The organism is Pseudomonas sp. 29, assembly GCF_002754355.1.
In the GTDB taxonomy this organism is placed as follows: Bacteria; Pseudomonadota; Gammaproteobacteria; order Pseudomonadales; family Pseudomonadaceae; genus Aquipseudomonas; species Aquipseudomonas neuropathica.
Genome location: NZ_PEEY01000001.1, coordinates 4753674 through 4984359, shown reverse-complemented (window position 1 = coordinate 4984359; position 230686 = coordinate 4753674). Strand labels below are relative to the sequence as shown.

Here is a 230686-nt window from a genome sequence, read left to right as displayed (position 1 = left end):
GCCTGATCGCGCTGGATCGCGAGCGGATCGCCGTGTTGCCGGCGGGTCGTCTGCTGGTGCGCTCGGTGTGCATGGTGTTCGATGCCTACCTGGAACAGCAGAACCGCCAGCGTTTTTCGCGGGTGATTTAGTTTTTCGTCAACAACGAACCGACGCTCAGGTTCTGATCCGCGGTCAACCCGGACTGCCCGACCACTTTGGACAAAGCCAGATTGGCCGTGATCAGACCGGTATTCAACGCGGCGATTGCGCCTCGCAGCGCGGCAGCCTTGATGATCTTTTCTTCGTTGGAAAGGCGCTTGTCGGCCATGACCGCTTCGATGAGTGCCTTTTTCTCGGCAATCTGTTTTTGCAGTTTGCGGATCATCTTCAGCAATTGCTGGATGTTCTCTGGCAAGCCACTGTTCTCGATGTCGCTGTTTTCGCCACCGATACTGGCGGCCTTTTCGATCGATGCGCCGGACAGCGACACTTTGACGCCCTCGACCAAGGTCGGGGTTGCCTCTTCGGGCGAGCCTGGATCGCGTGCATTGCCGGACGCAGCTTTAAACGCTTCCGGCGTTGCCGCAACGTCGCTGCTAGCGGGGCCCAGCGTACCAATGGCGGCCATCGAATCGTTCCTTGTATGCACTTTGATACCTGTTTATCGGCTGCTGGCCCTGTGGCTTTATGGCTGTAGGGCAAAGTCGCCCCAGACTGGCCTGAATGTCCTCCCGTGAGTTACCCTTACGGCTTATGTGTGTTTTCCCACAAGGATCCAAGAAATGTCCGAGCCAGTTAAACTGCGCGCTCACAACCAGGCCCATTGCAAGGATTGCAGCCTGGCCCCTCTCTGCCTGCCACTTTCTCTGAATCTGGAAGACATGGATGCGCTGGACGAAATCGTTAAACGCGGCCGCCCGTTGAAAAAAGGCGAGTTCCTGTTCCGCCAGGGCGACACGTTCGATTCCGTTTATGCAGTACGCTCCGGCGCCCTGAAGACCTTCAGCCTCAGCGACAGCGGCGAAGAGCAGTTGACGGGTTTCCACCTGCCGAGCGAACTGGTCGGCCTGTCCGGCATGGACACCGAGAAACACCCGGTCTCCGCCCAAGCACTGGAAACCACTTCGGTCTGCGAAATCCCTTTTGAACGTCTCGACGAACTGGCCCTGCAACTGCCGCAGCTACGCCGCCAGTTGATGCGCGTCATGAGCCGGGAAATCCGCGACGACCAGCAAATGATGTTGCTGCTGTCGAAAAAAACCGCCGACGAGCGCATCGCTACCTTCCTGGTCAACCTCTCGGCCCGCTTCCGCGCTCGCGGCTTTTCGGCCAACCAGTTCCGTCTGAGCATGTCGCGCAATGAAATCGGTAACTACCTCGGTCTGGCGGTGGAAACCGTGTCCCGGGTTTTCACCCGTTTTCAGCAGAACGAACTGATCGCCGCCGAGGGCAAAGAGATTCACATCCTCGACCCGATCCAGCTCTGCGCGCTGGCCGGTGGCTCGATCGAAGGCTGATCTCGATCCGCGGTTGAGCGAAGCGTTTCAGCCGCGGGTATACTGCGCCGTTTGCAGCCCTGCCAGGACACCTCGACGATGGTCTTCGACTCCTTCGACATCAAATCGCTTATCCGCCCTGTGATCGACTTCCCGAAACCGGGCGTGATCTTTCGCGACATCACCCCGCTGTTTCAGTCGCCGACGGCTCTGCGCCTGGTGATGGACAGTTTCGCCCACCGCTACGTCGAAGCTGATTTCACCCACATTGGCGCGATGGATGCCCGTGGCTTCCTGATCGGCTCGGTGTTGGCCTATCAGTTGAACAAGCCGCTGGTGCTGTTCCGCAAGCAAGGCAAACTGCCGGCGGACGTGCTGGCCGAAGGTTACGCAACCGAGTACGGCGAAGCGTTCCTGGAAGTGCACGCCGACAGCCTGTGTGAAGGCGATTCGGTGGTGATGTTCGATGATTTGATTGCCACGGGCGGGACGTTGATCGCAGCAGCCAACCTGATTCGCCGCATGGGCGCGCGGGTGCATGAGGCGGCGGCGATTATTGATTTGCCGGAGCTGGGTGGTTCGCAGCGTCTTGAGGACATGGGCATTCCTAGCTTCTGCCTGACGCAGTTTGCCCTGACTGATAAATAAGTAGCGCCCTCCCGGACGCTTTCGCGAGCAAGCTCGCTCCCACAAGGGAACGCATTCCAACTGTGGGAGCGAGCTTGCTCGCGAAGGATCCGGCAGCCTCACGGCGAAACCTAAAGGCCCATCTGCTTGCTAATGATCTCGTTCATCACTTCCCGCGTCCCGCCGCCAATCGACAGAATGCGGTTATCCCGATACAGCCGCTCCACCAGACTTTCGCGCATATAACCCAGCCCGCCAAGAATCTGCACCGCCTCGGTGGTGATCCGGTCCGAGGTGTCCGTGGCAAAGTTCTTCGCCATGGAAATTTCCTTGATCACACTCTGCCCCGCCGCCATCTTCGCCGCTTGCCGGTAAGTAAACTCGCGTGAGACTTCCAGCGCAGTCGCCATCTCGGCGAGGCGATGCTTGATCACCTGAAACTTGCCGATCGGCTTGCCAAACGCTTCGCGCTCGCGCGCCCACTTCAGGCTTTGCTCCAGTGCAAGCTGTGAGGTCATGTTGGCCATCAGCGCCAACGCCAGCCGTTCGCTCTGGAAATTGCCCATGATGCAGGCGAAGCCCATGTTCTCGGCGCCGATCAGGTTTCCTGCAGGCACGCGGCAATCGTCGAAGAACAACTCAGCCGTGTCCGACGCCCACCAGCCCATTTTTTTCAACTGACGGCCAACGGTGAAGCCCGGCGTACCCTTCTCGATCAGCAGCAGACTGATGCCGCCAAACCCCGGCGCACCGGTGCGCACCGCGACAGTGTAGAAATCGGCGCGCACGCCACTGGTGATAAAGGTTTTGCTGCCGCTGACGCGATAGACATCGCCGTCACGCACGGCGCGGGTTTGCAGGTTGGCGACGTCGGAGCCACCGCCCGGTTCGGTAACCGCCAGCGCGCTGATCTTTTCACCGCTGAGCACCTGTGGCACGACCCGGTCACGTACCTCCGGGCGCGCCCATTTGACGATCGGTGGCAGGCCGATATCCAGCGACCCCAGCCCCGCTACCAGGCCGCCAGAGCCGCAGCGCATCAACTCTTCACTCGCGGCGACCTTGGCGAACAGATCGCCTGCATGGCTGCCTCCCAGCGCTTCCGGATAACCGATGCCGAGGATGCCTGCCGCGCCAGCCTTCAGGTACAGCTCGCGGGGGAAGCTTTCGGCTTCTTCCCACTGATCGATGTCCGGCAGGATCTCGCGTTCGACGAAACGTCTGACGCTGTCGCGGACCAATTGGTGGCTGGGGTCGAAGTATTCCTGAAAGGCAGGCATGGGCGAGCTCCACGGAAGGGTTCGCCGAACTTAACCGAGCGCTTGCTTGGTTTTCAACTCAATTGTGTGAATCAGCCAAACCGAGTCGCCCCATTCGCGAGCAAGCTCGCTCCCACAGGGGATTTGTGAATGACACAAAACCAATGTGGGAGCGAGCTTGCTCGCGAAGGCGTCAGCTCAGACACTGCAAATTCAGAGAGAAATCGGTTTACGCCCGGCAAACGAATGCGCCAGCGTGCCGCCATCGACCAGTTCCAGTTCACCACCCAACGGCACGCCGTGGGCAATCCGCGAGGCGATCAGGCCTTTGTTGCTCAACAGCTGAGCAATGTAATGCGCCGTCGCCTCACCTTCCACGGTCGGGTTGGTCGCGAGGATGACTTCGGTAAACGTGCCCGCCTCTTCGATCCGCGTCATCAACTGCGGAATGCCGATCGCCTCAGGCCCCAGGCCATCGAGCGGCGACAAATGCCCCTTGAGCACAAAGTAGCGGCCACGGAAACCGGTCTGCTCGACCGCATACACATCCATCGGCCCTTCCACCACGCACAGCAACGTATCGTCACGGCGGGTATCGGCGCATTGCGGGCACAGATCGTCTTCGGTCAGCGTGCGGCACTGACGGCAGTGACCGACCCCTTCCATGGCCTGGCTGAGGGCCTGGGCCAGGCGCAAGCCGCCGCTGCGGTCACGCTCAAGCATCTGCAACGCCATGCGCTGAGCGGTTTTCTGCCCCACGCCCGGCAAAGTGCGCAAGGCGTCGATCAGTTGGCGAATCAAAGGGCTGAAGCTCATGGGTAAAAAGTCCGACAAAACAACGAGACGCGGTTTATACCCGCGCCTCTGGCCAGCGTCAAATACTCAGTCCTGGGCGACCTTCACCACCAGTTTGCCGAAGTTGCGCCCTTCCAGCAGACCGATAAACGCCTCGGGCGCCTGCTCCAGGCCTTCGACCACGTCCTCGCGGAATTTCACCTTGCCATCGCGTACCCACGGCACCATGTGGCTGATGAACTCCGGCTGACGATCACCGTAATCGTCGAACACGATGAAGCCCTGAATGCGCACGCGTTTGGTCAGCAGCGTGCGTTGCAGCATCGGCAGGCGATCCGGGCCTTTTGGCGCTTCGGAGGCGTTGTAACCAGCGATCAGACCGCACAACGGAATGCGCGCCTTGGGATTGAGCAGCGGCACCACGGCATCGAACACATGACCACCGACGTTCTCGTAATAGATGTCGATGCCGTTGGGGCAGGCCTTGGCCAATTGCTCGGCAAAATCGGGCGCCTTGTGATCGATGCAGGCATCGAAACCCAGCTCTTCGACCACGTACTTGCACTTCTCGGCACCGCCGGCCACGCCGACTGAGCGCAGCCCTTTGATCTTTGCCACCTGGCCGACCACCGAGCCCACCGCGCCGGACGCAGCCGCCACCACCAGCGTTTCGCCTTCTTTCGGCTGACCGATGTCCATCAGCCCCATGTACGCGGTCATGCCGGGCATGCCCAACACACCCAGCGCCATCGACGGGCTCGGCAACCCGGCAGGGATCGGCATGATGTCACGGCCATCGCTGATGCTGTGGCTCTGCCAACCGGTCGCGCCGACCACCAGATCGCCTTTATGGAATTTCGGATGACGTGAATCCTCGACACGGCTGACCGCGCCGCCGGTCATCACTTCACCGATTTGTACCGGCGCGGCGTAGGACGGTGCGTCGCTCATGCGCCCGCGCATGTAGGGATCGAGGGACAGGTACAGGGTTTTCAACAATACCTGACAGTCCTGCAGATCCGGCAAGGCTTCGCGTTCGAGGCGGAAGTTTTCCGGGGTCGGCGCGCCAACCGGACGCGAGGCGAGGACGAAGCGTTGGTTGAGGGTAAGAGAGTCGGACATGTCAGCGTCTCCTGTGAAAGTTTAATTCAGCGGGTATAGGGAGCAGACCGTTGAGGCTTTTGCGCGTTCGATGTTTATTCAGTTGTACCGAGGTGAGTTGATCGTTCCCATGCTCCGCGTGGGAATGCCGCAACGGACGCTCCGCGTTCGGCTCTGGACTTGGAACGCGGAGCGTCCCGGGCTGCATTCCCACGCAGAGCGTGGGAACGATCGGTCAGAAACAAAAATGCCAGGCGCAATGCCTGGCATTTTGTGTAGCTCATCTGCCGCCGGTTGGCGAATCAGAATGGCAGTTTCATACCGGCCGGCAGGTTCATGCCAGCGGTCATGTTGCCCATTTTGTCCTGGCTGTTCTTTTCGATCTTGCGCACTGCGTCGTTGACGGCGGAGGCGATGACCGCTTCCAGCATTTCTTTGTCATCTTCGCTCATGCCTTCAACCAGGCTTGGGTCGATGCTCACGCTTTTGACGTCGTGACGACCGGTCATCACCACGGTGACCATATCGCCGCCGGCCTTACCGGTGACTTCGGCGTTGGCCAGTTCTTCCTGCATCTTGGCCATTTTTTCCTGCATCTGCTGTGCCTGCTTCATCAGGCCGGCCATGCCACCTTTCATCATGGGAATCACCTCAAAAGTACTTGGATCAAAACAGCGCCCGGCCAGCGCGGCCGGGCACCTTCAGTTATTAGCCTTGGGTGACCAAGGCGTCGACAGGTTCAATAGTATCGTGTCGCACCACCGCGCCGAACTGCTGAACCATCTGCTGGATGAACGGATCGCCGTGGATCGACTCCTCCGCCTCGCGCTGACGGTTGGCGCGCCGACGGGAGGCGGCCTGGGCCGGGGTTTCCTGCTCGGGCTTGATCAGCTCGATGGTCAGGCTCAGCGTGCGACCGTGGAACTGGTTCAAGGCATCGTTGAGACGACGCTGCTGCGTGGCGTTGAACAGTGCGCTGTGCGCCGGGTCGAGGTGCATCAGCCAATGGTCGCCATCGACGGCGATCAATGTGCAGTTGGCGGCGATGCTGCCGGTCATGCCGGAGATCGGCAGTTTCGGGAACAGTTCCAGCCACTGCAACGCCAGACCTGTGGCCGGCGCCGCAGCCGGCTCTGGCTCGGGTTCCGGGGCAGGCTCGGCAGCGTGTTCGCTGGCCAGTTCGTCGAGGTAGCTGTAGGCCGAATCGATGTCCGGCTCGATGTAATCCTCATCCAGCGGCGGCTCGTCGTCCAGGTCCATGCCTGGGGTGGCGGCATCGACGTCGGCGACCGACGGCTCGGGAATCGGCGCGGCGGCCCACTCAGGCGCTTCCGGAACGACGCTGTCCGGTGTCGGCAGCGGCATCGGCGGCAACTCGGGTTGCTCGGCGGTGGTTTCTAGCACTGGTTCGACGGCGGGTTGCTGTGCAGGTTCGGGGTCGGCCTCGGGTTCCACCGGGTCATTCCACGGCAGGTCGACGACTTCTTCAGCGACGAGAGGCGCTGGCTCAGGTTCTGGCGCGGCAACAGGAGCAACCGGCGCCGGCTCGGGAGCCGGTGCAGGTGCAGGTGCAGGTGCAGCCACTGGCGCAGGCGCTACAGCAGGCGTCGGCGCAACAGCCGCAGCGACTACCGGCGCAGGTTTAGGCGCGGCAGCCACGGAGTTTGCGGAATCAACTGTGGCCTGGCTGATCCCCACTGGCTTTAGCGGTTGCCTCGGCGCGTCCGCGGTATCTGCCGGCCGGAAGGCGAGCATCCGCAGCAACACCATTTCGAAGCCACCACGCGGATCCGGCGCCAGCGGTAAATCGCGGCGGCCGATAAGGCCCATCTGGTAATAGAACTGCACGTCTTCGGCCGGCAAGGCCTGCGCCAATGCCAACACGCGATCGCGGTCGCCATGGCCATTGTCGACGCCTTCCGGCAACGCCTGAGCGATGGCCACGCGGTGCAGCACGTTGAGAATTTCCGAGAGCACGCCGTTCCAGTCCGGACCTTGTTCGGCCAAGTGACGCACGGCTTCGAGCAACGCCTTGGCGTCGCCTTCGATCAACGAATGCAGGACGTCATAGACCTGACCGTGATCCAGGGTGCCGAGCATCGCCCGCACGTCGGTAGCGAGAACCTTGCCCTCACCGAAGGCAATCGCCTGGTCGGTGAGGCTCATGGCGTCACGCATCGAACCGTCAGCGGCGCGACCGAGCAGCCACAGTGCATCGTCTTCGAACGGTACGTTCTCGGCAGTGAGAACGTGGGTCAAATGCTCGACCACACGCTCCGGCGTCATGTTCTTCAGCGAGAACTGCAGGCAGCGCGACAAAATCGTTGCCGGAAGTTTCTGCGGGTCAGTGGTCGCCAGGATGAACTTGACGTACGGCGGCGGCTCTTCGAGGGTTTTCAGCAGCGCATTGAAGGAATGGCTGGAGAGCATGTGCACTTCGTCGATCAGGTAGACCTTGAAGCGCCCACGGCTTGGCGCGTACTGCACGTTGTCGAGCAGTTCGCGGGTGTCTTCGACCTTGGTGCGGCTCGCGGCATCGATCTCGATCAGGTCGACGAAGCGCCCCTCATCGATTTCCCGGCACACCGAACACTCGCCGCACGGGCTGGAAGTGATACCTGTCTCACAGTTCAGGCATTTGGCAATGATCCGCGCAATCGTGGTTTTACCCACCCCACGCGTACCGGTAAACAGGTACGCGTGGTGCAGCCGCTGGCTGTCCAAGGCATTGATCAGAGCCTTGAGCACATGGGTCTGGCCGACCATTTCGCGGAACGAGCGCGGACGCCATTTACGTGCAAGAACCTGATAACTCATCGAAAACCGTCGCAACGAAGGAAGCTGAAGCGGCTAATGCTAGCGGAGCAAGGGCAAAATTGCATCCGGTGTCCTCGTCTAATATGGCTAAGCTGCATGAGCAGAGGCTTTTATCGGCTCGGGATCGGGAATTACCGGAGCGTTTATGCGGTGGGCCGTGGGGGCGTTGCTGGGAATCAGCCTGAATGTGACGGCAGCGGAAACCCCGTTGCGCTTCGCCATGCCCGACAGCTGGGCGATGCCGATGGTGCAATACGAACGCGGGCGACCCACGCAAGGCATTCTTTACGATCTGATGCTCAGCCTGGCCACGCAAGTCGGCGTACCGGCCGAGTTTCACGTCCTGCCCCGCGCCCGCGTGCAGAGCGCGATGGAACACGGCGAGATCGACGTGCGCTGCTATGCCGCACAGTCGTGGCTGCCGAATCAGTCGGGGGACTACATCTGGAGTCTGCCGTTGTTCTTCCAGCGCGATCTGTTGATCAGCCGCAAGGATCAACCTGCCAGTGTCGTCCCCGCGCATTTGCCCCGCCAATCCATCGGCACCGTTCTGGGCTACACCTACCCTACCCTGCAACCGCTGTTTGATGCGGATCGGCTGCAACGTGAAGATGCGCGCAATCAGGAGCAGGTGCTGGAGAAACTGCTGGCCGGGCGTTATCGCTATGCAGTGAGTAACCAGTGGACGCTGGACTGGTTTAATCAGCGGTTGATGCCTGAGCAGCAACTGCAAGGTGTCGCCGTGTTGCAGGAGCAGAAGGTGGGTTGCTATGTGCGCAATGACCCGAAGGTGCCGGTGCAACTGGTCTTGCGCACGTTGTTGCGGATGAAGATATCGGGGGAGATTGATGAGATTATCCGGCTCTACACCGGCCACTCCGACAACACCCCATAACCTTGTGGGAGCTGGCTTGCCAGCGATTGCGGATTTTCAGTCAAATAGATGAACCTGACACACCGCTATCGCTGGCAAGCCAGCTCCCACAGGGTCATCTTCAACAGGGGGAATATGTGTCGATTTGGCAAATCGCAGGCACAAAAAAACCGCAGTGGGCGAAACCCATGCAGTTCTGTTTGAAGCGTTCGATTGTTCGTTAAGGTGGTAACCCCACCAGCCACACCCCGGCACACAATGTTCCCGCTGTGGCTGCTGCCTTCCGGCTCTGACCAGGTTCACGGGTAATCGTTGCGGGGGGACCGATGGGGTCACCATAACGACGCTTGCCTGTCGGCGAGCCGCGCCATTGTACCTATCTGAGACGAAGTTACAACCGTTGGTTGCAGATTAAAAATATGAACGGGTTCAAGGACATAAAGATCGCAGCCTGCGGCAGCGCCTACAGGGCCAGAACTTCATCCGCCCTGCCGCCCGCCTGCTGGATCACCAGATGAATGAAGTGCAGTTTGGCAATCGCTGGCGCCGGCAGCACGAACGGGTAGAAATCCGGCTGGCCCATGCTCCGTGACAGCTCATTGAGCATGCCCGCCAGTTCGATCCACGCGTTGACGAATGACAGGAACGCCTCGCCACCGGGATGCTCCGGGTCGTACAGCGTGCTGGGCGGAAACGGCTGGTAGTCGAAATCCATTTCCCGCGCACTCATGCCAAAACCCAACGCCGTGTCCACCGCATCCATCATGTGCAGGTAATGCGCCCAGGTTTCCGCCCAGTCTTCCCAGGGATGCATGGTTGCGTAGGCGCTGACGTAGTGCTGCGGCCAGTCCTGAGGTGCGCCTTGTTGATAGTGACGATCAAGCGCTTCGGCGTAACTGGCGCGTTCGTCGCCGAACAGGCTGCGGAACGAGCCGAGCCAGGGGCCGTTGGCGATCAGGCGATCCCAGTAATAGTGGCCAACCTCATGGCGAAAATGCCCGAGCAGTGTGCGGTAGGGTTCATGCATCGCCGCCCTCACCTGCTCGCGGTGGGCGTCGTCGGCTTCTTTGATGTCGAGGGTGATCAGGCCATTGGCGTGGCCGGTCATCGGTGCGTTGCCTTCGAGGTCGACGCCGATGAAGTCGAAGGCCAGCCCAGTGTCTTCATCAACGGTTTTCGGGATGACTTGCAGGCCGAGGGTGATCAGTTGCGCAACGAGGCGACGCTTGGCGATTTCGACTTTGCGCCAACGCTCAGGGTTGTCCGGGGCGGACAGGTCGGGGATGGTGCGGTTGAGGCTGCAGGCGATGCACAGGCTGTCGTGATCGTTGGCCGGCAGCAGCCAGTTGCACGCGGCGGCTGTGTCGAGGTTGGCGCAGCGGCGGAACAGGCCGGCCTCGGGGTCGGCATCGAGCGTCCAGGTGCCCTCATACGGCCCCGGCTGCAGCGAGGTCAGGCGACTTTCTTCGGCTTGATAACCGAGTAACGCATTACAGGCCAGGCACTGGCTGTTGCGAAAGAACAGCGACTGGCCGCAGCGGCACGGCCAGACTTTACTGTTGCGTGAGGATTCGCCCGTGAACGGCGCGATGATGCGGGAACTGAGCTGCTCGAAAAAGCGGTGCATGGCGATCTCTCCCTGGGGCTTGCCAAGACTAGATCATTCCCGTGACAACATCGTTCCCGCGCTTTGCTGATCGTTCCAACGCTCTGCGTGGGAATGCATCCAGTGACGCTCTGCGTCACAGCGGACGCGGAGCGTCCGGAGCGGCATTCCCACGCGGGAGCGTGGGAACGATCAATCTTAAACGGCGACGCCGTGAGTTTTGAGGAAGGCGATGAAGGTTTCTTCGTCCATCACTTTCACGCCCAGCTCATTGGCCTTGGTCAGTTTGGAACCAGCGCCGGGGCCTGCGACCACACAATGAGTCTTCGCCGACACGGAACCGGCAACCTTGGCGCCAAGGCTTTCCAGATGTTCCTTGGCGACATCACGGCTCATCAGCTCAACCTTGCCGGTCAGCACCCAGGTCTCGCCGGACAGCGGCAAGCCCTCAACAACCTTCTTCTCGCTCTGCCAGTGCATGCCGAAATCACGCAGTTGCTTTTCGGATGCCTCAGCCAGTTGCCGGTTCTCAGGCAGCGCAAAAAACTCGCGAACCGAATTCGCCTGTTTCTCCGGCAAGGCCTGACGCATGTCCAGCCAGTCAGCATTCATCACCGCTTCCAGCGAACCGAACTTGTCCGCCAGCTTCTGCGCGCCACCGGGGCCGACCGAAGGAATGTGCAGCTTGTCGAGAAAGCCACCCAACGTAGTGCTGGCCGCGAACTCGGCGCCCAACTCACCCTGATCCTGAATCTGCAGACCATGGCCCAGCAACTCAGCGATGACCTGCTGGTTATGCGCATCTTCAAAGAAGCTGTGAATCTCGTGCGCCACTTCCAGCCCCACATCCGGCAGATAGGTCAGCACTTGCGGCAGCGCCTGCTGCACGCGCTCCAGCGAACCCAGCGAGCGCGCCAGGACCTTGGCAGTCTCCTCGCCGACATCAGGGATACCCAGTGCATAGATAAAACGCGCCAGCCCCGGTTTCTTGCTGTCTTCGATGGCCGCCAGCAGTTTGTTGCTCGATACCTCGGCAAAACCTTCCAGATCGACGATGTCATCGAACTTCAGCGCATACAGATCGGCCGGCGAACTGACCAGACCTTCATCGACCAGTTGCTCCACGCTTTTGTCGCCCAAGCCTTCGATGTCCATCGCCCGACGCGAGACGAAGTGAATGATCGCCTGCTTCAGTTGCGCGCCACAGGCCAGTCGGCCCACACAGCGATACACCGCGCCTTCGCTGACGGTTTCCTTGCCTTTGCTGCGCTTGATCAGTTGCGTGCGCTCGACGTGCGAACCGCACACAGGGCAGCTCCCGGGAATCTGCACCGCGCGCGCATTTTCGGGACGGCGATCCATGACCACTTGCACCACCTGCGGAATCACATCACCGGCGCGACGGATGATCACGGTGTCGCCGATCATCAGGCCCAGACGCGCGACCTCATCCATGTTGTGCAGCGTAGCGTTGGCCACGGTGACGCCGGCGACCTTGACCGGTTTCAAACGAGCGACCGGGGTGACAGCACCGGTACGACCGACTTGAAACTCGACGTCGAGCAGCTCGGTGAGTTCTTCCATAGCCGGGAATTTGTGCGCGATCGCCCAACGCGGTTCGCGGGCGCGGAAGCCCAGTTCGCGTTGATCGGCAATGCTGTTGACCTTGAACACCACGCCGTCAATTTCGTAGGCGAGCGCGTTACGGCGCGCGCCGATGTCGCGGTAGTAATCGAGACATTCGCCGATGCCCTTGGCCAGTTTCAGTTCGTGACTGATCGGCATGCCCCACTTCTGCAACTGCTTGAGGTTGCCGATGTGCGTATCGGAAATATCGTGGGAGACCTGGCCGATGCCGTAGCAGCAAAACTCCAGCGGACGGTTGGCGGTGATCTTCGAGTCGAGCTGGCGCAGGCTACCAGCGGCAGCGTTGCGTGGATTGGCGAAGGTCTTGCCGCCGATTTCCAGTTGCGAGGCGTTGAGACGCTCGAAGCCGGCCTTGGACATGAACACTTCACCGCGCACTTCCAGGGTCGCCGGCCAGCCTTCGCCATGCAGTTTCAGGGGAATGTTGCGCACGGTGCGCACGTTGACGCTGATGTCTTCGCCAGTGGTGCCGTCGCCGCGCGTGGCGCCGCGTACCAGCACGCCGTCCTGATAAAGCAGGCTGACCGCCAGGCCATCGAGTTTCGGCTCGCAGCTGTACTCCACCGCAGCACCGCCACCGAACAGATCGCCGGCCGGCAGGTCCAGACCTTCGGTCACCCGGCGATCAAATTCGCGCATATCGGTTTCTTCGAAAGCGTTGCCGAGGCTGAGCATCGGCACTTCGTGACGCACCTGGGTGAACGCGGTGAGCGCCACGCTGCCGACGCGCTGGGTCGGCGAATCGCTGGTGATCAGTTCCGGGTTGGCCGCTTCCAGCGCTTTGAGCTCGTGGAACAACCGGTCGTACTCGGCGTCCGGAATGCTCGGCTCGTCGAGTACGTGGTAACGGTAGTTGTGCTGATCGAGTTCAGCGCGTAGCTCGAGAATGCGGTTTTTGGCGGCGGTCATGGGTGGTCTCTCAAAAAGCAAAAGAGCAGCCGAGGCTGCTCTAATTCATCTATCTCTGGCAGCAGAAGCAAAAAATCGCAACCTTCGGCAGCTCTTACAGACATCGCAAACCTGTAGGAGCTGTCGAGTGAAACGAGGCTGCGATCTTTTGATCTTGGCCTTAGCGCTTCTGGGTCAAGGCGCGACGTTCGAATTCGACGATGCGCTGACGGTAGTGTTCGATGGTCTGCGCGGTCAGGACGCTGCGCTGGTCATCTTTCAGTTCGCCGTTCAATTCCTGCGACAGCTTGCGGGCTGCAGCCACCATCACGTCGAAAGCTTGCTTCGGATGACGCGGGCCTGGCAGGCCGAGGAAGAAGCTTACCGCCGGGGTACTGAAATGGTCGATGTCGTCCAGATCAAAGATGCCCGGCTTGACCGCGTTGGCCATGGAGAACAGCACTTCACCATTGCCAGCCATGCTTTCGTGACGGTGGAAAATATCCATCTCGCCGAAACGCAGACCGCTTTCGAGAATGTTCTGCAACAGCGCCGGGCCTTTGAAGCCAGCGGCATCACGGCAGATCACGCTGATGACCAATACTTCTTCAGCTTGCGGCTGATCCTTGTCGGCCATCGCCGGCGCGGGCTTGCTGTCTTCAACGAAATCGTTGTCACGGCTGCTGAAGCTCGGGCCGCCGTCCAGATCCAGATCGAGGTTCAGGTCGCCCTGCGCCGGACCGTTGCTGCCACGCTTGCCACGTTTCGAACCGGATTCGCGAGGCTCGCGTGCTTCGCGGGCCGGCATGCTCACCGACGGCAGATCGTGTTCGTCCAGTTGCGGCTCTTTGTGGGTGTCCAGCACGCGAGCCGGGCCCAACAGCTCAGCGCTGGTGTCCTCGTCCGGCAGGTTGGACAGACTTCGGTCAAGACGGAATTTCAGTTTTCCCTTGCCGCCGCGCATACGGCGCCAGCCATCGAAAAGAATACCGGCTATCACAATGATGCCGATGACGATCAGCCACTCGCGCAGACCGATTTCCATGTAATCCCGTGCCTCTATAAAAAATGCTGAAAAATAAGGGGTTTACATTGTGCAAACCGCTTTAAAACGTGGCGCCAACTCTATGTTCTGACAGGCGTTTTGCCCACGTATACGAAAAATTGACATTAAACTAGCACGACCAAAGACAACTTTACACCGTCTGTCTCATTTGGCTTGCGCGAATATGTCGATTGGCCAGCAAGTCGCAGTTGGTAAAAAAGTCCTACAGACCTGAATTACCTTTTCCGACACCACGCTGACTCAGGCGTCCACCATCGCCATCGCCTCCTCGACATCTACGGCTACCAGTCGCGAACAACCCGGTTCATGCATCGTTACGCCCATCAACTGCTCGGCCATTTCCATGGCGATCTTGTTGTGGGTGATATAGATGAACTGCACGGTCTGCGACATCTCTTTGACCAAGCGTGCGTAGCGTCCAACGTTAGCGTCATCCAGTGGCGCGTCAACCTCATCGAGCATGCAGAACGGCGCCGGGTTCAATTTGAAGATGGCAAAAACCAGTGCCAGTGCGGTCAGGGCTTTTTCCCCGCCGGAAAGCAAATGGATGGTGCTGTTCTTCTTCCCTGGCGGCTGCGCCATGATCGTTACCCCTGTATCGAGTAGATCTTCGCCCGTCAGTTCCAAATACGCGCGCCCGCCACCGAAAACTTTTGGAAAAAGTGCCTGTAAACCACCGTTGATCTGATCAAAGGTATCTTTGAAGCGGTTGCGGGTTTCCTTGTCGATCTTGCGAATTACGTTTTCCAGGGTCTCCAGCGCTTCGACCAGATCGGCATCCTGGGCATCCAGATAACGTTTACGCTCGGACTGTTGCGTGTATTCATCGATGGCCGCGAGGTTGATCGCACCCAGGCGCTGAATCCGCGCGTTGATGCGTTCGAGTTCTTCTTCGGCTTCGCGTTCACTGGCTTGCGCGGTTAATGTCGCGAGCACGCCGTTAAGATCGTAGCCGTCTTCCAGCAACTGATCCTGCAAAGCCTTGCGGCGCACGGTCAGGGCTTGCCATTCCATCCGTTGCTGTTCGAGCTGGCCGCGAATCAACTGCGATTGCTGCTCGGCCTGAGTCCGGCGCTTTTCCGCGTCGCGCAATTCGCGATCGGCATCTTCCAAAGCGATCTGCGCGGTCTTCAGTTCTTCATCGACGGTCATGCGCTTGTCGAGCAGTTCTTCGAGTTTCAAGCGCAGCTCTTCCAGCGGTGCCTCGCCCTCCTCCAGATTCAGACTCAACTGTTCGCGCTTTTCAGTCAGGCGCTCGGCCTGCATTTCCAGACGCTCCAGCGCCTGACGCGTGGAGTCATGCTGCGCGCGCAAAGAGCCAAGACGCACGGCCAATTGATGGGCGTGATCCTTGTGCTGCCGCGCCTCCTGGCGCACGCGGTCAAGGCGCTCGCGCAGGCTGTCGCGCTGGGCCAGCAGCAATTCACGCTGCTCGGTGTCCAGCGCCATGGCATCCAGCGCTTCCTGCAATTGCATGCGCGCTTCGCCGATCTGTTCATGCTCGAGTTCGCGTTGTTCGCCCAGTTCGACCAGCTCTTCATCGAGACGGGTACGACGCAGAGTCAACTGTTCGGCCTTGGCTTTGCCAGCGGACAGCTGTGCTTTCAATTCGCCTTGCTGACGCGCTTCGTCTTGCAGCAAACGGCGCAAATGTTCGCGGCCGTTTTCCTGCTGACGCTGTTGCGCACGCAGGGTTTGCAGACGGGTTTCCATGGCCTCGACCGTGGCTTCTTTTTCTTCACGTTCGAGGTGCAGCGCTTCGATTTCCTGGCCACGGGCGAGCATGCCGCTTTCCGCTTCGCTGGCCCGGCGCACGCGCAGGAAGTGCCGGCCGACCCAGTAACCGTCACGACTGATCAGGCTCTCGCCAGCGCTCAACTGTCCGCGCAAGGCCAAGGCCTGCTCAAGACTATCGACCGGTTTGACCTGACCGAGCCACGGCGACAGATCGACCTGCGCATCAACCTTGTCGAGCAAGCTGCCGGCCACGCGCACGCCATCGCTGGCCGGGCTGAGCAGGCGCAGATCGCCCTGAGTAAAACCGGACAAATCGAAGCCGCTGAAGTCGTCGACCAGCACCGCTTGCAGATCGGCGCCGAGCACGGTTTCCACCGCCAGCTCCCAACCGGCCTCGACCTTCAGGCCCTCGGCCAGACGCGGACGCTCGGCGAGGTTGTGCTCCTTCAGCCATTCAGCGGTGCCGGTGCCCGGATCGAGCGCGGCTTGCTGCAAGGCTTCAAGGGAAGCCAGGCGACCGTTGAGGCGCTGCAAATCACCCTGCGCCTGTTGCTGCGCGGTCAGCGCTTGCTGCAATTCCTGACGCAGTTGTTCGAGCTTTTCGACTTGAGCTTCTTCGCTGGTCTGCAAATCTTCGAGGGTCGCTTCGGACTCGGCGAGCTGCTCGTTGAGTTCCATGATCGCCGCGTCTTCCGGGTCAGCCGAGAGCAGCGCGCGCTCTTCACCGAGGCGCTTCTGTCGGTCAGCGAGGCGCTCCATGCTGGTTTCCAGCTGCTGGATGCGCGACTGCTGCACTTCAGCCTGACGGCGCGGTTCGGCGGCGGTCAGGTTGAAGGCGTCCCACTGCTCCTGCCAGCCGTGCATGACCGATTCGGAATCTTCCAGTGCAGCGGCGGCTTCTTCGGCGGCAGCGCTGGTGACTTCCTGCTCGGGGGTGAGCATGTCCAGCTCTTCGCCGAGGGTCAGCAGCAACGTGCGGTCGTGGCCCAGGTGTGATTCGGTTTCGAGGCGTGCGCGCTCGGCTTCTTTCAAGTCGTCCTGCAACTGCCGCAAGCGTTGCTGGCCGTGCTGGATGCTTTGCTCGACGCGGGCGATATCGCCGCCGACCGAATAGAAGCGTCCCTGCACCAGATTGAAGCGTTCGGACAGGTCATGGTGACCATCACGCAGACGCTCAATGGCCGCGTCAGCATTACGCTGCTCGGCGACCAGCGCTTCGAAACTGATTTCCTGGGTGCCGATGATCGACTCGCGCTGGCCGACCTGTTCGTTGAGATCCTGCCAGCGCAGGGCCGACAGTTGTGCCTTGAGCTGACGCTCCTCGGCTTTGAATTCCTGATACTTCTTCGCCGCTTCGGCCTGGCGGTGCAGGCGCTCGAGTTGACGCTCGAGCTCTTCGCGCAGGTCAGTCAGACGCGCGAGGTTTTCGTGGGTGCGACGGATACGGTTTTCGGTCTCGCGGCGACGCTCCTTGTACTTGGAGATGCCGGCAGCTTCTTCGATAAAGTTGCGCAGGTCTTCGGGTTTGGACTCGATCAGCTTGGAGATCATCCCCTGCTCGATGATCGAGTAACTGCGCGGGCCCAGACCGGTGCCGAGGAAGATATCGGTGATGTCGCGACGCCGGCATTTGGTGCCGTTGAGGTAATACGTGGTCTGGCTGTCGCGGGTGACTTTACGGCGGATGGAAATCTCGGCGTAGGCGGCGTACTCGCCCAGCAGCGTGCCGTCGGAGTTGTCGAAAACCAGTTCGATACTGGCCTGACTCACCGGTTTGCGGCTGGTCGAGCCGTTGAAGATGACGTCGGTCATCGACTCGCCACGGAGGTTCTTCGCCGAACTTTCGCCCATCACCCAGCGCACGGCGTCGATGATGTTCGACTTGCCGCAACCGTTCGGCCCGACGACCGCCGCCATGTTACTGGGGAAGTTCACCGTGGTCGGGTCGACGAAGGATTTGAATCCCGCCAGTTTGATGCACTTGAGCCGCACGCTTAGGCAACCGTCAGGGCGGAAACCACCAGATCGCAGCTGCGCTGGGCGTAAGCCGTCAGCACGATGCGGATCTGCGGCAAATCACGGGCGAGCACGGCGGCGAGCAGGCGTTCGAACAGTTCGAGGAACTCGCTCATTGAAGCCTTGCGCTGTTCGAGGGCGAGGAAGTACGCACGGCTCATGGCCGGCTGCAGGTTCTCGACGGTCTCTTGCAGGTACGGATTGTTGGCGAACGGATAGGCGGCGCGCATTACGGCGAAGCTGTCGTCGACGAAGCTGCGGATATCCTGACGCTCGTAGCTGGCGGTCAGGCGCTGCTGGATCTGCACGAACGGCGCCATGTCCGATTGCACTTGCCAGCCATTGGCCACCGCGTTGCCGAGCAGAATGTACAGCTCGCTCATCAACGTGCACAGGCTCTGCACCTTGTGCGGCGTCAGCTCGGTGACGTGCGCACCACGGCGCGGCAGAATCGCGATCAGGTGGCGGCGCTCAAGGATCAGCAAGGCTTCACGGACCGAACCGCGGCTGACATTCAGTGCCAGCGTGACCTTCTGTTCCTGGATGCGCTCTCCCGGCTTCATTTCGCCACGAATGATGCGTTCGGCGAGGTGGTGAGCGATTTGCTCGGCGAGGCTGTCCGGCGCCTTGAACGTCATGGTTGTCCTTCAAACTCTATCGATCTGCACAAGCGGCGCAGTGTAGCGCAAATGCAGGCTCATGGCGGAGTGCCCACTCAGCGGTTTTTGGCACGATTCCCGCAAAAAAGCAGGGGATCCAATGAGGGTCAATACTGAATAGACACGTTGTTGATCGACGAAATGCTTTTTCCTGACCTTTAAGTCAGAAAACCATTGACCGAAAAGTCAGACCTGCTAAATTCGGTTCACGTCGGTTAACAACAATAATGAGTCTGCGAGGCCTTCCGTGATCCAGTTTTTACTTAACCAGGAACTCCGTAGCGAGCACGCCCTGGACCCGAATCTGACTGTGCTCAATTACCTGCGTGAACACGTCGGCAAATCCGGCACCAAAGAAGGTTGCGCCAGCGGTGACTGCGGTGCCTGCACCGTGGTGGTCGGCGAGTTGCAAACGGATGACGCTGGCCGCGAACACATTCGCTATCGCAGCCTCAACTCGTGCCTGACGTTCGTGTCGTCGCTGCACGGCAAACAACTGATCAGCGTCGAAGACCTCAAACACAAAGGCGAACTGCACAGCGTGCAGAAAGCCATGGTCGAGTGCCACGGCTCGCAGTGCGGTTTCTGCACCCCCGGTTTCGTCATGTCGCTGTTCGCCCTGCAAAAGAACAGTGATGCACCGGATCACGCCAAGGCCCACGAAGCGCTGGCCGGCAACCTCTGCCGTTGCACCGGCTACCGGCCTATTCTGGCCGCTGCCGAGCAATCCTGCTGCGGCAAGCAACCAGATCAGTTCGATGCCCGCGAAGCGGAGACCATTGCGCGCCTCAAAGCCATCGCCCCGACCGATATCGGCGAACTCAACAGCGGCGACAAGCGCTGCCTGGTGCCGCTGACTGTCGCCGACCTTGCCGATCTCTACGACGCTTACCCACAAGCGCGCCTGCTCGCTGGCGGTACCGATCTGGCGCTGGAAGTCACCCAATTCCACCGCACCCTGCCGGTGATGATCTACGTCGGCAACGTCGCGGAAATGAAGCGCATCGACACCTTCGAAGACCGCATCGAAATCGGCGCCGCCACCGCCCTCTCCGACTGCTACGAAGCGCTGAACGCCGAGTACCCGGACTTCGGCGAACTGCTGCACCGCTTCGCCTCGCTGCAAATCCGCAACCAGGGCACCCTTGGCGGCAACATCGGCAACGCCTCGCCGATCGGTGATTCGCCACCGCTGCTGATCGCCCTCGGCGCGCAGGTCGTGCTGTGCAAAGGCGAAACTCGCCGCACCCTGAACCTGGAAGATTACTTCATCGATTACAAAGTCACGGCCCGTCAGGAAAGTGAATTCATCGAGAAGATCATCGTCCCGCGCGCCAGCGCCGAGCAGCTGTTCCGCGCCTACAAGGTCTCCAAGCGTCTGGACGACGACATCTCTGCCGTCTGCGCCGCGTTCAACCTGCGCGTGGAAAACGGCGTGATCACCGATGCACGCATGGCTTTCGGCGGCATGGCCGCGATCCCGAAACGCGCCGCCCATTGTGAAGCCGCGCTGATCGGTGCGCCGTTCACCAACACGGTGGTCGAACGCGCCTGCGCCGCACTGGCCGAAGATTTCACCCCGCTGTCGGACTTCCGCGCCAGCAAGGAATATCGCCTGCTCAGCGCACAGAACCTGCTGCGCAAATACTTCATCGAACTGCAAACACCGCACATCGAGACTCGGGTGACCGCTTATGTCTAACCATCACGGCGTAGAAAAAACCCAGGCTGAACTGGCTGAACTGTTCGCCAAGGATCTGACCTCTGGCGTCGGCCGCAGCGTCAAGCACGACAGCGCCGCCAAACACGTGTCCGGTGAAGCGCAGTACATCGATGATCGCCTGGAATTTCCCAACCAGTTGCATCTGTATGCACGCATGTCGGACCGCGCCCACGCGAAGATCATCAGCATCGACACCTCGCCGTGCTACGCCTTTGAAGGCGTGCGCATCGCCATCACCCACGAAGACGTGCCAGGCCTGAAAGACATCGGCCCGCTGATGCCAGGCGACCCGTTGCTGGCCATCGATGACGTGCAGTTCGTCGGTCAACCGGTGCTTGCGGTGGCCGCGAAGGATCTGGAAACCGCGCGCAAAGCCGCGATGGCGGCGATCATCGAATACGAAGATCTCGAACCTGTGCTCGACGTAGTCGAAGCCCTGCGCAAGCGCCACTTCGTCCTCGACAGCCACACCCACCAGCGCGGCGATTCGGTTTCTGCGCTGGCAACCGCTGAACACCGCATCCAAGGCACGCTGCACATCGGCGGTCAGGAACACTTCTACCTGGAGACGCAAATCTCCTCGGTAATGCCGACCGAAGACGGCGGCATGATCGTTTACTGCTCGACGCAGAACCCGACCGAAGTGCAGAAATTGGTTGCCGAAGTGCTCGACGTGTCGATGAACAAAATCGTCGTCGACATGCGTCGCATGGGCGGTGGTTTCGGTGGCAAGGAAACTCAAGCCGCCAGCCCGGCGTGCCTGTGCGCGGTGGTTGCGCACCTCACCGGCCAGCCGACCAAGATGCGCCTGCCGCGCGTCGAAGACATGCTGATGACCGGCAAGCGTCACCCGTTCTACGTCGAGTACGACGTCGGCTTCGACAGCACCGGGCGCCTGCACGGGATCAACATGGACCTGGCCGGCAACTGCGGCTGCTCGCCGGACCTGTCCGCGTCGATCGTTGACCGGGCGATGTTCCATTCCGACAACTCTTACTACCTCGGCGATGCGACCATCCACGGTCACCGCTGCAAGACCAACACCGCGTCGAACACCGCTTACCGTGGTTTCGGTGGCCCACAAGGCATGGTCGCGATCGAAGAAGTGATGGACGCGATTGCCCGTCATTTGCAACTCGACCCACTCGCGGTGCGCAAGGCCAACTACTACGGCAAGACCGAACGCAACGTCACCCACTACTACCAGACCGTCGAGCACAACATGCTCGAAGAGATGACCGCCGAACTGGAAGAAAGCAGCCAGTACCACGAGCGCCGTGAAGCGATTCGTCGCTACAACGCCAACAGCCCGATCCTGAAAAAAGGCCTGGCGCTGACCCCGGTGAAATTCGGCATTTCCTTCACCGCCAGTTTCTTGAACCAGGCCGGTGCGCTGATCCACATCTACACCGATGGCAGCATCCACCTGAACCATGGCGGCACCGAAATGGGTCAGGGCCTGAACACCAAAGTCGCGCAGGTCGTGGCCGAAGTGTTCCAGGTCGAAATCGACCGTGTGCAGATCACTGCGACCAACACCGACAAGGTGCCAAACACCTCGCCGACGGCAGCGTCCAGCGGCGCCGACCTGAACGGTAAAGCGGCGCAGAACGCGGCGGAAATCATCAAGAAACGCCTGATCGAATTCGCTGCGCGTCACTTCAAAGTCACTGAAGAAGACGTTGAATTCCACAACGGTCACGTGCGTGTTCGCGACCATATCCTGACCTTTGAAGCGCTGATCCAGCAGGCGTATTTCAATCAGGTTTCGCTGTCGAGCACTGGCTTCTACAAGACCCCGAAAATCTACTACGACCGCAGCCAGGCGCGTGGTCGTCCGTTCTACTACTTTGCCTTCGGCGCGGCGTGCTGCGAAGTGATCGTCGACACCCTGACCGGCGAGTACAAGATGCTGCGCACCGACATCCTTCACGACGTCGGCGCCTCGCTGAACCCGTCCATCGACATCGGTCAGGTCGAGGGTGGTTTCATCCAGGGCATGGGCTGGCTGACCATGGAAGAGCTGGTCTGGAACAACAAAGGCAAGCTGATGACCAACGGCCCGGCCAGCTACAAGATCCCGGCCGTGGCGGACATGCCGCTGGACCTGCGGGTGAAGCTGGTGGAAAACCGCAAGAACCCGGAAGACACGGTGTTCCATTCCAAGGCTGTCGGCGAGCCGCCGTTCATGCTCGGGATTGCCTCGTGGTGCGCGATCAAGGATGCGGTGGCGAGCCTCGGTGATTACAAACATCAGCCGCAGATCGATGCGCCGGCGACGCCGGAGCGGGTGTTGTGGGGTTGTGAGCAGATGCGTCAGTTGAAGGCTGTGAAAGCGGTTGCGACTGAAACCGAGTTGGCTCCGCTCTAGGACCGAGGCGCGGCCATTCGCGAGCAGGCTCGCTCCCACATTTGGAATGCATTTCCCTGTGGGAGCGAGCCTGCTCGCGAAGAGGCCCGAACAGACAACGATGTTGTAGGGGTGAACTATGTACAACTGGATCGACGCCCTCGCCGACCTGCAGAACCAGGGCGAGCCCTGTGTGCTGGTGACGATCATCGAAGAACTCGGCTCGACGCCACGCAACGCCGGCTCGAAAATGGTCATCAGCGCTAATCAGAGTTTCGACACCATCGGTGGCGGGCATCTGGAATACAAAGCCATGCAGATCGCCCGCGAGATGCTCGCCAGCGGCAAGCAGGACACTCATCTGGAGCGCTTCAGCCTCGGCGCCAGCCTGGGCCAGTGCTGCGGCGGCGCGACCGTGTTGCTGTTCGAACCGATGGGCCAGGTGCAGGCGCAAATCGCCGTGTTCGGGGCCGGTCACGTTGGCCGCGCCTTGGTGCCGCTGCTCGCCAGCCTGCCCTGCCGGGTGCGCTGGATCGATTCGCGCGAGGCCGAATTCCCCGAACACATTCCCCACGGCGTGCGTAAAATCGTTTCCGAAGAGCCTGTGGATGAAATCGATGAACTGCCCGCCGGCAGTTACTGCATCGTCATGACCCACAACCATCAACTCGACCTTGAACTCACTGCCGCGATTCTCAAGCGCAACGACTTCGCCTACTTCGGCCTGATCGGTTCGAAGACCAAACGCGCGAAGTTCGAACACCGTTTACGTGATCGCGGTTTCGACAGCGGCGTCGTGCAACGCATACGCTGCCCGATGGGCATCGGCGAAGTCAAAGGCAAACTGCCTGTGGAAATCGCCATCTCCATCGCCGGCGAAATCATCGCCACCTACAACGCCAACTTCGGCCAGCAGACTGCCAGCGCCGAACCGATTGCCAAACTGCTGCCGGTGTCGCGGCGCAGTCAAGCGACCAAACTCAAAGCCTCAAACTGATTAGAGAACCCTCATGCCTCTGACTCGCAAAGCCTACCGCGCCGCCATCCTGCACAGCATCGCCGACCCCGCCGAAGTCGGGATCGAAGCCTCCTACGAATATTTCGAGGACGGCCTGCTGGTGGTCGATGGCGGCAAGATCAGCGCCCTTGGCCATGCCAGTGATTTGCTGCCGACCCTGCCGGCGGACATCGAAATCGAGCATTACCAAGACGCGTTGATCACCCCGGGCTTCATCGATACCCACATTCACTTTCCGCAAACAGGCATGGTCGGTGCCTACGGCGAGCAACTACTCGACTGGCTGAACACCTACACCTTCCCGTGCGAAAGCCAGTTCGGCGACAAGGCCCACGCCGACGAAGTCGCTGACATTTTCGTCAAGGAGCTGCTGCGCAACGGCACCACCACCGCACTGGTGTTTGGCAGCGTGCACCCGCAATCGGTGAACTCGTTATTTGAAGCGGCCGAGAAGCTCGACCTGCGCATGATCGCCGGCAAGGTGATGATGGACCGCAACGCCCCGGACTACCTGACCGACACCGCCGAATCGAGCTACGTCGAAAGCAAGGCGCTGATCGAACGCTGGCACGGCAAGGGCCGCCTGCACTACGCGGTCACCCCGCGCTTCGCGCCGACCAGCACCCCGGAACAACTGACCCTCGCCGGGCAACTGCTGACCGAATACCCGGATCTGTACATGCAGACCCACATCAGCGAAAACCTCAAGGAAATCGAGTGGGTCAAGGAGCTGTTCCCGGAGCGCAAGGGCTACCTCGACGTTTATGACCACTACAAACTGCTCGGCGAGCGCTCGGTGTTCGCCCACGGCGTGCACCTGTGCGACGACGAATGCGCGCGACTGGCGGAAACCGGTTCGGCGATCTCGTTCTGCCCGACCTCGAACTTCTTCTTGGGTAGCGGCCTGTTCAACCTGCCGATGGCCGAGAAGCACAAGCTCAATGTCGGTCTGGGCACTGACGTTGGCGGCGGCACCAGTTTCTCGCTACTGCAGACGCTGAACGAAGCGTACAAAGTGATGCAACTGCAAGGTGCGCGACTGAGTCCGTTCAAGTCACTGTACCTGGCGACCCTGGGTGGCGCGCGGGCGCTGCGTCTGGAAGACAAGATCGGCACCCTGCAACCGGGTTCCGACGCCGACTTCCTGGTGCTCGATTACAACGCGACGCCGCTGCTGAGCTACCGTTTGAAGCAGGCCAACAACATTGCCGAGACGTTGTTTGTGTTGATGACGCTGGGCGATGACCGCACGGTGCAGCAGACGTATGCGGCGGGTGCGCTGGTGCATCAGCGCTGAGTTTTTTCCAAGGCATAAAAAATCCCCCGGTGGTGTGCACCCCGGGGGATTTTTTGTTGCCTTTCAGATTGCTATCGCTGGCAAGCCAGCTCCCACAGGTTTCTCGATGTATCGCAGATTTGGTGAACCCCACAATTCCCTGTGGGAGCTGGCTTGCCAGCGATTGGGGCGACTCGGTCTAAGTCAGAGCTTGGCCGCAGGGCGCCCCGGCTTCTTGGTCTGCAACAAATGCGAGAACACCGCATGCAGATCATCCGACGCGCCTTCCTCGTCGAGGTTGAGCTTGCTGTCGATGTGATCCATGTGATGCATCATCAGATTCACCGCCAACTCACCGTCGCGCTTCTCGATCGCGTCGATCAACTGGGTGTGTTCGTCGTACGAGCAATGCGAGCGGTTGCCGCTTTCGTACTGGGCAATGATCAGCGACGTCTGCGAAACAAGGCTGCGCTGGAAGCTGATCAACGGGGCGTTCATCGCCGCTTCCGCCAGTTTCAGGTGGAATTCGCCCGACAGACGAATACCGGCGCCGCGATCGCCACGGGAGAAGCTGTCGCGCTCGTCGTTGACCATCTGCCGCAGCTCGGCGATCTGCTCGGCGGTGGCGTGTTGCACCGCCAACTCAGTGATCGCGCGTTCGACCAGGCGACGGGCAAGAAACACCTGACGGGCTTCTTCAACGCTCGGGCTGGCAACCACCGCGCCGCGGTTCGGTCGCAACAGCACCACGCCTTCATGGGCCAGACGCGACAGCGCGCGGCGAATGATGGTGCGGCTGACCCCAAAGATTTCCCCCAGCGCTTCTTCGCTCAACTTGGTGCCGGGCGCCAGACGCTGTTCGAGGATGGCCTCGAAGATATGCGCGTAGACAATATCGTCCTGGGTTCCGCTGCGGCCGGCTTTGCCTGCTCGCGGTTGTTTCTTGAGGGGTTGCAACTGTTCGTTCATGGGCACTCGAGTCGGGAGAACTGCGGCGAATAGACCGTGACTGTAATACGGCACAGTAGGTCGCTGGCAAGTATCGCGTAAAAAACAGCGCGATTGTACACAATGGAAGGTGGCAACACGACTGTACGGCTGTTTGTGACTTCCGCTGTATTGCAACGATCCGTTACGTTTGAGTTTAGGCTTGTTCGCAGAATCCGCCGCCAGAACACCGCCTCCCCTGTAGGAGCTGCCGAAGGCTGCGATCTTTTGACTTTGATTTTAAGAAGCAAGATCAACAGATCGCAGCCTTCGGCAGCTCCTACAAGGGTTTGCGTCATGGCGGACATCTTCATTGGTATAAGGAACACCGCCGTCATGAACGACGCCACGCACACTCAACTGCGCCCACTGGCCGACACATCACCATCGGCGATCGTCGCGGGATTCATCGCGATGATGACTGGCTACACCAGCTCGCTGGTGCTGATGTTCCAGGCCGGGCAAGCGGCCGGGCTGAGCAGCGGGCAGATTTCTTCGTGGATCTGGGCGATCTCGATCGGTATGGCGGTCTGTTCGATTGGTTTGTCGCTGCGTTATCGCACGCCCATCACCATCGCCTGGTCGACCCCCGGTGCAGCGTTGCTGATCACCAGCCTCGGCGGCGTGAGCTATGGCGAGGCCATTGGCGCCTACATCACCTGCGCCGTGCTGGTGACGATCTGCGGCCTGACCGGCAGCTTCGAACGCTTGGTGAAAAAGATCCCGGCGTCGCTGGCGGCGGCATTGTTGGCAGGGATTCTGTTCAAGATCGGCAGTGAAATCTTCGTCGCCGCGCAGCACCGCACCGGGCTGGTGCTGGGGATGTTCTTCACTTATCTGCTGATCAAACGCCTGTCGCCGCGTTATGCCGTGCTCGCCGCGCTGCTGATCGGCACCGCGCTGTCAGGCTTTATGGGTCTGCTCGACTTCAGCGGTTTTCATCTGGAAGTGGCGACACCGGTGTGGACCACCCCGCACTTCTCGCTGGCGGCGACCATCAGCATCGGCATTCCGCTGTTCGTGGTGGCCATGACCTCGCAGAACATGCCCGGCATCGCCGTGCTGCGCGCCGACGGTTACAACGTGCCGGCCTCACCGCTGATCACCACCACCGGTATTGCCTCGCTGCTGCTGGCGCCATTCGGCTCCCACGGCATCAACCTTGCAGCGATCAGCGCGGCAATCTGCACCGGACCGCACGCCCATGAAGATCGCAACAAGCGCTACACCGCTGCGGTCTGGTGCGGGATTTTCTACGGGATTGCCGGGGTGTTCGGCGCCACGTTGGCGGCGCTGTTTGCCGCGCTGCCGAAGGAACTGGTGCTGTCGATTGCCGCGCTGGCGCTGTTCGGTTCGATCATCAATGGCTTGAGCATTGCCATGACCGAGGTGAAGGAACGGGAGGCGGCGCTGATTACCTTTATGGTCACGGCGTCGGGGTTGACGCTGTTTTCCATTGGGTCGGCGTTTTGGGGGATTGTGGCGGGGGTTTTGACCTTGCTGATCCTCAATTGGCGCAAAGTTTAAGGCAAAAGATCAAAAGCCCCTCATCGGAACGCCGCCCGCCTATCCCTCTCCCGGAGGGAGAGGGGACTGACCGCGTTGTATGCGGGAGTTTTAGCGACATGTGATCCCGAGTTGAACTCAGGCTTTGAAAAGCCCATAAATCGGCCCCCTCTCCAGGGGGAGAGGGCTGGGCGGGCGGCGTTCCGATGAGGGGTAGATTCACCGCCAAACCAAAACCGAACCCCAACCACCAGACGAAAAAAAACGGCGACCCTCAGGTCGCCGTTTTTTTCAGTATCACTTAGCCGCGTTGATCGGCTTTTCCGGATACCAAACGTCCAGCAACGGGCTGACTTCATACTTGGTCAGCTCGGAGCGGGTTTTCAGCCAGGCTTCAACGGCAGCGCGCTGCTCTTCGTTGACCGAGCCACGCTTCTGCAGGCAAACCAGACCGAAGTCATCGCCGCCCACATAACCCAGACCATTGGCTTCCATGGCTTCTTTGATGAAGGCTTCGAGGAAAGCGTCAATGGCTTCTTCGGACAAGTCTTCTTTGAAGTCCAGGTTCAGTTCGAAACCCAGCTCTTGAAATTCATCAACGCACAGTTTTTTGCGCAGACGCTGGGAACGGTTAGTCGCCATTGGAACAATCCTCTTAAGTATTAACGGCCGGCACTTTACCAGTTTAAGCCGCCGATTGCCCGACTCTCTGGCCCCTGAAGCCGACCGCCTGTAAAAAAATAACGTATTGGCCGGCCCCGACAAGGCACAAGCTGTAACACCTTGGGGCATAATGCCGACACTTTCATGACCGCTGAGGGCTTTTTCATCCATGTCCTCGTTATTTTCCCCTCGACTGTAGGGTTTTATTTCATATGATCAAATCGTTGCGTCCTCTGTTTCTAGCCGGCCTTCTTTTGCCCCTGGCCCTGCCTGTTTCCGCTGCCACCATCAATACTTCCCTCACCCCGAATGTCGAAAAAGCCCTCAAAGCCAGCAAATTGCAGCCCAGCGCCCTGTCGCTGGTGATGGTGCCGCTGGACGGCCCGGGCACGCCGACCGTGTTCAACGCCGACGTGTCGGTCAACCCGGCCTCGACCATGAAACTGGTGACCACTTACGCGGCGCTGGAAATGCTCGGCCCCAACCATCAGTGGAAGACCGAGTTCTACACCGATGGCGACCTGAACGGCGGTATCCTCAACGGCAACCTCTACCTCAAGGGCGGCGGCGATCCAAAGCTGAACATGGAAAAGCTCTGGCTGCTGATGCGCGACCTGCGCGCCAACGGTGTGACGCAAATCACCGGTGATCTGATCCTCGACCGTAACTTCTTCGTGCAGCCAGTGCTGCCGGAATTCAACGATGACGGTAATGACGAGAACAAGCCGTTCCTGGTCAAACCCGACTCCTTGCTGGTCAACCTCAAGGCCCTGCGCTTTGTTGCCCGTAACGATAACGGCCGGGTGCTGATCTCGGTTGAGCCGCCGATTGCCAGCGTGCGTATCGAAAACACTGTCAAAGCGCTGCCTTCCAAACAATGCACCGGCGGCGTGCGCTACAACCCGGTGCCGCAGGCCGATGGCAGCGTGACCGTGACCGTGGCCGGCCAGTTGGGCGAAGGTTGCAGTTCGCAGACTTATCTGTCGCTGCTCGACCACGCGACCTACACCGCCGGCGCCGTGCGCGCGATCTGGAAAGAACTGGGTGGCAGCATTCAGGGCAAGGATCGTCTGGCCTCGACCCCGAGCAACGCGAAACTGCTGGCTCGTGCCTACTCCCCGGACCTGGCGGAAATCATCCGCGACATCAACAAATACAGTAACAACACCATGGCCCAGCAGCTGTTCCTCAGCCTTGGCCAACGCTTCCGCAACGACGCCGACGGTGATGACGCCAAGGCAGCGCAACGCGTAGTGCGTCAGTGGATGGCGAAGAAAGGCATCACTGCACCACATCTGGTGATGGAGAACGGCTCCGGTTTGTCTCGCGCCGAACGTGTCAGCGCCCGTGAGATGGCGAGCATGCTGCAAGCGGCGTGGCACAGCCCGTATGCTGCCGAGTACATCAGCTCGCTACCGATTGCCGGTACCGACGGCACCATGCGTAAACGCCTGAAAACCACGGCGATGCGCGGTGAGGCTCACGTCAAGACCGGCACCCTGAACACCGTGCGCGCGATCGCCGGTTTCAGCCGTGATGTGAATGGCAACACCTGGGCAGTGGTGGCGATCCTCAATGACAAGGCACCGTTTGGGGCATCGTCGGTGCTCGATCAGGTGCTGCTGGATCTGTACAAGCAGCCGAAACTGCCGCAGACCGCTTCGGTTCTCTGATCACCGCGGCTCCTGTAGGAGTGAGCCTGCTCGCGATAGCGTCAGTCCAGATACATCATGTGTGACTGACATACCGCAATCGCGAGCAGGCTCACTCCTACAAGGGAACAGCGTCGCGGCTTAGCTCATCTGTTCGACGCGATCACGCCCGCGCTGCTTCGCCATATACACCCCAGAATCCGCCCGCAGCAACAGCGCATCCGCGCCCTCCCCCGGTCGCCAACTGGCGATACCAAAACTCGCGGTCACCACGCCAACCACATCCACCGGCGCACTGCGCAAACCCTGCCATAACTCGATCGCCAGCGTGTGCGCATGCTCGCCGTCGATGTCCGGGCACAGCACCATGAACTCTTCGCCGCCCAACCGACAAAACACATCGGTACGCCGCAGACGATGGCCGATGCGCTCGCACACCGCTTGCAGCACCCGGTCGCCCACAGCGTGGCCGTACTGATCGTTGATACGTTTGAAATGGTCGATGTCGAGCATGATCACCGACAACTCGCCGCCGCCGCGCTCGACCCGGGCCATTTCCGTGGTCAGGCGTTCCTGGAAGTAGCGGCGGTTATGGATGCCGGTCAACGAGTCGGTCACCGACAATGCGCGCAATTCTTCTTCCACGCGTTTCAGGTCGGAAATATCCGAGATATAGCCGTGCCAGAGTACGCCGCCGCCCGGCAGTTCTTCCGGCGTCGCCTCACCGCGCACCCAGCGCAGGCCGCGCTCGGGCAGTTGCACGCGATATTCCTCGCGCCACGGGCTGAGGCTGTCGGCCGAGGCGCGAATGGAAGAGCGCACACGAGTAACGTCCTGTGGATGAATGCGCGTGAAGATCGCTTCGGCGTTGAACAACAGCACGTCCGGCTCCAGCTCGTAGATCTCGCGGATGCCGTCGCTGGCGTAGATCACGCTGAAGCGCCCATCGAATTCCATCCTGAATTGATAAATACCGCCGGGCACGTGCGCGCTGAGTTTCTTCAGCAACACATCCCGCGCCGCCAGCACCTCGTGCACGCGCTTGCGCTCGGTGATGTCGATGCAGATCGCCAGATGCCCGACCCACAACCCTTGTTCATCGAGCACCGGCGTGGCGAGCATGTTCACCGGCAAATGACTGCCATCGCTGCGCACCAGCGTCCACTCCCGGGCTTCGTGGCCGCCGACCTCACCGCCCTCGACCAGCATCGCGTGGCAGGTCGGGATGCTTTTCCCGTAGCGCGCACTCAACTCGGCAGCGCGGGCCATCAGCTCACGGGGCAGGTGCAGGTTTTCCAGGGTCATGTGCCCGACGACTTCGGCACTGCTGTAACCGAGCATTTGTTCGGCGCCGGGGTTGAAGGTGTTGATCACGCCGCGCAAGTCGGTGGCGATGATCGCCACCTGCGTCGCTGCATTCAGCACGCCGCGCAACTGACCGTGGGTGCCGCGCAATTCCTGTTCGCTGGCGTGCAGCTCCTGCGTGCGCAGTTCGACCATGCGCAAGGCGCGCTGACGTTGACTGACCAACACGTAGAGCAAGGCGCTGAGCAGCAGACTGAGCAAGCCCCCCAGGATGATCACACTGCCGACCGACGAATGGTTGGCCTGCGCGAAGGCGTCGCTCGGCAGGATATCGACCTGATAGTCGTGATCGGCCATGCGCAGTAATCGCGTGGCCGACAGGTCGCTCGGCGCCGGCTCATTGGTCGACTCGAACAACACTTCGTGCTGATCATTGGTCGACATGTCGAGAATGCGCACCGACAGATAATCATGGAAGGCATCCGGCAGACCGTCGGCCAGCAACTGGCGCATGCTGATTACCGCCATGACATAGCCAAAGGATTGGCGCTCGCCACTGTGGCTCACTGGCGCCACCAGCAGCACACCGCGCGCATAGGACGGCTCGATGCTGACCAGGTGCATCGGTTGCGACACCGCCAGCCCGCCGCGTTTGTCGGCACGTTGCAGGGTGTCCCGGCGCAAGGGTTGCGCCAGCAGGTCATAGCCCAGCGGTGAGCCGAGTCGACTCTGCGTCTGGCTGTAGAGCACCGGCACGTATTCCTCGCGTTCGCCCGCCAGTTGCAGTTCGCCCTGCGCATTCAGCTCACGAATCGTGAAGTGGGTCAGGCCTTCGTCACGCACGCGCTGCTCAAACGCAGCGCGCTCGGCCCCATTGACCTTGAGGGCAAACGAATAGGCCTGGGTACGCATCAATAAGGGGTGGGTGTAACCGTCGAATTCGGCGCGGGACACCGATTCAGAGTTGGCGAAGAAGCGGCGCAGGCCGTCGAGGCGTTGCTCCTGATCCTGAAAGCGTTCTTCGATGCGGGTGTAACGTTCGTTGGCCAGCAGTTGAAAACGCTGACGGGTCTGTTGCTGGAATTGATTGAGGGTGGCCCAGGCGAGCAGCCCCGTGAGAACCCCGCCGGCGAGCAATACCAGCAGCGCGACCAGCCAGGCCGAGACGTCTTCGCTGATGAAACCCAGAATCTTTGGGCGCACGGGGTGCAACGACATAAAGACAACTCACACTACGCCAGCATTTACGGGAAAACCCCATTGACCGTGTGTGAGTTATAGCTATTAGCCACTAATTTAGCTAGCGCGGGCAGATCCACGGAGCCTTTAAAAATCAAGGCTCTGTGGATCCAATTGCGCCAAGCGTCAACGAGCCGTGATTTTCCAGGCGCGGTGAATCTTGGTGTTACGGGCAAAATCCGGGTCGATGGTCTGCGCGCTGATTTCCTCGACCGCGTAACGCTCGGCGAGGTTTTCTTCCAACTGGAACTTGCGGAAGTTGTTGGAGAAATACAGCACACCGCCCGGCGCCAGACGCGCCATGGCCAAGTCGATCAACTGCACCTGGTCACGTTGCACGTCGAAGATGCCTTCCATGCGCTTGGAGTTGGAGAAGGTCGGCGGATCGATGAAGATCAGGTCGTACTCGTCACGGCTGCTTTCCAGCCACGCCATCACATCGCCCTGCTCCAGACGGTTCTTGTCCGAGAAGCCGTTCAACGACAGGTTGCGGCGTGCCCAGTCGAGGTAGGTTTTCGACAGGTCGACACTGGTGGTGCTGCGCGCACCGCCCTTGGCCGCGTGCACACTGGCGGTCGCGGTGTAGCAGAACAGATTGAGGAAGCGCTTGCCGGCGGCCTCTTTCTGAATACGCATGCGCATCGGACGGTGATCGAGGAACAGGCCGGTATCGAGGTAGTCGGTGAGGTTGACCAGCAACTTCACGCCGCCCTCGCTGACTTCATTGAACTTGCCCTGTGCAGCCTGACGCTCGTACTGCTTGGTGCCGCTCTGGCGCTCGCGGCGTTTGACCACCACGCGGCTCTTGTCAACGTTCAGCGCCTGCGGAATGGCCGCCAGCGCGTCGAACATGCGCGCCGAGGCTTTTTCCGGGTCGATCGATTTTGGCGCGGCGTATTCCTGGACGTGCACCCAATCGTGGTACAGGTCGATGGCCATCGCATATTCAGGCATGTCGGCATCGTAGACGCGGTAGCAATCGATGCCTTCGCGCTTGACCCACTTGCCCATGGCCTTGAGGTTCTTTTGCAGGCGGTTGGCAAACATCTGTCCGCCTTCGCTCAAGCGCGGTTGCTCGATCACCGGCGCCGGGGCTGGCGTCGGCTTGATCGGGTTGCCGTTCTTGTTGAACTTGCGTTCTTGCGGCTCGTCCGGGGTCTGGTCGTAAGCCGCTTGCTCACGCTCGGCCTGACGCTGTTCCGGGGTACGCCGCTCGCCGGTGACGAACTGATCCGGCAGCACTTTGATCAACAGCAGTTTGCACGGCAGCGCGCCGTTCCAGAACGAATACTGTTTGTGGCTACGAATGCCCATGCGCTTGCCCAGATCCGGGGCGCCGGTGAACACCGCCGCTTCCCAGTTCAGGCAAGCCTGACGCAGGCGCTCGCCGAGGTTCTGGTAGAGATACAGCAGGCTGGCTTCGTCACCGAGACGCTCGCCGTACGGCGGGTTGCAGATGACCAGACCTTTCTGGTTCTGATCCGGACGCGGCTCGAAGGTCGCGACTTCGCCCTGGTAGATCTTGATCCACTCGCTCAGGCCAGCACGCTCAACGTTGTTGCGGCCTGGCTGAATCAGACGTGGGTCAGCTTCATAACCACGAATCCACAGCGGTGGCTTGGCCAGACCGGCAGCGGCACGCTCGACGGCTTCTTCGTGGAGCTTTTTCCACAGCGCCGGCACGTGACCCAGCCATGCGGTGAAGCCCCACTGCTCACGGCGCAGGTTCGGCGCCATATCAGCGGCGATCATGCCGGCTTCGACGAGGAACGTACCGACACCGCACATCGGGTCAGCCAGCGCGCCGCCTTCAGCGGCAATGCGCGGCCAGCCGGAACGGATCAGGATCGCCGCCGCGAGGTTTTCCTTCAGCGGTGCAGCGCCCTGCTGCAGACGGTAACCGCGCTGGTGCAGGCTGTGGCCGGACAGGTCAAGGGAGAGAATCGCTTCGCCGCGATCCAGACGCAGGTGAATGCGCAGGTCCGGGTTGAGCTTGTCGATCGACGGACGGTCGCCCTGCGGCGTACGCAGTTTGTCGACGATGGCGTCTTTGACTTTCAGGGCACCGAAGTGGGTGTTGTCGATGCCTGAGCCGTGGCCGCTGAATTCAACGGCCAGGGTGCCGTCGCTGAGCATGTGATCCTGCCAGTCAATGTCGAGCACGCCGTGGTACAGGTCTTCAGCGTCTTTCATCGGGAAACGCTTGAGTACCAGCAACACGCGGTTGGCCAGACGCGACCAGAGGCACAGGCGATAAGCGGTTTCCATGGTCGCCATGCCACGCACGGCGGAAGTGTGCTCGCGCGCTTCTTCAAGGCCAAGCCCGACGGCTTCCTCGATGAGCAGGCCTTCAAGACCTTTAGGGCAAGTGAGGAAGAGTTCGAAACGGTCGGACATGGTATTTCCAGAGCCTTTGGCTAGTGAATCGGCAACGCATTGCCGATCCGGTTTTCAATCAGGCGCTTTTCTAAAAGAACGCCCGCGTGGCACGAAGGTGTGCCGTTCCATCCCCGCTGCTCGGGTTAAAAGAGCTTAGATGCCGGGACAGATAAAAAAGTTGATGAAACAAAAAGTCTTAAAGCGACCCTTCGTCGCTTTATACCCCAGCGCAAACGTGGGTCATTCTCACTAAAGAATTAACCCCATCATGCAGCGCGGGGCCGATCATACCGGGGTTTGCTGAAAAACCGTGCATGAAACCCGTCGTTACTTATGGCTGTAGCACCAATTTCGTTACGTCCTTATGACAAAACGATCATTCCCTCGGTGTGACTCATTGGTTAGAACTGAACACAGGTTGACGTCGCAACGGCGTCAACACCTTGGCTCGCCACGCCGGCAGCGAGCCGCACCATGGCAGGTTTCTTCTGCCAGACCTCAGTTGAGGTCAACGCGACACAAAACAGTCAACAAGTGAGGGAAACACCCTATGAGAAGACTTAAGCGTGATCCGTTGGAAAGAGCATTTTTGCGCGGATATCAATATGGCGTTGGTGGCAAATCCCGTGAGCTTTGCCCATTTACTCTACCGTCGGTACGCCAAGCCTGGATTAACGGCTGGCGAGAAGGACGCGGCGACAACTGGGACGGTATGACCGGCACTGCGGGAATCCACAGACTCAACGAACTTCACGCCGTCGGCTGACACAGGGCATTAATTCCGACACGACAATCTGAATTTGTAGCGACTTACCATGCACGTCCTTCCCGGACGGCGGGCTGCGGCCCAGGGGCTCCTTCGAGGAGCCCTTTTTATTGCATGGATTTTTGTGCCGAGCGCATAACCTGTAGGAGTGAGCCTGCTCGCGATAGCGGTCTGTCAGTCGCTGATGAAGTGACCGAAAGAAAGCTATCGCGAGCAGGCTCACTCCTACAAGGGAACAGTAGTGTCTATGGATCAGCGCAGGGCGGCGATCGCGTCTACCGATTCACGAATCAGCGCCGGGCCTTTATAGATAAAGCCAGAGTAGATCTGCACCAGGCTCGCACCGGCCAGAATCTTCTCGGCAGCATGCTTGCCTTCGGTAATCCCGCCAGCCGCAATGATCGGCAAACGCCCCGCCAACTCACCCGCCAGCACCTTCACGGTATTGGTGCTCTTCTCCCGCACTGGTGCGCCGGACAAACCGCCCGCCTCGTCGCCATGCTCCATACCTTCGACGCCAACACGGCTCAGGGTGGTGTTGGTCGCGATCACCGCGTCCATGCCGGTTTCGATCAGCGCCTGAGCAACCTGTGCGGTTTCTTCATCGGTCATGTCCGGCGCGATCTTGATCGCCAGCGGCACATGCTTGCCGTGACGCAAGGCCAGTTCGGCGCGGCGGGTAGCCAGATCGGCGAGCAACTGCTTGAGCGAATCACCAAATTGCAGGCTGCGCAGGCCCGGAGTGTTCGGCGAGCTGACGTTGACTGTCACATAGCTGGCGTGGGCGTAAACCTTGTCCAGGCAGATCAGGTAATCGTCGACCGCGCGCTCAACCGGCGTATCGAAGTTCTTGCCGATGTTGATGCCCAGCACGCCTTTGTATTTCGCCGCTGCCACACGCGCCAGCAGGTTATCGACACCGAGGTTGTTGAAACCCATGCGGTTGATGATCGCCTCGGCTTCCGGCAGGCGGAAGATCCGTGGTTTCGGGTTGCCCGGCTGCGGGCGTGGGGTCACGGTGCCGATTTCAACAAAACCGAAACCCAGTTGCGCGAAGCCATCGATGGCCGCGCCGTTCTTGTCCAGACCGGCCGCCAGCCCCACCGGGTTCGGGAACTCGAGGCCCATGACCGTCACCGGCTTCTTTGCCGGCGCCTTGCACAGCAAGCCGTTGAGGCCCAAACGCCCACCCGCGCCGATCAGATCCAGCGACAGATCGTGGGAGGTTTCCGGGGAAAGTTTGAACAACAGCTGACGGGCCAGGGTGTACATGGGCGGCGATGACTCGGGCGGCGAAAAGAGGCGGCGATTATAGCCGGGCATCGACCTGCGGCGCGAGGCGCACGCGCAAATCGCTGTCTCTGGCATATGCCTTGCACCCTCCTGGCTATCAGCGCGCCGGTCAATGACGGCAGGCGGGCACGGACAATGGCGTCGTCTTCGGGGTTTGCCTGCGCAAAGTCCGGGGCGGCGCTTTTTTTTCGAGGTACGTTGGATGAATGAACCTTCGGTAGGGCCACTGGCCTGGGTCAATGGCAGCGATGCCCCGGAAAAAAGCGCGATCAACCTCGGCTTCATGGCCCTGAGCGATTGCGCGTCGGTGGTGGTCGCAGCCACACAGGGCTTCGCCCAGCCTTATGGATTGACGCTGAACCTCAAGCGCCAGAGCTCATGGGCGAATCTGCGCGACAATCTGGTCAGCGGCGAACTCGACGCCGCGCACAGTTTGTACGGACTGATCTACGCCGTGCACCTGGGTATCGGCGGGGTCGCCCCGACGGATATGGCCGTACTGATGGGCCTGAATCAGAACGGTCAGAGCCTCAACCTCTCTCACGGCCTGCGAAACCTCGGCGTGAGCAGTCCTGAAGCGCTGGACCGGCACGTGCACCAAAGCCGCGCAAAACTCACCTTCGCGCAGACCTTCCCCACCGGCACTCATGCCATGTGGCTGTATTACTGGCTGGCGAGTCAGGGCATTCATCCACTTCAGGATGTCGACAGCGTGGTGGTGCCGCCGCCGCAAATGGTCGCGCACCTGCAAGCCGGACGCATCGACGGTTTTTGTGTCGGCGAGCCTTGGGCGGCCAGCGCGGTGCAGCAGGATCTTGGTTTCACGCTCGCGACCAGCCAGACGATCTGGCCCGATCACCCGGAAAAAGTCCTTGGCTGCACTCGCGAATTTGTCGAGCAATACCCGAACACCGCACGAGCGCTGGTGATGGCGATCCTTGAAGCCAGCCGCTTTATCGAAGAGAGCCCGGAAAATCGTCGCAGCACCGCGCAATTGCTCAGCGCGCCGGAGTATCTGGACGCGCCGCTTGCGTGCATCGAACCGCGTTTTCTCGGTGACTATGCCGATGGGCTGGGCAATCGTTGGCAGGATCCTCATGCGCTGCGCTTTCACGGCAACGGTGAAGTGAATTTGCCGTACTTGTCCGATGGCATGTGGTTCATGACCCAGTTCCGCCGCTGGGGTTTGCTGCGCGAAGATCCGGACTACCTCGGCGTCGCCAGCCAGGTTCAGCGGCTGGACGTCTACCGCGACGCCGCCACCGCTGTCGGCATCGCCGCATGGGGCACCGACATGCGCAGCAGCCAATTGCTCGACGGCAAGGTCTGGGACGGCAGCGACCCGGCCGCTTACGCGCGCAGTTTCAAGTTGCACGCGTTGAACGACGACGCCCCCCTTCTCGCCCGCCGCTGACAGGAGACCGCGAACATGTTGCGCATTCTGTTGATCAACGACACAGCGAAAAAAGTCGGGCGTCTGAAAGCTGCGTTGACCGAGGCCGGTTTCGAGGTGATCGACGAGTCCGGCCTGACCATCGACCTGCCCGCGCGCGTCGAAACGGTGCGCCCGGACGTGATCCTGATCGATACCGAGTCACCGAGCCGCGATGTCATGGAGCAAGTGGTACTGGTCAGCCGCGACCAGCCACGGCCGATCGTGATGTTTACCGACGAGCATGACCCCGGTGTGATGCGTCAGGCGATCAAGTCCGGGGTCAGTGCGTACATCGTCGAAGGCATTCACGCCCAGCGCTTGCAGCCGATTCTCGATGTGGCGATGGCACGATTCGAGAGTGATCAGGCTTTGCGTGCGCAGCTGCAGGCGCGAGACCAGCAACTGGCCGAGCGCAAGCGTATTGAGCTGGCCAAGGGTTTGTTGATGAAGATGAAGGACTGCAATGAGGAAGAGGCGTACACCCTGATGCGGCGCCAGGCGATGAGTCGGCAGCAGAAGCTGATTCAGGTGGCGGAGCAGATTATTGCCATGAGTGAGTTGTTGGGCTGAAAGCGCTGAACGCTTGAAAAGCCCCTCACCCTAGCCCTCTCCCGGAGGGAGAGGGGACCGATCGAGGTGTTCTGACGTCAAACATCGACCTGAAAGACCGAGTCGATTATGGATTCACAGCAGAAATCACAGGTCGGCGTAGTTCGCGAGCATCCCCTAATCAGTCCCCTCTCCCTCTGGGAGAGGGTTAGGGTGAGGGGCTTTTGATTTTCAGGTTATTGGCACAAATCTCGCTAAGTAAAACGCACAGGTAACCAACGGCGGTTGCCCCACCTACGACAAAGACGTCGCTCACCCGTTCGCCCAACCGGCGCATCAGGGAGCGGCGTTTTTGCGTTTTGGCCCCACAGACCGGGGCCGGTGGTGCGGCCGTGGCGGCGCCCCACCTGCTGTTGCATGACTCCTTTCGAGACTCTTTTCAGCTGAGGTGCGCGATGAATTCAAGCTTCTGGAAATCCGGCCACACCCCGACCCTGTTCGCGGCCTTCCTGTATTTCGACCTGAGCTTCATGGTCTGGTACCTGCTCGGTCCGCTGGCGGTGCAGATTGCCGCCGACCTGCAGCTAACCACGCAACAACGCGGTCTCGTCGTCGCCACGCCGATCCTCGCCGGTGCAGTGCTGCGTTTTGTGATGGGCATGCTCGCCGATCGGCTGTCGCCGAAAACCGCCGGCCTGATTGGCCAGGTCATCGTCATCTGCGCGCTGTTCGGCGCCTGGAAACTCGGCATCCATAGTTATGAGCAGGCGCTGATATTGGGTCTGTTCCTCGGCATGGCCGGCGCCTCGTTCGCCGTCGCCCTGCCGTTGGCGTCGCAGTGGTACCCGCCGCAGCATCAAGGCAAAGCCATGGGCATCGCCGGTGCGGGCAACTCCGGCACCGTGTTTGCCGCTCTGCTCGCGCCGGTGCTCGCCGCCGCGTTCGGCTGGAGCAATGTTTTCGGTTTCGCCCTGATTCCATTGATCCTGACGCTGGTGCTGTTCGCCTGGCTGGCGAAAAACGCGCCACAACGGCCGAAAGCCAAAGCCATGGCCGACTACTTCAAGGCGCTGGGCGACCGTGACAGCTGGTGGTTCATGTTTTTCTACAGCGTGACCTTCGGCGGCTTTATCGGCCTGGCCAGCGCCCTGCCCGGCTACTTCAACGATCAGTACGGTTTGAGCCCGGTGACCGCTGGCTACTACACCGCAGCCTGCGTGTTCGGCGGCAGCTTGATGCGGCCGCTGGGTGGCGCACTGGCTGATCGCTTCGGTGGTATTCGCACGTTGCTGGCGATGTACACCGTCGCCGCCGTGTGCATCGCGGCCGTCGGTTTCAACCTGCCAAGTTCCTACGCTGCTCTGGCGCTTTTCGTCTGCACCATGCTCGGTTTAGGGGCAGGCAACGGCGCAGTTTTCCAACTGGTACCGCAGCGTTTTCGTCTGGAGATCGGCGTGATGACCGGGCTGATCGGCATGGCCGGCGGCATCGGCGGTTTTGCCTTGGCCGCTGGCATGGGCGCGATCAAGCAGAGCACCGGCAGCTATCAACTGGCCCTGTGGTTGTTCGCCAGCCTTGGCGTGCTGGCGTGGTTTGGCCTGCACGGCGTCAAGCGTCGCTGGAGAACCACCTGGGGGTCGGCGGCAGTGACGGCGGCGCGGGTCTGAACCTTCGATGGCCCTGCAACTGAGTTTCGCCGAAGCCAGCGCCACCGGTCCGCGCGCGGAGAATCAGGACGCTTTGCGTCTGGTCACGCCCGCGCCGGCGCTGGCGGCGAGCAAGGGTTATCTGTTCGCCATCGCCGACGGCGTCAGCCAGTGTGCCGATGGCGGACTGGCTGCGCGTTCGACCTTGCAAGCCTTGGCGCTGGACTACTACGCCACACCGGAAACCTGGAGCGTGGCCCAGGCACTGGATCGCCTGCTGCTCGCGCAAAACCGCTGGTTGCAGGCCAACGGTGGTGGGCAACCGTTGCTCACCACGGTCAGCGCCTTGGTCATGCGTGGTCGGCGTTTCACCCTCGCCCATGTCGGCGATTGCCGGGTGTATCGCTGGCACGCCGACAGCTTGCAGCGAATCAGCGAAGACCACGTCTGGGATCAGCCGGGCATGCAGCATGTGCTCAAGCGTGCGCTAGGGCTGGATCAGCATCTGGTGCTGGACTTCCTTGATGGCGAACTGCGCGACGGCGAGTGCTTTGTTTTGCTCAGTGACGGAGTCTGGTCGACACTCGGCGATACCGCCATTGCGGCGATTCTGCGTGATCAACAGGATCTGCACAGTGCCGCGCAGACGCTGGTCAACGCCGCGCATCTGGCGGGGAGCCAGGACAATGCCAGTGCTTTGCTGGTGCGGGTGGATGCTTTGGGTGAGGCCAGTATCGGCGATGCGCTGATTCATCTGCAGCAATGGCCCCTGCCGCCACCGCTGAAACCCGGTCAGTCGTTCGAAGGCTGGCAAGTGCTGGACGTTGTCGCTCAGAGCCAGCAATCGCTGCTGTATCGGGTGATTGATGGACAAGGTCAGACGTGGCTTCTGAAAACCCTACCAACGCGTTCCGCCGATGATTCCTGCGCCGGGCAAGCACTGTTGTCCGAGGAATGGTTTCTGAAACGCGTAGCCGGTCGCCACTTTCCTGAAGTCCATGCCTGCCAGCAGCGTCAGCATTTGTACTACGTGATGCGGGAATATTCCGGGGCGACGCTGGCACAGCTGTTTCAACAGTCAGGCCCGCTGCCGTTGGCACAGTGGCAGGACATCGCCGAGCGCCTGTTGCGTGCGGTCGGGCTGCTGCATCGGCGACAGATTCTGCACCGGGACATCAAACCGGAAAATCTGCACGTGGGCGACGACGGCGAATTGCGTCTGCTGGATTTTGGCCTGGCGTACTGCCCGGGATTGTCCGAAGACGCGCCATCGACGCTGCCCGGGACACCCAGTTACATCGCTCCGGAAGTATTTCGCGGTGATCCGCCAAGTGTGTCGCAGGATTTGTATGCGGTCGGTGTGACCCTGTATTTCCTGCTGACAGGGCATTTTCCCTATGGCGAAATTGAAGCGTTTCAACGACCGCGCTTTGGTCTGCCGGTGAGCGCCAGTCGCTATCGGCCGGATCTGCCGGAATGGCTGGCGCAGAGTCTGGAGCGTGGCGTGGCGGCTGATCCGCAGCAACGGTTTGAAACGGCTGAAGAGTGGTTATTGGTGTTAGAACAGGGCGAGAGGCAGAGTTTGAGTGTGCGGCCCAGACCATTATTGGAGCGTGAGCCATTGAAGGTCTGGCGGACGATCGCGTTGCTGGCGTTGCTCGGAAATGTGGCGCTGCTGGTTTTGTTGTTTCACAGTTGAACCGCGTCGCGCCATTCGCGAGCAAGCTCGCTCCCACAGGAGATTTACGAACGACACGAATCCCCTGTGGGAGCGAGCTTGCTCGCGAAGGGGCCCGCCCAATCACTACAAATCCACCTGCCTGAATGCCCCACGAACGAGCAACCTGCGTCGATTCGGTGCAAAAAATCCCCGTCAATTACCGCTCCCGCCCAATAAACACGCCATTCCCCCACTTGGCACAACCACTGCATTACCCCACCCAACACACACATAAAGCCCAACCTTCAACGACGAAGGCTGCGCTTCCCGAGAGAACGGGACCAGGACAAAGGCGTCCTCGCTAGGCAACTAGCGGGACGCCTTTTTTTGTTTGCGCAAAATTTCTCGAGCAAGGCCTGACTGCCCACAAGAGGCCAGCCGCAGCTCCCCGGAGAACCTGATGAAAAAACTCAAACTGGTGATGATCGGCAATGGCATGGCCGGGGTCCGCACCCTCGAAGAACTGCTCAAGCTGAGCAACGAGCTGTACGACATCACGGTCTTCGGCGCCGAACCGCACACCAACTACAACCGCATTCTGCTGTCACCGGTGCTGGCCGGTGAGCAGACTTTCGAAGAGATCGTCCTCAACGACCTCGACTGGTACCTGGAAAACAACATCAAGTTGCTGCTCAACCGCAAAGTGGTGGAGATCGACCGGGTCAAACGCCGGGTGATCGCCGAGGACGGCACCGAAGCCGAATACGATCGCCTGCTGATCGCCACCGGCTCGACGCCGTTCATCCTGCCGATCCCCGGCAACACCCTGCACGGGGTGATCGGCTATCGCGACATCGCCGACACCCAGGCAATGATCGACACCGCTAAAACCCACAAACACGCGGTGGTCATCGGTGGCGGTCTGCTCGGTCTCGAAGCCGCCAATGGCCTGATGTTGCGCGGCATGCACGTCACCGTGGTGCACATCGGCGAATGGCTGCTGGAACGGCAACTGGACAAAACCAGCGGCCAACTCCTGCAAACTGCCCTCGAATCCCGAGGCTTGCATTTCCGTCTGTGCGAACAGACTCAGGCGCTGCACGATGCGGGCAATGGCCGGGTCGGCTCGGTGCAGTTCAAGAACGGCGAGATCATCCCGGCTGATCTGGTGGTAATGGCTGCCGGTATTCGTCCCAACACAGAATTGGCGGAAAAGGCCGGCATCCCGTGCAATCGCGGGATTCTGGTCAATGACACGCTGCAAACCTACGACCCGCGTATTTATGCCATCGGTGAATGCGCCAGCCACCGCGGCATTGCCTACGGTCTGGTCGCGCCGTTGTTCGAACAGGCCAAGGTCTGCGCCAACCACCTCGCACAACTGGGTTTCGCCCGTTATCAGGGTTCGGTGACCTCGACCAAATTGAAAGTCACCGGCATCGATCTGTTTTCTGCCGGCGATTTCATGGGCGGCGAAGGCACGGAAACCATCACCCTCTCCGACCCGATTGGCGGCGTGTACAAAAAACTGGTGATCAAGGATGACGTGCTGGTCGGCGCCTGTCTGTACGGCGATACGGCAGATGGCGGTTGGTATTTCCGGCAGATTCGTGAGAATCACGCCATCGGCGAAATCCGCGATCACCTCATGTTTGGAGAAAATGCGTTAGGCGACGTAGGACATCAAGGCCAGGACAAAGCCATGGTCATGGCCGACACCGCCGAAGTCTGCGGCTGCAACGGCGTGTGCAAAGGCACCATCGTCAAAGCCATTCAGGAACACGGCCTGTTCAGCGTCGATGAGGTGAAGAAACACACCAAGGCTGCCAGCTCCTGCGGCTCCTGCGCCGGGCTGGTCGAGCAGATCCTGATCAACACCGTCGGCGGTGCGGCGGACGTCAAACCGAAAAGCGAAAAAGCCATCTGCGGTTGCAGCGACCTCAACCACGGGCAGATCCGCCAGGCTATTCGCGAACAGCATCTGCTGACCATCGCCGGGACCATGAGCTACCTCAACTGGCGCACGCCGAACGGCTGCGCAACATGCCGCCCTGCCCTCAACTATTACCTGATTTCCACTTGGCCCGGCGAAGCCAAGGACGATCCGCAATCGCGCCTGATCAACGAACGCGCCCACGCCAACATTCAGAAGGACGGCACCTATTCGGTGGTGCCACGGATGTGGGGCGGCGTGACCAATCCTTCGGAACTGCGGCGGATTGCCGACGTGGCCGACAAGTACAACGTGCCGATGGTCAAGGTCACCGGCGGTCAGCGCATCGATTTGCTCGGCATCAAGAAGCAGGACTTGCCCGGCGTCTGGAAAGACCTCGACATGCCGTCCGGGCATGCCTACGGCAAATCCATCCGTACCGTGAAGACCTGCGTCGGCAGCGAGTTCTGCCGCTTCGGCACGCAAAACTCGACACAACTGGGCATCGAGCTCGAGCACGATCTGTTCAACATGTGGTCGCCGCACAAAGTGAAACTCGCCGTCTCCGGTTGCCCCCGCAACTGCTCGGAAGCGGGGATCAAAGACGTAGGAATTATCGGTGTCGACTCCGGTTGGGAGATGTACATCGGCGGTAACGGCGGAATCAAAACCGAGGTCGCTGAGTTCTTCGTCAAGCTGAAAACCGCCGAGGAAGTCCGCGAATACAACGGCGCCTTCCTGCAGCTGTATCGCGAAGAAGCCTTCTACCTCGAACGCACCGTGCACTACCTGCAACGGGTCGGTATGGAGCACATCAAGAAAGCCGTGCTCGAAGACCCCGAGCGTCGCAAGGCCCTGAACGAGCGCCTGCAATTCTCTCTGTCGTTCGAGCAAGACCCTTGGAAAGAGCGTCTGGCGCAGCCGCAACTGAAGAAAGAATTCGACGTAATTCCCGTGAAAAACCTGGAGGTGCCGGCATGAACTGGCTGGATATCTGTGCCCTCGACGAGATCAATGCCCTCGGTTCGCGAATCATTGCCGGGCCGAAAGGTGACATCGCGATTTTTCGTACAAGCGACGATGAGGTTTTCGCCCTCGACGACCGCTGCCCGCACAAGGGCGGGCCATTGTCGCAAGGTTTGATCTACGGCAAACGTGTGGCCTGCCCGTTGCACAACTGGCAAATCGACCTCGAATCTGGCGAAGCTCAGGCGCCGGATATCGGTTGCGCGCACCATCACCCGGCGCGGGTCGAAAACGGTCGTGTACAACTGGCCCTGCGGGACGCCATCTGATGAGCCGCCAGACGACCGCCTCGACCTGCTGTTATTGCGGGGTCGGCTGCGGCGTGCTGATCGAGCATGACGGCGAGCGCATTCTCGGCGTCAGCGGCGATCCGGCGCACCCGGCCAACTTCGGCAAACTGTGCAGCAAAGGCTCGACCCTGCACCTGACCGGCGACCTGGCAGCCCGCGCGCTGTACCCGGAACTGCGTCTGGGCAAAGGCCTGGCGCGCAGCCGAACGGATTGGGATACGGCACTGGAACACGCTGCCAACGTGTTCGCCGAGACCATTGCCGAGCACGGCCCGGACAGCGTGGCGTTCTATATCTCCGGGCAGTTGCTGACCGAGGACTATTACGCCTTCAACAAACTGGCGCGGGCGTTGGTCGGGACCAACAACATCGACAGCAATTCGCGCCTGTGCATGTCTTCAGCAGTGGTCGGCTACAAACGCAGCCTCGGCGCCGATGCTCCTCCGTGCAGTTATGAAGACCTGGAACTCAGCGATTGCGTGATGATCGTCGGTAGTAACATGGCCTACGCCCATCCGGTACTTTTCCGTCGGCTGGAAGAGGCAAAATCCCGCCGCCCACAGATGAAAGTCATCGTCATTGACCCACGGCGTACCGACACCTGCGACCTCGCGGATCTGCACTTGGCGATTCTGCCGGGCACCGACGTCGCGTTGTTTCATGGAATTCTGCATCTGTTGCTGTGGGAAGACTGGATCGACCGTGACTTCATCAAGGCGCACACCGATGGCCTCGCCGACTTGAAAAATCTGGTGCGCGATTACACCCCGCAGATGGTTTCGCAACTGTGCGGGATCAGTGTCGAGCAATTGCAGCAATGCGCGGAATGGGTGGGCACCTCGCCGAGTTTTCTGTCGCTGTGGTGCATGGGCCTGAACCAGTCCACCGCTGGCAGCGCGAAGAACAGCGCGCTGATCAATCTGCACTTGGCCACCGGGCAAATCGGCCGTCCGGGTGCAGGACCTTTCTCCCTTACCGGTCAGCCAAATGCCATGGGCGGGCGTGAAACGGGCAGTTTGTCGAATCTGTTGCCGGGCCATCGAGACCCGGCCAACCCTGAACACCGTGCCGAAGTGGCGGCTTATTGGGGCGTTGATCGGTTGCCGGAAAATACTGGTCTCAGTGCCATCGAACTGTTCGAGCAAATGCGCAACGGCAAGATCAAGGCGTTGTGGATTGCCTGCACCAACCCTGCGCAATCGATGCCGGACCAACATGCTGTGCGAGCAGCGCTTGAGACCTGCCCGTTTGTGGTTCTGCAAGAAGCCTTTCGCACCACCGAAACCGCAGCATTCGCCGATCTCCTGCTGCCTGCCGCCAGTTGGGGCGAGAAAGAAGGCTCGGTGACCAATTCCGAGCGACGCATTTCCCACGTGCGTAAAGCCATCCTCCCACCGGGTGAGGCGCGGCCGGACTGGGCGATCACGGTAGATTTCGCACAACGTCTGGAGAAACGTCTGCGTCCCGCTGAGTCGAGCCTGTTTACGTTTAACCAACCTGCGCAGTTGTTCGATGAATTCAAAGGGCTGACCCGTGGACGGGATCTGGATATGTCCGGGATCAGCCACGCGCTGATCGACGAGATCGGACCGCAGCAATGGCCCTTCCCTGTCGGAGCGCGGCAAGGAACGCCACGACTGTACGAGGACGGCATTTTTCCGACCGCCAACGGACGCGCGCAATTCATATCCGACCCGTATCGCGCCGCTAAAGAGCAGCGCGATGCTCGCTTTCCACTGACGTTGATCACTGGCCGCTTGCGCGATCAATGGCACGGTATGAGCCGCACTGGCACGGCAGCGCAATTGTTCGGGCATGTCAGCGAAGCGGTGTTGAGCCTGCACCCGGACGAAATGCGCCGGCATCGTTTGCAGCCGGGCGATCTGGTCAACCTTAAAAGTCGTCGCGGCGCGGTAATCGTCGCGGTTGGCAGCGATGACAGCGTACGTCCGGGGCAAGCGTTTCTGCCGATGCACTGGGGCGACCGTTTTCTCAAGGGCGGTGTGAACAGCCTGACCCTGCCGGACTTTGATCCGCTGTCGAAGCAACCGGAGCTAAAACACAGCGGTGTGCGTCTCGAGCCGGTCAATCTGCCGTGGCAACTTTTCGCACTGATCGAGGGTGATGTTCAACGGCATTTCGAGACGCTACGACCGCTCTGTGAGGCATTTTCCTACGTGAGTCTCAGCCTTGTCGGACGTGAACGATCGGCATTGCTCATACGCGCGGCCAGCAGCGAAGCTCCGAATGCGCAATTGCTCGGTGAAATCGACCAATGCCTGTCACTGATCGACGGCCCGGTATTGGCTTATGACGATCCTCGCCGCGCCATTGGCAAACGCGTGCGCATTGAAAACGGCCGGATCACTGCGATCCGGTTAGCCGGTGAAACCCTCGCTCAGCATTGGCTGCAAGGGTTGTGGCTGGAAGGCCGTGCGGATGAGCAACTGCGGCGCTGGCTATTGGCGCCAATGAGTGTGCCGCCGGGCAGTGTCGGGGCGCAAATGGCTGTGGATAAAACCCTGTGCAACTGCAAGAACGTCAGCCTCAACACGGTCTGCGCCGGCATTCGCCAAGGCCTGGATCTGCAGGGCTTGAAAAACCAACTGGGCTGCGGCACGCAATGCGGCTCGTGCGTCCCGGAAATAAAACGCTTACTGGCTGCCGACGTGCAGCCAGCCGCCATCATCTGATGAGGAAAACACCATGAACGCAAAAGTCTGGCTGGTCGGCGCGGGGCCGGGTGATCCGGAACTGCTGACCCTCAAAGCGGTGCGCGCCCTGCGCGAGGCCGATGTGGTGCTGATCGATGATCTGGTCAACGACGCGGTGCTGGAACACTGCCCTGACGCCCGCATCATTGCAGTGGGTAAACGCGGCGGCTGCCGTTCGACACCGCAAGCGTTTATCCATCGGCTGATGCTGCGCTATGCCCGCCATGGCAAGTGTGTGGTGCGGCTCAAGGGCGGCGATCCGTGCATTTTCGGCCGTGGTGGCGAAGAGGCGCAGTGGTTGCGTGAACGTGGCGTCGAAGTAGAGTTGGTCAATGGCATCACCGCCGGGCTGGCCGGGGCGACGCAGTGCGATATTCCGCTGACGTTACGCGGTGTGGCACGCGGGGTGACGCTGGTGACTGCACACACCCAGGACGACAGCCAGTTGAACTGGCAGGCGCTGGCACAGGGGGGTACGACGCTGGTGGTTTATATGGGCGTGGCCAAGCTTGGGGAGATTCGCGATCAACTGCTGGCAGGCGGGATGGTGGCGGATACGCCGGTGGCGATGATCGAGAATGCATCGTTGCCAGAGCAGCGCGAATGCCGGAGTGATCTGGCGAGTATGAGTGATGATGCGCGTGCGTTTGGATTGAAAAGCCCGGCGATTCTGGTGATCGGGGCGGTGGCGGCTGTTGTTGAAGAACAAAAGATCGCAGCCTGCGGCAGCTCCTACTTTGGATCTGCATTGGTCCTGTGAGCTGCCGAAGGCTGCGATTTTTTAAAGCTGCAAAGCCAAATCGCAGGCAAAGAAAAGCCCGGCCTAAGCCGGGCTTTTCTCAGAGCGGCAGCTAATTACTTAGCTTGAGCTTCAACCTGCGCTTCTACGCGACGGTTTACAGCGCGGCCAGCTTCAGTTTTGTTGTCAGCAACTGGGCGGGATTCGCCGTAGCCAACAGACTGAACGCGGGACGATTCAACACCGTACTGGTTGGTCAGAACTTGCTTAACGGCGTTTGCACGACGCTCGGACAGTTTCTGGTTGTAAGCGTCAGGACCGACGGAGTCAGTGTGACCTTCAACAGTAGTGGTGGTGGATGGGTACTGCTTCATGAAGTCAGCCAGGTTTTTGATGTCGCCGTAGCTGTTTGGCTTCACAACCGACTTGTCGAAGTCGAACTTAACGTCCAGCTCAACACGAACAACTTCAGCAACTGCTGGGCAGCCGTCAGCGTCAACAGTTACGTTGGCTGGGGTGTCCGGGCACTTGTCAACGTTGTCGCAAACGCCATCGTTGTCGCTGTCGGAGCAGACTTCAGCTGGTGCTGGAACTGGAGCAGCAGCAGGCTTGGAGCCGCCACCGAAGTTCACACCGATACCGACGCTAGGAGCCCACTCGGTGTCGCCCTGGTCGATGTTGTACTGAGCTTCAACGCCAGCACGGGCGTAGAAGTTGTCGGTGAAGTACAGCTTGGCACCAGCGCCAACGTTGGCGAAGGTGGAGCGGTCACGACCGCCGGAACCGTTCTGACCGATGCTCTGATCGGAGAAACCAGCCGATACGTATGGACGCAGCATGTCGCCTGGGTTGTTGAAGTGGTACAGAGCGTCCAGAGCGGTGTTAGCGCCCTTGATGTTACGACCGTCGTCGGAACGCACGTTGTGCACTTCGTCGTAGCCCAGACGCAGTTCAACGTCGTCGGTCAGGAAGTAACCGATCGAGCCGCCGAACAGGTTGCCGTTGTTCTTGAAGTTACGAGCGCTGTCGAATTGTTCTTTCTTTGCGAAGCCTTCGATTTCAACTGCGCCTTGGCCTTGTGCCAGAGCGCCGAACGAAGTGGCGGCAATCAGAGAACCAATGGCCAAGCCCAAGGTGTTTTTCAGTTTCATCCGTTAAATCCCCATCTGGTGATTGTGAAGCAGTCCCGCAAACCGGGGGACAACTCGGCGGCAAGTCTATCAGAACTTGCCTACACGTAAGAGATATTTGCGCTGAACTAAGTTTCAGCAATGCCTGCAAATTTCTCACGCAATTTATCTAGAGCACGTTTGTAACGCATTTTTGTCGCACTCAAACCCATGTGCATGATGTCTGCGATCTCCTGAAATTCCAGCTCTGCGACAAATCGAAGCACCAGAATTTCACGGTCAATCGGGTTCACATACACCAGCCAGCGATCAAGCCCGCCCTTCTCCTCGGGTTTCGGCGCCTTTTCTTCGGACGCTTCCTCGAGGGGGTCAAGACTCAATGCGTCCATCAAGCGACGCTTTCGCCGTTCCTTCCGATACTGCGTAATACATTCGTTGTACGTGATGCTGTAGAGCCACGTTTTGAACTTCGATTTCCCCTCGAAGTTCTTCAGGCCATACAGCACCTTCAACATGACTTCCTGACAGACATCGTCTGCGTCGCGATCGTTCCCAAGATATCTCGCACAAACGTTAAATAATGTTCGCTGGTAACGCCGCATCAGTTCTTCATAGGCGCGCGTTACGTGAAAAAGCTCGGTATGCGAGCGCGCGACCAACTCCTCATCAGAGAGCTCGCGGGGGTCGTAGCGCGTGGATAGCGTTTGGGCTTTATTCAAAACAAGTCGTGCCGACAGTCAGGTCAATGTCCGCCGCAACCAGCATCAGCTGGCATTTTGCGGCGGCATACATTAGCAGGGTTTGCCGGATTAGCGGCTACTCACATGCTGTTCCAGCAGGATCCGATTGGAAAGAGAGACTAGCTCACCCTCATCGGTCAGCAATGTGGTTTTAACCGTGCCGATCTCCTCGATCTGGCCTTCGACCTCGCCAACACGCACTTGTTGCCCAACCTGATACAACTCACGCACATAGATTCCCGCAAGAATCTGACCGGCAATTTCCCGGCTTCCCAAACCCATGGCCAGCGCAACGGCCAGACCAACGGTAATCAAAACGATGACGATCACATGGTTCAGCAGGTCAGTCTTGACCTCAAGCTGACTGATCGCGACCGAGATGCTGATGATGATCACCAGCCCTTGTGCAATTCGCCCCAGCCCCGAAGCGTAGTCCAGGCCTACGCCCTCTGCCGCCCCGCGCACCAGCCCGTTGGCCAGTTGCGCGAGCAAAACACCTACCAGCAATACCAGCGCCGCGCCGAATACTTTCGGCAAATAGAGCGCCAACATATCCAGCGTAGCCGAAACTCGCTCAAGGCCAAGGGATTCTGCTGCAGAAACCAGGAAAATCAGCAGGACGAACCAATAAACGATCTTGCCGATCAGGGTCGAGATCGGAACTTGCAACCCGGCGCGCGACATCAATTTGGTCAGCCCGGTGCCACCCATCAGGCGATCAAGACCGAGCTTGGCGAGCAGTTTGGACAGCAGGGTATCGAGCAGCTTGGCCACCACGAAACCCAACAGCAGCACGACCAGTGCGCCGAACAGGTTCGGGATGAAGTTGGCGACTTTGGTCCACAACGCAGTCATTGCCGTGACGAGGCTCTGAGTCCAGAGATCAAGTTCCATATTCAATCAGCCTTATCAGCAGTGCGAGCGGTAGGTTTGCGAAGACGGGAAACCGGCGAGACATGCGCCGATCCATTATTCAGGGCGATCATCAGCGCGGGTAGCCAGCGGCCCAGCAGGCTGAACAGATCACCGGCGCCAACCTGGCGGTTGGCGGTTTTGAGTACGCGGCCCAGGCACGCATCGTCGTCGCGGCTGGACGGCGAAGCGTTGAGCATGTCGCGCAAAGACTGTTCAAACGGATCGTGCATACGCACCTCTCGTGATGTCTGTGAAAGACGCGGGCAGATTTGGTCGGGTCACATGCGCCATCTTCATACCCAGCGCAAACGACGGAATAACCACCACTGACCAAAGGCCAGGGCGAGCACCGTCAAACAGGCAATCAGGAAACCATAAGGGCTGCTGGAGAACGGAATTCCGCCGACGTTTATACCCAGCAGACCGGTGATAAAACTCATCGGCAAAAAGATGCAGGTGATGATCCCGAAGCGGTACATCGTGCGATTCATACGCTCGCTCAAGCGCCGGTCTTCGGCCTCCAGCACAAGCCCCACGCGCTCTCGGGTCAATTCGAGTTCTTCGAGATAGCGGGTCAGGCTGTTGTTCAGTTCGTTCCAGTAATCGGCATCGTCATCGACAAACCAAGACAGTTTTATCCGCGTGAGTTGTCCGAAAATATCCCGCTGCGGCGCGAGAAAACGCTTTAGTCCGGCCGCCCGGCGACGGATGTGCAAAATGGCGCCATGCTCGGGAGTATACCGTTCGTCGGCATCCATCTTTTCTTCTTCCTCATCGGCGATTTCCGAGAGGCAAGTGACCAGATCCTGCACCTTGTTGGTGAGGAACTGCGCCAGATAAAGGATCAGTTCGGAGGAGGTTTTCGGGCCGTTGCCGTCGGCCAATTGCGCCAGCAGCTCATCGGTGGCGCGCAACGGGCGCAAACGCAGGGAAATCACCCGTTGGGCAGAAGCGAAAATCCGCACCGAGACCATGTCTTCCGGCTCGGCGCCCGGGTTGAGATTGACCCCGCGCAGAAACAGCAACAGTTCGGCATCCGGCAGCGGCAACAGGCGCGGCCGGGTGTTCTCTTCCAGCAGCAGATCGCAGGTGAATTCATTGAGCCCGCTGGATTTGCGCAGCCAGGTCTGGGTCTGCGGATGGCTGCGATCCCAATGCAGCCACAGGCTTTCATGGGCCTGCAGCTGCAAATCGTCGAGCTCAGTCCGGGCTATCGAACGCGCACCGCCTTTTCCGTCCAGCACCAGGGCATGCACTAGCCCCCACTGCGCGTTTTCTTCCTCGAACATCCGCATCCCTTTGTCGAAAAGCTTATTCAGGCATCTTCAGCGGACTCGGCGAGATGATCACGCCGTTGTTGTCCGCATAAATGTAGTGGCCCGGGTGGAACGTCACACCGGCGAAAGTCACCGGGACGTTGAGGTCGCCAATACCACGTTTTTCAGTTTTCATCGGATGGCTGGCCAGCGCCTGCACGCCCAGATCGGTCTGGGCGATGACGTCAACGTCACGGATGCAGCCGTAGATCACCAGCCCTTCCCAACCGTTTTTCGCCGCCTTCTCGGCGATCATGTCGCCCAGCAGCGCACGGCGCAGCGAACCGCCGCCATCGACCACCAGCACCTTGCCGCTGCCCTTGAGTTCAGCCTGTTCCTTGACCAGCGAGTTGTCTTCGAAGCATTTGATGGTCACGATTTCGCCGCCGAACGAATCACGGCCGCCGAAATTGCTGAACATCGGTTCCAGCACCTGTACCAGCTCCGGATAGGCGTCGCACAGATCAGGCGTAAGGTAATGGTTCATCGAAAAACTCCTGTAAAAAGGAAAACGATCAAGGATGCTGCGTTCTGAGGAGACGAGTTTCGGTGGTCGTTGTTTACCTTAGTCCATCCCATGGTCGCTGAACGAACCTGAACAAACCCTGAAACGTAATAGCTAAACCGCCACCAAAAATGACCAGATCCGCACATTGCGTCATATCTTAGCCGCAAGCCAACCCGAACGAAATCCCTTCAAGGCCTTCGCACTCACACGGCAGCGGCCAGATCCGGCTTCTCGCCCAGCAATGGCGTGTGCTGATCGTTCAACCAACGCGCCACCAATGGCCACACCTCGGTCTGCGCCGCTTTGCTCACCAACATCTCGACATGGCCGAAATTATCGTTGAAGCCCTGCTCGCGCCCCAGATTGATGAACTGCTTGTGCTCGGAGCCGATCTGCTCGAACAATTTGCGACAGGCCCAGGCCGGATCCTGATGATCCCCTGCTGCGGTCACCGCCAGCACTGGCACTTGAACATCGGCCAGCCCCGCCCACCAATCCTTGTCCTTGTCGCCAAAACGACCGAACAAGCCGTACCAGCGCATGCTTTCCAGCGCCAGACCGATCGGCTCATCTTCCGGGCCACGCTTGAGACGCGAACCCGACAATTGCGCAAAACGCTTGAGGATAAAGCGCCCACTCCACTCCACTGGCGGGATTTTCAGCGGCCAGTAGGTGCGGCTGACCTGGGTGCCGAAAAACGCTGCCGAGGCCACTGCCGGCTCGCCCAGGTATTCGCCACCGAGCGCCGCCGCTAGGGTGATGCCGCCCAGCGAATGGCCGATCCAGTGCGGCACTTGCCCGCTCTGCTCACGCACGAACGCGGCAATCGCCGGCAGGTCGTAGCGGGCATAGTCGGCCACGCGATTGCGCCGGTATTCCTCATTGCGCTGCGACAGGCCGTGGCCGCGCATCTCCGGAATCCACACGTCGAACCCCAGGCGCGTCAGATATGCGCCCAAGCCCAGGCCTTTGGGTGAGAACCAGAAGCGCCGATTGGAAAAACTGCCGTGCAGCAGAATCACCGGCACACCGCGAGGCGTCGAGTCATCGGCCATGCCCAAACGGGTCACAGCGATTTCCACGGACCAGTCGGGACTGTTGCCGGGTTTCAAGCGATACACGTCTTCGCTCAGATCACCACGCCGTTCGGCGCTGATCAGGGCGACAGGAAATAAGTTGCTGCTGCTTTGCATAATGCTCTTGCACAAAAAAGGGCGGCATCTACAGGAGCCCGCCCTACTTGAATCTCAAGGCCCGCCCCTGAGAGGGAACGGGCCGTTCACATATTGATCAGGCCTGCGCCTGGCCTTCGGCGAGGAAGAACCAGGTTTCCAGCACGGAGTCCGGGTTCAGCGACACGCTTTCGATGCCCTGCTCCATCAGCCACTTGGCCAGATCCGGGTGGTCCGAAGGACCCTGACCGCAGATACCGATGTACTTGCCGGCCTTGTTGCATGCCGCAATCGCGTTGGCCAACAGCTTCTTGACCGCCGGATTACGCTCGTCGAACAGGTGCGCGATGATACCGGAATCGCGGTCCAGACCCAGGGTCAGCTGAGTCAGGTCGTTGGAACCGATCGAGAAACCGTCGAAGAATTCGAGGAATTCTTCAGCAAGGATCGCGTTGGATGGCAGTTCGCACATCATGATCACGCGCAGACCGTTGTCGCCGCGCTTCAAGCCGTTCTCGGCGAGCAGATCAACAACCTGGCTGGCTTCGCCCAGAGTACGGACAAACGGCACCATGATTTCGACGTTGGTCAGGCCCATCTCGTTGCGCACACGTTTCAGCGCGCGGCATTCGAGTTCGAAGCAGTCACGGAACGATTCGCTGATGTAACGCGAAGCGCCACGGAAGCCCAGCATCGGGTTTTCTTCTTCCGGCTCGTAGAGCTTGCCGCCGATCAGGTTGGCGTATTCGTTGGACTTGAAGTCCGACAGACGCACGATAACTTTCTTCGGTGCAAACGCAGCCGCGAGGGTGCTGATGCCTTCAACCAGTTTCTCGACATAGAAGCCGACCGGATCGTCGTAACCGGCGATACGCTTATCGACGCTGTCCTTGATTTCCTGCGGCAGACCGTCGTAGTTCAACAGCGCTTTCGGGTGGACGCCGATCATGCGGTTGATGATGAATTCCAGACGGGCCAGGCCGACACCGGCATTCGGCAACTGCGCGAAGTCGAAAGCGCGGTCCGGGTTGCCGACGTTCATCATGATCTTGAACGGCAGCTCTGGCATGGCGTCGACGGAGTTCTTCTTGATGTCAAAGCCCAGTTCGCCTTCGAAGATGTAACCAGTGTCGCCTTCGGCGCAGGACACGGTCACGCCTTGGCCGTCCTTGAGCAGTTGGGTAGCGTTGCCGCAACCAACCACTGCCGGGATACCCAGCTCACGGGCGATGATCGCCGCGTGGCAGGTACGGCCGCCACGGTTGGTGACGATCGCGCTGGCGCGCTTCATGACCGGTTCCCAGTCCGGGTCGGTCATATCGGAAACCAGTACGTCGCCCGGCTGGACTTTGTCCATCTCGGACACGTCTTTGATGATGCGCACTTTACCGGCGCCGATGCGCTGGCCAATCGCGCGACCTTCAACCAGCACGGTGCCGGTTTCTTTCAGCAGGTAACGTTCCATGACGTTGGCCTGGGTGCGGCTTTTCACGGTTTCCGGACGCGCCTGCACGATGTAGAGCTTGCCGTCGTCACCGTCCTTGGCCCACTCGATGTCCATCGGGCAGCCATAGTGCTTCTCGATGATCATCGCTTGTTTGGCCAGCTCGCTGACTTCAGCGTCGGACAGACAGAAACGCGCGCGATCCGCCTTGTCGACGTCAATGGTCTTGACCGAACGACCGGCCTTGGCCTCGTCGCCATAGATCATCTTGATCGCTTTGCTGCCCAGGTTGCGACGCAGGATCGCCGGACGACCGGCCTCCAGCGTGCCCTTGTGCACGTAGAACTCATCCGGGTTGACCGCGCCTTGTACGACGGTTTCGCCCAGGCCGTAGGCGCCGGTGATAAACACCACGTCACGGAAACCGGATTCGGTGTCGAGGGTGAACATCACGCCGGCAGTGCCGGTTTCCGAACGCACCATGCGCTGCACGCCAGCCGACAGGGCGACCAGTTTGTGGTCGAAGCCCTGGTGCACGCGGTAGGAGATCGCACGGTCGTTGAACAGCGACGCGAACACCTCTTTGGCGGCGCGGATAACGTTTTCCACACCACGGATGTTCAGGAAGGTTTCCTGCTGACCGGCGAACGAGGCGTCCGGCAAGTCTTCGGCGGTGGCGGAAGAACGCACGGCCACGGCCACATCAGGATTGCCGGCCGACAGCGCGGCGAACGCGGTGCGGATCTCGGCATTCAGTTTTTCGGGGAATTCGGCTTCCATGATCCATTGACGGATCTGGGCGCCGGTCTTGGCCAGAGCGTTGACGTCATCAACGTCGAGCGCGTCGAGGGCCTTGTGGATCTGGTCGTTGAGGCCACTCAGTTCGAGGAAATCACGATAGGCCTGGGCCGTCGTGGCGAAGCCGCCGGGGACCGAAACACCGGCGCCTGCCAGGTTACTGATCATCTCGCCCAGGGATGCGTTCTTGCCCCCCACATGCTCAACATCGTGTTTGCCGAGCTTATCGAGGGAAACTACGTACTCTACCAAGGTGATCTCTCCACTAACTGTGTTGGAAAAGCTCAGAAACCGGCGGCCCGGGGGAGCCTTGGCCGGTTGTATGGCCTGGACCTGGAAAATAAGTGAGAATGCGGGCCAGTCGCGGCCGACAAATCGCGCCTATCATATCCAGAAATGCTCATTAGCTTAAGGCCCAAGGTGCAAATGAAACGATCTGCTTTCTTCATCTCCGATGGCACCGGCATCACTGCCGAAACCCTGGGTCAAAGCCTTCTGGCGCAGTTCGAAAACATTACCTTCAGCAAATTCACGCGACCGTACATCGACAGCGTTGAAAAAGCGCGGGCCATGGTACAACAAATCAACAAAGCCGCTGAAACCGACGGCTTTCGCCCGATCATCTTCGACACCATCGTCAATCAGGACATCCGTGAGATTCTCGCAACGTCCAATGGTTTCATGATCGACATTTTCTCGACCTTCCTTGCCCCGCTGGAGCAGGAACTGACCGAGCACTCTTCCTACACCGTCGGCAAGTCGCATTCGATCGGCCACAACTCCAACTACATGGAACGTATCGAGGCGGTTAACTTTGCCCTCGACAACGACGACGGCGCGCGCACGCACTATTACGACAAAGCCGATTTGATACTAGTGGGCGTGTCGCGATGCGGCAAAACGCCGACGTGTCTGTACATGGCCATGCAGTTCGGCATTCGCGCGGCCAACTATCCGCTGACCGAAGACGACATGGAACGCCTGACCCTGCCGACGGCCCTGCGCGCTCATCAGCACAAGCTGTTCGGCCTGACCATCGACCCGGACCGCCTCACCGCAATCCGCAACGAGCGCAAGCCCAACAGCCGTTATTCGAGCTACGCCCAGTGCGAGTTCGAGGTGCGTGAAGTGGAGAATCTGTTCCGTCGCGAGAACATCCCCAACATCAACTCCACGCATTTTTCGGTGGAAGAAATTTCGGCGAAGATTCTGGTGGAGAAAGGTGTGGAGCGGCGGTTCAAGTAGCTCTGCATTGCCTGATCTGACGCCTTCGCGAGCAAGCTCGCTCCCACAGTTTGATCGCGTTTATCCCGTTGAAATGCGGTCGAATGTGGGAGCGAGCTTGCTCGCGAAGAACGATCACACGGTCTCTGTTAATGCCTTGGCCAGAGCTTCAAAACCTGCCAGCAACAACCGATCATTCCCCACCGCATTACACACACTCACCCGAATAAATTGCGGCACTGCTGCGTGCCCCACCGCAAACGCCTCAGCGGTGGCCACCAGATAGTTGTTCTCCTTCAACTCCGCCGCAATCTGCGACGCCCGCCACAGCTCAGGTACCTCTACCCAGAAGTGCGGGCTATAAGGGTGAGTCTTGTAATTCAAACCCTGCAGAACAGGCGCCACCAACGCTTTGCGCCGAGCGATCTCGCTGATCTGCTCGTCCAGTAAACGCTCGGCCATGCCGCTTTCAATCCACAGGCTCGCGACTTCCATCGATAACGGATTGGCCATCCAGCACGTTGCGCGGATGGCGGCACTCAAACGTCCGGTCAACGCTTGCGGCGCATGCAGATAACCGACGCGCAATCCCGCCGAAACAGCCTTGCTCAGACTGCCAATCAACACCGATCGCTCCGGCGCAAAATAGCTGAGCGGCAATGGGCGCTGGCGATCCAGAACGGCATGGGCCTCGTCTTCGATAATCAGCAGATTGTGTTGACGACAGAGGTCGGCAATCGCCTTGCGCCGTGGGATGGACATTACAGCGGCCGTAGGATTCTGGATCGTCGGGGTGCAATACAGTGCTGAAACACGATGCTGACGACAAATGTCCTCGAGCGCCGACGGTAAAAGCCCTTCGTCATCCATTGCCGCGCCAATGAGTTTTATTCCGAGCTGGCGTGCGACGCCGATCAATCCCGGGTAGGACAAATGCTCGGTCACAACGGTGTCGCCGGCCTTGAGCAAGCCCATCAACGTGCACAGCAGACCATGCTGGCCACCGTTGACGCACAACACCTGATCGGCATGCGGGACATACGCCGCATGCTGCAACCACACCGCCCCCGCCACACGATGCCGCGCCAACCCGGCTTCAGCGGTGTACCCGGTCAACTGTTGCAGCACCCGAGGATCGCTGGCCAGTTCCTGCAGACTCTGGCTCATGAACGCCGCTTCCTGTGCGGGAATCGGCTGATTGCGGCTCATGTCGAAGCAGGCTGACGGCTCATCGCTGACATTACGAAAGCCTTTGTCCTGCGGTCGCTCCATCCCGCGCTGACATACATAGGTGCCATCTCCTACGCGGGCGACGACCAATCCCACGCGTTCCAATTCGCCATAGGCACGGCTGATCGTACCGATGGTCACTCCGAGACTGTCGGCCAACAACCGGTGCGGCGGCAGTTTACTACCGGCATCGATAATGCCTTCGTCGATGGCCTGCGCGACGGCATTCGCCAGGCGTTTGTACTTCACGCCCACGCCATTGGCGAGTCCATCACGGAGGATTGACACCATGGCAATACTTACTTTGACAGTCATTCTCGCCCCGAATAGCGTGCTTAAAAAAGGTTCAATCAGAAATAGACCGTTTCCGCGATCAGGTCAATTCCACCATTCGGAGTACGCCACATGTCGACCGCCGTCAGCACACCGATGCACATCAGCAAACCCTGGCTCGCCGGATTGATCACCAGCACGCTGTTTCTCATCGTCTGCCTGAGTTGGGGCACGACGTGGCTGGGGATCAAGATTGCGGTGGAAAGCGTGCCGCCGCTGACGGCCGCCGGGCTACGTTTTCTGATCGCTTTTCCGCTGTTCCTGAGCTTCGCGCTGTTGCGCAAGGAACCGCTGTTGTTTCCCCGGCAAAGTCGCTGGTTCTTTGTGTTCGTCACGCTGTCGTATTTCAGCCTGCCTTACTACCTGCTCAACTACGGTGAGATGCACGTATCGTCCGGCCTGACAGCCCTGCTGTTCAGTTGCATGCCGGTGTTTATCCTGTTGTTTTCCGCGCTGTTTCTGCGCGAGAGAATCTACCCGTCACAAATGCTCGGCATCGCCATTGGTTTTGGCAGTCTGTTCATGATTATTCGTAGTCAGGGCCTGCATCTGGATCAAGCGGAATGGCTGGGAGTATTGGCGATTCTCTGTGCGGCGGTGATGCATGCGCTGTGTTACGTAGTGACGAAAAAACACGGCAGCGCGATCAGCGTGATCACCTACAACACGCTGCCAATCGGCATTGCCGGGGCGATGTTATTTATTGTCGGATTGAGCGTTGAGACGCCGGTATTCAGCGATGTCAGCGCGCGCTCGTGGGGCGCCCTGCTGTATCTGGGACTGGTGGCATCAGTGGGCGGATTCATCGTTTACTTTTTGCTGCTTAAACGCTTGAGCCCGATCATCCTGTCGTTCGTGTTTATCATTTTCCCGGTATTCGCCGTGATCATCGGCGCCTGGTACGAGGGGCAAACCCTGTCCCGGGAGCTGATGATCTATTCGGCGGTTTTGTTGAGCGGGTTTGCGATCACCAAATTGCCTGTGGAAAAGTGGTTCAGATAACGAACATATCCACAAAACGATTGACCGGGGTGGCTTCGAGCTGCGCCGGATCCTTGCACAACGCGAAAATTTCGCCGCTGCGCTGGCCGGTGAAACGTGTAGCCAGATTGGCCTTGAACTTGTCTTCGAGTAATGGAATACCCTCGACACGGCGGCGACGATGACCGATCGGGTATTCCACCACGACGTTTTCAGTGCTGCTGCCATCCTTGAAAAACACCTGCACGGCGTTGGCAATCGAGCGCTTGTCGGGCTCCAGATATTCACGGGTGAAACGCGGTTCTTCGACGATGACCATTTTCTCGCGCAGCACATCGATGATCCGATGCGCCCGGTGGAAATCGTCTTCGTACTGCTCGGCGACCAGATTGCCAAAGGCCAGTGGCACGGCGGTCATGTACTGGATGCAGTGGTCACGGTCGGCGGCGTTGGCCAGCGGCCCGACTTTGGAAATGATGCGAATCGCCGATTCGTGGGTGGTGATGACGATCCGGTCGATTTCATGCAGACGATTGCGCACTTGCGGGTGCAACGTCACTGCCGCTTCACAGGCCGTCTGCGCATGAAATTCGGCGGGGAAGCTGATCTTGAACAGCACGTTTTCCATCACGTAACTGCCGAACGGCCGCGAAAAACTGAAAGCACGTTTATCTTCCGGTTTCAGCGCCAGATCGCTGTTGGTATGGCTGAACAGCACGTCATAAAAGCCCCACTGTTTCGCAGTCAGCACGCCGGGAATACCCATTTCGCCGCGCATGGCGATGTCGGCCAGACGCACACCACGACTCGTCGCATCCCCCGCCGCCCAGGATTTTCGTGAACCGGCATTCGGTGCATGGCGATAAGTGCGCAGCGCCTGACCATCGGCGAATGCATGGGACAACGCCGACAGCAGTTGCTCACGATTAGCGCCCATCAGTTTGGCGGTAACGGCGGTTGAAGCGACTTTCACCAGAATGACGTGATCGAGTCCTACACGATTGAAGGAGTTTTCCAGAGCGATCACGCCTTGAATTTCGTGGGCCATGATCATCGCTTCGAGCACATCGCGAATCGTCAGCGGTGCTTCAGCGTTGGCCAGACGCTTCTGCGAAAGATGATCGGCCACCGCGAGAATCCCGCCGAGGTTGTCGGATGGATGGCCCCACTCGGCGGCGAGCCAGGTGTCGTTGTAGTCGAGCCAGCGGACGATACAGCCGATGTCCCACGCGGCTTTCACAGGGTCGAGGCGATAGCGGGTGCCGGGAACTCGCGCGCCATAAGGAACCACAGTTCCTTCGACGATCGGGCCCAGATGCTTGGTGCATTCGGGAAAGCGCAACGCCAGCAGGCCGCAGCCCAGCGTGTCCATCAGGCAGTTGCGGGCGGTGTCGAGGGCTTCGGTGGAGGTGACTTTGAAGGTGAGGACGTAATCGGCGATGTCCTGCAGGACAGGGTCGTAGTCGGGGCGGTTGTTCAGGTCGACGTTGGCGCTCATTGCGGTTCTCCTGTGCGGGAATGATGAGTGGTTGCGGTCTTCCTCAGGGCTTGGCTGGGTTGGTCTGGTTGATTGCAGGTCTGGGGTGCCTGCTGGTTTTGTGCTTTTTCAGAGAGTGTCCCCTCACCCTAGCCCTCTCCCGAGGGAGAGGGGACTGATTGGGGGATGCTGTGGAGGTTCACCGACTTGAGCGATCTGCGCTGAATCCAGAATCGATCTGATCAATGCACAACTTCAAACACCTCAATCAGCCCCCAGATCCGTAATCGCCTCAATCTTTCAGGTCGATGTACATCTCCAGACACCTCGGTCGGCCCCCTCTCCCTCCGGGAGAGGGCTGGGCGGGCGGCGTTCCGATGAGGGTAAAGCTCTTGGATCAGAACGAATCTCCGGGAATGCGCACGTAACCCTCCATCAGGACACGCGCGCTACGGCTCATGATGGCTTTTTTGACGATCCACTCGCCGTTTTCCAGGCTGGCTTCGGCGCCAACGCGCAACGTCCCGGACGGATGCCCAAAACGCACGGCACTACGTTCAACACCACCCGCTGCAAGGTTCACCAATGTCCCGGAAATGGCTGCCGCCGTACCAATCGCCACCGCCGCCGTGCCCATCATCGCGTGATGCAACTTGCCCATCGACAAGGCGCGCACCAGCAAATCCACATCACCGGCGCCAACCGCTTTGCCACTCGACGCCACGTAATCAGCAGGCTTGGCGACAAACGCGACTTTCGGCGTGTGCTGACGTTTCGCTGCTTCATCCAGATTGGCAATCAAGCCCATGCGCAACGCGCCATAAGCCCGAATCGTCTCAAACATCTGCAGCGCTTGCGGATCGCTGTTGATCGCACCTTGCAACTCGGTTCCGGTGTAACCAATGTCTTCAGCATTGACGAAGATCGTCGGGATGCCAGCATTGATCATGGTCGCCTTGAACGTGCCGACACCCGGTACTTCCAGCTCATCGATGAGGTTGCCGGTGGGAAACATCGAACCACCGCCGCCCTCTTCTTCCGCTGCCGGGTCCATGAATTCGACTTGCACTTCGGCCGCCGGAAAGGTCACGCCGTCGAGTTCGAAATCACCGGTTTCCTGCACTTCGCCGTTGGTGATCGGCACATGGGCAATAATCGTTTTACCGATGTTGGCCTGCCACACGCGCACCACCGCAACACCGTTGTGCGGAATGCGGCTGGCGTCGACCAGACCGTTGCTGATGGCGAACGAACCGACCGCTGCCGAGAGGTTGCCGCAATTGCCGCTCCAGTCCACGAACGGCTTGTCGATGGAGACCTGACCGAACAGGTAATCGACGTCGTGATCAGCCTTGATGCTTTTCGACAGGATCACGGTTTTGCTGGTGCTGGACGTGGCGCCGCCCATGCCATCAATTTGTTTGTCGTACGGGTCGGGGCTGCCGATCACGCGCAGCAGCAAAGCGTCGCGGGTCGGGCCGGGAATCTGTGCCGCTTCGGGCAAATCCTTGAGACTGAAAAACACGCCTTTGCTGGTGCCGCCGCGCATGTAGGTCGCAGGGATTTTGATTTGTGGTGCGTGAGCCATGGTGCTCCTTAACCACAGGCGTGAGACCCAAGCCTCACGCCTGCATCAGTAGATTTAAACGGCAACCGCCGACTCTTCGAGGAAGTCCTGAGCGAAGCGCTGCAACACGCCGCCAGCCTCATAGATCGACACTTCTTCAGCGGTATCCAGACGGCAGGTCACCGGCACGTCAACGCGCTCGCCGTTCTTGCGATGGATCACCAGCGTCAGGTCCGCACGCGGTTTGCGCTCGCCGACCACGTCGTAGGTTTCGCTGCCGTCGATGGCCAGGGTGTGACGGTCAGTGCCCGGCTTGAACTCCAGCGGCAACACGCCCATGCCCACCAGGTTGGTGCGGTGAATGCGCTCGAAACCTTCTGCGGCAATCGCCTCGACACCGGCCAGACGCACGCCTTTCGCCGCCCAGTCACGGGACGAACCCTGACCGTAATCGGCGCCGGCAATAATGATCAGCGGCTGCTTGCGCTCCATGTAGGTCTCGATGGCTTCCCACATGCGCATGACCTTGCCTTCCGGCTCGACACGGGCCAGCGAACCCTGCTTGACCTTGCCGTTTTCCACGACCATTTCATTGAACAGTTTCGGGTTGGCAAACGTCGCGCGCTGTGCGGTCAAGTGGTCGCCACGGTGGGTGGCGTAAGAGTTGAAGTCCTCTTCCGGCAAGCCCATTTTCGCCAGGTATTCGCCGGCGGCGCTGTCGAGCATGATCGCGTTGGATGGCGACAGGTGATCGGTGGTGATGTTGTCCGGCAGCACGGCCAGCGGGCGCATACCCTTAAGCGGACGGGCGCCGGCCAGCGCGCCTTCCCAGTACGGTGGACGGCGAATGTAGGTGCTCATTTCGCGCCAGTCGTACAGCGGCGTGACTTTCGGACCGGTGTCTTCGTGGACGGCGAACATCGGAATGTAGACCTGACGGAACTGCTCAGGCTTGACCGAAGATTTCACCACGGCGTCGATTTCTTCGTCGCTCGGCCAGATGTTCTTCAGGCGGATTTCCTTGCCGTCGACCACGCCCAACACATCTTTTTCGATGTCGAAACGGATGGTCCCGGCGATGGCGTATGCGACCACCAGTGGCGGCGAAGCGAGGAACGCTTGCTTGGCATACGGGTGAATGCGGCCGTCGAAGTTGCGGTTGCCGGAAAGCACGGCGGTGGCGTACAGATCGCGGTCGATGATCTCTTGCTGGATCACCGGATCGAGCGCGCCGGACATGCCGTTGCAAGTGGTGCAAGCGAAGGCGACAACACCGAAACCGAGCTGTTCCAGCTCAGTGGTCAGCCCCGCTTCGTCGAGGTACAGCGCCACGGTTTTCGAACCCGGCGCCAGCGAGGATTTCACCCACGGCTTGCGGGTCAGGCCAAGCTTGTTGGCGTTGCGCGCCAGCAGTCCGGCGGCAATCACGTTGCGCGGGTTACTGGTGTTGGTGCAACTGGTGATGGCGGCGATGATCACCGCGCCGTCGGGCATTTGCCCGGGCACGTCATCCCACTGCCCGGAGATGCCTTTGGCCGCCAGATCCGCCACCGCAACGCGCGCGTGCGGGTTGCTCGGGCCGGCCATGTTGCGCACTACCGAGGACAGATCGAAAGTCAGGCCGCGCTCGTATTGCGCTCCTTTCAGGCTATCGGACCACAGGCCGGTGAGCTTGGCGTACTGCTCTACGAGCTGCACTTGCTGGTCTTCACGACCGGTCAGTTTCAGGTAATCGATAGTCTGTTGGTCAATGTAGAACATCGCTGCAGTGGCGCCGTATTCCGGGGCCATGTTGGAGATGGTCGCGCGGTCGCCGAGGGTCAGCGCCGCCGCACCTTCGCCGAAGAACTCCAGCCATGCGCCGACGACTTTCTGTTTGCGCAGGTATTCGGTCAGCGCCAGCACCATGTCAGTGGCGGTGATGCCCGGTTGCAGCTTGCCGGTCAGTTCGACGCCGACGCTTTCCGGCAGGCGCATCCACGACGCGCGACCAAGCATCACGCTCTCGGCTTCGAGGCCGCCGACGCCGATGGCGATTACGCCCAACGCATCGACGTGCGGGGTGTGGCTGTCGGTGCCGACGCAAGTGTCGGGGAACGCCACGCCTTCACGCACCTGGATCACCGGGGACATTTTCTCCAGGTTGATCTGATGCATGATGCCATTGCCCGGCGGGATCACATCAACGTTCTTGAAGGCTTTTTTGGTCCAGTTGATGAAGTGGAAACGGTCTTCGTTGCGACGGTCTTCGATGGCGCGGTTTTTCTCGAACGCCTGCTTGTCGAAACCGCCCGCTTCTACCGCCAGCGAGTGGTCGACGATCAATTGCGTCGGCACCACCGGGTTGACTTGCGCTGGGTCGCCGCCCTGCAACGCAATCGCGTCGCGCAGGCCGGCGAGGTCGACCAATGCGGTCTGGCCGAGAATGTCGTGGCAGACCACACGCGCCGGGAACCACGGGAAATCGAGGTCGCGTTTACGTTCGATCAGTTGCTTGAGGGAATCGGTGAGCGTGGCCGGGTCGCAGCGACGCACGAGGTTTTCCGCCAGCACGCGGGAGGTGTACGGCAGGGTGTCGTAACTGCCGGGCTGAATCGCCTCGACCGCCGCGCGGGCGTCGAAATAATCCAGAGGACTGCCGGGCAGGGTTTTACGGAATTCTGTGTTCATCGGGTCAGGACTCGGGGCACGGTGGTTGCAAAGGGTGGGCTGACGCCAGACTCAAGATTCACACCGTCCCTTGTAGGAGTGAGCCTGCTCGCGATAGCGGTAGATCAGTCGACATCGATGGTGAATGTCAGTCCGTCATCGCGAGCAGGCTCACTCCTACAGGGTTTAGCGGTGATCTTGCGCTTCGGGTCAGCTCACCATTTCAGCGACGTTCGATTGGCACGAACTTGCGCTGTTCAACGCCGATATATTCGGCGCTTGGACGGATGATGCGGTTGTTGGCACGCTGTTCGAACACGTGCGCGGCCCAGCCGGTCAGGCGCGAGCAGACGAAGATCGGCGTGAACAGCTTGGTCGGAATGCCCATGAAGTGGTAAGCCGAGGCATGGTAAAAATCGGCGTTGGGGAACAGTTTTTTCTGCTCCCACATGGTCTTGTCGATGGCTTCGGAAACCGCGAACAACACCTTGTCGCCGACCTCGTCCGCGAGTTTTTTCGACCAGCCCTTGATCACCTCGTTGCGCGGATCGCTGTCCTTATAGATCGCGTGGCCGAAGCCCATGATCTTGTCCTTGCGCTCGAGCATGCCGAGGGTGCCCTTGATCGCCTCTTCCGGCGACGAGAAGCGCTCGATCATTTCCATCGCCGCTTCGTTGGCGCCGCCGTGCAACGGGCCACGCAGCGAACCGATGGCGGCGGTCACGCAGGAATAAAGATCAGACAGGGTCGAAGCACAAACGCGCGCGGTGAAGGTCGAGGCGTTGAATTCATGCTCGGCATAAAGAATCAGCGAAACGTTCATCACTTTGACGTGCAGTTCGCTTGGCTTCTTGTCGTGCAGCAGGTGCAGGAAGTGACCGCCGATGGTCGGCTCGTCACTGACGCAGTTGATGCGTTTGCCGTCGTGGCTGAAGCGATACCAGTAGCACATGATCGCCGGGAACGCGGCCAGCAAGCGGTCAGTCTTGTCGCGCTGCTCGGAGAAGTCTAGCTCCGGCTCGAGGTTGCCAAGGAACGAGCAACCGGTGCGCATCACGTCCATCGGGTGGGCGTCGGCGGGGATGCGTTCAAGCACTTCTTTCAGCGCTTGCGGCAGGTCGCGCAGCTTGCTCAGTTTGCCTTGGTATTCGTCGAGTTGCGCCTTCGTCGGCAGCTCGCCGTACAGCAGCAGGTACGCGACTTCTTCAAATTGCGCATCGGCAGCGAGTTCGCGCACGTCGTAGCCGCGATAGGTCAGCCCGGCACCGGCCTGGCCCACGGTGGACAGTGCGGTTTGCCCGGCAACCTGGCCACGGAGCCCGGCACCACTGAGTACTTTTGCTTCGGCCATTGTGTTCTCCAATCTTTTTGAATTTGTCTGGGGAAAACTTGTGGGAGCGAGCCTCCTCGCGAAGGTGGCTGGAACACCTCGGTGCGTCAGGGACTCCGCGTTATCGTTGGCGTCCTTCGCGAGCAGGCTCGCTCCCACAGGGGTCTTGTTCAGCCTTTCTTTTGTGCAAACAACGCATCGAGCTTCTGCTCGAAGGTGTGGTAGTCGATGCGATCGTAAAGCTCCATGCGAGTCTGCATGGTGTCGATGACATTCTGCTGCGTGCCATCGCGGCGGATCGCGGTGTAAACGTTTTCTGCTGCCTTGTTCATCGCGCGGAACGCCGACAGCGGATACAGCACCAGCGACACGTCGGCACCAGCCAGTTGCTCGGTGGTGTACAGCGGCGTCGCGCCGAACTCGGTGATATTGGCCAGAATCGGCGCTTTCACACGGTTGGCGAACAGCTTGTACATCTCCAGCTCAGTGATGGCTTCCGGGAAAATCATGTCGGCACCAGCCTCGATGCACGCGGCTGCGCGATCGAGTGCCGACTCCAGACCTTCCACCGCCAGTGCATCGGTTCGCGCCATGATCACGAAGCTGTCATCGGTACGCGCATCCACCGCAGCCTTGATGCGATCAACCATTTCCTGCTGGCTGACGATCTCTTTATTAGGACGGTGGCCACAACGCTTGGCGCCAACCTGGTCCTCGATGTGAATCGCCGCCGCGCCGAACTTGATCATCGACTTGACCGTGCGCGCCACATTGAACGCCGACGAGCCGAAACCGGTGTCCACATCGACCAGCAGCGGCAGATCGCAGACGTCGGTGATGCGCCGCACGTCAGTCAGCACGTCGTCCAGACCGGTGATGCCCAGATCCGGCACGCCGAGGGAGCCTGCGGCCACGCCGCCACCGGACAGGTAGATCGCCTTGAAACCGGCGCGCTTGGCCAGCAGCGCGTGGTTGGCGTTGATCGCGCCGACCACTTGCAATGGATGCTCGCTGGCGACCGCATCGCGGAAACGCTGGCCTGGAGTGTTCAGGTTGGAACTCATGACTCACCTCGTTCAGTGGCTGTCTTGTTGTGGGCGCCGTCCTGGTAATGACGGGCAATGTTGCGTTTCGAAGCGCCGATGTGACGGCGCATCAACAATTCCGCGAGTTCGCCGTCACGGTCGGCGATGGCATCGAGAATCCGGTGGTGTTCGGCAAAGGCCTGGCGCGGGCGGTTCGGCGTGGTCGAGAACTGGATGCGGTACATGCGCACCAGTTGATACAGCTCGCCGCAGAGCATCTGCGTCAGCGTGCGGTTGCCGCTGCCCTGGATGATCCGGTAGTGGAAGTCGAAATCGCCTTCCTGCTGGTAATAGCCAACGCCGGCCTGAAACGCCGCGTCGCGCTCGTGGGTTTCCAGCACCCGGCGCAGTTCGTCGATTTCTTCGACGCTCATGCGCTCGGCCGCGAGACGACAGGCCATGCCTTCGAGGGATTCGCGAATTTCGTAGAGTTCGAGCAATTCGGCATGACTGAGCGACACCACCCGCGCACCGACGTGCGGTACGCGCACCAGCAGGCGCTGGCCTTCCAGTCGATGAATCGCCTCACGCAACGGCCCGCGACTGATGCCGTAGGTGCGCGCCAGCTCCGGCTCGGAGATCTTGCTGCCCGGGGCGATCTCACCTTTGACGATGGCCGCTTGAATGCGCCGGAAGACGTTTTCCGAGAGCGTCTCGGAATCGTCGCCGCTGATGACCGGGGGATCGAGTTGATCCAGCATGATTGTCGACACCTTTAAATCCAATGCGGCAAAAACTAGCCAATTCACCCGCATCAGTCAAAGGATAAATAGGTATTGTCGACAATCGTCTAATAACCTTAAAAGATCGCAGCCTTCGGCAGCTCCTACAGGGCGCACGCAAATCCAATGTAGGAGCTGCCGAAGGCTGCGATCTTCTGATCTTTTATAGACCGGCCCAAGCGCTGGCGCCATAAACCCACCGTGCTAGAATGCCGCCCGCATTTGCTGGCCATTTGTACGGCTTGTCATAAAAAGCTGCCAGGCACACGAAGGGCCTTGCGCAAGTTTTGCCAAGGACCTGAACCGAAAACGGAACGCTGCGCACCAGGATTTATGAGACTCAAGCCTTTTCCCACATTCTTTGCCCTGTTTTGCCTGCCCGGCCTCGCCGCCGCGGGGGAAAAAACCGTGTACGGCCTCAACGAATACGCTTCGCTTGACGGCATCAACCTGGAAGTTGCGGCCAAACTCGACACCGGTGCGAAAACCGCATCGCTGAGTGCCCGCGACATCAAACGCTTTAAACGCAACGGTGAGTCCTGGGTACGTTTCTACCTGGCCATCGACGCCGCGCATTCGCACCCGATCGAACGGCCGCTGGCGCGGGTCAGCAAGATCAAGCGCCGCGCTGGCGATTACGACCCGGAGGAAGGCAAGAAGTACACCGCCCGTCCGGTGATCGAGCTGGATATCTGCATGGGCACGGCGATACGCAGCATCGAAGTGAACCTGACCGACCGAAGTGCGTTCCAATATCCGCTTTTGATTGGCTCCGAAGCGCTGAAACGCTTCGATGCGCTGGTCGATCCAAGCCTTAAATACGCTGCCGGCAAACCCGCCTGCACCATCGCCGCTCATACCGCCGAGTAATTTCCATGCGTTCTCTAACCTTCCACCTGAAAATCCTGATCACCATTCTGGTGCTCCTGGGCGTTTCGGTTACGGCCTATCAGATTTTCGTGCTCGGCATCCCGGTGACCGAAGACGCCACCGACGACTTGTGGAACATCGACGCCAAGGTCGAGTTCGTCGCCAGCACCAAGGATCCGGTGAAGATCCAGATGTTCGTGCCACCGTTGAGCCGCGATTACGTCAGCCTCAATGAAAGCTTTATCTCCAATAACTACGGTGTCGCCGTCAACCGCGTCGACGGCAACCGCAAGGTCACCTGGTCGGCGCGCCGGGCCAAGGGCAACCAGACCCTTTATTACCGTTTGGTGCTGACCAAGCGTTACACCGCCGAAAAATCCAAGATCAAAGGCCCGACCTTCCGCGACAGCATCGCCATCGAAGGTCCTGAGAAAATCGCCGCCGAAGCCCTGCTCGCGCCGATCCGCCAGCATTCCGCCGACGTCGAAACTTTTATTGGCGAGGCGATCAAACGCGTCAACAACGTCAACGACGACAACGTGAAACTGCTGCTGGCCGGCGATCCGTCGACGCCGCACAAAGCCAAAATCGTCGAACTGCTGTTGTCCATCGCCCACGTGCCGGTGGAAAAAGTCCACACCATCCGCCTCGTCGCCGACCAGCCGCAAACGCCTGAACTGTGGCTGCGCAGCTTCAACGGCAACGACTGGCTGTACTTCAACCCGGAAACCGGTGAGCAAGGCCTGCCGACCGACCGCCTGCTGTGGTGGACCGGCGATGAAAACCTGATCACCGTCGACGGCGGCAAGAAAGCCAACGTGACCTTCAGCCTGAACAACAGCGAGATGAACGCGATTCGTCTGGCCAAGCTGACGGACGAAAACACCGACGCCAACTTCCTCGAATACTCGCTGTACGGCTTGCCGCTGCAGACGCAGCAGACGTTCATGATCATGGTGATGATCCCGATCGGCGTGCTGGTGATCCTGATTCTGCGCAACCTGATCGGCCTGCAGACACTCGGCACGTTCACCCCGGTGCTGATCGCCCTCGCCTTCCGCGAAACGCAACTGGGCTTCGGCATTCTGCTGTTTACCGTGATAACGGCGCTGGGCCTGTCGTTACGTTCGTATCTGGAACACCTGAAGCTGCAAATGCTGCCGCGACTCTCGGTGGTGCTGACCTTTGTTGTGGTGCTGATCGCGGCGATCAGCCTGTTCAGCCACAAACTCGGCCTGGAACGCGGGCTGTCGGTGGCGCTGTTCCCAATGGTGATTCTGACCATGACCATTGAACGTCTGTCGATCACCTGGGAAGAACGCGGCGCCAGCCATGCGATGAAAGTCGCGATCGGCACGCTGTTCGCGGCGTCACTCGCGCACCTGATCATGACCGTGCCAGAGCTGGTCTACTTCGTGTTCACCTTCCCGGCGATCCTGCTGATTCTGGTCGGCTTCATGTTGGCGATGGGTCGTTATCGCGGCTACCGCCTGACCGAGCTGGTGCGCTTCAAGGCTTTCCTGAAGAAGGCTGACGCCTGATGTTCGGTTTCTGGAAGACCTGGAAGGCCCTGGAGGCGCGGGGCATCATGGGCATCAATCGGCGTAACGCCGACTACGTGCTCAAGTACAACAAGCGCAGCCTGTACCCGATTGTCGATGACAAGATCATCACCAAGGAACGCGCCATCGAGGCCGGCATTCACGTGCCGGAGCTGTACGGCGTGATCTCCACCGAGAAGGAAATCGACAAGCTCGACGAGATCATCGGCGGGCGCAACGACTTCGTGATCAAACCGGCGCAGGGCGCGGGCGGTGACGGCATCATCGTGATTGCCGACCGCTTCGAGGGCCGCTATCGCACGGTGTCAGGCAAGATCCTCGCTCATGAAGAGCTGGAGCATCACATCTCGAGCATCCTCACTGGCCTGTATTCGCTCGGCGGCCACCGTGATCGGGCGCTGATCGAATACCGCGTGACCCCGGATCAGATCTTCAAAAGCATCAGCTACGAAGGCGTGCCGGACATCCGCATCATCGTGCTGATGGGCTACCCGGTGATGGCCATGCTGCGCTTGCCGACCCGGCAGTCCGGCGGCAAGGCCAACCTGCACCAGGGCGCCATCGGTGTCGGTGTTGACCTGGCCACGGGTCTGACGTTGCGCGGCACCTGGCTGAACAACATCATCGCCAAACACCCTGACACCACCAACGCGGTGGACGGCGTGCAACTGCCCTACTGGGACGGTTTCATGAAGCTCGCAGCTGGCTGTTATGAGCTGTGCGGGTTGGGCTATATCGGTGTTGATATGGTGCTTGATCAGGAGAAAGGCCCACTGATTCTCGAGCTGAATGCGCGGCCTGGGCTGAATATTCAGATTGCCAATGATTGTGGGCTGACGTTGCGTACCCATGCGGTTGAAGCGCGGCTGGAAGAGCTGAAGGCGCGTGGGGTGACGGAATCGGTTGAAGAGCGGGTGGCGTTTACGCAGGAGATGTTCGGGCATATTCCTGCTGTGGAAGGCTAAAAGCTGAAAAACAAAAAGCCCCTCACCCTAGCCCTCTCCCAAAGGGAGAGGGGACTGACCGAGGTGGATGTTCGAGGTACGCCGACCTGAACGTCTTGAGTCGAACTCCGGCATTGAAAAGCATGATGATCGGCTCCCTTTCCCCTCGCCAGCTTGAGATATCGAGCCGAACTCGGGTCTTGAAAAGCATGAAGATCTGCTCCCTTTCCCCCTCGCCAGCTTGAGATATCGAGCCGAACTCGGGTCTTGAAAAGCATGAAGATCTGCTCCCTTTCCCCCTCGCCAGCTTGAGATATCGAGCCGAACTCGGGTCTTGAAAAGCATGAAGATCGGCTCCCTTTCCCCCTCGCCAGCTTGAGATATCGAGCCGAACTCGGATCTTGAAAAGCATGAAGATCTGCTCCCTTTCCCCCTCGCCCCCTTGGGGGAGAGGGTTGGGGTGAGGGGGTAGGCTTTTGATTTTGATCTGACAGCCGAGAGAGGACTACAATCCCCACCCCGCCTCAACGGCCGATCTGCCCCGCCCATGTTGACCTGTTCCGTACACCCGCTGCCCTACCATGCCAATCCCGCCGACTACTTCGCGGCCATCCGCAACGCGCCCGGCGCCGTGCTGCTCGACAGTGGCCGGCCGAGTGCCGGCCGTGGTCGTTATGACCTGCTCAGCGCCTGGCCGCTGGAACATCTGGCGGTGTTGCCCGACGAAAGCGGCGGCGTATTCCTTCAGCGCCTGCGGGATAATCTGACCCGTCTGGGCAAGGCTGATTTGCCAACGGGTTTCGACCTGCCATTCGCTGGCGGTTTGATCGGCTACCTGAGCTACGATTTCGGTCGGCATCTGGAAAACCTGCCGAGCCAGGCGCTGGATGATCTGCAATTGCCGGATGTCCGCTTTGGCCTGTACGACTGGGCGCTGATCAGCGATCACCAGACGGCCAGCAGCCAACTGGTGTTTCATCCATCCGTGATCGATAGCGAGAAACAGCGGCTGATCGCGCTGTTCAGCCAGCCGCTTGTCGAGTCGATGGCGCCGTTCAAACTGAACCAGCCAATGACCGCCGACCTCTCGGCCGACAATTATCGTCAGGCCTTCGAGCGCATCCAGCATTACATCCAGGCCGGCGATTGCTATCAGGTCAACTTCGCTCAGCGCTTTCGCGCTTCATGCCAAGGCGATCCGTGGCTGGCTTATTGCGCATTGCGCGAAGCCTGCCCGACGCCGTTCTCCGGTTTCCAGAGCCTGCCCGACGGCGGCGCGGTGTTGAGCCTGTCGCCGGAGCGCTTCGTCAAAGTCAGCCAGCGTCAGGTGGAAACCCGGCCAATCAAAGGCACTCGCCCCCGTGGCCTGACGCCAGCCGAAGATGCCGCGAACGCCGCCGAACTGCTGGCCAGCCCCAAGGATCGTGCGGAAAACCTGATGATCGTCGACCTGCTGCGCAACGACCTCGGGCGCACCTGCCGCATCGGTTCGGTGCGAGTGCCGGAGCTTTTCAGTCTGGAAAGCTATCCGAACGTGCATCACTTGGTCAGTAGCGTCACCGGTGAGTTGGCGGATGATCGTGACGCACTGGATTTGATTGCCGGCAGTTTCCCCGGTGGCTCAATTACCGGCGCGCCGAAGATCCGCGCAATGCAGATCATCGATGAGCTGGAACCGACGCGGCGTGGGTTGTACTGCGGGTCGTTGCTGTATCTGGACGTGCGCGGCGAGATGGACAGTTCCATCGCGATTCGCAGTCTGTTGGTCAAGGATGGGCAGGTGTGCTGCTGGGGCGGTGGCGGAATTGTGGCCGATTCGGATTGGCAGGCTGAATATCAGGAGTCGATTACCAAAGTGAAGGTTCTGCTGGAAACCCTGCAAAACCTCTAAAAGCTTCGCGAGCAGGCTCGCTCCCACAGGGGAATGCATTCCAAGTGTGGGAGCGAGCCTGCTCGCGAAGGGGCCCTTCCAGACGACTACAAACTCAGGTCGCGATTTGAGGCTTTGAGGAATTCCTGCTTCAACTCGGCAAAGGTATGCACCGCAGGAAACTGCGGGAACTCACGAATCACATTCTCCGGCGCATGAAACAGAATCCCCGCATCAGCCTCGCCCAGCATCGTCGTGTCGTTATACGAATCCCCCGCCGCAATCACCCGGTAATACAGGCTCTTGAACGCCAGTACCGACTGGCGCTTGGGATCTTTCTGGCGCAACTGATAGCTGGTGACCCGCCCGGTTTCGTCAGTAATCAGGCGATGGCAAAGCAACGTCGGAAAGCCCAGCTGCCGCATCAGCGGCTGCGAGAACTCGTAAAACGTATCCGACAGAATCACCACCTGAAAGCGTTCGCGCAGCCAGTTGACGAACTCCACCGCGCCGTCCAGCGGCTTCAGTGTGGCGATCACTTCCTGAATGTCCGACAGCTTCAAGCCGTGCTCATCGAGGATGCGCAGGCGCTGCTTCATCAGCACGTCGTAATCGGGAATGTCCCGGGTGGTGGCCTTGAGGGATTCGATTCCGGTTTTTTCGGCGAAGGCGATCCAGATTTCCGGCACCAACACCCCTTCAAGATCCAGGCAAGCAATTTCCACAAGACACTCCCGTTTGTATTGATTATTTGAGTCGAGCGAGGCCGAACTCTAGCGACTCACATGCAGACGCGCAACGCACAGCACGTCCCCGAGCCGTGCAGCTTTTTGTTACCATCAGCGCCATATAGAGCGCCCAGCGCCACCGACCTGTAGGAAGCCGCCCTGATGAGTGCAACGTTCGACGTCGTGGAACTCGCCACGACCTATGCCAACAAATCCGCGCAAGACATCCTCAAACTCGCGTTCGCCGAGTTCGGCGATGACTTGTGGATATCTTTCAGCGGCGCCGAGGATGTGGTGCTGGTGGACATGGCCTGGAAGCTCAACAAGAACGTCAAGGTGTTCAGCCTCGACACCGGCCGTCTGCACCCGGAGACCTACCGCTTCATCGATCAGGTGCGCGAGCACTACAAGATCGACATCGAACTGGTGTCGCCGGACTACACGAAACTCGAACCGTTCGTGAAGGAAAAAGGCCTGTTCAGTTTCTATAAGGACGGCCACGGCGAATGCTGCGGTATCCGCAAGATCGAGCCGCTGCGCCGAAAATTGTCCACCGTCAAAGCCTGGGCCACCGGCCAGCGCCGCGACCAGAGCCCGGGCACTCGTAGTGCCGTAGCAGTGATGGAAATCGATACCGCGTTCTCCACCCCGGAGCGCACCCTGTACAAGTTCAACCCGTTGGCACAGATGACCAGCGAAGAGATCTGGGGCTACATCCGCATGCTCGAACTGCCGTACAACAGCCTGCATGAGCGCGGTTTTATCAGCATCGGCTGCGAACCGTGCACCCGCCCTGTCCTGCCGAATCAGCACGAGCGCGAAGGCCGCTGGTGGTGGGAAGAGGCGACGCAGAAAGAGTGCGGGTTGCATGCCGGGAATATCATCAGCAAGGCGTAATCCTTCTAATTGTCACCCCATTCCCTGTGGGAGCGAGCTTGCTCGCGAAAGCGCAATGTCAGTCAGCATCTTCCTAAACTGACACACCGCCTTCGCGAGCAGGCTCGCTCCCACAAGGTTTTGTAGCGAATCAATAAATATGTACACAGGAATGTCACCATCGGTGCCATTTATGTGTGCACTTTTTTGTTTAAGCGCCCTGAAAAGTTACATCCCTGCCAAAAATCCCTCGCCTCCGCCAGCCATCAAAATCCCCCGCCAAAAATAAATACCTGTTCAACCGGTCAATTTTTAGCCAATTATTTTCAGTCACTTAGCGCACATCGATAACTTTTCGAAATGAGCACGGCTGCACATAGATCAACGACTGGCACAGATCTGGCTTAGGTGCATACATGTTTTGTATACAAAACTGCAAAACATAAAACCACTTTCGATCCGCAAGCCTGAAGCGCCCTATCCCGTACAGGCTGCAGATGCCCCGTAACCAGTGATGCTTTCACTGCCGCGACGAAGATTTGTCGAGCCTGACGGCTCATGCACAGTCATCGCGGCCCTGAACATCAGGAGCCTGCCGGAATGCGTACAAGTCTCTCCAACAACATCGCGCTGAATCTGCCCGCCGCTGCTCTCGACCAACCGTTACCCCATGACGGTCTGGCCGAGCCGTTACAACTCAGTCCGCGTCTGCACAACAGCGATCTGGCGCCAACCAAGGCCGAAGGTCGACGCTGGGGCAAATACAGCATCTTTGCCCTGTGGACCAACGATGTGCACAACATCGCCAACTACTCGTTCGCCATCGGTCTGTACGCCTTGGGCCTGGGGGGCTGGCAGATTCTGCTGTCGCTGGGGATCGGCGCGGCGCTGGTGTATTTCTTCATGAACCTGTCCGGTTACATGGGACAAAAAACCGGGGTGCCGTTTCCAGTGATCAGCCGGATCAGTTTCGGCATCCACGGCGCGCAAATTCCTGCACTGATCCGCGCGGTTATCGCCATCGCCTGGTTCGGCATTCAGACGTATCTGGCGTCAGTGGTGTTTCGCGTATTGCTCACTGCAGTCCATCCCGGATTCGCCGAATACGACCACGATTCGATTCTTGGTCTGTCGTCGCTGGGTTGGGTGTGCTTCGTGGCGATCTGGTTCGTGCAACTGGCGATCCTCGCCTACGGCATGGAAATGGTCCGCCGTTACGAAGCGTTTGCCGGGCCAGTGATTCTGCTGACCGTTGCCGCCCTCGCCGCGTGGATGTACTTCCAGGCCAACGCGACCATCGCCTGGTCGATCCGCGAGCCACTGACCGGTGGCGAGATGTGGCGCAACATTTTTGCCGGCGGCGCACTGTGGCTGGCGATCTACGGCACGTTGATTCTGAATTTCTGCGACTTCGCCCGCTCATCGCCGTGCCGCAAGACCATCAAAGTAGGAAACTTCTGGGGTTTGCCGGTGAATATTCTGGTATTCGCCGCGATTACCGTGCTGCTCTGCGGTGCGCAATTTCAGATCAACGGCCGGATCATCGAGAGCCCGACCGAGATCATCGCCTCGATTCCCAACACCTTCTTCCTAGTGCTCGGTTGCCTGGCATTCCTGATTGTCACCGTGGCGGTGAACATCATGGCCAACTTCGTCGCCCCGGCATTCGTGCTGAGCAACCTGGCGCCGAAGTACCTGACGTTCCGTCGCGCCGGGCTGATCAGCGCAACCATCGCTGTGCTGATCCTGCCGTGGAATCTCTACAACAGCCCGCTGGTGATCGTGTACTTCCTGTCTGGCCTCGGCGCCCTGCTCGGCCCGTTGTACGGCGTGATCATGGTCGACTACTGGCTGATCCGCAAAGGCCGGATCAACGTCCCGCAGCTCTACAGCGAAGATCCCGACGGCGCTTATTACTACAGCCGTGGGGTGAATTTCCGTGCGGTGGCGGCATTTATTCCTGCGGCGCTGATCGCCATCGTCCTGGCGCTCGTGCCGGGTTTCCACAGCGTCTCGCCGTTCTCCTGGCTGATCGGCGCCGGGATCGCCGGAATGCTTTATCTGATCATCGCCAAACGCCAGCCGCACTACGCCGACATCAGCGGCGAATCGATCGCTGTCGACAACGTCTGCCATTAATTCCCTCGTGGCCCGGACTTCGGGCCGCCGAACTGCCCGCTATAAGGATTTCCCCATGCGTATTCTCGTGGTCAACGTCAACACCACCGAATCCATCACCGAGGCCATTGCCCGCTCGGCGCAGGCTGTCGCCTCGCCCGGTACCGAAATCGTCGGTTTGACACCGTTTTTCGGCGCCGACTCGATTGAAGGCAACTTCGAAAGCTATCTGGCGGCCATCGCGGTGATGGATCGGGTGATGGCCTACGACCAGCCGTTCGATGCCGTGATTCAGGCCGGCTACGGCGAGCACGGTCGCGAAGGTCTGCAGGAATTGCTCAACGTGCCAGTGGTGGATATCACCGATGCGGCCGCGAGCACGGCGATGTTTCTCGGCCACGCCTATTCGGTGGTGACCACGCTGGATCGCACCGTACCGCTGATCGAAGATCGGCTGAAATTGTCCGGCCTGTGGGATCGTTGTGCATCGGTACGGGCCAGTGGTCTGGCCGTTCTGGAACTGGAACACGAGCCACAGCGTGCCTTGGAAGCCATCGTGCATCAGGCAGAACTGGCGGTGACGCAGGACAAAGCCGAGGTGATCTGCCTGGGTTGCGGTGGCATGGCCGGCCTGGATGAGCAGATTCGTCGGCGCACTGGCGTGCCGGTGGTGGATGGCGTCACGGCGGCGGTAACGATTGCGGAATCGCTAGTGCGCTTGCGCTTGTCGACGTCGAAAGTGCGAACGTATGCAACACCCCGACCGAAGAACATCATTGGCTGGCCGGGGCGGTTTGCCCGCTAGGCTCATCATCGGAAACCGAGTCGCCCCATTCGCGAGCAAGCTCGCTCCCACATTTGGAATGCATTTCCCTGTGGGAGCGAGCCCGCTCGCGAAGACTGCTACTCGGTATCAAGGTTGCTCAAATCGCACTAAAGCGCCGCGCCAATCCCTGTTCCGCAAACTGTTCAATCACATAATCGACAAACGCCCGCGTCTTGCCCGGCAACAATTTGTGTTCGGCGTAATAGATGGAGATGTTGCCATCATCGACGAACCAGTCCGGCAACACCCGCTGCAACGTACCCGCCTGCAGATACCCCACCGCAAACGGCATGCTCACCAGTGCAATCCCCAGGCCCTGCGCTGCTGTCGCACACGCGGCTTCGGAATCGCTCATGGTCATCCTGGCCTTGAGCATCAACGGACTGTGCTGCTGATCGCGGTGCGTCAATTGCCATGAACGCACACGTCCGGTTTGCGGTGAGCGAATCAGAATGCCGTCGTGCTGCTTGAGATCGTCCGGATGAGTGATCGCAGGATTGCCGTTCAGATAATCCTGCGAAGCGACCAACACCCGATGCGCTGGCGTCAATCTGCGCGCCACCACACCTTGTGGCAGCTCAAAGCCGCCGCCAATCGCCGCATCAAAGCCCTGCCCGATCAGATCGACCTGACGATTATCGAAATGCCAGTCCGGATTGATCGCCGGGAAGCGCCGCAGAAACTCGCCGAGCAACGGCACTATATAAAGGCGCCCGAACACCGTGCCCATGCTGACTTTCAAGGTGCCGATCGGCTGCCCTTCGGCACTGGCCAGATTGGCCACGGCATTCTGGATCGTGGTCAGACTGGCACTGACTTCACTCAAAAACAGCTGCCCCGCCTCGGTCAGCGTCAGACTGCGGGTGCTGCGCTGAAACAGCCGCACACCCAGCCGCACCTCAAGCTTTGCGACACTTTTGCCAACCGCTGCCGGGGTCAGACTCAAGCGCCGCGCCGCCTCGGCAAAGCTGCCGACCTCAGCACTACGGACAAAGCATTCGATACTGCTGAAGGTTTCCATGGCCGCCACTATAAACTTTTGGTTTACACAGACTATAGCAATCAGGGTCTACACGGTTGTGGATCAGAGGCCGATACTCGGCACCAACAACAAGGCATCCCGCCTTGAATAGTCTGGAGATCGAACATGACCACTCAACACCTCGGCGGCAAAGTCGCTCTGATTCAAGGCGGTTCCCGTGGTATCGGCGCTGCCATCGTCAAACGCCTGGCCGCTGAAGGCGCTGCAGTAGCCTTCACTTACGTCAGCTCCACCGCCAAAGCCGAAGAGTTACAGAACAGCATCACCGCCAGCGGCGGCAAAGCCCTGGCGATCAAGGCCGACAGCGCCGACGCCGCAGCGATCCGCCACGCGGTCAGCGCCACGGTCGAAGCCTTTGGCCGACTCGACATCCTGGTCAACAACGCTGGTGTGCTGGCTGTCGCTCCGCTGGAAGATTTCACCCTGGAAGATTTCGACCAGACCTTGGCCATCAACGTGCGCAGCGTATTCATCGCCTCGCAAGAAGCCGCCAAGCACATGGGCGAAGGTTCGCGCATCATCAACATCGGCAGCACCAACGCCGACCGCATGCCCTTCGCCGGTGGCGGTGTGTACGCCATGAGCAAATCGGCGCTGGTCGGTTTGACCAAAGGTCTGGCCCGCGACCTCGGCCCGCGCGGCATCACCATCAACAACGTCCAGCCTGGCCCGGTCGACACCGACATGAACCCGGCGCACGGTGACTTTGCCGAAAGCCTCATTCCGTTGATGGCCGTCGGTCGTTACGGTAAAGCCGAAGAAATCGCCAGTTTCGTCGCCTATCTGGCGGGCCCGGAAGCCGGTTACATCACCGGTGCCAGCCTGACCATCGACGGTGGTTTCGGCGCGTGATTTTCCGAGTCGCCTGAACGAAAAACGCCGCTCCTCTTTTTACAGAGGGGCGGCGTTTTTTTGTCTCAGATGTTTACGCCCATTCCAGTGCCGGCAAACCACAGGCACTTGGCGTGAACGCTTTCAAACTCCGAAGAATCCCGTCAGCGTGTGCGTACTTTTCATCGGCCATGGCGGCATCGGGGATGGCGATGGCCGTCATGCCTGCGGCTTTCGCTGCGGTCACGCCAAACGGCGAATCCTCGAACACCAGGCAGTCCTCAGGTGCCACACCCAGACGGCGGGCAGCGGTCAGGAAGATATCCGGTGCCGGTTTCGCCGCGCCGACTTCCGGATCGTCCGCCGTGACAATGAAGTCGAACAGCGCGAACCAGTCGCGGTGCAGCGTGGTTTTTTGTCCGAACGATTGCCGCGACGAACTGGTGCCGACGGCGATGGGGATGTTGTGCGCCTTGAGGTGGCGAATCAGCTCCTCGGCACCCGGCATCGCTTGCGCCGTGGGAAAACGCTCGCGCATCAATGGTTCGCGGATCACCAGAAACTCTTCGGCGGTGATCGGCAGATCCAGTGCCTGCACCACGTAATTGGCCAGATCGTTGGCTCCACGACCAATGATGTTCTGCTTGACGCTCCAGTCGAAGGTGCGCCCGTAGCGCTGGGCAATCAGCGAAGTGACTTCGGTGTAAATGCCCTCGGTGTCCAGCAGCAAACCGTCCATATCGAAAATCACGGCCTTGATCGGGCCGAACGCCTTCAGCGGTGCATTCATCATCGGATCCGTTAACAAAGACATCCCAGGCGGCAGGTGAACCGCTGCTCGGATCTGATTAAAGGGTTCAGCAGCATAACGAGCGCGACAGACATTGAGCAACGGCCAATGTTTATTGAGCGATGAACTACTCGCAGATATTTAGCGAAATGCCCTACAGGCATCGCCTACTCGCCCGACTTCTTTCCTGTTTGATCCCCCGCAAAGTCCCCGCACCTTTTTGACGTGCGCGAGAGACTGCGAATGCTTCCAACCGATCGGCTTCTGGCCCTGAACAACAGCATCGGCCTGCTCGTTGTTGCTGCTTTGAATCCCGACGAGCCGGACTTCGAACACCTGATCCGCGAATTCCGCCTGTGCCTGAACAACTACGAGGCTTGGGCCGAGCAGTTCTGGACAGGCACCGCGCTGGATGTCGAGCAAGTTTTTACGGTCGGCAACGACGTGCGCCTTAGCGCGCCGATCAAGTCGCGCCAACCGCTCAGTTCATCGGTAGTCATGTGCTCGGCCAGCGGGTCGCTGACGCTGGTGCACATGTTCGAGGCCGCGCGGTTTGTGCCGATTGGCAACACCCCGGTAACCCTCGAACCGGTGCTTGCCGATGTCGGCGGCGTGCTGACTTTCGGCGAGCCGCTGCGTTACACCATCGGCCCCAGCGGCATTCTGCAAGTGACCGACTGCGATCGGGGCCAGCGTTATCGCATTACCTTCTTTCCCGATGTGTCCACGGACCATGTGCGTGCGCTGTATGCCTCTTATGAAAGTGTCATTGCAGGCCTTGAGGGCTGGCTGCGCGCTGAATGGAGCGAATTTCAGCCGCAGTGGACGGAGTTTTCCAGCGCTGGATTTCTTGAGCGTTACGGTCAGTTGCAACAGGCCGACTGGCGTGGATTCGAGAAAGCCCTGAATGGCGTCTGGGATGACATTAAACAGGTATTCGCCCTGCTCGCCGACTTGCAGGCCAACAGTGAAAAGTTGCTGGAATACCTCAGCGAGGCCGAGCTTGAGGCGTTATTGAATGCCTCCAGCGACGCCATTGCCAACGGTCTGTTGATCCTCAGTGACGAGCCGCTGCTGTTCATTCATCTGGCCGCGTTTACCAGTTGGCTGAAGATGCTGCCGCCGCAACATTTGGCCGAAGTGGTCGCCGAAGTGCGCGTCGAATTGCTGATCAGCTTCCTGTTGATGGGCGTGTCGGGTGGCATCGGCGTGCCGCTGCGTTTGAGCAGCAAGTTGCTGGCGAAGATCAAGTCGCCGCGCGCGCGGGAGTGGCTGGCAGCCTCGGCTTTGCGCTTGGCCGAACTGACGTCCTCGGCGGATTTGACGCGGCATGCCAGCGTTTTGAAGCCGCTGATGCTCAATGTGCGTGACGTTGAGTTGAAACCGACACCGTCGATACCGCTGAACATTCGTCAGGCCGATTCTGTGGTGTTGACGGTGCCGAATCCGGCGCCTGTTGTGCGGGACAAGTCTGGCGCTTCGAGCCGGTTGGAACGGCATGAGCCGCACGACGATTCGCCGGATCAGGCGAAAAACCCCAACGGCGACAGCGCCGATTGTGTGCCGCGTACCTGCACCAACGGTTGTCCGGTGTCGATGGTTACTGGCGAAGAACTGCTGACCCTGAACGATGCGCTGCTCGATGGCGTGTTGCCGTTTGAGTTCACGCGGTTGTATCGCTCGAGCGCCGTCGAAATCGACGTCGGGCTGGGGTTTGGCTGGAGCCATTCGCTGGCGCATCGGCTGGAGTTTTTCGCTGATGAGGTGGTTTGGGTCGATCACGAAAACCGGCGTACCCGTTTTCCGTTGCCGAGTAGTGAGCGGCCGGCGATTCACAACAGTTTGTCGCGGGCGGCGATTTTTCTGGGCGAGGAGCCGGAAGAGCTGATCCTCGCGCTGGCCGGGGACACGGCGCGCTTTTATCACTTTCGTGCAGGACGGCTGACGGCGATCAGCGATGCCTATGGCAACCGTCTGACGGTGCAGCGCGATCGGTCTGACCGGGTGCAGCGCCTGGACAACGGCGCCGGGCGTTCGCTGCTGTTGCGCTATGAGCAGGCGCAGTTGGTTGGTGTTGATTACCAGGTGTTTCGCGACGGTGCCTGGAGCACTGAACAAGCACTGGTCAGTTACCGCTACGACGCCTACCGGCACCTGATCGAAGCGACCAACGCCGTCGGTGACAGCGAGCGTTACGACTACGACGACGCTCACGTGATTCTGCAGCGGCAACTGGCCGGCGGCGCGAGCTTCTTCTGGGAGTGGGAGCGCTCGGGGAAATCGGCGCGCTGCGTGCGTCACTGGGCATCGTTCTCGCAGATGGACACGCGTTACGTCTGGAACGATGACGGCAGTGTCGCGGTGCATTACGTCGATGGCACCGAAGAGACCTACGTTCACGACGAACGTGCGCGGCTGGTGCGCAAGGTCGAGGCCGATGGCGGTGAACAGCTCAAGGCCTATGACGATGCCGGGCGCTTGATTGCCGAGCAGGATGCGTTAGGCGCCGTCACCGAATACCGCTACGACGAAGTCGGACGGCTGATCGCGTTGATTCCACCGGATGAGGCGCCCACGTCCTACGAGTATCGCAACGGTTTCCTGTACCGGCGTTCGCGCGGCGAGGCGGTGTGGATCTACCGGCGCAATGCCGAGGGCGATGTCACCGAAGCGGTCGACCCCGACGGTCAGGTCACCCATTACTACTACGACACCCGGGGGCAGTTGCTGTCGATCCGCTACCCGGACAGCAGTCGGCATCGCTTGGTCTGGAATAGCCTCGGCCAGTTGACCGAGGAAACCCTGCCCGACGGTGGCGTGCGGCGTTTTTCCTACGACGCACTGGGTCGGCGGACCACAACCGCCGACGAACACGGTGCGGTCACCCGTCAGCACTGGGATGCCGTTGGCCGACTGACTCAGACGACATTTCCTACCGGTAGCACCCGCGCCTACAGCTACGGCGCCTACGGTCAGGTCACTGCCGAGCGCGATGAACTGGGGCGCATCACCCGCTACGAATACGACGACGATCTGCACCTGGTCTCGCGGCGGATCAACCCCGACGGCACGCGGGTGCAATACCGCTATGACCATGCGCAACTGCTGCTCACCGAGATTGAAAACGAATCCGGGGAAAAGTATCGGCTGGATTACACCTCCACCGGGCTGATTCGTCAGGAAAGCGGTTTTGACGGCCGCCGCACCGCCTATGCCTACGACCTCAACGGGCATCTGCTGGAAAAGACCGAGTTCGGTGATGATGGCTCTTGTTTGCTCACCGCTTATGAGCGCGATGCGGCCGGGCGCCTGCTGGTCAAAACCCTGCCCGACGGGATCAAGGTCAGTTATCAGTACGACCGACTCGGTCGTTTGATTGGGGTCGATGACGGCCAGCAACATCCTTTGGCCTTCGAGTACGACCGTCAGGACCGGCTGATCACCGAGCATCAGGGCTGGGGCACCCTGCGTTACCGCTACGACGCCTGCGGCCAGCTCAAACGCATGCGTCTGCCGGACAACAGCGTGCTCGACTACCGCCACGCCAAGGGCGGCGCGCTGAACGGGATTGACCTCAACGGCACGCCGCTGACCCGCCATGTCTACCAGTCCGGTCGCGAACTGCAACGCCAACAAGGTCTGCTGCTCAGCGAATATTCCTACGACGATCAGGGACGATTACTCGCCCATGCCGTAGGCCATCAGCGCGCTGCGTTGTACCGCCGCGATTATGCCTACAGCGCCAACGGCAATCTCGCGCACATTGCCGACACCCGTCACGGCCAGCGCACCTACGGCTACGACGCCCTCGACCGGCTGATCCGCGTACGACACTCGCGCGACGAACTGCCGGAATCCTTCGCCCACGACCCGGCCGGCAACCTGCTGATGCAGGACCGCCCCGGCCCCAGCCAGATCCAGGGCAATCGCTTGCTGATGCAAGGCGACCGTCATTACGACTACGACGCCTTCGGCAACCTGATCCGCGAACGTCGCGGCCGCGCCCAGACCCTCGTCACCGAATACCGCTACGACTGCCAGCACCGCCTGATCGGCCTGACCCGCCCCGACGGCCAGACCGCCAGTTACCGCTACGACGCCTTCGGCCGACGCATCAGCAAAACCGTCAACGGCGAGACCACCGAGTTCTTCTGGCAAGGCGACCACCTCGTCGCCGAAAGCAGCGAACACGAATACCGCAGCTACGTCTACGAACCCGGCACCTTCCGCCCGCTGGCACTGCTCGACGGCAAAGGCCCGAAAAAAGCCTGCCCGTTCTACTACCAGCTCGACCACCTCGGCACCCCGCAGGAACTCACCGACTACAGCGGCGACATCGTTTGGTCCGCGCAATACGACGCCTACGGCAAAGTCGCCGCCCTGACCCTGGCCGGCGAGGACTACCTGAACCAGCCGCTGCGCTTTCAGGGGCAGTACTTCGACGGGGAAAGCGGGCTGCATTACAACCGGCATCGGTATTACGACCCCCGGCTGGGGCGCTATCTGACGCCGGATCCGATCAAGTTGGCGGGTGGGCTGAATCAGTACCAGTACGTGCCGAATCCGACGGGGTGGGTGGATCCGTTGGGGTTGAATTCCAACTGTCCGCCCAAAGGCCGAAAATCGATCAATTGTTCAAAACCTGATGATGTTGAGCTACCACAGGTTTCCAGGCGCGGTGCATTCAGACAGGCAAAAGTTGATGCAGGAATTCCGAAAGGGCAACAGCCAGATATTCAAATTGATGAGGTAAGTGGCAGGCAGAAGCAGTTCACCTATGTCAACATGACGGATAGAAAAGGAAATAACATTCTAGACAGCAGTGGAAAGCCGATTATAACCAGAGAATATAGATTCACCCGAGAGGATGGTTTTATATTGACACTCCAAGACCACTCAGCGGGACACAAGTATGGAGATATAAATAACCGAGGAGATCAAGGACCTCACATAAACATACGACCCGCTGATGACACACGCAATGGCAAAGTAAAAAATACGAGCGATCATTATCCATTCAAGGAATGACCATGAAATACTGGAATGAAATAGAAGGAGGCAAACTCTTCAATATGGTATTCAGCAGAAATATACCCGTTGGGGAGATCAAGCTATTCGCTTTAAACATGGACAACAACCTTTCAACATTGACCTTGGCATTTGATATTAGAGAAATGCCGGACACTCCTCCGAAAAAATGGGAATCCATAGGATACAATGCTTGCCGAATCGGAATAACATGCTGTGAAATTAGAGAGTTGACGACATCCAACATTCCAACTCAAAAAAACTTAAGTCTATCCATACAACCAATTGGAGACAGATATCTGATTTCAGCTGTATCAAGCACTTCGAAAGTAACGTTTACCACATCATCATTAAGACTGCGAGAACCTAGCGTATATTTAACAGAGTTACCTTTCTAAAATTTATTGCGCGACGGGTGCTCTATTACCGTGAGGCATCATAAAAATTTTATATAGATACAGAGAACAGTTCGACATCCAGTTGCTCAGCATGATTCTAGACAATTTGGAATTCTCTAAATCCGAGATCTCACATTGTTAGCACTACAAAAAAACGCCTATACCTAGACTCGCTCACCAGATCAATGACTGGTGGGCAGCCATTTTTAGTCACTAACAAATTTGTAGGACCTCTTGAACTCAGGCCCTTAAAATCCGGATTCAGACGCTCAGATCTTCTCAAACATCCGATCACTGCTCATCCTCATCCTCATCCTCTTCATACTCCATATCCGCCTCATTCGAATCATTCAACGGCACCGTCGCATCATCCATCAACGACCCCGGATCCTCATTCCCCGGATCATTGATAAATGGCAGTCCACTCGAACCTTTTTCTTCCTTGCCTTCGGTTTCAGGAGTCATGGCAACCTCGTCATTTCAGGGAGTGTATGACGTTCGAAAAGCCCTACAACCATTCGTTCCGAAGTCCGACGAGCAAATGCAAAAAACCCGGCAAAATGCCGGGTTTCCGTTAACCCGCCATCAATGATGGCGGTTTTTATGTTTGTTCTTGTGCTTGTGACCGCCGCCCGAATGAGACCCACCATCGTCACCGAGATTATTGCCGACCGCACCGCCAGCCGCGCCGCCCAACCCTGCGCCAATGGTCGAACCCGTAGACCCGCCAAGGCTATTGCCAACGACCGAGCCACCCGCCGCGCCGAGACCACCACCAATGGCCGCTTCAGTTCGATTGCGTTTATTCGCCCCGACGGCACTGCCGGCCGCGCCACCAACACCCGCACCTACCGCCGCGCCAGTACTGCCACCGAGTTGTCCACCGACCACATTGCCGAGCGCGCCGCCCAAGCCGCCACCCACAGCGGCGGTGCCATCACCAGCGGCCATCGCCCCTTGTGCTACCAGCAAACCGAAAAACAGTGCAGATAATGACAAGCGCATATGAACCTCACAGTTCCCGAAGCGGGACAGTCCGCCCAGACATGGGCCTATGTGAGATTGGAGACGCAAACGGGAAAAACGTTCAGCCATGAAAAAGCCCGACATCGAGCCGGGCTTTTTCTGACAAGGGATTAGTCTCAGTGACGCTTGTGACCTTTGGACAAGTTGCTGCCCACTGCGCCGCCAGCTGCGCCACCCAGGCCTGCACCAATCGTGGCGCCGGTTCTGCCGCCCAGGCTGTTGCCGATCACCGAACCACCGGCTGCGCCAACGCCGCCGCCAATCGCCGCTTTGGTCCGGCTACCCTTGCGCGCCGCCATTGCGCTGCCCGCCGCGCCTGCTACGCCGGCACCAATGGCCGCGCCAGTGCTGCCGCCCATTTTCTGGCCGACGACATTACCCAGTGCGCCACCCAGACCACCGCCCAACGCAGCAGTGCCATCACCGGCAGCCATTGCACCTTGAGCAACCAGAAGCCCCAGAACCAGAGCAGGCAGTGTTAAACGCATGACGAAAACCTCAACAATTGGGATGACAAAAAGGGCCGGGATTTAATGCCGTCGTCGCGCGAAAGTCCAGCCAAAATCACGGATCTCGCGTGCACTCGGCGCCGATTGGACAGCAATTCTGGAAAAGGTTTTGTGGCAGGCAAAAAAAAGCCCGCTGGGGAAACGGGCTGGAGACTTGCTTTCTAACGGATGGCTTCACCCTACTGCGGCAGACGTGAAAAGTTTGTGAAAGTAGACTGATTTTCCGTCATCACCTGTAGGAAAATTCTTCAAACCCACAACCATAAAAAACCCCGCTCAGTAGCAGGGTTATGCAGAGAACGATTATTTCCTGGAACGCGTGGTGACCCTGGGGAGAAATTTCGCCTTGGGTCCCTTGGGTGCCGCGGATTTGATTTTGCCGATCTGCACCGGATCCTCGCCAAAACCTGACTGATACTCGGTCTGGCCGCACCGTACGCAGTTATTGAAGGAAAATTCAGCGCCATCGTCTTCGATATACGGATCAGTCATACCTTCGCCCCGTCGCAACAGATCGACACCGGCAAAAACCCTTTTGCCTGAAAAAATATCGACCTCCATGGCTTTTGAGACTAGCTGGTCATTCCTGGACTTGTGATTCAGATCCCCTGATGCCCGACGAATGGCCTGAAAAATTTAAACAGACGATGAACCATTGGTCCCAGATTGCTAAAGAATTCCAAAGCCAGGCCGTTGCCCTTTTTCATACAAATGAATCTCAAGGAGAGAACATGCAAATCAACGGATTCCCCAATATGCCTGTCGTAAAACTCACGGACGAACAGATCGCAGCCGGCAAGGCTGGCGCGGAAAAACTCAAGGAGAAGATCGCTTCCGGTGAAATCACCATCAAGTATCCGGGTCCGGATACACCGGTTCTGCAACCAGGGGTCATTTACCATCCCAGCAAGCCAGTCGAACCCAACCCGCCTTCTGATACACCCCCTCTCGTCGCCGTCGACACACCACTGACCTATGACGAAAGAGGCACCGTGATCCTCAAGCCACAAGGCTGATTGCACCGCAAGATTGAGCCCATTCAACCTCTGAATGGGCTTACACACCCGTCAAACAAACTCAGCGCAACTTCACCGCCGTACCCGTCGCAAACACAACAACCATCCCGCCCTTCCCGCCGGGCATACTGATCTCAAAGTCCACCCCGACCACCGCATCCGCCTGCAGAGCGCGCGCACGCTCCCGTATTTCTTCGGTCGCCTGAATACGCGCCTCCTTCAAAGCCCGCTCCAGCGTCTGCGAGCGGCCGCCAAAAAAGTCGCGCATACCAGCGAACATGTCACGGATCACATTGACGCCCTGCACCGATTCGGCACTGACGATATCCAGGTAGGCCGCGATCTGCCGGCCTTCAATGGCGTGAGTGGTGGAAATGATCATGGAGTGTCGTCCCTACAAGGATGAATAAATTCGCGATTGTAATAGCTCAAAGCAGACTTCACGCCGCTGCCAATAAAATCCAGACACCAGAAACCACAAAACCCCTGACTTCTTTCGAAATCAGGGGTTTTGTGTACTGAATATGGCGGTGAAGGAGAGATTCGAACTCTCGATACAGTTTCCTGTATACACACTTTCCAGGCGTGCTCCTTAAGCCACTCGGACACTTCACCGTATCTCTTCAAACATGTTCTGTCTGTCGAGGCGCGCTAATGTAGTCGAAAGCTTTTCCGATGGCAAACTTTTTTTCAGAATTTTCATGCGGTTAAGAGAAAAAGTCGTTTTGCCCGCTAGCAGGCCATGGCAAACCGGCCAATCTTCGGTGGGCGCGGCCCTTCTATATAGAAGCAGAACGCCTCGCCACGCTGGATGGGCCGTGAAACGGTGACTGACGAGTCAGTCACGGCGCTTTACCTGGCCTGCGGCGGTGGGTAACGTCTGCCCATCTTTCTTACAAGGAATAGCGTCATGAGTGAGTTGATTTCCTACCACCTCGAAGACGGTATCGCGACCCTGACCTTGAGCAACGGCAAGGTCAATGCCATTTCTCCGGACGTGATTGCGGCATTCAACGCGGCGCTGGATCAGGCGGTGACTGATCGTGCCATCGTGATCATCACCGGTCAGCCAGGGATTCTGTCCGGCGGCTATGACCTGAAAGTCATGACCGCCGGTCCTAAAGAAGCTGTGTCGCTGGTAACCGCGGGGTCGACCTTGGCCCGGCGCCTGCTCTCTCACCCGTTCCCGGTGATCGTCGCATGCCCAGGTCACGCGGTGGCGAAAGGCGCTTTCATTCTGTTGTCTGCTGATTACCGCATTGGTGTCGACGGCCCGTTCAGCATCGGTCTGAACGAAGTGCAGATCGGCATGACCATGCACCACGCGGGTATCGAACTGGCTCGCGATCGCCTGCGTCGCTCGGCGTTCCACCGCTCGGTGATCAACGGCGAGATGTTCGATCCAAAAAGCGCCGTGGATGCCGGTTTCCTCGACAAGGTGGTTGCCGCCGAAGAGCTGCAAGGTGCCGCCCTCGCCGCTGCGCGTCAGTTGAAGAAGATCAACATGCTCGCGCACAAGAACACCAAGTTGAAGGTGCGTAAAGCACTGCTGGAAGCTCTGGATAACGCGATCATCCAGGATCAAGAGCATCTGGGCTAAGCCCGGCTGCTGCGCAAAAGAAGCCCGACCGTCGTGTCGGGCTTTTTCTTGCACGCATGGTTTAAAAGTCCGCGACCGCTCTAGGACAGGTCTGACCCTCCATTCTGAAACATGCGCTTAAACATCGGCTATCTCCGCACTCTATAGCGGCAATTGCCGAAAACAGTGCACATCCGTACACTGCGCCACCTTTTGTCCCGGTGGGGCCTGAAAATGCTGTTCGTGTTTCGTATGTTATTGATGGGCCTGCACTTTATTCTCGCCGGCGTGCTCGGGGTGATTCTCGGCATCTGCCGCCCGTTCAATCCGGACAACAGCCGTCTGTGCGCCCGCCTCTATGCGCTACCAGCGATGTGTATTTTGCGTTTACGGGTGAAATCCGATGTCAGCGGTTTGCTGAACAAACCCGATAGCTGCGTGATCATCGCCAACCATCAGTCCAACTATGATCTGTTTGTGTTCGGCAACGTAGTGCCGCGCCGCACCGTGTGCATCGGCAAGAAGAGCCTCAAGTGGGTGCCACTGTTCGGGCAACTGTTCTGGCTGGCCGGCAATGTGTTGATCGACCGTGGCAATGCGCATAAGGCACGCCAGTCGATGCTGACCACCACCAATACCTTGCAGAACGAAGACACCTCGATCTGGGTGTTCCCGGAAGGCACGCGCAACCTCGGCGAAGAATTGCTGCCATTCAAGAAAGGTGCGTTCCAGATGGCAATTGCCGCTGGTGTACCGATCGTTCCGGTTTGCGTGAGCAGTTACATCAAGCACATGCGTCTGAATCGCTGGCGCAGCGGGAAAATCCTCATACGCTCGTTGCCGGCGATTCCTACAGCCGGATTGACCATGGACGACATGCCCATGCTCATCAATCAGTGTCGCGAGCAGATGCGCGAATGCATTGAATCGATGGATCGGCAACTGCAAGCTGCCTGAAAAGACAACCCGCCCTGTGCGGGTTTTCTTTTGCCCGGTGAACTGTACAGATTTCACTGACTCTCAAGCAGCGACACGGCTAAGCTGAAGCCTTGAATTCCCTGCCACCTGCCAAGAAGAAGTGAATCACCACCATGGGTCGAGTTGTTGCTGCTGCGGTGTACAGCGCAGGCAAGAAAGTCACCAATATTACCCTCGACGAAGGCGCTGCCTGGGCTGCGAAAACCGGCCACTTCGTGTGGATCGGCCTGGAAGAGCCGGACGCTCAAGAGCTGTCCAACCTGCAACGTCAGTTCAACCTGCACGAACTGGCCATTGAAGACGCCCTGGAAAAACACAGTCGACCGAAGCTCGAAACCTTTGGCGACGCTTTGTTTATCGTCACCTACTCACCCATCCGCGAGAACGGCGTTCTGCAATTTATCGAGACGCATATCTTTGCGGGCAAGGGCTACATCATCACCGCGCGTAATGGCCACTCGGCGTCCTACGCCCATGTTCGCCAACGTTGTGAGGCGCGTCCGCTGTTGCTGGAGCACGGGGAAGATTTCGTACTTTATGCGTTGCTCGATTTTGTCATCGAGAACTATCAGCCAGTCGGCGAAGCGATCCATGCCGAGATCGATGAGCTGGAGCGCAACGTGTTGTGCAGCGCGTTGAATGAGCATGACATTCAGAAGCTGCATGGCTTGCGCCGCGATGTCGTACGCCTGCGTCGGTACGCGGCACCGATGGTGGAGATTGGCGAGGAACTGCAGAAGTTGAGTTTCCCGTTTATCGACAAGAACATGCGGCCGTACTTCCGTGATGTGCAGATTCACGTCACGCGACAAATGGAAGACCTGACCACCTTGGCCGACATTGCCAGCCAGACCATCGAGATTGGTGTGTTGCTCGAGGCATCACGGCAAAGCGTGGTGCAACGCAAGTTTGCTGCCTGGGCGGCGATTCTGGCGTTTCCGACGGCAGTGGCGGGGATTTACGGGATGAATTTCCAGAACATGCCGGAGTTGAGCTGGCACTACGGCTATTTCGGTGTGCTGGGGTTTATTACGGTGGGGTGTGTGAGTTTGTGGGCAAGTTTCAAGAGGTCTGGGTGGTTGTAGGGCAGACCGAGTTGTCTGGAACATTCGCGAGCAGGCTCGCCCCCATATTGATCGGTAGCGCACCGGAAATCCAATGTGGAAGCGAGCCTGCTCGCGAAGCTTTTGGCCTTAGACAGTTTCTGGCTTATGCGCGACAAAACGCATCATCCATTCCGCGACTGTCGCACCATGGTGTTCCTGCTCGAGACTGGCCACACCTTTGCTGTAGATCTGTGAACCCAACGCTTCCTGACGCAGATCGAGCAGCGCCCGCGAGTAATCGTGAATGAACTCCGGGTGGCCCTGGAAGCACAACACCTGATCGTTGATGTGATAGGCCGCGAACGGGCAGAAATCGCTGGAAGCAATCACCGTGGCGTTTTCCGGCAGCGCTGTGACCTGGTCCTGATGGCTGATCAGCAGCGTCAGTTCCTCACGCACCGGGTTCATCCACGGCGCCTTCGCCGCGAGTTTGTAGTTGTGGGTACCGACACCCCAACCCTGGGTCGCCCGCTCGCTCTTGCCGCCAAGTAGCAGCGCCAGCAGTTGATGGCCGAAGCACACGCCGAGCAGTTTGTCGCCGCGCTCGTAACGAGTCAGCAGGTATTCCTTCAGGGTCTGGATCCACGGATCAGTACCAAACGAGTCAGCCTTGCTGCCGGTGACCAGGTATGCGTCGAAGGTTTGGTCGTCGCTTGGGTATTCGCCCTGCATCACGTTGTAGACGGTGAACTCGGCGGCAATAGGTTGCTGTGAGAACAGGCGCTGGAACATCTGCCCGTAACCCTGATATTGATCGACCAGTTCCGGACGCAGGATGTCGGTTTCCAGAATGCAGATGCGTAGCGACATAAAAAATACCTGACACGTGATGGGAATAATGAACACCCCAGAGCCTGCCTTGAAACCCCCTGGCAAGGCAAGCCCCGGAATGCTCGTTGCCCTTAGAACATTTCACCTTTTGCCGCTTTATCCAGCAGCAACGCTGGCGGCGCGAAACGCTCGCCATACTGCTCGGCCAGATACTGCGCACGGGCGACGAAATCCTTCACCCCGTATTGGTTGATGAACTGCAATGCGCCGCCAGTCCACGCTGCAAAACCGATACCGAAGATCGAGCCAACGTTGGCGTCCGCCGTCGAGGTCAGCACACCCTCCTCCACACAACGCACCGTTTCAATGGCCTGCACGAACAACAGCCGATCACGCACGTCTTTGGGCGAAATCTGTCCGTCAGCCTTTTCGAAACGCACCTTCAACTCGGGCCACAGATGTTTCTGCCCACCAGCCGGGTAATCGTAAAAACCGCCACCGGCCGCTTTGCCCGGACGCTTGTATTCGTTAAGCAGTAAGTCAATCACGGCGAAGGCCGGGTGCTCAATCAGCGGTTTCCCTTCTGCCTGTAGGTCCTTGGCGGTTTGCTGACGGATATGGCTCATCAGGCTGAGGGAAACTTCGTCGGAGATCGCCAGAGGCCCGACCGGCATCCCGGCCTTGCGCGCTTCGGTCTCGATCATCGGCGCGCTCACGCCTTCGCCGAGCATGGCGATGCCTTCGTTGGTGAAGGTGCCGAAGACGCGTGAAGTAAAGAAGCCGCGACTGTCGTTGACGACGATCGGGGTTTTCTTGATTTGCAGCACGAAGTCGAAACCACGCGCGAGGGTTTCATCGCTGGTCTGTGCACCTTTGATGATTTCCACCAGCGGCATTTTTTCTACCGGGCTGAAGAAATGCAGGCCGATGAATTTGCCAGGATCAGGCACAGCCTTTGCCAGCCCGGTAATAGGCAACGTCGATGTATTCGAAGCGATGACCGCTTCGGCGCCGACAACTTGCTGGGCGGCAGAGGAAACCCTGGCCTTGAGATCGCGATCCTCAAACACCGCTTCGATGATCAGATCGCAACCCGCGAGGTCGGCATCATTTTCGGACGGCTTGATCCGCGCCAACACCTCATCACGCTTCAAAGCATCCATCTGCCCACGGGCGACTTTCTTGTCCAGCAACGCCGCAGAATGTGCTTTGCCTTTCTCGGCGGCAGCCAGATTGACATCCTTGAGCACCACCTCAATACCCGCCGAAGCGCTGACAAAGGCAATCCCCGCGCCCATCATCCCTGCGCCAAGCACGCCGACCTTACGCGTGACATACGGCGCAAAGCCCTGCGGCCGCGAACCACCAGCATTGATCTCATTGAGTTGAAACCAGAATGTGCCAATCAGGTTTTTCGAGATTTGCCCGGTGGTCAGTTCGGTGAAGTAACGGGTTTCGATCAAGTGCGCGGTGTCGAAATCGACCTGAGCGCCCTCGACTGCCGCGCAGAGGATTTTCTCCGGCGCCGGCATTGTCCCTTGGGTCTTGCTACGCAGAATCGACGGCGCAATCGCCAGCATCTGCGCCACTTTCGGATTCGACGGCGTGCCGCCCGGAATCTGATAACCCTTCACATCCCAACGTTGTACCGCCGTCGGATTGGCGACGATCCAGGCGCGCGCCTTGGCCAGCAATTCATCGCGATTCGCCGCCAGCTCATCAATCCAACCGGCCTGCAATGCCTGCTGTGGACGCACTTTCTTGCCTTCGAGCAGATAGGGCAGCGCTTTCTCAAGACCGAGCATGCGCACCATGCGTACCACCCCGCCGCCGCCCGGCAACAAGCCGAGGGTCACTTCCGGCAGACCGAGCTGTACCGACGCGTCGTCCAATGCCACCCGGTGGTGACAGGCCAGGCAGATTTCCCAGCCGCCGCCCAGCGCCGCGCCGTTGATCGCCGCGACCACCGGTTTGCCGAAGGTTTCCAGGGTGCGCAACTGCGCTTTGAGGGTCAGCACCATGTCGTAGAAGGCTTTGGCTTCGGGCTTGCCGACCTTGATCAACTCATTGAGATCACCGCCGGCAAAGAAGGTTTTCTTTGCCGACGTAATGATCACCCCGGCAATGTCGTCTTTTTCCGCCACCAGCCGGGCGACGCACGCGGCCATGGCCTCGCGGTACACAGCGTTCATGGTGTTGGCGCTCTGGCCCGGCATGTCGATGGTCAGCACGACGATCGCGTCCTGGCCTTTTTCGTAACGAATGGCTTCGCTCATAACAAGGTTCCTTGAATTCGGGGCTCAGAGGCGTTCGATGATGGTGGCAATGCCCATGCCGCCGCCGACGCACAGCGTCGCCAGGCCATAGCGCAGGCGCCGCGCTTCCAGCTCATCGAGCAAGGTGCCGAGGATCGCGCAACCGGTCGCGCCCAGCGGGTGGCCCATAGCGATGGAACCGCCGTTGACGTTGACCTTGTCCGGGTCGACTGCCATGTCCTTGATGAACTTCAGCACCACCGAGGCAAACGCTTCGTTGACCTCGAACAGGTCGATGTCTTCAACGCGCAGCCCGGCCTTCGCCAGTGCCTTGCGTGTTGCCGGCGCAGGCCCGGTGAGCATGATGGTCGGATCGGTGCTGGTAACCGCCGTGGCGACAATCCGCGCCCGAGGTTGCAGGCCCAGCGCACGCCCCTTGGATTCGGAGCCGATCAGCATCAGTGCTGCACCGTCGACAATCCCGGAACTGTTGCCCGGTGTGTGCACGTGATTGATCCGCTCGACATGGCTGTAGACCCGCAGCGCGGTAGCGTCAAAACCCATCTGCCCGATCATTTCGAAACTCGGCTTGAGCTTGCCCAAGCCTTCCAGGGTCGATTCGGCGCGAATGAACTCATCGTGATCGAGCAGAATGATGCCGTTCTGATCCCGCACCGACACCAACGACTTGTTAAACGAGCCATCGGCCCGCGCCCGCGCGGCTTTCTGCTGCGAGTGCAGCGCGTAGGCATCGACGTCGTGACGACTGAAGCCCTCAAGCGTAGCGATCAGGTCGGCACCGACGCCTTGCGGAGTGAAATGACTGTGCAGATTAGTCTGCGGATCGAGCGCCCAGGCGCCGCCGTCGCTGCCCATGGGCACCCGCGACATCGACTCGACACCGCCGACCACTACAAGATCTTCGAAACCCGAGCGCACTTTCATCGCGCCGAGGTTGACCGCTTCCAGACCCGAGGCGCAGAAACGATTGATCTGCACACCGGCAACGCTGACATCCCAATCGGCCACTTGCACGGCGGTTTTGGCGATGTCCGAGCCTTGATCGCCAATCGGCGTCACGCAGCCGAGCACTACGTCATCGACCTGACTGGTGTCCAGCGAGGAGCGTTCTTGCAGCGCGTTGAGCAGACCAGCGACCAGATTCACCGGTTTGACGCTGTGCAGGGCGCCATCGGCCTTGCCTTTGCCACGGGGCGTGCGTAACGCATCGAATATCAAAGCTTGGGTCATGACGTCCTCGAACCTGTGCGGGGAGAGATTGCTTGTACCTCCACTCTTGACCCGAGCGGCCATGGATTCAATGACCACAGCGCTCAATGCGGTTGACGCACACGCTCAGACGGACGGTCATCGGCGGCTGGGTGAACCGGTTCAGGTCGGCGAGTTGTCTAGCCAGCGGGCGGCAAAGAAGCTGGCAATAAGCCTCATGCTTTTTTTATCGCATCTGGCAAGTACTCCATATGAAATGGATCTAAGCCAAGCGTGACGTGGCCCCTAATGTAGAACATGTACGTCAGGGTCGTCGGGTTTTGCCGGGGCAGACGTTCTTCAACAGGAAGTGCAGCGCTTGCCGTCATGGATATGCAGGCAGGCATCAGGAAATAACAATAAAGGCGGTCAAGCCATGTTCAAACAACCGAAAGTTCGTCAAGCAGGGCTCATTCTTTTCGCCACGACGCTGTTGTTGATTTTGCCGAATCTGACCAAGGTCATCGGCTGAGTCGAGCGCCGGGCGCTGCTCATCGCCACTGAAAATGTGACTGGCCCGCTACCCGGGCCAGCGTGGCTGTGCCAACCTTGGCGCACTCCCACGACATGGACGGCGATCAATTGAAAGCGCTCATTGTGTTCGGGGCCATGCTGCTGAGCATGCCCTTGTCTGCCGCACAGTTGGATCTGCAACTGGGTGCAAGCAGCCGCACCTGGCAGACCGAGGAATTGCTCAAGCATCCTCAAGTGCAAACCCTGACGATCAAAAACGATGTGTCCTACAAGAAGGACATGACCTATCGCGCCGTGCCTGTGGCCGCATTGCTGACAGGGATCAAACCGCAGGATCACCTGCAAGCGGTGGCACTGGACGGCTTTGCCGCCGAGTTGTCAGCTGCGCCATTGCTTAATACAACAGGTGCGCGAGCATGGCTGGCCATCGAAGATCCGGCGCAGCCGTGGCCACCGCTGTCGGAAGGCAAGCACAGCGCCGGGCCGTTTTATCTGGTCTGGACCGATCCGCAGGCCGGCAATATCAGTCCGGAGCAATGGCCGTTCGAAGTCGCGAGCATCAAGCGCATGGCGCCAGTGGCGGAGCGTTTCCCTGCCCTGCTGCCGGATCCTGCGTTGAAAGCAGATGACCCGGTGAATCAAGGGTTTGCGCTGTTTCAGAAAAACTGTCTGGCGTGTCACCGGTTGAACGGTGCGGGGGATGCGCAATTCGGGCCGGACCTGAATATTCCTTACAGCCCGACCGAGTATTTCGGCGCGGATTTCCTCAAGCGCTACATTCGGGATCCGCAGAGTTTGCGTCAGTGGCCGCAGGCGAAGATGCCGGGGTTTTCGGTGGAGGTGTTACCAGAGGGGGATCTGGAAATGCTGGTGGGGTATCTCAAGCACATGGCCGGACGCAAGGTTAAGCCGTAACGCCATTTCCCTTGTGGGAGCGAGCCTGCTCGCGATAGCGGTGTATCCGTCAGCACATTTGTAACTGACAGACCGCTATCGCGAGCAAGCTCGCTCCCACAGGGGTACGGCGTTTACTGCTGTTGCACCGAGATGATCGGGGTTGGCGAGACGAACACTTTCGCATGCATCTGCTCACACCCACCGCCACGGCGCATGCCGCGTACCGGGCAGGCATCCAGATAATCCAGACCCACCGCCAGTTTCAGATGACGCTCCGGCCGCGCCAGTTCATTGGTCACATCAAAGCTGTACCAGGCGTCATCCAGCCACGCTTCAGCCCATGCATGGCTGGCTAGATGCTCGCAATCCTCGCTGTACAGATACCCCGACACATAACGCGACGGAATCCCGAGACTGCGTGCGCAAGCCAGAAACGCGTGAGCATGATCCTGGCAAACACCCGCACGCCCGGCGAAGGCCTCAGCGGCGCTGGTATCGACCTCGGTGGACCCCGGCGTGTAGGTCATGTGCTGATTCAAGCCGTGCATCAGATCGATCAGCGCCGTGCGATCACGCCGCTGCTTGCAGGATTTCTCGGCGAACGCGCGTAACGCCTCATCCGCCTCGGTCAAACGGGTAAAGCGCAGGAACGGCAGCGCCGACTGGCTCTCATGCTCGGCCTCGCGCAGTTCGTCGATATCGACCTGCCCGCGCGCACCAATGATGATCGCTTCGTGCGGTTCATCCATGGTCAGCACGTGCAGGATATTGCCGAACGGATCGAGTTGCGCACGCACCGGGCGCGGCAGATCGAGCTGCCAGCTCAACACGTGTTGACGTTCGCTATCGTGTGGGGTCAGTCGCAGGTACTGGATGCTCGCCCGCACCTGATCTTCGTAGTGATAGGTGGTCTCGTGGCTTATGGAAAGTCTCATGCAGCCTCCAGGTAGGAACTGTGAATGGCGTTGCCCAGCTGGCGCACCAGCGGGATGAATTCGGTCAGCCAGGCGTGCAGGCCTTCCTCGAGAATTTCGTTGATGCCGGTGTAGCGCAGGCGCGCGTCCATTTCTGCCGCCAGACGCTGTGCCGGTCGACCGTTGGCACCGGGCAACTGCGCAAGAATCTGATCGATCTCCTCGGTGCAGGCCCGCAGCGAGCGCGGCACATCGGCGCGCAACAACAGCAACTCGGCAACATGCCGCGCCCCCGGCGCATCGCGATAGATTTCGGTGTAGGCCTCGAATGACGACAAGGCGCGCAGCAAGGCGCTCCATTGGTAGTAGGCGTGGGCCGTACCGTCGCTGACTGCTTCAGCCTGATCGCCGGCCATTTCATAGCGGGCATCGAGCAATCGCAGGGTGTTGTCCGCGCGTTCGATGAACGTACCGAGGCGAATGAAACGAAACGCATCATTACGCATGATCGTGCCGTACGACGCACCACGAAACAGGTGCGAACGCTCCTTGATCCATTCGCAGAAACGGCTCATGCCATAGCGACTGAGGCCCTGTTCGGCGATGCCGCGAATTTCCAGCCACGTCGAATTGATGTTCTCCCACATGTCCGCCGTGATCCGCCCACGCACCGCATGGGCGCTGGCCCGAGCCGCGCCGAGGCAGCTGTAAATGCTCGCCGGGTTAGCCGCATCGAGGGCAAAAAAGTGCAGCAGACGCTCAGCATGCAGCGCGCCATGGCGCTCGAGGTAATCGTCGAGGGTACCGGTGATCAGCAGCGGCATGGCCAATTCGTGCAAACCGTCGCCGCGACCGTCCTGCGGCATCAGCGACAGCGAATAACTGATGTCGAGCATCCGGGCGAGGTTTTCCGCCCGCTCCAGGTAACGCGACATCCAATACAGATCCGAGGCAGTTCTACTTAACATGGCAAGCTTCCTTCAATCCTCGACCACCCAGGTGTCCTTGGTTCCGCCACCCTGGGAGGAATTCACCACCAAGGAGCCTTCGCGCAGCGCCACACGGGTCAAACCGCCGGGAACCACCCGGGTTTCGCGCCCGGACAAGACAAACGGACGCAAGTCGATATGGCGCGGCGCGATGCCGTTTTCGACAAAGGTCGGACAGGTCGACAGCGACAGCGTCGGTTGCGCGATGTACGCGTGGGGTTTGGCTTTGATCCGTTCGCGGAAAGCATCGATTTCCGCTTTCGTCGATGCCGGCCCGACCAACATTCCGTAACCGCCTGAGCCTTGGGTTTCCTTGACCACCAGATCTGGAAGATTGGCCAGCACGTGAGAAAGTTCAGACGGGTTGCGGCATTGCCAGGTCGGTACGTTCTTCAAAATCGGCTCTTCGTCGAGGTAGAACCGGATCATGTCAGTAACGAACGGATACACCGATTTGTCGTCCGCTACGCCGGTGCCGATGGCGTTGGCCAGCACCACGTTGCCCGAGCGATAAGAGGACAGCAGCCCCGGCACACCGAGCATCGAGTCGGGGTTGAACGCCAGTGGATCGAGAAACGCGTCGTCGAGCCGACGGTAGATAACGTCCACCGCTTTCGGGCCGTCCGTAGTGCGCATGAAGACTTTGTCGTCGCGAACGAACAGATCCGCGCCCTCGACCAGTTCAACGCCCATTTCCCGCGCCAGGAATGCGTGCTCGAAGAACGCACTGTTGAAGCGCCCCGGCGTCAGCACCACCACGCTCGGGTCATCGATCGGACTTGAGCTTTTCAGGGTGTCGAGCAGCAGGTTCGGGTAGTGATCGATAGGGGCAATACGCTGGGCGGCGAACAGCTCCGGGAACAGGCGCATCATCATCTTGCGGTCTTCGAGCATGTAGCTGACGCCGCTCGGTGTTCGCAGGTTGTCTTCGAGCACGTAATAAGTGCCGTCGCCGTCGCGCACCAGATCGACGCCGGAGATGTGCGAATAGATATCGCGGTGCAGATCCAGGCCTTGCATCGCCAACTGATATTGCTCGTTGGCCAGCACCTGTTCGGCGGGAATGATCCCGGCCTTGATAATGCGCTGCTCGTGATAAAGGTCGGCGAGGAACATGTTCAACGCCTTGACCCGCTGGATGCAGCCGCGCTCAACGATTCGCCATTCACTGGCAGGAATGCTGCGCGGGATGGTGTCGAAAGGAATCAGGCGCTCGGTGCCCTGCTCGTCGCCATAGAGCGTGAACGTGATGCCGGCGCGATGGAACAGCAGATCGGCCTCGCGTCGCCGCTGGGCCAACAGCTCATCCGGCGTATCGGCCAGCCATCGGGCGAACTCCCGATAATGCGGGCGAACCTGGCCGCCGGCATCGTACATCTCATCAAAATAGGTGCGGATCATGCCGTACTCCTTGTCACCCGGACATACAGGCCTTCGCAAGGCCCGTGCCATCGGCATAAACGCTTTGATTTCAATCGGTTGGAAATACACGCCGCAAGCACCGCACCATTCCTGTGCGGCAAATGCCCCAACCGGATTGCCCCCGCTTCATTGCGACGCACTGCATCGCCTATCACCAGCATAGTCAGAGTTGATTTCACTGCCCGGCGCTGCCTGCGGATAATCCGCACATTCGCTGCAAATCTTCACCGGCCCCGGCGCCATGAAGCGGCCAGCTCAACTGATTGGGATCGCCTCGGCGGCCCGCCCCGCTGTAACCCTGACCGGTTTCCTCTCCTTATCGGTCTTCCCTTTTAGCCACCCTCTCCGGTGGCTTTTTTTTGCCTCGGTTTCTTGTTTCAGGGTTTTGCCACAGCGTTTTGCTTATGCCGGAAATGACAACGGCCAACCCGAAGGTCAGCCGTTGCTCAACAAATGAAACCAGAGATCAATTCAAACGGTGGCGGTTGCGCACCTCCTGTTTCACACCCCAGCCTTCGATAATGCCACCCAGAGGTTCAACCACGGCAGAGAATCCCTGCTCGAAGTCGCCGATATCGTCATATGTCGCGTACATCACTTTGCTCAATTCCAGCGCCCACGCACCGTCATCACGCAGGCTGACCTGGGCATTGATGGATTCACCGCGAAATTTGCCTGCCGCCCTGCGCGCCCGCTCCTCGTCCGGGAAAATCGCGTAGAACTCGATGGGATGGAATCGGGAAAAATCGAAACCGCCTTCTTTCATGCGGCGCAGAACATTGCTGCTGATGTCTTCTTGATAGGCTGTGCTCATGAATCGTCCCCCTCGCATAGATGGATAGACTTTCCGTATTCCCGCCCCGGGCCTTTGGCCAAAGTACGACGGCAACGTGGTTGCACGCGGGAACAAGCATGTAGCTGACAAGACCAGACCTTAGCGATCCGTTCGCTGATCTCGCTTGCAGAGTAGCCCCAAGATAGAGCTGCTGCCAAGGCCTGGTTTCAAGAGATGACAGGAACTGTCAGACGGGTGTGATGCTGCGGATTTCGATGCTGTTCTGGGTTTTCAGGTTTTTCACGCCCGCATCGGCGGTGCGCCCTTCCAGATCGTTGAGATCCAGTTCGGCGGCGACGGGCAGAAGCCGTGCCTTGATCAATCGAGCGGCCTCATCGTCGCTGGGGCATTCCGCGCGCTCGAACACCTCATCGACAATTTCACCATGATCGTCCACGAAAGTGACTTTCCACTTTTGCATCGGTGCCTCCTCGATCAAACCCGCAAATGGGCTTACACCTATCTCGACTTTAGACGCAGAGGGTTGGTTCAAAAGGATTACAGCGGGGGAAGATGAAAAAAACGACATCTATCGTGTGGAGCAAACAAATGTGGGAGCGAGCCTGCTCGCGAAAGGGCCTGTCCAGTCGACATATTCTTTGACTGACCTGACGCCTTCGCGAGCAAGCTCGCTCCCACAGGGGAGTTGCAGTGTTCTTTTAGTCGTTGCTTGGCTTGTTGATCGCCTGCAGCACGTATTGCGGCAAGGCGAACGCGCCGATATGGATTTCAGGGTTGTAGTAGCGGGTGACGATGCCGCTGCCGATGAAGCGCTGTTGCAGGGTTTCACGGCTCAGTTTGCGGTACGCCGGATTGGTCGAGCCCCAGGCGAAAGTCATCGAGCCACCGATGTAGGTAGGAACGGCCGCCTGGTAGAAGTGCCAGTCCGGGAACAGGCTGTTGAGGCGACCGGCAGTGGTTTTTACTTCGTCGATCTGCATGAACGGTGTGCCGTTCTGGGTCACGAGGATGCCGCCCTCGTTCAGGCAGCGATGGCAGGCCTGATAGAAGTTCTCCGAGAACAGCACTTCGCCCGGGCCGATCGGGTCGGTGGAATCGGAGATGATCACGTCGAATTTTTCCGTGGTGGTGGCGACGAAACGCATGCCGTCGTCAATCACCAGGTTCAGGCGTGGATCGTCGTAGGCGCCGCTGGAGTGGTTCGGCAGGAACTCTTTGCACATATCGACCACGGTGCCGTCGATCTCGACCATGGTGATGTGCTCGACACCGGCGTGCTTGGTCACTTCACGGAGCATGCCGCCGTCACCGCCACCAATGATCAGCACGCGCTTGACGCTGCCGTGGGCGAGGATTGGCACATGGGTGAGCATTTCGTGGTAGATGAATTCGTCGGCTTCGGTGGTCTGGATCACGCCGTCCAGCGCCATCACCCGGCCCATGCGCGGGTTCTGGAAAATCACCAGGTGCTGGTGTTCGGTGCGCACTTCGTGCAGCAGTTTTTCCATGCGAAAGCGCTGACCGTAGCCCTCGTAGAGGGTTTCCAGGTACTCGCTGGTTTTGGTGACGGTCATGGTCAAGTGCTCCGATGAATGCGCGGGCGCCAATCGTGGGGGCGATTGCCCGGGAAAGGCGCGCATTCTACGTTGCCGAAGATGACAGGTAGAACCTCCCTTCATCAGCAAATCGCAATCCCTTGTAGGAGTGAGCCTGCTCGCGATAGCGGTTTTTCAGTCACTGACTCATTGACTGGAGGATAGCTATCGCGAGCAGGCTCACTCCTACAGGGTATTGCGGTGTTCTCGGGATCAGCGTCAGATCCGCACGTTGCCCCGCGGTCCGGCAATCGCCCAGATGATCAGGCCCAGCACTGGCAGGAGGATGATCAGCAGCACCCAGACGATTTTCATCCCGGTGGTGGCGCCGCTTTTCAGCACATTGATGATGGCCCAGATGTCGAGGGCGAGGATGATCAGACCGATCAGACCGTTGAACGTGGAACCCATGGTGTCGCTCCAGAATAGTGGCATGCACTTTTAGGATAGACGGTCGCGCGCAGGGTTCCCTTTTATTGCTATCTCGCTCAGACGTGTACAGCGATCTTCAGCGCTTCGAGCGATGGCGCAGCGGCGATACCGACTTCGGCGCACAGCTCCAGCACCCGTGGCACGTCGTTGCCGTAGACCAGCACCACCTGCAGTTCGTCGTCGAGCAACTGGCTGAAGTTCATCAGTGTGTAACCGCCGTTTTCCTTGTTCATGCTGCTCATCTGCACCTGGATGCGATTGAGCGCGGTCAGCGCTTCGGTCTTGGCCAGTTGCTTGGGCTTGAGGTTGAAATCCACGCCCGGGCCAAACGAGGCAACGATCTGCGCAAACAGGTCAACGTAGGTGTCGGCCTGGAACAGCACGGTTTCCGGCAGGCTGCCGACCACGACCCACTCGCCCAACGCAATCGGGAATGTGTCGTCGTAGTTGATGTCCGGGTTGGCTGCCAGAAAGGCATCGGCATCGGCGTAAGCTTGCGCGGCTTCGTCAGCCACTTTCAGGATCTCGTCCTCGCCCATGCAGCCGGAGCTGATTTTGCTGATGAGTTCGACGAGTGCGGCTTTCATGAGGGCGGATCCTGTGGCGAAGGTGAATTTCGAGGGCGCGGAGGATAGCGCACAAAGCAAAAGATCGCAGCCTCGGCAGCGCCTACGCTCAGCGCTCATCCACGGAATGGCAGACCAACGCGTTCAATGGAGGAGCTAGCGCAGGCTGCGATCTTTTGAGGCCCGTCAGGCCAGCAGTTTTTCCAACTGAGCGGTGGTATCAACCGCCCCCATCGTGCGGGCCGCATCCAGCGCCGTCACGCCATTGGCGTCCTTGGCTTGCGCATTGGCCCCCTTGCTGATCAGGTAATCAACGATTTCAACGCGGTTGAACATCGCCGCCATCATCAGCGCCGTACGACCATCAAACGACGAGCCTTCAATCTCTGCGCCCGCTTCGACCAGCGCCTTGACCACCGGCAGATCGCCTTTGAACGCGGCGCCGGCAATCGGGCTCTGGCCGTTGCCATTGCGCATTTCCGGGTCGGCCTTGTGTTTAAGCAACACCTGCACCGCATCCAGATGGCCGTAATAGCTGGCCAACATCAACAACGTGTCACCCTTGCTGTTCTTCAGGTTGACTGGCAAACCGGCCGTGACCAGGCGATCAAGCATCTCGGCATCACCGTCGCGCGCCTTGTTGAAAACCTGCTCGGTGAATTCGGCAGCTTCTTCAGGGGTCATCTGGCGGCTTTGGTCGGACATGGGGCAACTCCACTTTCGGTCAATCGGAAAGCCGACAGTTTCCCGAGCGAGGCGCTGGCTGTCACCCCCTTTTTCTCAAGTCGAGCCATAGCCAGATTCAATAACGATGCTTGCCCTGATGAATTTCTGCCAACACTTCATCGGTGACCCGAACGTAAGTCTGCGTGCCGGGCAGCCATGCGAAGATCGGGTCATCCCCCGTCTGGCCGGGGTCGAAGCCTTCGTTCTTGAGTCGGGTTTTCTGGTATTTGAAGGTGCCGGTGGTCTCCATCTTGACCTTCACTCGCAGGAACAATGGCACGGCATAGGCTGGCATGCGCTCCCGGGCAAAAGTCAGCAACTCGGCGAAATCCAGCGTCGCAAGGGATTCCGCTGGCGTGATCGCCGCCATACCGGCGCGGCCGTTGGTATTGCAGATCTCCACGCCATAAGCCACCGCCTCGGAAATCTGCGGGTGTTGCAGCAGAAGATTTTCGACTTCGGTGGTCGAGACGTTTTCGCCCTTCCAGCGATAGGTGTCGCCGAGGCGATCGACAAATTGAGCGTGACCGAAGCCGATGTTGCGCAGCAGGTCGCCGGTGTTGAAAAAACGATCACCTTTGCTAAACACGTCGTGCAACACGACCTTGGCGGTTTTCTGTGGATCGGTGTAGCCGTCCAGTGGGGCTTTTTCGTCAATCCTTGCCAGCAAAAGTCCCTGCTCGCCTTTGCCGACCTTGCGCATGAATCCGTCAGGACTGCGGATTGGCTCACCGCTGTGATGGTCGTAGGCGACCAATTCCCAGGCCATCAGGGAGAAACCGATGGTGTTGTCGAAATTGAGAATGTTGGTGAATCCGATGTTGCCGTCGCTCGCCGCGTACAGCTCACAGATGTGCTCGACGGCGAAACGTGTCTTGAACTCGGCCCAGGCGCCGGGGCGCAAGCCGTTGCCAATCATCTTGCGCACATCGTGACGGCTATCATCGGCGCTGGCCGGTTGATCGACCAGATAACGGCATAGCTCGCCGACGTAACCGATGGTCGTCGCGCGGTAGCGGCGCACGTCGCTCCAGAACTGACTGGCGCTGAACTTGCGGCGGATCGCGAAACCCGAAGCACCGTTCACCGCCGAACCCCAGCACACGCAAAGACCGGTGGCGTGGTACAGCGGCAAGGTGCAATAGACGACGTCGTCAGGGCTCATATTGAGAGCGATCATGCCGAAACTGGCGGAGCTGCGCATCCAGCGACCGTGCTTGAACACCCCGGCCTTGGGCAGGCCGGTGGTGCCGGAGGTATAAATGTAGAAACACGGATCGTCGAAGAAGATCTGCTGGCTGCTTGGCGGATTCTCGCTGGAGGCGTCGGCACTGGCGCTGATCAGATTGACGTACCCGTCGGGCGCAATGCCCGGATGGCTGTAGGTGTCCTGATCGGCGACAAACCAGGTGCGCGGTGCAGTGATCGCTACTTGATCGCGAATCGCCGCATACGCCGCAAGCAGTTCTTCGCCCACAATGATCGCCACCGGCGCCACCAGATTCACGCTGTGGACAAGTGTGTCACGCGTCTGCGAGGTGTTGAGCAGCGCGCTGACCGCGCCGACCTTGGCCAGCGCCAGAATGGTCACCAGCAGTTCCGGGCGGTTTTCGATGAACACTGCGACCACGTCGCCCTTGCCGATGCCCCGCCCGTTCAGATAGTGAGCGATGCGGTTGGCCCACTGGTTGACCTGCGCATAGGTCAGCCGCACATCGCCGTGCAATAACGCCGGCCCCTCGGGATTGCGCAGCGTCGCTTGCTCGAATGTCCAGCCAAGGCCACAGCTTTGGGTCGGATCCGTGACGTTGGCCACCTTCATGCCCTTGACCACCCGCGGGATGGCTTTGGCAATCATCGGCAGTTTGCGGAGCATCATGCCCCAGGTAATCGTGTCGCTTGGCGCGTGACTCATGGAAGCTCCCCGTTCAACCTTGACGTGCAGGTCGATGTTTTTATTTTTCGGGCTTTGACTTGAACCAACCGGCGCATTCGAGCACGGGTCGAGGTCGAAAATACGTCAGCGCTTCTCGGGCTGTACACGCGGTTTTTGCAATGTTTTGTATCCGCTGCTCTTTAGCGAGCGCAGGTGATCTGCGGTTCAGCGATTGGTTCCATCGAATCGATATCGATCCCGCAAAATGCAGGATGCACGATGGCCATTCATGCAGTTTGCACGACCACCTGAATTTTCATTATTTTTATCTCATTGATTTATAACGATTTTTTTATTTTCAAATGCTGGCACAATCGCTGCAACCTCCTCTGCATGCTTGCCATTCAAGTGCATACGGAGCTGAAAGACATGAGCCTGATCCAAGAAAAATTTACCTCCCTGTTCTCCAACTTCGACGTCACCACTGCGCCACGTCCCGATGGCGGGATCCTGCTGACCCTGCGCAGCAGCGACGGTAAAGTGTTCAAACGCGCACTGACTTATCAACAACTGCATGCCGGCGACCAACTGTCGTGGGCGATCAGTGCAATTCGTCGTGACCTGGCAGAACAAGCCAGTGAGTTGCCGCAAATTGCCATGCTGCAGAGCCAGCAGCGTTTTGCTCTGCCGACATATCACTCGCTGTAATTTTCAAAGCGCATTAGACAAAACAGGCCGTGGAGCTTCCGCTTCACGGCCTGTTTTTTTATGCCTGACGCATACCCCTGTGGGAGCGAGCTTGCTCGCGAAAGCGGTGTGTCAGAGATAAATTTTTCGTCTGATACTCCACCTTCGCGAGCAAGCTCGCTCCCACAGGGGTTTTTTGTGTGGTCAGAAGGCTTCCGGTTCTATGCCGGTGAACGTGTCGACGGTGATGTGGCTGCCCAACTCCCCGCCTTCGCGGGCCAGGCCGCAGGTTTGCAGGCCAGCCTCTTGCGCGGCGTCGAGTTCTTCAACAATGTCCGAGAGGAACAGAATCTCCCCCGCTTCAACACCGATGGCTTGCTGGATATTGGTGTACGACTGCACTTCACGCTTAGGCCCCGACGTCGTGTCGAAATAACCACTGAACAACGGCGTCAGATCCCCCGCCTCCGAGCAGCCGAAAATCAGTTTCTGCGCCTGAATCGATCCCGACGAGTACACAAACAGTTGATAACCGGCAGCATGCCAGCGCTGCAGCGCTTCAACGGCATCCGGGTAAACATGCCCCTTCAACTGCCCGGCGTGATAACCCTGCGCCCAGACCATGCCTTGCAAGGCCTTGAGTGGAGTGGCTTTGCGATCTTCCTCGATCCAGCTCAAGAGAATCTCGACAACCCGCTCAACATCAGCCTGCGGCGCATTGCTGTCACGGCGCACAGCGTCGAGTTGTTCGGCCACATCGGCGCGTTCGGCGTTCTGCCGCACGAAATCCGGTAAATGTTTGGCCGCGTACGGAAACAGCACGTCAAACACGAAACTTACCGCGCTGGTGGTGCCTTCGATGTCCGTAACTATGGCTTTGATCGACATCGAATCAGTCCTCCAGACGCGGGAAGCGGCCGGCGATGTCTTCGCCGGTGAAATTGGCAACCCAGCCTTCCGGGTTGTTGAAAAGGCGAATCGCGACAAAGTGCGGATGCTCGCCCATGTCGAACCAGTGCTTGGTGCCGGCCGGTACCGAGATCAGGTCGTTCTTCTCACAAAGCACGGCATAAACGTAATCGTCGATGTGCAGGGTAAACAACCCACGGCCGGCGACGAAAAATCTGACTTCGTCTTCGCCATGGCGATGCTCTTCGAGAAACTTGGCGCGCAGCTCGGCTTTTTGCGGGTGATCGCTGTTCAGGCTGATGACGTCGACAGTGATGTAACCGCGCTCGGTCATCAGCTTATCGATCTGCTCTTTATAAGCACTGATCACCTCTTCCTGGGTGGCGCCGGGCTGGATCTTCGCGGCGGCTTGCCAGCGGTCGAAGCGCACGCCCTGCTCGGCCAGGGTCGAGGCGATGTCTTCAAAGTGGGTCAGCACCTTGTTCGGAATTTCAGGGCTTGAGACGTGATAGACGGACAGGCTGCTCATTGGGGCAATTCCTCGGTATCGGCCTTGCCGTCCGGTTCTTGCAGACCGGTCGGGCACAGCATTTCATCAGGCAAATGGGCTACTTCTGGTGAAGTCAGCCTTGGCGGTTCATGACGCTGCGGGTTTTCAACTCGCATTCAAACAGAAATTCAAAGGCCTCGATCTGCCGCAGCGCGTCGCTCATCTGCGCGCCCCAGGTGTAGAGGCCGTGGCCGCGAATCAGGTAACCGACACAATCAGGATGGGCGTCGAGCCAAGGCTGCACCTTGGCGGCGAGGCGCGCAATGTCCTGATCGTTGTCGAAAATCGGCACGCGCACCCGCGATTCATGGGTCGAGATGCCGCTGAAGGCTTTTTGCAACTCGTAGTCTTCGAACTCGATAAAGTCCTGCGGAGTCAGGCGCGACAGCACCGTGGCGTTGACCGAATGGGTGTGCAGCACTGCGCCGATCTCCGGCCGCCAGCTATACAGCTGGGTGTGCAGCAGGGTTTCGGCGGACGGCTTTTTGCCCGGCTCCAGGCTAGTGCCGGAGAGGTCGGTGGCGAGCACATCGTCCACACTCAACTGGCCCTTGTGCTTGCCCGAAACGGTCAACAGCGCTTCGCTCGGCGACAGGCGTGTCGAGTAATTGCTGCTGGTGGCCGGCGACCAGCCGCGACCATAAAGAAAGCGCCCGGCATCGACGATTTGCTGGGCGAGTTGTTCACGCGTAAGGCTCATGGCCGGTCCTCTTGCATACGTGTGGCAATGATAACGGCAGCAGCGAGCGCCGCGAGACTGGCAATACTAAAGGTCAATGTCGCGCCGAGGGCATTCCAGCTGTAGCCGGAATACAACGCGCCCATGGCGCCGCCGGTGCCGGCCAGTGCGGCGTACAACGCCTGGCCCTGCCCTTGCTGGCGCGCGCCGAAGCTACGTTGCACGAAAGCGATGGCAGCGGCGTGAAAACTGCCGAAAGTCGCCGCGTGAAGCACCTGCGCAAACAACAGCACCCACAGGAACTCGGCGAACGAACCTAGTAACAACCAGCGCAGCGCTGCCAGCAGAAAACTTGCCATCAGCACCCGGCGCAGGGAAAACCGCGCGAGAATCCGGCTCATTGCCATGAACATCAGCACTTCGGCAACGACACCCACGGCCCAGAGCATGCCGATGGTGCCACGTGTGTAACCGAGTCGTTCAAGGTGCAGGGTCAGAAAGGTGTAATACGGGCCGTGGCTCATTTGCATCAGCGCGACGCAGCCGTAAAACGCCAGCACGCCGGGATTGCGCAGTTGTGTGAGAAAGCCCTCACCGCTCGGCCGATTGCCTTGCGGCGGCTGCGCGTTCGGCACCCACAGACTGCTAAGGACGATGCCGGCCATGATCAACACCAGCGCCGCCGGGTAGATGTCGAGGCTGAGCCATTCGAACAATCGGCCGAGTGCAACCACGGTGATGATGAAACCGATCGAGCCCCATAAGCGGATTTGGCTGTAGCGCGAGGTCTGCCCCTGCAAATGCGCCAGGGTGATGACTTCGAACTGCGGCAGCACCGCGTGCCAGAAGAACGCGTGCAGCGCCATGACCATCGCCAACCAGGCGTAGGTCTTGCTGACGAAGATCAGTGAAAACGTCAGCAGCGTACACACCGCGCCGAAACGCACGATAGCCAGGCGTTTGCCGGTGTAATCACCGAGCCAGCCCCAGATGTTCGGCGCCACACAGCGCATCAGCATCGGGATCGCGACCAGCTCACCGATCCGCGCAGGACTGAAGCCGAGGTGGTCGAAGTACAGCGCCAGAAACGGCGCTGTCGACCCGAGCAAGGCGAAATAGAACAGATAGAAACTGGACAGCCGCCAGTAAGGGAGCGCCGCCACGCCGGTTATGCCGCGACGGCTTTAAGGCCTGCCATCAAAGCTGACCCAGCACCGGCGTGCTCACGCGCACATCGGCATTCTGGCCACGGTGACGCAGCAAGTGATCCATCAGCACAATGGCCATCATCGCTTCGGCAATCGGCGTGGCGCGGATGCCGACGCACGGGTCGTGACGGCCCTTGGTGATGACGTCCACAGGGTTGCCGTGGATATCGATCGAACGGCCCGGGGTGGTGATGCTCGACGTCGGCTTCAAGGCCAGATGCGCAACGATCGGCTGACCGGACGAAATACCACCGAGGATGCCGCCCGCGTTGTTGCTGAGGAAACCTTCCGGGGTCATTTCATCGCGGTGTTCGGTGCCGCGCTGGGCGACCGAGGCAAAACCGGCACCGATTTCCACGCCTTTGACTGCGTTGATGCTCATCAGCGCATGCGCCAGCTCAGCGTCGAGACGGTCGAAAATCGGCTCGCCCAGACCCGGCATCACGCCTTCGGCAACGACGGTGATCTTCGCCCCGACCGAGTCCTGATCGCGGCGCAATTGATCCATGTAGGCTTCCAGCTCCGGGACTTTGTCCGGATCGGGGCTGAAGAAAGCGTTGTCTTCCACCGAATCCCAGGTCTTGAACGGGATTTCGATCGGGCCGAGCTGGCTCATGTAGCCACGAATGACGATGCCTTGGGTGGCCAGGTATTTCTTCGCGATCGCACCGGCCGCTACGCGCATTGCGGTCTCGCGCGCCGAGCTGCGACCACCGCCACGGTAGTCGCGCTCACCGTATTTGTGGTGGTAGGTGTAGTCGGCGTGGGCCGGGCGGAACAGATCCTTGATCGCCGAGTAGTCCTTGGACTTCTGGTCGGTGTTGCGGATCAGCAGGCCGATCGAGCAACCGGTGGTGCGCCCTTCGAACACGCCAGAGAGGATTTCGACTTCGTCGGCTTCCTGACGCTGGGTGGTGTGGCGGCTGGTGCCTGGCTTGCGGCGATCGAGGTCGCGCTGCAGGTCTTCGAGGGAGATCTCCAGGCCCGGCGGGCAGCCGTCGACAATGGCGACCAACGCCGGACCATGGCTTTCGCCAGCGGTGGTGACAGTGAACAACTTGCCGTAGGTATTGCCGGACATGCAGGACGCTCCGTGAAATCAAACCCAAATTCGTGATGCGCGCCAGTATACGCAGGCTAACCGAGTAGTTCATCCTCGAACCTTAGTGGTGCTGGCGAGTCCAACCGGCACCTTGGCGAATGATGGCGTGATGATGCTGCGAGTTTTGATCTTGAGTCTTACCCTCTTTACGGGCTTTGCCCAAGCGACGGTCCTACAACGCCCGGTCACTCTGGATACCGGCACCGGCGAACTTTTCGGTTCGCTGCTGCTGCCAAAGTCCGACAATCCGGTGCCGGTTGTCCTGATTATTTCTGGCTCCGGTCCTACGGATCGCGACGGAAACAACCCCGACGGCGGGCGCAACGACAGCCTCAAGCGCCTGGCGTGGGTGCTGGCCAAACACAACATTGCCAGTGTGCGTTACGACAAACGCGGTGTTGCGGCGAGTCTGGCGGCAACGCCGGATGAGCGCAATTTATCGGTGGAGGCCTATGCGGCGGACGCAGTGGCGTGGGGGCAGAAGCTCAAGGCCGATCCGCGTTTCGGCAGATTGATCCTGCTCGGCCACAGTGAAGGCGCGCTGATTGCCAGCCTCGCCGCGCCGAAAGTGGATGCCGCTGCGGTGATTTCCCTGTCCGGCAGCGCGCGCCCGGTCGATCAGGTGATCCGCGAGCAACTGGCGCGCAGCCTCCCACCTCCGCTGATGCTACGCAGCAATGAATTGCTCGACAGCCTCAAGGCCGGCCACACTGACGACAATGTGCCGCAACCGTTGCAGGTGATTTTCCGCCCGAGCGTGCAGCCGTATTTGATTTCGCTGTTCCGTCAGGATCCCGCGAAAGCCTTCGCGCAATTGAAGATGCCGGCGCTGATCGTCCAGGGCAGCAACGACATGCAGGTCGGCGTTGGCGATGCGCAGGCGCTGAAAGCCGCCAAACCCGACGCCGACCTGGCGGTGATCGACGGCATGAACCACGTCATGCGCATCGTCCACAACGATATGAAGCGGCAATTGGCTTCGTACAAGGATCCGAATTTGCCACTGGCGGCGGAACTTGGCGCGAAGATCATCGAGTTTATTGACGGACTTCGCACCCGTTAACGGTTGTTTACCCTCTAGTCCTGCAAAAAACGGCCGATAAGCCTTTGTCGCCAGCGCAACGGCTGGCGACAAGCAGGGCTTGGACAGGATCTCGCCGTTATGACTGATACCCCGACTTCACCCGACACCACCGCTGAAAAAGACGCACCGCCAGCGGTCGAGCTGCCGTGGGCGGATGTCCACGTCGAGCACCACAAGATGCTCCGCCTGGCCCCGCTGCAGACCGACCGCAACACTGGCGGCCGCCCCTTGCGCTTTGTCGAATTCGGCTATGCCGAACGCAACAGCAAAGAAAAAAGCCTGATGCGCATGACGATCAAGCTGCCCGGCCAGCGAGTGCGCAAAGAGCAGAATCAGCTGGACGTGTGGGTTGATCACACGACCAAACGTGTGCACTTCGGCCCCGACAGTGGCTTGCAGATCGAACCAATGAACCGTGGCATCGGCCGTTACATGGCCGCGCAAGGCATCAATTGGGCGAAAAAGCGCTGGCCGACCTACACCGTTGACGGCATGGACTTGAACAACAAGGACGCGCTGAGCGAAGACACCCGCCTGCGTCGCGATCATTTCCTGCGGGTGCATGGTTTTGATGTGGTGTACGCCGATGCCCAGCACTTGAAGGGCAGCGTCAAGGATGTGTTGGTCGGCGATTTGCTCGGCGACTGGAACAGCGAGAAGCTGCAGATCGTCGAGATTCTTGAAGCGGCACAGATGCTTCAGCAGGCCGAACAGAATCTGGCCGAGCAGGAAGTGAAGCTGAAGAAACAGGAAGAGAAGGTCAGCAAGTTCAAGCGTGAAGACGCCGGGCTGCGTTTCACCATTACCTGTCTGGTGGCGTTTGCGGTGTTTCAGGCGGGGTTGTTGATCTGGATTGCCACGCATCGCTGATCGCTTGAAACCGCGTCGCGGCCATTCGCGAGCAAGCTCGCTCCCACAGGATTTGTGTCGTACACCGAACCTGTGGGAGCGAGCTTGCTCGCGAAGCTTTTGATCGTTCCCACGCTCCGCGTCGGAATGCAGCCCGATTAGACGCGGGAAGCGAACAGCGCCTGATGATCGCGGCACTGCTCCGCCGTCAGCATGAACACACCATGCCCGCCGCGCTCGAATTCGAGCCAGGCGAAATCGACTTCCGGGTACAGCGCGTCAACGTGCACCTGACTGTTGCCCACTTCAACGATCAGCAAGCCCTTCTCGGTCAGGTGATCCGCCGCTTCAGCGAGCATGCGTCGCACCAGGTTCAAACCATCGTCGCCACACGCCAGGCCCAGCTCCGGTTCATGCTGATACTCGTCCGGCATGTCGGCGAAATCCTCCGCATCAACGTAAGGCGGGTTCGACACGATCAGGTCGAAACGCTGGCCCGGCAAGCCATCAAACCCATCGCCCTGCACGGTATAGACGCGCTCATCGACGCCATGGCGCTCGATGTTCTGGTTGGCCACTTCCAGCGCTTCGAACGACAGATCCGCCAGCACCACTTCGGCGTTCTGAAACTCGTAGGCGCAGGCGATACCGATGCAACCAGAACCGGTGCACAGGTCGAGAATCCGCGCAGGCTCGTTGCCGATCCACGGGGCGAAACGGTTTTCGATCAGTTCGCCAATCGGCGAGCGCGGGATCAACACGCGCTCATCGACGATGAACGACATGCCGCAGAACCATGCCTCACCCAACAGGTAAGCGGTGGGAATGCGTTCTTCGATACGGCGCTTGAGCAGGCGTTGCAGGTTAACCAACTCGTCGTCTTCCAGCGCGCAATCGAGGTAGCTATCGGCGATTTCCCACGGCAGGTGCAACGCGCCGAGTACGAGTTGCCGGGCTTCGTCCCAGGCATTGTCGGTGCCATGGCCGAAAAACAGATCCTCCCCATGGAAGCGGCTGACGGCCCAACGAATGTGGTCGCGCAGGGTACGAAGTCGGGAAGTGATCACGGGGCAGAACTCCAGAAAAAACGACTGGCGATTCTAGCAGCCAAAACGCGCGACGACGACGCAGGAAAAACATCGCACCGACGGTAGGAGTTTTCTGTTTTTTGCATCGGCTATTGAACAGAACGTGTAACTTGACAAGGCTGCAGGCCAATAACGACGGTGCCTACGATGGTAGCGATTCACAGAACCGCTCAGCCAGAGGACAATGTCGCAAAAGCCCCACCCCAAGGAGCCCCAGAATGTCCGTTCCAAAAACGATGTTTCAACTCAGCGGTCGCGGTTACGCAGCGGCCACACTGAGCCATGCCACCGTGGTCATCATCGATGCCCAGAAAGAATATCTCAGTGGCCCGCTGGCTCTGAGCGGCATGGACGCGGCCGTCGCAAACATCAAGCAAGTGGTAGCCGCAGCCCGTGCAGCCGGTCGGCCGATCGTGCACGTGCGTCACCTCGGCACCGTCGGCGGCCTGTTCGACCCGCAGGGCGAACGCGGCGAATTCATCCCTGGCCTCGAGCCACAGGGCGATGAAACCATTATCGGCAAACTGCTGCCGAGCGCGTTCCACGGCACCGAGTTGCTGGACCGTTTGCAAAACCTTGGCTCACTGGACCTGATCGTCTGCGGTTTCATGAGCCACTCCAGTGTCAGCACCACCGTACGTGCGGCGAAGAATCTGGGTTTCCGCTGCACCCTGGTCGAAGACGCCTGCGCCACCCGCGACCTGCCGTTCAAGGGCCGCGTGCTCAGCGCCGCTGTGGTACAGGAAGCCGAAATGGCGATCATGGCGGACAACTTCGCCACCCTCGCGCTGACGCAAGACCTGATCTGATCGACCCTGATGAGCGGCTCACGGCGCCGCTCATCCGCAAAATCCTCTCATTTGCCGCAAATGCCATAGCCTCAGGAACAACCCGGTCAACTCCCGGTCGAAGGGCCGATACCCATTGAGGAAGGTCGGAATGAAGTTATCCGATGGATTTGACGCACGCCGCTTGCGGCCCAAAGGCCAAAGCAACTGGCGTTTTCGATTCGGCGCGGCGATTGCCGCCATTCTGGCGACGTTCGGTGTGCTGCTGGCGATGGCCGGGGCCGCCAGCCTGCTCGGGCGCCCGCCAGCGCTCGGTGATTTGAATGCCACGCCGATGGGTTCGGCGATCATTCTGGCTGTCGGCTTGCTGTTTCTGTATTTCGGCGTGGCGCTGTGGCGTCGTTGCCGGCGTCGCGCCCGGCAATCGCGGGAACTGAACATGTCCCCGCACCTGATGAAAAAACACGACTGAATCACCGGCCTGGCTTTTTGCCGGGCCGTTTTGTTTCGACTTGGGTAAACTGGCCGCCCTTCGCGGAGGCTGACATGCAAGACGACGATTTTTCCCTGTTCAAAAGTGCGATCCAAGGCGTCAAGCCGATCAAGCACGACCGCGCCGACACCGGCAAACCCAAGGCTGACCGCGCACAGATCGCCAAGCTGCGCCAGTCCGCCACCGTGCGCACCGACACCGCTACCGTGGATGGCCTGTCCGACCAGTTCGTGATCGATGTCGGCCCGGAAGACGAGTTGATGTGGTCCCGTGACGGCGTGCAGGAAAGTCAGATGCGCAAGCTCAAGGTCGGCCAGATCCCGTTCGAAGGCAGCCTCGACCTGCACGGCATGAGCGTGGAAAAGGCCCGCGAAACCCTCTGGGCCTTTCTTGCCGAAGCGACTAAATTCGAAATCCGCTGCGTCCGCGTCACCCACGGCAAGGCTGTGCGCCTGGACGGCAAGCGGCCTATGATCAAAAGCCACGTCAACACCTGGTTGCGCCAGCATGCCCAAGTGCTGGGTTTCTGCTCGTGTCAGGCGAAACACGGCGGTGCCGGCGCGGTTTACGTGATGCTCAAACGCACCATGATGGAAGGCCGCGACGAATAATCGCGTTACACCGAACTTGCAGGGTTGTGTCCGCCACCGTACCCTTGCCCTTTGCGAAAATCCCCACAGGTAGTTTCATGTCCCTGGAACAGAATTACACCGCGATTCTCGGCCAATTGGGCGAGGACGTGTCCCGCGAGGGCCTGCTCGACACGCCAAAGCGTGCCGCCAAAGCCATGCAGTACCTCTGCCGCGGTTATGAACAGACGCTCGAAGAGGTCACCAACGGTGCCCTGTTCAGCTCCGACAACAGCGAAATGGTGCTGGTCAAGGACATCGAGTTGTACTCGTTGTGCGAACACCACCTGCTGCCGTTCATCGGCAAGGCGCATGTTGCGTACATCCCGAGCGGCAAAGTGCTGGGCCTGTCGAAGGTCGCGCGGATCGTCGACATGTACGCCCGTCGCCTGCAGATCCAGGAAAACCTCAGCCGCCAGATCGCCGATGCAGTGATGCAAGTCACCGGCGCGCTGGGCGTAGCCGTGGTGATCGAGGCCAAGCACATGTGCATGATGATGCGCGGTGTCGAGAAGCAGAATTCGTCGATGATCACTTCGGTGATGCTCGGTGAGTTCCGCGAAAACGCAGCGACCCGCAGCGAATTCCTTAGCCTTATCAAGTAATTCGTTGCCCGAAGAAAACCGGCATTCATCGCCGGTTTTTTTTCGTCCGTGAAAAATCGGGTAAGCTGCGCACCTTTCTCAATTTGCACCGTGAGGCTTTAAACGTGTTCGTCAAAGCGCTTCGTGTCGGCCTCGGCCAACTGGTTATCTTCATCGACTTCATCACCCGCCCGGGCAAGAAACAGCGTCCTGCCGAAACTCAGGCCCAGGTCAATGCCGCCGCGCAAGGCCTGACCCTGTATCAGTTCCATGCCTGCCCGTTTTGCGTGAAAACCCGCCGCACGCTGCGTCGCCTGAATGTACCGGTGGCGCTGAAGGATGCGAAGAACAACGAGCAGGATCGTCAGACGCTGCTGGATCAGGGTGGCCGGATCAAGGTGCCTTGCCTGCGCATTGAAGAGAATGGCCAGACAACCTGGATGTATGAGTCCAAGGTGATTATTGATTATCTGGATAAGCGGTTTGCCGCTGTCTGATGATTATGTTGTGGGTTGATTGACGCCTTCGCGAGCAGGCTCGCTCCCACCCTTTGGAATGCATTTCCACTGTGGGAGCGAGCCTGCTCGCGAAGGGACCCTCTCAGCCACCGCAAATCCCAGACAAAAATAAACCGGCCCTCGAGCCGGTTTATTTGTTTTCAGGCCGCTTTCTCTAGCAGCGCCTGGTGCACCACCGCCGCCAATCGCTTGAGCCCTTCATCCAGTCGTGCCGGATCGATGTGGCTGAAATTCAAGCGCAAATGCCCAAGGTTGTTATCCGGATCCGGAAAGAACGGCTCCCCCGGCATAAACGCCACGTCATTGGCCAACGCCTCATTGAGCAACGTTCGCGTATCCAGCGGCTGCTTCAACGTCAGCCAGAAAAACAGCCCGCCCTGCGGCATGTTCCAGTCGGCCAGATCAGCAAAGTGCGTTTCCAGCGCCGCCTGGAAGGCATCGCGCCGTTGCCGATAGAAGCCGCGCAACTCGCTCAGATGCTGCTGATACTTGTCGCTGCCGATCCATTGCAGGGCCTGCCACTGACCGATGCGGTTGGTATGCAGATCTGCCGATTGCTTGAGTTTGAGCAGATGCGGGAACAGGTCCGGGCTGGCGATCAAGTAACCGACGCGTAAACCGGGCAACAAGGTTTTCGACACGGTGCCGGTGTAGATCCAGCTCGCCTTCTGCAGACGCCCGGCAATCGGCTTGGCGCTGCCGCCATCGAAAGTCAGCTCGCGGTAGGGTTCGTCCTCGATCAGGGTGACGCCGAATTCGTCGAGCAATGCCGCTACGGCTGCACGCTTGGCTTCGCTGTAACGCACGGCGGACGGATTCTGGAACGTCGGGATCAGGTAGATGAACGCTGGCCGGTGCTGTTCGAGACGACTGCGCAATTGCGCCAGATTCGGGCCGTCGGCTTCTTGCGGCACGGTCAGGCAATCGGCGCCGAACAGCTGGAAAATCTGCAATGCAGCGAGATAGGTCGGCGCTTCAAGCAGAATTTCCGTGCCCTTGTCGATGTACAGCTTGGCCGCCAGATCGAGGGTTTGCTGCGAGCCGCTGACCACCAGTACCTGACTTGCGGTGCACTCCAGGCCCAGCGCCCTCGCCTCCGCTGCCAAGGCTTCGCGCAATGCCGGTTCGCCTTCGCTCATGCCGTATTGGCCGAGCGACAGCGGCATGTCAGCCCACTCGACCTTCGGCAGCATCGCTTCGGCCGGCAAGCCACCAGCGAACGACATGACCTCCGGACGCTGGGCGGCGGCAAGGATTTCACGGATCAAAGAACTTTTAAGGCGCGCGACACGTTCGGAAAAAGCCATGGAAGTCACCGGTAGCGAGGCATGGGAAAAATGAGTCAAACTGGTTGACTGAAATTACGACAGCTTGAGCGAGTACGTCAATATGCTTGACCTTAAAAACCCCGCGAGCCAACAACAGGCGATGGAAGCGTTTTTCTTCGGCTATCAAGCCTTCACCGCCAAGGCTGATGAAATGCTCGAGCGCCGCGGGCTGTCGCGGGTACATCAGCGAATTGTGTTTTTCATCGCTCGATACCCGAATTTGAGCGTGAAGGAATTGCTGGGATTGCTTGGCGTGAGCAAGCAGGCCTTGAACATGCCGTTGCGGCAGTTACAGGAAATGCATCTGGTCGACAGCGTGGCGTCCGAGGCCGACAAGCGAAAGCGTCTGCTGGAATTGACGGCCGAAGGCGCGAAGTTTGAACAGGCGCTGCGGCGTGAGCAGGTGAAATTACTGGAGCGAGTGTTTGCCGAGGCTGGCGAGGCGGCGGTGAATGGCTGGTTGGCGGTGAATATGGCACTGGGGAAAAGTCAGACGGCTCTCGATTGAATGGGACTGCCTCTTCGCGGGCAAGCTCGCGCACAGGGGCAGGCATTTCAAATGTGGGAGCGAGCCTGCTCGCGAAGGGGCCAGTGCAGGCGATATATCGCTATCGACGGAACTTTCGTAAACAAAACCAAAAACAATATTTGCTTTATTTGTACACAAAAGCATAATCCACAGCGTGCGAGTTCCTGACCGCATGGTCAACAAATTCGCGTATGCCTCAAAGGGCCGCTGCCACCCCTCATGGGTCCGGCCCTGGAAATAACAATAAAACTCTTGAGGAGTACTCGCTGTGGAAAGCCGCAAATCCGAAGCATCGACGCTGGACCTCTCGCCGCCATTACGCAGTGGCTTGCTGGAACGTCTGTTTAAACTCAGCTTGCACGGCACCACGGTGAAGACCGAGCTGATTGCCGGTCTGACAACCTTCATCACCATGGCTTACATCATCTTCGTCAACCCGAACATCATGGCCGATGCCGGGATCGATCACGGTGCAGCCTTCGTCGCCACCTGTATCGCCGCCGCGCTGGGCTGCCTGTTGATGGGCCTGTACGCCAACTGGCCAGTGGGTCTGGCGCCGGGCATGGGCCTCAACGCATTCTTCACTTACACCGTGGTCGGCACCATGGGCTACAACTGGGAAACTGCACTGGGTGCGGTGTTCGTCTCCGGTGTGCTGTTCATGATCCTGACTTTCTCGCGAATTCGCGAGTGGCTGCTGAACAGCATTCCAGTCAGCCTGCGCTTTGCGATGGGTGCCGGTGTCGGCCTGTTCCTTGGCCTGATCGGCTTGAAAACCGCGGGTATCGTCGTCGATAGCCCGGCCACACTGATCAAACTCGGCTCCCTGCGCGAACCTGGCCCACTGCTCGCGGCCATCTGCTTTCTGATGATCGCGATCCTCAGCTACCACCGAGTCTTCGGCGCAATCCTCATCAGCATCATCACCGTGACCCTGGCCGGTTGGGGCCTGGGCATCGTGCACTACGAAGGGATCATGTCGACCCCGCCAAGCCTGGCTCCGACCTTCATGGCCATGAACGTCGCCGGCGTGTTTAACGTCAGCATGATCAGCGTGGTGCTCGCCTTCCTCTTTGTGCACATGTTCGACACCGCCGGCACGCTGATGGGCGTCGCCCAGCGCGCCAATCTGGTGAATGCTGACGGCCGTATCGAAAACCTCTCCCGCGCGATGAAAGCCGACAGTGCATCCAGCGTGTTCGGTGCCGTGGTCGGTGTTCCGCCAGTCACCAGTTACGTAGAAAGTGCCGCTGGCGTAGCCGCTGGTGGTCGGACTGGTCTTACCGCAGTCACCGTAGGTGTGCTATTTATAGCGGCGATGTTCTTCGCACCGCTGGCCGGCATGATTCCCGCTTACGCCACCGCCGGTGCACTGATCTATGTGGCGATGCTGATGATGGGCGGCATGGCCCACATCGAATGGGACGAAGCCACTGACGCGATCCCGGCCATCGTCACCGCGATCATGATGCCACTGACCTTTTCGGTCGCCGACGGCATCGCGCTGGGCTTCATCACCTACGTGGCGTTGAAGGCCGGTACCGGCAAGTACAAGGAAATTTCCGTGAGCCTGTGGGTGCTCTGCGCGATCTTCATCGCCAAGTTCATCTTCTTGTAAGCGTCACGCGGTTCAAGCTTCAACACAGCCTCACCCAATCGGGTGGGGCTTTTGCACATTCTTGAGTACAACAAAAAAGGAGGAAAGTGATGAGTCTGGAAACCTGGCTGCTGTTCAGCGGCGCTGCATTGGTGGTGATTCTGATTCCGGGGCCACTGTCGTTGTTGATGATCAGCAACAGTCTGAATTATGGGTTGCGCCGTTCTTATCCGGCATTTCTCGGTGGCGTATTCGCCTCTATCTGCCTGCTCAGTGCTTCGGCGTTGGGGCTGGGTGCCTTGTTGCTGGCATCGGAGCAACTGTTCAGTGCCCTGAAAATCGTCGGCGGACTCTATCTGTTCTATCTGGCCTGGCAGAGCTGGCAGCAATCGCGCCAGCCATCGGTCGGCGCCGTTGTGCCACAAGCTGCCGCCGTTCCACGGTTTCGCGCGTTGTTCGGGCGCGCCTTTGTACTGGGCGCCAGCAACCCGAAAGACATCCTGTTCTTCGCCGCTTTCCTGCCGCAATTCCTCAGCGCCGAACAGCCCTTCCTGCCGCAGTTGCTGGTGATGATCGCCACCTGGACTCTGCTGGATCTGCTGTGCAAACTGGCCTACGGACTCGGAGCCCACGGCGCAGCGCGTTACTTGCGCAGTGGCAAAGGACAGAGCTGGTTCAACCGGATCAGTGCCGGCTTGTTCGGAGGCGCCGGCGCGGCATCGTTGCTCAGCAGTCACTGAGACATTTGGATCACAAAGTTTTTATTTATCTGTAGCCATCCCTGACTTGAAAAACTCAAGTCAGGGATGGCATTCGCAGCGACCGCTCGTGTTGCTCGCGACATCTCCCCGCCGCAACAACTGCATCCCTCAAGCGCAATACACAGCAACAACCCGTTGATGTACATCGTTCAAAAGGCGACCGTACTATCACGACTCAAATAAATAAAAACCCGCCAGAACAAGGAAGTTCACATGGCCACCCTGATACGTAAAGCGTCATTGGAAACTGCAGAGATCACCGACGCCGTCGTCATCGCCGACATGCGTTTCGAGCGCAATGAACATCATGCTTCGACCATTGACTTCAAACCCGAAACTGATGAAACAACCAGCATCAAAGTAAAAAGCAAAGTCGATCAATTGAAAATAGTCGACTCCGTATTCGGCCCGCTGCAAATCGGCAATATTTCAATAACACGAGTGTCACTTTATGCCTTGGGCGCCACGTTTGACGGCCAACCACTGAGTGGCAAAAGCACCTTTTTCCGGGTACCCAAGCGATCTTTCATCAACGCGTTGCAGTTCAGTGCTGTCGACATTGAACACCATATGAAATCGTCAACAGGCAAGGACAGTTATTTGTTGACGACACTGCTTTTCGAAATGGCCAGCGAACGCCCACTGACGGCCCCTCACCTGATAAGAGAAAGTTCGCAAGCTTCTACAGACGAAGGTAACTACCGTAGCAAATTGGTAAAACTACTGGATTCCGCACAGAAACTGGATCTGTATCACGCAAACCTGCCCAAACATAATCCTCGCTGGGTGTCCCTGGCGAAAAGTTACGCCGCGCTCGGTTCGAGTGTCGGCATCCAAGCTTTCGGCATATTCATGGGTTTACGCGGTGTGGTGGATGCTATCAAAGCAAACAACACCACCGAAGTCGCCATCAACAGCTTGGGTATTGGTACGGAAGTGGGTTCCATTGTTGTTGACATCGCCGTCAGCAAAATTGCGTCGAATATGCTCTCGGCCGGGCAAGGCGCCCTTATGGATTTTGCCAAAACCCGGTTTGCCCTGAGGCTGGGTCGCTCCGGCGGTTTGATCGGCGGCGCACTGACATTGCCGTTCGATATCTTCACCGCTGTCAGATCGATCAATGCCGCTGAAAATGCCGTCGGAAAAGAAGCCATGGACCATTACGTGAGCGCTGGATTGAGTATTACCAGCGCCGCCATGACGATCATCCTCGGTGCGGCAGCGTTGGCAGGCTTTTCATTTGCAGGCCCGGTCGGGCTTGCAGCTGGAGCAATCCTGGCCATCGGATCGCAAATTTATGGCGCGGTACGCGTGGTCGACGACATTGATGACTACATCGAACTGACGCTGGACGAGCGCTGGCGCACAGGCTGGTTTTCGTTCTGCATGATGGACCCTGACCAGGCCGTGCAAAACCGCTATCTGCTGGCAAAAACCATGCTCCAACACGCGAAACAATTAAAAGAAACAGCCAGAAAACTGTTGGATGGGCAACTAAAGGACACAACCGAAGCCATCGTTAATGGCAAGTTTGAAGTCCACCTCAAACCCTCCCGAGTGCGCAAGCGTAACTGGTGGACCAAACGAGACAGTTGGGAAACGATCCAGGTTCCCGAGATCAAGGGAGGCGATGACATCATTGACGCCCGTAACGGGGTTTCCAAGGATACGCCTGGTGCAGAGTTGGGTACGGTTGGCGAAAACAAGGGCATTCTCTGGTTCATCAGCGAGGGCCAGGACTCAATCAAGGGCGTTGAAAACAAACCCAACAGCTTTCACTACCGATCGGGAAAAAAACAGCTGACCGGGGGTGAGAAAGACGACCGCTTCGTGTTCGAGGGTGCAGGGGATCTGCTTGTACAGGATGCCCAGATTTCTGAGTATTCAACACTGAAAGGCGGCGCAGGCAACGATACGCTTGTTCTGGCTGGAAGCAATTACACACGCCGCACCGATAGAAAAGGCTATGACGTCGATCTGCTGGCCCAAACCCTGCAGGTAATCGCAACCGATCCGTCTGTAGAAGAGGGTGAAAAATATACTCTCCACAGCCTTCTGGAAAGTATCGAGAATGTTGAAACGGTCAGCGGGGCCATCAGTGTTGTGACCGGTTCGGATAAACGCAACATCATTAATTCGCGCGGCCAGGACACCATCAATGCGGGGCCCGGAAATGATCAAATCCATCTGACATATCCCGGAGCAACAGCCTCGGGTGAGGCTGGCATTGACGAATACATCATTGACCACAAACCAGGCCGTATTGCCATCATCGAAGACGGCACAGAAGAAAGTATTGTTTTGCTCAACTGGAAATACGAACTGATCGAAAGCTGGGCAATCGAGAATGGCGCGCTGATCATCAGTTCCCGGTTCGCATTTGCGGACGACCCGAAAAGTGTTGTGATCATTCAAGGCCTGTATAAGAAAGACGCGAACAACTTCGTATTGCAGAATAATAAATTCACGTTCATGACCGGCGACGGCTACTCGTTAAAACTGCCTGACGCCCCAGACCTGCCCGACAGCATCGAAAATGGCCACAACCTCGAAATCGAAGTCGTCGTTGTAAAAAAAGGAACACCCGAAAGCCCCCTTATCCTCCACGCTCCCGAGTGCCTGATCGATCATCAGCGTGATGCGAGTTACTACCTGCCAAGGTCCAGGAAAAACACGACAATCCGGTTGGTGAAACGTGCCGAAGCGGTGGTTCGTCTGCATCTTGATTACGACATCAGCGAACTGACACAGGTTGAAGCGCACTTCACCTCGGGAGAGAAGAAGTCAAATGGAGAACTTTTTGCGGGATGCGACCTGATTTATCACTTCGGCCACAACACACTGAAATTTGGCTTGTTCGCCTATGCGGAAGGTGGACTTGCCCCCAGAAACATGATCAGGATCTTGCGAACCATGGCCGCACGTCCCAACTACCGGGTCGTGCTCATTTTTAAAGGTGGCGTCACGGTCAATTTGCAACTGACACCGGAAACCGATGTTTGCCCCCTTGAAAGCCATAATCCGAATGATTTTGATACTTGGACGACGCAGCTCTCACTACCACTGCCACGGCGCACAGATCAGACTCCTTTTGAGTTACCTGAAACCAAACCCTTCAAATTCGACAGGGCGGGATGCGGTTCGCTTTTTTCCTATCCCGAGCAAACCTCGATCCAGAATCTTGAAGGTACTGGTTCCACCTACCTGATTCACCTGGTTGCCGATATAGCGATCAGATTGTCTACCCCGGGAGCACTCGCAAACGCCCCTGCCAGACTGCCTTACTCTTCCACCTGGGACCTCGACGCGACGAAACTCGGCAAGGTCGAGATCAGGCTGGAAAATAACCAGCTGCACATCGGCACCTGCATTATTCATTTGCCGGAGTACGAAAGCGAAGACCTGATCGATCAGGTCCGAGTCATTACCGAGAAAGGGGTTGTCCATACCGTCGATCTTTCTTTCGACAGGGTTTACCTGGATGGTCTGGATGCCCGCTTCTTTGAAGACCCCGACTCGGCAAAAGACTTGCCCGAGGCCCTTGCAGCAATGGCCAATCAAGAGATCAAAGTGAGAAACATCGTGCTCGCCGACAACCGTCCCGAGGCACTGAGCTACAACTTTCCCGCACACGGCTGGATCCTGCGCAGAGACAAATCTCGCGTTGAATACTCAGCACTGCAAGTGGTCAATCGGTGCAGCCATCAAGACCTCACCCTCTTTGCACAGCCGCCGTTGATGACTGTTCCCCCTGCTTGACGCGCCACACACCCGTCAAAAACCGATAACCACGTGCGCACTCCGAAGTGCAGTAACCGAACATCTCCACAGGATGCGGACGAGTGCGCCTGAAAAATGCGCTGAGGCACTTACGTGCCCGCGCATCATCACTCAACGAGTAACTTCACATGGCCAAACCACCCAAAAAAGTTCCTGTGACAGTGGCAGCAGATACCACTGTTACAACCAGACCTGCACAGTCAGGCTCGGGTACTCGCGTCACTGCAAACCTGCCTGAATCAGCACTGCCTGGCGTCGACTCGACCACGGGACCTCCCGGTATCGCCACCACTCGCCCGCCCGTCGTCATCGTCAGTGATATGCCCGATACCTACCGTGCCGCCCGCAGTGCAATCGCCTGGCCACAGGATCGATTGCACGAGCTGATACCAAGCGGAGAAAACACGGGTCTGTTCACCGGCCCGGATCAACGAACCTACGCGCAAATCGGCAACGAAGGCCGGTTTGTCGTCGAACGGGATCTGCAAGGCAACTATTACGTTCCGCTGACCTTTGCACCCGGTGTTCCCGGCCCGGTACTGACCAGGATTGAAGGCCAGGCCAGCTGGCACATCCAGCGCCCTGGCTGGCAATCAACACAGTCTCGACCCGACACCCCTGCCACGCCACCGTCCCTCACCTACCTTGCGCCTGATGACGCAAAAACGCTGACCAGAGCAGAACTCTCAACGGGGGGACTTCGATACAACAAACTCAAACATACCTTCGTCGATACCGCAGACGGCACAGTCATGGTTCGGAAAAACCTGCAAGGTGAATATCAACTGACCTCGGCAACAAGCAGAGACTTGCCCGATGTATTTTTTCAACAGATTCCCGGAACGGTGCTCTGGCGCCGCAAGCATCCGCACTTGCCAACCCCCGACCATCCCGCTGCAGGCAGGTCGCGGCCAATGGCCGAAGCAGACGAACCGCAACCCGGCCCAAGCAAACGCGCGCGGGTCAACGTCCCCGAACAACCACTAGCACCAATAACCTTCGATGCCAGCGCTCCAGCCGAGCAAACACCGTTTTTCTGGCTACCCTGGGGCCATCTGAACAAACCCGCGCAGGTGGAGTCGGTGCAGCTCGGCTGGTTTCATTATCCGGTGGTGCCGAAGGGTTCCACCCCTAACCCCAAAGTCTTCTTTGTGCAACATCCTGACTTTGTGCCAACACACTTCGATGCGTTTGAACAAATGCTCCGTACGGCGCCCTCGATGCAGCCTGTTGCAACATTTCGCATCGGTAACGATCCGGGAGAAATACACCCTGGAAAACGTTTCTTCGATGAACCGATCTCGCAGTCGGTAGCCAAGACATTCCCTGATTTCTCTGATGACACGGCACGGGCCGTCGCCAGAAGGCTGTTCGAACTCGCGGACAACACACCGACGATTACCGGCACCGGGCTGGTCAACATTCAGGCAGTCCTGCATCAGTGGAAACAACGGCCATTTCCCACCGCACCTGCGTATGCCGACCCGCTGAACATGCTGGCAGTGGCACCCGCCATCGATTTCAACGGAAAAAAACTCATCCGCATACCCTCCCAGGTCGACGGCGAACTGCAACGACTCAGCTTCGATCCCAAGCATTTTCCCGTCGAGTGGAACCACTACAAAACCTACCCGACCGATCTGAACCTCAGACGCCTGCTTGGCGCCCTGTTGGTTCGCAGCGGCTATGACATATTTCCCCTGACATACGAACACCGCATGCCAACGCTGGTATTCAGGCGCGGAACCAGTGAGCGGATTTATTTCATGAAACTGGGTGTGGTGGATCATGTCGGCCTGTCCCACACCCCGGGCAATGAACTGGCAGAACCCAGCCTGCCGGCCAGGATAGGCAACGAGGCGTTTCACGCCCTGGCCACCGCGACCATGGAAAACAAAGTGGTCTGGCTCATCGGGGGCGTATTGAAGGTTGAGTCGACTCCGGATTCGGTGTTCGTGCTCAGGGAGCGCTGAGATCCCGCTACGACTCGCACCGGCCCTGCCGGCGCGAGTCGGCATGACGTTCGAACGCCTCGAAACACCCTGCAGCACTTACCCTCATCGCCATACATATATACCGCACGCCGTGGCGAGTTTTTGCCGAACATCACGCCTTTGAAGCCAATGGGTCGGGCAAACACGATGCCGCGCAATTGCACATCGAATCCGCTTCCCGAATATCCGGCCGCATCACTGATCAGCGATTCATCGGAGCAAGTCCATGGCAAAACCACCCAGGAAAATTCCTCGCACGGCGTCACCTGAGGCGTCTGGCCGAGCAACCAATCCTTTACCTGTTCCACTGGCAGCACTTCCCGGTGAACCGGGTCATTCCACTCCGCACACCGAAGCCACGTCATCACACGCGTTGCCAGAAGCACCCGCCGACCGCCCCAGCGTCATCGTCGGTCGTCCGTTTACCCGGCATCGCCAATTGAGCGAAGCGCGAACCTCTGACTGGGTGAGGCAGCAATCCATCGAAACCGGACCGTCTGCGCTGGCCGGTGCTTCCAGCAGCGAAAGACCAGCGCATCCGGTCTATATCGACCCCGAATCGGCAACCCGACTGAAGCTGCAACCAGGCACTGAAGAAGGGTTTCGCTACGACAAACGCAAGAAATCCTACGTCGAAATGGTCGGCGGCATGGTCATGGTGAGCAAAACTGCGGAAGGCTGGCGACAGACACATGCCGGGGAATCAACCCCGACGGGACAAAGAGTGGAACAGATTCCGGGGACAACACTCTGGCGTGAAATCGACACGCCGCAGCAAGGCGACCCAGCCGTAATCAATCCACTGTCCACCGAAGCGACCGATGCCATACCCGGCCAGAGCAAGCGCCAACGCCGGGACGAACAGAGCCATGTTGCAACCGGTACCAGCACGCTGGTCGAACATCTGTTAGCCCAGCCGGGCGTCGCCCTGGATCTTTCCGCCGGTCAGTGGAGAAACTGGGGGAAGTCCACAAAACCCGATTCAGGCGAGTCGATAGAGATCGACGGGCAACACTTTCGGATCGTCATGCAAGGTGTCAGTGCCGATACCGAACTGGTCTATTTGCAACACCCGGGATTTGCACCGGACCGCTATGACGCGTTCGAAAACATGCTGCGTCATGAGCCTTCGCGCCAACCGAAATGGGCACTGAAACGCGAAGGCCAATGGAAGGTTCTGGACAACGCTCCACCGTTCGAAATGTCCGCCACCCAATATGTTTCCGCCGCCTACAACTATCTGTCCGAGCAGGCGACCAGCAACCTCGCGCGGGCGGTATTCGATCGGCTTTCACTGCCTCAGGGCATCAACGCCCATGGACTTTCGGTGATGGCGCTGACCTTCCGCCACTGGCTGGACAGGGTGAATCACGAACCCCCGCTACACGGACTGGCGGACCCTTTGATGATGCTGCCAAAACTGCCGACATCGCCCGGCCATCTGGCAGGCGGCCGCTTGCTCACACTGCCTGCGCACAACTCAGCCGTATTACAGCGCCTGGATTTCGACCCACAACGGTTTCCTCAAGAGTGGGCCCCCTATGCAGCAGCGCCGACGCCAGGAAACCTGCGCGGATTGATGGCGACCATCCTGCAACACAACGGCTACAGCATTAATCCGACCACGCGCCGACTCAGTGAAGGTGCATTGATTTTTTACCGCCCGGGCGTTGCCGCTCTATTCGTGTTGAAGCTGCCACCCATCGCTGGCAATCAGGTTACTCGCACCACACCCGCAGGTACCGAACTCATCGACCCCGCCTATCTGACGAGGCTCAGCGTGTCGCAAAAACAGGCGCTTGAGGTGCAGTTGGCTCACACCGAAGTCATCCATCTGGTGGGGGGTATACAACCCATATCCGCTGATTACCCGACGCTGTTCATTGTGAGAGAGGCCTGAGCCGCTGCTGAACGCCTGAACGGTGCGTCCGCAAGTCCGGACACCTGCACACCCACAATCCAAATCAAGAGATTCAGTTAATGGTCAAACCACCAAAGCGTGTGGCCGGTGTTATTGCGCCTGACACACGTCCAAATGCCGCTGGCATTGTCCCCAGAATCCCCGGCGAAAACACCCAACCCTCTGCAGACCTGCCGAGCAATTCCGTGCGTCAACCGCCGGTGCGGGTCCACGAGGCATCCACCGTCTACCCCGTGTCGGTAGCGGCCGCTCTGCGCTCCATCAGCTGGCCTGCCGATCAAGTGCACCTGCTACAACGGCTGGATCCCGACAGCGGATTGTTCACCAGCCCGGAGGGAAAACTGTACGCCCATGTTGAAAATGCGGGGCATCTGCTGGTCGAAATCCATCACGATGGCCGCTTCCGGATTCCCTTCAACTTCACTCCGCATCTGGCGGGTCCTTTCCTGATCAAAACCGAGCGCCAGCCAGTCTGGACCTTCGAACGACCCAGTTGGCTGGCGCACAACCCAGACAATGACGGGCCAGCTGCAGCCGCTGAGCGTATCCCCGGGGAACAGCCGATCTACCTCGCCCCCGATGCCGCCGCCCTGCTCTCCCCCCGCCTGCAAACACCGGACGGCGTTCGCTACGACAAGCACCGAAAAACCTATATCGATACCGCAGAAGGAACCGTCATGGTGCGTAAAAACGCCAACGGTCACTATCAGCAGACCTCCGCGACGGCGCGCGAAGTATCCGCTCTATTGTTCGAACAGATTCCCGGGACGCGACTGTGGCGCCGCAAGACCGGGCTAACCGATTTGCCTGCGCAACGCCCGCCGCAGGAAAAACGCAAAACCTCGACCGAGACGTCGGACCCCATGGCCGGCCCCAGCAAACGCCCGCATCAGGAAGAAGGGACTGACGCCACCCGGGCGCTGACCGAAAGCCTGCTCTCGGACAACCCTGACGCGATCAACTTGAGTTTCGGTTTATGGCGAAACTGGGGACACCGTGTCCGACCAGCGTTGGGTCAGCATATCGAGATCGACGGGCAGTATTACCGGGTGATGCAACAAGACCTGAATGCCAACCCGCGACTGGTCTACCTGCAGCATCCGTTGTTCTCGCCCGCCCTGTATGACGCCTTCGAATACATGCTGCGGGACAACCCGTCGCTGCAGCCAAAGTGGGCGGTTAAACAAAACCACCAATGGACGGTCCTCGACAGTGTCGTGCCCTTCGAAATGCCGATCACCCGGTACATCGCCAGAACCTTCAAGTACTTGTCGGATCAATCCGTCAATTCACTCGCCCGGGCCATGTTCAATCAGGCGAACCGATCGGAAATCATCATTGCCCCTGGTCTGGCGCTGATGAACCAGGTGTTTGGTTACTGGGCCAACAGGGATCGGCGCAGAGCACCGAATCGAGAGCTGGCCGACCCGCTCCTCATGTTGCGCCCTCTGTCCGGACCGGAACCCACCCTGGCGATTCCTGCTTCGCTGGGTGAAGGCCTGATGCGCCTGGATTTTGATCCCGGGCGCTTCTCTCGCCACTGGAACGAGTACGCCACGACGCCCACTGCGGCCAATCTGCGCAGGCTGTTCAGGCAGATTCTGGAGGATGACGGTTACGTGGTGAGCAACCCGACAAACACGCTTGCGGAAAACGAATTGTTGTTTCACCGCGAGAAAATCGATCACGTGTTCGTACTGAAACTGCCACCTCTTAACGACGGGCGCCTGCAGCGATTTCGGCCTGAGCGTTTTGAGAACAATGAAGTCGTGCTGCAAACATCCAGCAGCGAACCAAAGCCTTTGTCGACTTACCGCACAGAAAAAAAGATCAGCTACCTGCTCGGCGGCACCCAGACAGATGTTCTGGGGCAGACAACGCTGTTCATTTTCAAAGACCAATGACCGCGCAGGACTGTCAGCCAAAAAACATGAACAGCTTAGAGACACTTCAATGACCAAACCCACAAAGACTACAGTCCGCCCTGCTTCGCCCGACACCTCGGCGATCAACAGATCTGCCGCTGGCAATGGCAGCCTCAAAAACACTCAGGGTTCTGACATTTTTGCGCCAGGTACGAAACAACTGCCCGACACTTCCACTGCCGGTACGTCTGGCAGTGAAATGGCAGGCGCCCCACGCGTGGTGGTGAGTTACATAACGGATCCGCTGCTCACCGAAACCAATGCCAGACTGGCCGAGATATCCCTGCCGGTATTACAAGCCGCTCTTCTACAGCCGCACAATTCCGTCGACGGGTTATTCGTGGCCCCGGGCGGCCAGATTTACGCGCACCTGGAAGACGGCCGGCATTACCGGGTTGAACTCAACACCGCCGGTCACTACCAGATTCCCTGGCCCGCGGCTCCGGGCGTGACACCACCCATTCTGAAAAAAATCCACGGCCAGTCACGTTGGCGCATCGAGGCACAGTGGTACGCGGCTCACTCCAGACAGAGGAGTCTGTCTGCGCAGCCACGGACTGCCGAACCACTACAAGCGATCATCCTCGTCGACCCGCACCTGGCGACCCTTCTGCCTGCCGCGCGGGAGTCCCTGGACGGTATTCGCAAAGGGCCGCGTGGGAAAACCTATGTCGATATCGCCGAAGGAACCGTCCTGGTTCGCAGGAACGAACAAGGCGAATACAAACTGGCTTCAGCAACAACGATCAATGTGCCGGATATAGCGTTCGAGCAGATTCCCGGGCAATTCGTCTGGCGCCGTAAATTGCAGACGACTACAGATACACAACAAGCTCCACAAGCAGGCAGTTCCCGTGCCCTGCCCCGGTCAGAAAAGCCCGGCCCGAGCCCAAGTAAACGCCCTCGACTGCCGGAAGACAGTGATCCTCTCAATCCCTTCGTACTCATGGGCATCAGTGAATTATGGAAAGGCTGGGGAACCACGACGAAACCGTCAGCCGGCGACTCCATCGAAATCGGCGGCAAGCACTTTGCGATACTTGACCAGCCGAGCCACGCCATTGACGCCTTTGCCTTCATCAAGCCGCCACAGTTTTCTGCTACTCGTTTCGATGCTTTCGAACAGTTGCTGCTGAGCAATCCTGAGTTGCAACCCAGGGCGGCAGTGAAGTGGGAGGGCAATACGGGGCATGACAGTCAGGCATGGAGAATCGTGGAGAGTCGGCCATTTGAGAAAAGCCTGACGCAATATGTCAGCGATCAGTTCCCCTATCTTTCCGATCACTCTGCAAGTAAAGCCGCACGGGAGATGTTCAATCGAGCCAGTCACTCCGAGAAAATGACAGGGTCCGGGATCAGTGCATTGTTCGAGACGTTCAAGTACTGGGAAAATCGCTCTATTTTCACGGGCGATAACAGAGTCGCTCGTCAAGACTTGAGCGACCCGCTGATGCTCCTCTCGCCGCTTGCGACTGACGTAAATGGCTACATGCGTATGCCGCTACCTTCCGCTGAAGGTCTGCGAAGAATCGACTTCAACCCGAAACTGTTCTCCGGCTCGCAACACCAAAGGGGTCGCCGAACAACGCGAACACTGTTCAAAGATCTTCTTAGCGCACACGGCTACTCCATTGCCCATGATTTCGGCGCCAACCAGGGGAATGCCTTATTGATCAAGCGAACGGGGGTTGATCCTGTTTTCATCCTGTTCATGGACAGGATTCAAAACAACACTGTTTTTCTCCCTGATCCAGTTGCCTGGCTCAAGAAAAGAGTCTTTGTCGACAACATGGACGTACAGGTCAAAGACGAGTTGATGGTGCATTTGCACACCAACAGAATCGTTTTTTTGCTGGGCACCAACGAGCCTCTCCCCACTCACGAACATAACCTTATTGTCACCCGACACAGCTGAATGAGCTCCGGAGTTCTCTGCAGCACAGGCGGGCAGATTACTCAGGCATAAAAAAGCCCGCAGTGTGAGCGGGCGAAAGACCAAAGAAGCTATATGCGCAGTCGCTTCCCGGTGGGGGGCAGCTGCTTGGGGGTCAGCTGCCCCGGTACGTGGAATAGCTGTAAGGCGAAATCAGCAATGGCACGTGGTAGTGATCCTGTTCGGCAGAGATGCCGAAGCGCAGTACAACCACGTCCAGAAATGCCGGCTCCGGCAACTGAACGCCGCGGGCGCGGTAGTAATCGCCAGCGTGGAACTGAACCTGATAAACCCCGGTACGATAATCATCGCCTTGCAGCAGCGGCGCATCGACCCGGCCATCGCTGTTGGTTATCGCACTGGCGACCAATTCCAGGTGCGAACCTTCAACGCGGTACAGCTCGACCTTGATCGAACTGCCCGGGCAACCGTGTGCAGCGTCCAAAACGTGTGTTGTCAAACGTCCCATTGATTCTGCGCGCCTGCCTGCGTGGAAGCAGTCAGACCTCGCGCCTCCCGAAGTCAGATAAAAAGGAGACCGCACCGATTCGGAGCACGAAAAGCTGCGGCGAGCGACTGATTAAGACACTTTTCAAAAAAATTGTACACAATAAAAACGACATTTTTCACACCACCCCCGCCAATCGGGGCTTTCCCCGCGTTCTGCCAGCAACACGCCTATACATTGCACCTCCTATCCATTAACTGACTGGTCAGGCAGGTTTCTTGCAGGCTCACGCCAATACCAGGAAAAGATGACAGTCGGCGAAAAATGCGAAAATTCAGGCTTACAAATTGCGAATAAAGTTGTATACAATCAGCCCATCGCTGTGACGCCAGCCTGCCAGGCCGCCACACCCATCTGTCAACGAATAAGAAGGAAGACTGCAGTGAGCGCTGACTACCCACGCGACCTGATCGGTTACGGCAGTAACCCTCCTCACCCACACTGGCCGGGCAATGCCCGCATCGCTCTGTCGTTCGTACTCAATTACGAAGAAGGCGGCGAGCGCAATATCCTGCACGGCGACAAAGAATCCGAAGCCTTCCTCTCCGAAATGGTTGCCGCTCAGCCGCTGCAAGGCGCGCGTAACATGAGCATGGAATCGCTTTACGAGTATGGCAGCCGCGCCGGCGTCTGGCGGATTCTGAAACTGTTCAAGGAATTCGACATTCCGTTGACCATCTTCGCCGTGGCCATGGCCGCTCAGCGCCACCCGGATGTGATCCGTGCGATGGTCGAGGCCGGTCACGAGATCTGCAGCCACGGCTACCGCTGGATCGACTATCAGTACATGGACGAAGCGCAGGAGCGTGAGCACATGCTCGAAGCGATCCGCGTCCTCACCGAAATCACCGGCGAGCGCCCACTGGGCTGGTACACCGGCCGCACTGGCCCGAACACCCGTCGCCTGGTCATGGAAGAAGGTGGTTTCCTCTACGACTGCGACACTTACGACGATGACCTGCCCTACTGGGAACCGAACAACCCGACCGGCAAGCCGCATCTGGTGATCCCGTACACCCTCGACACCAACGACATGCGCTTCACCCAGGTGCAAGGTTTCAACAAGGGTGACGACTTCTTCGAATACCTCAAAGACGCGTTCGACGTGCTTTACGCCGAAGGTGCCGAAGCGCCGAAGATGCTCTCGATCGGTCTGCACTGCCGCCTGATCGGCCGTCCGGGTCGCCTCGCTTCGCTCAAACGCTTTATCGAATACGCCAAAAGTCATGAACAGGTGTGGTTCAGCCGTCGCGTCGACATCGCGCGTCACTGGCACGAAACCCACCCGTACCAAGAGGCCGCGAAATGAGCCGCTTTCAAACCCTGCAACCGTCGACCCTGAGCCGCGACGCTTTCGTCAACGCCTTCGCCGACATCTACGAACATTCGCCATGGGTGGCCGAGAAGGCCTACGGCCTGGGTGCGGACGCTTCGATCGACGAGATCGAAACCCTGCACCAGCGCATGAGCGACATCCTGTTGAGCGCTGATCACGCCAGTCAGCTGGCACTGATCAACGCTCACCCGGACCTGGCCGGCAAAGCGGCCGTCCAGGGCCAACTGACCGAAGCCAGCACCAATGAACAGGCTGGCGCCGGTATTCACCAATGCACGGCCGAAGAGTTCCAGCGCTTCACCGAGCTGAACGACGCCTACAAAGCCAAGTTCAAGTTTCCCTTCATCATGGCGGTAAAAGGCAGCAACCGGCATCAGATCCTCGCGGCGTTCGAAACGCGCATTCACAACTCGCAAGACACCGAGTTCAAATGCGCGCTGGCGGAGATCAACAAGATCGCCCTGTTCCGTTTACTGACTCTTTAGCAAGCCAGACCCGAGTACATCAAACGCGGAGAGTACCCAGGGTCTTGCAAGCATCCCCAGCCACTTTTTTAAAGGCAGACAAGAAGAATGAAAGCTTACGCCGTACCTTTCGAAAAATTCGTCAACCTGGCCGATGCCCGTCTGGGCACCAAAATCATTTCGGTCACCGATGACTGGTTCGCAGACGCCAATCGTCTGTTCCAACCGACCCCGGCCGTATGGAAGGAGGGCGTGTTCGATGACAACGGCAAGTGGATGGACGGCTGGGAATCACGCCGCAAGCGCTTCGAAGGCTTCGACAGCGCCGTAATCCGTCTGGGCGTACCGGGCTCGATCAAAGGCGTGGACATCGATACTTCATTCTTCACCGGCAACTTCCCGCCATCGGCCTCTCTGGAAGCGTGCTTCCTGGCGTCGGGCGAGCCTGATGAAAACACCCAGTGGACTGAAGTGCTGTCGGCCGTCGAGCTGCAGGGCAACAGCCACCACTACCACGAAATCAGCAACGACCAAGCGTTCAGCCACCTGCGCTTCAACATCTACCCGGACGGCGGTGTCGCCCGTCTGCGCGTGTACGGCATTCCGTTCCGCGATTGGTCCGCTGTGGGTGACAACGAGCAAGTCGATCTGGCAGCAGCCCTGAATGGTGGCCGCGCCCTCGCCTGCTCCGACGAACACTTCGGCCGCATGAGCAACATCCTCAACCCGGGCCGTGGCATCAACATGGGCGACGGCTGGGAAACTGCACGCCGTCGTACGCCAGGCAATGACTGGGTCATCGTCGCGCTGGGTCACCCGGGCGAGATCGAGAAGATCGTCGTCGACACCCTGCACTTCAAAGGCAACTACCCGGACACTTGCTCGATCCAGGGCGCGTTCGTCAAAGGTGGTACTGACAGCCAGATCGAAACCCAGTCGCTGTTCTGGCGTGAACTGCTGCCAAGCCAGAAGCTGGAAATGCACGCCGAACACACCTTCGTCGAGCAGATCAAGGCGCTGGGCCCGATCACCCACATCCGCCTTAACGTGTTCCCGGATGGTGGTGTGAGCCGCCTGCGCGTTCTCGGCAAGGTCGCTAAATAAGGTTGAACCCATTCGCGAGCAAGCTCGCTCCCACAAGGGATTGCATTCCACAGGTGGGAGCGAACCTGCTCGCGAAGGCGTCAGAACAGTCAACACAGAATTCGGATAAGAAGAACAGCATGCGCACACTAACGATTGAACCGCTGAGCAAAGAAGCCTTCGCCCCTTTCGGTGACGTGATCGAAACCGACGGCAGCGATCACTTCATGATCAACAACGGTTCGACCATGCGCTTCCATAAACTGGCGACGGTCGAAACCGCTCAGCCTGAGGACAACGCGATCATCAGCATCTTCCGCGCCGACGCGCAGGACATGCCGCTGACCGTTTGCATGCTGGAACGCCATCCGCTGGGCAGCCAGGCTTTCATTCCGCTGCTCGGCAATCCCTTTCTGATCGTGGTCGCGCCAGTTGGCGATGAACCTGTATCAGGCTTGGTCCGCGCCTTCGTCACCAACGGCAGGCAGGGCATTAATTACCATCGCGGCGTTTGGCACCATCCGGTGCTGACGATCGAAAAGCGGGATGACTTCCTGGTGGTTGATCGCAGTGGCACAGGCAATAACTGCGATGAGCATTTTTTCAAAGAGGATGAGCGTTTGATCCTCGCCCCCCACCAATAAGAGAAGGTCTGATCACTCGACAACAAGAGTGACAGGCGAGAGGTAAAGACTGTGGAAGCACATCTGTTGGAATGGCTGAACCTGAGCGTGCGCTGGGTTCACATGATTACTGGCGTGGCCTGGATCGGCGCGTCGTTCTACTTCGTCTGGCTGGAGAACAACCTCAACCGCGTCAACCCGAAAACCGGCCTGGCCGGTGACCTGTGGGCGATCCACGGTGGCGGTATCTATCACCTGGAAAAATACAAACTGGCCCCGCCGGCGATGCCGGAGAACCTGCACTGGTTCAAATGGGAAGCCTACTTCACCTGGATGTCGGGTATCGCGCTGCTGTGCGTGGTGTTCTACTCCAACCCAACGCTCTACCTGCTGGCTCCGGGCAGCACCCTGAGCGGCCCTGAAGGCGTGGCCATCGGTATCGGCTCGCTGTTCCTCGGCTGGTTCATCTACTCCTTCCTGTGCGACTCGGCACTGGGCAAACGCCCTGCTCTGCTCGGCTTCATTCTGTTCGTGCTGATCATCGGCGCAGCGTATGGCTTCAGCAAAGTGTTCAGCGGTCGTGGTGCGTACCTGCACGTCGGCGCGATCATCGGCACCATCATGGTCGGTAACGTGTTCCGCATCATCATGCCGGCGCAGCGTGCACTGGTTGCCGCAATTGCCGAGAACCGCACGCCGGATCCGGCGCTGCCAGCCAAAGGCTTGCTGCGTTCGCGTCACAACAACTACTTCACCTTGCCGGTGCTGTTCATCATGATCAGCAACCACTTCCCGAGCACTTATGGCAGCCAGTACAACTGGTTGATCCTCGCCGGGATCGCCGTGTTGGCGGTGTTGGTGCGTCACTACTTCAACACCCGTCACGACAGCCACAAGTTTGCCTGGACTCTGCCGGTTGCAGCGGTGGGCATGATCACCCTGGCCTACGTCACCGGCCCAACGCCGATGTCGACCGCACCGGAAGTGGCCAAGGCACCAGCCAAAATCGAGTACCAACCGCTGCCGGAAACGGCATTGGGCGGTGGCGCGAAACCGGCTGAAGCGGCGGCACCTGCTGCACCCGTAGCCCCTGCAGCAGCACCGGCGCAAGCCTCCAACACAGGCCCGGCCTTCGACAAAGTGCACAACGTGATTCAGGAACGTTGCGCGGTTTGCCACTCGGCCAAACCGACCAGCCCGTTGTTCAGTGCGGCGCCTGCCGGTGTGATGTTCGACACCCCAGAGCAAATTCGCCAGAACGCGGCGCGCATCCAGGCGCAAGCCATCACCACGCAGATCATGCCGCTGGGCAACATCACGCAGATGACCCAGCAAGAACGTGACCTGATCGGTGCATGGATCGCCCAGGGAGCACAGACCAACTAAGCAACAAAGCTTCGCGAGCAAGCTCGCTCCCACAGAGATCGCGCATTTCCTGTGGGAGCGAGCCTGCTCGCGAATCGCCTTAACGCGGTTTTACCTGATGCAAAGAAACAGCTGTGAGCAACCCGGCAGCTGTTCAATCACAAGAATAAAAAGATCCGAGGTGTTGCATGTCCGAGCTGTCCAAAGCGCGCATCCCCGACGCACCCGCCATTCAGCGATTGCCCCTTTTGCAACTGATCCTGGTCGGTTTGCAACATGTTCTGCTGATGTACGGCGGTGCCATCGCGGTGCCGCTGATCATTGGACAGGCCGCAGGCCTGAGTCGTGAAGAAATTGCCTTCCTGATCAACGCCGACCTGCTGGTCGCCGGTATCGCCACCATCGTGCAATCCATGGGCATAGGCCCGATGGGCATTCGCATGCCGGTGATGATGGGCGCCAGTTTTGCTGCAGTCGGCAGCATGGTCGCCATGGCCGGCATGCCCGGTATCGGCCTGCAAGGCATCTTCGGTGCGACGATCGCTGCCGGTTTCTTCGGCATGCTCATCGCGCCGTTCATGTCCAAGGTCGTGCGCTTTTTCCCGCCGCTGGTGACCGGCACGGTCATCACCTCGATCGGTTTGTCGCTGTTCCCCGTGGCCGTGAACTGGGCCGGTGGCGGCGCCGCTGCTGCGCAATTCGGCTCACCGATTTATCTGGCCATCGCCGCTCTGGTGTTGGGCACCATCCTGCTGATCCACCGCTTCATGCGCGGTTTCTGGGTCAACATCTCAGTCCTGATCGGCATGTGCTTTGGCTATTTGTTGTGCGGTGCAATTGGCATGGTCGACCTGAGCGGCATGGCCAGCGCGCCATGGGTTCAGTTCGTCACTCCGCTGCATTTCGGCATGCCGAAATTCGAACTGGCACCGATTCTGTCGATGTGCCTGGTAGTGGTGATCATCTTTGTTGAATCCACCGGGATGTTCCTCGCGCTGGGCAAGATCACCGGCCAGGAAGTCTGCCCGCGCATGCTGCGTCGCGGCTTGCTGTGTGATGCCGGCGCCTCGTTTGTCGCTGGTTTCTTCAACACCTTCACCCACTCCTCGTTCGCGCAGAACATCGGCCTGGTGCAGATGACCGGCGTGCGCTGCCGCTCGGTAACCATCGTTGCCGGTGGCTTGCTGATCGTGTTGAGCCTGCTGCCGAAAGCGGCATTTCTGGTGGCGTCGATTCCGCCGGCGGTGCTCGGCGGCGCAGCGATTGCGATGTTCGGCATGGTCGCCGCGACCGGAATCAAGATTCTCCAGGAAGCCGACATCGGTGACCGGCGCAACCAGTTGCTGGTCGCGGTGAGCATTGGCATGGGCCTGATCCCGGTGGTGCGTCCGGAGTTTTTTGCGCATTTGCCGATGTGGATGAGCCCGATTACCCACAGCGGCATCGCCATGGCAACGCTCAGTGCGCTGACGCTGAACCTGCTGTTCAACATTCTCGGCGGCAAAGAGCGCGCGGCGATCAATGACTGCCACGCGCATTAACAGCATTACTGATTATCCCTGTGGGAGCGAGCTTGCTCGCGAGGAGGCCATGTCAGTCAACATCACTGTTGAATGACACACCGCTTTCGCGAGCAAGCTCGCTCCCACAGGGACTGTGCAACACCCTGCCTCAAACAATAAAAACAAGAGGGAGCAACAGATGATTCGCACGCAAACCAACGTTCTGTTGAGTGGCGGCCTGCTGGCCGCGAGTCAGGCCATGGCCGGCGATTTACTGCTGTGGCAGACCAACAGCCTGAGCTATCTGTACGGCAAGAATTTCGCAATCAACCCATCGATCCAGCAGACGCTGACCTTTGAGCACGCCGACAAATGGAAGTACGGCGACAACTTCCTGTTCGTCGACAAAATCTTCTACAACGGCAAGGAAGACGCGAACAAAGGCCCGCACGCGTTCTACGGTGAATTCACCCCGCGCTTCTCGTTCGGCAAGATCTTCGACCAGAAGCTCGAGTTCGGCCCGATCAAAGACGTCCTGCTGGCCATGACCTACGAATATGGCGAAGGCGACAGCGAGGCCTACCTGATCGGCCCAGGTTTCGACCTCAAGGTGCCCGGTTTCAACTACGTCACCCTGAACATCTTTCGCCGCCAGACCGAAGGCCCACGCCCCGGCGACGGCGTATGGCAGATCACCCCCGGCTGGTCCTACAGCTTTCCCCTGGGCAATTCCGATGTGCTGATCGACGGCTACCTCGATTGGGTAGTCGACAACGATGAGAACTCACGCGGCACCTACCACGCCAACCTGCACATCAATCCGCAGATCAAATATGACCTGGGCAAAGCTTTGGGCTGGAGCCAGAAGCAACTGTATGTCGGCACCGAATACAGCTATTGGAAAAATAAATATGGCATCGAAAACACGCACAACTTCGACACCAATCAGAACACCGCCAGCCTGCTGGTAAAGGTGCATTTCTAAGATGGCCCGCAACCGTGCCCCATACCTGTCGTCGGTGCTCTGTTGCGGGGCACTTGAGAGCTGGCCGAGGAGTCAGTATTCTCCGCGGCCTTCTGAATTCGGTCTAAAAAAAAGCCCGGATTTAATTCCTGACCGAAAAGCCAACATATCCCGGCCCCGGTCAGTACCGAGGCATCCCGAAAACACACTCAATCGACTGTTTTTCAGCAGCCGAGCGGGTGTTTTTTTGCTTTTCGAAAGCCTTGGCTCAGCTCTTGCTAACAGCAACGAAGCTGACCGATCGGATGAGTTTTTGCAGCAACGAAAAAAGGCGCCACACCAGAGCGCCGATCTTAAAAAAAATAACGTGGAACACCTACTTTGGGAGCAACCGAATGAAACGTATGTGCACCAGCCTGATGCTCGCGGGATCGATGTTGGCCGGCGGCCAGGCCATGGCCGAAGGCCTGCTGCAGTGGCAGAACAACAGCCTGACCTACCTCTATGGCAAGGACTTCCAGGTCAACCCGCGCATCCAGCAGACCGTCACCTTCGAGCACGCCGATGCGTGGAAGTACGGGGACAACTTCCTGTTCGTCGACAAGATCTTCTACAACGGCAAGCCTGACAGCGGCGTCGGCAACAACACGTATTACGGCGAGTTCAGCCCGCGCCTGTCGCTGGGCAAGATCCTCGACCAGAAGATCGAATTCGGCCCGATCAAAGACGTACTGCTGGCGATGACCTACGAGTTCGGTGAAGGTGATGTCGAGTCTTACCTGATCGGCCCTGGTTTCGACCTGGCCATCCCGGGCTTCGACTACTTCCAGTTGAACTTCTATCAGCGCCACACCGAAGGCCCACGTGCGGGCGACAACGTCTGGCAGATCACCCCGGTGTGGTCGTACACCATTCCGGTTGGCAACTCGAACATCCTGATCGACGGTTTCATGGACTGGGTCAGCGACAACGACGTCAACAAAAAGGGCGAGTACCACGCCAACCTGCACTTCAACCCACAGATCAAATATGACCTGGGCAAAGCGCTGCGTCTCGGCGAGAAGCAGTTGTACGTCGGTGTGGAATACGACTACTGGAAAGACAAGTACGGCATCGACGACACCGGTGCATTCAAGACCAATCAGAGCAACACCAGCTTCCTGGTGAAGTACCACTTCTGATCCGGCGGCGTCCGCAAGGACGCCTTCGCGAGCAAGCTCGCTCCCACAGTGGTTCTATGTTGAATGCGAATTCCGCATACGACGCCGAACCCTGTGGGAGCGAGCTTGCTCGCGAATGGGTTCAAACAAGATTCGAGGCGGACGCCACCGTTTCGGATATCCCGAGAAACCGGCACAGCTCCTCGCGCTTGGCCAACGCATCACGCCGCCCCAGATCAATCAACTCGCTGCAATACCCCGCCTCGAACAACAGATAACTCAACACCCCTGCCCCGCTGGTCTTGGTCGCGCCCGGTCCGCGCAAGAACAAGCGCAACGCCGCCGGCAACTCCTGGCGATGCCGTGCCGCGATTTCATCGATCGGCTGGCTCGGCGAGATCACCAGCACCTCCACCGGCGCCACACCCAACTCACGGGTCGGCGTGCCGGCGGGCATCAAATGGCTGAACTGGTTGAGACGCTGAAGTAACTCGATGTCGCTCTCCAGGCTGTCAATGAACGTGCTGTTGAGCATGTGCCCGCCAATCTGCGCCAGCGTCGGCTGTTGCCCGGTGTAGGCGCGTTCCAGCGGCTGCTGCGGATCAAACCCGCGCGGGTTGCCACTGACACCCACCACCAGCACTCGGCTCGCGCCCAGGTGCAGCGCCGGGCTGATCGGTGCGGATTGCCGCACCGCGCCGTCGCCAAAATATTCATCGCCGAGTTTGACCGGCGCGAACAGCAACGGGATCGCCGAACTGGCGAGCAGGTGCTCCACCGTCAGTTCCGTCGGCACGCCAATGCGCCGATGGCGTAACCATGAATCGATCTTGCCGCCGCCCTGATAGAACGTCACCGCTTGCCCGGATTCGTAGCCGAACGCCGTCACCGCCACCGCATGCAATTGCTTGCGCGCGATCGATTCGGCGATACCGGGCATGTGCAGTTTTTCATTTAGCAGAGCGCGCAGCGGCGAACTGTTGAGCAGCGCCACCGGCAGTTGCCGACCGAGGCCGAGCAGGCTGTGGCTGACAAAACGGCTGGCCTGACGGATAACCCCGGGCCAGTCACTGCGCAGCACGCGATCGCTGCGAAAGCCCTGCCAGAACAAGGTCAGGCGTTCGATGGCGGCGCGAAAGTCGCTAGCGCCACTGGCGAGGCTGACGGCGTTGATCGCCCCGGCCGAGGTGCCGACGATCACCGGAAACGGATTGTCCGCACCCAACGGCAGCAATTCGGCAATCGCCGCCAACACGCCCACCTGATACGCCGCCCGAGCCCCGCCGCCGGAAAGAATCAAACCTGTGACCGGTTCAGCTGGGCTCATCGCAACACTCCATGGTGCTTGAAAGGATGGGAGAATCAACCGCGTTTGGCGTACAGCTTCGGCTCGCCCGGTGGACGGCTCTTGAAGCGCCGATGCGCCCACAGGTACTGCTCGGGGCAGGCACGCAACGCACTCTCGACCCACTGATTGATGCGGATGCAGTCGGCTTCTTCGGTTTCGCCGGGGAAATCTTCCAGCGGCGGATGAATCACCAAGCGATAACCGCTGCCGTCGGCCAGACGCTCCTGGGTGAACGGCACGACCAGCGCCTTGCCCAGACGCGCAAATTTCGTCGTCGCTGTCACAGTCGCCGCCTGAATGCCGAACAGCGGCACGAAAATGCTCTGCTTGGCGCCATAGTCCTGATCCGGCGCATACCAGATCGCGCGACCGGAGCGCAGCAGCTTGAGCATGCCGCGCACGTCGTCACGCTCCACGGCCAGCGAGTCGAGATTGTGCCGCTCGCGACCGCGACGCTGGACGAAGTCGAACAGCGGGTTTTTGTGTTCGCGGTACATGCCATCAATCGTGTGCTGCTGACCGAGCAACGCCGCGCCGATTTCCAGTGTGGTGAAATGCGCGGCCATCAGAATCACGCCTTTGCCTTCGCGCTGGGCCTTTTGCAAATGCTCCAGGCCTTCAACGTGGGCCAGCTTGGCCAGACGCTCGCGCGACCACCACCAGCTCATGGCCATTTCAAAAAAGGCGATACCGGTGGAGGCGAAATTTTCCTTGAGCAGGCGTTTGCGCTCAGCGGCGGATTTTTCCGGGAAGCACAGTTCAAGATTGCGCTTGGCGATGCGCCGCCGGTCGCCGGCCACGCGATACATCAACGCACCCAAAACACGACCGATGGTCAGCAAGACCGGATACGGCAACTGGACGATCAGCCACAAAAGCCCCAGACCGCACCAGAGCGGCCAGAAGCGTGGCGATAAAAAGGCTGTTCGAAAACGCGGGCGATCCATTAAAGCTTCCGTAAATGCAGTGGCCGCGCATTCTACATCGTTCGACCCGGCTTGCGGCCTGCGGGCGTTCTCGTTATAAGTCTCGGCACTTTTAGTGACAAGCCGTTGTATGCCGACATGAGCCAAACCGAACCGTTAGACCAAGATCCCGTATTCCAGCTCAAGGGCAGCATGCTGGCCATTACTGTGCTGGAACTGGCCCGTAACGACCTCGAAAGCCTCGATCGGCAATTGGCCGCCAAAGTTGCCCAGGCGCCGAACTTCTTCAGCAACGCGCCGCTGGTTCTGGCGCTGGACAAACTGCCGCCGAGCGAAGGCGCCGTCGATCTGCCAGGCCTGATGCGCGTCTGCCGTCAACATGGCCTGCGCACCCTGGCGATTCGCGCCAGCCGCATCGAAGATATCGCCGCCGCCATCGCTATCGACATTCCGGTGCTGCCGCCGTCGGGCGCCCGTGAACGACCGCTGGAAACACCCGAAGCCGAGGTCAAAAAGAAGCCGGAAAAGCCGCCGGAGCCAACCGTCAAACCGACTCGCGTCATCACCACGCCAGTACGTGGTGGCCAACAGATATATGCCCAGGGTGGCGATTTGGTCGTGGTGTCCTCGGTCAGTCCGGGGGCGGAACTTCTCGCCGATGGCAACATCCATGTATACGGCCCGATGCGTGGTCGGGCGCTGGCCGGCGTGAAGGGTGACACCAAGGCACGGATTTTCTGTCAGCAATTGAGCGCTGAACTGATCTCCATCGCCGGTCATTACAAGGTTTCCGAAGATTTGCGCCGCGACCCTATGTGGGGCTCGGGCGTACAGGTCAGCCTGTCGGGCGACGTGTTGAACATCATTCGGCTTTAACGGATACTGCCGCATTTTCCAAGCATCTCTAAAACGTAGCGAAAACGGCTCAAACGAAGTAGGAAAAAGGCTCAATGCCGAATTCCAGCCAAGGCTGTCCGACTGCAGTAGTTTTCAAGAGATGTTTTTCAGGGGCTAAAAAGTCCTTCTTCCTTAGGGGTGAAACACCTTGGCCAAGATTCTCGTGGTTACATCCGGCAAGGGTGGTGTGGGTAAGACCACCACCAGCGCCGCTATCGGTACCGGCCTCGCTCTGCGCGGCCACAAAACAGTGATCGTCGACTTCGACGTGGGCTTGCGTAACCTTGACCTGATCATGGGTTGCGAGCGCCGCGTGGTGTATGACTTCGTCAACGTGGTCAACGGCGAAGCCAACCTGCAACAAGCGCTGATCAAAGACAAGCGCCTGGAAAACCTCTACGTACTGGCCGCCAGTCAGACCCGCGACAAAGACGCGCTGACTGTCGAAGGCGTGGAAAAAGTCCTGATGGAGCTCAAGGAACAATTCGAGTTCGTCGTCTGCGACTCCCCGGCGGGCATCGAGAAAGGTGCTCACCTGGCCATGTACTTCGCTGATGAAGCGATCGTCGTGACCAACCCGGAAGTGTCCTCGGTACGAGATTCGGACCGCATGCTGGGCCTGCTGGCCAGCAAATCGCGCCGCGCCGAACGTGGCGAAGACCCGATCAAGGAACACTTGCTGATCACTCGCTACCATCCAGAGCGTGTTGAAAAGGGCGAAATGCTGGGCGTTGAAGACGTCAAGGAAATCCTCTCGGTAACCCTGCTCGGCGTGATCCCGGAATCCCAGGCGGTGCTCAAGGCATCCAACCAGGGCGTCCCGGTGATTCTCGACGACCAGAGCGATGCCGGTCAGGCCTACAGCGATACCGTCGACCGTTTGCTGGGCAAAGAAAAAGCCCACCGTTTCCTCGATGTCGAGAAGAAGGGATTCTTCGAGCGCCTGTTTGGAGGTAGGTAATGAACCTTTTTGACTTCTTTCGTGCCAACAAAAAGCCAAGTACCGCCTCGGTAGCGAAAGAGCGTCTACAGATCATCGTGGCGCATGAGCGGGGCCAGCGCAGCACGCCGGATTACTTGCCAGCCTTGCAGAAGGAACTGGTCGACGTGATCCGCAAGTACGTCAACATCGGCAACGACGACGTACATGTTGCACTGGAAAGCCAGGGCAGTTGCTCGATTCTGGAACTCAACATCACCCTGCCTGATCGCTGAGTCGATCCGGCAGGTACGACGGCGGTTCAGGGCCATCCCCATGCGGGATGGCCCTGAACCGCCGTTGGCATTTGTTACGAGGCTGTTTTAATGCCGCTGTCCAACATCCGCATCATCCATCAGGACGCCGCCGTGCTGGTGGTCGACAAACCGACGTTGCTGCTCTCGGTGCCTGGTCGCGCCGACGACAACAAGGATTGCCTGATTACCCGCCTGCAGGAAAACGGCTACCCCGAAGCGCGCATCGTCCATCGCCTGGACTGGGAAACCTCCGGCATCATTTTGCTGGCGCGTGATGCCGATACGCATCGCGAACTGTCCCGGCAGTTTCATGACCGCGAAACTGAAAAGGCCTACACCGCACTGGCCTGGGGTCAGCCGGAACTGGACAGTGGCAGCATCGATTTGCCCTTGCGTTACGACCCGCCGACCAAACCGCGCCATGTCGTCGACCACGAATTCGGCAAGCATGCGCTGACCTTCTGGCGTGTGCTGGAGCGTTGCGGCGACTGGTGCCGCGTTGAGCTGACACCGATCACCGGCCGCTCGCATCAGTTGCGCGTGCACATGCTGTCGATCGGGCATCCGCTGCTCGGTGATGGCCTCTACGCCCACGAGCAGGCGCTGGCGGCATGGCCACGCCTGTGCCTGCACGCGAGCATGCTCAGCTTCACCCATCCGCAAACCGGCGAACGCCTGCGTTTCGAGTGCCCTGCGCCGTTCTGACAAGCACCACCGAACCCATGTGGGAGCGAGCAGGCTCGCTCCCACATGGGTTCGGTGCAGATTCAATTCCCCGGCCGATGCGTTAAACTCCCGCCCACTGCTGTCTGGAGTTTCTTATGCGCGAAGAGTTGAACCAAGGCCTGATCGACTTTCTCAAGGCCTCCCCTACCCCGTTCCACGCCACCGCCAGTCTGGTGCAGCGTCTGGAGGCTGCCGGTTTCGTGCGCCTCGACGAGCGCGAGCCATGGACCACCGAGCCGAACGGCCGCTATTACGTCACCCGTAACGACTCCTCGATCGTCGCGATCAAAATGGGCCGCACCTCGCCACTGCACGGCGGTATCCGCTTGGTTGGCGCGCACACCGACAGCCCGTGCCTGCGGGTCAAGCCGCAACCGGAACTGCAGCGTCAGGGCTTCTGGCAACTGGGTGTTGAAGTCTACGGCGGTGCCCTCCTGGCGCCGTGGTTCGACCGTGATCTATCGCTGGCCGGCCGCGTGACCTTCCGCCGCGACGGCAAAGTCGAAAGCCAGTTGATCGACTTCAAGGCGCCAATCGCGATCATTCCCAACCTGGCCATTCACCTCAACCGTGAAGCCAATCAGGGCTGGGCGATCAACGCGCAGACCGAACTGCCACCGATCCTCGCACAATTCGCCGGTGACGAGCGCGTCGACTTCCGCGCCGTGCTCACCGATCAACTGGCCCGCGAACATGGCTTGAACGCCGACGTCGTGCTCGATTACGAGTTGAGTTTCTACGACACGCAAAGCGCTGCAGTGATCGGCCTCAACGGCGACTTCATAGCCGGCGCGCGCCTCGATAACCTGCTGTCGTGCTACGCCGGCCTGCAAGCCTTGCTGACCGCCGAAACCGACGAAACCTGCGTGCTGGTGTGCAACGACCACGAAGAAGTCGGTTCCTGCTCGGCCTGCGGCGCCGATGGCCCGATGCTCGAACAAACCCTGCGTCGTCTGCTGCCGGAAGGTGACGAGTTCGTCCGCACCATCCAGAAGTCCCTGCTGGTCTCGGCCGACAACGCCCACGGCGTGCACCCCAACTACGCGGAAAAGCACGATGCCAACCACGGCCCGAAACTCAACGCCGGCCCGGTGATCAAGGTCAACAGCAACCAGCGCTACGCCACCAACAGCGAAACCGCCGGGTTCTTCCGCCATCTGTGCATGGCCGAAGAAGTGCCGGTACAGAGCTTCGTGGTGCGCAGCGACATGGGTTGCGGCTCGACCATCGGCCCGATCACCGCCAGCCACCTCGGTGTGCGCACTGTCGACATCGGCCTGCCGACCTTCGCCATGCACTCGATCCGCGAACTGTGCGGCAGCCATGACCTGGCGCATCTGGTCAAAGTGCTCAGCGCGTTCTACGCCTGCCGCGAATTACCCTAAAAGCTTAAAAGCTTCGCAAGCAGGTCGAATCGTCGCACCGTCGCTCCCACAGTTTGAAATGCATTCCAATGTGGGAGCGAGCCTGCTCGCGAAAGCGTCAGTTCAGGCAGCACAAATTTCATTTTGAAACCGGCTCAACTCTGATACACGTCAGAACAGCTCAAGCAAAACCGACCTAGACTTACATCATTCATTTCGACAAGGCAGTCTCCATGATCTCGATGTCTTCGTTCCACGCCATGCTCATTCCCATCCTGTGCGGAATGATCCTGCTGGCGATCGGTTTCAACTTCCGTGACAAGAACGCCGGCGTGTTCGCCATGTGGGTCGGCATGCTGATGATCCTCGCCACGGTGGTGTACAAGATCCTCGCCAAACTCAACGAATAAATCCGCGCCCGGCTCGCATTGAATGGGTGGGCCTCGTACACTCCAGCGAATCCGCCCCTTGCGAGGTTGACCGCCTAGTGTTCGCTCGTCTTTTTGCTTTGCCCAGTTTGTTCCTTGTCTGCCTGATGGCACTGCTGCCGATGGCGCCCGCCCACGCGGTCGGCTTGCCTGGTCTGCTCAACACCAACAAGGCCCAGCCAGAAGCCCAGGAACCGCTCGGCCAGTCCCTCGACGAAGTCATCAAGTCGCTGGAAAACGACAAGCAACGCGCGCAACTGCTGACCGACCTGAAAAAGCTGCGCGACGCCACCAAAAAGGCCCAGGCCAGCCCCGAAGAAGGCGTACTCGGCCTGATCGGCGGGACCCTCGCCAACTTCGAAAAGCAATTCACCGGTGCCGACAGCCCGCTCAACCGCTGGGGCAACGAGTTCGACCTGGCCAAGGACGAACTGAGCGCGATGCTGCTACCGGCCAACGAGTGGCTGCCGATCATTTTCGGTTTCGCCATGATCCTGATGGTCTGGAGCCTGCTCGCCGCCGCGCTGATCTGGCTCAGTCACCGGGTACGCATGCGCTTCGGCCTCACCGAAGAACTGCCGCAACACCCCAAAGCCCTCGACATGCTGCGCTTTGCATTACGCAAGCTCGGGCCATGGCTGATCGCGTTGGTAATGACCGTCTACATGAGCTACGCGCTACCGTCGTCGCTAGGCAAAAGCCTGGCGATGGTGCTGGCCTATGCGTTGGTGGTCGGCACCTGTTTCTCGGCGATCTGCGTGATCGCGTTTTCCCTGCTCGACGGCCCGCACCGCCATCGTGCGCTGTACATCCTGCGTCATCAGGCGTTCCGGCCGCTGTGGCTGATCGGCAGCTTCGCCGCGTTCGGTGAAGCGTTGAACGATCCGCGCCTGATCGAAAGCCTCGGCGTGCATCTGGCCCACACCGCTGCAACCATCGCCAATGTCCTCGCGGCAATCTCGACCGGCCTGTTTATCCTGCGTTTCCGCCGGCCGATCGCGCACTTGATTCGCAACCAGCCGCTGTCACGACGCCTGACCCGCCGTGCCCTCAGCGATACCATCGAAATCCTCGGCACCTTCTGGTACGTGCCGGCGCTGGTGCTGGTCGGCATCTCGCTGTTCGCCACGTTCGTCTCCGCCGGCGACACCAGCACCGCACTGCGCCAGTCGCTGATCTGCACGGTTTTGCTGGTGTTGTGCATGGTGATCAACGGCCTCGTGCGCCGCCACTCACTGAAACCGCAACGCGGGCCGAAACGCCACGCGCTGTACTCCGAACGCCTGAAAAACTTCTTCTACACCCTCGCGCACCTGCTGGTCTGGCTAGTCTTTATCGAACTCGGCCTGCGCGTCTGGGGCCAGTCGTTGATCGGTTTCGCCGAAGGTGAGGGGCATGATGTCAGCGTCAAACTGTTCAGCCTGATCGGCACACTGATTTTCTCCTGGCTGATCTGGATCCTCGCCGACACCGCCGTGCACCACGCCCTGACCCGCTCGCGCAAAGGCCTGGCCAATGCGCGGGCGCAGACGATGATGCCGCTGATCCGCAACGTGCTGTTCGTGGCGATCTTCATCATTGCGCTGATCGTCGCGCTGGCCAACATGGGCATGAACGTCACGCCACTGCTGGCCGGTGCCGGTGTGATCGGTCTGGCCATCGGTTTCGGTGCGCAGTCGCTGGTCGCGGACCTGATCACCGGTCTGTTCATCATCATCGAAGACTCGCTGGCCATCGACGACTACGTCGACGTCGGCGGCCACCTCGGCACTGTCGAAGGCCTGACCATCCGCACCGTGCGCCTGCGCGATATCGACGGCATCGTCCACACCATCCCGTTCAGCGAAATCAAAAGCATCAAGAACTACTCGCGGGAGTTCGGTTACGCGATCTTCCGCGTGGCGGTGCCGTACAACATGGAAATCGACGACGCGATCAAACTGATGCGCGAAGTCGGCCAGAAGATGCGCACCGATCCGCTGCAACGGCGCAACATCTGGTCGCCGCTGGAGATTCAGGGCGTCGAAAGTTTCGAATCCGGCAGCGCGATCCTGCGCGCCCGGTTCAAGACCGCGCCGATCAAACAATGGGAAGTGTCCCGAGCCTTCAATCTATCGCTCAAACGCCACCTCGACGAAGCCGGACTCGATCTGGCGACGCCGCGCATGAGCGTGCAAGTGATCACTGCCGGTGGCGGCCAGCCGAAGGAATAGCACTCAGGCACGCGGTTGCAGTCACAGGCAGGGAAGCCCGACAACAATAAGCAAGGAGAACCCGATGCAACTGACGCGCATTGCCCAAGCCGTTCTACTCAGCCTGTTCGCCAGCAACGCTGGCGCCGCGACGCTGGAAAGCACCCGCACAACGATCGCCGAACAAGCGCAAAAGCTCGAGCCCGAACTGCTGGAAACCCGCCGCGATATCCATGCCCACCCGGAACTCGGCAACACGGAAAAACGCACCGCAGACCTGGTCGCCAAACAACTCAAAGCCATGGGCCTGGAAGTCAAAACCGGCGTCGCCCGCACCGGTGTAGTCGCCGTCCTCAAAGGCGCCCTGCCCGGCCCGACCGTGGCCCTGCGCGCCGACATGGACGCGCTGCCGGTCAAGGAAGTCTCCGACCTGCCGTTTGCCTCGAAAGCCAAAGGCACCTACCTCGACAAAGAAGTCGACGTCATGCATGCCTGCGGCCACGACGCCCACACCGCGATCCTGCTCAGTACGGCGAAAATTCTTACGGGCATGCGCGACACCCTGCCCGGCACCGTGGTGTTCTACTTCCAGCCTACCGAAGAAGGCCCAAGCGACTTCATCCCCGACGGCAAAAACACTTGGGGCGCGAAAATGATGGTCGAGGAAGGCGTGATGAAATCACCGAAACCCGATGCGGTCTTCGGCCTGCACGTCTGGGCCGGTGTCCCCGCCGGCCAGATCGCCTACCGCCCCGGCGCGACCCTCGCCAGCTCCGACGACCTGCGCATCAAAATCCTCGGCAAACAGACCCACGCCGGCCGCCCATGGGACGGCATCGACCCGATCACCGTCGGCGCGCAAACCATCGTCGGCCTGCAAACCGTAGTCAGCCGCCGCACCGATATCTCGTCTTATCCGTCAGTGGTCAGCGTCGGCACCATCAACGGCGGGACGCGCTACAACATCATTCCCGAATCCGTCGACATGACCGGCACGATCCGCTCCTACGACTACGGCATCCGCCAGAAACTGCACGCCGACGTCCGCCAGACCGTGGAAAAAATCGCCGAAAGCGGCGGCGCCAAAGCCGACGTCACCATCATCGAAAAATACGACCCGACCATCAACAACCCGGCACTGACGGAAAAAATGCTGCCGACGTTGAAGTGGGCGGCCAAGGATGATGTGGTGAATGCACCGCTGGTGGGTGGCGCGGAAGACTTCTCGTTCTTTGCCAAGGAAGTGCCGGGACTGTTTGTGTTTCTCGGCGTGACGCCAAGAGACCAGGACATGAGCAAGGCAGCGCCGAATCACAATCCGGGGTTCTTTGTCGATGAGTCGGCGCTGGTGGTAGGCGTGAGAACATTGGCCTCGTTGGCGACGGATTATCTGTATGCCAATGCGGGGGCGGGCAAGTAGGAATGAGGTGACTGTGGGGGCGTCTTCGCGAGCAAGCTCGCTCCCACATTTGGACCGTGTACAGCCTGCCAGAAACAGGTCGGCTGTCAGGGCGCCATCGCTGGCAGGTCGAACCGTCGCACCGCAGCGCCCACAGTTTTAATTTGCGAACACCCATGCGGCAAAGCCGCCCCACTCAACACAATGAGCGTTAGCTCGAGTACCGCTTTTGATCTTGATCCACGGGCGACGTCGGAAGGCTGAGTGGAGGGATTGATCCGGGCGTGGGAGCGCAGCGACCGTTTGGCGCAGCCAAACACAGCGAGAGAAGGTGCAGCGAAGCAAACCGTAGACGCTGCGCCCGGATCGATCCCGCAGCGAAGGAACCCCGAGCCTCAGCGAGCGGGCCGCACGTAGGAGCAAGCGTTTTTTTGCTTACTTTTTTTAGGCGTTTGTAAAAAAAGTGAGTCGCCGTAAGGGCGAAACCCTAAGCCGCCGTTACCGCAGCAACGGATATGCCCCCAAAACGATCAAACAACATCAACCCCAACGTGAATCGCATCATGCCGCCAAAACTCCAGATCACAATCAATCAACCGCTCATGCTGATCATAATTGACCCGAGCAATCCGCAACCCCGGACTCCCCACCGACACCCTTAAAGCCGCCGCCGCATCCACAGACAATGACGTAGGCACAATCTCGAAGCGCACCCGCCCATAGTGCAAATCGTAATGCCGCGCATACAACTCGGTGATCGACTGATTCAAATCAAACTCAAGAATCCCCGGAAAAAACTGCGGATTCAAATAATGCTCCACATACAACACCAACCGCCCATCAATGCGCCGCGACCGGCAAATCTGAATCACGCTCGACAACGCCGGCAACTGCAACCACGCACACACCGCCGCCGACGCCGGCTGCAACCGTGCCGAAATAACCTCGGTCGACGGCACCCGCCCTTGCGCACTGACCATCGCGTGAAAGTGACTGCGCTGCATCAGGTTATAGGCCAGACGCGGCGGCGAGACGAACCAGCCACGGCGCTCCTCACGATAAATCTGCCCCTGCGCCTCCAGTTGCAGCAACGCCTCTCGCACAGTAATCCGCGTCGTACCGAACAACTCACTGAGCTTGCGCTCGGCCGGCAACTTGCTGCCCGCCGCCAGCAACCCGTGATCGAGCTGCTCTTGCAGCACCTGGCCAATCGCTGTCACCGCTTTTGTTGCCTCATCGCGCATCAACGTTACCTATCTGGACTAGACCAGCACTGTTTCGGGGCAAAACTGCACGGCGATCAAGCCGTTTCCTGATGTTGCAAGCCTAGGCAGTGCAGATGACCAAGAGATGACAAAACTACCGAACGGTCGTCTTCACGACTTGCAATACATCGGCCAAGTCCCTTGCTCTCCGGGCCTTTGGGCATGGTCTACGCTTATCTGGCAGCCGCCAATACCGGGCAAATAAAAGGCCTGACACAAGGCCACCGACATCAAAGTGTCATCCAGCCCCCTTAAATTGGCTCAGGTATTGCTGACCTAGACCAACACACACCGCAATCGCAGCGTTGAACACGACCAAGGAGCTTCGGAATGAAACAGCTTTTCCTGGCAACACTGTTAGGCTCGACCATTGCAATGTGCACCTCCGCCATGGCGGCCGGCACCGATCTGAAAACCCTCGAAGCCGCTGCGAAAGCGGAAGGCGCCGTCAACAGCGTCGGCATGCCCGATGACTGGGCCAACTGGAAAGGCACCTGGGAAGACCTGGCCAAAACCTATGGCCTGAAGCACATCGACACCGACATGAGCTCGGCCCAGGAAATCGCCAAGTTCGCCGCCGAAAAAGACAACGCCACTGCCGATATCGGCGACGTCGGTGCTGCCTTCGGCCCGATCGCGGTCAAGCAAGGCGTGGTGCAACCGTACAAGCCAAGCACCTGGGATCAGGTTCCGGACTGGGCCAAGGACAAGGACGGCAACTGGGCACTGGCCTACACGGGCACCATCGCGTTTATCGTTAACAAGAAGCTGCTGCACGGCTCCGAAGTGCCAACCAAATGGGCTGACCTCAAGGGCGGCAAATACAAGGTATCCATTGGTGACGTGAGCACCGCCGCCCAAGCCGCCAACGGCGTTCTGGCTGCGGCACTGGCCAACGGTGGCGACGAGAAAAACATCAAGCCTGCGCTGCTGCTGTTCGCCGACATCGCCAAACAGGGTCGCCTGTCGATGGCCAACCCGACCATCGCCACCATGGAAAAAGGCGAGATCGAAGTCGGCGTGGTCTGGGACTTCAACGGCCTCAGCTACAAAGCCAAAATGGCCAACCCGGATGACTACGTGGTGCTGATCCCGTCCGACGGTTCGGTGATTTCCGGCTACACCACGATCATCAACAAATACGCGAAAAACCCGAACGCCGCCAAGCTGACCCGCGAATACATCTTCAGCGACGCCGGCCAGACCAACCTCGCTCGTGGCAACGCCCGCCCGATCCGCGCCGAGCACCTGCAACTGCCGGAAGACGTGAAGGCCAAGCTGCTGCCGAACGAGCAGTACAAAAAGGTCACCCCGATCAAAGACGCCGATGCGTGGGAAAAGACTTCGAAAGCCCTGCCACAGGCGTGGAACGAAGAAGTCATCGTCGAGATGAAATAAGCCTGTAGATCCCTCTTCGGGATCCGCTGGAGTTCCAAATGTGGGAGCGAGCTTGCTCGCGAATGCGGTTATTCATTCAGCATTGATGTTGGCTGACATGACGCCTTCGCGAGCAAGCTCGCTCCCACAAGGGATTGAGTTGATTTCGGAATATTTGAATTTCGCGGAGTTTTTGCCCCTATGAAGCACAACGTCATCCTTGTCGTGCTCGACGGTCTCAACTACGAGGTCGCACGTCACGCCATGGGGCATCTGCAGGCTTATGTTGGCGCAGGACGCGCCGCGCTCTATCAGTTGGAGTGCGAACTGCCGGCCCTGTCCCGACCGCTTTATGAATGCATCCTCACCGGCGTGCCGCCGATCGACAGCGGCATCGTCCACAACAACGTCTCGCGCTTGTCCAACCAGCGCAGCATTTATCACTACGCGCGCGACGCCGGTCTGAAAACCGCTGCGGCGGCGTATCACTGGGTCAGCGAGTTGTACAACCGCTCGCCCTTCGTCGCCGCCCGCGACCGCCACACCGACAATCTGTCGCTGCCGATCCAGCACGGGCATTTCTACTGGAGCGATCACTACCCGGATTCGCACCTGTTCGCCGACGCCGAAAACCTGCGCCTGCGCCACGATCCGAATTTCCTGCTGATCCACCCGATGAACATCGACGACGCCGGGCACAAGCACGGCCTCGACAGCTCGCAATACCGCAACAGCGCCCGCTCGGCCGACATCATCCTTGCCGACTATCTGCAAAGCTGGCTCGACGCTGGCTATCAGGTATTGGTGACCGCCGATCACGGCATGAACAACGATCGCTCGCACAACGGCCTGTTGCCGGAAGAACGCCAGGTGCCGCTGTTTGTCCTCGGTGACGCGTTCAGCCTCGACGCTGGCGCCGCACCCAAGCAGACCGAAATCTGCGGCACCGTCTGCGAATTGCTCGGCGTGCCCCACGACAAACCTGTGTGCCGGGAGTTGCTCAAGTGAACTCGATGAATCGCGGCAAATGGCTGGCGGCGCTGTGCCTGGTGCCCTTCGCGCTGTTCTTTATCGTCTTTGAAATCGCCCCGCTGGTCTGGGTGATGATCAACAGCTTGCAATCGGAAGAGTTCGGCTGGGGTTTGGCCAACTTCAGCAAGATCTTCAGCTCGAAGTTCTATTTGCAGGCGATCCAGTACAGCCTCGAAATCAGTTTCTGGTCGAGCGTGTTCGGCATCGTCATCGCCGTTCTCGGTGCCTACTCCCTGCGTCGGGTCGATTCGAAACTGCGCAACTTCGTGAATGCCTTTGCCAACATGACCAGCAACTTCGCCGGTGTGCCTTTGGCGTTCGCGTTCATCATCCTGCTCGGTTTCAACGGCAGCATCACCATCATGTTGAAGCAGTCGGGGATCATTCAGGACTTCAACCTGTACTCGAAAACCGGCCTGATCATCCTCTATACCTACTTCCAGATTCCCCTCGGCGTGCTGCTGCTCTACCCAGCCTTTGACGCCTTGCGTGAAGACTGGCGCGAGTCCGCTGCGCTGCTTGGCGCCAACGGCTGGCAGTTCTGGCGGCACATCGGTTTGCCAGTGCTGACCCCGGCGCTGCTCGGTACATTCGTGATCCTGCTGGCCAACGCCCTCGGTGCCTACGCCACGGTGTACGCGTTAACCACCGGCAACTTCAACGTGCTGCCGATCCGGATTGCGGCGATGGTCTCCGGCGACATTTCCCTCGACCCGAATCTGGCCAGCGCTCTGGCCGTGGTGCTGGTGGCGCTGATGACCATCGTCACTGTCGTGCATCAACTGCTGTTGAAGAGGAGCTACCATGTCTCGCGCTGAATCCGGCCCGGCCGGCCTCTACCACCGCGTCGTGGTTTATCTGTTGTTCGCCATACTCTTGCTGCCACTCGTGGGCACGCTGGTTTATTCGATCGCCAGCAGTTGGTCAGCGACCATCCTGCCCAGCGGTTTCACCTTCAAGTGGTACATCCAGTTGTGGAGCGATCCACGTTTCCTGCACGCCTTCGGTCAATCGTTGCTGGTCTGCGTCGGCGCACTGGTGCTTTCAGTGGTGCTGATCCTGCCGCTGCTGTTCGTGGTGCATTACCACTTTCCGAAACTCGATGCGCTGATGAACATCCTCATCCTGCTGCCCTTCGCGGTGCCGCCGGTGGTGTCGTCGGTGGGACTGTTGCAACTTTACGGTTCCGGGCCGATGGCCATGGTCGGTACACCGTGGATCCTGATTGGCTGCTACTTCACCGTGGCACTGCCGTTCATGTACCGGGCAATCACCAACAACCTGCAAGCGATCAACCTGCGCGACCTGATGGACGCCGCACAACTGCTCGGCGCCAGCACCTTTCAGGCGGCGTTTCTGGTGGTGCTGCCGAACCTGCGCAAAGGCCTGATGGTCGCGTTGCTGCTGTCGTTCTCGTTCCTGTTCGGTGAGTTCGTGTTTGCCAACATTCTGGTCGGCACGCGCTACGAAACCCTGCAGGTGTACCTGAACAACATGCGCAACAGCAGCGGCCACTTCACCAGTGCCCTGGTTATCTCATATTTCTTTTTCGTGCTGGTCCTGACCTGGATCGCCAACATCTTGAACAAGGACAAAAGCGAATGAGCTATGTCAGCGTCCAACACCTGCAGAAAAACTACGCTGGCACGACCGTGTTCAGCGACATCAATTGCGAGATCAACAAGGGCGAGTTCGTCACCCTGCTCGGCCCGTCCGGTTGCGGCAAGTCCACCCTGCTACGTTGCATCGCCGGACTGACGCCAGTCGATGGCGGCAAGATCCTGCTCGATGGTGTCGATATCGTGCCGTTGAGTCCGCAGAAACGCGGGATCGGCATGGTGTTCCAGAGCTACGCGCTGTTCCCCAACATGACCGTCGAGCAAAACGTCGCCTTCGGTTTGCGCATGCAAAAGGTCAATGCCGACGACAGCCATAAACGCGTTTCGGAAGTGTTGAAACTGGTTGAACTGAACGACTTCGCCAGCCGCTATCCGCATCAACTGTCCGGCGGCCAATGTCAGCGTGTTGCCCTTGCCCGTTCGCTGGTGACGCGTCCGCGATTGCTGCTGCTGGATGAGCCGCTGTCGGCCCTTGATGCACGAATTCGTAAACACTTGCGTGAACAGATCCGGCAGATTCAACGCGAACTCGGCCTGACGACGATTTTCGTCACCCATGATCAGGAAGAAGCGCTGACCATGTCTGACCGGATTTTCCTGATGAATCAGGGAAAAATCGTCCAGAGCGGCGATGCCGAAACCCTCTACACCGCACCGGTCGATGTGTTCGCCGCCGGCTTCATCGGCAACTACAACCTGCTTGATGCCGACGACGCATCAAAGCTGTTGCAGCGCCCGATCAACCACCGCATCGCCATTCGCCCGGAAGCCATCGAACTGAGCCTTGACGGCGAACTCGACGCGCAGATCCGCAGCCACAGCCTGCTCGGCAATGTCATCCGCTACCGGATCGAAGCGCGCGGTGTCGAACTGGTGGTGGATGTGCTCAACCGCTCGGCGGCCGATCTGCATCCCGACGGTCAGCGACTGGCACTTTCCATCGATCCAACGGCCCTGTGTGAGGTAGCCTGATGACTTTGCTGACGTTGAAGAGAGAACTGCACTGATGGCCCTGGCAATTTTTGATCTGGACGAAACGTTGATCCACGGCGACTGCGCCACCCTCTGGAGCGAGCAGATGGGGCGCCTGGGCTGGGTCGATCCCGAATCGTTCATGCGCAAGAACAACGAGCTGATGGACGCCTACAGCCATGGCAAATTGCGCATGGAAGAGTACATGGAGTTCAGCCTCGAACCGCTGATCGGCCGTACGCCAGAAGAAGTCGATCATCTGGTCGGGCCGTGGGTGGAAGACTTTATCGAACCGATCATCTTCAGCGACGCGACCAAGACCATCGCCGCCCACCGTAAGGCAGGCGACCGGATTCTGGTGATCTCGGCGTCGGGCACGCATCTGGTCAAACCGATTGCCGATCGACTGGGCATCGATGAAATTCTGGGGATCGAACTGGAAGTCGCCCATGGCGTTTACAGCGGTCACACCGTTGGCACCCTGACCTACCGCGAAGGCAAGATCACCCGTTTGCTGGAATGGCTGGATGCCGAGGAAGAAAATCTGGAAGGTGCGAGTTTCTATTCCGACTCGCGCAATGATCTGCCGTTGTTGCTGAAAGTGGATTTCCCGCACGTGGTGAATCCGGACCCAGTGCTGCTGGAACACGCCGAAAAGGCCAACTGGCCAATCCACCTCTGGAAATGACAAAGATTTAATCTGCAATTGCAGGCTGACACCCCGAACATGAGTTCGACTCGATGTGTCAGGTCGATGTACCTCGACAGAACAACTCAGTCAGTCCCCTCTCCCTTTGGGAGAGGGTTAGGGTGAGGGGCTTTTTGCCTTGGTCTCAGCTCAGACTTTCGTCAATCACCAACACCAGTTTGCCAGCCACCTTGTTGCTCGCCAGCTCCGTAAACGCCGCCTCGGCATCCTTCACCGCAAACGCCTTGGCCAACTGCGGACTCAACCGCCCTTCCGCAAACAACGGCCACACCTGCTGACCCAGATCACTCAACAGATCCGCCTTGAACTGATCGTCACGACTGCGCAACGTCGAGCCCAGCAGTTGCACACGCTTGGCCAAGACCTGCGCCAGATCCAGTTTGGCCTCACGGCCGCCCATCAAACCGATCAACACCCAGCGCCCATCGAGCGCCATCAGCTTCAGGTTCAGCGCCGAATAATTACCGCCGACCGGATCGAGAATCACATTGAACGGCCCGAAATCACGCAGGCTCTCCAGATCATCGGTGCGCACCACCCCGCCCTGCGCGCCGAGTGCTTCGCAGTAAGCCAGACGCTCGGCCGAACCGACGCTGACCCAGCACGGATTGCCGAACGCCTTGCACAACTGAATGGCGGCTGAACCGATTCCACTTGCGCCGGCATGCAGGAGAACTTTCTCACCTGGTTTGAGCGCCGCAAGTTGAAACACATTCAGCCAGACTGTTGCATAAACCTCAGGCAATGCGGCGGCCTCGATCAGCGAGACGCCTTCGGGAACCGGCAGCACGTGCCGCCCGTCGACGACCACCTCTTCGGCCATCCCGCCCCCGGCCAACAAGGCGCAAACCCGATCACCGACCTGCCACGCACTCCCCGCGCCGACCTCGCTGATCACCCCGGAGCACTCAAGACCGAGCACTTGGCTGGCCCCTGGTGGTGGCGGATAAAGCCCCGCTTTCTGTAATAAATCAGCGCGATTAAGGCCCGCTGCCGCCACTCGGATGCGGACTTGTCCTACATCGCACGTAGGACTCGGCTCTTCAACCCATGCCACTTGACCGTCAACGCCTTGCAATGCCTTCACAGTGCCTCCATAGTGAGTCTGGACTGAGCCCGAAGCTGTAGCGCCGGGCTTTTTGCATTATGCGACCGGCTCTCGTAGAACCGGCGACTTCAAAGACGGCCTAATATGCGTTATCAATTGTCCCCGCGTCGAATCAGCATGAAGCATTTGCTCCCCAGCACCGCCCTCGCTCTTTTCATCGGTATCGGTTTGTTGCCGGTGTCGGGCACTACATTCGCAGCCAACAGCTGGGACAAGTTGCAGCCTGATCGCGATGAAGTCATCGCCAGCCTGAACGTCGTCGAGTTGCTCAAGCGTCACCACTACAGCAAGCCGCCGCTCGACGATGCGCGCTCGGTGATCATCTACGACAGTTACCTCAAGCTGCTGGATCCGTCGCGCAGCTACTTCATGGCCAGCGACATCACCGAATTCGACAAGTGGAAGACCCAGTTCGACGACTTCCTCAAAAGCGGCGACCTCAACGCCGGGTTCACCATCTACAAGCGCTATCTGGACCGCGTCAAGGCGCGTCTGGACTTCGCCCTTGCCGAGCTGAACAAAGGCGTCGACAAGATGGACTTCACCACCAAGGAGACCTTGCTGATTGATCGCAAGGACGCACCTTGGCTCAAATCCACCGCTGAACTCGACGACTTGTGGCGCAAACGCGTCAAGGACGAAGTGCTGCGGATGAAGATCGCCGGCAAAGAGCCGAAGCAGATCCAGGAAACCCTGACCAAGCGCTACAAGAACCAGTTGGCGCGCCTGGACCAGACCCGTCCGGAAGACATCTTCCAGGCGTACATCAACACCTTCGCCATGTCGTACGACCCGCACACCAACTATCTGTCGCCAGATAACGCGGAAAACTTCGACATCAACATGAGCCTGTCCCTCGAGGGCATCGGTGCCGTGTTGCAGAGCGACAACGACCAAGTGAAAGTCGTGCGTCTGGTGCCGGCAGGCCCGGCTGACAAGACCAAACAGGTTGCCCCGGCCGACAAGATCATCGGTGTTGCCCAAGGCAACAAAGAGATGGTCGACGTGGTCGGCTGGCGTCTGGACGAAGTGGTCAAACTGATCCGTGGTCCGAAAGGCACCGTGGTGCGTCTGGAAGTGATTCCGGCGAGCAATGCGCCGAACGACCAGACCACCAAGATCGTGCCGATCACCCGTGAAGCGGTGAAGCTCGAAGACCAGGCCGTGAAAAAGTCCATCCTCAACCTGAAACAGGACGGCAAGGACTACAAGCTCGGCGTCATCGAGATTCCAGCCTTCTACCTCGACTTCAAGGCGTTCCGCGCTGGTGATCCGGACTACAAGAGCACCACTCGCGACGTCAAGAAACTGCTGACCGAACTGCAGAAAGACAAAGTCGACGGCGTGGTCATCGACCTGCGCAACAACGGCGGCGGTTCCTTGCAGGAAGCCACCGAACTGACCAGTCTGTTTATCGACAAGGGGCCGACCGTCCTCGTGCGTAATGCCGATGGCCGTGTCGACGTCCTCGAAGATGAAAACCCGGGCGCGTTCTACAAAGGCCCGATGGCGTTGCTGGTCAACCGCTTGTCCGCCTCGGCTTCGGAGATCTTCGCCGGCGCCATGCAGGACTACCACCGCGCGCTGATCATCGGCGGCCAGACCTTCGGTAAAGGCACCGTGCAGACCATTCAGCCGCTGAACCATGGCGAACTGAAGCTGACTCTGGCCAAGTTCTACCGGGTTTCCGGTCAGAGCACCCAGCATCAGGGCGTGTTGCCGGACATCGACTACCCGTCGCTGATCGACACCAAGGAAATCGGCGAGAGCGCTCTGCCGGAAGCCATGCCGTGGGACACCATCCGCGCAGCGATCAAACCGGCGGCCGATCCGTTCAAGCCGTTCCTGGCGCAGCTCAAGTCCGAGCATGACACGCGCACCGCCAAGGATGCCGAGTTCGTGTTCATCCGTGACAAGCTGGCTCTGGCGCAGAAACTGATGGAAGAAAAAACCGTCAGCCTCAACGAAGCCGAGCGCCGTGCCCAGCACAACGACATCGATGCCAAGCAACTGACGATGGAAAACATCCGTCGCAAGGCCAAAGGCGAAGAGCCGCTCAAAGAGTTGAAGAAGGAAGACGAAGACGCCCTTGCGGCTGCTGACCCGGACAAGGTCAAACCGGAAGACGATGCCTACCTGAGCGAAACCGGGCGCGTGCTGCTGGATTACCTGAAGCTGAGCAATCAGGTGGCCAAGAAGTAAGGTGATGGCAATTTAGTGCTGACGATCCCCGGATCGTCATCAAACAGTCATCATTCTGTCGTGCAATAAAGGACTGGGAGCCATTCTCTTCATCGAGAACGCTCCCAGTCCTTTTTTTATCGCCAGAGATTGCCATGACCACGACCGAACAGCTGAGTGCCTTGAGCTCGATCCTGACTCAAAGCGGTTTACACAGCCTGTTCCAACCGATCATTTGTCTCTCGGAACGGCGCATTCTCGGCTACGAAGCGCTCACGCGCGGCCCTTCCAACAGCCCTCTTCACTCGCCGATCGCACTGTTCGCCGTGGCCCGTCAGGCCGGGCGTTTGAGCGAGCTGGAAATCGCCTGCCGCCAAAGCGCTTGCCGTCGCTTCAACGAGCAACAACTGCCGGGCAAACTGTTCCTCAACGTCTCGCCGGAATCCTTGCTTGAAGCCGCCCACCAACCGGGGCGCACGTTACAGCTGCTGCAGGATTTCGGCATTCCGCCGAGTCAGGTAGTCATCGAACTGACCGAACAGACGCCCATCGACGATTTCCAGTTGCTGCAAACCGCCTTGCATCACTACCGGGCCATGGGTTTTTCCATTGCACTGGATGATCTCGGTGCCGGCTATTCAAGCCTGCGTCTGTGGTCGGAGCTGCGCCCGGATTACGTGAAGATCGATAGACACTTCATCGATGGCATTCATCAGGACGCGCTGAAGAGAGAGTTCGTCGGCTCAATCCTGCAAATCGCCAAAGCCTCTCGCGCACAAGTCATCGCCGAAGGCATCGAGCTGCCGGAAGAGCTCGCGGTGCTGACGGAAATGGGTGTCGATCTGGTGCAGGGTTACTTGCTCGGTCGTCCTCAGGAACATCCGCCCCGCGACGCCCGCGCCTTGATGCCCAAACACGACAGCAACAGCGTTGCGCTGAACGACGAAGGCAGCGACCTCAGCGCCCTGCTCAACGACCAACCGGCCGTGCACCGCGACACACCCACCGCCAACGTGCTGGAGGCCTTCCGCCGCCAGGCCAACCTCAACTCACTGGCGGTACTCGACGAACAAGGCCAACCCTGCGGCATCGTCCACCGCCACTCGTTGTCGGATGCCCTGCTCAAACCGTTCGCCACCGACCTGTTCGCGCGTAAACCGATTAGCCGCCTGATGAACGACGACTTCCTCGCCGTGGAAATGAGCCAGTCGCTGCAACAGGTCAGCCGCCTGATCACTAGCCGCGCGCGGCAACGCATCGAAGAAGACTTCATCATTACTCTTAACGGCGGCTACCTGGGTCTTGGCCGGGTGATCGACGTACTCAAACTGATCACCGAACTGAAGATTCAACAGGCGCGTTATGCCAATCCACTGACCTTGCTGCCGGGTAATGTGCCGATTCAACAATGCCTGACTCGCCTGTTACAGCAGGGTCGCGAGTCGGTCATCTGCTACGTCGACATCGACAGTTTCAAACCCTTCAACGACATTTATGGCTACGGGCGCGGCGACGAAGTCCTGCTGTGTCTGGCGCAATGCCTCAACGAGCGCGTCGACCCGAGCCGCGACTTCGTGGGCCATATTGGCGGCGACGACTTCCTCCTAGTTCTCGGCCCGGAAGACTGGCGCAAACGCCTCAACCAGTTGCTCGACGACTTTCAAAGCCAGTGCCGGCGCTTCTATCGCCCTGAACACCTTGAAGCTGGCTGCTTCATCGCACCGAATCGCCAGGGGGTGCGGCAGGAGTTTCCGCTGTTGTCGCTATCCATCGGTGTGGTGCACCTACACCCCGAAGCCTGCGCACAACTTGATGCCAGTCAACTTGCCGAGATGGCATCGCAGGCGAAGCATCATGCGAAGAATATTCCGGGGTATAGCGTGCATGTGATTGATAGTCTTGCCACTCCCGACGTCCATTCACCACAGTTAATCGGACAACGTTGACTTGCGCCCTGTGGGAGCGGACTTGCTAGCGAAGTGACAACTTACAAACCAATATCTCTGTAGATCAAAAATGATGAAGGCTCATCCAGGAACACCTAAATGTTACTGCGTGAAGCTTCTCTGAAAAGTACAGAAATGTGCTTTAACCACGCATTTCCGTCTTGCCAGTCATGCCAATAGCAGTAACAACATCCAATTTCCTTCAGTAAGAAATCTCGAAACTTATTTTCTGTCATATTCATCGCCAGCAAGGCATCGATTTCCGTTATCACTCTCTCCACTGCGCTACAGTCTGAATCGGCTAAGAAAGATCTGACAACATCATCTGCGAAGGCAAACTCACACATCCAATCCTCATGAAAATAGGCTCCGAGAAACTGGAAAAGGCTAGGAAAATCTTCAGTTGTCATTTACAAAACCCGTCAAAATAAAGTAACCAAGTGGTGAAGTTGCATCCCGTCGCAGCACTAATCTAATACTAAACAACGGTTCTAGTGTTCCACTCTGTCTCAGAACACCCACACCAGCAGGAGCAGACACTCGCTCATTGATCACAAATTTACTTGCGTTACCTGCTAGAAAATTATCAATATCGACTTTGTTGTTCCTGATAACATTCGAGAGTGCAGCTTCAGCCTCTGCCCTATTAAGAAATGTTGACGCAATAGGTATGTTCGGCTCAGCCAGTAGTCTAGCTCTCAGTTGAGCCTCCGATCTATTGACATGTCTTGCAATAGCATGTCCACCTCGAGACTCGTGGGCCTCTAATCCCCCACCTGGAACAATTTCACTATAGGGCCCATCTGCCTGTATCGCTCCAGGGCACGGAGTGCAAGCTAACCCCAACGGATCCACCCACCCCGTCGGATTCGGCACGTACTGGTACTGATTCAACCCACCCGCCAACTTGATCGGATCCGGCGTCAGATACCGCCCCAGCCGCGGGTCGTAATACCGATGCCGGTTGTAATGCAGCCCGCTCTCCCCGTCGAAATACTGCCCCTGAAAACGCAGCGGCTGGTTCAGGTAATCCTCGCCGGCCAGGGTCAGGGCGGCGACTTTGCCGTAGGCGTCGTATTGCGCGGACCAGACGATGTCGCCGCTGTAGTCGGTGAGTTCCTGCGGGGTGCCGAGGTGGTCGAGTTGGTAGTAGAAGGGGCAGGCTTTTTTCGGGCCTTTGCCGTCGAGCAGTGCCAGCGGGCGGAAGGTGCCGGGTTCGTAGACGTAGCTGCGGTATTCGCTTTCGCTGCTTTCGGCGACGAGGTGGTCGCCTTGCCAGAAGAATTCGGTGATCTCGCCGTTGACGGTTTTGCGGATGCGCCGGCCGAAGGCGTCGTATTGGTAACTGGCGGTCTGGCCGTCGGGGCGGGTCAGGCCGATCAGGCGGTGCTGGCTGTCGTAGCGGTATTCGGTGACGAGTGTCTGCGCGCGGCCGCGACGTTCGCGGATCAGGTTGCCGAAGGCGTCGTAGTCGTAATGACGGTCGCCCTGCATGAGCAGGCGATTGCCCTGGATCTGGCTCGGACCTGGGCGGTCCTGCATCAACAGGTTGCCGGCCGGGTCGTGGGCGAAGGATTCCGGCAGTTCGTCGCGTGAGTGACGTACGCGGATCAGCCGGTCGAGGGCGTCGTAGCCGTAGGTGCGCTGGCCGTGGCGGCTGTCGGCGATGTGCGCGAGATTGCCGTTGGCGCTGTAGGCATAATCGCGGCGGTACAGGGCATCGCGCTGATGGCCTACGGCGTGGGCGAGTAATCGTCCCTGATCGTCGTAGGAATATTCGCTGAGCAGCAGGCCTTGCTGGCGCTGCAGTTCGCGACCGGACTGGTAGACATGGCGGGTCAGCGGCGCGCCGTTGAGGTCAATCCCGTTCAGCGCGCCGCCCTTGGCGTGGCGGTAGTCGAGCACGCTGTTGTCCGGCAGGCGCATGCGCTTGAGCTGGCCGCAGGCGTCGTAGCGGTAACGCAGGGTGCCCCAGCCCTGATGCTCGGTGATCAGCCGGTCCTGACGGTCGTACTCGAAGGCCAAAGGATGTTGCTGGCCGTCATCGACCCCAATCAAACGACCGAGGCGGTCGTACTGATAACTGACCTTGATCCCGTCCGGCAGGGTTTTGACCAGCAAACGCCCGGCGGTATCGCGTTCATAAGCGGTGAGCAAACAAGAGCCGTCATCACCGAACTCGGTCTTCTCCAGCAGATGCCCGTTGAGGTCGTAGGCATAGGCGGTGCGGCGGCCGTCAAAACCGCTTTCCTGACGAATCAGCCCGGTCGACGTGTAGTCCAGCCGGTACTTTTCCCCGGATTCGTTTTCAATCTCGGTGAGCAGCAGTTGCGCATGGTCATAGCGGTACTGCACCCGCGTGCCGTCGGGGTTGATCCGCCGCGAGACCAGGTGCAGATCGTCGTCATACTCATAACGGGTGATGTGCCACTGTTCATCGCGCTCGGCGGTGACCTGACCGTAGGCGCCGTAGCTGTAGGCGCGGGTGCTGCCGCCAGGAAATGTCGTCTGAATCAGTCGGCCAACGGCGTCCCAGTGCTGACGGGTGACCGCACCGTGTTCGTCCGCAGTCGTGGTCCGCCGCCCCAGTGCATCGTAGGAAAAGCGCCGCACGCCACCTTCGGGCAGGGTTTCCTCGGTCAACTGGCCAAGGCTGTTCCAGACCAAACGATGCCGGCTGCTGTCCGGGTAGCGGATCGACAGCAATTGCCCCCGGGTGTCGTAGTAGTAATGGGTGACCTGACCGTCGGGGTCGACCGCTTCGGTGACGTCACCCTCGGCATTGCGCCGGTAGATCCACACCGCCTCGCCGCGCGAACGCCGATGCAGGAAACCGTTGCGATACTCGTAGGACGTGGGCGCCTCATCCGGTGGAATCAGCGCAATCAGCCGTCCGACGTCGTCGTAGCGGTATTCGGTGACAGCGCCTAACGCATCCTGCTCGGCGATCAAACGCCCCGAGGCGTCATAAGCCTTTAGCTGCTCGCCACCATCCGCCGAGACTTGACGCACCAGCCGCGCACGTTCGTCGTGGACGTAGGTCTCTTCGGTGCCATCGACGTAATGCACCGCGACACTGCCGTCATCGTTCCAGACGTAACGCGTGTCCATCTGCGAAAACGATGCCCAGTGACGCACGCAGCGCGCGGCTTTCCCCGACCGTTCCCACTCCCAGAAGAAGCTCGCACCGCCAGCCAGTTGCCGCTGCAGAATCACGTGAGCGTCGTCGTAGTCGTAACGCTCGCTGTCACCGACAGCGTTGGTCGCTTCGATCAGGTGCCGGTAGGCGTCGTAGCGGTAACTGACCAGTGCTTGTTCGGTACTCCAGGCACCCTCGCGAAACACCTGATAATCAACACCCAGCAACTGCGCCTGCTCATAGCGCAACAGCAGTGAGCGCCCGGCGCCATTGTCCAGGCGCTGCACCCGGTCAGAGCGATCGCGTTGCACCGTCAGACGGTTGCCATAGGCATCGCTGATCGCCGTCAGCCGTCCTGCACGAAAGTGATAAAAGCGCGCCGTGTCCCCGGCCAGCGCGAGGATCAGCTCTTCCGGCTCCTCGCCCAGAAAAATCGCCGCCCGCGACAAACTGTTGTGAATCGCCGGCCGCTCACTACTCGGCAACGGAAAACGGGTACGCCGGTTTTCGTGATCGACCCAAACCACCTCATCAGCGAAAAACTCCAGCCGATGCGCCAGCGAATGGCTCCAGCCAAACCCCAGCCCGACGTCGATTTCGACGGCGCTCGAGCGATACAAGCGGGTGAACTCAAACGGCAACACGCCATCGAGCACCGCGTCGTTCAGGGTCAGCAGTTCTTCACCGGTGACCATCGATACCGGGCAGCCGTTGGTGCAGGTACGCGGCACGCAATCGGCGCTGTCGCCGTTGGGGTTTTTCGCCTGATCCGGCGAGTCGTCGTGATGCTCGTCTTTCTTCAACAAGGTGTTGCGCTGCGCATTCCAGCGCAATTGCATCCGGCCTTTTTTCACCCCGGCGGCGATGCCACGGGCGGCAACGGTTTTGTATTGATCGACGTATTTGATGAACCCTTCGACGATGCCAAACATCGCCTTCACCAAACGCTTTACCGCCGAGAGCAATTGCACGGCGCGGTCCGCCAGACGCAGCGTCAGATAAGCGATGCCTGCGCCACCACTGACGAACGTCAAGACGACGCTGATCAGCACATCGATGAGCAACTGCACCATCATCATCGACGCCGCTTCAGCAGTTTTGCCGGCGATTTCACTGGGTGGCAGCATCTCCAGCCAAAGGCTGGCAGTGCGCAGCAATAGACACAGCGCCGCCTCGTCACTGACCAGCAGTTGCAGCTTCTCCATGACCTCGGGCGCGGTTTTCGCCAGCTCGATCAGATCCGCCGCACCACTGCCCAAGCGCTCAGCAAACTGACCGGGATCCTTGAGAATGTCCGAGAGCAAGCCAATGCTGTCCCACACGCCCTCGATCGCCGCCCAACTCCCGGCCAGCATGCCGTTGCCCGCCGCCGTCGCCACCGACTGCGACCATTGCGGCTTTAAACCCTGCCATTCACTGCGCAGCCAGCCATCCAGCTCAGCAGTCAGGCCGTCATAGGCTTTGAACAGGTCCTCGACCTGACCCGAAGTGACAGCGCTGTGCACCTGCACCCGGTAGAATTTGCCAGGTATTCCTTTGAATGAGCCCTTGCCTTGCGCATCAAGGGTGATGGGGGTGGTTTCGCCACTGTCCATGGCGATCACATCGACCACGATATTGCCCAGCGGAATGTCGTAGACCGACTCGAATTTGCTTTCGATCAGCATCGGGCCACTCTTCGGGCACTGGACGACACCGGAGAAAAACGCGTTGTCGGTGCTGCTGACGGCAGTGCTATCGGAGCCGAAGCGAATGATCCGCTCCATGCCCACCAGTGACGGCAGATCCGCCGCGTGGCTGACCTCGTCCGCCGCGCGACTGGCCCAATGCTTGAGCTGTTCGCGGTAAACGCTGAGGGTGTCGGGAAAGCTGTCGAGTGCTTGCTCGATGCGGGTGACGGCGTCCATCAACGCACGCGGGTGGGCGAAGTGGGCTGGATAAGCGGATCAAACATGGGCGTTCCCTCGCGCAAAAAAATTAGGCGCGGGAACTGTGCGGGGGATCAATCGGGAAAGAAGTCAGGCAAGTAGGCGATGACTGTAGGACTTGTCTGTAAAAAACAACTCACAGATAAACAACCGCGCAAAAACGCAAACGCGGCGTGAGGAAAACCTCACGCCGCGTTTGTTCGGGCAGACATAAATGGATTTACAGTGTTGAGTCGCGAGTACTCAGCTCTTTCAATTTGAGCTCCGCCAACGGGTGCCCGGCTTTGGCCGCCATGCCCCACCAGCGTGCGGCTTCGGCAGGATCCGGCGGTTTGCTCGGCGTTCCGGCCAAACTGATCACGCCGACCTGATAAGCCGCTTTGCCATCACCCGCGAGCGCGGCCAGCCGCAACAGGCGCACTCCTTCTTCACGTGCACCCAGGCCGACACCACGAAAGGTCAGGATGTGCCCGTAGAAGCTTTGTGCACCGACATCGCCAAGGTTAGCCATGCGCGCAAACTGACCTTCGAGCCAGCGCCAGCCTCGCGGTTGGCGGACAAACCACGACCAGTGAAACAGCCTGCGCGCCAGCCAGTAACTGGCCCGCGCCTTGAGTCGTAAAAACACTCAGGCCTCTGCCGATTCCGGGTACTCGTACTCGAAGACCCTGACCACTTCCGAGGCATGCCAGGAAGCCGCGGCAACGCCGTCGGATGGCCCGGAAAAACGCCCCAGACGTTCAACGCATTCAAAGAAACCCGTGCGCGGCAGGCGACTGGCGCCCTGGCTGATCACCAGCGAACTGCGCAACGGTTGTTCGGCCTTGGCATCCAGCGCGGCCAGATGTTCAAGCGCGGCCGTCAGGGTTTGCATGGCCGGCGTCGGCAATTGCAACCGCTCGAGCAAGGCCCGATAAGTCAGCAGATGGCGCTGGCGACGCGCCTGATCAAGTTCCCCGAGCAATCCGTCCCAATGTTGACGACTGATGCGTACGCTCACGATTCATCCCTCCACCCTGGCACCGTCAATTCCCAAGCCAGGCTGCGGCGAATCGCGGCGTCGGGCTGACGCTCGCCACTTTCGATCATGGCCAGATAAGACGGGCTGATGCCTACCGTGCGGGCCAGCGCCTCAATGGCGATGCCCTTCCCTTCGCGCAAACTGCGTAGTTGATCCAGACCTGGAAGAATCGCGTCTGGTGAGGCCGCGAGCGGCGTGGCTGCCGGACGCGACGGTGTTTCGTTGATGCCTGCTGCTTTTAGTAGAGCCTGATACTGAGCCCACGGCAGAACCGCGTATTCGGGTTCGCCATCGCGTGCAATTATCTGAATATCCATGACTACCCCGTAGGACAACAACACTTAGCGAGTCGGCACTTTTCCCTAGAAGTGTAATCCTAACAGCGGCTAAGGTCGCGGGGGGTATCTATCTGTAGGTGGGTGCTGAGAATCAGGTTTTTTTCGGCCCCTGCAGTTGCAGTTGCTCGGGGGTATCCGGCAGGCGTTCGACGACTGCCAGTTTTTCCGGTTGCTGACGGTTGCGCCACAGGCGAAACGCATTGAGTTCATCGTCGAGGGTTTTCATCAGCCAGGCGAGGACGGCGATGTCGTCGAGCATGCCAAACACGGGAATGAAATCCGGAATCGCGTCCACCGGGCTGAGGAAGTACATCAAACCCGCCACCACCGACACCAGGGCTTTGCCACTGATAGCGCGGTACTCGCCGCGCCAGTAGGCCAGGCACAATGCCTGAAGCAAGCGTAAATCGTCCTTGAGTTTACCGAGACGATTGCCTTGCGCGGCGCCTTTGCTGGCAACCGCAAACAGTAAGGTCGGTAAACGGCCACGCGCCAGCAGACGGCCGGCCAAGGGCAGGAATCGAGCGAAATTCCACGGAGCTTTCATCTATTCCTCCCGTTGAAATGTTATCCACACAAATTGTGGATAACCTTGTGAACAGAGCTGCATTTCAGCGCTGAAAGCCCCGTTTCATAAGGGCTGCGCTCAGATCGGGCGTTTTTTACTCACATAAAAAACCCCAATATTTCATTGACTTGGCTGCTCAGGGCGGCTAGCGATGGCAGTCTCATTGGCTATGACTCTCCCGACCGCCATCGGTTCGCTCTGTTTACCCTTGCCAGGGTCCAGATGCAACAACGCCCCGCATAAGCGAGGCGTTGTTGTCAGACCCATTACCGATTACTTGGCAGCAGCGGCTTCTTTGGCTGGATCCTTGATGGCCAGCAGTTCCAGGTCGAAGACCAGAACCGAGTTGGCCGGGATTGCCGGGCTTGGCGACTGTGCGCCGTAAGCCAGATCGCTAGGGATGTACAGTTTGTACTTCTCGCCAACGTGCATCAGTTGCAGACCTTCAACCCAACCCGGGATCACGCCGCTCACCGGCAGATCGATCGGGCTGCCGCGCTCGACGGAGCTGTCGAAGACGGTGCCGTTGGTCAGCTTGCCGGTGTAGTGAACGGTCACTACGTCAGTCGGCTTAGGCTGTGGGCCATCAGCTTTCTTGACGACTTCATACTGCAGGCCGGAAGCGGTGGTTGTCACACCAGCTTTCTTGCCATTTTCTTCGAGGAATTTCTTGCCGGCGGCTGCCGACTCTTCGCTCATCTTGGCCATACGCTCTTCAGCACGCTTCTGCAGCGCGGCGAAGGCTTCGACCAGTTCTTCATCTTTCAGCTTCTGTTCTTTCTTGCCGACGGCATCTTCGATGCCCTGGGCTACCGCTTTGGAGTCCAGATCATCCATGCCTTCCTGAGCCAGGCTCTTGCCCATGTTCAGGCCGATACCGTAGGAAGCTTTTTGCGCCGGGGTTTTCAGCTCTACGCTGGTCTGCGAATCACAACCCGCGAGGACCAGGCTAACCAGGGCAACCGCCGCCGCCAACCGATGCTGTTTCATGCTATTTCCTTGTTCATGCGCCGAAAGGGCAATCGAGTAAAGCCGCGAGCTTATCAGGCCGCCACGACCAATGGCTACCGGCATGAGAGCAGGAATCTTCCGATAAGTTCAGGGATTAAAACGCATTGGCGCGAAGCGACGATGAAGCTTCTGTCATCTCGTCCCGGCAATCGGCGTCGTTTCTTCTTGCATCATCTGGCGTAATGGCCACTTGCCGCACAGGGCTAGGCTCAGGCATAACAGCGGAACAAATCGACAAGGATGTTTATCTTGCGCCTCTTATTCCGTGTGCTGACCCTGATCGTCGTGCTGCTGGGACTGGTTCTCGCCGTGGTCCTGTATTACGTCGCCAATCCGAAACTGCCCTTCTACACCCCCGCCGAGCAGGTGCATTACCTCAATCAGTGGAGTGACGAAGACCGGCAAACCTACTATTTCACGCCCCAGGGTACGCAGGTCAAAGGCCTGCGCTATGAGTGGTTCCAGGCGCTGGAACTGCCCTTCTCGGCGCAACGTTTCGCCTCGCCTGATTACCTGGCGCGTTTCGGTTTTCTGATCGACCCGCAGCAGAAAGCCACGACGACCAACCCCGGCAACCTCCCCGTCGGTTTTGCCCGACATCAGAATCCCGGCAGCACCGAACAATATCTGGACATCACTTGCGCCGCTTGCCACACCGGCGAATTGCGCTTCCAAGGTCAGGCCGTGCGAATTGACGGAGGTACCGCGCAACATGTGCTGCCGTCCAGTGTGCCTACTTTGCGCGGCGGCAGTTTCGGACAGGCATTGGTGGCAAGTCTGACCGCGACTTACTACAACCCATGGAAATTCGAACGTTTCGCCAGAACCGTGCTGGGCGACGAATACGACGCGCGTCACGAGCAATTGCGCAAAGACTTCAAAACCTCACTGAATACATTCCTCAAAGTCGCCTGGAACGATACCCATCGCGGCCTCTACCCGACCGAAGAAGGCCCCGGCCGCGCCGATGCCTTCGGACGCATTGCCAACGCGACGTTTGGCGATGCGATTTCCCCCGCCAACTACCGCGTGGCCAATGCCCCGGTGGATTATCCACAGCTCTGGGATATGTGGTCATTCGACTGGGTGCAGTGGAACGGCTCGGCGCAGCAGCCGATGGCGCGCAATATCGGTGAAGCGTTGGGCGTCGGCGCCACCCTGAATTTTTTCGATGACAACGGCCAGCCACTGCAAGGCGAAGCACGCTATGCCTCCAGCGTGCGTGTGCGTGATCTGCACAAAATCGAAGAAACCCTGCAAAGGCTCAAGCCACCAGCCTGGCCAGAGGATCTGTTTGGCGCCATCGACAAACCCTTGGCAACCAAGGGCCGCACGCTGTTTGTCGAGAACTGCGCCGGTTGTCACGTACCGCGCCAGACTCAGGAAGGTGAGCGCTGGGTGCAGCATTTGCACATGCTGCCGGTCGCTGTCATCGGCACCGACCCGACCGCTGCCGACAATATCGCCAACCACCGTTTCGACCTGACAGCCCTGCAGTGGGATCTGCAAGAGCTGGAAAAAATGGACGTCAAACTGCATCCGACACCCAAGGCGCCACTGGACCTGAGCCAAATGTCGGTGGCCAAGGGCTTGGCTTACGTCACCGCCTTCGTCGAAGACCGCGCCTATCGCGAAGCCAACGTCACGCCGCAGGAAAAACCACGCCTGGACGGCTTCGGCCTGCCCATCGGCGTGCGCGAAAAACTCGCTTACAAGGCGCGCCCACTGGCGGGTGTCTGGGCCACCGCGCCGTTTTTGCACAACGGTTCAGTGCCGAGTATTTATGAGTTGTTGTCGCCGCAGGATGAACGCGTCACGACCTTTTTCAAAGGCACCTTCGAATACGATCCGCGACATTTGGGGTATCGCACCGAAGCGTTTACCAATGGCTTCCTGTTCGACACGCGCATCACCGGCAACCACAACAGCGGCCATGAATTCCGTGCCGGCGAACGTGGCAACGGCGTTATTGGCCGGCTATTACAGCCCGAAGAACGCTGGGCACTTCTTGAGTACCTGAAAGTCCTCGGCGGCCCACTGGAGGCGCAACTGCCATGATCTCAACCTTCAAGAAAGAACAGTCGCTGCTGGCCAGAATCTGGTTGTGGCTGGGTCGTGTACTGGGCAAGGTTCTGTTGATAGCGCTCGTCATCGGCCTGTTCGGCTGGGCCATCGCTACGGTCTGGTTTGCCTGGCAACACCGTGGCCCGGTGTCGGCGCAGGAGCAGATTCCCAGCGGCGAAGCGGCGATGACCCAGGACGTGATCCAGACCGCCGTACGCATCGTCGATCAACACCGAGAAAGCACCCGTTATCTGCGCGACGCCCATGCCAAGGCCCATGGCTGCGTGAAGGCGCAGGTGCAAGTGCTGCCGGAACTGGCGCAACCGCTGCGACAGGGCGTGTTCAGTGAGCCCGGAAAAACCTGGCAAGCGATGATTCGCCTGTCCAATGGCAATGCCTATCCACAGTTCGACAGTCTGCGCGACGCCCGGGGGATGGCGATCAAACTGCTCGATGTGCCGGGAAAATCCTTGCTGCGTGACCGCCAGGAGCAGCGCGAGCAGGATTTTGTGATGTTCAGCCACCCGAACTTTTTTGTCAGTGACGTCGCCGAGTATCGTCAGAACGTGTCGGCGCAGGCTGACGGCAAAAAGGTCATGGCATTTTTTCCGGGATGGGACCCGCGCACATGGCAGGTCCGCCATTTGTTTATTGCACTCGCAACCCTGTCACCGCCGCCGGACAGTCCGACCGCGACCACTTATTTTTCGGTATCGCCGTACAAATTTGGTGAAGCCAATGCAAAGTTTCGGGTGGCGCCGGCCCCGGAAAACTGCCCGGACTACACACTGCCAAAACAGAATCATGATTTACCGAACTTCTTGCGCAGCGCCTTAAACCAGCAACTGTCGACGGACCGGATACCGGCGTGTTTCGTCCTGCAGATCCAGCGTCAGGATGCCAACAAGTACATGCCGATCGAAGACACCAGCATCGAATGGCGCGAGCAGGATTCGCCGTTTGAAACCGTGGCGCGGATCACTCTGCCACCGCAGGACTTCGATACACCGGCGCTGAATCTGGCGTGTGACAATCTTTCGTTCAATCCGTGGTTCGGGCTTGAGGCGCATCGGCCGATTGGCGGGATCAACCGTTTGCGTAAAGCGGTGTATGAGGCAGTGAGCGATTATCGGCACAGCCAGAATGCCGCGCAGTAGAACGGTGTCAAAGCACCTTTGAGGACATGAAATCAATAAATCCCGGACAGCAAAAAGCCCGCACTAGGCGGGCTTTCTGTGGAATCTGGCGTTCAGTGTTCCAGATTCCGAATATGGCGCAGCGGACGGGACTCGAACCCGCGACCCCCGGCGTGACAGGCCGGTATTCTAACCGACTGAACTACCGCTGCGCGAAACGCTTGAAACGAATGGTGGGTGATGACGGGATCGAACCGCCGACATTCTGCTTGTAAGGCAGACGCTCTCCCAGCTGAGCTAATCACCCTTCGCTTCGTTACGGGACGCATTATGCCACAAGTTTTCGTAAAGTGTTGATTTAATTGAAGTTTTTTTCAAATAAATCCGAAAACCAGTAAAACGACACATCCCGCGGGTACAACCTTGGAGCAGAAAAAAACCCGCCTTGGCGGGTTTTTCCGTGGTGACCTGGCGTTCAGTGGTCCAGGTTACCGAATATGGCGCAGCGGACGGGACTCGAACCCGCGACCCCCGGCGTGACAGGCCGGTATTCTAACCGACTGAACTACCGCTGCGCTAAACACTTGAAACGAATGGTGGGTGATGACGGGATCGAACCGCCGACATTCTGCTTGTAAGGCAGACGCTCTCCCAGCTGAGCTAATCACCCTTCGCTTCGGTGTGGCGCGCATTCTACGGAGCGACCCAACCTCTGGCAAGCACTTTTTTAAATAATTTTCTCAGGCCTTCCAAAGGCTTAGAGAAGGGTTGGCCTATGGGACGGCGAAGACAATAATGCCCCCCTTTGTATAAAGGAGAGACTCACCCCATGTGGTTCAAAAACCTGCTTATCTATCGCCTGACCCAAGACCTGCCTGTCGATGCCGAGGCGCTGGAAACTGCACTGGCCACCAAACTGGCGCGTCCATGTGCAAGCCAGGAGTTGACCACCTACGGTTTCGTCGCGCCGTTCGGCAAAGGCGAAGATGCTCCACTGGTGCACGTCAGCGGTGACTTCCTGCTGATTTCCGCGCGTAAAGAAGAACGCATTCTGCCGGGCAGCGTCGTGCGTGACGCGGTCAAGGAAAAGGTCGAAGAGATCGAAGCCGAACAGATGCGCAAGGTCTATAAGAAGGAACGCGATCAGATCAAGGATGAAATCATCCAGGCGTTCCTGCCGCGCGCCTTCATCCGTCGCTCGTCGACCTTTGCCGCTATCGCGCCGAAACAGGGCCTGATCCTGGTCAACTCGGCCAGCCCGAAACGTGCCGAAGACCTGCTGTCGACCCTGCGTGAAGTGATCGGCACCCTGCCCGTCCGTCCGTTGACCGTGAAAATGGCACCGACTGCGGTCATGACTGACTGGGTCACCACCCAAAAAGCCGCTGATGACTTCTATGTACTGGACGAGTGCGAACTGCGCGACACCCACGAAGATGGCGGTATCGTGCGTTGCAAGCGTCAGGATCTGACCAGCGAAGAAATCCAGCTGCACCTGAGCACTGGCAAAGTCGTCACTCAATTGTCGTTGGCCTGGCAGGACAAACTGTCGTTCATGCTCGACGACAAGATGACGGTCAAACGTCTGAAGTTCGAAGATCTGTTGCAGGATCAGGCGGAGCAGGACGGTGGCGACGAGGCACTGGGTCAGCTGGATGCCAGCTTCACGCTGATGATGCTGACCTTCGGCGATTTCCTGCCAGCGCTGGTTGAAGCGTTGGGTGGGGAAGAGACTCCTCAAGGCATCTAAAGCCTTGTGATGTCAAAACTGTAGGAGTGAGCCTGCTCGCGATGAGGGACTGACATTCAACTAATGTGTTGATTGAAAGACCGCTATCGCGAGCAGGCTCACTCCTACATTTGTTTTGTGGTGTTCATTTAATAATAAGGAACAGGCCATGCGCGCACTGGCTGCACTCAGCCGCTTTGTCGGCAATACCTTCGCTTACTGGGTTCTGCTTTTCGCGGTGATTGCGTTCCTGCAACCGGCGTGGTTCCTCGGCCTGAAAAGCGCGATCGTGCCGCTGCTCGGGCTGGTGATGTTCGGCATGGGCCTGACCCTCAAACTCGACGACTTCGCTGCTGTCGCCCGCCATCCATGGCGCGTAGCGCTGGGCGTGGTTGCACATTTCGTGATCATGCCCGGTGTGGCGTGGTTGCTCTGCCAGATATTTCACCTGCCGCCGGAAATCGCTGTCGGAGTGATTCTGGTCGGTTGCTGCCCGAGCGGCACCTCGTCCAACGTGATGACCTGGCTGGCCCGAGGTGATCTGGCATTGTCGGTGGCCATTGCTGCCGTGACCACCTTCCTCGCCCCGCTGCTGACCCCGGCACTGATCTGGCTGCTGGCTTCGGCGTGGTTGCCGGTGTCGTTCATGGAGCTGTTCTGGTCGATCCTGCAAGTGGTGCTGCTGCCGATCATTCTCGGCGTGGTTGCCCAACGCATGCTCGGTGACAAGGTTCGTCATGCCGTGGACGTGTTGCCGCTGGTATCGGTGGTCAGCATCGTGATCATTGTCACCGCCGTGGTAGCCGCCAGTCAGGCGAAAATCGCCGAATCCGGCCTGTTGATCATGGCCGTGGTGATGCTGCACAACAGCTTCGGTTATCTGCTGGGCTATTTCACTGGGCGTTTGTTCAAGTTGCCGTTGGCCCAGCGTAAATCATTGGCGCTGGAAGTCGGCATGCAGAACTCCGGATTGGGCGCGGCATTGGCCAGTGCGCATTTTTCGCCATTGGCGGCGGTGCCGAGCGCGCTGTTCAGCGTCTGGCACAATATCTCCGGCGCGTTGCTGTCGACGTACTTCCGGCGCATGAGTGAAAAACAAGACCGCGAGGCACTGGCGCAACAGGCGGCCGACTGAGGCGCAAACTTGATCCCCGGGTTAATGCTCGTCACACTATTGCGCAACGCGGGGACGACCCTGCGGCTCGATCGAGTTATTAATCTGGGGACGACCCCGTCTATCGATGGAGGTCTTTCATGTCCTGGATCATTCTGTTTTTCGCCGGCCTGTTTGAAGTCGGCTGGGCCGTCGGCCTGAAATACACCGACGGTTTCACCCGCCCGCTCCCCACCGTTCTGACCGTTGCGGCCATGGCCATCAGCCTTGGCCTGCTCGGCCTTGCGATGAAGGAATTACCGTTGGGCACCGCCTATGCGATCTGGACCGGCGTCGGTGCGGTGGGCACGGTGATTGCCGGAATCATCCTGTTTGGCGAGTCGATGGCGTTGATTCGCCTGGCGAGTGTGGCGTTGATCATTACCGGGCTGATTGGCCTCAAGGTCAGCGCTTAGGCCACTACCGCTTTCGCGAGCAGGCTCGCTCCCACAGTTGATTGTATTCCTCTGACGGAACGCGATCGAATGTGGGAGCGAGCCTGCTCGCGAAGAGGCCCTTAAAATCGCCGGCTATCTGACTGCCCCGCGCAACTCCCCGACCAACACCTGCAACTTCGCCGGCTCAGCAGCATCAACGCCCACTGGCGCTCCTGCCACCAGTGTCACCCGCGACCACAACCGGTGAAAAAACCCTTTGTTCGGATCGCGGCTGAAGAAACTCCCCCACAGCCCTTGCAACGCCAGCGGAATCACCGGCACCGGTGTCTCTTCGAGAATCCGCGTGAGCCCGCCCCGGAACTCATTCATCTCGCCATCCGCCGTCAGCTTGCCTTCCGGGAAAATGCACACCAGCTCACCGTCCTTCAAATAGTGAGCAATTCGCGTGAAGGCCTTTTCGTAAATCTGGATGTCTTCATTCCGTCCGGCAATCGGAATCGCCCCCGCCGTGCGGAAGATAAAGTTCAGCACCGGCAGGTTGTAGATCTTGTAGTACATGACAAAGCGAATCGGCCGACGCACTGCGCCACCAATCAGCAAGGCATCGACAAACGACACGTGGTTGCACACCAGCAGTGCCGCGCCTTCATCCGGAATGGCTTCAAGGTTGCGGTGTTCGACGCGGTACATGGAATGGCTGAGCAGCCAGATCATGAAGCGCATGCTGAACTCGGGGACGATTTTGAAGATGTAGGCGTTGACCCCGATGTTCAGCAGCGACACCACTAGGAACAGTTGCGGGATCGACAGTTTGACCACGCTCAGCAGCACAATCGAGACGATGGCCGAGACCACCATAAACAGTGCGTTGAGAATGTTGTTGGCGGCAATCACCCTTGCCCGCTCGTTCTCGGCGGTGCGCGACTGGATCAAGGCATACAGCGGCACGATGTAGAAACCACCGAAAATGCCGAGACCGAGGATGTCGACCAACACCGCCCAGGTGTGCACGAAGCCCAGCACTTCAATCCAGCTGTGGCCGCTGACGCTGTCGGGAATCCCGCCGGAATGCCACCACAGCAGCAAACCGAATACGGTCAGACCGAACGAACCGAACGGCACCAGACCGATCTCGACCTTGCGCCCGGACAGCTTCTCGCAAAGCATCGAACCCAGCGCAATCCCGACCGAGAACACGGTGAGAATCAGGGTGACCACGGTCTCATCGCCGTGCATCCATTCCTTGGCGTAGGCGGGAATCTGCGTCAGGTAAATCGCCCCGACAAACCAGAACCACGAGTTGCCGACGATCGAGCGCGACACTGCTGGCGTCTGGCCCAGACCGAGTTTCAGCGTGGCCCAGGATTGACTGAAGATATTCCAGTTCAGGCGCATTTCCGGGGAGGATGCCGCCGCGCGCGGGATGCTGCGGCTGGCCAGATAACCCAGCACGGCGATCCCGACGATGGCGCAGGACACCAACGGTGCATAGTGCGAAGAGGACATGATGACCCCGGCACCAATCGTCCCGGCGAGAATCGCCAGAAACGTGCCCATCTCCACCAGGCCGTTGCCGCCCACCAGCTCATCCTCGCGCAAGGCCTGCGGCAGGATCGAATACTTCACCGGCCCGAACAGCGCCGAATGGGTCCCCATGGCGAACAGCGCCACCAGCATCAGCGACAAGTGATCGAAGAGAAAACCGACCGATCCTACGGCCATGATCGCGATTTCCGCGAGCTTGATCAGACGGATCAGCGCGTCCTTGGCGAATTTTTCCCCGAACTGCCCGGCCAGTGCCGAGAACAGGAAAAACGGCAGGATAAACAGCAACGCACACAGGTTGACCCAGATCGAACGGTCACCCTCGATGGTCAGCCGATAAAGAATGGCGAGGATCAGCGACTGCTTGAACACGTTGTCGTTGAACGCGCCGAGCGACTGCGTGATGAAGAACGGCAAGAAGCGCCGGGTGCGCAGCAGGTTGAACTGTGAGGGGTGACTCATCTTCCGTGTTTCCCTGATGTTTAAGGTAGAGAGGCCTGGGTACTGCTTATTGGATTCTCGAACAGCGATCCAGGCCACACCTTACCTAAACTTTTCCGGTTATTTCTTCAAACCTGCGATGCACGGCGAGACAAACAGCTCGCCCCGCCAGGCGCCTTGCACGGTACGTTTGCCGACGATCAGCCACATCAGCGCCAGCAACATCACCAACAGCGTGCCGACGACGCTGAAAAACGTCAGGTTCAGGGTGCTCGCCAGTTTCAGGGTTGCCAGCGAATACACGCCCAACGGGAAGGTGAAGCCCCACCAGCCGAGGTTGAACGGGATGCCGTCACGCAAGTAACGCACGGTGATCAGCAGCGCCATCAGCATCCACCACAGCCCGAAGCCCCACAGGGTAATGCCGGCAATAAGCCCAACACCCGAGGCAATTTCACCGATACCGGGCAGACCGTTCGCCGCGAATATCGCCGGCGCATCACCGCCCAACAGCAACATGCCCAGCGCACCGGTGCCGATCGGGCCGAGGGCCAGCCAGCTCGACGCCGCCATATTTTCGTGGGGCAGTTTGTGCAGGGCCATGCGCAGCAGCAGGATGGTCAGAATGCTGAACGCTACCGGTAGGGAAAAGGCCCAGAGCACGTAGCTTGTCGTCAGTACCACCAATTGTGAGTGGGCATCGGTGAGATGCGGCGCGAGCAAACCACCGCTGGCCGCCGCCACTTCTGCCGCCACGACCGGCAGCAACCAGACGGCGGTCATCTGATCAATGCTGTGTTCCTGACGGGTAAACATCATGTAAGGGATCAACACGCCGCAGGCCAGCGACATGGCCACATCAATCCACCAAAGCACTTCGGCGAGGTGAATCACGCCGTCACCCCAGCGCGGCAGGCCAAACAGCAGAAAGCCGTTGATGATGGTCGCCAGGCCCATGGGAATCGTGCCGAAGAACATCGATACCGTGGAGTGGCCGAAAATCCGCCGGGCCTCGTCGAAGAACAGCATCCAGCGCGCGGCGTAGGCAACGGTAAACAGGCTGAATAACAGAATGTTGAACAACCACAAACCTTCAGCAATGGCGTGCAGGCCTGGAATGGCCAATGGCAGTTGCGCCAACGCCAACGCCAGCACACCAGTGCCCATGGTCGCTGCGAACCAGTTGGGGGTGAACTGGCGGATCACTTCACGCGGGTGCTGAAGCTGGCGGAACGGTTTGATGCCGGGTTTGGCGCTGTTGGGGCAAGTCATCATGGAGTCCTCTCCTCTGGTGAGGTTGAGTCCATGGTAGAACCGAATCGAATATCTATATAACGGGTAATTTCTCTAACTGTTATCTGTTTTACCAATAAGCAGTCAGACGCTGCCTTCGCTCTCGATCACCAGAATCCGCGCTGCACCTTGCGGATGGGCGACATGCTCGGTGCCGACACTCGCATAGAAGATGTCACCGACCTCAAGCTGCACCTGTTTTTCTTCGCCCAGATCGCGGTAATGCATCAGCACTTGACCATCCAGCACCACAAACACTTCCTCGCCGTCGTTGATGTGCCATTTGTACGGCTGATCCGTCCAGTGCAGGCGCGTGGTGATGCCGTTCATGTTGGCGATGTCCAGCGCGCCCCAAGCGCGCTCGGCAGTGAAAGTCTTGCTGCGGATAATCTTCATGGGTCGATCCGTGAGAAGAAGGCTGGGCAAGGCTAACCGAAATAGAGGGGGTTATGGAGCGCGGCACACTTTGGCTGCGGCTGGGCGCAGGCTGAGCAGCAGCGCGCCAATGGCCAACACGATCAACACCACCCCGTAACCATCGGTGGTTGCCAGCAAACCGTAGCTACGCGACAAGTGCCCGGCGAGCAACGCCGGCAGGCAGAACGCCAGATAACTGAGCACGTAATAGGCCGCCATCAATCCTGCCCGCTCATGGGGCAAGGCCAGCGGCACCAGGCTGCGCACGGCGCCGAGGAATCCCGAGCCAAAGCCGCAACCGGCCACCAGCGTGCCGAGGAAAAACAGCGACAGGCTGGCGCTGTGCACGCCCAGCAGAATCAATACCAGACCGATCGGCAGCAGGCTCGCGCCCAACTGCAAGGCCCGGACGGCAGGACGATTGCGCATCGTGAAAATCATCAGCGCACCAGTCACCGTCAGGGCCGCAACGGTGGCGCCGCCGATCAGATTCGAGTCCGAGCCAGTGGCGGTGCGCACCAATGACGGTGCCAGCGATGCATAAAAGCCGCCGAGCGCCCAGGTTGCCGTGTTCAGTGGCAACACGCGCCACAAGGTGGCCCGCGCTTGAGTCGGCACGTGCAGTGTCGGCCGCAACGAGGCCCACGCCCCGGCTTGCGGAGTGACGCTTTCCGGTAAGTGCCAGACATAAAGGCCCTGCAACACAAACAGCGCGAGCAGCAGCCAGTAGGTCAGTTGCAACGGTGCCGGCGCAAACTCCGCCAGCAAACCACAACCCATGCCGCCCAAGGCCATGCCGAGCAACGGCGCGACACTGTTGATCAACGGCCCCTGCTGACGATCGGCGTCGAGCAGGGTCGCGCTTAAAACAGCGGTGGCCATGCCGGTGGCAAATCCTTGCAGAACACGCGCGCTGATCAGCCACGCCACGCTGTCGGCGTAGATAAACAGCAGCATCGCCAACGCGTTGAGCAGCACGGCGGCGAAGATCACCGGTTTGCGTCCCAGGTGATCGGAAAGCGAGCCGACAGTTAATAGCGCCGCCAACAGACTGAGCGCATAAACGCCGAAGATCAGCGTCAGCATGGTTGCCGAGAAGTGCAGCTGATCCTGATACAGGTGATACAGCGGCGTTGGCGCCGTGGATGCTGCGAGAAAACTCAGTAAAGTAATCGCCAGAAACCACAGGCTGGATCGATTGGAAGCAAGGCTGGTCATGGGCACACTCCGCAAAAGCTAATTTTTTGCTTTTGCGGAGTGTGCTACTGCCTTGCGCTTAAAGCAAATTCTTTGTGTTAAGGTCTGCCGCATGGCTATTAAAGAAGGTTTACGCCCCGGCGGCCGCAGTGCCCGGGTGCAAGATGCAATTCATTCGGCAGTCCGTGCGCTCCTGCAAGAACAGGAGCGCTCGAGCGTGACCGTCCCGCAGATCGCCGCGCGGGCAGGCGTTACACCGTCGACGATTTACCGGCGCTGGGGTGACCTGTCGGCATTGTTGGCCGACGTCGCCCTCGCCCGCATGCGTCCGGACAGCGAACCGGCGCAAACCGGCAGCTTGCGCAGTGATATTCGTGCGTGGGCCGAGCAATATCTCGACGAGATGAGTTCGGAGCCTGGGCGCAACATGATGCGCGACGTGCAGGCGAGCGCTACGCCGGGGTATTGCGTGACGATCATTGGCGCGCAGTTGCAGACGATCATCGCGCGACATCCCGATGAGGCGGCGCCGAGTGTTGATCGGTTGATCAATCTGGTGGTTGCGCCGGTGGTGTTCCGGATTCTGTTTTCGGCGGCGGCGCTGGAGGTGGATGAACTGCATCGGCTGATCGATATTGCGCTGCGTCAGGACTGACGCCTTCGCGAGCAGGCTCGCTCCCACAGTGGAATGCATCGCAAATATGGGAGCGAGCCTGCTCGCGAAGGGGCCCACCCGATCACCCCAGAAACCGAGGGGTTCCCCGCCTGCGACACCCCACCACGCCACGACCTTGGTCGACACTGACTAACCGCCCCGCGCATGCGAGACTGTCCGCCCGGGCAGGAGTGCCGGGGAGTCTTTTGTCGGGAGTGTTGCATGTCGCTGTCCACCGGGCTGATCGCCGCCGTCGCCCTGGCCTATATGGCCATCATGTTCGCCATCGCCTTCTACGGCGACCGCCGCAGCGCGCCGTTGCCGCCGCGCGTGCGTGCCTGGGTGTACAGCCTGTCGCTGGCGGTTTATTGCACCAGCTGGACGTTCTTCGGCGCTGTCGGTCAAGCCGCCGAGCAATTGTGGTCATTCCTGCCGATTTACCTCGGGCCGATCCTGCTGCTGGTCGGCGCGCCGTGGGTCCTGCAGAAAATGGTGATGATCAGCAAACAGGAGAACATCACCTCCATCGCTGACTTTATCGCCGCGCGCTACGGCAAATCGCAATCGCTGGCGGTGGTCGTCGCGCTGATCTGTCTGGTCGGCGTCCTCCCCTACATCGCCCTGCAACTCAAAGGCATCGTCCTCGGCGTGAACCTGCTGATCGGCGCCGGTGCCGACGCCATGGGCACCCGCGCCCAGGACACCGCGCTGATCGTGTCGCTGGTGCTGGCGCTGTTCACCATCGTCTTCGGCACACGCAACCTCGACGCCACCGAGCACCACCGTGGCATGGTGTTGGCGATTGCCTTCGAATCGCTGGTCAAACTGTTCGCCTTTCTCGCCGTCGGCGCCTTCGTCACCTATGGCCTTTACGACGGCTTTGATGATCTGTTCAATCAGGCCATGCTCGCCCCGCGTCTTGGGGAATACTGGAAAGAAACCATTAACTGGCCGTCGATGGTGGTGCAGACCGGCGTGGCGATGATGGCGATCATTTGCCTGCCACGGCAGTTCCACGTGACGGTGGTGGAGAACATCGATCCGCAGGATCTGCGGCTGGCCAAATGGGTGTTTCCCGCTTATCTGGCGTTGGCCGCGCTGTTTGTCGTGCCGATCGCGCTCGCTGGTCAGATGCTGTTGCCACGCGATGTACTGCCCGACTCCTTCGTGATCAGCCTGCCACTGGCGCAGGCCCATCCGGCGCTGGCGATGCTGGCGTTTATCGGTGGCGCGTCGGCGGCGACCGGCATGGTGATTGTCGCCAGCGTGGCGTTGTCGACCATGGTGTCCAACGACATGCTGTTGCCGTGGTTGCTGCGGCGCAACAACGCCGAGCGCCCGTTCGAGGTGTTCCGCCAATGGATGCTCTCGGTACGCCGCGTCAGCATCGTGGTGATTCTGTTGCTCGCCTATGTCAGCTACCGCTTGCTCGGCTCGACGGCAAGCCTGGCGACCATCGGGCAGATCGCGTTCGCCGCCGTGACTCAACTGGCGCCCGCCATGCTCGGCGCGCTGTACTGGAAACAGGCCAACCGGCGCGGCGTTTTCGCCGGTTTGGCCGCCGGTACTTTCCTGTGGTTCTACACCTTGATCCTGCCGATCGCCGCGCACAGCCTCGGCTGGTCGTTAAGCAGTTTTCCAGGGCTGGCATGGTTGCACAGCAATCCGCTGAACCTGCCGATTAGCCCGCTGACCCAAGGCGTAGTGCTGTCGCTGGCCGGCAACTTCACCCTGTTCGCTTGGGTTTCGGTGCTGTCGCGTACCCGCGTATCGGAACACTGGCAGGCCGGACGTTTCATCGGTCAGGAGATCAGTGCGCGGCCGAGCGCACGCTCGATGCTGGCGGTGCAAATCGACGACTTGCTGCAATTGGCCGCGCGTTTTGTCGGTGAGGAACGTGCGCGCCAGAGCTTCATTCGCTTCGCCTATCGCCAGGGCAAAGGCTTCAACCCCAACCAGAATGCCGACGGCGAGTGGATCGCCCATACCGAGCGGTTGCTGGCCGGTGTACTCGGCGCTTCGTCGACGCGCGCAGTGGTAAAAGCCGCCATCGAAGGTCGGGAAATGCAGCTGGAGGACGTCGTGCGCATCGCCGACGAAGCCTCCGAGGTGCTGCAGTTCAACCGTGCCTTGCTGCAGGGTGCGATCGAGAACATCACCCAAGGCATCAGCGTGGTCGACCAGTCACTGAAACTGGTGGCCTGGAACCGTCGTTATCTGGAGCTGTTCAACTACCCCGACGGCTTGATCAGCGTCGGTCGGCCGATTGCTGACATCATTCGCTACAACGCCGAGCGCGGCCTGTGCGGCCCCGGCGAAGCGGAAGTCCACGTTGCCCGCCGCTTGCACTGGATGCGTCAGGGCCGCGCGCACACCTCTGAACGGCTGTTCCCCAACGGCCGAGTGATCGAGCTGATCGGCAACCCGATGCCGGGGGGCGGTTTCGTCATGAGTTTCACCGACATCACCGCGTTCCGCGAAGCCGAGCAGGCACTCACCGAAGCCAATGAAGGGCTGGAACAACGGGTCAGCGAACGCACTCAGGAACTGTCGCAACTCAACGTCGCGCTGACCGAGGCGAAGGGCACCGCCGAAGCCGCCAATCAGTCGAAAACCCGCTTTCTCGCGGCGGTCAGCCATGACTTGATGCAACCACTGAACGCCGCTCGGCTGTTCTCCGCCGCCCTCTCCCATCAGGACGATGGCTTGAGCAGCGAGGCGCAGAAACTGGTGCAGCACCTCGACAGCTCACTGCGTTCGGCCGAGGACCTGATCAGCGATCTGCTGGATATTTCTCGCTTGGAAAACGGCAAGATCAACCCCGATCGCAAGGCGTTTGCGGTCAATGAACTGTTTGACACGCTCGGCGCGGAATTCAAGGCACTGGCGCAGGAAAAGGGTTTGAAGTTCCGGGTGCGCGGCAGCCATCTGCGCATCGACAGCGACATCAAATTGCTGCGGCGCATTTTGCAGAACTTCCTGACTAACGCTTTCCGCTACGCCAAAGGCCCGGTGCTGCTGGGCGTGCGGCGGCGCGGCGGCGAATTGTGTCTGGAGGTGTGGGATCGCGGGCCGGGGATTCCGGAAGATAAACAGCAAGTGATTTTCGAAGAGTTCAAACGCCTCGACAGTCATCAGACCCGCGCTGAAAAAGGCCTCGGCCTGGGTTTGGCAATTGCCGATGGTTTGTGCCGGGTGCTCGGTCACACCTTGCGGGTGCGCTCGTGGCCGGGTCGCGGCAGTGTGTTCAGCGTCAGCGTGCCGCTCACTCACTCGCAGGCCCAACCGGCAAGCGCTGCAGCCGAAATGAATGGCAGGTTGCCAAGCGGCGCGCGGGTGCTGTGCATCGACAATGAAGACAGCATTCTGATCGGCATGAACAGCCTGCTCAGTCGCTGGGGATGTCAGGTGTGGACAGCGCGCAATCGCGAAGAATGTGCAGCACTGTTAAATGACGGCGTGCGACCGCAACTGGCGTTGGTCGACTATCACCTTGACCACGGCGATACCGGCACTGAGCTGATGGCGTGGTTGCGCACGAGCCTGGGTGAGCCGGTGCCGGGGGTGGTGATCAGCGCTGACGGGCGACCGGAGATGGTCGCCCAGGTGCATGCGGCGGGGCTGGATTATCTGGCCAAACCGGTGAAGCCGGCGGCGTTGCGGGCGTTGTTGAGTCGGTATTTACCGCTGTAGAAGCAAAAAATCGCAGCCTCCGGCTCCTGCATTGGTATGGCGTACATCCTGTGGGAGCTGCCGGAGGCTGCGATCTTTTGATCTTTATTCAGGGAGTTCGACGAGACCATCGACATCGGTCATCGCCCGCTCCAGCAAATCCGCCGGCAAGCTCTTGCTCGCCCGGGCGCCGAGCAATTTCAGCTGCTCACTGCGACTGACCAGATTACCGCGTCCTTCTGTCAGCTTGTTGCGCGCTGAGCTGTAGGCTTTGTCCAACTGCTGCAGGCGATTGCCGACCTCATCCAGATCCTGAATGAACAGCACGAACTTGTCGTACAGCCACCCGGCGCGCTCGGCGATTTCCCGGGCGTTCTGGCTCTGGCGCTCCTGCTTCCACAGACTGTCAATCACCCGCAACGTCGCCAACAAGGTGGTCGGGCTGACGATGACGATGTTGCGGTCGAAGGCTTCCTGAAACAGCGATGGCTCAGCCTGCAAGGCTGCCGAAAATGCGGCCTCGATCGGCACGAACAGCAAAACGAAATCGAGGCTGTGCAGGCCTTCAAGACGTTTGTAATCCTTGCCGGCCAGGCCTTTGACGTGATTGCGCAACGACAATACATGCTGCTTGATCGCGATCTGCCCGAGGCTGTCGTCGTCGGCTGCAACGTACTGCTGATAGGCGGTGAGACTCACCTTGGAGTCCACCACGACTTGCTTGTCGCCGGGCAGGTAAATGATCACGTCAGGCTGGAAGCGCTCGCCATCCGGGCCTTTGAGGTTGACCTGGGTCTGGTATTCGCGGCCCTTCTCCAGACCGGCGTGTTCGAGCACGCGCTCAAGAATCAGCTCGCCCCAGTTGCCTTGGGTTTTCTGGCCTTTGAGGGCGCGGGTGAGGTTGGTGGCTTCGTCGCTCAGGCGCAGATTGAGCGCCTGCAAGCGTTCCAGTTCCTTGGCCAGGGAGAAGCGCTCGCGGGCCTCGGCCTGATAACTTTCTTCCACCCGTTTTTCGAAGGACTGGATGCGCTCCTTGAGCGGATCAAGCAACTGCCCGAGCCGCTGCTGACTGGTCTCGGCAAAGCGCTGCTCGCGCTCATCGAAGATCTTCCCGGCCAGTTCGGCAAACTGCGCACGCAGTTCATCGCGCGAGCCTTGCAGGTCGTTGAGGCGTTGCTGGTGGCTTTCCTGTTGCTCGCGCAGTTCGGCGTTCAGCGAAGCGGCTTGTGCGTCGAGGCGGCGCAGCTCAGCTTCCTTGTTCGCGCGCTCAAGGTTCCAGGCGTGGGAGGCATCGCGGGCGTCATCACGCTCGATCTGCAGCAGCTCGACTTCCCGGCGCAGCGCTGCCAGATCAGCTTGCTTGGCGGCGTTGGCCTGGCCGAGATCGGCGACTTCATCGCGACTGGCGTCGAGCTGCGCGTTGAGTCCGTCCTGCGCCAGTTGCGCCATGGCCAGCCGCTCTTCGAGCAAGGCGACCTCGGCCTGGCCGTTACTCGCCCGGCGTTGCAGTTGCCAGGCCAGCGCCAGCAGTGGCAATCCCGCCCCTGCAAGCCCCAGCAATACGCTGGTCAAGTCCATCGCCATAGCCACTCCCGCCGATCTTATAAAGCCTGAAGGTTAACCAAGGTGTCAGGTCTTGGACAGCTCAGTCTTCGAGCAGACCGAGTTCCTGTTGCGCACGACGGTCACCGGCACGAGCGGCCTGACGCAGCAGATCCTGACCGATGCGACGATCCCGGGCGTTACCGCACTCACGGCACATCAACTGACCGAGACGGCTTTGCGCAGCCACCACGCCTTCACGCGCCGGTTGTTTGAGCAGGCGCCCTGCGATGTGCTTGGCATTATGACTGTCGCTCAGGCGCGGGCTGTCGAGCAGCCATTCTGCGACGCGAACGGAAAATCGCTTGGGCGGGGTAACAGGAGAAGGTTGTGAGGTAACAGAGTCTGATACTGAGCGAAACTTCATAAAGCACTGTGGGACGAATCGGAAGGCGCGCCACTCTACTCTCTTTTTCTTACAGGTAAAGTCGAAAAACAACCCGGCACGCCCGTCCTAGAGCAAGCGCTCGGGACAATCCACAGAAGCTGTGGATAACTCAGTGGACAACCGCCCTCCAACCGCCGCAAAGCCTTATGGAATGGGGCTCGCAGTCAAACTGACGATTTTTTCACCAACAAAAAAAAGCGATGTTTTTCATTGACTTAAACTTTCGATGCAGGCAGCCAGTGGAGTCAGGATTGGTATGACAGTGCCGTTACAGCTTGCGCAACTAATGTGCACAAGTACCTGTTACCCGGTTATATCGATGCGCTTTTTCGGGTCGTTTTGCTAACCGGTCTGGGGATAAACCGGCCTGGCACGCGGCTTGATGAACAAATCTTCACCGACCGACGGTCAAGCGCTGCGCCAAATGCGGGCAATTCTGCGCCCCCCAAAGCAGACTCAATCGGCCTCTGCAATGTTTTTCTACTCGAAGTTTGCTTTACCCGTTTCGATCCGTTAGTATCCGCGGCGTTAGTACCAAGCTGAAAGTCAATTCCGGTCGAACACATCCCCACGGTCTGCCTTCTTCCAAGAAGCCCTACCGAAAAAAGCGGGAACGACCCCTCGATGGTTTCCAGGTAAATCTTGCGACAACACAGCCTTCCAATGACGTGAAGGGTGTTGCGAAGAACACTTACTCTGACCGAACCAACCTGCAAATTGATCAGGATCTTCACCCCGGGCCCAGAACCTTTGCCCTCGTTGTGATGCCTGCCCTCCTAAGTACCTACCTGCCAGCCCAAGCGCGCCAACTTAATAGCGCTTCAAACTGGCTGCTTTGTTCCAGTCGGGTTCTTCGTTCGACCAATGGTGGTCGACGTTACTGGAACGTTTTAACGTTGCACGGTTCTTATCCGTGTCATTTGTAGGAACACCTAATAACTATGTCTACTCAAATCCATACTCAGGATGCCATTCGCACCCTAACCAACGCTTTTGCACCAATGAACTGCCTGATCATGGCCGCTCGCAAAGGCTGCTTCAGCTTCACACTGGTCAACGAACACGGTATCGCCCGCCACAGCGAGCGTCTGTACCCCGATCAGTACTCCAGCGCTGAACCGCTGCAGGCCGTGATCGATCGTACCCGTCAGGCACTGGTTGCCTGAGAGCCGAAAAGGCTGCAAAAGCAAAAGCCCCGCACACAATGCGGGGCTTTTTATTGCCTGATGTTTCGCTTTTACCCCTCAGCGGCTAAGCACCATCGGATATAACGGATATTCCCCGCAGCGGGAAATATTTTAAAAACAGTCCTTTACGTCGTGAATATGACACTACACTTCAACTCAAGCGGCATGATCCGCTTGCGGCGAGCCTGAACCGATCCATAGCTGCCAAGCCCCCCTTCAGGACTCGCCATTAATAACAAGAACCGAGGGTTTTATGGGTATCGCTGCCAGCGAACTGTGCCGCTACGTGATCCGTCCTACGCTGATTTATCTGGGACGCCACAGCGCGACCGCCGAATCTCTCCTGCTGGGCATCGCCGCCAGCCAGTCTGCCCTGGGTTCCGCCCTGCATGACCGCCGTGGCCACGGTCTCTACCGTATCGCCGAGCATCGCCACCAGGCACTTTGGGATGATTATCTGGCGCTCGATCCGGAACGTGCCAGCCTGGTTCGCGGCCTCGCCAGTCAGCATGCTTTTCTGACCGGCCCGCACCTGGAACTGACGGTCAATCTGCGCTACGCCACAGCCATTGCCTGGTTGCTGGTAGAAGAACAAAACCCCACCCTCCCCGACTCCAACGATTTGCTGGGAATGGCGCGTATCTGGCGTCAGACCTTTCAACCCCAAGGTCGTCTGCGTGACTTTACTTACGCCTGGCACACCTGTGTTTCAACGGTGAATCAGATCGCTTGCTGATCCGTCCGGTTTCAGAAGATCGGCCAACAGGTCGCGAATCTGGTCGGATTGTCCTACAAAACCGCTCTAACTCAAGGCATACGGACTATAGCGCTGGGACGAAAATGTTGGTAATTTTCGCCCCGGTGATCATCAGGAGTTCTAATAATGAAAAAAGTCATGCTCAAAACCACCCTTAGCCTCGCCGTTACCATGGCATCCACCCAGATCTTCGCAGCTGGCTTTGCCATCAACGAACACAGTATCAGCGGGATGGGCACCGGTTACGCTGGACGATCTTCTTCTGCCGACGACGCAAGCACTGTTTATGGCAACCCTGCCGGCATGTCGCGCCTCAAGCGCGAACAAGTCACTGGCGGTGTTGCATTCCTCGATGCAAAAACCGATATCAGCGACGCCAGCTCCAGCCCTAACCGTGGCAGCAACAAAGGCGACATGGTGCCCTTCACCTCCGTACCTATGGGCTTCTACGTCAAACCGATCGATGATCACTGGGCATTCGGCCTCGGCGTCTACGTGCCGTTCGGCCTGATTACCGACTATGAAAACAACTTTGCCGGCCGCTACTTCGGCAGCAAGTCCGAAGTACAAGTCATCACTTTCCAGCCAACTGTCAGCTACGCCTTCAACGACAAGGTGTCGATCGGTTTCGGTCCGACCATCAACCGCATCGACGGCACGCTGGAATCCAACCTGTCGATCTCTCCGGCGTTCCCGGACGGCAAGGTCAAGATCAAGGGTGACGACACCGCGCTGGGCTACAACATCGGTGTGCTGGTACAAGCCACTGACACCACGCGTCTGGGTCTGACTTACCACTCGAAAGTCGACTACAAGCTCGAAGGCAACACCAAGGTCAACTACGGTGTGCTCGGTGCGATCGGTCTGGGCGCCAACCAGAAGTACGATGCTTCGCTGAAGATCACCACGCCTGAATCCATCGACTTCTCGGTCACCCAGGCGATCAACGATCGCTGGAACGTGTATGCCGGTTCGACCTGGACCCGCTGGAGCCAGCTGGAAAAAATCACCGTCAAGAACTCTGGTGTGCAGCCTTTGCTCGCCGGTCAGTTCGGTGAGATCACCGAAGACCAGAACTGGCACGACTCCTGGGCGTACGCCGTGGGTACTTCGTATCAGTTGAACAAGGAATGGGTACTGCGTACCGGTCTGACCTTCGACCAGTCGCCGACCAACAACGTCGACCGTTCGCCACGCATCCCGACCGGCGACCGGACCATCTTCAGCATCGGTGCCGGCTGGAGCCCGACTGAAGACCTGACCATCGACGTTGCCTACTCGTACCTGAAGGAAGAGTCGGTGAAGATCCGCAACGAAAACGATCGTGGTCAGACCTACGACGCCAAGTATGAAAACTCGGCAAACGGTTTCGGTGTCGGCGCGACCTACCGCTTCTGATGCTGCACGGCGAGGCTAACCCTCGCCGACAAAAAAGCCCCGCTCTCTTTGCAGAAAGCGGGGCTTTTTATTGCCTTGAGTTTACTCACCACCACAACACACTTCCCAGGCTCGCTCCCACAAAAAACAGCGCTAAGGTTTCAGCGGTTTCGAGGCGATAGCCTTCTCGATCGCAGCAATAAACTCCGGATCATCCGGCTTGGTCAGACTGGAAAAATTGGCGATCACCTTGCCTTGGCGATCAACCACATATTTATAGAAATTCCATTTCGGCGCGCTGCTCTGTGCCGCCAATATCTGGAACAGATGCGTAGCGTCATCACCACGAACCTTTTGTGGCTCGGTCATATTGAACGTCACGCCATAGTTGGCGTAGCAGACCTTGGCAGTCTCGGCGCTGTCCTTGGACTCCTGTTTGAAGTCGTTGGAAGGCACCCCGAGCATTTGCAAACCTTGCCCTTCGTAGCGCTTATGCAGCGCCTCAAGACCTTCGAACTGCGGCGCAAAACCGCAGAAACTGGCAGTGTTGACCACCACCAGCGGCTTGTCGGCGTATTGCTGGCACAGATCAATGGATTCCTTGGCTCGCAACTTGGGTAGCGAGCCTTGCAGCAATTCGGGACAGTCGGCAGCCTGGGCCAGACCAGTCAACGCCATCAGCAACGCGGGAACAGCACACCAGCGCATCAGCATGTCGAGCATCCTTGAGCAGTCGTTCAGGATTCGACGTTACTCGTCATGCCCGCTTCTAGCAAATGCTCATGCCCAACTGCATCAAGGCCAGACCGCCCTGCTGCCAGCCCCACCACACCAGCGCCAGCACAGCGGCGCCGAGTGCCGTGATGGCCAATCGTCGCCAGAATCGGCTCATGCAGCGCTCGCTGCGGCTTGCAGGCGTGCGACCGGACGCTCACGCACCGGCCAGTTCAGCGCGGCTGCCAGCAGGCTCAGCAGAACCGCCACTTGCCAGATCAAGTCATAACTCCCGGTTCGGTCATACACCACCCCGCCCAGCCAGCCGCCAAGGAACGATCCCAACTGATGGAAGAGGAACACGATGCCACCGAGCATGGACAGGTTTCGCACCCCGAACAAGGTCGCCACCGTACCGTTGGTCAACGGCACCGTCGACAGCCACAGGAAACCCATGGCCATGCCAAACAGGTACGCCGACGTGGTCGTCACCGGCAGCCACAGGAACAACACGATCACCACTGCGCGCAGCAGATACAACGCGGTGAGCAAGCGCGGCTTGGACATGCGTCCGCCGAGCCAGCCGGCGGTGTAGGTGCCGAAGATATTGAACAGCCCGATCAACGCCAGCACCGTGGTGCCGACACTGGCCGGCAGATGCTGATCGACCAGATAGGCCGGCAAGTGCACACCAATGAACACCACCTGAAAACCGCAAACGAAAAAACCAAACGCCAGCAGCCAGAACCCGGAATGCGAGCAAGCTTCGCGCAACGCTTCGGACAGGGTTTGTTCATGGCCGAGCACCGGCAACGGCTTGTCCTTGAGCATGCTCACCAGCGGCACGATCAGCGCCACCAGCAAGCCCAATACCAACAACGCCGCCGACCAGCCGAGCCAGCCAATCAAGCCGAGGGTACCCGGCAACATGGCGAACTGGCCGAAAGAACCGGCGGCGCTGGCGATACCCATGCCCATGCTGCGTTTTTCCGGCGGCACCGCGCGGCCGACGACGCCGAGGATCACCGAGAACGAGGTGCCGGACAGACCAATGCCGATCAGCAGGCCGGCGCTCAGTGATAGCGTTACCGCCGAATCAGACAGGCCCATGCACACCAGACCCACCGCGTAGAGCACCCCACCGACGAGCACCACTTTTGCCGCGCCGAAGCGGTCAGCCAATGCACCGGTAAACGGTTGCGCCAGGCCCCAGATCAAATTCTGCAAGGCAATGGCGAAGGCGAACACCTCTCTCCCCCAGCCGAACTGAGCGCTCATCGGTGACAGAAACAACCCGAAGCCGTGCCGCACGCCCAATGACAACGCCAGGATCAGCGCACTCCCCAGCAACACCCAACCGCACGTACGCCACATCGATGTCATTGTTATTCTCCGCTTGCGGGTATATACCCGCTTGAGTTTGGAAAAACCGGCCTCAGGCCAGTTCATCCAGCAATCTGAGCAAGGTTTCACGCTTCTCGGCGCCCAGTCGGTCGATCAACCGCTGCTGCGCTGCTTCCCAGGCCGGCAGTGCCGCTGCCAGGCGTTGCACGCCGGTCTCGGTGAGTTTGACGATGCGGTTGCGCATGTCCTCGCCTTCGGCCAGCGCCACCAGCCCCTCACCTTCCAGCACCCGCAGATTGCGCCCGAGGGTGCTGCGATCCAGGCCCATCGCCTCGGCGAGTTCGGAAATGCTCGGTTGATCCAGACGCTGCAGATTGCACAGCAAAGAATACTGGGCAACGTTGATCCCGAAGCCGTCGAGAGCGCCGTCGTAATGCCTGCTGACGCCACGAGCGGCGCGACGCAGGTTGGTGCACAAACACTGAGAAGGAAGCATGATGCGTGTATATACCCGCGACTATGTTAAATCAAGTTACAGATGAGTTTACCCATAACATTTGTGCTGCCTGACAAACCGCCTTCGCGAGCAGGCTCACTCCGACATTTGCAATGCGATCCCCTGTGGGAGCGAGCCTGCTCGCGAAGAGGCCAGCACAGACAATCCAAAACTGTCAGATCAAAACCAATCCAACCAACACCACCATCTCCAGCAATTCCAGCAACGCCCCCGCCGTATCGCCCGTCGTCCCGCCCAACCGCCGCATCATCACTTGCCGCAGCCAGACAAACACAACGACCGAAATCACCAACGCAACAACGGCGCCAAACCCGGCGATCAACACGCAGCCCAGCGCACTCAAGCCCAGTACCCGCCACCCGGCCTTGCGCGGCAAATGATCCGCCAACGCCTGCCCCAACCCACCCGCACGTACATACGGCGTCGTCAGAAACAACCCCAACAGCGCCGCCCGCCCGAGCAGCGGCACAATGATCAACACCAGCCCATGCCCTTGCTCGATCAGCGCCAGCAGTGCAGCAAACTTGAGCAGCAACACCAGCACCAGCGTCACTACCGCAATCGGCCCGCTGCGCGGGTCTTTCATGATCGTCAACGTACGCTCGCGATCACCAAAACCACCGAGCCAGGCATCAGCGCTGTCGGCCAGACCATCCAGGTGAAGTGCGCCGCTGAGCAGTACCCAAACCGTCAGCAGCAACGCCGCATGCAGCAGCAACGGCGCGCCGCTCAAGGCAAGATTCAGCACCCACAGGATCAGCCCGAACAACAGCCCCACCAGCGGATAAAACAGCAACGATCGCCCAAGCTGTTCCGGCTCGGGCATCCCCGACAGGCGAATCGGCAGGCTGCTGAGAAATTGCAGGGCGATCCACAGCGGCAACATGTCAGTGACCTTCCTTGAGTGAACCGTCAACCTCGACCGTCAGCGCAAACATTGCGCCATGCCCGACCTCGACATTGAGCAGTTGTTCGCGTGGCAACCCTCGCGCTTGCGCCAACAGCAGACGCATCACGCCGCCATGACTGATCAGCAAAATCCGCTTCCCGGCGTATGCAGTGTGCAGGTGCGCAACCGCTGCCAACACCCGAGCCGCAAACGCGCTGACCGGCTCACCTTGCGGTGGCGTAAAGGAATACGGATCAGCCCAGAACAGCCCTAAGGCCTCGGCGTCCGTTTCCATCAACGCCGCTGCGCTCTGCCCTTCCCATGCGCCGAAATGCAGCTCCTGCAGATCCTCGTCCAGCTGCACCGGAAGACTCAGCTGTTCGCCCAGCTCGGCGGCGAAGCGCGCACAACGCTGCAACGGCGAACTGACAATCCGCTGCCACGGCCCGCCTTCGACTACCGCCGCACGCATCTGCGCCCAACCCTGTTCGGTCAGCGCATCGTCGAGGCTGCCGCGCAAACCACCGCCGAGTTCAGTTTCACCATGACGCAACAGATCCAGTTGCAGCGTCATGCCGGACGATCCGCCACCGCCGCTTCGGCGAACGTCGCCATCTGCCCGTGCAGATCGCAGGCAAGACGCAACAGCGGCACCGCCAACGCGGCGCCACTGCCCTCACCCAGACGCAGACCGAGTTCCAGCAACGGCTCAGCTTTCAGCGTTTCCAGCACATGGCGATGACCCGGCTCGGCGCCCCGGTGACCGAACAATAACCACTCGCGGCAGTCCGGATTCAAGCGCACCGCAACCAGCGCAGCGACCGTGCAGATAAAGCCGTCGACCAATACTGCAACGCCTTCTTGAGCCGCCGCCAGATACGCGCCGACCAGCGCCGCGATTTCAAAACCACCAAGATTGAACAGGGTCTGCAAGGCATCGCCACGTTGCGCGGCGTGCAACGCCAATGCGCGCTCGATTACTTGCGCTTTATGGCTGACACCTTCGGCATTCAGCCCGGTGCCGGGACCGGTCAGATGTGCCACCGGGCAATCGAGCAAGGCACAGGCCAAGGCGCTGGCGGCGGTGGTGTTGCCGATGCCCATTTCGCCACCGATGAACAACTGTGCGCCTGCGGTTTTCGCCCGCAGCAGACTGTCGCGACCGGCCTGCAACGCCAGCTCGCCTTGAGCCTGAGTCATCGCCGCGCCCCGCACGAAGTTGGCCGTGCCCGGGCCGATATTCAAGTGGCGCACACCCGCCAGGTTCAGCGCTGGATTCACCGTGCCCAGATCAACCACTTCCAGCTGCGCACCGAGCTGCTGCGCCAACACACTGATCGCCGCACCGCCGCTGACAAAGTTGAGCAACATCTGCCCGGTGACTTCCTGCGGGAACGCCGAAACACCTTCAGCGACCACGCCGTGATCACCGGCAAAAATCGCGATCCACACTTGCGAGAGCGTCGGTTTGACCTGGCCTTGCAGACCGGCCAGTTGCACCGCAACCGATTCCAGACGCCCCAGCGAACCTGTCGGTTTGGTCAGTTGCTGTTGCCGCGCCGTCGCTTGTTCAAAGACGTTCAGATCGACCGGTTTGCACGGGTTCAGCCACCAGGTTTGAGTCATAACGCAGGTCCTTTCAGAGTCAGGGGCAGGCCGGCGACGGTCAGGACAACACGCTGACAGCGCTCAGCCAGAGCTTGATGCAGCCAACCGGCTTCATCGACGTAGCGGCGAGTCAATTCGCCCAGCGGCACGACACCCATTCCGGTCTCGTTGCTGACAAAAATGATTTCCCCCGGCAGCAAGGCCAGGCATTCGAGCAGGGCTTCGCGCTCAGCGGCGAGACGTTCGGCGTCATCGAGCATCAGCAGATTGGTCAGCCACAGGGTCAGGCAATCGACCAACAGGCAACGCTCGGCGCTGGCGGATTCGCGCAGGACGCGACCCAATTCGAGCGGCTCTTCGATCAGCGCCCATTCGACGGGACGGCGCGCGCGGTGGTGGGCGACGCGGTCGCTCATCTCGCCATCGAGGGGCTGGCTGGTGGCGATATAGGTCACCGCCAGGCCGCTATCGCTGGCGAGTTTTTCGGCCAGACGACTTTTGCCGGAGCGGGCGCCGCCGAGGATCAGTTGGAGCATGGTTTTATCCACAGAATTATGGGTTGAGGCAACTGGCCCCTTCGCGAGCAAGCTCGCTCCCACAGGGTTATGAGTTGTACTCAAAATGTATGGTTAACCGCATTCACTGTGGGAGCGAGCTTGCTCGCGAAGAGGCCAGCACAAGCACCTTAAATCCCACAGAGCTGACGCAACAAGCCGGTATCCAGATGCTTCTCCACCAGATCCGCCAAGCGCTCGATATCACGCTCGCGCAAGCCGTGATAATCCACCTGCTGCACATCGCTCAACCCGGCCCAGCGCAGCAACGCTGTACTCGCCGTCGGCGATTCAAACAAGCCATGTAGATACGTGCCAAACACCTGCCCATCAGCGCTCTGCGCACCGTCGCAACGGCCGTCTTCAAGATGCACCGCTGCGTTCTCCAGCGCCGCTCCCGTGGTCACGCCCGCATGAATTTCATAGCCACTGACTTCGGCATTTTCCAGCGCCAGCCGCCCACGCACATTGCGCAACTGCTTCTCGGCTTCAAGCGTGGTGTCGAACGCCAGCAAACCCAAACCGGCACTCGTACCCGGCGCACCTTCGAGGCCGAGCGGATCATGCACCTGCTCACCGAGCATCTGCAGACCACCGCAAATCCCCAGCACTTTGCCGCCGTAACGCAGATGCCGATTGATCGCGGTATCCCAGCCATTGGCACGCAAATAGGCCAGATCGCTGCGCACGCTTTTCGAGCCCGGCAGGATGATCAGATCGGCAGCAGGGATCGCCTGCCCCGGGCCGACGAATTGCAGATCAACCTGCGGATGCAAGCGCAACGGATCGAAGTCAGTGTGATTGCTGATGCGCGGCAGCACCGGCACCACCACTTTCAGCACTTGTTCGGCCTTGTCGGTCTGGCGCTGATCGATGCCGTCCTCGGCCTCCAGATGCAGATCCATCACGTAGGGCAACACGCCGACCACCGGTTTGCCGGTGCGCTGTTCCAGCCAGTCAAGGCCCGGTTGCAGCAAAGCGATGTCGCCGCGAAAACGGTTGATGATGAAACCTTTGATCCGTGCCTGTTCGCTCGGTGACAGCAGCTCAAGGGTGCCAACCAGATGGGCAAAAACCCCGCCGCGATTGATGTCGGCAATCAGCAACACCGGGCAATCCACCGCTTCGGCAAAACCCATGTTGGCGATATCACCGGCACGCAGATTGATCTCGGCCGGTGAGCCCGCGCCTTCGACCATCACCAGCGGATACGCGGCACTGAGTCGTTCATGGGAGGCCAGCACGGCTTGCATCGCGATGGCTTTGTAGTCGTGGTAGGCAACCGCGTTCATCGTGGTGACGGCACGACCATGGATGATCACTTGCGCGCCAGTGTCGCTGTTCGGCTTGAGCAGCACCGGGTTCATGTCGGTGTGCGGTTCGAGATGAGCGGCTTGCGCCTGCACCGCTTGCGCGCGGCCAATCTCACCGCCATCAGCGGTCACGGCACTGTTGAGCGCCATGTTCTGCGGCTTGAACGGTACGACCGCCACGCCCTGACGAGTTGCCCAGCGGCACAACGCCGTCACCAGTGTGCTTTTGCCGGCGTCGGAAGTGGTGCCTTGCACCATCAGGCTGGTCATGGGTGGTCCTTGGTGAAGGCTATCAAAGCCTGTTCGAGGCGCGTCTCTTCAGTCGCATCGGCGGGCAGACCAAAACGCAGACTGCTGTTGTGGGTAAATATGCGCAGGAGGATGCCGCGACGGGCCATGAATGCGTGCAGCGTTTCGGCATGCTCGGTGATCAGCCACTGGAACAGCGCGCAACCGCCCTGGGGCTTGAAGCCGTAGCGCTCAAGCAGCGTTGCCAATCGTTCGCTGGCCTCATCGCTGCGAATGCGTTGGCGGGTGTGGCCTTCGGTGTCTTGCAGGCACACCTGGCCAAGCACTCGGGTTGGCCCGCTCACCGCCCATGGCCCGACCTGTTCGGCGAGCAGTTTGAGCAACTTGCGTTCGGCCAGGACAAAGCCCAGACGCACCCCGGCCAGACCGAAAAACTTGCCGAACGAGCGCAACACAATCAGCCCGACTTGATGGGCATGCGGGGCCAGGCTCAACTGCGGTGTGTTGTCCATGAAGGCTTCATCGACCACCAGCCAGCCACCACGCCGGGCGAGCCGCGCGTGCCAGTCGAGCAATCGTGCCGGGGTCAGGCTCAAGCCGGTCGGATTGTTCGGGTTGACCACCACCAGCACGTCGAGGCTGTCGAGAAAGAATTCGACTTCCTGCTCCAGCACTTCGCGCACGATGTAACCACTGCGCCGCCACGCTTCGGCGTGTTCGGCATAACACGGCGACAACACGCCGACCTTGCCGGCCCGGCGCAAACGCGGCAGCAACTGGATGGCCATCTGCGAACCGGCCACCGGCAGCACTTGCGCGGCACCGTAGTAATCGCACGCGGCTTGCTCCAGACCGTCATCGGTTTCCGGCAAGCGCGCCCAGGCGCGCAGCGGGATTTCCGGGATCGGAAATGGCCAAGGCGCGAGGCCGCTGGACAGGTCGAGCCAGTCCGCCTCGGCAATGCCGTAATCGTGTGCAGCCTTGCGCAGCCGGCCACCGTGCTCAAGCATAGAATTCAGCTCCCACGCAGAGAATCAGCAGCCATAACCATACCCCGCGCTGGACCAATTGCCAGCCACAGTCGATGGAATCGGCATCCGCTGGAGCGCCTTCGCCGAGTTGCGGACGGTCGTGAAGTTCGCCGTGATAGATCGCCGGGCCGCCCAGCTCCACGCCCAAGGCACCGGCCCCGGCAGCCATCACCGGGCCAGCGTTGGGGCTGTCCCACTTCGGCGCCTGCGCGCGCCAGCACTTCAGCGCGAGTCGGGTTTTACCCAGCAGCGCGTAGGTCAATGCCACCAGACGCGCAGGAATGTAGTTCAACACGTCGTCGATTTTTGCTGCTGCCCAACCGAAACGCTCAAAGCGTTCGTTGCGATAGCCCCACATCGCATCGAGCGTGTTGCTCAAGCGATAGAGGACCACGCCCGGCGCACCCGCCACGACAAACCAGAACAGCGCGGCAAACACCGCATCGCTGCCGTTTTCCAGCACCGACTCGGTGGCGGCGCGGGCGACGGCGGTGCTGTCGAGTTCATCGGTCTGGCGGCTGACCAGATAGCCGACACGCTTGCGCGCCTCGTCCAGATCATCCGCGCGCAACGCGGCGGCGACCGGCGCGACATGTTCACCGAGGCTGCGCATGCCGAGGGCGCAATACAGCGCGAGAATCTCGACGACCCAGCCCACGTATGGCGCCCAGGAAAACGCCGTGGCGAGCAAGGTCAGCGGCAGCACCGCGATCACCCACGCAGTGACCCCATGGCTGCGCCAACCCCGGCCACCAGCGTTGAAGCGTTGCTCGATGCGCCCGGCGAAATTGCCGAACGCCACCAGCGGATGCCAGCGTTTCGGTTCACCCAACAGCGCATCCAGCGCCACTGCGGCGACACTCAACAACGCCACACTCATTGACTCACTCCCCAATAATTTTCGTACAGCAACTCATTGAGCGGCCGCGCCTGCGCCCACCCTTCGAGTACCAGCATCGGCGCCGGATAGAATTCCTTGACCGGCCCCAGGCATAAAACCGCCAGTGGCTTGGCACCCTCGGGCAGCTTCAGCAGATCCGCCAACGCTTGCGGCTCGAACAGCGAGACCCAGCCCATGCCCAGGCCTTCGGCGCGCGAGGCCAGCCACAGATTCTGGATCGCGCAGGACAGCGAGGCCATGTCCATTTCCGGCAATGTACGGCGACCGAAAATGTGCTTTTCGCGATCATCCATCAACGCGGCGACCAGCACTTCGGCGCAATCATTGATGCCTTCGACCTTGAGCTTCATGAACTCGTCACTGCGCTCGCCGAGGGCTTCGGCTGTGCGGATGCGTTCTTCTTCCACCAGATTCTGGATCTGCCCGCGCAGGCTGCGGTCGCTGATGCGGATGAAACGCCAGGGCTGCATCAGGCCGACGCTTGGGGCCTGGTGGGCGGCTTCCAGTAGTCGGCGCAACAGCTCCGGTTCGACGCTGCCGCCAGTGAAGTGGCGCATGTCGCGGCGTTCGGCAATGACACGGTAAACCGATTGGCGCTCGGCTTCGGAGAATGTGTTGTCGGTCATGGCCTCTTCGCGAGCAAGCTCGCTCCCACAGGGGATTGCATTGCTTCAGTCACCACCGTTCCAACTGTGGGAGCGGCCTCACGGTCTGGTGCAAACAATGCGGCAATCGCACTCGGATTCGACGGGAAATAGAAGTGCACATAAGAAGCCGTCATCCGCCCTTCCCGATAAACCGCCTCGGCACCGCGCCCACCATTCGGACTCAAACCCCGCGCAATCGGCGCCAGTTCGGTAGTCGTCAACGAATGATGATATGTGTGCCCGCGCAACGAACCTTCCGGCAGATCCACCGCTTGCAACGCCAACGCCGCCAGACGCTTCTGCATCACCGCATCGCCCTTAAGCAGCCCGACCAACTCAGCGCGGGAGCCTTCAACATCAGTCAACGAATCGAGCAGATACAGCATCCCGCCACACTCGGCGAGCAACGGCTTACCCGCCGCATGATGCGCGCGAATCGCCGCACACATCGCGGTGTTCTGCGCCAACGCAACGTGGTGCAGTTCCGGATACCCACCGGGCAAATACAGGCTGTCCGCTTCAGGCAATTGCGAGTCGCGGATCGGCGAGAAGAAACTCAACTCGGCGCCCATCGCCCGCAACAGATCGAGACTCGCGCCGTAGGTGAAAGCAAACGCTTCATCACGGGCGACGGCAATTCGCACATTCTTCAGCAACGGCTCGACAGCGATCACGTCCGGTGCGGCAAACTCCACCGCCGGCGGCAGCGCTACCTCGCAACTGCTGGCCAATGCGTCGGCGGCGGCGTCGAGACGCACATCCAGATCATTCAATTCACTGGCCTGGACCAGGCCGAGATGACGACTTGGCAGTTCGATACCGGTTTCGCGGGACAACGCGCCGTACCAGCGCAGACCTTCGGTGAGGCTACCTTCGAGCAACTGCGCATGGCGCAAGGTGCCGACACGATTGGCCAACACGCCGGCAAACGGCAGGTCCGGCTGGTATTTCGCCAAACCCAGCGCCAACGCGCCAAAAGTCTGCGCCATGGCTGTGCCGTCAATCACCCCGAGCACCGGTACACCAAAATGCCGCGCCAGATCGGCGCTGGAGGGTGTGCCATCAAACAGGCCCATCACACCTTCAATCAGAATCAGGTCCGCCTCGGCGGCGGCTTCCCACAACAGACGACGACTTTCCTGCTCGCCGACCATCCACATGTCCAGTTGATACACCGGCGCACCGCTGGCGCGCTCGAGAATCATCGGATCGAGAAAGTCCGGCCCGCATTTGAACACGCGCACCTTGCGCCCCTGATTGCGATGCAAACGGGCGAGCGCGGCGGTGACGGTGGTCTTGCCCTGACCGGAGGCCGGCGCGGCGATGAGTACCGCCGGGCAGTGACGTGGTTGATTCAAAGTTCGACGCCTTTCTGCGCTTTGATGCCGGCCTGGAAGGCATGTTTGAGCATGCCCATTTCGGTGACCGTGTCGCCCATCTCAATCATTTCCGGCTTGGCCGCGCGACCGGTGACGATCACATGCTGCATCGGCGGACGCGCCTGCAGATCGCTGAGCACCTGATCGAGATCGAGGTAGCCGTGCTTGAGGGCGATGTTCAATTCGTCAAGCACCACCAGACCGATCGACGGATCACGCAGCAATTCGCGGGAGACCGCCCACGCGGCTTCGGCGGCGGCGATGTCACGCTGACGATCCTGGGTTTCCCAAGTGAAACCTTCGCCCATCACGTGGAAGCGCACTTGCTCGGGGAAGCGTCGGAAGAACAACTCCTCACCGGTGCTGTTACGGCCCTTGATGAACTGCACCACGCCGCACTGCATGCCGTGGCCCATGGCACGGGCGAGCATGCCGAACGCCGAGCTGCTTTTGCCTTTGCCGTTGCCGGTCAGCACCAGCACCAGGCCACACTCGTCAGGCGAGTTGGCGATGCGTTCGTCGATCACGGCTTTTTTGCGCTGCATACGCGCCAGATGGCGTTCGTCGCGCTCGGGGGAATCAGTCATGGGGGAGCTCTCCGTTGAGGCTGGATAACGGCGGGCAGGCACAAGAATAGACGGCAAAAAGCCTGGCATCGCCCACCGTGATGCCGCTGGATGGATCAGGCCGGTCTCCGGGCTCATGAGCGGCGCATGCCTGACTGCGCGCCTTCCCGCTTCTTTCGAGGCAGTGGCTCAAGGCGCAGTTTTCACTCATTTACCGTTGCGGGGGCAGCGCCGGGATCGTGGTGGTTCTTCGTGCGAAGACAACCCTCACCGGCTTCCCTGTTTCACTCTGTCGACGCAGGTCACAGAGCACCTGAAACAAGCCGCGAAGGTTAGAGGGTTGGGGGTGGAGCGTCAATTAAAGAGGCGGCCATCGGGCGAATAACTGCCGCCGATCACTTATCTGCCGCCAATCTTGTGCCACACTGATACAAATGATATCAAAGAGCCATGCTTTTCTCGAAAAGCCCACTACAACAATAAAGGATGATGACGATGCAAGGCATGATCATCAGCAACCCGCGCCTGGAATTCCTGCGCCCGGTGCTTGAACGCTGGTTTGACTGTATCGACCGCTACAACGCCGTGCGCGGCGACAGCGACACCCCTTACTGGCATGACGAGAAAGCCAATCTCGGATTGCTCTCGGCCGCAGCCTGGATGGCTGAGCTGGTCACTTTGAACGACACTGCCACGCGCAAGCAGAACGAAGAAGGCGAGCGCAATGCCCGCGCCGATCTGTTTCTCGCCGGTGCCGAAGACCGCGCCTTTATCCAGGCCACTCAGCGCTGGCCAAAGGTTACCAACCTGAATCTGACTCAAGCCCTGCTGGACATCACCAACGACGCCAAACGCATCAGCTATGCCAGCGACCTCAAGCTCGGCTGCCTGTTTGTCGCGCCGCAGAAAGCCCAGCACAGCGCCAGCCCCGAAGAACTGCAAGACATGGTCGACGACCTGCAAAAGGAACACACCTGCGCGGTCGCCTGGTATTTCCCCTACGCCTACCGCAAATTGCGCAGCGAAGCCGGCAACTATCACCCGGGCATCGCCGTGCTGTTCAAGGAAGCCCGCGGCTGAGCAGTTGAACCATCGGGCTTGCGCCCTCCTCTATGATTAGGAATGCATTCATAGGGAAGATCAGCAATGCGCAAGCCCCAGCTCGTTTTTGTCATCGCCTTCGCCGGAGGGCTCGCCGCCTGCGGTGAATCCTCCAGCCTGCAAGTCACCGACGGCACCGGCCCGTCACCCAAGCTGCCCGAACCGAACAAGACCCTGATCCCAACGGTGAACATCGCCCCGGCAATCGGCTGGCCCGAGGGCGGCAAACCGACTGCGGCGGCCGGTACTCAGGTGGCAGCCTTCGCTGAAGGCCTCGATCATCCGCGCTGGCTCTATGTGCTACCCAATGGCGATGTGCTCGTGGCGGAAACCAATGCCCCGCCAAAGCCCGATGACAGCAGTGGCATTCGTGGCTGGGTGATGAAGAAGGTCATGGGCAAGGCCGGCGCTGGCGTGCCGAGTCCGAACCGCATCACCTTGCTGCGTGACGCCGATCATGATGGCGTCGCCGAGACCCGCACGGTGTTTCTGCAGAACCTCAACTCGCCGTTCGGCATGACCCTGGTCGGCAACGATCTGTACGTCGCCGATACCGATCGCCTGCTGCGCTTCAACTACGAACCCGGCGCGACCGAGATCAAATCGCAGCCAATCAAGGTAGCCGATCTGCCGGGCGGGACACTGAATCACCACTGGACCAAAAACGTCATTGCCAGCAAAGACGGCAGCAAGCTGTACGTCACCGTAGGTTCGAACAGCAACGTCGGCGAAAACGGCCTGGACAAGGAAGAAGGTCGCGCGGCGATCTGGGAAGTTGATCGGGCGACCGGCAATCACCGCATTTTTGCCTCAGGCATCCGCAACCCCAATGGCCTGGCGTGGGAGCCCACCAGCGGCGCACTGTGGACAGCGGTGAATGAGCGCGACGAGATCGGCAGTGATCTGGTGCCGGACTACATCACTTCCGTGAAAGACGGTGGGTTTTATGGCTGGCCTTTCAGTTATTACGGTCAGCATGTCGATGTGCGTGTTACGCCGCAGAACCCGGACCTGGTGGCCAAAGCCATCGCCCCGGATTACGCGGTCGGGCCGCACACCGCCTCACTGGGCCTGAGCTTCGCCGAGGGCAACACGCTGCCGGCGCAGTTCAAGGAAGGCGCGTTTATTGGTCAGCACGGCTCATGGAATCGCAAACCGCACAGTGGCTACAAAGTGATTTTCGTGCCGTTTACCGGCGGCAAGCCGAGCGGCAAACCGATGGATGTGCTGACCGGGTTCCTCGACAAGGACGAGAATGCTTTGGGTCGGCCGGTAGGCGTGGTGATCGATCAGCAAGGTGGTTTGCTGGTGGCGGATGATGTTGGCAATAAGGTGTGGCGAGTGTCGGCCAGCAAATAATTTTCGCCATGCACAAACAACTGTAGGAGTGAGCCTGCTCGCGATAGCGGTCGATCATTCAACATTGATGTTGAATGTGACACCGTCATCGCGAGCAGGCTCACTCCTACACATTAGCTTTTAGGCAACTTGAATTACGGGTTATGCGCCAGATGCTCCGGCTGCAATACCCGCTTGGCACTCAGATAAGCTTTCTGCCAGTACGCCTTCGACAGGCTGTCCAGCTTCACCGTGCCGCCCGTGGCCGGCGCATGCACGAAGCGCCCTTCCCCGACGTAAATCCCTGCATGACTGACCTGCGAGCCGCCATTGGTGGCGAAGAAGATCAGGTCGCCGGTCTGCAAGCCTTCCTTGCCGACATTCGGCGCCTGCATGACGATCATCTCGCGCGTGGAGCGCGGCAGCGAAATCCCCGCCGCATCACGATAGACAAAACCGATCAATCCGCTGCAATCAAATCCCGAATCCGGCGTGTTGCCGCCCCAGCGATACGGCGTACCCACCAGGCCGAGCGCGCGAAACAACACGTCTTCAGCAGCCGGCGAGAAAGCTTGCGAAGGACCGAATACGACCGGAGCGCGAACCACCGGCGCAGGTGGCGGCGTACGACTGGCGCAGGCGCTGAGCAGCGCTGCGAAGAACATCAACGTGAGGCGGGCCGACATCGTCATAAGCAGAACATCCTGATCTGGCTGCGGCTTTTTCTGCCGATGGACAGAAAACAAAACCGCCTGCGTGAGCACGCAGGCGGTTTGCCATCAATATAGATACAGGATTCTAGCGGCTACGCGGCAAACTTCAAGTAAGACTTTAACTTCACCTTGTAAAGTCTACGTCTACTCCGTTACCGGAAGCCTGATTGTCGCCGCGAACGCAGCGACAACAGGGGATTACTTGCGAGCAGTGACTACAGTCGGAGCGTTGGCCAGAGCGCGTTTCGCTTCGATGAAGGTCTTGCTCCAGTAGCTGTCACCCAGGCTGTCGATGCGAACACCGCCGCTGCGACGACTGCTGGAGTGGATGAACTGGTTGTCACCGAGGTAGATCCCGGCGTGACTGACACGACCGCGACGACCGTTGGTGGCGAAGAACAGCAGATCGCCCGGCTCAAGGTTGCTGCGCGAGACCAGCGGCGCATCGACGTTGATCATTTCGCGGGTCGAGCGCGGCAGGTTCATGCCAGCTTCTTCGCGGAACAGATAGCCGATGAAACCGCTGCAATCGAAACCGGCTTCAGAGGTACCACCGAAACGGTAACGGGTACCGATCAGGGACATGCCGCGCTCAAGGATGCTGTCGGCCAGAACAGGAAGCTGATAAGGCTTCTTGCCATTGAATTCGTTGAGCTCTTTTTCGGTGTCCAGCTCTTCCTGGTAAATAACGGAAGACTGAGCCGTGGCAGAATTTTTAACCTGTTGAGGCTGCTCTTGAACTGGAGAATGAGCAGCGCAACCGTACAACAGGGTGACGAGTGCGAGAGGCACGAGGGGTGCGAAGCGCTTTAGCATGGGCACGACCGTGGCTGATAGTTGTAAAGAAGCCGAGACTATGCCCGCTATCAGCCTCATTTGCAAATTCAATCGATCTTTTTGTGACTTCCCGGTTTCTCGTTTACATCTAAGCGCTTAAGCCCATTTGAACCGATACGCGGCCTGCGCACCTCGCAGGAAAGCGGATTTTCTGGCGCCTGAAATATGCCGAAACACGCTGAAAGCCGCGCCGTTACCAGCCTAGCGTTTCTTTCAGGAAGGGAATGGTCAGCTTGCGTTGAGCCTGCAACGAGGCCTGATCGAGCTGTTCAAGCAAGTCAAACAGCGCACTCATGCTGCGAGTGCCGCGAGTCAAAATAAAATGCCCGACTTCGTCAGTCAGGTGCAGACCGCGACGCGACGCGCGCAATTGCAAGGCGCGTAATTTGTCTTCATCGGAGAGCGGACGCATCTGGAAAATCAGCGCCAGGGTCAGGCGGGATTTCAAGTCAGCCAGTTTGACCGGCAATTCACGCGGAGAGGTGGAGGCGGCAATCAGCAAGCGCCGACCGCTGTCACGCAGACGATTGAACAGATGAAACATCGCCTCTTCCCAGTCAGCCTTGCCGGCAATCACCTGCAAGTCGTCCAGGCAAACCAGTTCGTACTGTTCGAGGTTGTCGAGGATTTCAACGCCGCGGTCCATCAACTCGGCCAACGGCAAATACACAGCCGGTTCACCCATCTGCTCGAAGCGCAAGCACGCGGCCTGCAACAGATGCGTCCGCCCTACGCCGTGTTTACCCCACAGGTAGATCAGGCTTTCTGTCCAGCCGGCGTCGGCTTCGCATAGACGCTCGACATAGCCGAGTGCAGCGGCATTGGCGCCTGGGTAGTAGTTGATGAAGGTGGCGTCGTCACGCAGACGCACACCTAGGGGCAGCTGAATCGGTTTCATGCTGACTGAACAGTTCTCAAGGAACCGTTAGTGGCCTCTGTGTAAAGTTTGCGAAGTTTATACCCGTGAAGCTGAGCGCACAATGCGACAGAGTCCAAGCAAAATCAAAGGTTTGCGTTAACACGCTGGTTTTATGACAGATTCTTTGGCGCCAGCGCCTGCAGGACACGGGCCAACCCGGCTAATCGCCGGGCCGCCCTGCACCATTACAACTCCGGCTCGTCCACACCGCTATAGATCTCGGAATCCTTGTACAAGTCGTGCACATGACGCACCAGCACCATGATCACCGCCGCCACCGGCAAGGCCAACAGCACACCGGTGAAACCGAACAGCTCGCCGCCAGCCAGAATCGCGAAGATCACCGCCACCGGGTGCAGACCAATACGATCACCCACCAGCAACGGGGTCAACACCATGCCCTCAAGCGCCTGACCAACCATGAACACCGCGACGATCCCGACCATCGGGTACAGATCACCACCGAACTGGAACAACCCGGCAATCAGCGCTGCACCAATGCCGATCACGAAGCCCATGTACGGCACGATCGCCGCCAGCCCTGCGATCAGGCCGATCAACAGCCCCAGTTCCAGACCGACAATCATCAGGCCTGCCGCATAAATCACACCCAGCGCCAGCATCACCAGCAACTGACCACGAACGAACGCGCCCAGCACTTCATGACATTCGCCAGCCAGCGCGACTACACGCTCTTCACGATCACGCGGCAACAGGCTGCGGATCTTGGCCATCATCACGTCCCAGTCGCGCAGCAGGTAGAAACTTACCACCGGGATCAGCACCAGATTGGCCAGCCAGCCGATCAGCGCCAGACTGGAGGCCGTTGCCTGACTCAGCACCACGCCGACAATGTCGGTGGTCTGACCCATGTGCTCGCTGATCGCGGCCTTGACCTTATCGAACTTCCAGAAACCGTCCGACAACCCCAGCTTCGACTGCGCCCACGGCACAGCTGTGTGCTGCAACCAGTCGAGCATCTGCGGTGCCAGTTCGTACAGACGCAGCAACTGCTTGGCGAGCATCGGCACCAGCACCAGCATCAGTGCGGTGACGATCAGCGTGAACAACGCAAACACCGCGATCACGCCCCAGGTTCGCGACAGCCCGAGTTTTTCCAGTCGATCCACCAACGGATCGAACAGATAAGCCAGTAGCAGCGCCACCAGAAACGGCGTGAGGATCGGGTGCAGCAACCACACAAACGCGCAAAGCAGGACTACCCCACCGAGCCAGAACCAACGCCGCGTATCGGCCATGTACCACTCCTGTTGCTTCTATATAAGGAAAGACTTACCAGCGAAACCGCAACGACGGTGCTGCCGGGGTCGGGGCTGGCGCCGCGACAGGTGTTGCGCCACCAGCCACTGGCTGTGGCGCGGCCACCGGGGCTTCGGCGGGCAACTCCTGCAACTTGGCCAGCGACAACTGCGCGCGCATTTGATCGGCGCTGCCATTGACCCGATAAACGATGCGATCACCATCAACACTTTGCAGACGCACGCCAAACGGCTCGAGTAACCGCAACAGCGCCGCGTAATGTTCAAGATTCATGCCTTGGACTTCCAGGGTCTGCTGACCCGAAGCGCCGGGCTTGGCCACAAATCGTGGCGCCAGACGTTCAGCCACCGCCAGCATCACCGCATCAGCGACAGCGGCCTGATCGGCACCCTGCACACTGCCCGCCTCTTTCTGGTCGCCCAGCCACAAGTGCCACTTGGCCTGCCATTGCCCGCCTTCTTCGCGGGCATGCACCGCCAGCAAGGCGTCAGCGTTGTAGCGCTCGGAGGCGCCGCGCAACGGTGCCGGATCGGTGCCTTCCAGCGCTGGCGCCGTGGCAACCAGTTGCTCGCTCAAGTCCGCCAACGGCAAACGCAATGGCAAGCCGCGATGCTGAGCGGCGGTACGCAACGGCGCGGCAGCGGCCTGACCATCACCGACCAGGCTAGAACCTTCGGCCGAATCATTCAGCCACCAGCTCAGAATCGACGGCCGACTGGCGCCCCACAACGACAGGCCGGCCCGACGCAGCGCCTGCTCGGTGGTCGCCGGATCGAAATCGACCTTAAGCACCTCCGGCGGCCCGGCATCGAAACCGAACTGACTGATAATTTGCTGCGGATCCTTGCGAATCGCCGCCAGCCCCGGGTTTTGCGCAGCTTTCGGATCGCCCGTCAAACGCAGCACCAACGTGTCGAGCGCCGCCTGCGTGGCGCGATCACGTTCTTCCGGCGCCTGGCCATTGACCGGCTCACGCACTTGATAAAGGCCTTTGAGATTTTCGGCGTGACTCGCCAGGCTGAGCAGAGACAAACAACCCACAAACAACAATTTACAAAAACGCATGGAAAATTCCCGTCGACAGGAGCGGCTGGAACAGGCCGCGTGAACCGGTTAAGCAAGGCTGTGACAATCTGCCATCGCAAAACATTCACACGGTAGCGGTAAGTTTTTGCACAGTGATAACGATAGACGGTTAATCGCCACACCTTATACAGGCGTTCATACGGCTCAATTGCAAAAAATTTCCGCTGATATGGCCCTGCCCGTCGGTGCGAGGATGGCCGCTGCCCCTCAAGCCTGATAAAATCGCGCGCCTTCGCAGACCGGCAACAGCCGGGCACCTCGAAACTCGCGTGAGGCCATCGCCACCCTCGATTTCGACGTTCCCGCTGAACTCGGTCGTTACCCCTGAATCCCCTCCCCTAAAGGCCTGGATCATGAGCAAGCAACCCTCCCTGAGCTACAAGGACGCCGGTGTAGACATCGACGCCGGTGAAGCATTGGTCGAACGCATCAAGAGCGTCGCCAAGCGCACTGCGCGCCCGGAAGTCATGGGCGGCCTGGGCGGTTTCGGCGCCCTCTGCGAAATCCCGGCCGGCTACAAGCAGCCAGTTCTGGTTTCCGGCACCGACGGCGTCGGCACCAAGCTGCGTCTGGCGCTGAACCTGAACAAGCACGACAGCATCGGTATCGACCTGGTTGCCATGTGCGTCAACGACCTCGTCGTTTGCGGCGCTGAGCCACTGTTCTTCCTCGACTACTACGCCACCGGCAAATTGAATGTCGACACCGCTGCCCAGGTGGTAACCGGCATCGGCGCTGGCTGCGAACTGTCGGGTTGCTCGCTGGTTGGCGGCGAAACCGCTGAAATGCCAGGCATGTACGAAGGCGAAGACTACGACCTGGCCGGCTTCTGCGTCGGCGTCGTGGAAAAATCGGAAATCATCGACGGCTCGAAAGTCGCCACTGGTGATGCGCTGATCGCTCTGCCATCGTCCGGCCCGCACTCCAACGGCTACTCGCTGATCCGCAAGATCATCGAAGTCTCCGGTGCCGACATCGAAAACATCCAGCTCGACGGCAAACCGCTGACCGACCTGCTGATGGCCCCGACCCGCATCTACGTGAAGCCGCTGCTCAAGCTGATCAAAGACACCGGCGCCGTCAAAGCCATGGCCCACATCACCGGTGGCGGCCTGCTCGACAACATCCCGCGCGTACTGCCAAAAGGCGCTCAGGCGGTGGTTGACGTGGCTAGCTGGACTCGCCCTGCCGTGTTCGACTGGCTGCAGGAAAAAGGCAACGTTGACGAAACCGAAATGCACCGCGTACTGAACTGCGGCGTTGGCATGGTCATCTGCGTGGCTCAAGAGCACGTTGAAGTAGCCCTGAAAACCCTGCGTGACGCCGGCGAACAGCCTTGGGTCATCGGTCAGATCGCTGCTGCTGCCGAAGGCGCTGCCCAGGTTGATCTGCAGAACCTTAAGGCTCATTAATGTCCGCAACCTGTGATGTCGTGGTGCTGTTGTCCGGCACCGGCAGTAACTTGCAGGCTCTGATCGACAGCACGCGGACCGGCGACAGCCCGGTCCGCATCGCTGCAGTGATTTCCAATCGCGCCGATGCCTACGGCCTGCAACGCGCCAGTGCTGCGGGTATCGCCACCCGCGCGCTGGATCACAAGGCATTCGAAGGTCGCGAGGCCTTCGATGCTGCCCTGATCGAACTGATCGACGAATTCAAACCGAAACTTGTGGTGCTGGCCGGCTTCATGCGCATTCTCAGCGCTGATTTCGTTCGCCACTATCAGGGTCGCCTGCTCAACATCCACCCGTCGCTGCTGCCCAAATACAAAGGGTTACACACTCATCAGCGTGCGCTGGAGGCCGGTGACACTGAGCACGGCTGCTCCGTGCACTTCGTCACCGAGGAACTCGATGGCGGACCTCTGGTCGTACAGGCAGTATTACCGGTAGAGTTGCACGACACGCCGCAGAGTCTGGCGCAGCGAGTCCACGTTCAGGAACACCTGATTTATCCGATGGCAGTGCGCTGGTTTGCAGAAGGCAGACTGGCACTCGGTGAACACGGTGCTTTACTGGACGGGCAGTTACTCGCGGCCAGCGGCCACTTGATTCGAAACTAGGAGATTTTATGCGTCGCGCCCTGCTCTTCGCTTGCGCTCTGCTCGCCCTGCCCTTCGCGCAGGCAGCGGACCTTCAACCGTTCTCCGCCAGCTACACCGCCGACTGGAAGCAGTTGCCCATGAGCGGCACCGCCGAGCGCAGTCTGGTCAAGGAAGCCAACGGCGTCTGGAAGCTCAGCTTCAAGGCTTCGATGATGATTGCCAGCCTGACCGAAGAAAGCACCCTGACCCTGGACAAGGACACCCTGCTACCGCAGTCCTACCATTTTGAACGTGGCGGTCTGGGAAAAGCGAAAAAGGCTGATCTGGATTTCGACTGGAACAGCAAAATGGTCACCGGTACCGACCGTGGCGACGCGGTGAAGATTCCGCTGAATCGCGGCATGGTCGACAAGTCCACTTACCAGTTGGCACTGCAACATGACGTTGCTGCCGGCAAGAAGACCATGAGCTATCAAGTGGTCGATGACGGTGAAGTCGATACCTATGACTTCCGCGTTCTGGGCTCGGAGAAAGTCGAGACCAAGGCTGGCAAGATCGATGCGATCAAGGTCGAGCGCGTACGCGACCCGACACAAAGCAAGCGCACCACCGTCCTCTGGTTCGCCAAGGATTGGGATTACCTGCTGGTTCGCCTGCAACAGGTTGAAACCGACGGCAAGGAGTACAACATCATGCTCCAGGACGGCACCGTCAACGGCAAAGCCGTTAAAGGCAGCTGATCTGCCGCAAGAACAAAAAGCCCCGCGAAATGCGGGGCTTTTTTTTGCCTGCGTTCAACCCTATTTTTTGTATCACCTTCGCCCCTCACCCCAGCCCTCTCCCGGGGGAGAGGGAGCCGACCGAGATGTCTGGCGCCATACATCGACCTGAAAGACCGAGTCGATTATGGACTCACCAAAGCAAGATCAGGTCGGTGCAACTCGCCAATCTCCCACGGTCAGTCCCCTCTCCCCCTGGGAGAGGGCTAGGGTGAGGGGCTTTTGAAGGCAAACCTCAAACCGAAAACTTCGCCACCATGCTGTTCAAATCCACCGCCAACCGCGACAGCTCCTGACTCGCCGCACTGGTCTGATTGGCCCCCGCCGATGTCTGCATCGCCAGATCACGAATATTCATCAGATTGCGATCCACTTCCCGCGCCACCGCCGCCTGCTCTTCCGAGGCACTGGCGATCACCAGATTGCGCTCGTTGATCAGCGTGAATGCCGAGGCGATCTCTTCAAGTGCAGTCCCGGCAGCCTTGGCCAGCTCCAACGTCGAACGCGCACGTACATTGCTTTGCTGCATTGAACTGACCGCCGAATCGGTACCCTGCTGAATCCCGCCAATCATCTGCTCAATCTCTTGCGTCGACTGCTGGGTGCGATGCGCCAAGGCCCGCACCTCGTCCGCCACCACAGCAAACCCACGCCCGGCATCACCGGCCCGCGCCGCCTCGATCGCAGCGTTCAGCGCCAGCAAATTGGTCTGCTCGGCAATCGAACGGATCACGTCCAGCACTTTGCTGATGCTATAGACCTTCTGCGCCAGATCTTCTACTTGGCTGGCATTGGCCGTCACATCATCGGCAAGCGATTCGATGGACAACACCGTTTGATGCACCTGTTCACGACCATGCTGGGCAATACGATCGGATTCCCGCGACGCTTCTGACGTTGCCACGGCATTGCTGGCAACCTCCTCCACTGCAGCTGTCATCTGATTGACCGCCGTGGCCGCCTGTTCAATTTCCAGGCTCTGCTGGTGCAAACCGCGCGTAGCGTCTTCCGTGACGCAACTCAGCTCCTCTGACGCCGAGGCCAATTGGCTGGAGGACTCCGAGATTTGCCGAATCGTCTCGCGCAAGTTGTACTGCATGCTCTTGAGCGCCTGCAACAGCCGCGCCGGCTCGTCCTTGCCGCTGATGTTGATGTCGCCGGTCAGATCGCCACCCGCCACCACCTCGGCCACGCCCAACGACTGCGCCAGCGGCAACACGATGCTGCGGGTCAGCAACAGGGCCAGGCCGATGGTGATCAGCGTGGTCACGCCAATCATCACCCCGACCCACACCCGCGAATTCATAAACACCAACCGCGCAGCTTCAGTGGCGAGATTGGCATTGTGTTTATTCAGCTCAACCAGTTCGCGCAAAAGCACTGCGATTTCGTCGGCCAAAGGACTCATCTGACCGTTGAGAATGGTCGCGGCCTCCGCGACCCGATTCTGCGCCGACAACTGCATGACCTGTGCCTGAAACTCCAGATACTGGTGCTCGGCAACCTTGAAGCGATCGAACAGCTTGCGCTCCTCGGGCAACACGATCAGCACGTCATATCGCTGCTGGGCTTCACTGAGCACACCGCGCAATTCATTGAGTTTGGCAACGTTCTGTTCGAGCGCCTGCGGATCACGATTGAGCAACAGACGCATGGTCAACGCTCGCAGGCGCAGCATGTCCTGACTCATCTCGCCGACCGCCATCACGCTCGGCAACCAATTGTTATCGACCTCGTCGGACTGCGCGCGCATGTTCGACATTTGCAGCAAAGCGAACGCGCCAAGAACAAACACCATCAGCGCCAACAAGCCAAAACCGAGGCCGGCGCGCGGGGCAATATTGAGACTACGGATACTCATTGCTCTGGTTCCTTCCAAAAGCGCTGCATCAACCCTGCAGCTGGTTGCTTAAGAAGGTATCGGCCCGGCGAAAATTTGCGTAAGACGAAAAGGCGATATCAAAAGGCCTTGATCCTTCGAACCGTTGGCATTAACGATTCAGCGTGCTTTTGCCGGACTTGAGCACCGTTCGCGGCAAGATTGCCAGGAAGTTATCCCGAGCGACTTTTTGCGCAACGTCTTCCGGCAGCGCATCAAGGAACGGTTTGAAACTTCGCATTTCTTCACCGAGCTTATTGAAACGCCCGACCACGTCAGAGCCGAGCATGAAACGTTCCGGATATTTCCTGACCAGCGCCAGCCACTCCACGCGCGGCGTGCCCTGTTCGTCCAGCAGGTACGGCGTGAGCATGCTCCAGGACAAGTCGATAAACAGGTTGGGATACGCCTCAAGCATGCGCGTCAGCGTGGGCAGCAAGAACTTCAGTTGTGTCTGATGCCGATGAATTTCGGCACTGGTGCCGGCGTGCGCCCAGATAAATCGTGTATGCGGGTGATTACGCAGCGGCTCTTCGATTTCTTTCAGGTACAGCGGATTTTTCTCACGCTTGGAGGTGATGTTGGAATGCAGCATCACCGGCAGATCGTTCTCGGCGGCCAGATGATAGATCTTGGTCATCGCTTCATTGTTGGCCCGCGGCGTGTCGCCGGAGGTCAGCGCCGTGAGATCGTCATGCCGGGTAAACACTTCGCCGATGCCCTGCCACAGCCCCGGGTAAAGGTCGAGCATGCGCTGGATATGTGCGGCGGAGTTCTTGTCGTTGGGGTTGAAGCCGGACAGGAACGGATGAAAGTACGGGCGCTGCTCGGCACTGAGTTTTTGCACGGCATCAGCAACGATCACATCGGTTGCGCTGTACCAGTAGGCGTCAGCGTCGTCACCCGCGTAATAGCGCGGACGCTTGGGTTCGTCTTCGTGCCATTTCTTCGCCACCGGAATACCGGAAATCATCACATGCTCGATGGAATTGTCCTGCATGGCTGTCAGCAATTTCGCCATGCCCGCGCTTTCCTGGAAAAAATCCACGTAATGCAGGTGCGCATCGCTGTAGGTGTAATCGCGGGCGCTGGCGCTGCCGGCAACCAGAAGAAGACAGGCAAGACTCAGACGATACAGGGACACAAGTAATCTCCGGGAAGTAGGCATAGCCTAGACCCCGCCCTGACGACAAGGGTTCATCCCGCAGGAAAGTGGAACGCGTACCGGTGGGAATGCTCTATAACTGCAAGGTCTTTTTTGATCGAACGACTTTTCCTACTGCCAGTGAGGTTCCCATGACCGTTACCGTCAATACCGTCTCCGCTGAAGGTTTTCGTCACACCGTACAGATTGATGACCACGAACTGTTTGCCGACGTGCCGAAATCCGCCGGCGGCGAAGGCACGGCGCCTGAGCCGCACGACTACTTCGATGCGGCCCTCGGCGCCTGCAAAGCGTTGACTCTAAAGATGTACGCGAAGAAAAAAGACATCCCGCTGACCGGTGTCGGAGTCGAGGTCAAACGCGACAACAGTGAAGAGCAGAAAGGCAAATACGTGCTGCACGTCACCCTCACCCTCAAAGGTGTACTCACCGATGCCCAGCGTGAGGAACTGCTGCGCGTCGCCGATCGCTGCCCGATTCACAAACTGATGACCACCAGCGACGTGACGATCGAAACCCACGCCCCGCAAGGCTTCGATAGCCAGTAACCCTCCTGATGCCAGCGGCGGGTTATGCTTCTGGCATCACCCGCTCAGTCTGGAATGCACCATGGACACGCAACCTCTGATCATCCGCCCGCGCGCCGAAGACGTCGAAGGCCAGCCGATTCTGCGTCCGCTGCCGTCAGCCAAATGCCGCAGTGTCGGGCCATTCGTATTTTTTGATCACATGCTCGAGACGGTGTATCCGACGGGCAAAGGCATGAACATCCGACAGCACCCGCACATCGGTCTGTCGACGCTTACGTATCTGTTCGAAGGTCAGATCCAGCACAAGGACAGCCTTGGCTCGGACCAGGTGGTCAGCGCTGGCGACGTCAGCTGGATGACCGCTGGCAGCGCGATTGCTCACGTTGAACGCACGCCTGAGCCGTTGTGGGACAAAAGCTTCACCATGCACGGTTTGCAAATCTGGCTGGCCTCGCCCAAGGAGCACGAGCAAGGTCCCGGGCATTACAGCCATCACCCGGCGGCGACCTTGCCGGTCAGCGACAACCTGGGTGTACAGATCCGCATGATTGCCGGGTCAGGCTTTTGCCTGGAATCGCCGGTGCCGGTGCTTTCTCCTACGTTGTATGCGGAAGTGAACATGCAAACGGCGACCACCCTGCTGATTCCGACCGAGCATCAAGAGCGGGCGGTTTATGTACTGAGTGGGGATGCGCAACTGAACGGTGAAGCGCTTGAACCGCATGCGCTGGCGGTATTGCCGGCCGGGGAAGAGATAAGTCTGTTTGCCGAAAGTGATGTGCACGCGGTGGTTTTTGGCGGCGCGCCGTTGGATGGGCCTCGGCGGATCAACTGGAATTTTGTCGCGAGCGATCCGGCGGCGATTGATGAGGCGCGGCGCAAATGGGCGACCGGGGACTGGCCGACGGTGCCGGGGGAAGTTGAGCGGATCGAGTTGCCGCGCTGAAAAGCACCCTCACCCCAGCCCTCTCCCTTAGGGAGAGGGAGCCGACCGAAATGTCTTGCGTCATACATCGACCTGAAAAATCTTGGCGATTATGGATTCACCAAGACACTTTCAGGTCGACGCGTTGGTTGAGCACCCACCATCAGTACCCTCACCCCAGCCCTCTCCCAGAGGGAGAGGGAGCCGACCGAGATGTCTCAGGTTATACGCCGACCTGAAAAGTCTTGGCGATTATGGATTCAGCACTGCCCTTTCAGGTCGGCGTAGTCCTTCAGCATCCCCCAATCAGTCCCCTCTCCCTCTGGGAGAGGGTTAGGCGGGCGGCGTTCCGATGAGGGGCTTTTGCTTTTCAGGCTTCAGCCCTTGAACACTTCATCCAGCAAATCATGCATCGACTTGAACGCGCGCTTCGCGGTCTTCGCGTCGTACATCATCTTGCCCGGCACATTCGCATGCGGATCAGTGAACGAGTGCACCGCACCGCCATAGCTCAGCAACTGCCAATCGACTTTCGCCGCGTTCATTTCATCCTCAAACGCCGGCAATTGCTCTTTCGGCACCAACGGGTCTGCAGCACCGTGCAGCACCAGCACCGAACCTTTAATGTTCTGCGCGTCGCCCGGATTCGGTGAATCCAGTGTGCCGTGGAACGACACCGCCGCTTTCACCGGCGCGCCGGTGCGCGCCAGATCCAGCGCACAGCAACCGCCGAAGCAGAAACCGAACACCGCCAGTTTCGACGTATCAACCGCCGCTTCGCCCTGCTTCTGCAACTGCTCGAACGCCGCTTGCATACGCTTGCGCAGCAGCGCGCGATCATCCTTCAGCGGCATCATCGCCGCGCCGGCCTGATCAGCATTCTGCGGACGCACAGCCTGACCGTAAACGTCAGCGATCAACACCACGTAGCCCTTGGCCGCCACCGATTTGGCGATCTCTTCGGCACCGGCGCTGACGCCCATCCAGTTCGGCGCCATCAACAAACCCGGCCGCGCGCCTTTGTGCTCGGCGTCGAACGCCAGACGACCTTCATAAGGCTGGCCGTCGATCTGGTAGACCACGGAACGTACAGTGACTTCGCTCATTTCTGACTCCTGATTTGCTAAACACCAGAATGAAAAAACCCGCCGAAGCGGGTTTTTCTACGACTTGGTTAAACCGACAGTTCAACCAGCAGCTTGTTCAGGCGGCGCACATAAGCGGCCGGATCTTTCAAGCTGTCGCCGGCAGCCAGGGCTGCCTGATCGAAGAGGATGTGCGACAGGTCGCCGAACCGCTCTTCGCTCTGCTCGCCATCGAGTTTCTCGATCAGCGGGTGGCTTGGGTTGAATTCGAAGATTGGCTTCGAATCCGGCACTTTTTGCCCGCTGGCTTCGAGGATCTGGCGCATTTGCAGACCCAGATCCTGCTCGCCGATGGCCAGAATGGCCGGCGAGTCGGTCAGACGATGCGATACGCGGACTTCAGCCACGGAATCGCCCAGCGCGGTTTTCAGACGCTCAACCAGACCTTCTTTCGACTTGGCGACTTCTTCTGCAGCTTTCTTGTCCTCTTCCGAGTCCAGATTGCCCAGATCGAGGTCACCGCGCGCCACGTCGACAAAAGTCTTGCCGTCGAATTCGCTGAGGTAGCTCATCAGCCACTCGTCGATGCGGTCAGTCAGCAGCAGCACTTCGATGCCTTTCTTGCGGAAGACCTCCAGGTGCGGGCTGTTCTTGACCTGCGCGTAGGTTTCGCCGGTGAGGTAGTAGATCTTGTCCTGACCTTCCTTGGCACGGGCCAGGTAGTCGGCCAGACCAACGATCTGCTCGCCGTCGTCGCCTTGGGTCGATGCGAAACGCAGCAGGCCGGCGATTTTCTCTTTGTTGGCAAAGTCTTCTGCCGGGCCTTCTTTCATGACCTGACCGAAGTTCTTCCAGAAGCCTTTGTATTGCTCAGGCTCGTTTTTCGCCAGTTTTTCCAGCATGTCGAGCACACGCTTGGTCAGCGCGGTCTTCATCGAATCGATGATCGGGTCTTTCTGCAGGATTTCGCGCGACACGTTCAGCGACAGGTCGTTGGAATCAACCACGCCTTTGATGAAGCGCAGGTACAGCGGCAGGAACGACTCGGCCTGATCCATGACGAACACGCGTTGCACGTAGAGCTTCAGGCCTTTCGGCGCTTCACGCTGGTACAGGTCGAACGGTGCACGGGCCGGCACGTACAGCAGCGAGCTGTATTCGAGCTTGCCTTCGACTTTGTTGTGGCTCCAGGCCAACGGGTTTTCAAAGTCGTGAGCGATGTGCTTGTAGAACTCCTGGTATTCCTCGTCCTTCACTTCAGTGCGCGGACGGGTCCACAGGGCGCTGGCGCGGTTGACGGTTTCCCATTCAACGGCTGGTGCTTCTTCGCCTTCTGCTGCTGCCGCTTCTTTCGGCAACTCGATCGGCAAAGCGATGTGGTCGGAGTACTTCTTGATGATGTTACGCAGACGCCAGCCATCGGCGAACTCGTCTTCAGCGGCTTTCAGGTGCAGAACGATGCGGGTGCCGCGCTCTGGTTTGTCGATGGTGGCGACTTCGAACTCGCCTTCACCTTTCGACGACCAGTGCACGCCTTCGCTGGCCGGGGTGCCGGCGCGACGGGAGTACACATCAACCTGGTCAGCAACGATGAAGGCAGAGTAAAAGCCCACACCGAACTGGCCGATCAGGTGCGAATCTTTCTTCTGATCGCCCGAGAGGTTCTTCATGAAATCGGCAGTACCGGATTTGGCGATGGTCCCCAGGTGGGTGATCACATCGTCACGGTTCATGCCGATACCGTTGTCTTCGAGGGTTACGGTCTTGGCGTCCTTGTCGAAGCTCACACGGATTTTCAGATCAGCGCCACCTTCGAGCAATTCTGGCTTGGCCAGGGCTTCGAAGCGCAGCTTGTCGACAGCGTCAGAGGCGTTCGAGATCAATTCGCGAAGGAAAATTTCCTTGTTGGAATACAGCGAATGGATCATGAGGTGCAGCAGCTGCTTTACCTCGGTCTGGAAGCCCAGGGTTTCCTTTTGAGTTTCCACACTCATGGTCATCAAACTCCAATCAGATGGCAGTGGCCGCGACCCGAAATGGTCGGCGGCGGGTTGTCTTGTGAGTTTGGGGCGCTGTTCAGGATTTCAAGGGCTCCTCGATTTTGAAGTGCGCACGCGCGGTGGCAATCGGTTCGCTTTCAGTGCTTTGCCAGGCTGTGATCGCAACGTTGGCGACGCGCCGGCCCTGACGGCAGACCTGACATTTGGCCCAGGTATCACGGAACTGCCCGGCGCGCAGGTAATCGAGGGAGAAGTCGATAATCTTCGGCACGCCAGGCGCACCAGTGAAAATCAACAGATGCAGGGCGGCGGCCAGCTCCATGAATCCGGCAATCACCCCGCCGTGAATCGCCGGCAATAAAGGGTTACCAATGTTGTCCTTGTTCGCCGGCAGCTTGAACAACAGTTCATCGCCGACTCGCGAACACTCGATACCGATCAGCCCAGCGTATGGGATCAGCTCCAGCAACGGCGCGTAATCACCCTCTGCATGGGCCTGCTGCAATTGTTTCTTGAGGTCGTCGATCATTGATTTTCTCCCTTGATCGCGCCGCCGAAACCTTTGGTGCCTTTAAGGCCCTTGCCCATGCGCATGAAGGTGCCAACCACATGGGCGATGGGCTGTTCGGGATCATCCTGATAAGCGAAGCCTCGGGCGAATATCACATCGGTGGTCACTCGGTAGCACTGGGCAAAGCCATACACATCCTTGTTCGGCTCGGCGGCGTGCATGTAATCGATGCGCAGATCAAGGGTCGGACACACCTCGAACTCCGGCAACACGCACAGGGTCGACATCCCGCAAGCGGTGTCCATCAATGAAGTAATCGCCCCGCCGTGAATGACTCCGGTCCGGGGATTGCCGACGATTTTTTCGCTGTACGGCAAGATCACCGTAAGCCCTTCGGCCGAGGCGCTGTGCACCTGCAAACCGAGTACCTGACAGTGGCGCAGCGCGGAGAGAAATCGCGTCGCACGCTCAAAAACGGGATTTTCGGCCATATGATAATTACTCTCGTTAGAGCCTTTTGCCAGTAGTGTGCAAAACAGCAAAAGTTCCGTGTAAAAACAAACTTATATATCTGAAAGAAATGAGGAACTTAACCTGTAGCGCCGAGTTCTTAAGGCCAGTAGTTATTTTCCATAAGGAGAAACACCCCATGCGTAAGACTTTTGCTATTGCCTTGATGTTGACCGCTTCCCTCGGTCTCGCTGCCTGCGATAAAAAATCCGAGGACAAAGCTCAAGATGCCAACCAACATGCTGAACAAGCTCAGCAGGACATGAACAAAGCTCAGGATAAAGTGAACGACGCTGCGAAAGAAAACGCCGAAGCTGCCAAAGCTCAGGCTGAATCGAACGCTGCTGCACAAGAAGAAGCTGCCAAGAAGCAATAATTCGCTTTTTGCTGCAGAAAAAAGAAAACCCGCCAAGTGCGGGTTTTCTTTTGTCTGGGAATTAACGCCAGAGCCGCCTTAGAGCAAGACAGTTCTAAAAGTCGGACTAATCATTAGCAACAGCGAACACAATACGCCAACTATCCAGGCCAGACTGCGCAGCTTGGGAAGATCGGCCAGGTAGAACCACAAGTAGAAGAGTCGCGCGATCACGAAGACTATCGCTAATGTGTCGATCAACCATCCTGCCGTTTGCGTGGTGTGCGCCATCAACACACCGACTGCGAACAACATGAACGCTTCGATGCTGTTCTGATGCGCCGCCAGCGCCCTCGCGCCGTAACCGGTCAGTTGCGCCTGTTGCTGACGCGGCAGGTGATTGTTGTAACCACCCTGCTCTTTCATCGCTTTGCCTACCGGCATACGCGCGATATAGATCAACAGCGCACTGATAAACACACACCAGAACGGAATACTCATCAAGCGACCTCTCTGTTTGTTTCGGGAAGGGGGGCTTCTGTAGGGGTATAGACCATGACATCGAGAACGTCGGAATGAAACTCCCGGCGATACAGAACCACCACGACGCCGGCACTCATCAGCATGAACAGCCATGGACTGACAAACCAGGCCAGCATGCTCATGCCGAAGTAGTAGGAACGCAAGCCGAAGTTGAACTGGTTGGCAGCCATCGAAATCACTCGCGCCGCCCGTAAGGCGAAGGCTTTACGCTCCTGCTCCGACACCTGCCGCTCGCCAATCATCGGCGCCGACCCCACCAGAACGGCGGCAAAGTTGTACTGGCGCATACACCAGCTAAAGGTGAAAAAGGCGTAAACGAACACCATCGCCAGACACAGCAACTTGATCTCCGACATGCCCTGCGACGCCTGTTGCACCATCGGGATGTCCGCCAGCAACGAAACCGCCCGCTCTGACGCGCCAAGCACGGTGAGAATGCCGGCGAGAATAATCAATGTGCTTGAGGCGAAGAACGAGGCGTTGCGTTCAAGATTGCCAATCACGCTGGCGTCGGCGATGCGGTTGTCACGCAGCAACATACGGCGCATCCAGTCCTCGCGGTACAGGTGCAGCACACTGGCCAGACATGCTGTGTCGCGGGCTTTCCAGCCGGCATAACGGGTGTAACCGCCCCAGCAGATGACAAACCAGACGGCGGCGAGCAGGTGGATCAGGTTGGCTTGGATGAACGACATGCAATTCCCTGTGGAGTATGGATGCTACCTGTGGGAGCGAGGCTGCTCGCTCCCACATTAGGACTTCGGCAACCCTTCGACGTTAGCCTAGGGAAAAAGACACTGCCTGAGGCGCATAAAAAATGCCCCGTATCGATTGATACGGGGCATTTCTGTTTAAGCGTTGAAGACCCGCTTATGGCGGGTCAGGCAACGTCAGGCAACCGCTTCGCTGCGCTTGCCCAGCATGCGATCGCAAACCACTGCGACCACCAGGGTCATCACACAGGGCACCAGCCATGCCAAACCCTGCTCGCTCAGCGGCAGGTGGGACAACTGCGATGGCATCCAGTCGGCCAGACCGGCGCCTTTCAGCGCGTCGATGGTGCCGAACACGAACGATACCAGCATCACCGGACCAAGAATCCGGCCGTGCTCATGCCAGAAGTCTTTGCAGAAGCTCAGCGCCACCAGCACGATGCACGGCGGGTAGATCGCGGTCAGCACCGGGATCGAGAAGGCAATCAGCTTGGTCAGGCCCAGGTTGGACACCAGTAGCGAGAACGCCGCCAGAATGATCACCAGGGTCTTGTAGGACAGTGGCAGCACACGGCTGAAGTACTCAGCGCAAGCGCAGGTAAGGCCGACCGCTGTCACCAGGCACGCCAGCGAGATCAGCACCGCGAGGAAACCGCTGCCCAGCGAACCGAAGGTGTGTTGCACATAGGCGTGCAATACCGCGGCGCCGTTGGTCGCGCCCACCGCCACTTCGTGGCTGCCGGAACCGAGGCGGAACAGGCTGACATACACCAGCGCCAGACCGACACCGGCAATCAACCCGGCGATGATCGCGTAACGGGTGATCAGCGCGGGCGACTCGACGCCACGGGAGCGGATCGCGTTAACGATGACGATGCCGAACACCAGCGCGCCCAAGGTATCCATGGTCAGGTAACCATTGATGAAACCCTGAGAGAACGGTGCCGCCACGTATTCCGGCGTGCCTTGGCCGATGTCACCCGCCGGCAAGGCGAATGCGGCGATACCGAGCACCGCCAGTGCGATGATCTTCAGCGGCGCGAGGAAACGGCCAACGGTGTCCAGCAACCGCCCAGGGTAGAGCGAGATGAAGAACACGAGCAGGAAGTACACCGAGCTGTAGAGGAACAGTGCCAACGGGCTTTCACCAGTGAGCGGCGCCAGACCGACTTCAAACGATACGGTTGCGGTACGCGGGGTGGCGAACAACGGGCCGACCGCCAGGTAGCACGCCGCAGCCAGAATGCCGCCGGCTATCTTGCCGATCGGGCTGCTCAGCGTATCCATCGCCCCACCGACCTTGGCCAGTGCAACGACGGTGATCACCGGCAGACCCACCGCAGTGATCAGGAAGCCCAGCGCGGCCATCCAGACGTGAGGTCCGGCCTGCAAGCCCACGATCGGCGGGAAGATGATGTTGCCAGCCCCAACGAACAGGGCAAATGTCATAAAGCCAAGTGCCAGGATGTCCTGACCTTTCAAAACTTTCATTAAGGTAATACCACACTACTGAAATCGGAATTTAGAGGGGGATTGCCCTGTGTAATTAGGGAAATGCTGTCGATCCGTATGGGACTGACCCTTAAAGCGCGTTGCATGCCTTGTGGGCGGCAGACGCAAAAATGGCTGCTAGCCTAACGAATTTGTCGTGCGAACGCACTGTTAGAGGGCGAACTATCCGATACGCGACGTTTCCGTGTCGCGTTTTTGCATGTAATTGGGCGAAAGCCTATAAATCAGCGCATGTCAGAAACGACAAAGGCCACCCGAAGGTGGCCTTTGTTTGGTAAAGCGTCAGTTAAGCGCGAGGCTTACTTGACAGCCCAACCAGTCAGCTCGGCCAGGGCCTTGCCGATGTCTGCCAGCGAACGCACGGTTTTCACGCCTGCGTCTTGCAGTGCAGCGAATTTCTCGTCTGCAGTGCCTTTGCCGCCAGAGATGATTGCGCCAGCATGGCCCATGCGCTTGCCCGGAGGAGCAGTCACACCAGCGATGTAGGAAACAACCGGCTTGGTCACGTGTGCCTTGATGTAGGCAGCCGCTTCTTCTTCAGCCGAACCGCCGATCTCACCGATCATGACGATCGCTTCGGTCTTCGGGTCTTCCTGGAACAGCTTCAGGATGTCGATGAAGTTCGAACCCGGGATCGGGTCACCACCGATGCCGACGCAAGTCGACTGACCGAAACCGGCGTCAGTAGTCTGCTTGACAGCTTCGTAGGTCAGGGTGCCGGAACGCGAAACGATACCGACCTTGCCTGGCAAGTGAATGTGACCTGGCATGATGCCGATCTTGCATTCGCCTGGGGTGATCACGCCTGGGCAGTTAGGGCCGATCAGGACTACGCCCAGCTCGTCGCACTTAACTTTAGCGTCCAGCATGTCCAGGGTAGGAATGCCTTCGGTGATGCAGACGATCAGCTTGATGCCGCCGAATGCCGCTTCCAGGATCGAGTCTTTGCAGAAAGGAGCCGGAACGTAGATCACGCTGGCGGTAGCGCCAGTGGCTTCTACTGCGTCTTTAACGGTGTTGAACACTGGCAGACCCAGGTGTTCGGTG

At 59.2% G+C, this 230686-nt stretch carries 200 protein-coding genes, 5 tRNA genes, 1 other RNA gene and 1 riboswitch (2 of these 207 only partly in view); of the genes, 94 read left to right on the top strand and 112 right to left on the bottom strand.

Annotated elements, in window-relative coordinates; all coding sequences use genetic code 11:
• Nucleotides 1–131: the final stretch of an oxygen-independent coproporphyrinogen III oxidase gene (gene hemN / locus CLU80_RS23135; protein ID WP_099758475.1), read on the top strand. The gene continues 1252 nt to the left of window position 1, outside the view; only the last 131 of its 1383 coding nucleotides appear in the window; its start codon lies off the left edge, out of view; its stop codon occupies nt 129–131.
• Here the strand turns inward: hemN and CLU80_RS23130 are convergent.
• Nucleotides 128–610 carry a hypothetical protein gene (locus tag CLU80_RS23130; protein WP_093431846.1) on the bottom strand — a complete coding sequence of 161 codons (483 nt, stop codon included), beginning with the start codon at nt 608–610 and terminating at the stop codon, nt 128–130. The two genes, hemN and CLU80_RS23130, sit on opposite strands and share 4 nt — an antisense overlap.
• A 154-nt stretch (nt 611–764) precedes the next feature.
• Between CLU80_RS23130 and fnr the strand changes: the two genes are divergently transcribed.
• Both fnr and CLU80_RS23120 read left to right on the top strand, forming a co-directional pair.
• Nucleotides 765–1499, top strand: a complete 735-nt coding sequence (gene fnr, locus CLU80_RS23125; protein WP_007918332.1) for a fumarate/nitrate reduction transcriptional regulator Fnr — start codon at nt 765–767, stop codon at nt 1497–1499.
• 78 nt (nt 1500–1577) lie between these two features.
• Complete coding sequence (locus CLU80_RS23120; RefSeq protein ID WP_034152844.1) at nt 1578–2126, top strand: adenine phosphoribosyltransferase; 549 nt, start codon at nt 1578–1580, stop codon at nt 2124–2126.
• Nucleotides 2127–2236: 110 nt separating this feature from the next.
• On the opposite strand, the gene CLU80_RS23115 is transcribed toward CLU80_RS23120, so the two are convergent.
• From CLU80_RS23115 to dnaX, 5 genes are all read right to left on the bottom strand, one after another.
• Nucleotides 2237–3385, bottom strand: coding sequence for an acyl-CoA dehydrogenase family protein (locus tag CLU80_RS23115; protein ID WP_099758474.1), 1149 nt, complete (start codon nt 3383–3385; stop codon nt 2237–2239).
• Between the two features lie 192 nt (nt 3386–3577).
• Nucleotides 3578–4180 (bottom strand): recombination mediator RecR, encoded by a 603-nt coding sequence (gene recR / locus CLU80_RS23110; RefSeq protein WP_007918335.1) that lies wholly within the window; start codon nt 4178–4180, stop codon nt 3578–3580.
• Between the two features lie 66 nt (nt 4181–4246).
• Complete coding sequence (gene curA / locus CLU80_RS23105) at nt 4247–5281, bottom strand: NADPH-dependent curcumin/dihydrocurcumin reductase (protein ID WP_099758473.1); 1035 nt, start codon at nt 5279–5281, stop codon at nt 4247–4249.
• 281 nt (nt 5282–5562) lie between these two features.
• Complete coding sequence (locus tag CLU80_RS23095) at nt 5563–5901, bottom strand: YbaB/EbfC family nucleoid-associated protein (protein ID WP_016984747.1); 339 nt, start codon at nt 5899–5901, stop codon at nt 5563–5565.
• A 67-nt stretch (nt 5902–5968) separates the two neighbouring features.
• Nucleotides 5969–8077: a DNA polymerase III subunit gamma/tau gene (gene dnaX, locus CLU80_RS23090; RefSeq protein WP_099758471.1), complete on the bottom strand. Its 2109-nt coding sequence runs from the start codon at nt 8075–8077 to the stop codon at nt 5969–5971.
• A gap of 145 nt (nt 8078–8222) precedes the next feature.
• Here dnaX and CLU80_RS23085 point away from each other — a divergent pair, with 145 nt between their 5' ends.
• Nucleotides 8223–8972, top strand: a complete 750-nt coding sequence (locus CLU80_RS23085) for a substrate-binding periplasmic protein (protein WP_095047726.1) — start codon at nt 8223–8225, stop codon at nt 8970–8972.
• Nucleotides 8973–9183: 211 nt separating this feature from the next.
• On the opposite strand, the gene ffs is transcribed toward CLU80_RS23085, so the two are convergent.
• From ffs to CLU80_RS23055, 6 genes are all read right to left on the bottom strand, one after another.
• An RNA gene (gene ffs / locus CLU80_RS23080) (signal recognition particle sRNA small type) lies at nt 9184–9280 on the bottom strand.
• 134 nt (nt 9281–9414) lie between these two features.
• Nucleotides 9415–10578, bottom strand: a complete 1164-nt coding sequence (locus CLU80_RS23075) for a zinc-binding metallopeptidase family protein (RefSeq protein ID WP_034152849.1) — start codon at nt 10576–10578, stop codon at nt 9415–9417.
• Nucleotides 10579–10755: 177 nt separating this feature from the next.
• Nucleotides 10756–13113 carry an NAD-dependent DNA ligase LigA gene (ligA, locus tag CLU80_RS23070; protein WP_099758470.1) on the bottom strand — a complete coding sequence of 786 codons (2358 nt, stop codon included), beginning with the start codon at nt 13111–13113 and terminating at the stop codon, nt 10756–10758.
• Between the two features lie 160 nt (nt 13114–13273).
• Complete coding sequence (gene zipA, locus CLU80_RS23065) at nt 13274–14137, bottom strand: cell division protein ZipA (protein ID WP_034152851.1); 864 nt, start codon at nt 14135–14137, stop codon at nt 13274–13276.
• A gap of 261 nt (nt 14138–14398) precedes the next feature.
• A complete protein-coding gene (gene smc / locus CLU80_RS23060; RefSeq protein WP_093431819.1) occupies nt 14399–17887 on the bottom strand; it encodes a chromosome segregation protein SMC in 3489 nt (1162 codons plus the stop codon).
• Between the two features lie 2 nt (nt 17888–17889).
• A complete protein-coding gene (locus CLU80_RS23055; protein ID WP_034152853.1) occupies nt 17890–18549 on the bottom strand; it encodes a GntR family transcriptional regulator in 660 nt (219 codons plus the stop codon).
• A gap of 268 nt (nt 18550–18817) precedes the next feature.
• Between CLU80_RS23055 and xdhA the strand changes: the two genes are divergently transcribed.
• From xdhA to guaD, 4 genes are all read left to right on the top strand, one after another.
• A complete protein-coding gene (gene xdhA / locus CLU80_RS23050) occupies nt 18818–20272 on the top strand; it encodes a xanthine dehydrogenase small subunit (protein ID WP_095047730.1) in 1455 nt (484 codons plus the stop codon).
• Entirely contained in the window at nt 20265–22664 is a 2400-nt protein-coding gene (gene xdhB, locus CLU80_RS23045) for a xanthine dehydrogenase molybdopterin binding subunit (protein ID WP_099758469.1), read from the top strand. The genes xdhA and xdhB overlap by 8 nt, the downstream gene beginning before the upstream one ends.
• Before the next feature lie 118 nt (nt 22665–22782).
• A complete protein-coding gene (gene xdhC, locus CLU80_RS23040; RefSeq protein WP_099758468.1) occupies nt 22783–23640 on the top strand; it encodes a xanthine dehydrogenase accessory protein XdhC in 858 nt (285 codons plus the stop codon).
• Nucleotides 23641–23653: 13 nt separating this feature from the next.
• Complete coding sequence (gene guaD, locus CLU80_RS23035) at nt 23654–24958, top strand: guanine deaminase (protein WP_034152857.1); 1305 nt, start codon at nt 23654–23656, stop codon at nt 24956–24958.
• Between the two features lie 183 nt (nt 24959–25141).
• Here guaD and CLU80_RS23030 read toward each other — a convergent pair whose 3' ends face one another.
• Nucleotides 25142–25906 carry a GntR family transcriptional regulator gene (locus CLU80_RS23030; RefSeq protein WP_007918375.1) on the bottom strand — a complete coding sequence of 255 codons (765 nt, stop codon included), beginning with the start codon at nt 25904–25906 and terminating at the stop codon, nt 25142–25144.
• Between the two features lie 354 nt (nt 25907–26260).
• Here CLU80_RS23030 and CLU80_RS23020 point away from each other — a divergent pair, with 354 nt between their 5' ends.
• The gene (locus CLU80_RS23020; protein WP_093431804.1) at nt 26261–27451 is read left to right on the top strand and encodes a benzoate/H(+) symporter BenE family transporter; all 1191 of its coding nucleotides are present in this window, start codon (nt 26261–26263) and stop codon (nt 27449–27451) included.
• 276 nt (nt 27452–27727) lie between these two features.
• On the opposite strand, the gene CLU80_RS23015 is transcribed toward CLU80_RS23020, so the two are convergent.
• Complete coding sequence (locus tag CLU80_RS23015) at nt 27728–28072, bottom strand: YggL family protein (protein WP_007916365.1); 345 nt, start codon at nt 28070–28072, stop codon at nt 27728–27730.
• 233 nt (nt 28073–28305) lie between these two features.
• Between CLU80_RS23015 and dacB the strand changes: the two genes are divergently transcribed.
• On the top strand, nt 28306–29766 hold the full coding sequence (gene dacB / locus CLU80_RS23010) for a D-alanyl-D-alanine carboxypeptidase/D-alanyl-D-alanine endopeptidase (RefSeq protein WP_093431801.1): 1461 nt from the start codon (nt 28306–28308) through the stop codon (nt 29764–29766).
• A gap of 120 nt (nt 29767–29886) precedes the next feature.
• On the opposite strand, the gene CLU80_RS23005 is transcribed toward dacB, so the two are convergent.
• Together CLU80_RS23005 and rlmKL are read right to left on the bottom strand one after the other, a co-directional pair.
• The gene (locus tag CLU80_RS23005; protein ID WP_099758467.1) at nt 29887–32268 is read right to left on the bottom strand and encodes a sensor domain-containing diguanylate cyclase; all 2382 of its coding nucleotides are present in this window, start codon (nt 32266–32268) and stop codon (nt 29887–29889) included.
• Nucleotides 32269–32415: 147 nt separating this feature from the next.
• On the bottom strand, nt 32416–34686 hold the full coding sequence (gene rlmKL / locus CLU80_RS23000) for a bifunctional 23S rRNA (guanine(2069)-N(7))-methyltransferase RlmK/23S rRNA (guanine(2445)-N(2))-methyltransferase RlmL (protein WP_007916371.1): 2271 nt from the start codon (nt 34684–34686) through the stop codon (nt 32416–32418).
• 532 nt (nt 34687–35218) lie between these two features.
• Here rlmKL and rmf point away from each other — a divergent pair.
• Nucleotides 35219–35434 (top strand): ribosome modulation factor, encoded by a 216-nt coding sequence (gene rmf, locus CLU80_RS22995; protein ID WP_003223300.1) that lies wholly within the window; start codon nt 35219–35221, stop codon nt 35432–35434.
• Between the two features lie 252 nt (nt 35435–35686).
• Here the strand turns inward: rmf and CLU80_RS22990 are convergent, their stop codons facing one another.
• Nucleotides 35687–36706, bottom strand: a complete 1020-nt coding sequence (locus tag CLU80_RS22990; protein ID WP_034152862.1) for a quinone-dependent dihydroorotate dehydrogenase — start codon at nt 36704–36706, stop codon at nt 35687–35689.
• Nucleotides 36707–36929: 223 nt separating this feature from the next.
• Between CLU80_RS22990 and CLU80_RS22985 the strand changes: the two genes are divergently transcribed.
• The 8 genes from CLU80_RS22985 to cobA all read left to right on the top strand — a co-directional run bounded on the left by CLU80_RS22985 (nt 36930) and on the right by cobA (nt 48740).
• Nucleotides 36930–38141, top strand: a complete 1212-nt coding sequence (locus CLU80_RS22985; protein WP_099758466.1) for a CmpA/NrtA family ABC transporter substrate-binding protein — start codon at nt 36930–36932, stop codon at nt 38139–38141.
• A 15-nt stretch (nt 38142–38156) separates the two neighbouring features.
• Nucleotides 38157–38732, top strand: coding sequence for an ANTAR domain-containing response regulator (locus tag CLU80_RS22980; protein ID WP_007916390.1), 576 nt, complete (start codon nt 38157–38159; stop codon nt 38730–38732).
• A gap of 434 nt (nt 38733–39166) precedes the next feature.
• Nucleotides 39167–40378 (top strand): nitrate/nitrite transporter, encoded by a 1212-nt coding sequence (locus tag CLU80_RS22970; protein ID WP_099758465.1) that lies wholly within the window; start codon nt 39167–39169, stop codon nt 40376–40378.
• 7 nt (nt 40379–40385) lie between these two features.
• Nucleotides 40386–42056, top strand: coding sequence for a bifunctional protein-serine/threonine kinase/phosphatase (locus CLU80_RS22965; protein ID WP_099758464.1), 1671 nt, complete (start codon nt 40386–40388; stop codon nt 42054–42056).
• Nucleotides 42057–42477: 421 nt separating this feature from the next.
• The gene (gene nirB, locus CLU80_RS22955; RefSeq protein ID WP_099758463.1) at nt 42478–44931 is read left to right on the top strand and encodes a nitrite reductase large subunit NirB; all 2454 of its coding nucleotides are present in this window, start codon (nt 42478–42480) and stop codon (nt 44929–44931) included.
• The gene (gene nirD, locus CLU80_RS22950; RefSeq protein WP_016985592.1) at nt 44928–45245 is read left to right on the top strand and encodes a nitrite reductase small subunit NirD; all 318 of its coding nucleotides are present in this window, start codon (nt 44928–44930) and stop codon (nt 45243–45245) included. The genes nirB and nirD overlap by 4 nt, the downstream gene beginning before the upstream one ends.
• Nucleotides 45245–47959: a nitrate reductase gene (locus CLU80_RS22945; protein ID WP_099758462.1), complete on the top strand. Its 2715-nt coding sequence runs from the start codon at nt 45245–45247 to the stop codon at nt 47957–47959. Before nirD ends, CLU80_RS22945 begins: the two co-directional genes overlap by 1 nt.
• Nucleotides 47960–47972: 13 nt before the next feature.
• On the top strand, nt 47973–48740 hold the full coding sequence (gene cobA, locus CLU80_RS22940) for a uroporphyrinogen-III C-methyltransferase (protein WP_099758461.1): 768 nt from the start codon (nt 47973–47975) through the stop codon (nt 48738–48740).
• Between the two features lie 95 nt (nt 48741–48835).
• Here the strand turns inward: cobA and CLU80_RS22935 are convergent, their stop codons facing one another.
• The 8 genes from CLU80_RS22935 to ppsA form a co-directional block, all read right to left on the bottom strand.
• Nucleotides 48836–49870 (bottom strand): OmpA family protein, encoded by a 1035-nt coding sequence (locus CLU80_RS22935; protein ID WP_034152869.1) that lies wholly within the window; start codon nt 49868–49870, stop codon nt 48836–48838.
• A gap of 107 nt (nt 49871–49977) precedes the next feature.
• Nucleotides 49978–50568, bottom strand: a complete 591-nt coding sequence (gene sigX / locus CLU80_RS22930; protein WP_011333251.1) for an RNA polymerase sigma factor SigX — start codon at nt 50566–50568, stop codon at nt 49978–49980.
• Between the two features lie 90 nt (nt 50569–50658).
• Nucleotides 50659–51483 (bottom strand): mechanosensitive ion channel family protein, encoded by an 825-nt coding sequence (locus CLU80_RS22925; RefSeq protein ID WP_007916401.1) that lies wholly within the window; start codon nt 51481–51483, stop codon nt 50659–50661.
• 2 nt (nt 51484–51485) lie between these two features.
• Nucleotides 51486–51734 (bottom strand): hypothetical protein, encoded by a 249-nt coding sequence (locus tag CLU80_RS22920; protein WP_008076827.1) that lies wholly within the window; start codon nt 51732–51734, stop codon nt 51486–51488.
• Between the two features lie 63 nt (nt 51735–51797).
• Nucleotides 51798–52793 carry a divalent cation transporter CmaX gene (gene cmaX, locus CLU80_RS22915; protein ID WP_099758460.1) on the bottom strand — a complete coding sequence of 332 codons (996 nt, stop codon included), beginning with the start codon at nt 52791–52793 and terminating at the stop codon, nt 51798–51800.
• Between the two features lie 22 nt (nt 52794–52815).
• Nucleotides 52816–53307: a ribonuclease E activity regulator RraA gene (gene rraA, locus CLU80_RS22910; protein WP_093431777.1), complete on the bottom strand. Its 492-nt coding sequence runs from the start codon at nt 53305–53307 to the stop codon at nt 52816–52818.
• 224 nt (nt 53308–53531) lie between these two features.
• Entirely contained in the window at nt 53532–54521 is a 990-nt protein-coding gene (locus CLU80_RS22905; protein WP_099758459.1) for an alpha/beta fold hydrolase, read from the bottom strand.
• A 97-nt stretch (nt 54522–54618) separates the two neighbouring features.
• On the bottom strand, nt 54619–56994 hold the full coding sequence (gene ppsA / locus CLU80_RS22900) for a phosphoenolpyruvate synthase (protein WP_099758458.1): 2376 nt from the start codon (nt 56992–56994) through the stop codon (nt 54619–54621).
• A 174-nt stretch (nt 56995–57168) separates the two neighbouring features.
• On the opposite strand from ppsA, the gene ppsR reads away from it, so the two are divergent.
• The gene (gene ppsR / locus CLU80_RS22895) at nt 57169–57987 is read left to right on the top strand and encodes a posphoenolpyruvate synthetase regulatory kinase/phosphorylase PpsR (RefSeq protein ID WP_034152875.1); all 819 of its coding nucleotides are present in this window, start codon (nt 57169–57171) and stop codon (nt 57985–57987) included.
• Nucleotides 57988–58101: 114 nt separating this feature from the next.
• Here ppsR and CLU80_RS22890 read toward each other — a convergent pair whose 3' ends face one another.
• Complete coding sequence (locus tag CLU80_RS22890; protein WP_099758457.1) at nt 58102–59511, bottom strand: aminotransferase-like domain-containing protein; 1410 nt, start codon at nt 59509–59511, stop codon at nt 58102–58104.
• Between the two features lie 114 nt (nt 59512–59625).
• Between CLU80_RS22890 and CLU80_RS22885 the strand changes: the two genes are divergently transcribed.
• Nucleotides 59626–60531, top strand: a complete 906-nt coding sequence (locus CLU80_RS22885) for a DMT family transporter (protein WP_175559587.1) — start codon at nt 59626–59628, stop codon at nt 60529–60531.
• On the opposite strand, the gene prpD is transcribed toward CLU80_RS22885, so the two are convergent.
• From prpD to CLU80_RS22845, 6 genes are all read right to left on the bottom strand, one after another.
• Nucleotides 60524–62008, bottom strand: coding sequence for a 2-methylcitrate dehydratase (gene prpD, locus CLU80_RS22880; protein ID WP_099758456.1), 1485 nt, complete (start codon nt 62006–62008; stop codon nt 60524–60526). The genes CLU80_RS22885 and prpD overlap by 8 nt on opposite strands.
• Nucleotides 62009–62384: 376 nt before the next feature.
• Complete coding sequence (prpF, locus tag CLU80_RS22875) at nt 62385–63575, bottom strand: 2-methylaconitate cis-trans isomerase PrpF (protein ID WP_099758455.1); 1191 nt, start codon at nt 63573–63575, stop codon at nt 62385–62387.
• Nucleotides 63576–63629: 54 nt separating this feature from the next.
• Complete coding sequence (gene acnD, locus CLU80_RS22870) at nt 63630–66224, bottom strand: Fe/S-dependent 2-methylisocitrate dehydratase AcnD (RefSeq protein ID WP_099758454.1); 2595 nt, start codon at nt 66222–66224, stop codon at nt 63630–63632.
• Nucleotides 66225–66426: 202 nt separating this feature from the next.
• The gene (prpC, locus tag CLU80_RS22860; protein ID WP_099758452.1) at nt 66427–67554 is read right to left on the bottom strand and encodes a bifunctional 2-methylcitrate synthase/citrate synthase; all 1128 of its coding nucleotides are present in this window, start codon (nt 67552–67554) and stop codon (nt 66427–66429) included.
• Nucleotides 67555–67703: 149 nt separating this feature from the next.
• Nucleotides 67704–68597, bottom strand: a complete 894-nt coding sequence (gene prpB / locus CLU80_RS22850) for a methylisocitrate lyase (RefSeq protein WP_093431754.1) — start codon at nt 68595–68597, stop codon at nt 67704–67706.
• On the bottom strand, nt 68594–69316 hold the full coding sequence (locus CLU80_RS22845; protein ID WP_172828118.1) for a GntR family transcriptional regulator: 723 nt from the start codon (nt 69314–69316) through the stop codon (nt 68594–68596). Before CLU80_RS22845 ends, prpB begins: the two co-directional genes overlap by 4 nt.
• Before the next feature lie 357 nt (nt 69317–69673).
• Here CLU80_RS22845 and rloA point away from each other — a divergent pair, with 357 nt between their 5' ends.
• The 4 genes from rloA (at nt 69674) to pabB (ending at nt 74607) form a co-directional block, all read left to right on the top strand.
• On the top strand, nt 69674–70210 hold the full coding sequence (gene rloA / locus CLU80_RS22840; RefSeq protein ID WP_099758450.1) for a retropepsin-like aspartic peptidase RloA: 537 nt from the start codon (nt 69674–69676) through the stop codon (nt 70208–70210).
• Nucleotides 70211–70215: 5 nt separating this feature from the next.
• On the top strand, nt 70216–71751 hold the full coding sequence (gene rloB, locus CLU80_RS22835) for an osmotic stress tolerance membrane protein RloB (protein WP_093431750.1): 1536 nt from the start codon (nt 70216–70218) through the stop codon (nt 71749–71751).
• Nucleotides 71751–72737: an alpha-L-glutamate ligase-like protein gene (locus tag CLU80_RS22830; RefSeq protein ID WP_093431747.1), complete on the top strand. Its 987-nt coding sequence runs from the start codon at nt 71751–71753 to the stop codon at nt 72735–72737. Before rloB ends, CLU80_RS22830 begins: the two co-directional genes overlap by 1 nt.
• Before the next feature lie 526 nt (nt 72738–73263).
• Nucleotides 73264–74607 (top strand): aminodeoxychorismate synthase component I, encoded by a 1344-nt coding sequence (gene pabB / locus CLU80_RS22820; protein WP_099758448.1) that lies wholly within the window; start codon nt 73264–73266, stop codon nt 74605–74607.
• 86 nt (nt 74608–74693) lie between these two features.
• Here the strand turns inward: pabB and thrH are convergent, their stop codons facing one another.
• Nucleotides 74694–75311: a bifunctional phosphoserine phosphatase/homoserine phosphotransferase ThrH gene (gene thrH / locus CLU80_RS22815; RefSeq protein WP_007916444.1), complete on the bottom strand. Its 618-nt coding sequence runs from the start codon at nt 75309–75311 to the stop codon at nt 74694–74696.
• Nucleotides 75312–75476: 165 nt separating this feature from the next.
• Between thrH and CLU80_RS22810 the strand changes: the two genes are divergently transcribed.
• The 3 genes from CLU80_RS22810 to CLU80_RS22800 all read left to right on the top strand — a co-directional run bounded on the left by CLU80_RS22810 (nt 75477) and on the right by CLU80_RS22800 (nt 79113).
• Nucleotides 75477–76211: a phosphoadenylyl-sulfate reductase gene (locus CLU80_RS22810; protein WP_093431738.1), complete on the top strand. Its 735-nt coding sequence runs from the start codon at nt 75477–75479 to the stop codon at nt 76209–76211.
• 579 nt (nt 76212–76790) lie between these two features.
• A complete protein-coding gene (locus CLU80_RS22805) occupies nt 76791–78329 on the top strand; it encodes an NCS1 family nucleobase:cation symporter-1 (protein ID WP_099758447.1) in 1539 nt (512 codons plus the stop codon).
• A 55-nt stretch (nt 78330–78384) separates the two neighbouring features.
• Nucleotides 78385–79113: an aspartate/glutamate racemase family protein gene (locus tag CLU80_RS22800; protein WP_093431732.1), complete on the top strand. Its 729-nt coding sequence runs from the start codon at nt 78385–78387 to the stop codon at nt 79111–79113.
• 118 nt (nt 79114–79231) lie between these two features.
• Here the strand turns inward: CLU80_RS22800 and CLU80_RS22795 are convergent, their stop codons facing one another.
• Complete coding sequence (locus tag CLU80_RS22795) at nt 79232–80155, bottom strand: LysR family transcriptional regulator (protein ID WP_093431729.1); 924 nt, start codon at nt 80153–80155, stop codon at nt 79232–79234.
• 126 nt (nt 80156–80281) lie between these two features.
• Between CLU80_RS22795 and CLU80_RS22790 the strand changes: the two genes are divergently transcribed.
• Complete coding sequence (locus CLU80_RS22790) at nt 80282–81028, top strand: 3-oxoacyl-ACP reductase family protein (protein ID WP_093431727.1); 747 nt, start codon at nt 80282–80284, stop codon at nt 81026–81028.
• A gap of 73 nt (nt 81029–81101) precedes the next feature.
• Here the strand turns inward: CLU80_RS22790 and CLU80_RS22785 are convergent, their stop codons facing one another.
• A complete protein-coding gene (locus CLU80_RS22785; RefSeq protein WP_099758446.1) occupies nt 81102–81797 on the bottom strand; it encodes an HAD-IA family hydrolase in 696 nt (231 codons plus the stop codon).
• A gap of 243 nt (nt 81798–82040) precedes the next feature.
• Here CLU80_RS22785 and CLU80_RS30535 point away from each other — a divergent pair, with 243 nt between their 5' ends.
• Nucleotides 82041–86825: an RHS repeat-associated core domain-containing protein gene (locus tag CLU80_RS30535; RefSeq protein WP_099758445.1), complete on the top strand. Its 4785-nt coding sequence runs from the start codon at nt 82041–82043 to the stop codon at nt 86823–86825.
• A 2-nt stretch (nt 86826–86827) separates the two neighbouring features.
• Complete coding sequence (locus CLU80_RS22775; RefSeq protein WP_158561689.1) at nt 86828–87223, top strand: Imm50 family immunity protein; 396 nt, start codon at nt 86828–86830, stop codon at nt 87221–87223.
• Between the two features lie 291 nt (nt 87224–87514).
• Here CLU80_RS22775 and CLU80_RS30345 read toward each other — a convergent pair whose 3' ends face one another.
• From CLU80_RS30345 to CLU80_RS22760, 4 genes are all read right to left on the bottom strand, one after another.
• Complete coding sequence (locus CLU80_RS30345) at nt 87515–87688, bottom strand: hypothetical protein (protein ID WP_286079759.1); 174 nt, start codon at nt 87686–87688, stop codon at nt 87515–87517.
• A gap of 120 nt (nt 87689–87808) precedes the next feature.
• Nucleotides 87809–88228: a glycine zipper domain-containing protein gene (locus CLU80_RS22770; RefSeq protein WP_007914081.1), complete on the bottom strand. Its 420-nt coding sequence runs from the start codon at nt 88226–88228 to the stop codon at nt 87809–87811.
• A 137-nt stretch (nt 88229–88365) separates the two neighbouring features.
• On the bottom strand, nt 88366–88737 hold the full coding sequence (locus CLU80_RS22765; RefSeq protein ID WP_016983669.1) for a glycine zipper domain-containing protein: 372 nt from the start codon (nt 88735–88737) through the stop codon (nt 88366–88368).
• Between the two features lie 324 nt (nt 88738–89061).
• The gene (locus CLU80_RS22760; protein WP_093441821.1) at nt 89062–89250 is read right to left on the bottom strand and encodes a hypothetical protein; all 189 of its coding nucleotides are present in this window, start codon (nt 89248–89250) and stop codon (nt 89062–89064) included.
• Between the two features lie 119 nt (nt 89251–89369).
• Here CLU80_RS22760 and CLU80_RS22755 point away from each other — a divergent pair, with 119 nt between their 5' ends.
• Nucleotides 89370–89774 carry a hypothetical protein gene (locus CLU80_RS22755; protein WP_225919972.1) on the top strand — a complete coding sequence of 135 codons (405 nt, stop codon included), beginning with the start codon at nt 89370–89372 and terminating at the stop codon, nt 89772–89774.
• A gap of 61 nt (nt 89775–89835) precedes the next feature.
• Here the strand turns inward: CLU80_RS22755 and CLU80_RS22750 are convergent, their stop codons facing one another.
• Together CLU80_RS22750 and CLU80_RS22745 are read right to left on the bottom strand one after the other, a co-directional pair.
• Nucleotides 89836–90156 (bottom strand): YbjQ family protein, encoded by a 321-nt coding sequence (locus tag CLU80_RS22750; RefSeq protein ID WP_099758444.1) that lies wholly within the window; start codon nt 90154–90156, stop codon nt 89836–89838.
• A 143-nt stretch (nt 90157–90299) separates the two neighbouring features.
• Nucleotides 90300–90389, bottom strand: a tRNA-Ser gene (locus tag CLU80_RS22745).
• Nucleotides 90390–90684: 295 nt separating this feature from the next.
• On the opposite strand from CLU80_RS22745, the gene CLU80_RS22740 reads away from it, so the two are divergent.
• From CLU80_RS22740 to CLU80_RS22730, 3 genes are all read left to right on the top strand, one after another.
• Complete coding sequence (locus CLU80_RS22740) at nt 90685–91374, top strand: crotonase/enoyl-CoA hydratase family protein (protein WP_034151725.1); 690 nt, start codon at nt 90685–90687, stop codon at nt 91372–91374.
• Between the two features lie 213 nt (nt 91375–91587).
• Entirely contained in the window at nt 91588–92310 is a 723-nt protein-coding gene (locus tag CLU80_RS22735) for a lysophospholipid acyltransferase family protein (protein WP_077571798.1), read from the top strand.
• 134 nt (nt 92311–92444) lie between these two features.
• Nucleotides 92445–93416, top strand: coding sequence for a magnesium and cobalt transport protein CorA (locus CLU80_RS22730; protein ID WP_093441790.1), 972 nt, complete (start codon nt 92445–92447; stop codon nt 93414–93416).
• A gap of 108 nt (nt 93417–93524) precedes the next feature.
• Here CLU80_RS22730 and CLU80_RS22725 read toward each other — a convergent pair whose 3' ends face one another.
• From CLU80_RS22725 to CLU80_RS22715, 3 genes are all read right to left on the bottom strand, one after another.
• Nucleotides 93525–94247, bottom strand: coding sequence for an amidotransferase (locus tag CLU80_RS22725; RefSeq protein WP_099758443.1), 723 nt, complete (start codon nt 94245–94247; stop codon nt 93525–93527).
• 92 nt (nt 94248–94339) lie between these two features.
• Nucleotides 94340–96484 carry a 3-hydroxyacyl-CoA dehydrogenase NAD-binding domain-containing protein gene (locus tag CLU80_RS22720; protein WP_099758442.1) on the bottom strand — a complete coding sequence of 715 codons (2145 nt, stop codon included), beginning with the start codon at nt 96482–96484 and terminating at the stop codon, nt 94340–94342.
• 24 nt (nt 96485–96508) lie between these two features.
• Nucleotides 96509–97714, bottom strand: a complete 1206-nt coding sequence (locus CLU80_RS22715; protein ID WP_093441775.1) for an acetyl-CoA C-acetyltransferase — start codon at nt 97712–97714, stop codon at nt 96509–96511.
• Nucleotides 97715–98299: 585 nt separating this feature from the next.
• Between CLU80_RS22715 and CLU80_RS22705 the strand changes: the two genes are divergently transcribed.
• Entirely contained in the window at nt 98300–99121 is an 822-nt protein-coding gene (locus CLU80_RS22705; protein ID WP_099758440.1) for a c-type cytochrome, read from the top strand.
• Nucleotides 99122–99234: 113 nt separating this feature from the next.
• Here the strand turns inward: CLU80_RS22705 and CLU80_RS22700 are convergent, their stop codons facing one another.
• From CLU80_RS22700 to CLU80_RS22655, 10 genes are all read right to left on the bottom strand, one after another.
• Nucleotides 99235–100038 (bottom strand): transglutaminase family protein, encoded by an 804-nt coding sequence (locus CLU80_RS22700; RefSeq protein ID WP_007914065.1) that lies wholly within the window; start codon nt 100036–100038, stop codon nt 99235–99237.
• On the bottom strand, nt 100035–100985 hold the full coding sequence (locus CLU80_RS22695; RefSeq protein WP_016982907.1) for an alpha-E domain-containing protein: 951 nt from the start codon (nt 100983–100985) through the stop codon (nt 100035–100037). Before CLU80_RS22695 ends, CLU80_RS22700 begins: the two co-directional genes overlap by 4 nt.
• A gap of 12 nt (nt 100986–100997) precedes the next feature.
• Nucleotides 100998–102407 (bottom strand): circularly permuted type 2 ATP-grasp protein, encoded by a 1410-nt coding sequence (locus CLU80_RS22690; protein ID WP_007914061.1) that lies wholly within the window; start codon nt 102405–102407, stop codon nt 100998–101000.
• A 487-nt stretch (nt 102408–102894) separates the two neighbouring features.
• Nucleotides 102895–103242, bottom strand: coding sequence for a ribonuclease E inhibitor RraB (locus CLU80_RS22685; RefSeq protein ID WP_093441760.1), 348 nt, complete (start codon nt 103240–103242; stop codon nt 102895–102897).
• Between the two features lie 208 nt (nt 103243–103450).
• Nucleotides 103451–103684 carry a hypothetical protein gene (locus CLU80_RS22680; protein ID WP_093441755.1) on the bottom strand — a complete coding sequence of 78 codons (234 nt, stop codon included), beginning with the start codon at nt 103682–103684 and terminating at the stop codon, nt 103451–103453.
• Nucleotides 103685–103922: 238 nt separating this feature from the next.
• Nucleotides 103923–104798 carry a polyamine aminopropyltransferase gene (gene speE, locus CLU80_RS22675; protein ID WP_093441751.1) on the bottom strand — a complete coding sequence of 292 codons (876 nt, stop codon included), beginning with the start codon at nt 104796–104798 and terminating at the stop codon, nt 103923–103925.
• 240 nt (nt 104799–105038) lie between these two features.
• Nucleotides 105039–105230: a PLDc N-terminal domain-containing protein gene (locus CLU80_RS22670; RefSeq protein WP_007914053.1), complete on the bottom strand. Its 192-nt coding sequence runs from the start codon at nt 105228–105230 to the stop codon at nt 105039–105041.
• Between the two features lie 77 nt (nt 105231–105307).
• Nucleotides 105308–105838 (bottom strand): hypothetical protein, encoded by a 531-nt coding sequence (locus CLU80_RS22665; RefSeq protein ID WP_099758439.1) that lies wholly within the window; start codon nt 105836–105838, stop codon nt 105308–105310.
• Between the two features lie 165 nt (nt 105839–106003).
• The gene (locus CLU80_RS22660) at nt 106004–106522 is read right to left on the bottom strand and encodes an ankyrin repeat domain-containing protein (protein ID WP_095050929.1); all 519 of its coding nucleotides are present in this window, start codon (nt 106520–106522) and stop codon (nt 106004–106006) included.
• A gap of 97 nt (nt 106523–106619) precedes the next feature.
• Nucleotides 106620–108458 carry a long-chain-acyl-CoA synthetase gene (locus CLU80_RS22655; protein ID WP_099758438.1) on the bottom strand — a complete coding sequence of 613 codons (1839 nt, stop codon included), beginning with the start codon at nt 108456–108458 and terminating at the stop codon, nt 106620–106622.
• Between the two features lie 390 nt (nt 108459–108848).
• Here CLU80_RS22655 and CLU80_RS22650 point away from each other — a divergent pair, with 390 nt between their 5' ends.
• Nucleotides 108849–109127 (top strand): DUF3509 domain-containing protein, encoded by a 279-nt coding sequence (locus CLU80_RS22650; RefSeq protein WP_008080936.1) that lies wholly within the window; start codon nt 108849–108851, stop codon nt 109125–109127.
• A 183-nt stretch (nt 109128–109310) separates the two neighbouring features.
• Here CLU80_RS22650 and mtnC read toward each other — a convergent pair whose 3' ends face one another.
• The 5 genes from mtnC to aroC all read right to left on the bottom strand — a co-directional run bounded on the left by mtnC (nt 109311) and on the right by aroC (nt 113533).
• Nucleotides 109311–109994 carry an acireductone synthase gene (mtnC, locus tag CLU80_RS22645; RefSeq protein WP_099758437.1) on the bottom strand — a complete coding sequence of 228 codons (684 nt, stop codon included), beginning with the start codon at nt 109992–109994 and terminating at the stop codon, nt 109311–109313.
• 4 nt (nt 109995–109998) lie between these two features.
• Nucleotides 109999–110544 carry a 1,2-dihydroxy-3-keto-5-methylthiopentene dioxygenase gene (locus CLU80_RS22640; protein ID WP_039763876.1) on the bottom strand — a complete coding sequence of 182 codons (546 nt, stop codon included), beginning with the start codon at nt 110542–110544 and terminating at the stop codon, nt 109999–110001.
• Nucleotides 110545–110638: 94 nt separating this feature from the next.
• Nucleotides 110639–111265, bottom strand: a complete 627-nt coding sequence (locus tag CLU80_RS22635) for a methylthioribulose 1-phosphate dehydratase (protein ID WP_099758436.1) — start codon at nt 111263–111265, stop codon at nt 110639–110641.
• On the bottom strand, nt 111262–112407 hold the full coding sequence (locus CLU80_RS22630; RefSeq protein WP_093441720.1) for an MFS transporter: 1146 nt from the start codon (nt 112405–112407) through the stop codon (nt 111262–111264). The genes CLU80_RS22635 and CLU80_RS22630 overlap by 4 nt, the downstream gene beginning before the upstream one ends.
• A gap of 34 nt (nt 112408–112441) precedes the next feature.
• Nucleotides 112442–113533, bottom strand: a complete 1092-nt coding sequence (gene aroC / locus CLU80_RS22625) for a chorismate synthase (RefSeq protein WP_099758435.1) — start codon at nt 113531–113533, stop codon at nt 112442–112444.
• 130 nt (nt 113534–113663) lie between these two features.
• On the opposite strand from aroC, the gene CLU80_RS22620 reads away from it, so the two are divergent.
• Nucleotides 113664–114617: an alpha/beta hydrolase gene (locus tag CLU80_RS22620; RefSeq protein ID WP_099759397.1), complete on the top strand. Its 954-nt coding sequence runs from the start codon at nt 113664–113666 to the stop codon at nt 114615–114617.
• 99 nt (nt 114618–114716) lie between these two features.
• Complete coding sequence (locus CLU80_RS22615) at nt 114717–115508, top strand: hypothetical protein (protein WP_099758434.1); 792 nt, start codon at nt 114717–114719, stop codon at nt 115506–115508.
• 137 nt (nt 115509–115645) lie between these two features.
• Here CLU80_RS22615 and prmB read toward each other — a convergent pair whose 3' ends face one another.
• Entirely contained in the window at nt 115646–116554 is a 909-nt protein-coding gene (gene prmB / locus CLU80_RS22610) for a 50S ribosomal protein L3 N(5)-glutamine methyltransferase (protein WP_099758433.1), read from the bottom strand.
• Nucleotides 116555–116793: 239 nt separating this feature from the next.
• On the opposite strand from prmB, the gene CLU80_RS22605 reads away from it, so the two are divergent.
• The 5 genes from CLU80_RS22605 to CLU80_RS22585 all read left to right on the top strand — a co-directional run bounded on the left by CLU80_RS22605 (nt 116794) and on the right by CLU80_RS22585 (nt 119566).
• A complete protein-coding gene (locus tag CLU80_RS22605; protein ID WP_007914026.1) occupies nt 116794–117384 on the top strand; it encodes a cysteine hydrolase family protein in 591 nt (196 codons plus the stop codon).
• Between the two features lie 130 nt (nt 117385–117514).
• A complete protein-coding gene (locus CLU80_RS22600; protein ID WP_007914024.1) occupies nt 117515–117835 on the top strand; it encodes a hypothetical protein in 321 nt (106 codons plus the stop codon).
• Nucleotides 117836–117909: 74 nt separating this feature from the next.
• Nucleotides 117910–118467, top strand: coding sequence for a Smr/MutS family protein (locus CLU80_RS22595; protein WP_038366959.1), 558 nt, complete (start codon nt 117910–117912; stop codon nt 118465–118467).
• Nucleotides 118468–118544: 77 nt separating this feature from the next.
• Complete coding sequence (folE, locus tag CLU80_RS22590) at nt 118545–119090, top strand: GTP cyclohydrolase I FolE (protein ID WP_003442011.1); 546 nt, start codon at nt 118545–118547, stop codon at nt 119088–119090.
• 104 nt (nt 119091–119194) lie between these two features.
• Nucleotides 119195–119566, top strand: a complete 372-nt coding sequence (locus CLU80_RS22585) for a glutathione S-transferase N-terminal domain-containing protein (protein WP_093441696.1) — start codon at nt 119195–119197, stop codon at nt 119564–119566.
• A gap of 161 nt (nt 119567–119727) precedes the next feature.
• On the opposite strand, the gene CLU80_RS22580 is transcribed toward CLU80_RS22585, so the two are convergent.
• Nucleotides 119728–120894, bottom strand: a complete 1167-nt coding sequence (locus tag CLU80_RS22580) for an aminotransferase-like domain-containing protein (RefSeq protein WP_099758432.1) — start codon at nt 120892–120894, stop codon at nt 119728–119730.
• An 82-nt stretch (nt 120895–120976) separates the two neighbouring features.
• On the opposite strand from CLU80_RS22580, the gene CLU80_RS22575 reads away from it, so the two are divergent.
• The 8 genes from CLU80_RS22575 (at nt 120977) to CLU80_RS22535 (ending at nt 135337) form a co-directional block, all read left to right on the top strand.
• The gene (locus CLU80_RS22575; RefSeq protein ID WP_093441687.1) at nt 120977–121423 is read left to right on the top strand and encodes a MarR family winged helix-turn-helix transcriptional regulator; all 447 of its coding nucleotides are present in this window, start codon (nt 120977–120979) and stop codon (nt 121421–121423) included.
• A 289-nt stretch (nt 121424–121712) separates the two neighbouring features.
• The gene (locus tag CLU80_RS22570) at nt 121713–123062 is read left to right on the top strand and encodes an NCS2 family permease (protein WP_007914003.1); all 1350 of its coding nucleotides are present in this window, start codon (nt 121713–121715) and stop codon (nt 123060–123062) included.
• An 89-nt stretch (nt 123063–123151) separates the two neighbouring features.
• Complete coding sequence (locus CLU80_RS22565) at nt 123152–123781, top strand: LysE family translocator (protein WP_038366975.1); 630 nt, start codon at nt 123152–123154, stop codon at nt 123779–123781.
• Between the two features lie 234 nt (nt 123782–124015).
• Nucleotides 124016–127561, top strand: coding sequence for a calcium-binding protein (locus CLU80_RS30340; RefSeq protein ID WP_286079758.1), 3546 nt, complete (start codon nt 124016–124018; stop codon nt 127559–127561).
• Between the two features lie 149 nt (nt 127562–127710).
• Nucleotides 127711–129555, top strand: coding sequence for a hypothetical protein (locus CLU80_RS30335; protein WP_286079757.1), 1845 nt, complete (start codon nt 127711–127713; stop codon nt 129553–129555).
• Nucleotides 129556–129802: 247 nt separating this feature from the next.
• Nucleotides 129803–131476, top strand: coding sequence for a hypothetical protein (locus CLU80_RS22545; protein WP_099758429.1), 1674 nt, complete (start codon nt 129803–129805; stop codon nt 131474–131476).
• Nucleotides 131477–131556: 80 nt separating this feature from the next.
• Complete coding sequence (locus CLU80_RS22540; protein ID WP_099758428.1) at nt 131557–133401, top strand: response regulator; 1845 nt, start codon at nt 131557–131559, stop codon at nt 133399–133401.
• A 49-nt stretch (nt 133402–133450) separates the two neighbouring features.
• Nucleotides 133451–135337: a hypothetical protein gene (locus CLU80_RS22535; RefSeq protein WP_099758427.1), complete on the top strand. Its 1887-nt coding sequence runs from the start codon at nt 133451–133453 to the stop codon at nt 135335–135337.
• Between the two features lie 133 nt (nt 135338–135470).
• Here the strand turns inward: CLU80_RS22535 and uraH are convergent, their stop codons facing one another.
• Complete coding sequence (gene uraH, locus CLU80_RS22530; RefSeq protein ID WP_003223171.1) at nt 135471–135824, bottom strand: hydroxyisourate hydrolase; 354 nt, start codon at nt 135822–135824, stop codon at nt 135471–135473.
• Nucleotides 135825–136245: 421 nt separating this feature from the next.
• On the opposite strand from uraH, the gene puuE reads away from it, so the two are divergent.
• The 8 genes from puuE (at nt 136246) to CLU80_RS22490 (ending at nt 144381) form a co-directional block, all read left to right on the top strand.
• On the top strand, nt 136246–137172 hold the full coding sequence (gene puuE, locus CLU80_RS22525) for an allantoinase PuuE (protein WP_099758426.1): 927 nt from the start codon (nt 136246–136248) through the stop codon (nt 137170–137172).
• The gene (gene uraD / locus CLU80_RS22520; RefSeq protein ID WP_099758425.1) at nt 137169–137684 is read left to right on the top strand and encodes a 2-oxo-4-hydroxy-4-carboxy-5-ureidoimidazoline decarboxylase; all 516 of its coding nucleotides are present in this window, start codon (nt 137169–137171) and stop codon (nt 137682–137684) included. Before puuE ends, uraD begins: the two co-directional genes overlap by 4 nt.
• A gap of 87 nt (nt 137685–137771) precedes the next feature.
• Nucleotides 137772–138767, top strand: a complete 996-nt coding sequence (alc, locus tag CLU80_RS22515; protein WP_007913974.1) for an allantoicase — start codon at nt 137772–137774, stop codon at nt 138765–138767.
• Nucleotides 138768–138886: 119 nt separating this feature from the next.
• Complete coding sequence (locus CLU80_RS22510) at nt 138887–139390, top strand: ureidoglycolate lyase (protein ID WP_034151759.1); 504 nt, start codon at nt 138887–138889, stop codon at nt 139388–139390.
• Nucleotides 139391–139441: 51 nt separating this feature from the next.
• Complete coding sequence (locus tag CLU80_RS22505) at nt 139442–140755, top strand: urate hydroxylase PuuD (protein WP_099758424.1); 1314 nt, start codon at nt 139442–139444, stop codon at nt 140753–140755.
• A 167-nt stretch (nt 140756–140922) separates the two neighbouring features.
• Nucleotides 140923–142275 carry a nucleobase:cation symporter-2 family protein gene (locus CLU80_RS22500; protein WP_099758423.1) on the top strand — a complete coding sequence of 451 codons (1353 nt, stop codon included), beginning with the start codon at nt 140923–140925 and terminating at the stop codon, nt 142273–142275.
• 160 nt (nt 142276–142435) lie between these two features.
• A complete protein-coding gene (locus CLU80_RS22495; protein WP_099758422.1) occupies nt 142436–143221 on the top strand; it encodes an outer membrane protein OmpK in 786 nt (261 codons plus the stop codon).
• Between the two features lie 374 nt (nt 143222–143595).
• On the top strand, nt 143596–144381 hold the full coding sequence (locus CLU80_RS22490) for an outer membrane protein OmpK (RefSeq protein ID WP_093441644.1): 786 nt from the start codon (nt 143596–143598) through the stop codon (nt 144379–144381).
• A 121-nt stretch (nt 144382–144502) separates the two neighbouring features.
• Here CLU80_RS22490 and CLU80_RS22485 read toward each other — a convergent pair whose 3' ends face one another.
• Both CLU80_RS22485 and CLU80_RS22480 read right to left on the bottom strand, forming a co-directional pair.
• Nucleotides 144503–145687: a patatin-like phospholipase family protein gene (locus CLU80_RS22485; RefSeq protein WP_093441640.1), complete on the bottom strand. Its 1185-nt coding sequence runs from the start codon at nt 145685–145687 to the stop codon at nt 144503–144505.
• A 35-nt stretch (nt 145688–145722) separates the two neighbouring features.
• On the bottom strand, nt 145723–146655 hold the full coding sequence (locus CLU80_RS22480; RefSeq protein ID WP_093441635.1) for a lipid A biosynthesis lauroyl acyltransferase: 933 nt from the start codon (nt 146653–146655) through the stop codon (nt 145723–145725).
• Between the two features lie 117 nt (nt 146656–146772).
• Between CLU80_RS22480 and minC the strand changes: the two genes are divergently transcribed.
• The 8 genes from minC to CLU80_RS22445 all read left to right on the top strand — a co-directional run bounded on the left by minC (nt 146773) and on the right by CLU80_RS22445 (nt 154897).
• Nucleotides 146773–147510: a septum site-determining protein MinC gene (gene minC / locus CLU80_RS22475; RefSeq protein WP_026000431.1), complete on the top strand. Its 738-nt coding sequence runs from the start codon at nt 146773–146775 to the stop codon at nt 147508–147510.
• A gap of 169 nt (nt 147511–147679) precedes the next feature.
• Nucleotides 147680–148492, top strand: coding sequence for a septum site-determining protein MinD (gene minD / locus CLU80_RS22470; protein WP_007913953.1), 813 nt, complete (start codon nt 147680–147682; stop codon nt 148490–148492).
• The gene (gene minE, locus CLU80_RS22465) at nt 148492–148746 is read left to right on the top strand and encodes a cell division topological specificity factor MinE (protein ID WP_003223146.1); all 255 of its coding nucleotides are present in this window, start codon (nt 148492–148494) and stop codon (nt 148744–148746) included. Before minD ends, minE begins: the two co-directional genes overlap by 1 nt.
• A gap of 90 nt (nt 148747–148836) precedes the next feature.
• Nucleotides 148837–149472: an RluA family pseudouridine synthase gene (locus CLU80_RS22460; protein ID WP_007960625.1), complete on the top strand. Its 636-nt coding sequence runs from the start codon at nt 148837–148839 to the stop codon at nt 149470–149472.
• 116 nt (nt 149473–149588) lie between these two features.
• On the top strand, nt 149589–150878 hold the full coding sequence (locus tag CLU80_RS22455) for a M18 family aminopeptidase (RefSeq protein ID WP_007919200.1): 1290 nt from the start codon (nt 149589–149591) through the stop codon (nt 150876–150878).
• A 212-nt stretch (nt 150879–151090) separates the two neighbouring features.
• On the top strand, nt 151091–151267 hold the full coding sequence (locus CLU80_RS30330) for a hypothetical protein (RefSeq protein WP_007919198.1): 177 nt from the start codon (nt 151091–151093) through the stop codon (nt 151265–151267).
• Nucleotides 151268–151344: 77 nt separating this feature from the next.
• Nucleotides 151345–153498, top strand: a complete 2154-nt coding sequence (locus CLU80_RS22450) for a mechanosensitive ion channel family protein (RefSeq protein WP_099758421.1) — start codon at nt 151345–151347, stop codon at nt 153496–153498.
• 64 nt (nt 153499–153562) lie between these two features.
• The gene (locus tag CLU80_RS22445; protein ID WP_099758420.1) at nt 153563–154897 is read left to right on the top strand and encodes an amidohydrolase; all 1335 of its coding nucleotides are present in this window, start codon (nt 153563–153565) and stop codon (nt 154895–154897) included.
• A 509-nt stretch (nt 154898–155406) separates the two neighbouring features.
• Here the strand turns inward: CLU80_RS22445 and CLU80_RS22440 are convergent.
• Entirely contained in the window at nt 155407–156120 is a 714-nt protein-coding gene (locus CLU80_RS22440; protein ID WP_064121017.1) for a UTRA domain-containing protein, read from the bottom strand.
• 351 nt (nt 156121–156471) lie between these two features.
• Between CLU80_RS22440 and CLU80_RS22435 the strand changes: the two genes are divergently transcribed.
• The 6 genes from CLU80_RS22435 to CLU80_RS22410 all read left to right on the top strand — a co-directional run bounded on the left by CLU80_RS22435 (nt 156472) and on the right by CLU80_RS22410 (nt 161829).
• On the top strand, nt 156472–157539 hold the full coding sequence (locus CLU80_RS22435; protein ID WP_093441622.1) for an ABC transporter substrate-binding protein: 1068 nt from the start codon (nt 156472–156474) through the stop codon (nt 157537–157539).
• Between the two features lie 180 nt (nt 157540–157719).
• Nucleotides 157720–158526 carry an alkaline phosphatase family protein gene (locus tag CLU80_RS22430; protein WP_093441617.1) on the top strand — a complete coding sequence of 269 codons (807 nt, stop codon included), beginning with the start codon at nt 157720–157722 and terminating at the stop codon, nt 158524–158526.
• A 5-nt stretch (nt 158527–158531) separates the two neighbouring features.
• A complete protein-coding gene (locus CLU80_RS22425; RefSeq protein WP_177413149.1) occupies nt 158532–159368 on the top strand; it encodes an ABC transporter permease in 837 nt (278 codons plus the stop codon).
• Nucleotides 159355–160155, top strand: a complete 801-nt coding sequence (locus tag CLU80_RS22420) for an ABC transporter permease (protein ID WP_007916333.1) — start codon at nt 159355–159357, stop codon at nt 160153–160155. The genes CLU80_RS22425 and CLU80_RS22420 overlap by 14 nt, the downstream gene beginning before the upstream one ends.
• Entirely contained in the window at nt 160152–161141 is a 990-nt protein-coding gene (locus CLU80_RS22415; RefSeq protein ID WP_099758418.1) for an ABC transporter ATP-binding protein, read from the top strand. The genes CLU80_RS22420 and CLU80_RS22415 overlap by 4 nt, the downstream gene beginning before the upstream one ends.
• Before the next feature lie 34 nt (nt 161142–161175).
• Complete coding sequence (locus CLU80_RS22410) at nt 161176–161829, top strand: HAD family hydrolase (protein WP_099758417.1); 654 nt, start codon at nt 161176–161178, stop codon at nt 161827–161829.
• 145 nt (nt 161830–161974) lie between these two features.
• Here the strand turns inward: CLU80_RS22410 and CLU80_RS22405 are convergent, their stop codons facing one another.
• Nucleotides 161975–162937: a zinc-binding dehydrogenase gene (locus CLU80_RS22405; protein WP_093441598.1), complete on the bottom strand. Its 963-nt coding sequence runs from the start codon at nt 162935–162937 to the stop codon at nt 161975–161977.
• 138 nt (nt 162938–163075) lie between these two features.
• Between CLU80_RS22405 and CLU80_RS22400 the strand changes: the two genes are divergently transcribed.
• Nucleotides 163076–165160, top strand: coding sequence for a carboxy terminal-processing peptidase (locus CLU80_RS22400; protein ID WP_177413147.1), 2085 nt, complete (start codon nt 163076–163078; stop codon nt 165158–165160).
• Between the two features lie 134 nt (nt 165161–165294).
• Nucleotides 165295–167085 carry a bifunctional diguanylate cyclase/phosphodiesterase gene (locus CLU80_RS22395; RefSeq protein WP_099758415.1) on the top strand — a complete coding sequence of 597 codons (1791 nt, stop codon included), beginning with the start codon at nt 165295–165297 and terminating at the stop codon, nt 167083–167085.
• A gap of 95 nt (nt 167086–167180) precedes the next feature.
• Here CLU80_RS22395 and CLU80_RS22390 read toward each other — a convergent pair whose 3' ends face one another.
• The 7 genes from CLU80_RS22390 to bamJ form a co-directional block, all read right to left on the bottom strand.
• Nucleotides 167181–167495 carry a contact-dependent growth inhibition system immunity protein gene (locus tag CLU80_RS22390; protein WP_099758414.1) on the bottom strand — a complete coding sequence of 105 codons (315 nt, stop codon included), beginning with the start codon at nt 167493–167495 and terminating at the stop codon, nt 167181–167183.
• On the bottom strand, nt 167485–172131 hold the full coding sequence (locus CLU80_RS22385; protein WP_099758413.1) for an RHS repeat protein: 4647 nt from the start codon (nt 172129–172131) through the stop codon (nt 167485–167487). Before CLU80_RS22385 ends, CLU80_RS22390 begins: the two co-directional genes overlap by 11 nt.
• Before the next feature lie 241 nt (nt 172132–172372).
• On the bottom strand, nt 172373–172780 hold the full coding sequence (locus CLU80_RS22380; RefSeq protein WP_093440130.1) for an SEL1-like repeat protein: 408 nt from the start codon (nt 172778–172780) through the stop codon (nt 172373–172375).
• The gene (locus CLU80_RS22375) at nt 172781–173152 is read right to left on the bottom strand and encodes a hypothetical protein (RefSeq protein ID WP_003223109.1); all 372 of its coding nucleotides are present in this window, start codon (nt 173150–173152) and stop codon (nt 172781–172783) included.
• Entirely contained in the window at nt 173149–173490 is a 342-nt protein-coding gene (locus CLU80_RS22370) for a helix-turn-helix domain-containing protein (protein WP_093440125.1), read from the bottom strand. Before CLU80_RS22370 ends, CLU80_RS22375 begins: the two co-directional genes overlap by 4 nt.
• A 112-nt stretch (nt 173491–173602) precedes the next feature.
• A complete protein-coding gene (locus tag CLU80_RS22365) occupies nt 173603–174058 on the bottom strand; it encodes a YkvA family protein (RefSeq protein ID WP_007919749.1) in 456 nt (151 codons plus the stop codon).
• Between the two features lie 294 nt (nt 174059–174352).
• Nucleotides 174353–175069, bottom strand: a complete 717-nt coding sequence (bamJ, locus tag CLU80_RS22360; protein ID WP_007919751.1) for a BamJ family beta-barrel-assembly machinery protein — start codon at nt 175067–175069, stop codon at nt 174353–174355.
• Between the two features lie 270 nt (nt 175070–175339).
• Here bamJ and CLU80_RS22355 point away from each other — a divergent pair, with 270 nt between their 5' ends.
• Both CLU80_RS22355 and CLU80_RS22350 read left to right on the top strand, forming a co-directional pair.
• The gene (locus tag CLU80_RS22355) at nt 175340–177148 is read left to right on the top strand and encodes a di-heme-cytochrome C peroxidase (protein ID WP_099758412.1); all 1809 of its coding nucleotides are present in this window, start codon (nt 175340–175342) and stop codon (nt 177146–177148) included.
• Nucleotides 177145–178311: a catalase family protein gene (locus CLU80_RS22350; protein ID WP_099758411.1), complete on the top strand. Its 1167-nt coding sequence runs from the start codon at nt 177145–177147 to the stop codon at nt 178309–178311. The genes CLU80_RS22355 and CLU80_RS22350 overlap by 4 nt, the downstream gene beginning before the upstream one ends.
• 114 nt (nt 178312–178425) lie before the next feature.
• On the opposite strand, the gene CLU80_RS22345 is transcribed toward CLU80_RS22350, so the two are convergent.
• The 4 genes from CLU80_RS22345 to CLU80_RS22330 form a co-directional block, all read right to left on the bottom strand.
• A tRNA-Asp gene (locus CLU80_RS22345) sits at nt 178426–178502 on the bottom strand.
• A 19-nt stretch (nt 178503–178521) separates the two neighbouring features.
• Nucleotides 178522–178597: transfer RNA gene (locus tag CLU80_RS22340), tRNA-Val, on the bottom strand.
• A gap of 191 nt (nt 178598–178788) precedes the next feature.
• Nucleotides 178789–178865: transfer RNA gene (locus tag CLU80_RS22335), tRNA-Asp, on the bottom strand.
• 19 nt (nt 178866–178884) lie between these two features.
• Nucleotides 178885–178960: transfer RNA gene (locus CLU80_RS22330), tRNA-Val, on the bottom strand.
• A 159-nt stretch (nt 178961–179119) separates the two neighbouring features.
• On the opposite strand from CLU80_RS22330, the gene rdgC reads away from it, so the two are divergent.
• The 3 genes from rdgC (at nt 179120) to sugE (ending at nt 181588) form a co-directional block, all read left to right on the top strand.
• Entirely contained in the window at nt 179120–180040 is a 921-nt protein-coding gene (gene rdgC / locus CLU80_RS22325; RefSeq protein WP_064390914.1) for a recombination-associated protein RdgC, read from the top strand.
• Nucleotides 180041–180188: 148 nt separating this feature from the next.
• Nucleotides 180189–181154: a bile acid:sodium symporter family protein gene (locus CLU80_RS22320; protein WP_099758410.1), complete on the top strand. Its 966-nt coding sequence runs from the start codon at nt 180189–180191 to the stop codon at nt 181152–181154.
• A gap of 119 nt (nt 181155–181273) precedes the next feature.
• On the top strand, nt 181274–181588 hold the full coding sequence (sugE, locus tag CLU80_RS22315) for a quaternary ammonium compound efflux SMR transporter SugE (protein WP_003223093.1): 315 nt from the start codon (nt 181274–181276) through the stop codon (nt 181586–181588).
• Nucleotides 181589–181702: 114 nt separating this feature from the next.
• On the opposite strand, the gene CLU80_RS22310 is transcribed toward sugE, so the two are convergent.
• From CLU80_RS22310 to CLU80_RS22295, 4 genes are all read right to left on the bottom strand, one after another.
• Entirely contained in the window at nt 181703–183577 is a 1875-nt protein-coding gene (locus CLU80_RS22310) for an MFS transporter (protein WP_099758409.1), read from the bottom strand.
• Nucleotides 183578–183676: 99 nt separating this feature from the next.
• On the bottom strand, nt 183677–184828 hold the full coding sequence (locus CLU80_RS22305; protein ID WP_099759396.1) for a TDT family transporter: 1152 nt from the start codon (nt 184826–184828) through the stop codon (nt 183677–183679).
• Nucleotides 184829–184933: 105 nt separating this feature from the next.
• Nucleotides 184934–185245, bottom strand: a complete 312-nt coding sequence (locus CLU80_RS22300; RefSeq protein WP_095051094.1) for a cupin domain-containing protein — start codon at nt 185243–185245, stop codon at nt 184934–184936.
• Nucleotides 185246–185296: 51 nt separating this feature from the next.
• Nucleotides 185297–186484 (bottom strand): MFS transporter, encoded by a 1188-nt coding sequence (locus CLU80_RS22295; protein WP_099758408.1) that lies wholly within the window; start codon nt 186482–186484, stop codon nt 185297–185299.
• 91 nt (nt 186485–186575) lie between these two features.
• Here CLU80_RS22295 and CLU80_RS22290 point away from each other — a divergent pair, with 91 nt between their 5' ends.
• Together CLU80_RS22290 and CLU80_RS22285 are read left to right on the top strand one after the other, a co-directional pair.
• On the top strand, nt 186576–187118 hold the full coding sequence (locus CLU80_RS22290; protein WP_095119972.1) for a TetR/AcrR family transcriptional regulator: 543 nt from the start codon (nt 186576–186578) through the stop codon (nt 187116–187118).
• 222 nt (nt 187119–187340) lie between these two features.
• Entirely contained in the window at nt 187341–190811 is a 3471-nt protein-coding gene (locus tag CLU80_RS22285; RefSeq protein WP_099758407.1) for a hybrid sensor histidine kinase/response regulator, read from the top strand.
• Between the two features lie 84 nt (nt 190812–190895).
• Here the strand turns inward: CLU80_RS22285 and CLU80_RS22280 are convergent, their stop codons facing one another.
• Together CLU80_RS22280 and CLU80_RS22275 are read right to left on the bottom strand one after the other, a co-directional pair.
• On the bottom strand, nt 190896–192260 hold the full coding sequence (locus tag CLU80_RS22280) for a DNA recombination protein RmuC (protein WP_163013634.1): 1365 nt from the start codon (nt 192258–192260) through the stop codon (nt 190896–190898).
• A 175-nt stretch (nt 192261–192435) separates the two neighbouring features.
• On the bottom strand, nt 192436–192759 hold the full coding sequence (locus tag CLU80_RS22275) for an SEL1-like repeat protein (protein ID WP_093440078.1): 324 nt from the start codon (nt 192757–192759) through the stop codon (nt 192436–192438).
• 962 nt (nt 192760–193721) lie between these two features.
• On the opposite strand from CLU80_RS22275, the gene CLU80_RS22265 reads away from it, so the two are divergent.
• From CLU80_RS22265 to CLU80_RS22255, 3 genes are all read left to right on the top strand, one after another.
• Nucleotides 193722–193946, top strand: coding sequence for a hypothetical protein (locus CLU80_RS22265; protein WP_003214941.1), 225 nt, complete (start codon nt 193722–193724; stop codon nt 193944–193946).
• Between the two features lie 274 nt (nt 193947–194220).
• On the top strand, nt 194221–194703 hold the full coding sequence (locus CLU80_RS22260; protein ID WP_093440074.1) for a hypothetical protein: 483 nt from the start codon (nt 194221–194223) through the stop codon (nt 194701–194703).
• 147 nt (nt 194704–194850) lie between these two features.
• Nucleotides 194851–196122: an OmpP1/FadL family transporter gene (locus CLU80_RS22255; RefSeq protein ID WP_093440070.1), complete on the top strand. Its 1272-nt coding sequence runs from the start codon at nt 194851–194853 to the stop codon at nt 196120–196122.
• A gap of 132 nt (nt 196123–196254) precedes the next feature.
• Here the strand turns inward: CLU80_RS22255 and CLU80_RS22250 are convergent, their stop codons facing one another.
• The 14 genes from CLU80_RS22250 to cobO all read right to left on the bottom strand — a co-directional run bounded on the left by CLU80_RS22250 (nt 196255) and on the right by cobO (nt 207834).
• Entirely contained in the window at nt 196255–196815 is a 561-nt protein-coding gene (locus CLU80_RS22250; RefSeq protein WP_093440065.1) for a glutathione peroxidase, read from the bottom strand.
• A 55-nt stretch (nt 196816–196870) separates the two neighbouring features.
• Entirely contained in the window at nt 196871–196993 is a 123-nt protein-coding gene (locus CLU80_RS30325; protein ID WP_256573964.1) for a hypothetical protein, read from the bottom strand.
• Nucleotides 196990–198198, bottom strand: a complete 1209-nt coding sequence (locus CLU80_RS22245) for an MFS transporter (RefSeq protein ID WP_093440060.1) — start codon at nt 198196–198198, stop codon at nt 196990–196992. Before CLU80_RS22245 ends, CLU80_RS30325 begins: the two co-directional genes overlap by 4 nt.
• Before the next feature lie 52 nt (nt 198199–198250).
• Nucleotides 198251–198655, bottom strand: coding sequence for a MarR family winged helix-turn-helix transcriptional regulator (locus CLU80_RS22240; protein WP_007919794.1), 405 nt, complete (start codon nt 198653–198655; stop codon nt 198251–198253).
• A 175-nt stretch (nt 198656–198830) separates the two neighbouring features.
• Nucleotides 198831–199562 carry an adenosylcobinamide-GDP ribazoletransferase gene (locus CLU80_RS22235; RefSeq protein ID WP_099758406.1) on the bottom strand — a complete coding sequence of 244 codons (732 nt, stop codon included), beginning with the start codon at nt 199560–199562 and terminating at the stop codon, nt 198831–198833.
• Nucleotide 199563: 1 nt separating this feature from the next.
• Nucleotides 199564–200139, bottom strand: a complete 576-nt coding sequence (cobC, locus tag CLU80_RS22230; protein ID WP_099758405.1) for an alpha-ribazole phosphatase family protein — start codon at nt 200137–200139, stop codon at nt 199564–199566.
• Nucleotides 200136–201191, bottom strand: coding sequence for a nicotinate-nucleotide--dimethylbenzimidazole phosphoribosyltransferase (cobT, locus tag CLU80_RS22225; RefSeq protein WP_099758404.1), 1056 nt, complete (start codon nt 201189–201191; stop codon nt 200136–200138). The genes cobC and cobT overlap by 4 nt, the downstream gene beginning before the upstream one ends.
• Nucleotides 201188–201709 (bottom strand): bifunctional adenosylcobinamide kinase/adenosylcobinamide-phosphate guanylyltransferase, encoded by a 522-nt coding sequence (gene cobU / locus CLU80_RS22220; RefSeq protein ID WP_099758403.1) that lies wholly within the window; start codon nt 201707–201709, stop codon nt 201188–201190. The genes cobT and cobU overlap by 4 nt, the downstream gene beginning before the upstream one ends.
• A gap of 149 nt (nt 201710–201858) precedes the next feature.
• Entirely contained in the window at nt 201859–203310 is a 1452-nt protein-coding gene (locus CLU80_RS22215) for a cobyric acid synthase (protein ID WP_099758402.1), read from the bottom strand.
• Nucleotides 203307–204299: a threonine-phosphate decarboxylase CobD gene (cobD, locus tag CLU80_RS22210; protein WP_093440034.1), complete on the bottom strand. Its 993-nt coding sequence runs from the start codon at nt 204297–204299 to the stop codon at nt 203307–203309. Before cobD ends, CLU80_RS22215 begins: the two co-directional genes overlap by 4 nt.
• Nucleotides 204292–205200 (bottom strand): adenosylcobinamide-phosphate synthase CbiB, encoded by a 909-nt coding sequence (gene cbiB / locus CLU80_RS22205; RefSeq protein ID WP_099758401.1) that lies wholly within the window; start codon nt 205198–205200, stop codon nt 204292–204294. Before cbiB ends, cobD begins: the two co-directional genes overlap by 8 nt.
• The gene (gene bluB / locus CLU80_RS22200; RefSeq protein WP_099758400.1) at nt 205197–205847 is read right to left on the bottom strand and encodes a 5,6-dimethylbenzimidazole synthase; all 651 of its coding nucleotides are present in this window, start codon (nt 205845–205847) and stop codon (nt 205197–205199) included. Before bluB ends, cbiB begins: the two co-directional genes overlap by 4 nt.
• On the bottom strand, nt 205844–207226 hold the full coding sequence (locus tag CLU80_RS22195) for a cobyrinic acid a,c-diamide synthase CobB (RefSeq protein ID WP_099758399.1): 1383 nt from the start codon (nt 207224–207226) through the stop codon (nt 205844–205846). The genes bluB and CLU80_RS22195 overlap by 4 nt, the downstream gene beginning before the upstream one ends.
• Entirely contained in the window at nt 207223–207834 is a 612-nt protein-coding gene (gene cobO, locus CLU80_RS22190) for a cob(I)yrinic acid a,c-diamide adenosyltransferase (protein ID WP_003223053.1), read from the bottom strand. Before cobO ends, CLU80_RS22195 begins: the two co-directional genes overlap by 4 nt.
• 81 nt (nt 207835–207915) lie before the next feature.
• Nucleotides 207916–208145: riboswitch (cobalamin riboswitch) on the bottom strand.
• A 163-nt stretch (nt 208146–208308) separates the two neighbouring features.
• On the opposite strand from cobO, the gene CLU80_RS22185 reads away from it, so the two are divergent.
• Together CLU80_RS22185 and CLU80_RS22180 are read left to right on the top strand one after the other, a co-directional pair.
• Nucleotides 208309–208893, top strand: a complete 585-nt coding sequence (locus CLU80_RS22185; protein ID WP_077571724.1) for a hypothetical protein — start codon at nt 208309–208311, stop codon at nt 208891–208893.
• 66 nt (nt 208894–208959) lie between these two features.
• The gene (locus tag CLU80_RS22180) at nt 208960–210273 is read left to right on the top strand and encodes a PQQ-dependent sugar dehydrogenase (RefSeq protein ID WP_093440013.1); all 1314 of its coding nucleotides are present in this window, start codon (nt 208960–208962) and stop codon (nt 210271–210273) included.
• A 134-nt stretch (nt 210274–210407) separates the two neighbouring features.
• On the opposite strand, the gene CLU80_RS22175 is transcribed toward CLU80_RS22180, so the two are convergent.
• The 5 genes from CLU80_RS22175 to CLU80_RS22155 form a co-directional block, all read right to left on the bottom strand.
• Nucleotides 210408–210944: a C40 family peptidase gene (locus tag CLU80_RS22175; protein ID WP_093440008.1), complete on the bottom strand. Its 537-nt coding sequence runs from the start codon at nt 210942–210944 to the stop codon at nt 210408–210410.
• A 219-nt stretch (nt 210945–211163) separates the two neighbouring features.
• Nucleotides 211164–211781, bottom strand: a complete 618-nt coding sequence (locus CLU80_RS22170; protein ID WP_007919826.1) for a C40 family peptidase — start codon at nt 211779–211781, stop codon at nt 211164–211166.
• 214 nt (nt 211782–211995) lie between these two features.
• Complete coding sequence (gene hda, locus CLU80_RS22165) at nt 211996–212700, bottom strand: DnaA regulatory inactivator Hda (RefSeq protein WP_007919828.1); 705 nt, start codon at nt 212698–212700, stop codon at nt 211996–211998.
• A 206-nt stretch (nt 212701–212906) separates the two neighbouring features.
• The gene (locus CLU80_RS22160; protein ID WP_093440003.1) at nt 212907–213980 is read right to left on the bottom strand and encodes an AI-2E family transporter; all 1074 of its coding nucleotides are present in this window, start codon (nt 213978–213980) and stop codon (nt 212907–212909) included.
• Nucleotides 213981–214014: 34 nt separating this feature from the next.
• The gene (locus tag CLU80_RS22155) at nt 214015–215067 is read right to left on the bottom strand and encodes a DUF2066 domain-containing protein (RefSeq protein ID WP_099758398.1); all 1053 of its coding nucleotides are present in this window, start codon (nt 215065–215067) and stop codon (nt 214015–214017) included.
• 374 nt (nt 215068–215441) lie between these two features.
• On the opposite strand from CLU80_RS22155, the gene purM reads away from it, so the two are divergent.
• From purM to CLU80_RS22140, 3 genes are read left to right on the top strand one after another with little or no spacing between them, the layout of a single operon-like run.
• Nucleotides 215442–216500 (top strand): phosphoribosylformylglycinamidine cyclo-ligase, encoded by a 1059-nt coding sequence (gene purM, locus CLU80_RS22150; RefSeq protein ID WP_099758397.1) that lies wholly within the window; start codon nt 215442–215444, stop codon nt 216498–216500.
• On the top strand, nt 216500–217150 hold the full coding sequence (gene purN / locus CLU80_RS22145) for a phosphoribosylglycinamide formyltransferase (protein ID WP_093439988.1): 651 nt from the start codon (nt 216500–216502) through the stop codon (nt 217148–217150). The genes purM and purN overlap by 1 nt, the downstream gene beginning before the upstream one ends.
• 8 nt (nt 217151–217158) lie before the next feature.
• Nucleotides 217159–217872 carry a DUF3108 domain-containing protein gene (locus CLU80_RS22140; protein WP_093439984.1) on the top strand — a complete coding sequence of 238 codons (714 nt, stop codon included), beginning with the start codon at nt 217159–217161 and terminating at the stop codon, nt 217870–217872.
• A gap of 274 nt (nt 217873–218146) precedes the next feature.
• Here the strand turns inward: CLU80_RS22140 and CLU80_RS22135 are convergent, their stop codons facing one another.
• Both CLU80_RS22135 and CLU80_RS22130 read right to left on the bottom strand, forming a co-directional pair.
• Nucleotides 218147–219772 carry a methyl-accepting chemotaxis protein gene (locus tag CLU80_RS22135; RefSeq protein WP_099758396.1) on the bottom strand — a complete coding sequence of 542 codons (1626 nt, stop codon included), beginning with the start codon at nt 219770–219772 and terminating at the stop codon, nt 218147–218149.
• 130 nt (nt 219773–219902) lie between these two features.
• Entirely contained in the window at nt 219903–220958 is a 1056-nt protein-coding gene (locus CLU80_RS22130) for an amidohydrolase family protein (protein WP_099758395.1), read from the bottom strand.
• A gap of 128 nt (nt 220959–221086) precedes the next feature.
• Here CLU80_RS22130 and CLU80_RS22125 point away from each other — a divergent pair, with 128 nt between their 5' ends.
• Together CLU80_RS22125 and CLU80_RS22120 are read left to right on the top strand one after the other, a co-directional pair.
• On the top strand, nt 221087–221503 hold the full coding sequence (locus CLU80_RS22125) for an OsmC family protein (protein ID WP_099758394.1): 417 nt from the start codon (nt 221087–221089) through the stop codon (nt 221501–221503).
• A gap of 61 nt (nt 221504–221564) precedes the next feature.
• Complete coding sequence (locus CLU80_RS22120) at nt 221565–222431, top strand: pirin family protein (RefSeq protein WP_099758393.1); 867 nt, start codon at nt 221565–221567, stop codon at nt 222429–222431.
• 356 nt (nt 222432–222787) lie between these two features.
• Here the strand turns inward: CLU80_RS22120 and CLU80_RS22115 are convergent, their stop codons facing one another.
• The 4 genes from CLU80_RS22115 to CLU80_RS22100 all read right to left on the bottom strand — a co-directional run bounded on the left by CLU80_RS22115 (nt 222788) and on the right by CLU80_RS22100 (nt 226497).
• Complete coding sequence (locus tag CLU80_RS22115) at nt 222788–223516, bottom strand: dienelactone hydrolase family protein (RefSeq protein WP_093439949.1); 729 nt, start codon at nt 223514–223516, stop codon at nt 222788–222790.
• Between the two features lie 68 nt (nt 223517–223584).
• A complete protein-coding gene (gene htpG / locus CLU80_RS22110; RefSeq protein ID WP_038364056.1) occupies nt 223585–225489 on the bottom strand; it encodes a molecular chaperone HtpG in 1905 nt (634 codons plus the stop codon).
• A gap of 82 nt (nt 225490–225571) precedes the next feature.
• On the bottom strand, nt 225572–226024 hold the full coding sequence (locus CLU80_RS22105) for a PaaI family thioesterase (protein WP_093439944.1): 453 nt from the start codon (nt 226022–226024) through the stop codon (nt 225572–225574).
• Nucleotides 226021–226497: a PaaI family thioesterase gene (locus CLU80_RS22100; protein WP_093439939.1), complete on the bottom strand. Its 477-nt coding sequence runs from the start codon at nt 226495–226497 to the stop codon at nt 226021–226023. Before CLU80_RS22100 ends, CLU80_RS22105 begins: the two co-directional genes overlap by 4 nt.
• A 158-nt stretch (nt 226498–226655) precedes the next feature.
• Here CLU80_RS22100 and CLU80_RS22095 point away from each other — a divergent pair, with 158 nt between their 5' ends.
• Nucleotides 226656–226892: a hypothetical protein gene (locus CLU80_RS22095; protein WP_007919867.1), complete on the top strand. Its 237-nt coding sequence runs from the start codon at nt 226656–226658 to the stop codon at nt 226890–226892.
• A 78-nt stretch (nt 226893–226970) separates the two neighbouring features.
• Here CLU80_RS22095 and CLU80_RS22090 read toward each other — a convergent pair whose 3' ends face one another.
• The 4 genes from CLU80_RS22090 to sucD form a co-directional block, all read right to left on the bottom strand.
• Nucleotides 226971–227372, bottom strand: coding sequence for an MAPEG family protein (locus tag CLU80_RS22090; protein ID WP_093439935.1), 402 nt, complete (start codon nt 227370–227372; stop codon nt 226971–226973).
• Complete coding sequence (locus tag CLU80_RS22085; RefSeq protein WP_095050220.1) at nt 227372–228109, bottom strand: DUF599 domain-containing protein; 738 nt, start codon at nt 228107–228109, stop codon at nt 227372–227374. Before CLU80_RS22085 ends, CLU80_RS22090 begins: the two co-directional genes overlap by 1 nt.
• Before the next feature lie 195 nt (nt 228110–228304).
• A complete protein-coding gene (gene brnQ, locus CLU80_RS22080) occupies nt 228305–229618 on the bottom strand; it encodes a branched-chain amino acid transport system II carrier protein (RefSeq protein ID WP_093439927.1) in 1314 nt (437 codons plus the stop codon).
• A gap of 320 nt (nt 229619–229938) precedes the next feature.
• A protein-coding gene (gene sucD, locus CLU80_RS22075; protein WP_008082972.1) for a succinate--CoA ligase subunit alpha crosses the window boundary here: on the bottom strand, nt 229939–230686 show its 3' portion. Its footprint extends 134 nt past the window's final position; only the last 748 of its 882 coding nucleotides appear in the window; its start codon lies beyond the right edge, outside the window; its stop codon occupies nt 229939–229941.

What these genes read in the sequence shown, in the direction of transcription:
- CLU80_RS22715 (WP_093441775.1), bottom strand. Translation starts at nt 97,714, where the DNA reads ATGACCCAAGCTTTGATATTCGATGCGTTACGCACGCCCCGTGGCAAA.
- CLU80_RS22310 (WP_099758409.1), bottom strand. Translation starts at nt 183,577, where the DNA reads ATGAGTCACCCCTCACAGTTCAACCTGCTGCGCACCCGGCGCTTCTTG.
- curA (WP_099758473.1), bottom strand. Translation starts at nt 5,281, where the DNA reads ATGTCCGACTCTCTTACCCTCAACCAACGCTTCGTCCTCGCCTCGCGT.
- CLU80_RS22135 (WP_099758396.1), bottom strand. Translation starts at nt 219,772, where the DNA reads ATGAGTATCCGTAGTCTCAATATTGCCCCGCGCGCCGGCCTCGGTTTT.
- CLU80_RS23115 (WP_099758474.1), bottom strand. Translation starts at nt 3,385, where the DNA reads ATGCCTGCCTTTCAGGAATACTTCGACCCCAGCCACCAATTGGTCCGC.
- CLU80_RS22635 (WP_099758436.1), bottom strand. Translation starts at nt 111,265, where the DNA reads ATGAGCCTTACGCGTGAACAACTCGCCCAGCAAATCGTCGATGCCGGG.
- hda (WP_007919828.1), bottom strand. Translation starts at nt 212,700, where the DNA reads ATGAAACCGATTCAGCTGCCCCTAGGTGTGCGTCTGCGTGACGACGCC.
- CLU80_RS22640 (WP_039763876.1), bottom strand. Translation starts at nt 110,544, where the DNA reads ATGAGCAGCCTGTCCGTCTATCACGTCTCAAGCCCTGAAATTCCGAAC.
- CLU80_RS22535 (WP_099758427.1), top strand. Translation starts at nt 133,451, where the DNA reads ATGACCAAACCCACAAAGACTACAGTCCGCCCTGCTTCGCCCGACACC.
- CLU80_RS22680 (WP_093441755.1), bottom strand. Translation starts at nt 103,684, where the DNA reads ATGCAAAAGTGGAAAGTCACTTTCGTGGACGATCATGGTGAAATTGTC.
- CLU80_RS23130 (WP_093431846.1), bottom strand. Translation starts at nt 610, where the DNA reads ATGGCCGCCATTGGTACGCTGGGCCCCGCTAGCAGCGACGTTGCGGCA.
- CLU80_RS22705 (WP_099758440.1), top strand. Translation starts at nt 98,300, where the DNA reads ATGGACGGCGATCAATTGAAAGCGCTCATTGTGTTCGGGGCCATGCTG.
- cmaX (WP_099758460.1), bottom strand. Translation starts at nt 52,793, where the DNA reads ATGTTCGAGGAAGAAAACGCGCAGTGGGGGCTAGTGCATGCCCTGGTG.
- nirD (WP_016985592.1), top strand. Translation starts at nt 44,928, where the DNA reads ATGAACTGGCTGGATATCTGTGCCCTCGACGAGATCAATGCCCTCGGT.
- CLU80_RS22545 (WP_099758429.1), top strand. Translation starts at nt 129,803, where the DNA reads ATGGCAAAACCACCCAGGAAAATTCCTCGCACGGCGTCACCTGAGGCG.
- prpC (WP_099758452.1), bottom strand. Translation starts at nt 67,554, where the DNA reads ATGGCCGAAGCAAAAGTACTCAGTGGTGCCGGGCTCCGTGGCCAGGTT.
- CLU80_RS22730 (WP_093441790.1), top strand. Translation starts at nt 92,445, where the DNA reads ATGGGTCGAGTTGTTGCTGCTGCGGTGTACAGCGCAGGCAAGAAAGTC.
- aroC (WP_099758435.1), bottom strand. Translation starts at nt 113,533, where the DNA reads ATGTCCGGCAATACCTACGGCAAGTTGTTCACTGTCACCACCGCTGGC.
- ppsR (WP_034152875.1), top strand. Translation starts at nt 57,169, where the DNA reads ATGAAACGATCTGCTTTCTTCATCTCCGATGGCACCGGCATCACTGCC.
- CLU80_RS22665 (WP_099758439.1), bottom strand. Translation starts at nt 105,838, where the DNA reads ATGAAAGCCGCACTCGTCGAACTCATCAGCAAAATCAGCTCCGGCTGC.
- nirB (WP_099758463.1), top strand. Translation starts at nt 42,478, where the DNA reads ATGAAAAAACTCAAACTGGTGATGATCGGCAATGGCATGGCCGGGGTC.
- pabB (WP_099758448.1), top strand. Translation starts at nt 73,264, where the DNA reads ATGTTGACCTGTTCCGTACACCCGCTGCCCTACCATGCCAATCCCGCC.
- CLU80_RS22400 (WP_177413147.1), top strand. Translation starts at nt 163,076, where the DNA reads ATGAAGCATTTGCTCCCCAGCACCGCCCTCGCTCTTTTCATCGGTATC.
- rlmKL (WP_007916371.1), bottom strand. Translation starts at nt 34,686, where the DNA reads ATGTCCGACCGTTTCGAACTCTTCCTCACTTGCCCTAAAGGTCTTGAA.
- CLU80_RS22760 (WP_093441821.1), bottom strand. Translation starts at nt 89,250, where the DNA reads ATGACTGATCCGTATATCGAAGACGATGGCGCTGAATTTTCCTTCAAT.
- cobO (WP_003223053.1), bottom strand. Translation starts at nt 207,834, where the DNA reads ATGACTGATTCCCCCGAGCGCGACGAACGCCATCTGGCGCGTATGCAG.
- CLU80_RS22415 (WP_099758418.1), top strand. Translation starts at nt 160,152, where the DNA reads ATGAGCTATGTCAGCGTCCAACACCTGCAGAAAAACTACGCTGGCACG.
- mtnC (WP_099758437.1), bottom strand. Translation starts at nt 109,994, where the DNA reads ATGTCGATCAAAGCCATAGTTACGGACATCGAAGGCACCACCAGCGCG.
- CLU80_RS22285 (WP_099758407.1), top strand. Translation starts at nt 187,341, where the DNA reads ATGTCGCTGTCCACCGGGCTGATCGCCGCCGTCGCCCTGGCCTATATG.
- uraD (WP_099758425.1), top strand. Translation starts at nt 137,169, where the DNA reads ATGAGCCGCTTTCAAACCCTGCAACCGTCGACCCTGAGCCGCGACGCT.
- htpG (WP_038364056.1), bottom strand. Translation starts at nt 225,489, where the DNA reads ATGAGTGTGGAAACTCAAAAGGAAACCCTGGGCTTCCAGACCGAGGTA.
- CLU80_RS22485 (WP_093441640.1), bottom strand. Translation starts at nt 145,687, where the DNA reads ATGAGCCCAGCTGAACCGGTCACAGGTTTGATTCTTTCCGGCGGCGGG.
- CLU80_RS22755 (WP_225919972.1), top strand. Translation starts at nt 89,370, where the DNA reads ATGCCCGACGAATGGCCTGAAAAATTTAAACAGACGATGAACCATTGG.
- CLU80_RS22500 (WP_099758423.1), top strand. Translation starts at nt 140,923, where the DNA reads ATGTCCGAGCTGTCCAAAGCGCGCATCCCCGACGCACCCGCCATTCAG.
- CLU80_RS22765 (WP_016983669.1), bottom strand. Translation starts at nt 88,737, where the DNA reads ATGCGTTTAACACTGCCTGCTCTGGTTCTGGGGCTTCTGGTTGCTCAA.
- rloA (WP_099758450.1), top strand. Translation starts at nt 69,674, where the DNA reads ATGAGACTCAAGCCTTTTCCCACATTCTTTGCCCTGTTTTGCCTGCCC.
- CLU80_RS22155 (WP_099758398.1), bottom strand. Translation starts at nt 215,067, where the DNA reads ATGCGTTTTTGTAAATTGTTGTTTGTGGGTTGTTTGTCTCTGCTCAGC.
- CLU80_RS22435 (WP_093441622.1), top strand. Translation starts at nt 156,472, where the DNA reads ATGAAACAGCTTTTCCTGGCAACACTGTTAGGCTCGACCATTGCAATG.
- cobT (WP_099758404.1), bottom strand. Translation starts at nt 201,191, where the DNA reads ATGACTCAAACCTGGTGGCTGAACCCGTGCAAACCGGTCGATCTGAAC.
- CLU80_RS22390 (WP_099758414.1), bottom strand. Translation starts at nt 167,495, where the DNA reads ATGACAACTGAAGATTTTCCTAGCCTTTTCCAGTTTCTCGGAGCCTAT.
- bluB (WP_099758400.1), bottom strand. Translation starts at nt 205,847, where the DNA reads ATGACCGACAACACATTCTCCGAAGCCGAGCGCCAATCGGTTTACCGT.
- cbiB (WP_099758401.1), bottom strand. Translation starts at nt 205,200, where the DNA reads ATGAGTGTGGCGTTGTTGAGTGTCGCCGCAGTGGCGCTGGATGCGCTG.
- cobC (WP_099758405.1), bottom strand. Translation starts at nt 200,139, where the DNA reads ATGACGCTGCAACTGGATCTGTTGCGTCATGGTGAAACTGAACTCGGC.
- CLU80_RS22495 (WP_099758422.1), top strand. Translation starts at nt 142,436, where the DNA reads ATGATTCGCACGCAAACCAACGTTCTGTTGAGTGGCGGCCTGCTGGCC.
- CLU80_RS22725 (WP_099758443.1), bottom strand. Translation starts at nt 94,247, where the DNA reads ATGTCGCTACGCATCTGCATTCTGGAAACCGACATCCTGCGTCCGGAA.
- CLU80_RS22385 (WP_099758413.1), bottom strand. Translation starts at nt 172,131, where the DNA reads ATGGACGCCGTCACCCGCATCGAGCAAGCACTCGACAGCTTTCCCGAC.
- CLU80_RS22175 (WP_093440008.1), bottom strand. Translation starts at nt 210,944, where the DNA reads ATGACGATGTCGGCCCGCCTCACGTTGATGTTCTTCGCAGCGCTGCTC.
- CLU80_RS22620 (WP_099759397.1), top strand. Translation starts at nt 113,664, where the DNA reads ATGATGCTGCGAGTTTTGATCTTGAGTCTTACCCTCTTTACGGGCTTT.
- CLU80_RS22540 (WP_099758428.1), top strand. Translation starts at nt 131,557, where the DNA reads ATGGTCAAACCACCAAAGCGTGTGGCCGGTGTTATTGCGCCTGACACA.
- minC (WP_026000431.1), top strand. Translation starts at nt 146,773, where the DNA reads ATGAGCCAAACCGAACCGTTAGACCAAGATCCCGTATTCCAGCTCAAG.
- CLU80_RS22750 (WP_099758444.1), bottom strand. Translation starts at nt 90,156, where the DNA reads ATGATCATTTCCACCACTCACGCCATTGAAGGCCGGCAGATCGCGGCC.
- prpB (WP_093431754.1), bottom strand. Translation starts at nt 68,597, where the DNA reads ATGAGTTCCAACCTGAACACTCCAGGCCAGCGTTTCCGCGATGCGGTC.
- CLU80_RS22905 (WP_099758459.1), bottom strand. Translation starts at nt 54,521, where the DNA reads ATGCAAAGCAGCAGCAACTTATTTCCTGTCGCCCTGATCAGCGCCGAA.
- CLU80_RS22105 (WP_093439944.1), bottom strand. Translation starts at nt 226,024, where the DNA reads ATGATCGACGACCTCAAGAAACAATTGCAGCAGGCCCATGCAGAGGGT.
- dacB (WP_093431801.1), top strand. Translation starts at nt 28,306, where the DNA reads ATGATCAAATCGTTGCGTCCTCTGTTTCTAGCCGGCCTTCTTTTGCCC.
- acnD (WP_099758454.1), bottom strand. Translation starts at nt 66,224, where the DNA reads ATGAACACAGAATTCCGTAAAACCCTGCCCGGCAGTCCTCTGGATTAT.
- CLU80_RS22810 (WP_093431738.1), top strand. Translation starts at nt 75,477, where the DNA reads ATGAGTGCAACGTTCGACGTCGTGGAACTCGCCACGACCTATGCCAAC.
- CLU80_RS30345 (WP_286079759.1), bottom strand. Translation starts at nt 87,688, where the DNA reads ATGACTCCTGAAACCGAAGGCAAGGAAGAAAAAGGTTCGAGTGGACTG.
- CLU80_RS22180 (WP_093440013.1), top strand. Translation starts at nt 208,960, where the DNA reads ATGCGCAAGCCCCAGCTCGTTTTTGTCATCGCCTTCGCCGGAGGGCTC.
- CLU80_RS22255 (WP_093440070.1), top strand. Translation starts at nt 194,851, where the DNA reads ATGAAAAAAGTCATGCTCAAAACCACCCTTAGCCTCGCCGTTACCATG.
- CLU80_RS22575 (WP_093441687.1), top strand. Translation starts at nt 120,977, where the DNA reads ATGCTTGACCTTAAAAACCCCGCGAGCCAACAACAGGCGATGGAAGCG.
- CLU80_RS22775 (WP_158561689.1), top strand. Translation starts at nt 86,828, where the DNA reads ATGAAATACTGGAATGAAATAGAAGGAGGCAAACTCTTCAATATGGTA.
- zipA (WP_034152851.1), bottom strand. Translation starts at nt 14,137, where the DNA reads ATGGAAATCGGTCTGCGCGAGTGGCTGATCGTCATCGGCATCATTGTG.
- CLU80_RS22660 (WP_095050929.1), bottom strand. Translation starts at nt 106,522, where the DNA reads ATGTCCGACCAAAGCCGCCAGATGACCCCTGAAGAAGCTGCCGAATTC.
- CLU80_RS22700 (WP_007914065.1), bottom strand. Translation starts at nt 100,038, where the DNA reads ATGAGACTTTCCATAAGCCACGAGACCACCTATCACTACGAAGATCAG.
- CLU80_RS22370 (WP_093440125.1), bottom strand. Translation starts at nt 173,490, where the DNA reads ATGGATATTCAGATAATTGCACGCGATGGCGAACCCGAATACGCGGTT.
- CLU80_RS22095 (WP_007919867.1), top strand. Translation starts at nt 226,656, where the DNA reads ATGCGTAAGACTTTTGCTATTGCCTTGATGTTGACCGCTTCCCTCGGT.
- CLU80_RS23085 (WP_095047726.1), top strand. Translation starts at nt 8,223, where the DNA reads ATGCGGTGGGCCGTGGGGGCGTTGCTGGGAATCAGCCTGAATGTGACG.
- CLU80_RS22980 (WP_007916390.1), top strand. Translation starts at nt 38,157, where the DNA reads ATGTTGCGCATTCTGTTGATCAACGACACAGCGAAAAAAGTCGGGCGT.
- CLU80_RS22690 (WP_007914061.1), bottom strand. Translation starts at nt 102,407, where the DNA reads ATGATCCGCACCTATTTTGATGAGATGTACGATGCCGGCGGCCAGGTT.
- folE (WP_003442011.1), top strand. Translation starts at nt 118,545, where the DNA reads ATGTCCCTGGAACAGAATTACACCGCGATTCTCGGCCAATTGGGCGAG.
- CLU80_RS23030 (WP_007918375.1), bottom strand. Translation starts at nt 25,906, where the DNA reads ATGAACGAACAGTTGCAACCCCTCAAGAAACAACCGCGAGCAGGCAAA.
- CLU80_RS22670 (WP_007914053.1), bottom strand. Translation starts at nt 105,230, where the DNA reads ATGGGTTCCACGTTCAACGGTCTGATCGGTCTGATCATCCTCGCCCTC.
- CLU80_RS22120 (WP_099758393.1), top strand. Translation starts at nt 221,565, where the DNA reads ATGGACACGCAACCTCTGATCATCCGCCCGCGCGCCGAAGACGTCGAA.
- CLU80_RS22770 (WP_007914081.1), bottom strand. Translation starts at nt 88,228, where the DNA reads ATGCGCTTGTCATTATCTGCACTGTTTTTCGGTTTGCTGGTAGCACAA.
- CLU80_RS22160 (WP_093440003.1), bottom strand. Translation starts at nt 213,980, where the DNA reads ATGGCCGATACGCGGCGTTGGTTCTGGCTCGGTGGGGTAGTCCTGCTT.
- CLU80_RS22945 (WP_099758462.1), top strand. Translation starts at nt 45,245, where the DNA reads ATGAGCCGCCAGACGACCGCCTCGACCTGCTGTTATTGCGGGGTCGGC.
- CLU80_RS23005 (WP_099758467.1), bottom strand. Translation starts at nt 32,268, where the DNA reads ATGTCGTTGCACCCCGTGCGCCCAAAGATTCTGGGTTTCATCAGCGAA.
- CLU80_RS22480 (WP_093441635.1), bottom strand. Translation starts at nt 146,655, where the DNA reads ATGGATCGCCCGCGTTTTCGAACAGCCTTTTTATCGCCACGCTTCTGG.
- bamJ (WP_007919751.1), bottom strand. Translation starts at nt 175,069, where the DNA reads ATGAAACAGCATCGGTTGGCGGCGGCGGTTGCCCTGGTTAGCCTGGTC.
- CLU80_RS30325 (WP_256573964.1), bottom strand. Translation starts at nt 196,993, where the DNA reads ATGAGCCGATTCTGGCGACGATTGGCCATCACGGCACTCGGCGCCGCT.
- CLU80_RS22260 (WP_093440074.1), top strand. Translation starts at nt 194,221, where the DNA reads ATGGGTATCGCTGCCAGCGAACTGTGCCGCTACGTGATCCGTCCTACG.
- CLU80_RS22685 (WP_093441760.1), bottom strand. Translation starts at nt 103,242, where the DNA reads ATGAGCACAGCCTATCAAGAAGACATCAGCAGCAATGTTCTGCGCCGC.
- rmf (WP_003223300.1), top strand. Translation starts at nt 35,219, where the DNA reads ATGAGAAGACTTAAGCGTGATCCGTTGGAAAGAGCATTTTTGCGCGGA.
- speE (WP_093441751.1), bottom strand. Translation starts at nt 104,798, where the DNA reads ATGACCGTCACCAAAACCAGCGAGTACCTGGAAACCCTCTACGAGGGC.
- CLU80_RS22695 (WP_016982907.1), bottom strand. Translation starts at nt 100,985, where the DNA reads ATGTTAAGTAGAACTGCCTCGGATCTGTATTGGATGTCGCGTTACCTG.
- CLU80_RS22265 (WP_003214941.1), top strand. Translation starts at nt 193,722, where the DNA reads ATGTCTACTCAAATCCATACTCAGGATGCCATTCGCACCCTAACCAAC.
- CLU80_RS22395 (WP_099758415.1), top strand. Translation starts at nt 165,295, where the DNA reads ATGACCACGACCGAACAGCTGAGTGCCTTGAGCTCGATCCTGACTCAA.
- CLU80_RS22970 (WP_099758465.1), top strand. Translation starts at nt 39,167, where the DNA reads ATGAATTCAAGCTTCTGGAAATCCGGCCACACCCCGACCCTGTTCGCG.
- CLU80_RS22425 (WP_177413149.1), top strand. Translation starts at nt 158,532, where the DNA reads ATGAATCGCGGCAAATGGCTGGCGGCGCTGTGCCTGGTGCCCTTCGCG.
- cobD (WP_093440034.1), bottom strand. Translation starts at nt 204,299, where the DNA reads ATGCTTGAGCACGGTGGCCGGCTGCGCAAGGCTGCACACGATTACGGC.
- CLU80_RS23075 (WP_034152849.1), bottom strand. Translation starts at nt 10,578, where the DNA reads ATGCACCGCTTTTTCGAGCAGCTCAGTTCCCGCATCATCGCGCCGTTC.
- CLU80_RS23015 (WP_007916365.1), bottom strand. Translation starts at nt 28,072, where the DNA reads ATGGCGACTAACCGTTCCCAGCGTCTGCGCAAAAAACTGTGCGTTGAT.
- CLU80_RS22455 (WP_007919200.1), top strand. Translation starts at nt 149,589, where the DNA reads ATGCGCGAAGAGTTGAACCAAGGCCTGATCGACTTTCTCAAGGCCTCC.
- CLU80_RS22100 (WP_093439939.1), bottom strand. Translation starts at nt 226,497, where the DNA reads ATGGCCGAAAATCCCGTTTTTGAGCGTGCGACGCGATTTCTCTCCGCG.
- cobU (WP_099758403.1), bottom strand. Translation starts at nt 201,709, where the DNA reads ATGCTCCAACTGATCCTCGGCGGCGCCCGCTCCGGCAAAAGTCGTCTG.
- prpD (WP_099758456.1), bottom strand. Translation starts at nt 62,008, where the DNA reads ATGAGCGCCAACGTCGACCTGAACAACCGCCCCGACTACGACCCTGTC.
- CLU80_RS22170 (WP_007919826.1), bottom strand. Translation starts at nt 211,781, where the DNA reads ATGCTAAAGCGCTTCGCACCCCTCGTGCCTCTCGCACTCGTCACCCTG.
- rloB (WP_093431750.1), top strand. Translation starts at nt 70,216, where the DNA reads ATGCGTTCTCTAACCTTCCACCTGAAAATCCTGATCACCATTCTGGTG.
- CLU80_RS22235 (WP_099758406.1), bottom strand. Translation starts at nt 199,562, where the DNA reads ATGTTGCCGCTGTGGATCGCCCTGCAATTTCTCAGCAGCCTGCCGATT.
- CLU80_RS22085 (WP_095050220.1), bottom strand. Translation starts at nt 228,109, where the DNA reads ATGTCGTTCATCCAAGCCAACCTGATCCACCTGCTCGCCGCCGTCTGG.
- guaD (WP_034152857.1), top strand. Translation starts at nt 23,654, where the DNA reads ATGCCTCTGACTCGCAAAGCCTACCGCGCCGCCATCCTGCACAGCATC.
- CLU80_RS22440 (WP_064121017.1), bottom strand. Translation starts at nt 156,120, where the DNA reads ATGCGCGATGAGGCAACAAAAGCGGTGACAGCGATTGGCCAGGTGCTG.
- minE (WP_003223146.1), top strand. Translation starts at nt 148,492, where the DNA reads ATGAACCTTTTTGACTTCTTTCGTGCCAACAAAAAGCCAAGTACCGCC.
- CLU80_RS22885 (WP_175559587.1), top strand. Translation starts at nt 59,626, where the DNA reads ATGCACATCAGCAAACCCTGGCTCGCCGGATTGATCACCAGCACGCTG.
- CLU80_RS22650 (WP_008080936.1), top strand. Translation starts at nt 108,849, where the DNA reads ATGAGCCTGATCCAAGAAAAATTTACCTCCCTGTTCTCCAACTTCGAC.
- uraH (WP_003223171.1), bottom strand. Translation starts at nt 135,824, where the DNA reads ATGGGACGTTTGACAACACACGTTTTGGACGCTGCACACGGTTGCCCG.
- rdgC (WP_064390914.1), top strand. Translation starts at nt 179,120, where the DNA reads ATGTGGTTCAAAAACCTGCTTATCTATCGCCTGACCCAAGACCTGCCT.
- CLU80_RS22300 (WP_095051094.1), bottom strand. Translation starts at nt 185,245, where the DNA reads ATGAAGATTATCCGCAGCAAGACTTTCACTGCCGAGCGCGCTTGGGGC.
- CLU80_RS22890 (WP_099758457.1), bottom strand. Translation starts at nt 59,511, where the DNA reads ATGACTGTCAAAGTAAGTATTGCCATGGTGTCAATCCTCCGTGATGGA.
- CLU80_RS22735 (WP_077571798.1), top strand. Translation starts at nt 91,588, where the DNA reads ATGCTGTTCGTGTTTCGTATGTTATTGATGGGCCTGCACTTTATTCTC.
- prpF (WP_099758455.1), bottom strand. Translation starts at nt 63,575, where the DNA reads ATGGCTCACGCACCACAAATCAAAATCCCTGCGACCTACATGCGCGGC.
- CLU80_RS22275 (WP_093440078.1), bottom strand. Translation starts at nt 192,759, where the DNA reads ATGAAGTTTCGCTCAGTATCAGACTCTGTTACCTCACAACCTTCTCCT.
- CLU80_RS22935 (WP_034152869.1), bottom strand. Translation starts at nt 49,870, where the DNA reads ATGAAACTGAAAAACACCTTGGGCTTGGCCATTGGTTCTCTGATTGCC.
- CLU80_RS30330 (WP_007919198.1), top strand. Translation starts at nt 151,091, where the DNA reads ATGATCTCGATGTCTTCGTTCCACGCCATGCTCATTCCCATCCTGTGC.
- CLU80_RS22600 (WP_007914024.1), top strand. Translation starts at nt 117,515, where the DNA reads ATGAAGTTATCCGATGGATTTGACGCACGCCGCTTGCGGCCCAAAGGC.
- CLU80_RS30535 (WP_099758445.1), top strand. Translation starts at nt 82,041, where the DNA reads ATGCTTCCAACCGATCGGCTTCTGGCCCTGAACAACAGCATCGGCCTG.
- recR (WP_007918335.1), bottom strand. Translation starts at nt 4,180, where the DNA reads ATGAGCTTCAGCCCTTTGATTCGCCAACTGATCGACGCCTTGCGCACT.
- CLU80_RS22305 (WP_099759396.1), bottom strand. Translation starts at nt 184,828, where the DNA reads ATGACTTGCCCCAACAGCGCCAAACCCGGCATCAAACCGTTCCGCCAG.
- dnaX (WP_099758471.1), bottom strand. Translation starts at nt 8,077, where the DNA reads ATGAGTTATCAGGTTCTTGCACGTAAATGGCGTCCGCGCTCGTTCCGC.
- CLU80_RS23055 (WP_034152853.1), bottom strand. Translation starts at nt 18,549, where the DNA reads ATGACGTTCAAGGCGCCGGACAGCCTCGCCGAGCAAATCGCTCACCAC.
- CLU80_RS22800 (WP_093431732.1), top strand. Translation starts at nt 78,385, where the DNA reads ATGCGTATTCTCGTGGTCAACGTCAACACCACCGAATCCATCACCGAG.
- rraA (WP_093431777.1), bottom strand. Translation starts at nt 53,307, where the DNA reads ATGAACCATTACCTTACGCCTGATCTGTGCGACGCCTATCCGGAGCTG.
- xdhC (WP_099758468.1), top strand. Translation starts at nt 22,783, where the DNA reads ATGTACAACTGGATCGACGCCCTCGCCGACCTGCAGAACCAGGGCGAG.
- CLU80_RS23120 (WP_034152844.1), top strand. Translation starts at nt 1,578, where the DNA reads ATGGTCTTCGACTCCTTCGACATCAAATCGCTTATCCGCCCTGTGATC.
- CLU80_RS22130 (WP_099758395.1), bottom strand. Translation starts at nt 220,958, where the DNA reads ATGCCTACTTCCCGGAGATTACTTGTGTCCCTGTATCGTCTGAGTCTT.
- CLU80_RS22090 (WP_093439935.1), bottom strand. Translation starts at nt 227,372, where the DNA reads ATGAGTATTCCGTTCTGGTGTGTGTTTATCAGTGCGCTGTTGATCTAT.
- CLU80_RS22290 (WP_095119972.1), top strand. Translation starts at nt 186,576, where the DNA reads ATGGCTATTAAAGAAGGTTTACGCCCCGGCGGCCGCAGTGCCCGGGTG.
- CLU80_RS22655 (WP_099758438.1), bottom strand. Translation starts at nt 108,458, where the DNA reads ATGAGTCACGCGCCAAGCGACACGATTACCTGGGGCATGATGCTCCGC.
- fnr (WP_007918332.1), top strand. Translation starts at nt 765, where the DNA reads ATGTCCGAGCCAGTTAAACTGCGCGCTCACAACCAGGCCCATTGCAAG.
- CLU80_RS30335 (WP_286079757.1), top strand. Translation starts at nt 127,711, where the DNA reads ATGGCCAAACCACCCAAAAAAGTTCCTGTGACAGTGGCAGCAGATACC.
- CLU80_RS22420 (WP_007916333.1), top strand. Translation starts at nt 159,355, where the DNA reads ATGTCTCGCGCTGAATCCGGCCCGGCCGGCCTCTACCACCGCGTCGTG.
- alc (WP_007913974.1), top strand. Translation starts at nt 137,772, where the DNA reads ATGAAAGCTTACGCCGTACCTTTCGAAAAATTCGTCAACCTGGCCGAT.
- CLU80_RS22595 (WP_038366959.1), top strand. Translation starts at nt 117,910, where the DNA reads ATGCAAGACGACGATTTTTCCCTGTTCAAAAGTGCGATCCAAGGCGTC.
- CLU80_RS22740 (WP_034151725.1), top strand. Translation starts at nt 90,685, where the DNA reads ATGAGTGAGTTGATTTCCTACCACCTCGAAGACGGTATCGCGACCCTG.
- CLU80_RS22140 (WP_093439984.1), top strand. Translation starts at nt 217,159, where the DNA reads ATGCGTCGCGCCCTGCTCTTCGCTTGCGCTCTGCTCGCCCTGCCCTTC.
- CLU80_RS22365 (WP_007919749.1), bottom strand. Translation starts at nt 174,058, where the DNA reads ATGAAAGCTCCGTGGAATTTCGCTCGATTCCTGCCCTTGGCCGGCCGT.
- CLU80_RS22565 (WP_038366975.1), top strand. Translation starts at nt 123,152, where the DNA reads ATGAGTCTGGAAACCTGGCTGCTGTTCAGCGGCGCTGCATTGGTGGTG.
- CLU80_RS22985 (WP_099758466.1), top strand. Translation starts at nt 36,930, where the DNA reads ATGAATGAACCTTCGGTAGGGCCACTGGCCTGGGTCAATGGCAGCGAT.
- CLU80_RS23095 (WP_016984747.1), bottom strand. Translation starts at nt 5,901, where the DNA reads ATGATGAAAGGTGGCATGGCCGGCCTGATGAAGCAGGCACAGCAGATG.
- CLU80_RS22350 (WP_099758411.1), top strand. Translation starts at nt 177,145, where the DNA reads ATGATCTCAACCTTCAAGAAAGAACAGTCGCTGCTGGCCAGAATCTGG.
- CLU80_RS22115 (WP_093439949.1), bottom strand. Translation starts at nt 223,516, where the DNA reads ATGAGCGAAGTCACTGTACGTTCCGTGGTCTACCAGATCGACGGCCAG.
- purM (WP_099758397.1), top strand. Translation starts at nt 215,442, where the DNA reads ATGAGCAAGCAACCCTCCCTGAGCTACAAGGACGCCGGTGTAGACATC.
- CLU80_RS22215 (WP_099758402.1), bottom strand. Translation starts at nt 203,310, where the DNA reads ATGACCAGCCTGATGGTGCAAGGCACCACTTCCGACGCCGGCAAAAGC.
- CLU80_RS22185 (WP_077571724.1), top strand. Translation starts at nt 208,309, where the DNA reads ATGCAAGGCATGATCATCAGCAACCCGCGCCTGGAATTCCTGCGCCCG.
- CLU80_RS22925 (WP_007916401.1), bottom strand. Translation starts at nt 51,483, where the DNA reads ATGGAACTTGATCTCTGGACTCAGAGCCTCGTCACGGCAATGACTGCG.
- CLU80_RS22920 (WP_008076827.1), bottom strand. Translation starts at nt 51,734, where the DNA reads ATGCACGATCCGTTTGAACAGTCTTTGCGCGACATGCTCAACGCTTCG.
- CLU80_RS22795 (WP_093431729.1), bottom strand. Translation starts at nt 80,155, where the DNA reads ATGGAAACCTTCAGCAGTATCGAATGCTTTGTCCGTAGTGCTGAGGTC.
- CLU80_RS22490 (WP_093441644.1), top strand. Translation starts at nt 143,596, where the DNA reads ATGAAACGTATGTGCACCAGCCTGATGCTCGCGGGATCGATGTTGGCC.
- CLU80_RS23020 (WP_093431804.1), top strand. Translation starts at nt 26,261, where the DNA reads ATGAACGACGCCACGCACACTCAACTGCGCCCACTGGCCGACACATCA.
- CLU80_RS22430 (WP_093441617.1), top strand. Translation starts at nt 157,720, where the DNA reads ATGAAGCACAACGTCATCCTTGTCGTGCTCGACGGTCTCAACTACGAG.
- CLU80_RS22830 (WP_093431747.1), top strand. Translation starts at nt 71,751, where the DNA reads ATGTTCGGTTTCTGGAAGACCTGGAAGGCCCTGGAGGCGCGGGGCATC.
- CLU80_RS22510 (WP_034151759.1), top strand. Translation starts at nt 138,887, where the DNA reads ATGCGCACACTAACGATTGAACCGCTGAGCAAAGAAGCCTTCGCCCCT.
- CLU80_RS22410 (WP_099758417.1), top strand. Translation starts at nt 161,176, where the DNA reads ATGGCCCTGGCAATTTTTGATCTGGACGAAACGTTGATCCACGGCGAC.
- xdhB (WP_099758469.1), top strand. Translation starts at nt 20,265, where the DNA reads ATGTCTAACCATCACGGCGTAGAAAAAACCCAGGCTGAACTGGCTGAA.
- brnQ (WP_093439927.1), bottom strand. Translation starts at nt 229,618, where the DNA reads ATGAAAGTTTTGAAAGGTCAGGACATCCTGGCACTTGGCTTTATGACA.
- CLU80_RS22605 (WP_007914026.1), top strand. Translation starts at nt 116,794, where the DNA reads ATGTCCGTTCCAAAAACGATGTTTCAACTCAGCGGTCGCGGTTACGCA.
- CLU80_RS22250 (WP_093440065.1), bottom strand. Translation starts at nt 196,815, where the DNA reads ATGCTGATGCGCTGGTGTGCTGTTCCCGCGTTGCTGATGGCGTTGACT.
- CLU80_RS22990 (WP_034152862.1), bottom strand. Translation starts at nt 36,706, where the DNA reads ATGTACACCCTGGCCCGTCAGCTGTTGTTCAAACTTTCCCCGGAAACC.
- CLU80_RS22720 (WP_099758442.1), bottom strand. Translation starts at nt 96,484, where the DNA reads ATGAGCGAAGCCATTCGTTACGAAAAAGGCCAGGACGCGATCGTCGTG.
- CLU80_RS22245 (WP_093440060.1), bottom strand. Translation starts at nt 198,198, where the DNA reads ATGACATCGATGTGGCGTACGTGCGGTTGGGTGTTGCTGGGGAGTGCG.
- CLU80_RS22125 (WP_099758394.1), top strand. Translation starts at nt 221,087, where the DNA reads ATGACCGTTACCGTCAATACCGTCTCCGCTGAAGGTTTTCGTCACACC.
- purN (WP_093439988.1), top strand. Translation starts at nt 216,500, where the DNA reads ATGTCCGCAACCTGTGATGTCGTGGTGCTGTTGTCCGGCACCGGCAGT.
- CLU80_RS22295 (WP_099758408.1), bottom strand. Translation starts at nt 186,484, where the DNA reads ATGACCAGCCTTGCTTCCAATCGATCCAGCCTGTGGTTTCTGGCGATT.
- CLU80_RS22615 (WP_099758434.1), top strand. Translation starts at nt 114,717, where the DNA reads ATGACTGATACCCCGACTTCACCCGACACCACCGCTGAAAAAGACGCA.
- CLU80_RS22240 (WP_007919794.1), bottom strand. Translation starts at nt 198,655, where the DNA reads ATGCTTCCTTCTCAGTGTTTGTGCACCAACCTGCGTCGCGCCGCTCGT.
- CLU80_RS30340 (WP_286079758.1), top strand. Translation starts at nt 124,016, where the DNA reads ATGGCCACCCTGATACGTAAAGCGTCATTGGAAACTGCAGAGATCACC.
- sugE (WP_003223093.1), top strand. Translation starts at nt 181,274, where the DNA reads ATGTCCTGGATCATTCTGTTTTTCGCCGGCCTGTTTGAAGTCGGCTGG.
- CLU80_RS22460 (WP_007960625.1), top strand. Translation starts at nt 148,837, where the DNA reads ATGCCGCTGTCCAACATCCGCATCATCCATCAGGACGCCGCCGTGCTG.
- cobA (WP_099758461.1), top strand. Translation starts at nt 47,973, where the DNA reads ATGAACGCAAAAGTCTGGCTGGTCGGCGCGGGGCCGGGTGATCCGGAA.
- CLU80_RS22965 (WP_099758464.1), top strand. Translation starts at nt 40,386, where the DNA reads ATGGCCCTGCAACTGAGTTTCGCCGAAGCCAGCGCCACCGGTCCGCGC.
- CLU80_RS22785 (WP_099758446.1), bottom strand. Translation starts at nt 81,797, where the DNA reads ATGAATGCACCGCTGAAGGCGTTCGGCCCGATCAAGGCCGTGATTTTC.
- CLU80_RS22790 (WP_093431727.1), top strand. Translation starts at nt 80,282, where the DNA reads ATGACCACTCAACACCTCGGCGGCAAAGTCGCTCTGATTCAAGGCGGT.
- ligA (WP_099758470.1), bottom strand. Translation starts at nt 13,113, where the DNA reads ATGACCGCCGCCAAAAACCGCATTCTCGAGCTACGCGCTGAACTCGAT.
- CLU80_RS22580 (WP_099758432.1), bottom strand. Translation starts at nt 120,894, where the DNA reads ATGGCTTTTTCCGAACGTGTCGCGCGCCTTAAAAGTTCTTTGATCCGT.
- CLU80_RS22320 (WP_099758410.1), top strand. Translation starts at nt 180,189, where the DNA reads ATGCGCGCACTGGCTGCACTCAGCCGCTTTGTCGGCAATACCTTCGCT.
- CLU80_RS22805 (WP_099758447.1), top strand. Translation starts at nt 76,791, where the DNA reads ATGCGTACAAGTCTCTCCAACAACATCGCGCTGAATCTGCCCGCCGCT.
- CLU80_RS22445 (WP_099758420.1), top strand. Translation starts at nt 153,563, where the DNA reads ATGCAACTGACGCGCATTGCCCAAGCCGTTCTACTCAGCCTGTTCGCC.